This window comes from Streptomyces oceani, assembly GCF_001751245.1.
GTDB lineage: Bacteria > Actinomycetota > Actinomycetes > Streptomycetales > Streptomycetaceae > Streptomyces > Streptomyces oceani.
In genome coordinates, this window is sequence record NZ_LJGU01000127.1 from 359,201 (window position 1) to 534,597 (window position 175,397).

Annotated in this window: 104 protein-coding genes, 3 tRNA genes, 10 pseudogenes and 1 riboswitch (1 of these 118 cut by a window edge); of the genes and pseudogenes, 56 read left to right on the forward strand and 61 right to left on the reverse strand. The window is 69.3% G+C overall.

Annotated elements, in window-relative coordinates:
- Positions 1 to 249: the 3' end of a hypothetical protein gene (locus tag AN216_RS14960; RefSeq protein ID WP_070197153.1), read on the forward strand. The gene continues 867 nt to the left of window position 1, outside the view; 249 of the gene's 1,116 nt are visible here — the last part of the coding sequence; its start codon lies off the left edge, out of view; the stop codon is at positions 247 to 249.
- A 147-nt stretch (positions 250 to 396) separates the two neighbouring features.
- Complete coding sequence (pepN, locus tag AN216_RS14965) at positions 397 to 2,976, forward strand: aminopeptidase N (RefSeq protein WP_070197154.1); 2,580 nt, start codon at positions 397 to 399, stop codon at positions 2,974 to 2,976.
- A gap of 275 nt (positions 2,977 to 3,251) precedes the next feature.
- Here pepN and AN216_RS14970 read toward each other — a convergent pair whose 3' ends face one another.
- The 4 genes from AN216_RS14970 to AN216_RS14985 all read right to left on the reverse strand — a co-directional run bounded on the left by AN216_RS14970 (position 3,252) and on the right by AN216_RS14985 (position 6,056).
- A complete protein-coding gene (locus AN216_RS14970; protein ID WP_070197155.1) occupies positions 3,252 to 4,316 on the reverse strand; it encodes a hypothetical protein in 1,065 nt (354 codons plus the stop codon).
- Positions 4,317 to 4,537: 221 nt separating this feature from the next.
- Complete coding sequence (locus AN216_RS14975; RefSeq protein ID WP_420855746.1) at positions 4,538 to 4,753, reverse strand: hypothetical protein; 216 nt, start codon at positions 4,751 to 4,753, stop codon at positions 4,538 to 4,540.
- A gap of 188 nt (positions 4,754 to 4,941) precedes the next feature.
- On the reverse strand, positions 4,942 to 5,226 hold the full coding sequence (locus tag AN216_RS14980; protein WP_070197157.1) for a hypothetical protein: 285 nt from the start codon (positions 5,224 to 5,226) through the stop codon (positions 4,942 to 4,944).
- Between the two features lie 290 nt (positions 5,227 to 5,516).
- On the reverse strand, positions 5,517 to 6,056 hold the full coding sequence (locus AN216_RS14985) for an HNH endonuclease (protein WP_070197158.1): 540 nt from the start codon (positions 6,054 to 6,056) through the stop codon (positions 5,517 to 5,519).
- A gap of 443 nt (positions 6,057 to 6,499) precedes the next feature.
- On the opposite strand from AN216_RS14985, the gene AN216_RS14990 reads away from it, so the two are divergent.
- From AN216_RS14990 to AN216_RS15005, 4 genes are all read left to right on the forward strand, one after another.
- Positions 6,500 to 7,510: a mechanosensitive ion channel family protein gene (locus AN216_RS14990; RefSeq protein WP_070197159.1), complete on the forward strand. Its 1,011-nt coding sequence runs from the start codon at positions 6,500 to 6,502 to the stop codon at positions 7,508 to 7,510.
- Between the two features lie 177 nt (positions 7,511 to 7,687).
- Positions 7,688 to 8,920 (forward strand): ROK family transcriptional regulator, encoded by a 1,233-nt coding sequence (locus tag AN216_RS14995; RefSeq protein WP_070197312.1) that lies wholly within the window; start codon positions 7,688 to 7,690, stop codon positions 8,918 to 8,920.
- Positions 8,921 to 9,005: 85 nt separating this feature from the next.
- Positions 9,006 to 10,319, forward strand: coding sequence for a 6-phospho-beta-glucosidase (locus AN216_RS15000; protein WP_070197160.1), 1,314 nt, complete (start codon positions 9,006 to 9,008; stop codon positions 10,317 to 10,319).
- Between the two features lie 62 nt (positions 10,320 to 10,381).
- Positions 10,382 to 11,437, forward strand: coding sequence for an N-acetylglucosamine kinase (locus AN216_RS15005; protein ID WP_070197313.1), 1,056 nt, complete (start codon positions 10,382 to 10,384; stop codon positions 11,435 to 11,437).
- Positions 11,438 to 11,488: 51 nt separating this feature from the next.
- Here AN216_RS15005 and AN216_RS15010 read toward each other — a convergent pair whose 3' ends face one another.
- Complete coding sequence (locus AN216_RS15010) at positions 11,489 to 12,082, reverse strand: hypothetical protein (protein WP_139140928.1); 594 nt, start codon at positions 12,080 to 12,082, stop codon at positions 11,489 to 11,491.
- 412 nt (positions 12,083 to 12,494) lie between these two features.
- On the opposite strand from AN216_RS15010, the gene AN216_RS15015 reads away from it, so the two are divergent.
- From AN216_RS15015 to AN216_RS15045, 9 genes and pseudogenes are all read left to right on the forward strand, one after another.
- On the forward strand, positions 12,495 to 13,904 hold the full coding sequence (locus AN216_RS15015; RefSeq protein WP_244502466.1) for a hypothetical protein: 1,410 nt from the start codon (positions 12,495 to 12,497) through the stop codon (positions 13,902 to 13,904).
- A gap of 262 nt (positions 13,905 to 14,166) precedes the next feature.
- Positions 14,167 to 14,292: a hypothetical protein gene (locus tag AN216_RS30710; RefSeq protein ID WP_275522325.1), complete on the forward strand. Its 126-nt coding sequence runs from the start codon at positions 14,167 to 14,169 to the stop codon at positions 14,290 to 14,292.
- A gap of 80 nt (positions 14,293 to 14,372) precedes the next feature.
- On the forward strand, positions 14,373 to 15,734 hold the full coding sequence (locus tag AN216_RS15020; protein WP_070197162.1) for a coiled-coil domain-containing protein: 1,362 nt from the start codon (positions 14,373 to 14,375) through the stop codon (positions 15,732 to 15,734).
- Entirely contained in the window at positions 15,731 to 16,231 is a 501-nt protein-coding gene (locus tag AN216_RS31080) for a hypothetical protein (RefSeq protein ID WP_420855739.1), read from the forward strand. Before AN216_RS15020 ends, AN216_RS31080 begins: the two co-directional genes overlap by 4 nt.
- Positions 16,186 to 17,793 (forward strand): annotated as a pseudogene (locus AN216_RS15030) (tetratricopeptide repeat protein); the annotation flags it as partial. The gene AN216_RS31080 and the pseudogene AN216_RS15030, both read left to right, overlap by 46 nt.
- 198 nt (positions 17,794 to 17,991) lie before the next feature.
- On the forward strand, positions 17,992 to 18,162 hold the full coding sequence (locus AN216_RS31295; protein WP_275522072.1) for a tetratricopeptide repeat protein: 171 nt from the start codon (positions 17,992 to 17,994) through the stop codon (positions 18,160 to 18,162).
- Positions 18,163 to 18,167: 5 nt separating this feature from the next.
- On the forward strand, positions 18,168 to 19,568 hold the full coding sequence (locus AN216_RS15035; protein WP_070197315.1) for a PP2C family protein-serine/threonine phosphatase: 1,401 nt from the start codon (positions 18,168 to 18,170) through the stop codon (positions 19,566 to 19,568).
- Between the two features lie 253 nt (positions 19,569 to 19,821).
- Positions 19,822 to 20,857: pseudogene (locus tag AN216_RS15040) on the forward strand (vWA domain-containing protein); the annotation flags it as partial.
- A gap of 25 nt (positions 20,858 to 20,882) precedes the next feature.
- Positions 20,883 to 22,178 carry an FHA domain-containing protein gene (locus tag AN216_RS15045; protein ID WP_070197164.1) on the forward strand — a complete coding sequence of 432 codons (1,296 nt, stop codon included), beginning with the start codon at positions 20,883 to 20,885 and terminating at the stop codon, positions 22,176 to 22,178.
- Between the two features lie 96 nt (positions 22,179 to 22,274).
- Here the strand turns inward: AN216_RS15045 and AN216_RS15050 are convergent, their stop codons facing one another.
- The gene (locus tag AN216_RS15050) at positions 22,275 to 23,237 is read right to left on the reverse strand and encodes a methyltransferase domain-containing protein (protein WP_070197165.1); all 963 of its coding nucleotides are present in this window, start codon (positions 23,235 to 23,237) and stop codon (positions 22,275 to 22,277) included.
- 289 nt (positions 23,238 to 23,526) lie between these two features.
- Here AN216_RS15050 and AN216_RS15055 point away from each other — a divergent pair, with 289 nt between their 5' ends.
- Positions 23,527 to 24,561 (forward strand): ATP-binding cassette domain-containing protein, encoded by a 1,035-nt coding sequence (locus AN216_RS15055; RefSeq protein WP_070197166.1) that lies wholly within the window; start codon positions 23,527 to 23,529, stop codon positions 24,559 to 24,561.
- Positions 24,558 to 25,412, forward strand: coding sequence for an ABC transporter permease (locus AN216_RS15060; RefSeq protein ID WP_070197167.1), 855 nt, complete (start codon positions 24,558 to 24,560; stop codon positions 25,410 to 25,412). The genes AN216_RS15055 and AN216_RS15060 overlap by 4 nt, the downstream gene beginning before the upstream one ends.
- A gap of 111 nt (positions 25,413 to 25,523) precedes the next feature.
- Here the strand turns inward: AN216_RS15060 and AN216_RS15065 are convergent, their stop codons facing one another.
- Positions 25,524 to 29,030: an AAA family ATPase gene (locus AN216_RS15065; RefSeq protein WP_079166602.1), complete on the reverse strand. Its 3,507-nt coding sequence runs from the start codon at positions 29,028 to 29,030 to the stop codon at positions 25,524 to 25,526.
- Positions 29,031 to 29,174: 144 nt separating this feature from the next.
- Here AN216_RS15065 and AN216_RS15070 point away from each other — a divergent pair, with 144 nt between their 5' ends.
- A complete protein-coding gene (locus AN216_RS15070; RefSeq protein WP_070197168.1) occupies positions 29,175 to 29,576 on the forward strand; it encodes a globin in 402 nt (133 codons plus the stop codon).
- A gap of 47 nt (positions 29,577 to 29,623) precedes the next feature.
- Here the strand turns inward: AN216_RS15070 and AN216_RS15075 are convergent, their stop codons facing one another.
- The 7 genes from AN216_RS15075 to AN216_RS15105 all read right to left on the reverse strand — a co-directional run bounded on the left by AN216_RS15075 (position 29,624) and on the right by AN216_RS15105 (position 39,583).
- The gene (locus AN216_RS15075; protein ID WP_070197169.1) at positions 29,624 to 30,295 is read right to left on the reverse strand and encodes a DUF8010 domain-containing protein; all 672 of its coding nucleotides are present in this window, start codon (positions 30,293 to 30,295) and stop codon (positions 29,624 to 29,626) included.
- The gene (locus tag AN216_RS15080; RefSeq protein ID WP_275522328.1) at positions 30,267 to 30,704 is read right to left on the reverse strand and encodes an acyl-CoA thioesterase; all 438 of its coding nucleotides are present in this window, start codon (positions 30,702 to 30,704) and stop codon (positions 30,267 to 30,269) included. The genes AN216_RS15075 and AN216_RS15080 overlap by 29 nt, the downstream gene beginning before the upstream one ends.
- Before the next feature lie 94 nt (positions 30,705 to 30,798).
- Positions 30,799 to 32,463, reverse strand: a complete 1,665-nt coding sequence (gene ettA, locus AN216_RS15085; RefSeq protein WP_070197170.1) for an energy-dependent translational throttle protein EttA — start codon at positions 32,461 to 32,463, stop codon at positions 30,799 to 30,801.
- A 189-nt stretch (positions 32,464 to 32,652) separates the two neighbouring features.
- On the reverse strand, positions 32,653 to 34,134 hold the full coding sequence (locus AN216_RS15090; protein ID WP_079166603.1) for a thioester domain-containing protein: 1,482 nt from the start codon (positions 34,132 to 34,134) through the stop codon (positions 32,653 to 32,655).
- Positions 34,135 to 34,324: 190 nt separating this feature from the next.
- The gene (locus AN216_RS15095) at positions 34,325 to 34,819 is read right to left on the reverse strand and encodes a single-stranded DNA-binding protein (protein ID WP_070197172.1); all 495 of its coding nucleotides are present in this window, start codon (positions 34,817 to 34,819) and stop codon (positions 34,325 to 34,327) included.
- A 243-nt stretch (positions 34,820 to 35,062) separates the two neighbouring features.
- Positions 35,063 to 37,858 (reverse strand): GTPase, encoded by a 2,796-nt coding sequence (locus tag AN216_RS15100; protein WP_070197173.1) that lies wholly within the window; start codon positions 37,856 to 37,858, stop codon positions 35,063 to 35,065.
- Between the two features lie 3 nt (positions 37,859 to 37,861).
- Entirely contained in the window at positions 37,862 to 39,583 is a 1,722-nt protein-coding gene (locus AN216_RS15105) for a dynamin family protein (RefSeq protein ID WP_070197174.1), read from the reverse strand.
- Between the two features lie 342 nt (positions 39,584 to 39,925).
- On the opposite strand from AN216_RS15105, the gene AN216_RS15110 reads away from it, so the two are divergent.
- Positions 39,926 to 40,001: transfer RNA gene (locus tag AN216_RS15110), tRNA-Arg, on the forward strand.
- Positions 40,002 to 40,164: 163 nt separating this feature from the next.
- Here the strand turns inward: AN216_RS15110 and AN216_RS29270 are convergent.
- Together AN216_RS29270 and AN216_RS15115 are read right to left on the reverse strand one after the other, a co-directional pair.
- Positions 40,165 to 40,338, reverse strand: coding sequence for a hypothetical protein (locus AN216_RS29270; RefSeq protein WP_170843119.1), 174 nt, complete (start codon positions 40,336 to 40,338; stop codon positions 40,165 to 40,167).
- A 34-nt stretch (positions 40,339 to 40,372) separates the two neighbouring features.
- A complete protein-coding gene (locus tag AN216_RS15115; protein ID WP_070197175.1) occupies positions 40,373 to 40,729 on the reverse strand; it encodes a PRC-barrel domain-containing protein in 357 nt (118 codons plus the stop codon).
- Positions 40,730 to 41,596: 867 nt separating this feature from the next.
- A riboswitch (cyclic di-AMP (ydaO/yuaA leader) is annotated at positions 41,597 to 41,741 on the forward strand.
- Positions 41,742 to 41,747: 6 nt separating this feature from the next.
- On the opposite strand from AN216_RS15115, the gene AN216_RS15120 reads away from it, so the two are divergent.
- Complete coding sequence (locus AN216_RS15120) at positions 41,748 to 42,401, forward strand: LysM peptidoglycan-binding domain-containing protein (RefSeq protein ID WP_070197176.1); 654 nt, start codon at positions 41,748 to 41,750, stop codon at positions 42,399 to 42,401.
- Between the two features lie 84 nt (positions 42,402 to 42,485).
- Here AN216_RS15120 and AN216_RS15125 read toward each other — a convergent pair whose 3' ends face one another.
- On the reverse strand, positions 42,486 to 44,018 hold the full coding sequence (locus AN216_RS15125) for a vWA domain-containing protein (RefSeq protein WP_107401991.1): 1,533 nt from the start codon (positions 44,016 to 44,018) through the stop codon (positions 42,486 to 42,488).
- Between the two features lie 365 nt (positions 44,019 to 44,383).
- Here AN216_RS15125 and nhaA point away from each other — a divergent pair, with 365 nt between their 5' ends.
- Entirely contained in the window at positions 44,384 to 45,901 is a 1,518-nt protein-coding gene (gene nhaA / locus AN216_RS15130; protein ID WP_107402000.1) for a Na+/H+ antiporter NhaA, read from the forward strand.
- Here the strand turns inward: nhaA and AN216_RS15135 are convergent.
- Complete coding sequence (locus AN216_RS15135) at positions 45,859 to 47,100, reverse strand: hypothetical protein (protein WP_244502467.1); 1,242 nt, start codon at positions 47,098 to 47,100, stop codon at positions 45,859 to 45,861. The genes nhaA and AN216_RS15135 overlap by 43 nt on opposite strands.
- A gap of 358 nt (positions 47,101 to 47,458) precedes the next feature.
- Here AN216_RS15135 and AN216_RS15140 point away from each other — a divergent pair, with 358 nt between their 5' ends.
- From AN216_RS15140 to AN216_RS15150, 3 genes are read left to right on the forward strand one after another with little or no spacing between them, the layout of a single operon-like run.
- Positions 47,459 to 48,055, forward strand: a complete 597-nt coding sequence (locus AN216_RS15140; protein WP_070197177.1) for a 2Fe-2S iron-sulfur cluster-binding protein — start codon at positions 47,459 to 47,461, stop codon at positions 48,053 to 48,055.
- Positions 48,052 to 49,092, forward strand: coding sequence for an FAD binding domain-containing protein (locus tag AN216_RS15145; RefSeq protein ID WP_070197178.1), 1,041 nt, complete (start codon positions 48,052 to 48,054; stop codon positions 49,090 to 49,092). Before AN216_RS15140 ends, AN216_RS15145 begins: the two co-directional genes overlap by 4 nt.
- Positions 49,089 to 51,263: a xanthine dehydrogenase family protein molybdopterin-binding subunit gene (locus AN216_RS15150; RefSeq protein ID WP_070197179.1), complete on the forward strand. Its 2,175-nt coding sequence runs from the start codon at positions 49,089 to 49,091 to the stop codon at positions 51,261 to 51,263. The genes AN216_RS15145 and AN216_RS15150 overlap by 4 nt, the downstream gene beginning before the upstream one ends.
- A gap of 223 nt (positions 51,264 to 51,486) precedes the next feature.
- Here AN216_RS15150 and AN216_RS15155 read toward each other — a convergent pair whose 3' ends face one another.
- The 5 genes from AN216_RS15155 to AN216_RS15175 all read right to left on the reverse strand — a co-directional run bounded on the left by AN216_RS15155 (position 51,487) and on the right by AN216_RS15175 (position 57,970).
- Positions 51,487 to 52,983, reverse strand: coding sequence for a CoA-acylating methylmalonate-semialdehyde dehydrogenase (locus AN216_RS15155; RefSeq protein WP_070197180.1), 1,497 nt, complete (start codon positions 52,981 to 52,983; stop codon positions 51,487 to 51,489).
- 172 nt (positions 52,984 to 53,155) lie between these two features.
- Positions 53,156 to 55,018 (reverse strand): 3D-(3,5/4)-trihydroxycyclohexane-1,2-dione acylhydrolase (decyclizing), encoded by a 1,863-nt coding sequence (gene iolD / locus AN216_RS15160; protein ID WP_070197181.1) that lies wholly within the window; start codon positions 55,016 to 55,018, stop codon positions 53,156 to 53,158.
- Positions 55,015 to 56,043, reverse strand: coding sequence for a 5-deoxy-glucuronate isomerase (gene iolB / locus AN216_RS15165; protein WP_079166606.1), 1,029 nt, complete (start codon positions 56,041 to 56,043; stop codon positions 55,015 to 55,017). Before iolB ends, iolD begins: the two co-directional genes overlap by 4 nt.
- Positions 56,044 to 56,070: 27 nt before the next feature.
- Positions 56,071 to 56,949: a Cgl0159 family (beta/alpha)8-fold protein gene (locus AN216_RS15170; protein ID WP_070197320.1), complete on the reverse strand. Its 879-nt coding sequence runs from the start codon at positions 56,947 to 56,949 to the stop codon at positions 56,071 to 56,073.
- A gap of 19 nt (positions 56,950 to 56,968) precedes the next feature.
- Complete coding sequence (locus AN216_RS15175; RefSeq protein WP_070197182.1) at positions 56,969 to 57,970, reverse strand: 5-dehydro-2-deoxygluconokinase; 1,002 nt, start codon at positions 57,968 to 57,970, stop codon at positions 56,969 to 56,971.
- Between the two features lie 213 nt (positions 57,971 to 58,183).
- On the opposite strand from AN216_RS15175, the gene AN216_RS15180 reads away from it, so the two are divergent.
- From AN216_RS15180 to AN216_RS15190, 3 genes are all read left to right on the forward strand, one after another.
- Positions 58,184 to 59,086, forward strand: coding sequence for a sugar phosphate isomerase/epimerase family protein (locus AN216_RS15180; RefSeq protein ID WP_070197183.1), 903 nt, complete (start codon positions 58,184 to 58,186; stop codon positions 59,084 to 59,086).
- A 112-nt stretch (positions 59,087 to 59,198) separates the two neighbouring features.
- Complete coding sequence (locus AN216_RS15185; RefSeq protein ID WP_070197184.1) at positions 59,199 to 60,029, forward strand: maleylpyruvate isomerase N-terminal domain-containing protein; 831 nt, start codon at positions 59,199 to 59,201, stop codon at positions 60,027 to 60,029.
- A 114-nt stretch (positions 60,030 to 60,143) separates the two neighbouring features.
- The gene (locus AN216_RS15190) at positions 60,144 to 60,377 is read left to right on the forward strand and encodes a heavy-metal-associated domain-containing protein (protein ID WP_070197185.1); all 234 of its coding nucleotides are present in this window, start codon (positions 60,144 to 60,146) and stop codon (positions 60,375 to 60,377) included.
- 428 nt (positions 60,378 to 60,805) lie between these two features.
- Here AN216_RS15190 and AN216_RS15195 read toward each other — a convergent pair whose 3' ends face one another.
- Both AN216_RS15195 and recD2 read right to left on the reverse strand, forming a co-directional pair.
- The gene (locus tag AN216_RS15195) at positions 60,806 to 62,110 is read right to left on the reverse strand and encodes a citrate synthase (RefSeq protein WP_070197186.1); all 1,305 of its coding nucleotides are present in this window, start codon (positions 62,108 to 62,110) and stop codon (positions 60,806 to 60,808) included.
- Between the two features lie 192 nt (positions 62,111 to 62,302).
- The gene (gene recD2, locus AN216_RS15200) at positions 62,303 to 64,516 is read right to left on the reverse strand and encodes an SF1B family DNA helicase RecD2 (protein ID WP_070197187.1); all 2,214 of its coding nucleotides are present in this window, start codon (positions 64,514 to 64,516) and stop codon (positions 62,303 to 62,305) included.
- A 343-nt stretch (positions 64,517 to 64,859) separates the two neighbouring features.
- On the opposite strand from recD2, the pseudogene AN216_RS15205 reads away from it, so the two are divergent.
- The 3 genes and pseudogenes from AN216_RS15205 to AN216_RS15210 all read left to right on the forward strand — a co-directional run.
- Positions 64,860 to 66,129, forward strand: a pseudogene (locus AN216_RS15205) (sugar ABC transporter ATP-binding protein); the annotation flags it as partial.
- Positions 66,130 to 66,151: 22 nt separating this feature from the next.
- On the forward strand, positions 66,152 to 66,289 hold the full coding sequence (locus tag AN216_RS29275; protein WP_170843129.1) for a hypothetical protein: 138 nt from the start codon (positions 66,152 to 66,154) through the stop codon (positions 66,287 to 66,289).
- 389 nt (positions 66,290 to 66,678) lie between these two features.
- Positions 66,679 to 67,515: a sugar phosphate isomerase/epimerase family protein gene (locus AN216_RS15210; protein WP_070197188.1), complete on the forward strand. Its 837-nt coding sequence runs from the start codon at positions 66,679 to 66,681 to the stop codon at positions 67,513 to 67,515.
- A gap of 79 nt (positions 67,516 to 67,594) precedes the next feature.
- On the opposite strand, the gene AN216_RS15215 is transcribed toward AN216_RS15210, so the two are convergent.
- Entirely contained in the window at positions 67,595 to 69,037 is a 1,443-nt protein-coding gene (locus AN216_RS15215) for a S28 family serine protease (protein WP_070197189.1), read from the reverse strand.
- A 159-nt stretch (positions 69,038 to 69,196) separates the two neighbouring features.
- On the reverse strand, positions 69,197 to 73,072 hold the full coding sequence (locus tag AN216_RS15220; RefSeq protein WP_070197190.1) for an ABC transporter ATP-binding protein: 3,876 nt from the start codon (positions 73,070 to 73,072) through the stop codon (positions 69,197 to 69,199).
- A gap of 677 nt (positions 73,073 to 73,749) precedes the next feature.
- Between AN216_RS15220 and AN216_RS15225 the strand changes: the two genes are divergently transcribed.
- The 3 genes from AN216_RS15225 to erm all read left to right on the forward strand — a co-directional run bounded on the left by AN216_RS15225 (position 73,750) and on the right by erm (position 76,014).
- A complete protein-coding gene (locus AN216_RS15225) occupies positions 73,750 to 74,556 on the forward strand; it encodes a phosphatase (RefSeq protein WP_170843130.1) in 807 nt (268 codons plus the stop codon).
- An 89-nt stretch (positions 74,557 to 74,645) separates the two neighbouring features.
- Positions 74,646 to 74,774: a hypothetical protein gene (locus tag AN216_RS30715; protein ID WP_275522331.1), complete on the forward strand. Its 129-nt coding sequence runs from the start codon at positions 74,646 to 74,648 to the stop codon at positions 74,772 to 74,774.
- A gap of 478 nt (positions 74,775 to 75,252) precedes the next feature.
- Positions 75,253 to 76,014 (forward strand): ErmE/ErmH/ErmO/ErmR family 23S rRNA (adenine(2058)-N(6))-methyltransferase, encoded by a 762-nt coding sequence (gene erm / locus AN216_RS15230; protein WP_070197191.1) that lies wholly within the window; start codon positions 75,253 to 75,255, stop codon positions 76,012 to 76,014.
- Positions 76,015 to 76,109: 95 nt separating this feature from the next.
- Here the strand turns inward: erm and AN216_RS15235 are convergent, their stop codons facing one another.
- The 3 genes from AN216_RS15235 to AN216_RS15245 all read right to left on the reverse strand — a co-directional run bounded on the left by AN216_RS15235 (position 76,110) and on the right by AN216_RS15245 (position 79,043).
- Positions 76,110 to 76,997, reverse strand: a complete 888-nt coding sequence (locus AN216_RS15235) for an acyl-CoA thioesterase (protein ID WP_070197192.1) — start codon at positions 76,995 to 76,997, stop codon at positions 76,110 to 76,112.
- A 69-nt stretch (positions 76,998 to 77,066) separates the two neighbouring features.
- Positions 77,067 to 78,224 carry an acyl-CoA dehydrogenase family protein gene (locus AN216_RS15240; protein WP_070197193.1) on the reverse strand — a complete coding sequence of 386 codons (1,158 nt, stop codon included), beginning with the start codon at positions 78,222 to 78,224 and terminating at the stop codon, positions 77,067 to 77,069.
- 153 nt (positions 78,225 to 78,377) lie between these two features.
- Complete coding sequence (locus AN216_RS15245; protein WP_107401993.1) at positions 78,378 to 79,043, reverse strand: SACE_7040 family transcriptional regulator; 666 nt, start codon at positions 79,041 to 79,043, stop codon at positions 78,378 to 78,380.
- Positions 79,044 to 79,240: 197 nt separating this feature from the next.
- Between AN216_RS15245 and AN216_RS15250 the strand changes: the two genes are divergently transcribed.
- From AN216_RS15250 to glmS, 7 genes are all read left to right on the forward strand, one after another.
- The gene (locus tag AN216_RS15250) at positions 79,241 to 80,872 is read left to right on the forward strand and encodes a carboxyl transferase domain-containing protein (RefSeq protein WP_070197194.1); all 1,632 of its coding nucleotides are present in this window, start codon (positions 79,241 to 79,243) and stop codon (positions 80,870 to 80,872) included.
- An 11-nt stretch (positions 80,873 to 80,883) separates the two neighbouring features.
- Positions 80,884 to 82,986 carry an acetyl/propionyl/methylcrotonyl-CoA carboxylase subunit alpha gene (locus AN216_RS15255; RefSeq protein ID WP_070197323.1) on the forward strand — a complete coding sequence of 701 codons (2,103 nt, stop codon included), beginning with the start codon at positions 80,884 to 80,886 and terminating at the stop codon, positions 82,984 to 82,986.
- Positions 82,979 to 83,929, forward strand: a complete 951-nt coding sequence (locus tag AN216_RS15260; RefSeq protein ID WP_070197195.1) for a hydroxymethylglutaryl-CoA lyase — start codon at positions 82,979 to 82,981, stop codon at positions 83,927 to 83,929. Before AN216_RS15255 ends, AN216_RS15260 begins: the two co-directional genes overlap by 8 nt.
- Before the next feature lie 5 nt (positions 83,930 to 83,934).
- The gene (locus AN216_RS15265; protein ID WP_070197196.1) at positions 83,935 to 85,098 is read left to right on the forward strand and encodes an acyl-CoA dehydrogenase family protein; all 1,164 of its coding nucleotides are present in this window, start codon (positions 83,935 to 83,937) and stop codon (positions 85,096 to 85,098) included.
- Between the two features lie 63 nt (positions 85,099 to 85,161).
- A complete protein-coding gene (locus AN216_RS15270) occupies positions 85,162 to 86,085 on the forward strand; it encodes a DUF4429 domain-containing protein (protein ID WP_070197197.1) in 924 nt (307 codons plus the stop codon).
- Positions 86,086 to 86,755: 670 nt separating this feature from the next.
- On the forward strand, positions 86,756 to 87,034 hold the full coding sequence (locus AN216_RS15275; RefSeq protein WP_070197198.1) for a hypothetical protein: 279 nt from the start codon (positions 86,756 to 86,758) through the stop codon (positions 87,032 to 87,034).
- A 68-nt stretch (positions 87,035 to 87,102) separates the two neighbouring features.
- Positions 87,103 to 88,923, forward strand: a complete 1,821-nt coding sequence (glmS, locus tag AN216_RS15280) for a glutamine--fructose-6-phosphate transaminase (isomerizing) (protein WP_070197199.1) — start codon at positions 87,103 to 87,105, stop codon at positions 88,921 to 88,923.
- 335 nt (positions 88,924 to 89,258) lie between these two features.
- Here the strand turns inward: glmS and AN216_RS15285 are convergent, their stop codons facing one another.
- Positions 89,259 to 89,780, reverse strand: coding sequence for a universal stress protein (locus AN216_RS15285; protein WP_070197200.1), 522 nt, complete (start codon positions 89,778 to 89,780; stop codon positions 89,259 to 89,261).
- Between the two features lie 697 nt (positions 89,781 to 90,477).
- Between AN216_RS15285 and AN216_RS15290 the strand changes: the two genes are divergently transcribed.
- From AN216_RS15290 to AN216_RS15300, 3 genes are all read left to right on the forward strand, one after another.
- Positions 90,478 to 91,737: a GlxA family transcriptional regulator gene (locus tag AN216_RS15290; RefSeq protein WP_079166608.1), complete on the forward strand. Its 1,260-nt coding sequence runs from the start codon at positions 90,478 to 90,480 to the stop codon at positions 91,735 to 91,737.
- A gap of 250 nt (positions 91,738 to 91,987) precedes the next feature.
- Positions 91,988 to 92,641 (forward strand): oligoribonuclease, encoded by a 654-nt coding sequence (gene orn / locus AN216_RS15295; protein ID WP_070197201.1) that lies wholly within the window; start codon positions 91,988 to 91,990, stop codon positions 92,639 to 92,641.
- Positions 92,642 to 92,755: 114 nt separating this feature from the next.
- Positions 92,756 to 92,828: transfer RNA gene (locus AN216_RS15300), tRNA-His, on the forward strand.
- A gap of 131 nt (positions 92,829 to 92,959) precedes the next feature.
- Here the strand turns inward: AN216_RS15300 and AN216_RS15305 are convergent.
- The 22 genes and pseudogenes from AN216_RS15305 to AN216_RS15390 form a co-directional block, all read right to left on the reverse strand.
- On the reverse strand, positions 92,960 to 93,169 hold the full coding sequence (locus AN216_RS15305; protein WP_212732706.1) for a hypothetical protein: 210 nt from the start codon (positions 93,167 to 93,169) through the stop codon (positions 92,960 to 92,962).
- Positions 93,170 to 93,709: 540 nt separating this feature from the next.
- A complete protein-coding gene (locus AN216_RS15310) occupies positions 93,710 to 94,513 on the reverse strand; it encodes a MerR family transcriptional regulator (protein WP_070197203.1) in 804 nt (267 codons plus the stop codon).
- 5 nt (positions 94,514 to 94,518) lie between these two features.
- Positions 94,519 to 95,352, reverse strand: coding sequence for an ABC transporter permease (locus AN216_RS15315; RefSeq protein WP_079166609.1), 834 nt, complete (start codon positions 95,350 to 95,352; stop codon positions 94,519 to 94,521).
- Entirely contained in the window at positions 95,349 to 96,380 is a 1,032-nt protein-coding gene (locus AN216_RS15320; protein WP_070197204.1) for an ATP-binding cassette domain-containing protein, read from the reverse strand. The genes AN216_RS15315 and AN216_RS15320 overlap by 4 nt, the downstream gene beginning before the upstream one ends.
- A 192-nt stretch (positions 96,381 to 96,572) precedes the next feature.
- On the reverse strand, positions 96,573 to 97,412 hold the full coding sequence (locus tag AN216_RS15325) for an SDR family oxidoreductase (RefSeq protein ID WP_070197205.1): 840 nt from the start codon (positions 97,410 to 97,412) through the stop codon (positions 96,573 to 96,575).
- A 99-nt stretch (positions 97,413 to 97,511) separates the two neighbouring features.
- Entirely contained in the window at positions 97,512 to 98,273 is a 762-nt protein-coding gene (locus AN216_RS15330; RefSeq protein WP_139140929.1) for a helix-turn-helix domain-containing protein, read from the reverse strand.
- 237 nt (positions 98,274 to 98,510) lie between these two features.
- Entirely contained in the window at positions 98,511 to 100,157 is a 1,647-nt protein-coding gene (locus AN216_RS15335; protein ID WP_070197207.1) for an MFS transporter, read from the reverse strand.
- 726 nt (positions 100,158 to 100,883) lie between these two features.
- The gene (locus tag AN216_RS15340; RefSeq protein ID WP_070197325.1) at positions 100,884 to 102,038 is read right to left on the reverse strand and encodes an acyl-CoA dehydrogenase family protein; all 1,155 of its coding nucleotides are present in this window, start codon (positions 102,036 to 102,038) and stop codon (positions 100,884 to 100,886) included.
- Between the two features lie 12 nt (positions 102,039 to 102,050).
- On the reverse strand, positions 102,051 to 110,156 hold the full coding sequence (locus AN216_RS15345) for a type I polyketide synthase (RefSeq protein WP_244502468.1): 8,106 nt from the start codon (positions 110,154 to 110,156) through the stop codon (positions 102,051 to 102,053).
- Positions 110,157 to 110,258: 102 nt separating this feature from the next.
- Positions 110,259 to 111,146, reverse strand: a complete 888-nt coding sequence (locus tag AN216_RS15350) for an SDR family oxidoreductase (RefSeq protein ID WP_070197208.1) — start codon at positions 111,144 to 111,146, stop codon at positions 110,259 to 110,261.
- Between the two features lie 38 nt (positions 111,147 to 111,184).
- The gene (locus AN216_RS15355; RefSeq protein WP_170843131.1) at positions 111,185 to 112,345 is read right to left on the reverse strand and encodes an aminotransferase class I/II-fold pyridoxal phosphate-dependent enzyme; all 1,161 of its coding nucleotides are present in this window, start codon (positions 112,343 to 112,345) and stop codon (positions 111,185 to 111,187) included.
- 120 nt (positions 112,346 to 112,465) lie between these two features.
- The gene (locus tag AN216_RS15360; protein WP_070197209.1) at positions 112,466 to 113,044 is read right to left on the reverse strand and encodes a DUF2867 domain-containing protein; all 579 of its coding nucleotides are present in this window, start codon (positions 113,042 to 113,044) and stop codon (positions 112,466 to 112,468) included.
- A gap of 80 nt (positions 113,045 to 113,124) precedes the next feature.
- Positions 113,125 to 114,534 carry a cytochrome P450 gene (locus tag AN216_RS15365; RefSeq protein ID WP_070197210.1) on the reverse strand — a complete coding sequence of 470 codons (1,410 nt, stop codon included), beginning with the start codon at positions 114,532 to 114,534 and terminating at the stop codon, positions 113,125 to 113,127.
- A 96-nt stretch (positions 114,535 to 114,630) separates the two neighbouring features.
- Positions 114,631 to 120,036, reverse strand: a pseudogene (locus AN216_RS15370) (type I polyketide synthase); the annotation flags it as partial.
- Between the two features lie 184 nt (positions 120,037 to 120,220).
- Positions 120,221 to 131,884, reverse strand: a complete 11,664-nt coding sequence (locus AN216_RS15375) for a type I polyketide synthase (protein WP_079166612.1) — start codon at positions 131,882 to 131,884, stop codon at positions 120,221 to 120,223.
- 233 nt (positions 131,885 to 132,117) lie between these two features.
- A pseudogene (locus AN216_RS31300) lies at positions 132,118 to 132,636 on the reverse strand (acyl carrier protein); the annotation flags it as partial.
- A 21-nt stretch (positions 132,637 to 132,657) separates the two neighbouring features.
- A pseudogene (locus AN216_RS31305) lies at positions 132,658 to 134,298 on the reverse strand (SDR family oxidoreductase); the annotation flags it as partial.
- A pseudogene (locus AN216_RS31310) lies at positions 134,299 to 138,819 on the reverse strand (type I polyketide synthase); the annotation flags it as partial. It abuts the pseudogene before it with no gap.
- Between the two features lie 165 nt (positions 138,820 to 138,984).
- Positions 138,985 to 139,497, reverse strand: a pseudogene (locus AN216_RS31315) (polyketide synthase dehydratase domain-containing protein); the annotation flags it as partial.
- Positions 139,495 to 142,560, reverse strand: a pseudogene (locus tag AN216_RS31320) (type I polyketide synthase); the annotation flags it as partial. The pseudogenes AN216_RS31320 and AN216_RS31315, both read right to left, overlap by 3 nt.
- Positions 142,524 to 148,928: pseudogene (locus AN216_RS15385) on the reverse strand (type I polyketide synthase); the annotation flags it as partial. The pseudogenes AN216_RS15385 and AN216_RS31320, both read right to left, overlap by 37 nt.
- A 548-nt stretch (positions 148,929 to 149,476) precedes the next feature.
- The gene (locus AN216_RS15390; protein ID WP_070197214.1) at positions 149,477 to 150,136 is read right to left on the reverse strand and encodes a M23 family metallopeptidase; all 660 of its coding nucleotides are present in this window, start codon (positions 150,134 to 150,136) and stop codon (positions 149,477 to 149,479) included.
- Positions 150,137 to 150,666: 530 nt separating this feature from the next.
- Between AN216_RS15390 and AN216_RS15395 the strand changes: the two genes are divergently transcribed.
- The 4 genes from AN216_RS15395 (at position 150,667) to AN216_RS15410 (ending at position 155,535) form a co-directional block, all read left to right on the forward strand.
- A complete protein-coding gene (locus AN216_RS15395; RefSeq protein ID WP_070197215.1) occupies positions 150,667 to 152,004 on the forward strand; it encodes an ABC transporter substrate-binding protein in 1,338 nt (445 codons plus the stop codon).
- Positions 152,005 to 152,017: 13 nt separating this feature from the next.
- Positions 152,018 to 153,070, forward strand: a complete 1,053-nt coding sequence (locus AN216_RS15400; RefSeq protein WP_070197216.1) for a carbohydrate ABC transporter permease — start codon at positions 152,018 to 152,020, stop codon at positions 153,068 to 153,070.
- 12 nt (positions 153,071 to 153,082) lie between these two features.
- Positions 153,083 to 153,919, forward strand: coding sequence for a carbohydrate ABC transporter permease (locus tag AN216_RS15405; RefSeq protein WP_070197217.1), 837 nt, complete (start codon positions 153,083 to 153,085; stop codon positions 153,917 to 153,919).
- Between the two features lie 191 nt (positions 153,920 to 154,110).
- On the forward strand, positions 154,111 to 155,535 hold the full coding sequence (locus AN216_RS15410) for a GH1 family beta-glucosidase (RefSeq protein ID WP_070197218.1): 1,425 nt from the start codon (positions 154,111 to 154,113) through the stop codon (positions 155,533 to 155,535).
- 84 nt (positions 155,536 to 155,619) lie between these two features.
- On the opposite strand, the gene AN216_RS15415 is transcribed toward AN216_RS15410, so the two are convergent.
- Both AN216_RS15415 and AN216_RS15420 read right to left on the reverse strand, forming a co-directional pair.
- A complete protein-coding gene (locus AN216_RS15415) occupies positions 155,620 to 156,564 on the reverse strand; it encodes a spermidine synthase (protein ID WP_070197219.1) in 945 nt (314 codons plus the stop codon).
- A gap of 97 nt (positions 156,565 to 156,661) precedes the next feature.
- Positions 156,662 to 157,093, reverse strand: coding sequence for a hypothetical protein (locus AN216_RS15420; protein ID WP_244502469.1), 432 nt, complete (start codon positions 157,091 to 157,093; stop codon positions 156,662 to 156,664).
- 188 nt (positions 157,094 to 157,281) lie between these two features.
- On the opposite strand from AN216_RS15420, the gene AN216_RS28690 reads away from it, so the two are divergent.
- On the forward strand, positions 157,282 to 158,817 hold the full coding sequence (locus AN216_RS28690) for an NsdA family TPR-like regulatory protein (RefSeq protein ID WP_070197220.1): 1,536 nt from the start codon (positions 157,282 to 157,284) through the stop codon (positions 158,815 to 158,817).
- Between the two features lie 55 nt (positions 158,818 to 158,872).
- Here AN216_RS28690 and AN216_RS15430 read toward each other — a convergent pair whose 3' ends face one another.
- Positions 158,873 to 160,522, reverse strand: coding sequence for a 3-hydroxyacyl-CoA dehydrogenase NAD-binding domain-containing protein (locus AN216_RS15430; RefSeq protein WP_070197221.1), 1,650 nt, complete (start codon positions 160,520 to 160,522; stop codon positions 158,873 to 158,875).
- Between the two features lie 192 nt (positions 160,523 to 160,714).
- Positions 160,715 to 161,332: a histidine phosphatase family protein gene (locus AN216_RS15435; RefSeq protein ID WP_070197222.1), complete on the reverse strand. Its 618-nt coding sequence runs from the start codon at positions 161,330 to 161,332 to the stop codon at positions 160,715 to 160,717.
- 199 nt (positions 161,333 to 161,531) lie between these two features.
- Between AN216_RS15435 and AN216_RS15440 the strand changes: the two genes are divergently transcribed.
- The 6 genes from AN216_RS15440 (at position 161,532) to AN216_RS15465 (ending at position 167,472) form a co-directional block, all read left to right on the forward strand.
- Positions 161,532 to 162,860, forward strand: coding sequence for a hypothetical protein (locus tag AN216_RS15440; protein WP_244502470.1), 1,329 nt, complete (start codon positions 161,532 to 161,534; stop codon positions 162,858 to 162,860).
- Complete coding sequence (locus AN216_RS15445) at positions 162,851 to 164,446, forward strand: hypothetical protein (protein ID WP_070197223.1); 1,596 nt, start codon at positions 162,851 to 162,853, stop codon at positions 164,444 to 164,446. Before AN216_RS15440 ends, AN216_RS15445 begins: the two co-directional genes overlap by 10 nt.
- Positions 164,447 to 164,595: 149 nt before the next feature.
- Positions 164,596 to 165,930, forward strand: coding sequence for an AAA domain-containing protein (locus AN216_RS15450; RefSeq protein WP_070197330.1), 1,335 nt, complete (start codon positions 164,596 to 164,598; stop codon positions 165,928 to 165,930).
- Between the two features lie 210 nt (positions 165,931 to 166,140).
- Complete coding sequence (locus tag AN216_RS15455; RefSeq protein ID WP_070197224.1) at positions 166,141 to 166,506, forward strand: hypothetical protein; 366 nt, start codon at positions 166,141 to 166,143, stop codon at positions 166,504 to 166,506.
- 158 nt (positions 166,507 to 166,664) lie between these two features.
- Complete coding sequence (locus AN216_RS15460) at positions 166,665 to 167,408, forward strand: hypothetical protein (protein ID WP_070197225.1); 744 nt, start codon at positions 166,665 to 166,667, stop codon at positions 167,406 to 167,408.
- Positions 167,399 to 167,472: transfer RNA gene (locus tag AN216_RS15465), tRNA-Lys, on the forward strand. The genes AN216_RS15460 and AN216_RS15465 overlap by 10 nt, the downstream gene beginning before the upstream one ends.
- Positions 167,473 to 167,575: 103 nt before the next feature.
- On the opposite strand, the gene AN216_RS15470 is transcribed toward AN216_RS15465, so the two are convergent.
- Positions 167,576 to 168,799: a M6 family metalloprotease domain-containing protein gene (locus tag AN216_RS15470; protein ID WP_070197226.1), complete on the reverse strand. Its 1,224-nt coding sequence runs from the start codon at positions 168,797 to 168,799 to the stop codon at positions 167,576 to 167,578.
- 529 nt (positions 168,800 to 169,328) lie between these two features.
- Between AN216_RS15470 and AN216_RS15475 the strand changes: the two genes are divergently transcribed.
- Positions 169,329 to 171,041 carry a putative bifunctional diguanylate cyclase/phosphodiesterase gene (locus AN216_RS15475; protein ID WP_244502471.1) on the forward strand — a complete coding sequence of 571 codons (1,713 nt, stop codon included), beginning with the start codon at positions 169,329 to 169,331 and terminating at the stop codon, positions 171,039 to 171,041.
- Positions 171,042 to 171,117: 76 nt separating this feature from the next.
- Here AN216_RS15475 and AN216_RS15480 read toward each other — a convergent pair whose 3' ends face one another.
- From AN216_RS15480 to AN216_RS15490, 3 genes are all read right to left on the reverse strand, one after another.
- Complete coding sequence (locus AN216_RS15480; protein ID WP_079166615.1) at positions 171,118 to 172,200, reverse strand: LLM class flavin-dependent oxidoreductase; 1,083 nt, start codon at positions 172,198 to 172,200, stop codon at positions 171,118 to 171,120.
- A gap of 85 nt (positions 172,201 to 172,285) precedes the next feature.
- Entirely contained in the window at positions 172,286 to 173,008 is a 723-nt protein-coding gene (locus tag AN216_RS15485; protein WP_070197228.1) for a maleate cis-trans isomerase family protein, read from the reverse strand.
- Between the two features lie 139 nt (positions 173,009 to 173,147).
- Positions 173,148 to 174,173, reverse strand: a complete 1,026-nt coding sequence (locus AN216_RS15490) for a maleate cis-trans isomerase family protein (RefSeq protein ID WP_070197229.1) — start codon at positions 174,171 to 174,173, stop codon at positions 173,148 to 173,150.
- Positions 174,174 to 174,380: 207 nt separating this feature from the next.
- Here AN216_RS15490 and AN216_RS15495 point away from each other — a divergent pair, with 207 nt between their 5' ends.
- Entirely contained in the window at positions 174,381 to 175,343 is a 963-nt protein-coding gene (locus AN216_RS15495) for a D-2-hydroxyacid dehydrogenase (protein ID WP_070197230.1), read from the forward strand.
- Positions 175,344 to 175,397 lie beyond the last annotated feature (54 nt).

Below are 175,397 nucleotides of genomic sequence, written 5' to 3' on the forward strand. Positions count from 1 at the left end.
GAGATCGACGAGCTGCCCGCGAACCCCGACGACTGCGCCGCCACACGGGCCCCTGGCCGGGCCGACCCTCCTGACACACCTCGCGCGTACCGGCACGCGGCGCTGGAGCGACTGGGGATCAGCGTCGTACGCGTGTCCCCGGCGCTTTTGCGGGACACGCCGGACCTGGCGGCGAGCCTCGTGCGTACGGCGCTGATGGCGGCGGAGGAAGCCGATCCGGCGGCCTACGTGGAGGTGCTGCCGCGCTGACGCGGGCGCGCGTACGGCCATGCGGGGGCTGCGCGCATGTGACGAGTACGCCGGAGGCCCGCCGGCGGGCCTCCGGGGAAATCGCCCCTCGGACCGCCGGGGACGCATGGAAGGATGGCGGGTCAAGCCACAAGAGGAGATGACCACGTGCCTGGGACGAACCTGACCCGCGCGGAAGCGCAGGAGCGCGCACGGTTGCTGACCGTGGACGCATACGAGATCGAGCTGGACCTGACCGGTGCGCAGGAGGGGGGCACCTTCCGGTCGGAGACCCTGGTCCGGTTCGACGCCACCGAGGCCACCGACAGCTTCATCGACCTGGTGGCGCCCGAGGTGCACGAGGTCGTGCTGAACGGAGAGGAGTTGGCGCCCGACACGGTCTTCGCCGACTCCCGCATCGCACTGACCGGGATCGTCGCGGGGCGCAACGAACTCCGGGTCGTCGCGGACTGCGCGTACACGAACACCGGCGAGGGTCTGCACCGCTTCGTGGACCCGGTGGACGAGCAGGCGTACCTCTACACGCAGTTCGAGGTGCCGGACGCGCGACGGGTCTTCGCCAGCTTCGAGCAGCCCGACCTGAAGGCGTCCTTCCAGTTCACCGTGCACGCCCCGGAGAGCTGGAAGGTCATCTCGAACTCCCCTACCCCCGAGCCGGCGGGCGACCGGGGGAACATCTGGCGGTTCACCCCGACGGCACGCATCTCCTCGTACATCACCGCGCTGATCGCGGGTCCGTACCACAGCGTGCACAGCAGTTGGGAGCGGGACGGGCGTACCGTGCCGCTGGGGGTCTACTGTCGGCCCTCGCTGGCGGAGTACCTGGACGCGGACGAGATCTTCGACATCACCAGGATGGGCTTCGACTGGTTCGAGGAGAAGTTCGACTACGCCTACCCGTTCGAGAAGTACGACCAGCTCTTCGTGCCGGAGTTCAACGCCGGCGCGATGGAGAACGCGGGCGCGGTGACCTTCCGCGACCAGTACGTCTTCCGCTCCAAGGTGACCGACGCGGCGTACGAGGCGCGGGCCGAGACCATCCTGCACGAGCTGGCGCACATGTGGTTCGGCGACCTGGTCACCATGGAGTGGTGGAACGACCTCTGGCTGAACGAGTCGTTCGCCACGTACACCTCCATCGCCTGCCTCGCGCACGCGCCGGAGAGCAGGTGGCCGCACTCCTGGACCACCTTCGCCAACCAGATGAAGACGTGGGCCTACCGCCAGGACCAACTGCCCTCCACGCACCCGATCATGGCTGAGATCGGCGACCTGGAGGACGTGCTCGTCAACTTCGACGGCATCACCTACGCCAAGGGCGCCTCGGTGCTCAAGCAACTCGTCGCCTACGTAGGCATGGACGAGTTCTTCCGGGGCGTACAGACCTACTTCCGGCGGCACGAGTGGGGCAACACCCGACTGGCCGACCTGCTCACCGCGCTCGAGGAGACCTCCGGACGGGACCTTCGCGCCTGGTCCAAGGCGTGGCTGGAGACGGCCGGGATCAACATCCTGCGCCCCAAGATCGAGACCGACTCCAGCGGCACCATCACCGGCTTCGCCGTACGCCAGGAAGCCCCACCGCTGCCCTCCGGCGCCACCGGCTCCCCCACCCTCCGCCCGCACCGCGTCGCCATCGGACTGTACGACCTGAAGGACGGCAAGCTGGTGCGCGGTGACCGGCTGGAGCTGGACGTGGACGGCGAACTGACCGACGTACCAGAACTGGTGGGCCGGCAACGGCCGGCGGTCATCCTGCTCAACGACGACGACCTGTCGTACGCCAAGGTGCGGCTGGACGCCGAGTCGCTGGCGACCGTGACCCGTCATCTGGCCGACTTCACCGAGTCGCTGCCGCGCGCCCTGTGCTGGGCCTCGGCCTGGGACATGACCCGGGACGCCGAACTCGCCACCCGGGACTACCTGGAGCTGGTGCTGGCCGGCATCGGACGGGAAGCGGACATCGGGGTCGTGCAGTCACTACAGCGTCAGGCGCGACTCGCCCTGGACCTGTACGCCACCCCCGAGTGGCGGCCCACCGGGCTGGCGCGCTGGTCGGAGGCGACCCTGGAGCAGTTGCGGGCCGCCGAGCCCGGCAGCGACCACCAGCTGGCCTGGGCACGTGCTCTGGCGGCCACGGCTCGTACGGACGAACAACTGGACCTGCTCGCCGGGCTGCTGGACGGCTCGCAGGAGGTTCGCGGGCTCACCGTGGACACCGACCTGCGCTGGGCGCTGCTCCAGCGGCTCGCGGCGACGGGGCGGGCGGACCGTAAGCAGATCGACGCCGAGTTGGAGCGGGACGCGACCTCGGCCGGCGAGCGGCACGCGGCCACGGCGCGGGCCTCGATGCCCACGGCGGAGGCGAAGGCGGCGGCCTGGGCCTCCGTGGTCGAGGGGGACGCCCTGCCGAACGCCGTGCAGGAAGCGGTCATCCACGGCTTCGTACAGACCGACCAGCGGGAGCTGCTCGCGCCGTACACCGCGAAGTACTTCGCGGCGTTGCCGGGGGTGTGGGAGAGCCGCAGTCACGAGATGGCGCAGCAGATCGCGGTGGGGCTCTACCCCACGCTCCAGGTCTCGCGGGAAACCCTGGACGCCACGGACGCCTGGCTCGCTGACACCAAGCCGAACGCCGCGCTGCGCCGGCTGGTCACCGAGTCGCGCGCGGGCGTCGCACGTGCGCTGAGGGCGAGGGCCGCGGACGCGGCGGCGGGCGAGGGCTGAGGCGGCCCGCACGGAAGTACGACCGCTGGGCGCGGGCGCGGGGCACCTTCCCGCGCCCGCGTCCGGTGTCGGGGCGAGCAAAACCCCCACATCTCACCACCGCAGTCCATCTTGACCAGGCGCAACAAAGACGTACGGGCATGCCCGCTTGACCTCAGTCAGGCATTCCTGCGGATCTGTCAACCTGCTCACTCGAACGTTCGAGAAAAACGTGAGCCCGTGCGCAAGACCTGTGGGGATCCGCCCGACCTCGTCACCGATTCAGGAGAACTACATTACGAATCGATTTGGCGGATCGCCTCCCGGGGGTAAGGGGTGCTCCGGCTCTCCTGCTGAAACCTGCGATAGAAGTCACCCATCACCGCGGCGACCGGCGCGTAACGAACAAGAACTTCCGCTACCGCCGGTGGAACTCGTTCTGGAGAGACCCCCCGGGCACAGGAGTGCACGAACTCCTTGCGTTCCTCCGGTTGGTACCCGTACAAAGCGACAACCAGCCAGTTGACCAGATGTGTCACCGTATAGCACCGATCGTAGGTGCGGTGCTCGTCGAAGAACTTGCCCTCCTCCGGCGTGAGATCGAAGCGCGAAGAAATCGCGAGGCCGTAGTCAGCGAAGAAGAGCCGCCGACCGTCGGTCAGAATGTTCTGGAAGTGAGCGTCAAAGTGCAGCAGTCCGCGAGTGTTCATGAACGAGACACCGGCGTGCAGCTCATCGTCCACCATGGCGCAGGCCTGCTCGGCCATCTCGTCACTGGTCTCAACCTGAACGCCGAACCAGTCGTGCAAGTTCTGCGGGATGCACTCCAGGAACAGCATGAGACTCGCGGAGGAGCGCTGGAGAGCCTCAATCCGGCAACGTACTCCCGTTCCGCCTCCCCAGTAGGCGACAGCTCGTTCCACATCGGCCAGTTCCTCGGGAAGTGGCTGGCCGGAATCTGGTAGCACCCGCCAGTGGTACATCAAGGGGAACCCGTCGTAGTCTCCCGCGATCACCCAGTTTGTCGTCATGATGTGCACGGCCAGCTCCCGCCAGGCTCCGAACCCCGGGCCTCCGATGCTGCCGATGCCGTACTGGCAGAAGGTCGGGATTCCGAAGACATTCTCCGTGGAATGGATGTTCTCCGGGCGTCGCTCCAAATCGCTCAGGCGTACCTGCTTCACGAAGACCGAGGTCCCGCCGACCTCCAGCAGCACTGATTTTCCGCCGAGTCCGGAAGCGATCGGAGTGGCGGCGTCCACAAGTTCGTGCAGTCTGCGATCACTGGATAGTGCCAGCGATGTGGAGACGGCTCCGTGGGCGGCCAGACGAGCACCGCGGGACATATCAGGGCTCTGCATCAATGCCTCCGGCTGGACATCTGCCCTTGGTGCAATCGCTTCAACGAGCACCCGGGCAGGAGATCCCCGTCAGCTTCTCACCTCAGGAGCGATGATCCGTTTGCGAGCGCAGACGGCACGCAGCGCCCAGGAACGATGGATCGGCCACGCGCGGCGCGTACGGTCCGGGAGCCGGCGGCAGTGCCGCGGGCCACGGACCGGGCGGGCGTCGGGAGGGGGTCCTACTGTTTGCGGGGCTTGTCCCCGACCATCACCAGGCCGGCGATCACCAGGAAGAGCAGGATCGGCAGGCCGACGTAGATACCCAGCGTCTCGAGGACACTCAGGCCCGGCCCCGGGTCGTCACCGTCGTCCGGAGTGACGGCGAAGGCGGGGGACGACAGGGTCAGCAGGGCGACCGTCCCCGCCGTGAGGGTGCCGGCGCGCAGTGCGTTCATCTTGTTTGCCACGCTCCGACGGTAGCGAATGGTCCTGTCGTGCGCGCGCTCGGGGTGGGTCCAGCTGTCGGGCGCGCGCCCGACGTCCGGGCCGCCGGCCGGATCGGTCGTTGTCCGGCCGCCCGGACGCGTGCGTACGAGGTTGCGCAGGGGGCGTACGAGGTGCGCGCGCGAGGCGCAGCCCCGACTCAGATGTCCGAGGGCTCGGTACCGATGCCGGTCGCGGTGGGCTCGCTGGTCAGCGGCAGCTCGGCGTCCATGGGAAGTTCGCTGGTGAGCGGCGCGACATCGGCCAGTGGTGGCTCGCTGGTCAGTGGCGTCTCGGCGGAGCCGAAGGAGCACGAACCGTCGAGTCCGGAGTCGGGGTCGGTCACGCCGGACAGGTCTACCGGTTCGTGCCCGGGTTTCTCCGGCGGGGCCGGGATCTCCAAGCGGCTATCGGATTCGCTGGTGAGCAGTGCGGACGCGGCCACGGCGGGCCTCCGTTCATGGACTTCGGTGTTCGGTTCCTGCCCTACCCAGCCTGCACGCGCGCAGACATCCTCCGGGAGGCATCGTGACTCAGGTCACGGGTACTTCCACGAAGAATCTGCCGTCACCACCCCGCCCTGGGCAAAGTTGTTCCGGGCATTTCGGGCTTCGAACTCCAGTTTTTCCACTACCCCCACGAGCGTGTCGCGGCGCCGGCGCCGGTCCGTGTACCCGGCAACCGCGCCGGCGCACCGTGTGCCCCGTGCCCCCGTAAACGCGAAAGCCCGGATGCTCAGGCAGGTACTCTGCCGTCGATCCGGGCGAGTGCGTCGTCCGCGCCGTAGGGCTGGAGGTACGGCATCCAGCTCGGGTCCCGATGTCCGGTGCCGATGATCCGCCAGGCCAGTCCGGACGGCGGGCCGGGTTGGTGGCGCAATCGCCAGCCGATCTCGGTGACATGGCGGTCCGCCTTGACGTGGTTGCAGCGTCGGCAGGCCGCCACCACGTTCTCCCAGGTGTGTTTGCCGCCCCGGCTGCGCGGGATGACGTGGTCGACGCTGGTCGCGACGCCACCGCAGTACGCGCATCGGCCGCCGTCCCGAGCGAACAGCGCGCGCCGGGTCAGCGGCACCGGGCCGCGAAAGGGCATCCGCACGAAGTGTTTGAGACGGACCACGCTGGGTGCGGGGACGACGCGGGTCGCGCTGTGCATCAGGGCGCCGGAGTCCTCGAGGCTGATGGCCTTCTCGTTGAGGACGAGTATGAGCGCGCGGCGGAGCGGTACGACACCGAGCGGCTCGTACGACGCGTTGAGGACCAGGACATGCGGCACGGTGCCTCCTCGTACGTCGGCGGCGCGTGGCTCGCGCCGGGACGATCTCCCCCAGTGTGTCCTCTGCACCACTGACCGCGCCACCACGAGCGGGTAACGCGCCCGTGGTGTTTTCCACCACAGGAAGCTCACCGGAAGCCGTCACGGAACGGGGTTCCGCTGGCCACTCGGCCGCCGCCGGTTTCCGCAAGACCTCGGCGCGCGCCCCACGCGGAACGCCGATGGCCGGGCATGAAGGGGCTGTGCGGGCGGATCGTACGCCACCGGGGCGGAACCGGCAGGGCGTGACGGACCGTGGCCGGGATTGGTCGGGAGGTGCGCGGAGGGGCCGGATGTGTGCGGGATGGGCCATTAGTGTGTCCTCTGTGTGCGTACGCCGCCGCGCGTACCTCCCGGGGCCTCCCGGGACCGCCCGGGCACGCCTCGCACGGAAGGGTTCTGCTGTGTCCTGGTCGTTCGCCGCCACCCCTTCTCCGGACGGTACTCCCCCCACCGACGGGGCGACCTCGCTCGAGGAGGCCCACGAACGGGCCACCAACGCCGCCGGCTGGTTCGAGGAGAACTGGTCGACCTGGCTGGCGACCGGGCTGCGGATCCTGCTCATCCTGGCCATCGCGGTGGTCCTGCGCTATCTCGTACGCCGGGCGATCACCTCGTTCCTACAGCGCGTGAACCGGGACGCGGAGGCCGAGGCGAGCGGTAACGCGCTGCGAGGCCGCGGACTCCTGGTGAACGTCGAGCGCCGCCGGCAGCGCTCCGAGGCCATCGGCTCGGTGCTCCGCAGCGTGGCCACCATGGTGATCATGGGCACGGCCGGGCTGGTCGTCCTGGGCACCCTGGGCATAAACCTGGCGCCGCTGCTGGCCAGCGCCGGCGTCGCGGGAGTCGCGGTCGGCTTCGGCGCGCGAAACCTGGTCACCGACGTACTGACCGGGACCTTCATGCTGCTCGAGGAGCAGTACGGCGTCGGCGACCGGATCGACGCGGGCGAGGCGACCGGCAAGGTGATGGAGATCGGCCTGCGGGTGACCAAGCTGCGCGGCGACGACGGCGAGATCTGGTACGTACGCAACGGCGAGATCAAGCGCGTCGGCAACCTGAGCCAGGGCTGGGCGACCGCCGCGCTGGACGTCCAGGTCCGGGCGCGCGAGGACCTGGCTGAGGTGCGCGGCGCCATCGTCTCGGCCGGTGCGGCCATGTCGAAGGACGAGCCCTGGGACGAGGTCCTGTGGGACGCGGTACAGGTGCTCGGTTTGGATTCGGTGACGCTGGACTCCATGGTGCTGCGCGTGCAGGTGAAGACCATGCCCGGGGAAGCGTTGGGGGCGCAGCGGGAACTGCGCTGGCGTGTCAAGCAGGCCCTGGACGAGCGGGGTATCGAGATGGTCGACGACGAGTCGCTCGCTCTGGAGGCGGGCCGGCTCTCGCTGGAGAAGACGCCGGCCGAGCGCTGAAACGGCACGGCCGAGCGCCCGTACGGGTGTGCGGCCGTACGGACGGGCATTCCGATCACACGTTGACGCCGTGCGCTGGCGGGCCTAGCGTTTCGTTTGAACAGGAAACCTTCCTAACAGTTCGCTGGAGGCTCCGTGTGCCAGGCGTCCCCGGGCACCCCGGGCGTGCTACGGGCCATGAACGACCGCGCCGCGCTGGACCTGCTGGCCACACACGGCCCGCTCTCCCGCAGCCGACTCGGCGGACTCACCGGTCTGTCCAAGCCCACCGTCTCCCAGCTGCTGGCCCGCCTGGAAGCCGCCGGCCTGGTCATCGGCACGGGCACCAGTGGCGGCGGCCCCGGACCCAACGCCCGGCTGTACGCGCTCAACCCGGACGCCGCGCGGGTCGCCGCGCTCGATGTGACCGCCGGCACGATACGCGCCGCGATCGCGGACATCACCGGCCGTACGATCGGCCGGCACCAGGTGTCCGTCCCCGCCCGACGGTCCGTACGCACCACGGCCCCCGCCGGAACCCGCGCCGGGGGGACCCGCGCCGCGGGACAGCCCGTGACGGAGCTGCTCACCGCCGCGCTGGAGGGCGCCGCCGCGGAGGCCGGAGTCGCTCTGCACGAGCTGCACCACGCGGTCATCGGCACTCCGGGCGCCTTCGACCCGAGCACCGGACGCCTGCGCTACGCCCAGCACCTGCCCGGCTGGCACTCCCCCGACCTACTGGAGGAGCTGGCCACCACCCTGCCGATGCCGTTCAGTTGCGACAACGACGTGAACCTGGTCGCCGTCGCGGAGCACCAGCTGGGGGTCGCCAACGACGTCGACGACTTCCTGCTGTTGTGGAACGAGGCGGGGATGGGCGCCGCGCTCGTCATCGGCGGCACCCTCTACCGGGGCTGGACCGGCGGCGCCGGCGAGGTCGGCTTCCTCCCGGTGCCGGGCGCCCCGCTCGTACGGGACGCGGCCCGTGCCGGCAGCGGCGGCTACCAGGAACTGGCCGGGGCTGGGGCCGTGTTGCGGCTGGCGGACGAACTCGGCGTGCCCCGCCCCCCGTATGCCCGGAAGATGGCCGTCGAGCACGCCGCGGCCGGACTGCTGAGCGAAGCCGCACGCGGCACGGGTCAGGTCGGCGACGCCGGGGAGCGGTTGCTCCAGCGCTTCGCCACCGCCCTGGCGACCGGGCTGGCCGGACTGCTGGCGATGCTCGATCCGCCGGTCGTGGTGCTCAGCGGCGGACTGCTGGCCGCGGGCGGCGAACCGCTGCGCGAGCGGGTGCGCGCCGAGCTGGCCGAACTCGCGGTGCCCCGACCGCGGCTGGTGCTGGGCACCGTCACCGAACGTCCCGTGCTGACCGGCGCCCTGCGGAGCGCGCTGGCCAGCACCCGGCAGGAGGTGTTCGACACCTCGCGCTGAGACCGAGGACCGCACCGGGCGGGCCGGCACCCGCCACGGCTGCGTCACCGACCCGCCGACTCCCGCACATGAGAGAGGTACGCCCGTGAAACTGGCCGTGGTGGGTGGAGGCTCGACCTACACCCCGGAACTCGTTGACGGCTTCGCCAGACTGCGCGACACCCTGCCGGTCAGCGAACTGGTGCTGATCGATCCGGCGACGGACCGACTGGAGCCGGTGGGCCGACTGGCCCGCCGAATATTCGCCCGGGAGGGACACTCCGCCCGGATCACCACCACCGCTGACCTGGACGCGGGCGTGGAGGGCGCCGACGCGGTACTCCTCCAACTGCGGGTGGGCGGCCAGGAGGCCCGTGCCGAGGACGAGGCGTGGCCCCTGGAGTGCGGCTGCGTCGGCCAGGAGACCACCGGCGCCGGCGGCCTCGCGAAGGCGCTGCGTACGGTGCCGGTGGTGCTCGACATCGCGGAACGTGTACGACACCGCAGCCCGAACGCCTGGATCATCGACTTCACCAACCCGGTCGGCATCGTCACCCGCGCGCTGCTACGGGCCGGGCATCGGGCGGTGGGTCTGTGCAATGTCGCGATCCACCTGCAGCGCAAGTTCGCCGGCCTGCTGAACGTCGATCCGGAGCAGGTGCACCTGGACCACTACGGCCTCAACCACCTCACCTGGGAGCTGGGCGTACGCCTGGGCGGCCCCGGCGGCCCGGACGTGCTGCCGCAGCTGCTCGGTGAACACGGCCCCCGGATCGCCGAGGAACTCCACCTGCCGTTCCCGGTGTTGGACCGGCTCGGCGTCGTGCCCTCGTACTACCTGCGCTACTACTACGCGCACGACGACGTGGTGGACGAGATGCGCACGAAACCCTCCCGCGCGAGCGAGGTCGCCGCGATGGAGGAGCGGCTGCTGCGGATGTACGCGGATCCCGCGCTGGACCGGAAGCCCGAACTCCTCGCCAAGCGCGGTGGAGCCTTCTACTCGGAGGCCGCCGTCGCGCTGGCCGCGGCCCTCCTGGGCGGGCGGACGACGCCGGCGAGCACCGAGCCCGGCCAGTCCGGCACCGGGGCGGCCGGCGGTGCCGTGCAGGTGGTCAACACGGTCAACAACGGCACCCTGCCCTTCCTGCCGGACGACGCGGTCGTCGAGGTCCCGGCGCTCGTGACGGCCGGTGGCGCCCGACCGCTGCCCGCACCCGACCTGGACCCGCTGTACGCCGGGTTGGTCACACATGTCACCGGTTACGAGGACCTGGCGCTCGAGGCCGCGCTGCACGGCGGCCGTAACCGGGTGTTCAAGGCGCTGCTGGCACACCCGCTGATCGGCCAGTACACCCTCGCCGAGGAGCTGACGGACCGGCTGCTCGCCCACAACCGGGAGCACCTGGGATGGCTCTGACCGACGCCCACACGAGTACCCAGGCCCGCGCCCGCCTCGCCGCCGAGCAGGACGCCGCGGAGGTGTCCGCCGACGCCGCCTGCCTGGCCATCGACGCCGGGAACAGCAAGTCCGACGTGGCGGTGGTCCGGGTGGACGGCACCGTGCTGGGGAGCGCGCGCGGCGGCGGCTTCCAACCGCCGACGGTCGGCGCCGAGGCGGCCGTACACGCGCTCGGCAGGACCGTACGACGAGCGGTCGAGTGCGTGGACGAGTACGCCGCGGGCGGCCGTGCGGACGTCTGTCAGGACGTCCGTGTCAGCGACCACCTCAGCGACGAGCCCGCACCGGTGATCCGGGATGTCTCGGCCTGTCTCGCCAACGCCGACCTGCCGCGGGAGGAGGAGGAACTCGCCAACCGGCTGCGTGAGCACGCCTGGGGCACACGTACCCACACGGTGAACGACACCTTCGCGATCCTGCGCGCCGGACTCCCGGACACGGACTCGACCGGTCCGGGCGTGGCCGTGGTGTGTGGCGCGGGGATCAATTGCGTGGGCCGGGACGGCGAAGGAACCACCCACCGGTTCCCCGCGATCGGCCGGCTGTCCGGCGACTGGGGTGGCGGTGGCGGCCTCGCCGACGAGGCCCTCTGGTTCGCCGCGCGGGCCGAGGACGGCCGTGGGGAGGCGACGCGGCTGGCGCGGGCGTTGCCGGAACACTTCGCGCTGCCGTCCATGTACGCCCTGATCGAGGCACTGCACCTGGGTGACCTGGCCCCGGGGAGCCGTCACGCGATCCCCCCGATCCTCTTCGAGGTCGCCGCCGCCGGAGATCCGGTGGCGCGCGCGCTCGTGCACCGGCAGGCCGACGAGATCGTGGCGCTCGTGACGGTCACGCTACGCCGGCTGGCACTGCTCGACCGCCCCGCGCCGGTGCTCCTGGGCGGCGGTGTCCTGGCCGTCCAGCATCCAATGCTCCACGACCGGCTTCTCGAGCAGCTCGCCGACCAGGCCCCACTGGCCAGTCCGCGGCTGGTCAGCACACCACCGGTGCTCGGTGCCGCTCTCCTGGGTCTGGACCGACTCGGCGCGTTCCCGTCCGCGTACGCCCGGCTGCGCCGGCACTACGCCGCCTGAGGACGTGGCCAGCACTTCGCCAGCACCCAGCCAGCGCCGGGGCTGACCGGCTCAGAGTCGCATCCGCACGCCCGGCGGCCGGTACGCGCGGACGGCGGCGGCGACGGTCTCCCGTTCCGCCCCGTCACCGAACTCCAGCACCAGCAGCGCGCCCTCGCTGGTACGCCGGCTGTCGGGCACGGCGTCGGGCAGCGGGACACCGTCCACCAGCCAGAGCCGCAGCCAGCCCTTCTCCTGCCCGGCCCCGGCGTCCAACCGGCGTACCTCGCTCCAGGAGTACCGGAGGGTGGCGCGGCCGCCGCACCGGAAGGCGACACCGTGGGTGTCGATGGCGAGCGAGTCCGGCAGTCGCTCGCGGACCGTTTCCTGTGGGCCCTGTCGACGCTGCCGCCAGGCGGTCCATCCGCCGCTGCCGAAGAAGAGGGCGACCGGCACGACGACGATCAGCACCAGCGCCACCAGCAGCAGGTCGCCGGACAGGAACGTGGGGAAGAGCGGCGTCATGCCGAGGACCAGCGTGCCGAAGAGCAGCAGCAGGGTGGCGGAGATCGCCAGCACCGGTCTGGACGGGGGCACGCCGGCTCGGGCAACGACGGTCCCCGGCATGTGTCCCGCCGGAGGTTCCAGGCTCTGTCGCGTCGGCATTCAGGGATACTAGTGCGCCCTTGGCCCGGGTTCATCCACCCCCGCGGCCCGAGGTGCGCCGGCCCGGCGGGCGATACGAACAAACTCTGACATAGCACCTAAGGCTCCCCTATGACCCGCTGGTGAACTTATCCTCGTTCGTACGAACTTGCCGGCCTGAGAACACCCCTTTCACCAGCATCGGGGAACCGAAGGCACCCGGCAGTGTGGTAGCGACCGGAAAGCCGGGGAAGCCCGGGGAAGCCTCGGCGGGGACTCGTCCGCGGCGACGTTCCGTCAATCCCGGTGTGTTGGCCCGTGGTTGTGGCCATACTGCTGAACGGGGCCACCGCCACCCGCGGCACGCGCGGGAGCCGAGGCGTGGCACGGCGGTGGAGCAGGCGCTGCCAGCGACCGAGGGGGTCTTCGAGCCGTGACACAACGGCCTGACGTACGGACGGCTCCCCCGCCGCGCGTGTCCGTGGACCCGGACCCGCCCACGGGGGTACGCCGCTTCACCTCGGTCTATCGGCCCGCAGTACAGGTCAGCGCCCTCCGACAACTGGTCGACGCCGCCGACACGCCACCGGGCCGGCTGCGGATCAGAGGCGCGGTACTGGCCCTGCTGATCATCGCGTCCGGCGCGGTGACGACCTGGCAGTTGGAGGAGCGGAGCGCCGCCGCGGACGACGTGCTGGAACACAGCCATCCGCTGAGCGCCGACGCCGCGAGCATCCACCGGTCGTTGGCGCATGCCAACACCATGGCCTCGATCGAGTTCCTGGCCGGTCAGCGCACGGCGGACGCGAAGCGCGCGCAGGACGAGAAGGACATCCGTACCGCCTCCGAGCTACTGACCCGCGCCACCGCGAACTCCCGAGGCTCCGTCGCCGCGCGACGGCAGATCACCAAGCTGAGCCGGGAACTCCCGCGCCACACCGGCCTGGTCGAGACCGCACGCGCCAACGACCGGCAGGGGCTGCCCCTCGGCGGCTCCCACCTCCGCTACGCCAACGAGCGGAGGCAGGACACGCTGCTCCCAGCCACCGAGAAGCTGTACGCGACAGAGAGCGCGCGGCTGAGCGAGGACCGCACCAAGGCACGGGACTGGCCGCTGCACGCGCTGGGCCTGGGCCTGGGCCTGTTCACCCTCGTCACGCTGCTCCTCAGCCAACGGCATCTCCACCGGCGTACGAACCGCGTCCGCAATCCGGGCCTGCTCACGGCGACGGCGGCGGTGCTCGGTGTCCTGCTGTGGCTCACCGGCGCGCACGCGGTGGCGCAGTCCCGGCTGGACGCCTCCGACCAGCACGGCGCCGAGTCCCCACGGGAACCGAACGAGACCTGGACGGGCTCCCTCCAGGCGCGCGGCGCGGAGAACATGTGGCTGGTCGCACGCGGCTCGGGCGGCGGGAAGTACGAGAAGGAGTATCAGCGGCGGATGCGCGAGGTCGCCGGTGGGCAGGGTGTGGAGGGCCGACTCGACGCGGCCCTGGCGCTGGCCGACGACCGGGCGGGGCGCCGACCGGTGGAGGAGGCCATGGAGGCGGTGCGGGTCTGGCAGGAGCGCCACCAACGCGCCCGTGACCAGGAGACCTCGGGCAACCACGAGAAGGCGGTCGACCTGGTGATCGACCGGGTCGGCAGTACGGGCGCCACCCTCGACACGGTCGACACCGCGCTGCGGGAGGCCGCCGGGCACGAGCAGCGCGAGTTCGAACGCGCGGCCTCGAGCGGACGCGCGGCGCTGACCGCGCTGCCCGTCGGTGCCGCCGCACTGGCGCTGCTGGCGACACCGGACGCACTGCTGGCCTTCGGCCGAAGCGTCGCGGAGTACCGGTGAGGCGGGCACTCATGAGGCACGGTCAAGACCGTACGGGGCGTGTCGGGGCAGCGGTCACCGCTCGGCGGACTCCGCACCGGGGCGGGCCCGGCGTGCGCCGGCCGGTCGCGGCGCTCCGGTCGGCTGCCGGATACGCCGCCGTGGCGGGGCTGTTGCTGCCGGCCGTACTCCCCGACGCGGCTCGTGGGCGAACCCGCCACGACCGGGCCGTACGTCACCGTGCACCGGGAGGACCGGGAGCTGGTGCGACGCGTCCACGGGGGTGCTGGAGGAGTATCGGAAGGGCGGTGCGGACAGTCCCTGGCGGGAGTCGTACGACGAGGGGCTCGCCGAGGCGATGAACCCGGCGCGGGAGCCGGCACCTTCGAAGCCGGTGTACCGGGACTGAGTGACGGGTAACCGCCGTTCGGCACGGCGGAGCGGCACGCGACAGGGTGAGCAGCGCGAGAGAGCAGAGGTGAGGTCGGGATGGGCCCCTCGGGACCTGGCGGACCGGTGATGAGCCGGGAGGAGGTGGACCGTGCGCTCGCGCGCCTGGACGCCGAGCACGAAGCGGTCGAGACGTCGCTGCTGGCCCTGCAGGACCACGCGGGCCGCCGGCTGTTGGAGGGCGCGCGTCTGACCGGCACCACGGCCCGCCGTTGGGCGGCCACCGAGCAGTTGGTCAACAGCTTGTGGGCCAGCTTCGACGCGTACGCCCGCACGCTGCGCGCCGCGCACGAGCTGCGGGACCGCCGACGCTGGCCGAGCCGCGACGATCTCGGGGAACTGACCGGCCTGTTGCGCGGCACGCTCACGGTGCCGGGTATGAGCGTGCCCGGCGACGGAGCCGGCGACGGATCTCGGCCGTACGACCGGGGCGCGGAGGCCCCCGAGGAGGAGGCCCGGGGGCGACCACGGCTCGCCGAGGAACTGACGTTGAGCCAGCTGGTCGAGCGGATGAACGGCTCGTACGCACGCGCGCTGGACGTGGTGGCGGCCGCCGACTCGGTCTGGTCCGCGTTGCCCGCCCGGATCGACCTGTTGAACGCCGAGCTGCGCCGGGTCCGTTCGCTTGCGCAGTCCGTGGGCGTACGCCCCGGCGAGCACCCCTCGGCCGACGACCTGGACCGGATCACCGACGAACTCACCGCGCTGCGCGCCGAGGTGCTCAGTGACCCGCTGGCCTTCTGGACAGCGGACGGCGGCAGCGCCGCTCCGGGCGGCGGGCGGGCGGAGACGGCCCGCTACGACCGTGCCGCTCGGGCCCTGGAAGAGGTGCGCCGCGAGATCGACGCGGTGCTGTCCGTCCGACAGGACGCCGAGCAGCGGCTGATCAGCCTGCGCGACGTGCTCTCCCGCGCCGACCGTACGCTGGCCGAGGCGCGGGCGGCGCGCGGCGAGGTGCTGGCGAAGATCGCCGCGTCCGAGGTCCCCGTGGTGAGCGGCCCGCCCACCGCGCTGCACGAACAGCTCAACACCGCCGCCGACTACCGCCGCCGCGCCCAGTGGCACCGGCTCTCCCCGCTGCTGGAGAGCCTCGAGCGGCGTGCTGAGGACGAGTTGGAACGGGCTCGGGCCTCGCTCTCCGCGGTGACCGCCCCGCTGGCCGTACGGGCCGAGCTGCGCGGGCGGTTGGACGCGTACCGGGCGAAGGTGGCACAGCACGGCATGGCGGAGGACGGCCTGCTGTCGGAGCGGTACGACACCGCACGCCGCATGCTGTGGAGCGCTCCGTGTGATCTGCGCGCCGCCGAGGACGCCGTACTGCGCTACCAGCAGGCCGCGCAGGCACTGCTGGTGCCACCGCAGAGCGGCCCGGCGCACGCAGACCGCGGGGGGAACTGTTGACCCGGACAGCACAGTCACGCGGCCCGTGCGAGCACGGCGACTGCGCCGGTGCCTACGAGGACATGGCCGAGGGCGAACCCCACTGCGACACCTGCGGACTCGCGCCCGCACTCGCCCCGGACGGCGTCCTCGGAGCGGCGCCGACCAGCCTCACCGCGGCGGCGCGTGGCACGGGCGACCCGAAGCGTGCGGGGTCCTCGGCAGCCTCCGCGGGCTCCGGCGGCGCTGGCCCGGCCAGGGCCGGGCACGCCAGCACCGCCGGACCGGCCGGTGCCGACTCCGCCGCCAGCTCCGGCCGACTCACCCGCTCCCACGTCGACGAGCGGGAGACCGCCCGCTCGGCCCGACAGTTGTCGGTGCGCAGCCCCGGTACGGGCGGCAACGCACGCGCCAGCCGCGGTCGTCTCGGGCTGGGCCTGGTCGCCGTACCGGACGTGCCGAAGCCCGACCCGAGCATCCGGACCCGCACGGCGGGGGTATGGACGGGTACATCGTGATGGAGTACGTCGGCGGCAGGTCGCTCGAGGAGCTCGCCAACGCCCGGCGTACGCCCGAGGGCCGACACGATCCGTTACCGGTCGAACAGGCCTGCGCGTACGGTCTGGAGGCGCTGGAGGCCCTCTCCCACCTGCACAACCGGAGCCTGGTCTACTGCGACTTCAAGGTGGACAACGCGATCCAGCAGGACGACCAGCTCAAACTCATCGACCTGGGTGCGGTACGCCGCCTGGACGACGAGGAGAGCGCCGTCTACGGCACGGTGGGCTACCAGGCCCCCGAAGTGCCCCTGAGTGGTCCCTCGGTGGCCTCCGACCTGTACACGGTGGCACGTACCGTCGCGGTGCTCACCTTCGACTTCCAGGGCTACACCGGCACCTACGCGGAAAGCCTGCCCCACCCGGACGACGTCGAGGTCTTCCGGCGGTTCGAGTCCTTCTACCGGTTCCTGGTCCGGGCCACCGAGCCGGACCCGCGGCGTCGCTTCACGTCCGCGGCCGAGATGGCCGAACAACTGAGCGGTGTGTTAGGGGAGGTGGTGGCGCTGCGCACCAGGCGCCCACGTTCGGCGGTCTCCTCGTTGTTCGGGCCGGAAGTCCGCGTGGTCGACACGAAGTTGCTGGCCGGCACGGACGGCGACACCTCGGTCCTGGGCCGCCGGGACGTACGCCCTTCCCTGATCAGCCGAATCCGCCGGGCGCTGGGGCCGTACAACCCGGCGGAGAGCCCTCCCGTGGGGCCGAGGGGCACCCTCCGGACAGGCGAGCCGCCGGCCATGGCAGCCGTGGGCGACGGCCGCGACACGGCGCCGACGCCCGCGCCAACCGCTCCGGACCTCGTCGCACTGGCTCTGCCGGTGCCCAAGGTGGACCCCAACGACCCCGCGGCCGGCCATCTCGCAGGTCTGCTGACCGCCACACCAGCGGAGCTGGTCAGCGCGCTGGCGGGCACCCTCGACAGCCCGGTCGAACGTCAACTCCGGTGGCTGCGTGCCCACCTGGAGCAGGGTCGCCCGGCCGACCTCGGGGAGGCCGCCGCGACGCTGGAGAAGCTGACGAGCGGGCACCCGAACGACTGGCGGGTGGTCTGGTATCGGGGGTTGTACCACATGGTCGCCGGAGAGCCGCGATCGGCGGCACGGGCGTTCGAGGCCGTCTACGCCGCGTTCCCCGGCGAGCCGGCCGCCAAGCTGACTCTGGCCTGCTGTGCGGAGGCCCTGGAGCAGCTGGACAACTCCGCGGACTACTACCGCCTCGTCTGGTCGACCGATCCGACCTACGTCGGCGCCGCGTTCGGCCTGGCCCGGGTGCGGCTGCGGCTGGGGGCGGTGGCGGTGCTGGAGTCCGTACCGGAAGCGTCGATCCACTTCCTGTCCGCCCGGGTCGCCACCGTACGGACCCGACTGCGGGGCCGTACACCGTCAGAACCGCTGCTCGACGAGCTGCACGCGGCGGCCGGCCAGGTCGAGCAGCTGCGGGCGGCGGGCCTTGACTCCCTGCGAGAGCAGGAGTTGGCCGTCGTGGTGTTGGGGGGCGCGCGGGACTGGCTGCTGGCGGGCGGCCACACCGGTCACACTCGGGGCGCCGGGGCCACCAGGTCCAAGAGGGCCAAGAGGGCCGCCGAAGACCCGAGCAACGCGGGTACCGTACCGCCGAACGACCCGTCAGGCGGTACGGTTACGCCCGTGGTCGTACCGCAAACCGCCGCTGAGCACGAGCGTGGCCCGGATGGGAGTTCCGCGCACCACCCTGGCAGAGTCGTGCACGGGCCCGCCCGTCCGTCGTTGCTCGGTAACCCGATGAACGAGTACGGGCTGCGACGGGACCTCGAACGTTCGTACCGGAGACTGACGAGACTCGCGCAGACCGGCACGGAGAGGACCGAACTGGTGGAACGGGCGAACCGATTCCGCCCCAGGACGTGGGTGTGACGAAGATGCCACAGCTCGACCGACTGTCCGGCTGCCCCAGCTGCGCGGAGCCGTTGGAGGAGGGGGACCTCTACTGCGGGGCGTGCGGCGCCGATCTGCGCGCCGCCGCACGTCTGCCGGCCGGCGGCGCGACGTGTGATCAGGGAGAGCAGCCAACCCTCCCGACGGACGGGGCACTTCACTCGCCAACGGCATCGCCCGCTGTGGACTCGCCCGCGGCGGCCGCGCCACCACCGCCGGCCGCCCCTCCCATGCCGCCCCAGCCGCCACTGTCACCGCCTACCGGTGCCGGCACCCTCCCCGCCCCGCCCGTACCCACCGCCCCGTCCACGCCCACCCTGCACCTCCCACGCCCGGCGGGGCAGACGCTCGAGACCCCGACCAGCGCCGCCCAGGCGGCCGGTGACGCACCAGGCGCGCCCGATCCCCCGCCCCAGCCCGGCGCCGCACCCCAACCAGCCGGCACGCCGACAGGCGAACCCGAGGCTCTCGGGCCGCGCTGCATCGCCTGCGGTACCGGTGGCATCGACGGCGACGGGTGCTGCGAGCACTGCGGCCACAAGCAGCCCGACGCCCGTGACCACATGGAGCAGGAGCGGGGTGCCCTCGCCGCCGCCAGCGACCGTGGTCTGCGGCATCAGCGCAACCAGGACTTCTTCGCCATCGACACCTGCCCGCTATCGGACGGCGGTGCGGCCGGTATCGCCGTGGTCTGTGACGGTGTCTCCTCGGCCGCCCGTTCCGAGGAGGCCTCCGCCGCGGCGTCCGAAGCCGCCCGCGCCGCGCTGCGGGAGTCCGTACCCCGCGGCGCGCACCCCGAGGACGCGATGCACGACGCCCTGCTGGCCGCCGCCGACGCGGTGAGCGCGCTGGCCTCCGGCTCGGACACCGACGCCGAACGCAATCCGCCGGCCTGCACCATCGTCGGTGCCGTCACCACGGCCGAGCTTCTGACGATCGGTTGGATCGGGGACAGTCGCGCGTACTGGATTCCGGAGGACCGAACGTCCTCCCCGGCCCGGCTGACCGAGGACGACTCCTGGGCCGCCCACATGGTGGCCGCCGGGCTGTTGAGCGAAGAGGAGGCGCAGGCGGACCCCCGTGCGCATGCGATCACCGGCTGGCTCGGCGCCGACGCGTACGAACTGGAGCCGCACACCGCCTCGTTCACTCCTCGGGGGCCGGGCGTGGTGGTGGTGTGCAGCGACGGGCTGTGGAACTACGCCGAGTCCGCGACGGAGATGGCGGCCACCGTCCCGGCGGACGCGCGTACCAGGCCGCTGCACTCCGCGCAGCGTCTCGTCGGTCACGCCTTGGACTCGGGGGGCCACGACAACGTAACAGTGGCCCTGGTTCCGTTCCCGGTGCCGACCGACGGGGCAGGTCCGGCCGCAGGGGAAGTGTGAGGTTCCGCCCCGGGGCTCTCGAAGTGCCCCGGAGTCTCTTCGTGAGCGGCGCGCGACCGACGGGCAGCGGGTGATCGTACGGATCCGGGGGCCGGTGGCACACGCACGGAAGAGCCGGACCGCCATGAACCCGGCGTGGAGCTCGCCCCGCCCAGCGTCGCGAGCTGAACCGAACAGCACACGGGGGCAGGGGAGTTCGCGGAAGGCGCCGCACACGCCGTCCGCCCGCCCCTCCTTCCCCTCGCCGGCCAGAGGCAACCACCTGGCGAAGGAGATCTTCCCGGGCAACGGCGGGTTGGCCACCGCCGGTCCGGAAACCCGGGCCCGGGCACGGGAGTCACTCGACATGCTCAGCCCCGGTGGCGGGCACCGCCATCGGCACCTGGCTGCGCCTGGCCCACGAGCTGTTCAGTTCGGCGGAGGCACGGATCCGGCACGGCATCCTGCTGACCGACGGACGGAACGAACACGAGGAGCCCACGGACCTCCAGGCCGCCCTCGACCTGTGCACGGGAGGGTTCACCTGTGACACCCGTGGAGTCGGCACCGACTGGGAGGTCGAGGAGCTGACCGCGATCGCCTCGGCCCTCCTCGGCACCGCGGACATCGTCGCCGATCCGGACGGCCTGGCGGCCGACTTCGCGGACATGATGCAACGCGCCATGGGCAAGGACGTCGCCGATGTCCGACTTCGATTGTGGACCCCGCGAGACGCGGAGGTCCGCTACGTGAAGCAGGTCGCGCCGACGGTCGAGGACCTCACCGACCGGCGGGACGAGTCCGGCACGCGCTCGGGCGACTACCCCATCGGCTCCTGGGGGGACGAGTCGCGCGACTACCACGTCTGTGTACGTGTTCCCGCCGCCGAGGTGGGGCGGGAGATGCTGGCGGCCCGGGTGTCACTTGTCCTGCCTGGACCCGACGGGGATACTCCGGACATGCTGGCCAGGGGACTGATCCGTGCGGTGTGGACGAACGATATGACGGCCACCACACAGATCAATCCCCAGGTCGCCCACTACACCGGGCAAGCCGAGCTGGCCCAGGCCATCCAACAGGGCCTGGACCTGCGGAAATCCGGTGACGAGCAGGGCGCGACCGCGCATTTGGGACGTGCCGTGCAGCTAGCCAACACATCCGAGAACAGGGAGACTGCGAAACTGCTTTCGAAGGTGGTCGACGTGGTGGACGCGGCGACGGGTACTGTTCGACTCAAGGCGAAGGTCGCCGACGCCGACGAGATGACGCTCGAGACACGGTCCACGAAAACGGTCCGTGTAAGGAAATAAGCAGTACGGAGGGGGAGGCACGACGATGCCGACTTGCCCGAACGGCCACCAGTCGGCGGCCGACGACTGGTGCGAGGTATGCGGCCACCGCATGACCGGTGCGCCGGCCGGTGCGCCGGGTGCGCCCGGAGCTCCGATGGGTGCTGTCCCGCCACCCCCGCCCGGCCCGGGCGGCGGCCCGCAGCAGGGATACGGCTACCCGGGCCCGCCCGGACCCGGCGCCGCTCCCGGACCGCCCGGACCACCCGGACCGCAGCAGCAACCGGGATACGGCTACCCGGGCCCGGAGGCGCGCCCACCCGCCCCTCCGCCACCGGCCCAGTCCGAGACCTGCCCACAGTGCGGCACGCCTCGAGAGGCACAGGCGCCGTTCTGTGAGGGCTGCCGGTTCAACTTCCTCACGAACACGCCGACGGCGACGCCGCCGCCACAGCCCCAGCCAGGGCAGCCGAGTCCCGGCGCCGGCGGCTTCCCCCAGCCACAGCCAGGCGTGCCACAGCCGGGCGCGCCGCAGCCTCCTGGGCCGCCACAGCCCCAGCCCGGAGCACCGCACGGCCAGCCGCCCGGCCCGGGTCATCCCGGTCCGCCGCAGCCTGGAGCGGGTCAACCGGCCCCGCCCGGGCCGCCACAGCCCGGCATGCCCCAACCACAACCGGGGGCACCCCAGCCACAGCCCGGTCCACCGCAGCCTGGAACGGGTCAACCGGCCGGCGAATGGGCGCCCGCCACGCCCGTCCAACAGGAACCGCCACAGGCTCCGCAGCACGGCGGGGGTTACGGCTACCCGCCGGCGGGTGCGCCGCCCGTCGGGCCTCCGCACGGGCAGGCGAACGGCAGCGCTCCAGCGCCGCCCGGTCAACCGCAGATGCCGGCCCAGCCACAGATGCCGGCCCAGCCACAGGCCCCCGGGGCGCCGAGGTCCTGGACGGCGTCGATCGCGCCGGACCGGGAGTACTTCATGGCGATGATGGGCCGCAGCGGGCCGGAGGCCGCTTCCCTGAACCTGCCGGCGTACTCCGAGCCCCAGCAACTGCCGTTGAGCGGCCACCAGATCACCATCGGCCGGCGTCGGCAGTCCACCGGCGAGGCCCCGGACGTCGACCTGGGACGTCCGCCGGAGGACCCCGGAGTCTCCCACCAGCACGCCGTGCTCATCCAGCAGCCGGACGGCAGTTGGGCGGTCGTGGACCAGGACTCCACGAACGGCACCACGGTCAACGGCGGTGAGGATCCCATCCAGCCCTTCGTTCCGGTTCCGTTGCAGGACGGCGACCGCGTCCACGTCGGCGCGTGGACGACGATCACCCTGCGGGCTGGCTGAACCCCGCCGGGACCGAGCCAGTCGGACCGACATCCGCATCAGCTGGAGCCTTCCCGCCGCCTCCCCGTGGCAGGCGGCGGGAAGGCTCCAGCTGTCTCAGGACCCGTCCTCGGGTGACCGGACGAGCCAGGTGTGCGGTCCGTCCGTGTGGTCCAGCCAGACCCACTGCTCGCCGTCGGCCACCGTGACGCCGTAGCGCTCCCGGGCCGGTCGCCCCTCGTCGCGCCAGATCTCGTACGCCCAGCGCGCCGGGATCTCGCCCCCAACGAGGGCCAGCAGAAACTGGAACGAATCGCTGCGCCGTGCGTCCAACGGCACGCCCGTATCGGACACGGGAATGCTCGCGCGCGGTGGTACGTCCCCGCGCAGCGGCACGAAGTACGCGGGTGTGGCCAGGAACCGGCCGGTCGCATGGGTGTCGTCGGACACCCGGAGCGCGATCAGTCCGGTGGCGAAGGGCGCGAGGATCAACGCCCCCGTCCTGCACTGGGCCAGCCAGGGAAGCGGCACCCGGGGGAGCGAACACGTCGCGATCAGCCGGTCGTACGGCGCGTGCTCGGGGCAGCCACGGGCACCGTCCGCGGTGATCACCGCCGGGTGGTAACCCGCGGCGGCCAGATGCTCCCGGGCGCTGCGGGTGATCTCCGGATCGACGTCCACGGTGGTGACGTTCGTCTCACCCAGCCGGTGGGCGAGCAGCGCCGCGTTCCACCCCGGCCCGGTCCCCACCTCCAGCACCCGGTTCCCGTCGACCACCTGGAGCGCCTCCAGCATCCGGGCCATCAGGGAGGGCTGGCTGCTGGAGGAGGTCAGTGCACCGTCCCGCATCCGCGTGGCCAGCGGCACGTCCTGGTAGAGCCCGCGCCACCAGCGCTCGCGTACCCGCGCGTCAGGATGGTCGCGGCTGCGCCACTCCTGGTCCGCGCCGTCCGGTGTGACCGCGTGGTAGGACGGGACGAACAGCTCGCGCGGGACCTCCTCGAAGGCGCGACGCCACGCCGGATCGACCAGCGCGCCTCCCGCGACGACCTCCCGGGCGAGTTCTGTCGGGGCGTCCATGTCTCCATGCTGGTGCCGTGGAGCCGTGAGTGCCAGGACACACGGTTCGCTGGGCCGTATCCAGCGCCCGCCAGATCTCCTCTCGCGCCTCCCTCATACCGGCACTCTCTCGGGGCCCTGGGTCGGCGATGAGCGCCCTCGGATTCCAGGTGCGCTGCCAGGAGGCGCCGAGCACAATTCTCTTGCATACCGACAAGAACCGCCATAGCACCAGCGACGACAAAGACGACAGCGACGGCACGACGGACAGATGGTGCCTCCCAATGAACGGACCACGGAGCGACAACGAATGAGCGCACCGCAACACGACCCCGCGATCGAGACGAGCGGCCTCGTCAAAGTGTTCGGCGAGTCCCGGGCGGTGGACGGAATCGACCTCAGCGTCCCTGCCGGCACCGTCTTCGGCGTCCTCGGACCGAACGGAGCGGGAAAGACCACCACCGTGAAGATGCTGGCCACCCTGCTTCGTCCGGACGGGGGCGAGGCGAGGGTGTTCGGGCACGACGTGGCACGCGAGGCCGACGCCGTACGCAGCAGGGTGAGCCTGACCGGGCAGTACGCCTCGGTGGACGAGGACCTGACGGGCACCGAGAACCTCTACCTGCTGGCGCGGCTGCTCGGGCACCGTAAGCCCGGGGCGTACGCCAGGGCGTCGGAACTGCTGGAGGCGTTCGGTCTCACCGAGGCCGCCGGACGGCAGGTGAAGAACTACTCCGGCGGCATGCGGCGACGGATCGACATCGCCGCCAGCATCCTCAACACACCGGACCTGCTCTTCCTGGACGAGCCGACCACCGGGCTCGACCCCCGCAGCCGGAACCAGGTGTGGGACATCGTGCGTGCCATCGTCGCGCAGGGCACCACCGTCATGCTCACCACCCAGTACCTCGACGAGGCCGACCAGTTGGCCTCGCGGATCGCCGTCATCGATCAGGGCAAGGTGATCGCGGAGGGCACCAAGGGCGAGCTGAAGGCCTCGGTCGGAGCCGGCACGGTCCACCTTCGATTGCGGGATGAGGCGGAGCGGGAGACCGCGCGTTCCATCCTCGCGCACACGCTGGACGCGCACGTCCAGTTGGAGGCCGATCCGTTGGCGCTCACGGCACGCGTCGAAGGGGACGCCGGAGTGGACGACGCCTCGGGCGCCGAGCAGGCGTCCCGGGCACTGGCCGAGCTGGCCAGCGCCGGGATCATCGTGGACACCTTCGCGCTGGGTCAGCCCAGCCTGGACGAGGTGTTCCTCGCCCTGACCGACCAGCCCCCCGGCGGGTCCACCACCCTCGACACCAGCACCGACACCAGCACCGAGGAGATCGCGTCATGACCACCGCGACGAAGCATGATCCACCGACCGCGGAGGCCACCTCGGTGCGCACGGATGAGCTGGCCGCGCTGTTGGTCGCCGGCGAACGGCCACCACGGCCCAGTGCGTTGAGCGCCTCGCTCACCTTCGGCTGGCGCGCCATGGTGAAGATCAAACACGTCCCCGAACAGCTCTTCGACGTCACCGCCTTCCCGATCATGATGGTGATGATGTACACGTACCTCTTCGGGGGTGCGCTGGCCGGATCGACCTCGGAGTACCTGCAGTTCCTGCTTCCCGGAATTCTGGTGATGAGCGTGGTGATGATCACCATGTACACCGGGATCGCGGTCAACACCGACATCGAGAAGGGGGTCTTCGACCGCTTTCGGACGCTACCGATCTGGCGCCCGGCCCCGATGGTGGGTTATCTCCTCGGTGACGTACTGCGCTACGTCATGGCCTCGGCGGTGATGCTGGGCATCGGACTGATCATGGGGTTCCGGCCGGAGGGGGGCCTTTTGGGCGTGCTCTCCGGGGTGGCGTTGCTGCTCGTGTTCTCCTTCTCCTTCTCCTGGATCTGGACGATGTTCGGGTTGTTGCTGCGCAGCGAGAAGTCCGTGATGGGCGTCAGCATGATGGTGCTCTTCCCCCTGACCTTCGGCAGCAACATCTTCGTCGAGCCGAAGACCATGCCGGGCTGGCTCCAGGCGTTCGTGAACAACAGCCCAGTGACTCACCTGGCGGCGGCGGTGAGGGACCTGATGGCGGGGAACTGGCCAGCCGAACACCTCTTCTGGGCACTACTGTGGTCCGGGGCGCTGTTGGCGATCTTCGCCCCGGTCACCATGCGGTTGTACAACCGCAAATGACGGGATGCCCCGGGTCCGCCGTGCGAACCCGCTCGTACAGCGGACCCGGGGCAGTGTCACTCGCGCCGCGAGGGGGCTGCCGGGGCGGCGGTCAGGGCCTCGGAGCGGGCCTCACAGCCGCCAATGAACGCTCCCCTGGGCCGCGTAGCAGCAGGCCGACCCGGTGGAGACGGTGGCTCGTAGGTGCGCTGCCAACTCCGGATGGTGTTCGTCGAGCTTGCGCAGCACGTCCCGAATGCGTGCCGTCACCGTCTTACGGGCCCGCTCCGCCTCGTCCCCCAGCCTGCGGCTGCGGCCTCCCAGCCCGGCCGCCCTGCGCAACTCGCCCAGCAGCGCTGTCCGTTCCCGTTCGTACTCCGCCGCCCGCTCGTCCGCGCCCCGTTCAGTCATGCGCTGGATCTCCTGGTCGAGCGACCGAAGGCGCCGTGCGTAAGCCGTCTTGGCCTCCTCGTCGAGCACCGGGTCACCGCCGAGCGACCGCGCGGCTGTCAGCGCTTCCCCACCCGCGGGGTCGAGCAGCCGGGCGGCCGGGATGTCCGTGTCCGGCGTGCTGAGCAGCGTGTGCAGGTCCCGCAGTCCCTTCGCGTCAGGCACGTGCACCGTACGACCGTCGAAGGCCAGGGACCACACCGCGCCCTCTCTCCGGAACTCCCCCCTCATCGCGGACTCCTCGGGGCGCGCACCTCCGGCCAGCGCCTCCGGGCACGGGTGCTCCGAAGGCGACAACGACCCGCCCTCGAGTGCTGCGCTGTCCGCGGGTGCCACGCCCTCCGGACGTACCACACGACCCGAGCGTACCGGCCCTTCGGTCATGCCCAGCTGCCCCGTCGGGCTTTGCTCGGCCTCAGACGCGGCCTCCCGCCCGTCCTCACCAAGAGCCCGAACCGGCGTGGCGGCCCGTACACGCTGAACCAGCGCGCGCATCCCGAGCCGCTCAGCCTCCGCACCCGTCGCCTTCAGCAGCAGGGTCGCCTCGTCGACGTCCTCGGGAGCTCCCCGCCCCAGCAACGCCTCCGCGAGATGGGTGCGTGCCCGTATCGACCAGGTGACGGCCCGCAGACCATCAGCCTCACGGACCACGTTGGCGAAGCCTTTCACCGCCGTGTCCCAGCGCTCCTCCGCCGTGTCGATCCGCGCCAGCCAGTACGCCACGGGGCCGCTGATCACGCAGCCGTACATGGGCGCAAGCCACTCGTTCGCGTAGGGCCCCAGGGCGTGCCGAACCTCGGCGCACCGCGGCAGGTCCCGGGTTTCGGCCGCTAGTTGGGCCTGGAAACGCAGCCACAGGGCGCGGAGTGACCGTGGGATTCCGCCCTCTGTCGCGGCCAGCTCCTCGTACATCTGGGAGGCCGACTCCAGATCGCCCAGCTCCGCGGCCGTGACGCCCTCGATCAACCTCAGGAGCGGATCAGCGCGCTGACACACCGACTGGTGCATCTCCGTCAGTTCCTCGAAGTGGCCCTGCTCCAGGAGGATAGACCAGCGCAACAGCACCAACACGTGCGCGAAATGCTGGTGCTGCAGCTCATGTCGATCATCGACCCCGGCCTGGCTGAGCATGCCTTCGGCTTCCGCGAAGCGACCCTGCGTACAGGCGATGACGCAGCCGTCGACGGCGGCAGCCATCTGGCAACGCCGGTTACCGGACCGTTCCGCCACCCGCAGGAAGGCGTAGAACGCGTCGAGATAGCGCGGGTTGCCCTGTTCGAGCAGGGCGACCCAGCGCAACGAGGATGAGAACCAGACGAGTTCGGCCTCGCCGCTGCGTTGTGAGACCTCGACGAGTTCCTCCAGCACGGCGGCACGCTCCGCCGCGGTGCCCGGACCCCACAGCTGGTCGTGCTGGGCGCTGAGGATCGCCGACAACGCCTCGTCGTCCTGTTCCCGACGGGCCAGCAGCACGGCCACCGCGGCCAGTTCCCGCGCGAACCTCTCCGGCTCGATGTCCCAGTCCGTCCGCCGGCTGCTTCGACCCGTGTCCGGCTCGCCCGGTTCCCGCTCGGCTGGCTGCCCCGTCACGGCGGGCTTCGACGGGCCCACCGTCACCTCTCCGAGCGCCCGCCCATGTGCCGTCAGCAGCAGCGCCTGGGTGAGCTCGCGTTCCTCTTCCAGCCCGCCAACGCGGCACAGCAGAAGCGCCGTACGGATGAGGAGTTGGTCCTCGTCCAGCTCCCGGGCCAGCCGCACGGTCTCCCGGAGCACCCGCCAGGCTCCTTGCCGGTCACCCAGCATGTGCAGCCCCACGCCCAGGTCAAGCCCCACGAGTGCCCTCCTGCGCGGCCCCACCTCCGCCGCCAGGTCGAAGGCGCCACGCAGATGTCCAGTCTCCTCACCGAAGGCCAGGCGGCCCGCCGCGTCCCGGGCCGCAGCCACCAGCAGATCCACCACCCGGCTCGGCGCGAGCGCGTTACCAGCCAACCGAGCGTGCCGAGCCAGCTCCGCCGAGGCACGCGCCATCGCCGGATGCGCGTCCAACACCCGTACGACCGAAGCGTGCCGGGCCTCTGCCTCCCGCTCGCCCAGCTCGGCGTACAGCGTCTCGCGCACCAGATCATGGGCGAAGGAGAACCACTCCGCGCGTTGGGTCCGTACCAGTCGCGCCGCCACGGCCTCGTCCAGCAGCCGATCCACCCGGCCGATCGGGATGTCCGCCATGGCGGCCAACATCCGGCGATCGAACTCACGGCCCAGTACGGCGGCGTCCGTGAGCAGTCGCACCAGCGGCTCCGGCAGCAGGGACAGGCGGCGCCGCAGGGATTCCCGCATGCCGGGAGTCATCGCCGTGACCGATCCGCCACCGTGCCAGAGCCGAGCTGTCTGCTCCACGAAGAACGGGTTCCCGCCGGTGCGTCGGTGCACCTCGGCCACCAGGTCCTCCTCTGGTTGCGCACCGGCCGTACGCGCCATCAGCGCACCCACCTCGGAGGGCTCCAGACCGGTGAGTGTGAGGGTGGTGGCCCGCCCCGCCAGCGCCGTCATGGGGGAACGCAGCGGGTGACCGCCCGCCTCCACCTCGACGTCCCGGTACGTCCCCAGCACCAGCAGGCGCTCGAACCAGGTGTGCTGAGCGACGAACTCCAGGAGGCCGAGTGAGGCGGTGTCCGCCCAGTGCAGGTCCTCCAGCACCAGCAACACCGGCTGGCGGTGCGCGATCGCGACGAGACCACTGGTCACCGCGTCGTACAACGCGAAGGTCGTCATGCCCTCGCGATAGCGCGACTCCCCCAGCAGCATCGACAGCCCGCCGTCCGCGGCCTCCTCGGCGGCGGCCCACCGCCCGGCCGTGCTCTCCCGCCGCAGTGCACGGACGACCTGAACCCACGGCCAGTAGCCCGGGGCGTTCTCCGCGTCCCAACAGGAGCCGTTCAGCACCAGCGCGCCCTGCTGACGTGCCTCTTCCAACGCCCCGGTGACCAGCGTGGTCTTCCCGATCCCCGCCTCCCCGGCGACCAGCACCAAACCACCGTGGCTGTGCGCCGTGCGATCGATCTCCTCGCGCAACACGGCCGCCGGATGCTCCCGGCCGATCAGCCGCGCCTGCGCAGGGCGGCTGCCTCGCTCCCGGGCGCTCCGGTGGCCGGCGCGGGGATACTCCACTCTCGGAGGCTTGTCAGTCATGGTGTCCCGAACGTACCCGCTGCCTATGACAACGCCACCCGGGTTCGCCTCAGCCGACCAGGCGCCCCGCGCCCTCCCTCCCGGGCGTCCCCGGGTCCTACGTCGAACGGTCTCCGTCGGACCGTCTGCGACCATGGTGGCGTGATGGAGATTTCGCGCGGCACCTCGCAGACCCAGACGTTCTACGAACAGGTCGGCGGCGAGGAGACCTTCCGACGCCTCGTGCGCCGCTTCTACCAGGGCGTGGCCGAGGACCCGTTGCTACGTCCGATGTACCCGGAGGAGGACCTGGGGCCGGCCGAGGAACGCCTCACGATGTTCCTCATCCAGTACTGGGGCGGGCCCCGCACGTACAGCGATCAGCGGGGACATCCTCGGTTGCGGATGCGTCACGTGCCGTTCAAGGTGGACCGGGCCGCACACGACGCCTGGTTGAAGCACATGCGCGAGGCTGTGGACAGCCTGGGACTCGATCCGGAGCACGAACGTCAGCTCTGGGACTATCTCGTCTACGCCGCGGGATCCATGATCAACTCCCCGGACTGACCGTCCCGGCGGTGCTCCGCTCCCGACGCGCCAGGCACCAGCCCGCGTCAGACAGGTGTGACGCTCAGGCCATGGCCCGGTCCACGCCCGCCGCTCTCCGTACGCACGATCACCGAGCCGCGCGCGGTGCGCAGCCGCAGCCAGCCCCTGGCGTCGTACAGCTCGTTCGGGGCGGAGCGGTCGCTCAGGAAGCCCAGCGCGTGAGCCGCGTGAGCCGCCCGGAGTGGCAGCTCCGTGCCCCGCAGCCGGCGCTCCCAGATCTCCTCGGCGAGGCCGTCGAGAAGCTGACGGGTGCGATCCTGGCTGGGCAGCCGCTCCGTACGCTGACGGAACTCGGAGATCACGTCCTCGGCGGCCCGCCGAGCGGTACCGGGTGGCAGCGCCGCGACAGCTCGCCAGCCGGACCTCGGCGGAAGCAAACCAGCCCAGGAGGGTCCGGTGACCTCCACCGGCACCGCCACGGACTCACCAGTCTCGTCCACGCGCTCCAGCAACTCGCCGGCGGACACTGTGGCGTCCAGGTCAATCGGCTCCAACAGCCGTGCGGTCAGCACGGCAAACACCTCGAAGCGCGCCGGTTGGGCGAACACTCCGAGGACGCCGCGGCCCGCCTGCAGGCGCACCGCGGCGGCCTTCTCCCAACGCAGGAGTTTCTTCAGGAAGGCGGCGAGGGACGCCGCCTCACCGGGGTCAGCGAAGGTCAGCGGACGGGCTGTCATCGAAGTACCCCTCCAGGAAGGACTTCTCCTCAGAGGTCAGCCGGCGCGGGCGGCCCTGCTCGAGGTCGTAGGGCACGATGACGGAGTTGGCGCGTGCGTAGACCGTCTCCGCATCCTTGATCTCGTAGGCCAACGTGGTGGAGGCCGCCGCGATGCGAGTGACCCAGGTCTCGATGGTCACGGGCTTCTGTCGGTGCTCCAGCGGCCGAAGGTAGTCGATCTCGTGCCGGGCGACGACCGAGCCCCCCTTGAAGTCCCCACCTTCGGGGGATTCCGCGACGTCCTGGGAGGGCCGGAACAGGAAGTCGATCCGTGCCTCCTCGAGATAGCGGAGAAAGACGACGTTGTTGACATGCCCGAAGGCATCCATGTCCGACCAGCGCAGGATGCACTCGAATGTGTGCCGCACGTTCTACCCATCACTCTCTGTGCCGGCCACAGCAGCGGCTGTGGCCGGCTTGCGGGAAGTACGCCCGAGGAAGGGCACGTCCCGTACGGACGTGTCAGCCGCGGGTGAGCTTCTTGTACGTGGCGCGGTGCGGGCGGGCGGCCTCCGGACCGAGTCGCTCGACCTTGTTCTTCTCGTACGACTCGAAGTTGCCCTCGAACCAGAACCACTTGCTCTCGCCCTCGTAGGCGAGGATGTGCGTCGCGATACGGTCCAGGAACCAACGGTCGTGGGAGACCACCACGGCACAACCGGGGAAGTCCAGGAGGGCGTTCTCCAGGGAGGACAGGGTCTCCACGTCCAGGTCGTTGGTCGGCTCGTCCAGCAGCAGCAGGTTCCCGCCCTGCTTGAGGGTGAGCGCCAGGTTGAGCCGGTTGCGCTCGCCCCCGGACAGCACGCCGGCAGGCTTCTGCTGGTCCGGCCCCTTGAAACCGAACGCCGAGACGTAGGCACGGGACGGCATCTCGACCTGTCCGACGTTGATGTAGTCCAGCTCGTCCGAGACCACGGCCCACAGGGTCTTCTTCGGGTCGATGTTGGCACGGGACTGGTCGACGTACGAGATGCGGACGGTGTCGCCGACCTTGATCTTACCGGAGTCCGGCTCCTCCAGGCCCTGGATCATCTTGAACAGGGTGGTCTTGCCGGCGCCGTTCGGACCGATCACGCCGACGATGCCGTTCCGCGGCAGGGTGAACGACAGGTCATCGATCAACACCTTGTCGTCGAACGCCTTGGTCAGGTGCTCGACCTCGACCACCACGTTGCCCAGCCGTGGGCCCGGCGGGATCTGGATCTCCTCGAAGTCCAGCTTGCGTGTCTTCTCCGCCTCGGCGGCCATCTCCTCGTAACGGTTCAGCCGGGACTTCGACTTGGCCTGCCGTCCCTTGGCGTTGGAACGGACCCATTCCAGCTCGTCCTTGAGGCGCTTCTGCCGCTTGGCGTCCTTCTGCCCCTCCACCTTGAGACGGGCCTGCTTCTTCTCCAGATACGTGGAGTAGTTGCCCTCGTACGCCAGGGCGCGGCCCCGGTCCAGTTCGAGAATCCACTCCGCGACGTTGTCGAGGAAGTACCTGTCGTGAGTGATCGCCACGACGGTGCCCGGATACTTCGCGAGGTGCTGCTCGAGCCACTGCACCGACTCGGCGTCCAGGTGGTTGGTCGGCTCGTCCAGCAGCAGCAGGTCCGGCTGTTCCAACAGGAGCCTGCACAGCGCGACACGACGCCGCTCACCGCCGGAGAGATGGGTGACCTGCCAGTCACCGGGCGGACAGCCGAGGGCGTCCATCGCCTGTTCCAGTTGAGCGTCCAAGTCCCAGGCGTTGGCGTGGTCCAGCTCCTCCTGGAGCTTCCCCATCTCCTCCATCAGGGCGTCGGAGTAGTCCGTCGCCATCTGCTCGGCGATCTCGTTGAACCGGTCGAGCTTGGCCTTGGTCTCCTTGGCGCCGTCCTGGACGTTCTGCAGGACGGTCTTCGACTCGTCCAGCGGTGGCTCCTGGAGGAGGATTCCGACGCTGTATCCAGGGAGCAGAAACGCGTCGCCGTTGGAAGGCTGCTCCAGACCGGCCATGATCTTCAGCACGGTGGACTTACCGGCACCGTTGGGGCCCACGACACCGATCTTCGCGCCTGGCAGGAAATCCAGGGTGACGTCGTCAAGGATCACCTTGTCGCCGTGTGCCTTGCGCGCCTTACGCATGGTGTAGATGAACTCAGCCAAGAGAAACCGTCCGGCAATTCGTAGGGATCGAGAGGCGGCAGTGCCGCGCTGTCGGGGGCACGTCCGCACCGCGCACGGGCAGACGGACCCACCCCATCTTGCCGCACATCCGGCCGCGGGCGGAAACGGGGAGTGCGAGGCTTCCGCTCCCCGCCTCCGGGCGGCGCGTCATGGCCTGACGACCGAGCGTCAGTCCGCACCATCCACGGGCTCGGGTGCGGCCTCGGACTGGGCTTCCTCCGTCTCCGAGCCGCCCTCACCGCCCTTCGACCAATGCCGACGTACGAGCAGCATCGCCACCGCCCCGACTGTCAGCAGACCGACCGCGACCCCCACGATCAGCGGAGTGTTGCTGCTGTTTCCGGTCTCCGCGAGGTTGACGTCGTCGGGCTCACCACCGGTGGTCGCGGTGCTCACGGACGAGTCGCCGGACTGCTCCCCAGTCTGTGGGGCCAGTCCGGAGCCGTCCTCCTCCGCGCCGGAAGGCTGGCAGTCGAGAATGCCGGAGAACGTACGGTCGAACCCGCCGGTGCCGGCCACGTTGATCTCGTACGGCTGGTCTTCCCGCACCGGCACGGTGAGGGTCCGCGTCTCGCCTGGTGCTATCTCGTAGTCCTCGCCGCCCAGGCTGAAGCGGAACGGTCCGTCTCCCTTGTTCGTCGTCGTGACGTCGACACCGCTCTCGGCGCAGTTCTTCCTCCCGTTGACGGCCGGGATCGCTCCGCTGTCCGCCCAGTTCGCCCGGGCGGTGGCGGAGACCATCGCCGGACTGGAGCCGGCGAGGATCGTCGGGCTGGTGGCGTGCTCGCCGGTCCCGGTGAAGACACGACCAACCGGAACGCTGGTGGTGGCTTGCGCGGTCAGCGTGGTGCTTCCCGGGTCGACACCCTCCGGCACGTCGAAGTACAACTTGCTGCCGTCCCGCGCAGTGGTGATCGGTTCGCCGTCGGCGCCGACCACGTCAACATCCAGAGAGGAAGCCTCCGCTCCGGGAACGATCGTGACGCTGGGCGCCGTGGTCCGTACTGTGATCGGCCCGAAAAGCTCACCGGCTTCGCCGGCCACGGCCGGTTTCGACAGGGTCAGCGACGCGTTCGGCTCCGGAGTGTTCTTGGCTTTCCTCTCGAGGTAGTCGGCGAGCTTCTCGGCGGCCGGATCGACGGCCTCCACTCTGGCCTCGTCCGTGAAGCGCCAGATCGCCACCTGGGTCCCGGCTGCGGCGGTACTGGGAGTCAGTCGGCCAGCGTCCGAGATCTTCGCCAACTTCGCGAGATCGTTCACCTGCGGATACGAGTGCCGCAACACCCAACGGATCTTGCCGGCGTGTCTGTTGTCATGCAGCGACGACGCGCTTCTGGGGACCTCCTCGTAACGCGCCAGCTTCTGCACCGGGTTGTGCACGTCCACGCCGTACACCTGTAGCATCCCGCCGTCATCCACCGACATCTCGAAGAGTCCGGCCCCCGTCGTCACCTCCTTGCCGTCTTTGTGCACCACGGCCTGGCCGGACGTCTTCTGGCCGTTCAGCGTCGCCGTGGCTCCCCCGCGCCCCGTGGAACCGTCCTCCGCGGCGGCGGGCCCCGCGCCGACCACCGCACCTGCCACAAGCAGCCCCGGGGTCAACGTCACGGCAGCCAGGCGGGAGACGACCCGCCGGCGAACAGAAGTCATGCTCTCTTTTCCCCTCCGGGCGAGACAGAGTGGTCGTCGGGAAGGCGCGCGTCTCGCCGAACAACTGGTCCAATACCCCGTGAGTATGCGAGGGATCGTAGATACCAAGCGCCCCACCGTCCCCAGGAATCCGCTCGGCGAAGCTTTCCGACTCAGAATCGTTATCGCGAATTCCGGCGGACCGGGACGTTCACGACGGCGGACGCTGATGCGGAAGTCTGGCTTCCGGCCCACTTGGCGCACTCGATGCACCAGGGGCGCCGACCACACCGACAGGGCTTTCCCCCTGTCCTGCGCTGGTCCCTCGCGTCAGGCCCGGGATCGCTCGGCTCACCCGGGCGAACGCCGAGGTACCACGCGCCAGATCGTGGCCGACCGCGCTCGCCAACAGCTCCGCCGAGGTGTACGTCCGCCCCTCCCGCTCCGTCTCGCGCACCCGCAACTGCCCTCTGACGATGAGCGGTTCGCCGAGGGTCACCGAGGACGAGACATTCGTGGCCAGCGCGCGCCAAGCCCAGACCGTGTAGAAGCTCGTGTGCGCGTCGGCCCAGTCGCCCCGCGCCCGGTCGAACCTGCGCACCGTAGCCGCCAGGCGGAATCGGACCGTTGGGTATCCGCCGTCCGAAGTACGGTAGTCCACCGGTGTGGCGACGTTCCCCACCACCGTCACGTCCACCTCGTGCATCCCCACGCCTCCCGATCAACGGTGTCACTGTCGCTGCCAGCGAGGTCCGCTCCAGTCCCGCTCGGCGCCCTCGCGTGGGAACCATCCTGTGCCGCGACGCGATCCGTCGCTTGACGCTGTGCATTACCGAGGAGTTGTGGAAAAGCCCGTGGCCCCGAAGAGTGAGTTACCGTCACGGCCCCATACTCCTCAACTGTCTCCATGGCGTCCGCGTGCTGGCACGTGGAGGAGCGACCATCCAGCTCAGCTTGGCTCGGTGTCGCCGGCCGCGACGACGTACTGTTCCCGCACCTCGTGATAGCGCAGCAGTTCCGCCGCCACCGGTTCCAGCACTCGGGAGCGGCCACAGCTCACCGCGAGCCGACGCAGACGACGTTCCTCCTCCTGTCCGTATCCGCGCGCCGGCCCGCGTGCGGCGGCCCGACACCCCCAGGCGAGCAGCGGGCCACTGCACGCCCCGCCCAGCACCAGGAGGACGGGCAGCCACATCGGCTCGTCGTACGCACCGAACGCGGCACCCACCAGCCAGACCACGCCCAGCACCTGCAGCGCCAGCAGCAGCCCCTGACCCGCGGTCGCGGCCGTCCACCAGGGCGGCCGCTGCATCCTGACGGGGCGCCGCCGGTCGTCCGCCCCAGGCTGCGCCGCCTCGCTCACCACAGCGTCCAGCGCCTCCGGCAACCCCTCGGCACCGCGCCACGCGGCGTCTCGTACGGTCTTGCGCCATGCATCCGGCAGCCCGGTGACCGCACGGGCGGCGAGTTCGCGTACCGCCTGGGCCAGCACCGGCCGTGCCACCAGCGGCTGCGCGGAACGCGCCATGGACTGCCAGTCCGACCGCCCCTCCGTCACTGGCTCGGTTACGGCAGTGGGTCCCCCCGCAGCGGCGGGCCGAGAAACGGGCGACAGCAACGCTGCCGTATGGCCACCGTGCCACAACGGAAGCAGTCGCTGCGCGTGGTTCGGCCGCCGCATGTCACGCCAGCGCACCAGTTGAGCCCACGGGGTGCCGCAGGAGCGTTCGGCGTGCCTCAACCACGCACGCTCGGCGGCCTGACCCGCTGCCGTCGCACCCACCGCGGAGGCCAGCCTGTCCTCGAAGTCCTCCCGCACCGTGTCGGTGAGTCCGCTGCGTTCGGTCAAGTGCGGGTCCGCGTAGGCCGGACGCAACCGCTCGGCGGCGCCGTCCAGGTCGGCCGCGAGCCGCCGGGCGGGTGCCGCGCCCGCGGCGACGAACGCAGCCAACTCAGCGCGGAGTTCGCCGACACCCTCGCCGGTGAGCGCCGAGGTGGCCAGTACCCCGGCGCCGGGCTCGCCGTGCTCGCCGAGGGCCATGCCGTCCTCATCCAGCAACCGCCGCAGGTCGTCCAGCACCGCGTCGGTCGCCTCACCCGGCAGCCGGTCGGTCTGATTGAGCACCACGAACGTCACCTCGGCGTAGCCGGCGAGCGGCCGTAGGTAGCGCTCGTGAAGGACGGCGTCGGCGTACTTCTCCGGATCGACCACCCATACCACCGCGTCGACGAGCCCCAACAACCGGTCCACCTGCTCGCGATGCCCTTCGGCCATCGAGTCGTGGTCCGGCAGGTCGATCAGCACCAGGCCATGGAGTTCCGCGTCCCGGACCCGTCGCCGCTCGACGGGCGCGACACCCAGCCGGTCCAGCAAGCCGTCCGCACCACCTTCCCGTTCCGCCTCCCAGGTGCAGCCGACCGGACGCGCGGTAGTGGGTCGGCGGGTGCCCACCTCGGACAGCGCACGGCCTGCCAGCGCGTTGAACAGCGAGGACTTTCCGCTGCCGGTCGCACCCGCGATGGCCACCGTGGTGTAGTCGCCGGAGAGCCGCCCCCGCGCGGTGGCCTCGTCCAGGACCCGGCCAGCCTCCGTGAGGACCTGGCCGTCCACCCGCGTACGGGACAGCCCGATCAACTCCCGCAGGGCACCGAGTCGGCGCAGCAGAGCGTGGTCCCCGAGACCGCCCGTTCCGAGGGTCTCCCCCTCGGCGGCGTGGCCGACGTCGTTCCCGGCCGCCGACCCGGAGGGGGACTGGGCCGCGCGGGTCGCGGGCAGCGATCGCTCGCCCGTACCGCACTCGTCATGTGAGGCGGACGCCATGCTGGTGGTGTCGCCTCTGCTGGCGTGAGCGGCGGATTCACGGTCCTCCGGGACCACCGGCGTGTGGGCCGGCTCAGCGGCGGCCCGCTCCTCCGCGCCCGCCGGTGGCTCCCCCGCGCGCCGCGACCGTTTGGCCGTCACCGACTCCGGACCGTCGGCGCCGACGGCTCGCGTGTCCGCCGCGTCGTCCGCGTCACCCACGCCCCCCGTATCACACAGGGCACCCTTGTCCCGCTCGGCGCCGCGGCCACTGCCGCCCCCCTTCACCACGTCACGCTCAGCTACCGGCTCCGCACGTACCACACCGCTCGCGTTGTCGCTCGGGCTTCCTGACGCCGCGGTGCCGGCACGGCGAGCGATCAGTCCGTCGTCCCAGCCGGTATCGCCGCCTCGATGGCTCGCCGATGGTGGTTCGGGCTCGGACGCCATCTGCTGGGAGCGGCGCGTGACCGTGGCCCCGCCAGCCTCGTCGAGCACCGCGTCCTCTTCCGCGTCTTCCGGCCGGAACACCTGGGCTGGTTCGGCCGGTTCGGCGGCTCCGGCTGCTGACGGCCAATCCGGACGCTCAACCGTCTCCGCGGCGGGCGTGGGCACGCCCGTGGCCTCCTCTCCCGTACGATCCGGCGGGCCCGCCGGGGAAGCGGGCGCTCGTGGCACCGCTCCCTTCTCGGTACCGGAACAACCGTCCAGCCACTGGTGTGCCTTTCCCCGGTCGACCACCTCGCCCCCGGCGTCGGGCCGGTCGTCGGCCTCGCTGGCGCGTGAGCACCGCTCGTCGACTCCGCCGTCGACCCGGCTGTCGGCATTCGTTGCGAAGGCGCTGTCGGACGCACCGCCGCCCTCCGCCTCAGTCAGCTCGCACGCCGCGCCCTCGGACGGGTTCTCCGCGCGCGGGTCATCCTCCGTACTGACCCTCGACGACACAGCTCACCTCTCCTCTCGCACGTGCCGCGCCGCATCACTCGTCTCCGCCCGGCGAAGCAGCGAGTACGCCGCGATCAGTTCCACCTGGGGATCGGGCGTCGCCCCGACCGCCTCCAGGGGTGCTAGCCAGCGCTGGCGCTCTTCGTCCAGCACCCGTTCGACACAGTTCGAGAGCACCTGCGTGCCCATCTCGTACAGTCGCTCAGCGCGTTCCGTCCCCAGTGCCGCGGCCAGCGCTATCCCGGTCTCCCCCGTGTCCGCGGCACGCCATCCGCCCAGCAGCGCGACGGCGAGCAGGCCGGCCGTCTCCTCCGCTCCGCTCACCGAGGCTCCGCGTTCCTCGGACCGCATCTCCTCCTCTACGTACTCGTCGACGCAGCGCTGCCACCGGCGCACGGACACCGCGATCCGGCCCCTGCCCTCCTCACCCGCCGTCCCCTGCGCACCTGCGCTCACCGGGGCACCCTGCGGAGCACCCGGCTCCCGGCGCCAGGCCGACGCGACCCGCTCGTCCGCCGCCGCGACCGTGCCCACCAACAGGGCGGTCAACCCGTCCGCGAACGCCGTCAGAAGTTCGCTACCGGCGCTGTCCAGCGGGAAACCACGCCAGCGGGCGGCGGCGTCTCCGGCGAGCAGTTCACCGTCCGCGATGCGTTGACGCACCCGGCGTACCGCCTCGTCGAACGCTTCCTCGACATGTCGGGTGAGGCGCAGAGCCGTGGCATGTTGCGCGGCGGCGGCGTTCGCCAGCGCGGTGACCCGGGGGCGGAGCGAACTCAGCGTGCCGAGAGTGGTCCGGTCCGCAGCCGTACGCGCGGCCGAACCCGCTGCGCAGCGCTCCAACCAGTCACGTAGTCCGGCCACCGCGGTCATCGGCAGCAGTCCGGAACCACCCGCGGACTCGGGGAGTTCGGGGATGGTGAAACGGCAGACCGCGGACAGGCCTGCCCGCTCCATCATGTCCGCGTAGCGGTGTGACACCTCGTCGGCGATCTGATGCGGAACCCGGTCCAGGACGGTGGCCAGCGTCACGTCGTACTCCCTGGCGGTACGCAGCAGGTGCCACGGCACCGCGTCCGCGTAGCGTGCGGCGGTTGTCACCAGCACCCAGACGTCGGCGGCACAGATGAGCTGCGCGGCCAGGTCGCGGTTCCGCACGACGAGCGAGTCGATGTCGGGCGCGTCCAGCAGCGCGATGCCGATCGGCACCGCGGGGTCCGTCTCGATCCGCAGGCTGCGCAACGGACTGTCCTCGTCGGACACGGTCGGCGGGCCAGGAGCGTCGTCGTCCCGAAGTCCGTAGTCGCCTCGGAGGTTGTCGGCACCAAGGTGGGATGTGGGGTCCGCCTCCTGAGAGGGTGTCAGGATGCGATCGAAGTCGGGTAGCACCCTGTTGTCCGCGAACCAGTGCCTGTCATTCGGATGGCACACGAGCACGGGCGTGCGCGTCGTGGGACGCAGCACTCCGGCCTCGCTCACCCGGCGTCCGACCAGCGAGTTGACCAGTGTCGACTTCCCGGCTCCGGTGGAGCCGCCCACCACCGCGAGCAGCGGTGCCTCGGGGCTCCGCAGACGCGGCATCAGATAGTCGTCCAGTTGGTCGAGCAGTTCGACGCGGGACCGGCGTGCGCGCTCCGCGCCGGGCAGCGCGAGCGGGAAACGCACGGCGCCCACGCGCTCCCGCAGCGCCGTAAGCGCGTCCAGCAGCCCGGACTGTGCCTCCAAGATCGCCACCCGGGAAGAATGCCCAATTTTGAGCGTTTTTTGAAGTCCATCTCGCCTTCACCCCGTGAAAATGCACCGCATTCACCCCTCGAATGGCACATCCACCCCCGGGCGACGCACGCGACAACCACGCGTCAGCCATAACGAGTGCGCAACACCCCGCCCACGCGACGCGAAAAACGCTGCAGAAATCGCACCAGCCTGCGAGTATCGGAGCGCTTCACCGAACCTCCACAACCCGTCGCGGGCGTGAAGCACCCAGGCACGAGTGGCACGAACCCCTATCCTTGGCCGTGCCAAGGTCACCACGGGGACGCGTCCGCCCGCCCGCGACCGATACCGGCCCCCGTAGCTCAGCGGATAGAGCAGGCGCCTTCTAAGCGCTTGGCCGCAGGTTCGAGTCCTGCCGGGGGCACCACACCGTCCCCGTCGGCTCTCTCAGACGGAGATGCATGTTCAGCGGTAACGGCTCGGCGGCGCTCCGGCCGTGTCCGGCGAACCCGACAGTCACGGCGCCTCCCCAAGGCCGGCGGCCATACGCGACGAACACGCGGCCGTTCGCAACCTCCAGAGAGACCCCCCTAACTTCGCCCACGGAGCCCTCGACCACGTCCGAGGAACACGCCTATCAGCACCAGGTCGATCACCAGCACCAGCACGCCCACCAGGAACAGCCAGAACAGACCTTCCGCCAGCCATCCGATGACGCCCAGCACGATCGCGGCGGTGAGCAACAGCAACACGGTGTTCATCATCGACCCGCTTCCACTCCCGGGGACTGCCGTGTTCTCAACGGCGAGCCAGCCGCCGCTCGCCACGAGCGCCCGCCTCGTAGGACAGGTCGTAGTGCTCGAACACGGATGGTTCTCTTTCCACGGTCAGCTCGCCATCCGTATCAATGCTGGGTGCGCTCCTGACGAGCTTCTTGGCGTACTGGATCTTGAGGTAGCCGGGCCCGACGGTGGCGTCCGTCAAAGGAGCGAAGACCAGCCGGTGACGTGTGGGTAGCCCAGTCGTCACCGCGACGAAGCTCGGCTGGTCACTGACCGTGTCGACGTAGATGGACTCCAACGAACCGATCTTGTCTCCGTTCCGGTCCACCACGGCCTGGCCGAGCCACTCCCGGATGTTCTCCGCCTTGAACACAGCGCCTCCTCGCCCGTCGCGACCCCCTCAACAGCTCCCGTACGTAGTACGCGGGCTTCACGGGTGCCCGGACACGTCCGCGCTAGTCGTACTCCGAGGGACGGCACGGAACGGCTCCCGAGCCGGTCCGCGAGGCTGGCGCGCATCGGAGGCGAAGTGACACGTGCGGCGTGACCGGCGACGCCAGGGGAGAGCGCCAGCGGTGGGAAACAGCTGAGGGGTTCGCGACGACGGACCCGGCCCGCGCGGAGGCTGTCATCGTGACTCAGTGATCATGCGCGGTACTCCTCGTGGTGGGGAAATCCGTGGTCAGCAAGGTCAGGGCACGAACGACCTCCTCGGTGGATTGCGCTGTTGCGAGGAAGATTACGGTCACGACACTCGACGGCACATCAGGTATGTGGTGTCTGCCCACCCCAAGATTCCTAAGGGTCCGAGCCCCGCAGCCGGCCGCCGATGCCGGGCATCCGCTCGGGGTGGTCACCGCGGTACTCCGCGACCCATCGGCCGCCACTCGTGACCTTCCGCCGTATGACCGCGCCGCCCCAACTCTCAACAGGGTTCCCCTGTTCGTGCGTGTGAGGCTTCTCTCCATACGTGCCTGTAGGACACCTGCTGTCCCATTCACCCTCGTACGGCATGAGCTGCGACGACGTCAGGCGTACGACAGCACTGGCCGAAATTGATCTCGGATGCCGCTTTTTGAAGCTTCCGGCCGGATGTGCTTACTGTCGCACTGCTCGCCACAAGGCGGGCACCGCAACCGTTCCGCCCAATCCTGCCGGCGGTTGTGGGCAGTTTCCGTCGCGTGAGCGCCGTAGGCAGGAGCGGGGGACCCAGGTCCGCGACGTGGTCGCCGTCACCGTCCACGTCGTACGGCCGTGCCCACACCGGGAACGGCCAGGGGCAGGCAACACGCGCCCCAGGGGCGAAGCCGTACGTCCGCGTACGGCCGGGCACTCATCCGGCCCGAGCCCGACAGCTCACTCCGTAGGCGTCGGTGAGAAGGAAGTTCGTCATGTTTTTCGCCACCCATGGTCGTCATCGCCGCCCCGGCAGGGCCGCTCGTATCGCGACCCTTGCCGGAGTCGCCGGCGCGGCGGTCGCCGTGCCGCTGATGTCCGCGACCAGCGCACAGGCCGCTTCCGTGGACACCTGGGGGAAGGTCGCCCAGTGCGAGTCCGGCGGTGACTGGCAGATCAACACCGGCAACGGCTACTACGGCGGCCTGCAGTTCTCCGAGTCCAGCTGGGCCGCTGCGGGCGGCACCCAGTACGCCCCGCGTGCGGACCAGGCCAGCAAGCAGCAGCAGATCGCCACCGCCGAGCGACTGTTGGAGATGCAGGGTCCGGGCGCCTGGGCGTGTGCCAGCGCGGGTGGCCTGTCCCAGGGCGGCCCGGCCGCGGACGTGGCTCCCGAGGGCGACGCCGCCTCGGACGACGCCCCGCAGCAGCAGGAACCACAGCAGCAGCCGGAGAAGCCGGAGCAGAATCAGCAGTCGCAGCAGAGCCCGCAGACCGGCGGCGACACCTACACGGTGCGTTCCGGAGACACCCTGGGCTCCATCGCCGACGAACACGGCACCAGTTGGCAGCGTGTCTTCGAGGCCAACAAGTCGGTCATCGGCGACGACGCCAATCTGATCCTGCCCGGGCAGGAGTTGACGGTCTGACTCCGAGCACCCGAAGCGACACGGCCGGCGCCCCCTCCGGGTGGTGCCGGCCGTGCCCTGCTCTACGAGGCTCGGGACTCGCCGTCAGTCCAACGCGTCGGCTCGGTCGATGGTGCGGGCCAACCGCACGACCTGCGGATCGTCCGTCTCGGACGCCGCGTCCCGGACGTGCTCCGCCAGTTCTCCCAGGGCCGGGGCACCGCGCAGGTCCCGCTCCGCCCCCCGCAGGGCTTCCGCGAAGTACGCGGCCGCCGCGACCGTACGCAATCGCGGGTCAGCGGACTCCCACAGCGCGTCGTCCAGCACCTCGACATCGACGTGCCGGGACTTCTCGTACGGCTCCCTCGAATCCGGGTCCTGCCAGCGCACCGTGGCCGTGGCCACGTGTCCGTCCGCGCCTTCCGCCAACCGCACCGCGTACAGGGCCGTGACGGTGTGCCCTGGACCGGTCTCGCCACCGTCGACCGCGTCGTCGCGGAAGTCCTGGTCGGCGATCCTGCGGTTGTCGTAACCCACGAGCCGCTGTTCCGCGACGTTGTCCGGGTCGAAGGTCACCTGTGCCTTGGCGTCCCGAGCGCGCAAGCGGATGTTGCGGGGCAGTTGACGTACGAACACCTCTTCCGCCTCCCGCCGGCTGGAGACATAGCTGGTGTGCCCGTCGCCCTGGTTGGTGAGGCGTTCCATCAGCGCGTCGCCGTAGTCGCTGCCCACTCCGACCCCGAAGAGCGTGATCCCGTGTGTCGCACGGTACTCCCTGACCTGTTCCAGGATGCTGTCGGCGCTCGTCTCGCCGGTGTTGGCGAGCGCGTCGGACAACAGCACGACCCGGTTGGTCGCTCCTTCCCGCTTTCCCGCGACCGACTCGGCGTATCCCGTACGCACTCCGGCGGCGAGGTTCGTACTGTCCGCCGGTTCCAACCCCTCGATGGTGGAGCGGATGTCAGCCCGCTGCCCCTCGTCACCCAGACCGGTCATGGGCAACACCGTCCGGGAGTCGCCGCTGAAGGTCACCAACGCGACCGAGTCCTCCGAGCGCAGTTCGTCGACGGTCCTCCGCAGCGCGTGTTTGACAAGGTCGAGTCGTCCGGGTTCGGACATCGAGCCGGACACGTCGATGACGAACGTGAGCGCCGCGGGCTTTCGCCGCTCTGCGGCCTCCGCCGGCTCCCGCTGCGTGGCAAGCCCCACGCGCAGCAGTGACCACTCGCCCGCGCCCACCCTGGCACCGTCCGCGCTCACCGAGAAACCGTCACCGGCGGGCCGTTGGTACCCCTGGCGGAAGCTGTTGACGAACTCCTCCGGCCGCACGGTGCTCGGGGGCGGCATTCGACCCTCCCGGATGGTACGTCGCGCGTACTCGTACGAGGCCGTGTCGACGTCCAGGGCGAAGGTGGAGCGTAGGTCCGGGGGAACCGGAGCGTGCTCGTCCCCCTTCCGGTACTCCTGCTTCCGCTGCTGGTCCGGTGGCGGCGCGGGCTCTGCACCGCCCTGCGCACCGTCCTGCTGGGCGTCAGTCGCCTTGTCCGAACTCCCGCCCCCGGTACTCGTACACCCCGTCAGCAGCATTCCGCCGACCAACAACCCCGCCACCAGTCGTCGCCCGCTGAGCCACATCATGTTCCCCCTCCCAGACGCACGGCGATACCCGTGCTCGCTCGGATGAGACGGACGACGCCTCCTGCCGGAGCCGTCCGAGCGGTCACGGATACGTCTCGAAACCGCAACAGGACACACGGTGGACGGCGGTGACAGTGACGGCCAGAACGGCGGGTGGGCCGGGAGAAGCAGCGCGCGGCCAGAGCCGGCCTGTGGGCCGTTTTACAACGGCCGCCGGTTTGTGGAGGCGCGCACTGGATAGCAGTTATCGTGTAGCAGACAACGAAAGATCAAAAAGGGGAGCCGGGAAGTCTGGTCGGCGGTTGTTCCGTCCTGCCCGCACACACTGGGAGCCCGCCATGCCGCCCGCCCCCGAGAAGCCGACCATGTCCAAACCCTCTCTGTTGGGCCGACCCTCCGCGCCGGAACGGCGTCGGCTGAGCGACGCACTGCGCACCGAAACGGTCGGCGGAATGGTTCTGCTCGCCGCTGCCGTGCTCGCACTCGTACTGGCGAACACGCCGCTGCGTGAGGCGTACGAGTCGGTGAGTGACTTCCACTTCGGCATACCGTCCCTGGGTCTCGACCTCTCGATGGCGCACTGGGCCCAGGACGGCCTGCTGACGATCTTCTTCTTCGTCGCCGGCATCGAGCTGAAGCGAGAGCTGCTGGTCGGCGAGCTACGCAAACCGTCCGCGGCGGCACTGCCCGTGGCGGCAGCAGTGTGCGGCATGGTGGTGCCGGCCCTGTTCTACGTCGGCATCAACCTCGCCGGTGACGGTCAGATGCACGGCTGGGCAGTGCCGATGGCCACCGACATCGCCTTCGCACTCGGCGTGTTGGCGGTGATCGGGACCAGCCTGCCATCCGGCATCCGGGCCTTCCTGCTGACCCTGGCGATCGCGGACGACCTCGGCGCCATCCTGGTCATCGCGGTCTTCTACACCGCGACACTGAACTGGTTCGCCTTCGGCGGTGCGTTGGCCGGGCTGGCACTCTTCTGGGTCCTGCACCACAAGCTGCGGATCAGCGCCTGGTACGTCTATCTGCCGCTCGCTCTGGTGATCTGGGCGCTGATGTACAACAGCGGGGTGCACGCCACCATCGCCGGTGTGGCAATGGGCATGCTGCTGCGGGTACGGCCACGGACCGCGGAGGACGGCACACCGCTCGAGGAGGAGTCTTCGGCGGATCGCGTCGAGCACCTCGCGAGGCCGGTCTCCGCGGGCTTCGCCGTCCCGGTGTTCGCACTCTTCTCCGCGGGGGTTGCGGTCTCCGGCTCGGCACTGAGCGAAACCTTCCAGCAGCCGGAGGCGCTGGGCGTGGTCGCCGGCCTGTTCCTCGGCAAGATAGTGGGTGTCTTCGGCGGTACGTATCTCACCGCGCGATTCACCCGAGCCCGGCTCAATCCCGACTTGTCCTGGTCGGACGTCCTCGGCATCGCCATGCTGGCCGGGATCGGGTTCACGGTGTCCCTGCTGGTCACCGAGTTGGCCTTCACTGACGAGACGACCAGGGAACACGTGAAGGCGGCGGTCCTGATCGGCTCGTTGATCTCCGCCGTCGCGGCCTGTGTGCTGCTGCGCTTCCGGGACGCGACCTACCGGAGGTTGTGGCAGGAGGAGACCCGGGACGAGGACCTGGACGGCATCGCCGACATAGACCAGGAGGAGGACCTCGTCAAGCGTCCCAGCGAGGCCAAGCGTCGTGCCACGGAGGAGGCACGGGCAGCGGCCGGGGCCGTACCGGTCACCGAGTCCGCCGAGTCCGCTGCGGTCGATGCCGGGGAGGCTACGGGCACGGGTTCCGGAGCGGAGACCACGCCCTCGACCTCCGACACCGGAGCCTCCGACACCGGCGATCAGACCGGGCCGAGTTCCAGCCGGAGGAAGCGTGGCCGGTAGAAGTCGACGTTCCGGTGGATGGCGTCCGCGTCACCGAGCACGTTGACGTCGTAGCCGAGCAGCAGGTCTCTGCCCCCCGTGCTGAACTCGATATGCCCCTGTGGGTTGTACGCGCTCGCCCCCGCCGCCTCGCCACCTGTCGGCAGCGGGGGCCGGCCGACGGCATCCGGCCCCCGCCAGGGCCCGACCGGGCTGCACGACCAGTACGACACGACGTCGGCGGACGGCTTTCCGTCCGGCCCGCCGGCGTCCATGGTGAGCAACAGCCAGGTTCCGCCCCGTTGGACGACCGTGTAGGTGTTCGTCGCGCTCTCCGGGTGTCGGCCGAAGTCCAGGGGTTCGGCGGCAGTCGGAGAACCGGACCACGCCGTTCCGGTCCAGTAACGCCATTCCCGGGAATCGGCCAGACCGCCACTGGGAACTCGGGCAACGTACGCGTTCGAGGCGCCGCCGTCCCGCACTCCGCGTTCGTCCGCGCCGAAGACGTACGTCCAACCTTCGTCGCGTACCGCAGACGTGCCGTAAAGCACCCGCTGCTCGGGGGGACTGGCCGGGTCCGTGCGATTCACCGGGCTGATGCCACGCAACTCCAGGTCGGGCAGCGACAGGGTCGCCACCTCGGTCGCCTGTGGCACCCCGAAGACCCAGGGCGGGGCACCCGCCGCGCGCTGCCACAACAGCACCCGAACGACCCGTTCCGCCGAGCCCGACGCCCGAGGCTCGACCACGGCCTGGACCGGCCAGCGCCAAGCCTCCTCGCCGTCGCCCCCGACCCAGCCGGGGAAGAGCGCCGCCGGTCGCCCGTCGCTGCCGGGTTCGCCGGTGAGCGTGCGCTGCACGTGGCCCTCCGGGGACATCACCAGTGCGGAGTTGCGCACCCAGGAGGGGTTGGGCACCCGCTCGCCTCCTGGATAGACCTTGTCCAGGAAGGTGTCGGCGGACAGCCACAACGTACGGCCGTCCGGCAGGCGTACGGATCGGCTGCCGTCACCGCCGGTCCAGTCGTCGGTGCGGGAGTTGTCGTCGCCGTAGCGGGCGAACTCCCGAGTCATGCCCTGGTCAGCCTGCCATCCCGTAACTCGCAGGCCACCACAGCCGAGGGCGTCGTCCTCGTCCGTGCCCCGCAGGGCCCAGGCGGCCAACGCGAGCACGAGGAGCACGCCGACGACGGGGCCGACTCGGGTTCGCCGCAGCATCATTGCGTGGAGAATACGGGCGTGGCGCGGTGGAGAATTGTCATCCACGGCACAAGATTGCGGAGCGCTGCCAGGCTCGTGTGAGGGGATCGACGGCGTGCCCGTCCCGGAGGGCCGGGGGCACGGCCGGAGATGCAGCGTGGAGGGGCGCGAGCGGCCCCGTGGACTGGCCTTCCGGTACTCCCTGTCGATTGACTCGATCACACCGACAGCACATTCATTCGATCGAGGGAACGACAAGCCGAACTCATCCGATTACCGTGTGTAGTCATCGGAGCCCGATCGCGCGAATGTCGTATATCCGACGCCTCGCGTGGTACCTCCGCTCTGGAACCAACCGGCTTCGGTGGGAGGCCACGCTATGAATGTCCGGATCACACTGCGGGTGGACGGCGAGGAGCGTTCGACGACGGTGGACAGCCGCACGACCCTGCTGGACGCGTTGCGGGAGCACCTGTCGGTGACCTCACCGAAGAAGGGCTGCGACCACGGCCAGTGCGGCGCCTGCACGGTACTGATCGATGGCAGACGCATGCTGAGCTGTCTGAAGCTCTTGGTCGGATGCGACGGCTCGGACGTGGTCACGGCCAACGGCCTGGGCGCGGCGAGCGGGAAGAGTGAGGCGGTGCGCGACCCGGCTGGCGAGTTGGGCGGGCTGCACGCGGTGCAACGCGCCTTCCTGGATCATGACGGTTTTCAGTGCGGGTACTGCACTCCGGGCCAGATCTGCTCGGCTGTCGGCATGTTCGAGGAGGCAGCGGCTGGACAGCCCAGTCACGTCACCACCGACCTGGCCGACGAGCGGATCGTCCTCGACGACGCGGAGCTGCGGGAGCGGATGAGTGGCAACCTCTGCCGCTGCGGTGCCTACGTCAACATCCTCGCGGCACTGCGTGCGGCACAGCCGCGCTCCCCCGCGGGGCGAGCACCGTCGGAGCTCCCGGAGGACGGCGCATGATCCCCTTCGACTACCAGCGTGCAGCTGCCCCTGCCGACGCCGTCGCCGCCGTGGCCGGCCGACCCGGCGCCGCCTTCCTCGGCGGTGGCACCAACCTGGTGGACCACATGAAACTGGGTGTCGCCGGGCCGGACCTCGTGGTGGACGTGTCCGAACTACCACTGAACCACGTACTGGAGACGGACACCGGAGCCCTGCGGATCGGCGCCACCGTGCGCAACAGCGACCTAGCGGCGCACCCGCTCGTGCGGCGCCGTTATCCGGCGCTCTGCCGGGCCTTGCTGTCCGGGGCCTCCGGACAGCTGCGGAACGCCGCGACGACCGCGGGGAATCTCCTCCAGCGCACCCGATGCCCGTACTTCCAGGACACCAGCACGCCCTGCAACAAGCGGGAGCCGGGCACGGGATGTTCAGCGATCGGCGGACACACCCGGGAGCAGGCCATCCTGGGGGCCTCGGCACACTGCATCGCCGTCCATCCCTCTGACATGGCGGTGGCGATGCTCGCGCTGGACGCCTCGGTCGGGGTGCTCGGCCCGTACGGTGAACGCACCCTGCCGCTGGACGCCTTGCACCGCCTCCCCGGCGACGCACCCGAGCAGGACACGGTCCTACGGCACGGTGAGTTGATCACCGACGTGGAGTTGCCGGCACGCCGATTCGCCGCGCGCTCCACCTACCGGAAGGTGCGGGACCGCGCGTCGTACGCCTTCGCCTTGGTGTCCGTCGCCGCCGCGCTGGATCTGGACGATGGTGTGGTGCGGGACGCACGCGTCGCATTGGGCGGGGTGGCACACGCTCCATGGCGCGCTACCCGGGCGGAGGAGGTGCTGCGCGGCGCGGTCGCGAGCGAGGGCACCTTCCGCCAGGCCGCGGACGCCGAACTGACGGCGGCCCGACCATACGGGGGTAACGCGTACAAGGTTCCGATGGTGCGCAACACGCTGGTGGCAGTGCTGCGAGGGCTCACCGCCGAGCGTCCTGATCGACCGTACCCGGGCTGGCACGGTCCGGGCCTGGAGGAGGAGAGCGGATGACAACGGGAGCGAGGTCCCGTGCCGTCGGTACGCCGGTGGCACGGGTGGAAGGCCACGCCAAGGTGACCGGCACCGCGCGGTACGCCTACGAGCAGCCGGCCGGCGCCGGCCCACCCCTGTACGCCCACCCCGTGCTCTCCACGGTGCCGCACGGTCGAGTCCGCGCGTTGGAGACCATGGCGGCGCGCACCCTGGACGGTGTGGTGACGGTGCTCACGCCGGACAACGCCGGCCAGCTGGATGATCTGCGCGGGGCGCAGGACGGTGAACTGGCGGTCCTGCAGTCGAACGAGGTCGCTTTCCGTGGCCAGTTCATCGCAGTGGTGGTCGCGGAGTCACCGGAGGCAGCCCAGCAGGCGGCCGGACTCGTGGAGGCGGACTACGACGAGTTGCCGCACCACACCGAACTCCGTGGTGACAGCGGTGACCTCTACACCCCGGAGCGGGTCAATCCGGCGTTCGCCCCGGACACCGTCGAAGGGGACGTGGACGGTGCTCTCGATTCCGCCGAACACATGGTTGACGTCACTTACCTGACGCCGATGGAACACAACAACCCGATGGAACCGCACGCTGCGGTGGCCCTCTGGGAAGCCGAGGGTGGGCCAGCGGACCGGCCGATCCCGGCAGGCTCCGACGCCGAGCGGCCCTCCTCGGACGGCGTGGCCACGGTGCGACTGACGCTGTACGCCTCGACTCAGGGCGCGCACACCGTACGCTCCACTCTCGCGCCGCTCTTCGGCCTGCGGAAGGAGGAGATGCGCGTGGTGTCGCCCCATGTGGGCGGCGGTTTCGGCTCAAAGGGGATGCCGCACGCGCACGACGTGCTCGCGGTGCTCTGTGCCCGAGCGGTACCGGGCCGTGCGGTGAAACTGGCGCTCACTCGACAGCAGACGTTCTCGCTGGCGGGTCATCGGACACCGACACTGCAACGGCTGCGGCTGGCCGCGGACTCAACCGGACGGATGGCGGCGGTGGCCCATGAGGTCACCGAACACACGTCAACGGTCAAGGAGTTCGCCGAACAGACGGCCTGTGGCACCCGAATGATGTACGCGGCTCCGAACCGACGTACCGCACACCGGCTGGCCGCCCTGAACGTGCCGGTGCCCTCGTGGATGCGGGCACCGGGTGAGGCGCCGGGAATCTTCGCACTGGAGACGGCCATGGACGAGCTCGCCTCAGCATGTGAGCTCGATCCGATCGAGTTGCGTCTGCGAAACGATCCGCCCCTCGATCCGGAGTCCGGAAAGCCCTGGTCCGGTCGCCGGCTGGTCGAATGCCTCCGGCAAGGCGCCCGCCGGTTCGGCTGGCAGGAGGGGCCCCCGGGATCACGCCGACGCCGGGAAGGCGATCAGCTGGTGGGCATGGGCGTGGCTGCGTCGACCTACCCGTGTTACACCTCTCCGGGCTCCCGCGCGCTCGTGCGTCATGACGGGACTGAGCACTACACCGTGCGTATCGGTGCGGCGGACATAGGCACCGGCACCTGGACCACACTCACCCAGATCGCCGCCGACGCGCTGGACCGCCCGGTCGAGGCGGTGACCGTGGAGATCGGCGACACGGACCTGCCCCACGCGACCGTGGCGGGCGGCTCCTCCGGGATGGCCTCCTGGGGGCCCACCATCGTGGCCACCGCGCGCCGGTTCCGTACGGAGCACGGGCAACAGCCGGCGGCCGGTGCGGTCATGACCGGCGAGTTGCCGGACAACCCGGATGCCGAGCAGTTCGCGCTGCATTCGTTCGGCGCGCAGTTCGCGGAAGTGCGGGTGGATGTTGACACCGGAGAGGTACGCGTGACTCGGATGCTCGGAGTGTTCTCCGCGGGCCGGATCATCAACCCCCGTACGGCCCGGTCCCAGTTCATCGGTGGCATGACCATGGGTCTCTCCATGGCCCTCCATGAGCACGGTGTCCTGGACCACCGGACGGGGCACGTCGTCAACCACGACCTGGCGAGCTATCACATCGCCGCCCATGCCGATATCGCCGATGTCGAGGCCGAGTGGCTGGAGGAAACCGATCCGCACGCCAACACGATGGGATCACGGGGAATCGGCGAGATAGGGATCGTGGGGGCACCGGCGGCCGTGGTCAACGCCGTTTACGACGCCACAGGCATACGGGGGCGAAGCCTCCCACTCACCCCGGACAAACTGGTGCGCTGAGAAGAGCGGATCGGGCCTCCCGGGAAGCCCTTCTTTCGGGAGCACCGCTTCGGCAACTCGATCAGGGCACCGGAACACACGAGATGGCCGGCGTGCACGGTGGGAATGGCGTACGCACCCCTACGCACGCACCACGAGGACGCAGGGGCGGAATCACCGAGACAACCCCGAAAGGCCAGCTCGGTGACCATCCGTCCTGACCGCCGTGAGCACGGCGTATCCGTCAGTGGTTTCGGGGGAAGCCCAGGTTGATGCCCCCACTGTCCGCTGGATCCGGCCAGCGGGTGGTGATCACCTTCCCCCGGGTGTAGAAGGCGATCCCGTCGTTTCCGTACACGTGCAGGTCGCCGAAGAGTGAGTCCTTCCAACCGCCGAAGGAATGGTGCCCCACCGGCACCGGAATCGGCACGTTGACGCCCACCATCCCGGCCTCGACCTCCAGTTGGAAGCGGCGAGCCGCGCCACCGTCCCGGGTGAAGACGGCCGTGCCGTTCCCCCAGGGGGAATTGTTGATCAGCGCCAGCGCCTCGTCATAGGTCTCGGCTCGTACGACACACAGCACGGGCCCGAAGATCTCGTCCCGGTACGCGTCAGACGCCGGACGCACCTTGTCCAGCAACGAGACTCCGAGGAAGAAGCCTTGCTCATGCCCCGACACCGACAGCGCCGTACCGTCCACCACCACCTCCGCACCCTGGTCGGCCGCTCCTCGGACGTAACCGGCGACCTTCTCCCGGTGTTCAGCGGTGATCAGCGGCCCCATCTCGGAATCCGGGTCGTTGCCGGGACCGATGCGGAGGTTCCTGGCACGTTCGGCGATCTTGTCGACCAGTTCGTCAGCCACCGAGTCGATAGCGACCACGACCGATACGGCCATGCACCGCTCACCGGCCGAGCCATACGCGGCGTTGACCGCGTTATCCGCGGCGTGGTCGAGATCCGCGTCCGGGAGCACGAGCATGTGGTTCTTGGCACCACCCAGCGCCTGCACCCGCTTGCCGTGACGTACGCCTTCCTGCTGGACGTACCGCGCGATGGGAGTGGAGCCGACGAACGACACGGCGGAGACGTCCGGGTGTTCCAAGAGCCGGTCGACCGCCACCTTGTCGCCACCCACGACATTCAGCACACCGTCCGGGAGTCCCGCCTCCGCGGCGAGTTCGGCCAACCGGTAGGCGGCGGACGGGTCCTTCTCACTGGGCTTCAGCACGAAGGTGTTCCCACAGGCGATCGCGAGCGGGAACATCCACAACGGCACCATCGCGGGGAAGTTGAACGGGGTGATGCCTGTGACCACCCCGAGCGGCTGCCGAATGGCGGAGACATCCACCCGTGTGGACACCTCGGTGGACAGTTCGCCCTTGAGCTTGTCCGCCAGCCCGCAAGCGAGTTCCACGATCTCCATACCGCGGGCCACCTCACCCAGCGCGTCGGAGTGCACCTTGCCGTGCTCCGCGGTGATCAGCCGGGCGATCTCCTCCCGGTGCGCGTCCAGCAACTGCCGATACGCGAACAGGATCGCGGTACGCCGAGCCAGCGAGTAGTGTCCCCACTCCTGGTACGCCTCCTTCGCGGCCGCGACAGCCTGGTCGACCTCCTCGGCACTGGCGAGGGCGATCCGGGTGGGTTGCTCCCCGGTGGCGGGGTCGTAGACCGGGCCGTACGCGCCGGTGCTGCCGTCGGTGTGTTTACCACCGATCCAGTGGCCGAGGGTCTTCATCGGATTCCCAATTCTCTCGTAGCGGTTCTGGTTGGGCTTGGATGCCCTTTCCAGGGGCTCGGGCGAGTGGTGCGTGGGTGGGTCAGTACTCGCCCGGATCGGGTGGGGGGAAACGTCTTCCGGCAAACCGAGCGTCTCCCGGGCAGCCTTGACATCACCGGACCGTCCTGGGCTACAGCTGCCGGCGTCTGTCCGCCAGCCGACGTTCGTACTCCACTCGGGCAGCGCGCGCCGCAGGCCGGGCCGCTGTCTCCGCCACCGGCACGTCCCACCAGGCCTGCGCTTCGGGGGCGGTGGACGTCGGATCGGTCTCGACGTATACACAGGTGGGGTGTCGGGCCTCCCGGGCGTCCCGCAGCGCGGCACGCAACTCCCGTACGCTGTCAGCCCGGAGCACCTCCATGCCGAGGGACGCGGCGTTCGCGGCCAGGTCGACGGGCAGCGGGTCCGCGGTGTAGTCACCGTCCGGCGCGGGGTACCGGTAGGCGGTGCCGTATCCCTCACCGCCGGTCGCCTCGGAGAGACCGCCGATGGACGCGTAGCCGTGGTTCTGGATCAACACGATCTTGAGCGGGAGCCGGTGCTGCACGGCGGTGACGATCTCGGTGGGCAGCATAAGGTAACTGCCGTCTCCGACGAGGGCCCACACCGGTCGCTCTGGATCGGCGAGCAACACGCCGAGGGCGCCGGGGATCTCGTAACCCATACAGGAGAAGCCGTACTCCACGTGATACTGCCGCGGCGACCGGGCCCGCCACAGCTTGTGCAGGTCACCGGGCAGCGAGCCGGCGGCGTTGATCACCACGTCCGACTCGTCGACAACCTCGTCCAGCGCGCCCAACAGTTGGGTCTGCGTGGGCCGGGCGGCGCCGTCCCCACCGTCATAGGCGGCCCGCACCACGCGTTCCCAGGCACCTCGGCGCCTCTGGTACTCCCTCTCGTACTCCTTCTCGACCCGGTGACCGCGCAGCGCGTCGGTGAGCGCTTCCAGGCCGCTGCGCGCGTCGGCGACCAGCGTGTGCGCGTTGAGCTTGTGCGCGTCGAACGGGGTGACGTTGAGGTTGACGAACCGGACTCCGGGGTGGGCGAAGAGGGTGCCGGACGCGGTCGTGAAATCGGTGTAGCGGGTGCCGACCCCAAGCACCACGTCCGCGGTGCGCGCGATCTCGTCCGCGGCTGCCGTGCCAGTGTGGCCGATCCCGCCCAGTTCCGCGGGATGGTCGTGACGCAACGCCCCCTTCCCGGCCTGGGTGGTTGCGACGGGGATTCCGGTGGCGTCGGCGAACGCCCGCAGCGCCTCCGCCGCTTCGCTGTGCTGCACGCCGCCGCCCGCGACGACCAACGGGCGAGCGGCGGACCGTACGACGGTGGCGGCCGCCGCCAGAGCGAGGGGCTCCGGCGGCGGCCGTCGCACCTGCCAGTCCCGTTCCGCGAAGAACTCCGCCGGCCAGTCGAAGGCTTCGGCCTGTACGTCCTGCGGCAGCGCCAGTGTGACCGCCCCGGTCTCCGCGGGATCGGACAGGACCCGCATCGCCTCCAGCGCCACGGGAATCAACACTTCCGGACGCACCACCCGGTCGAAGTATCGGGATACCGGCCGGAGCACGTCGTTGACCGAGATGTCGCCCGCATGGGGCACCTCGAGTTGTTGCAGCACCGGATCAGCCGGCCGGGTGGCGAAGGTGTCACCGGGCAGCAGAAGCACGGGCAGCCGGTTCACGGTGGCCAGTGCCGCCCCGGTGGCCAGATTGGTGGCGCCCGGCCCGATGGAGGTGGTGACCGCCTGTGCGCGCAACCGGTTCGAGTGACGGGCGTAACCGACGGCCGCGTGCACCATGGCTTGTTCGTTACGGCCCTGCAGGTAGGGCATGTTGGCGCGGTGCTCCACCAGGGCTTGTCCGATCCCCGCGACGTTGCCGTGCCCGAAGATCCCCCAACAGGCACCCAGCAATCGCTGCCGGTTGTCGTCTCGCACGGTGTACTGCGCGGTCATGAAACGCACCAGCGCCTGCGCGACGGTGAGCCGCACGGTCATGACGTCATCCCTTCCCCGGCGGCGCCGGACGCCCCGGTTTCCCCGGCGTCCCCTGGGGGCCCGGTCTCCCCGACCGGCCCGACTGTCTGCCGGCCGCTGCTCCGCCGCGCGGGGTCCATCGCCGGCGCCGTGTACCGCGGCAGCCGCGGGTCCACCGGCTGGTCTTCCCAACTGCTCCGAATCCAGGCGTGCTCGGGATGATCCCGGATCAGCCACTCGCGCGCCGAGCCCGGGCCGGCCATCACGTTGAGGTAGTACATGTCATGTCCCGGAGCAGCGATGGAGGGACCGTGCCAGCCATCCGGAATCAGGACGGCGTCTCCGCTGCGCACCTCGGCGAGTACGTCGGTACGGCTGTCCGGACCGGAAGGAGTGACGCGCTGGTATCCGACACCTTCCGTCCCGTCATGAGCGGCGATCTCGTAGTAGTAGATCTCCTCGAGTTCGCTCTCCTCTCCCGGACTCTGCTCGTCGTGCTTGTGCGGCGGGTACGACGACCAGTTGCCGCCCGGAGTGAGCACCTCGACGGCGATCAGGTTGTCCGCCTCGAAAGCCCCGGCCGCGGCGAAGTTGTTGACCTGGCGGGAGCAGTTCCCCCGCCCCCGCAGTTCGACCGAGACCTCAGCCGCGGGACCGTATCGTGCCGGAAGTCGGCGCGCGCAACGAGCCCCGGCGAGTGCGAACCGTCCGCCTCGCGTGCTGGAGATCCACAGCTCTCCGTCTCGGGGCGCGTAGACGAAGTCGGTGACGCCGCTGAAGACGCTGTCCCGACCGTGCAGTTCGAAGTCCCGCCGTGTGCTGTCCGCCCGCACGGCCACGGTGCAGCCGCCGCCCAGCGGCAGGACGATCCACTCGCTGTCGCCGGTGGCGAACCGGTGGCGGCCGCCCGGCGGCAGTTCGAGGACCCGCAGTGCGGAGTAGTCCCAGCCGGCGCTCTCCGGTGCGACGTCGAGCACGTACGGCGAGCCCGGGGCCTCCGAGTCGCCCTCGGTGCCCGCCAGCCGGTGGAAGCCGTGGTTCCTCATCTCTTCACCCTTCCTCTCCGGGACCGATCAGAGCAGTCCGACGGCGGTGTCCACCGCCGCCTCGACGTCCCCGTCCACCGGATAGAGCAGCGCACGACCCACCACCAGTCCCTGCACCGTCGGCAGCCGCAGGGCGGTGCGCCAACTGTCGTACGTCTCCTCCGGATCGCCGTCGAGGTCTCCACCTAGGAGCACGGCTGGCAGGGTGGACGCGGCCAGCGCCTCGGCCATCCGGCCGGGGTCCTCCGTGACCGGGACCTTCAACCAGGTGTACGCGGAGGTGCCGCCGAGTCCGGAGGCGATGGCCAGCGAGGTGGCAACCGCCTCCGGAGACAGGTCATTCCGCAGCCGGCCGCCAACCCGCCTACTGAGGAACGGCTCGACGAATACCGGCAGTTTCCGCTCGGCCATCGCATCGACCATCCGTGCCGTGGACAGCAGCGTGCTGAGCGTGCCCTCGTCCTCGTGGTCGATACGCAGCAGCAGCTTGCCGGCGTCGAAGCGGAGTCGCCCAATGTCCTGGGCCCGGTGCCCCGTAAAGCGATCGTCCAGCTCGAACGCCGCGCCGGACAGGCCGCCCCGGTTCATCGAGCCCACGACCACCCGCTCCTCCAACGCCCCCAGCAACAAAAGGTCGTCCAGGATGTCGGCGGTGCCGAGCACGCCGTCCACCCCGGGTCGCGCCAGCGCACGGCACAGTCGTTCCAGCAGGTCGGCGCGGTCGGCCATGGCCGTCTTTCGGTCTCCCACACCGAGCATGCCCCGGGCCGGGTGGTCGGCCGCGAGAATCAGGAGCCGTCCGCTCTCCCCGACCAGCGGGCGCCGTACCCGTCGGGCCGCCGCCTCGGCGACGGCTTCGGGGTGCCGCGCCCGCAGCGCGGCCAGTTCGGCGGGGCTGATCGGCAACACACTCACCTCCGTCGGGTCAGCCGTCGAGCAACGCGTCGACTTCGGACGGCACGGGCATCGCGGACGAACAGGCGAGCCGGCCGGCGACCAGTGCACCGGCGGCGTTCGCGTAGCGCACCAGGCGGGCGAGGTCCCAGTCGGCCAGCAGACCGTGGCACAGTGCCCCGCCGAACGCGTCGCCGGCACCGAGTCCGTTCACCACCTCGACCGGATGCGGCGGTAGTTCGGCGATCGTGCCGTCCCGATGGGCCGCCAACACCCCCTCGGGCCCCTTCTTCACGACGGCGAGCGTGGCCCCGGAGGCGAGCAAGGACTCGGCGCAAGCCCGTGGCTCCCGAAGGCCGGTGGCGACTTCGCACTCATCAAGGTTGCCCACCGCCACGGAAGCGTGCGCCAGCGCGGCCTGGTAGATCTCGCGGACATCCGCTGCCTCGGTGCTCCAGAACATCGGCCGCCAGTCCAGGTCCAGGACACTGGCGACTTCCGGCTGCCCCGCTCCCTGTTTCGGATCGACGGCGCTCTGGCCCCCGCCCCCACCGTCGCCCCGGGCACGCAGTGCCGCGAGGGTCGCGGACCGGCTCGGCTCCGCGCACAGTCCGGTGCCTGTGACCCAGAGGATACGGGCCGCGCGTACCGCTTCCAGGTCCAGTTCGGCGGCGTCGATCTCCAGGTCAGGGGCCTTGGGCCAGCGGTAGAAGTAGAGCGGGAAGTGGTCCGGAGGGAATATCTCGCAGAAGGTGACGGGCGTGGGCAGGTCGCGTACGGGGGTGACCCAGCGGTCATCCACCCCGAACTCCCGCAGGGCCTGGTGACAGTAGTCCCCGAACGGGTCCGTGCCCGTACGGGTGATGACGGCCGAGGTACGTCCGAGCCGGGCCGCGGCCACGGCCACGTTGGTCGCGGAACCGCCCAGGAACTTCGCGAACGTGTCCACCTCGGCCAGCCCCACCCCCGTCTGCAGCGGATAGATGTCCACCCCGATGCGTCCCATGGTCAGCACGTCGAAGCTTGGGCTCATACGGGGTGTCCCTCCGGGGATTGGAGCTGACTGCTGACAGCATCCGGTGTAGACCCGCGACGGAAGCCTGTCAACGCGATGTCCTTACATAAGAACGTATGGACCTTCCGAGACTCCCCGGTCTATCGTCGGAGTCACGCACCCCCCCGCCCCACCGTCGATCAGGCGAGACTCCCGGCCGGCACAGGGCCGGCACAGGAAGGAGCGTCCCGCATGCCCACTTCCCTCGACCGCCTCCGGGTCGGCTCCGCCCCCGACTCGTGGGGCGTCTGGTTTCCCGACGACTCGCAGCAGGTGCCATGGGAGCGCTTCCTGGACGAGGTCGCGGACGCCGGCTACGACTGGATCGAACTGGGCCCCTACGGCTACCTCCCCACCGACCCGGTCCGGCTTCGCGACGAGGTGGACCGGCGCGGCCTCCGTGTGTCGGCCGGGACGGTGTTCACGTCGCTGCACCGGGGCCCCGCGGTATGGGAGGAGACCTGGGCACAGGTCTCCCGGGTCGCCACCCTCACCCAGGCGATGGGCGCACGGCACCTGGTGGTGATCCCCTCCTTCTGGCGGGACGACCGTACCGCGGAGATGATCGAGCCCAGCGAGCTGACCTCGGCGCAGTGGGAGCAACTGACCAGCGGGACGGAGCGGTTGGCCCGTGAGGTACGGGACCGGTTCGGCCTGGAGATCGTCGTGCACCCGCATGCCGACACCCACATCGACACCGAACCGCACGTTCGGCGGTTCCTCGACGGCACGGACTCCGGACTGGTCAACCTCTGTCTGGACACCGGGCATTACGCCTATTGCGGCGGAGACAGCGTCAAACTGATCGAGACGTACGGCGAACGGATCGGCTACCTGCATCTCAAGCAGGTGGATCCAGCGGTGCTGGCCCGGGTGTCCGCCGAGGGCACTCCGTTCGGTCCGGCCGTCCAGCAGGGGGTGATGTGCGAGCCACCCCTCGGCGTGCCCGAGATGGAACCGGTGCTGAACGCCGCGCAACGACTCGGTGTCGACCTGTTCGCCATCGTCGAGCAGGACATGTATCCCTGTCCGCCGGACCAGCCCCTGCCCATCGCCCGGCGGACCCGACGCTTCCTGCGCGGCTGCGGCGCCTGACGTACGAGAGGCCGCACGGCGCCGTGCCCTGGCCTCGCGGAAACCCCCCGACGCGGCCCGCCCGGCCCAGCCCGGTCCAGCCCGGCCCGGTGGCCGGGCATACCGTACGGCCATGGGTTCGCTGAGTCATCACAGCTACTGCACCGAGATCCTCGCGCAGACCGCGCTGTTGAGAGCGCATCTCGACGGCGCGGATCTGGCGGGCGAGGTGGCCGCCTGCCCGGGCTGGAGTCTCGACCAGTTGCTGCGCCACCTCGGTGGCGCGCACCGCTGGACCGAGCGGATCGTGCGTACCCGCGCGACCGGCCCGGTCGCGGACGACCAGGTCAGCGACCCCGCTTGGTACGCACACCAGGACCCCTCCGCCCTTCGCGACTGGCTCACCGAAGGCGCCGAGCGGCTCGCGGACACACTGCGTGAAGCCGGTCCCGACGTACCGGTGTGGACGGTGGCACCGGGCGGCACGCCGACGTTCTGGGCCCGCCGCATGACGTACGAGACCGTGGTTCATCGGGCGGACGCGGCCTCGACGGTCGGCGCGGGCTTCATGGTCGACCAGGCACTGGGCCTGGACGCGGTCGACGAGTGGGTGGGGTTCAGCGCCCTGCCGCAGGCGTACGCCTCAGCTGACTCCCGCACCGCGCTACTCGCCCCCGGCCGGTGCGTTCGCCTCCAGGCCACGGACGCGGCACCCGGAACACCCGCGAACTGGTTCGTCCTCCTCAGTGGCGAGCCGATCACCTGGCGCCGTACGACCGCCGCGGACCTGGAGCAGGGCACGACCTCACCCGAGGCCAGCGCGACCGTACGCGGACCGCTCGCCGACCTCCTCCTACTGCTGTACGGCCGCAGGACACCGGCGAGCGAGGGCATCACGGTGGATGGCGACGCGGAGTTGCTCATCGCGTGGCTGGAGGCAGCGGGCGACTGGCTGCGGCGATGATCGGCACCGCCACGGCCCCGACTGGGCACGATGCGATACCCTAAGGGGGTATAAACGGGTCGAACTTCCCGACCCGGCGGCACACGCGCACACCACACCACCAGGGAGCGAGACATGTCGGAGGCCACCACCTACCAGGTCAGCGGAATGAGTTGTGACCACTGCGAGAAGGCGATCTCCGCCGAACTCTCGGAGATCGAGGGAGTATCGGCAGTACAGGCCGCCGCCTCGACGGGCTTGGTGACGGTCACGTTCACCGGCGATCCGGACGATGAAGCCGTACGCGCCGCCGTGGACGAGGCAGGGTACGAACTCGTGGGGCGGCACGCCGACCAGCCGGACGTGTGAGCCCCACCAGGCGCCGGCCCGACCGACACCACAACCTTCTCGCGCAGCGCCGGGAACGCCCCGCGACGAGTCCCCCCACGGGCCCGCCGGCGGGGCGTTCCGCTGTCCCGGTCTTGGATTCCCCCCACAGGATTCCCACCGGGCGCATGCTGGCGCGCGCATCGAGGGGCCGCTCAAAGCTTCCCGTGCACGCGCACCGTGCGGCGACGACTCCGCCGGGTGCCGACGCCACCCGGTTAGACTCACGCCCCCCGCGAATGGTTACCCCCAAATTTTGTGACCCGCGTCACATCACCCTCGGTCGCTCATCGTTGGCACCCGCCGACCTCGACCCATGCGACAGGGCCTCAGTCCGTAGCGGACTGAGGCCCTGGTGAGCTTGGTACGGTCGCGCCTACCGCCGAGCAGGACGTGAGGTTCGGCCTACGTCAGCGGGATTCGACCGGTACGTAGTCACGCTGCACCACACCGGTGTAGATCTGCCGGGGGCGACCGATACGGGAGTTCGGCTCCTTGATCATCTCGTGCCACTGCGCGATCCACCCGGGCAGCCGGCCGAGCGCGAAGAGCACCGTGAACATGCTGGTCGGGAAGCCCATCGCACGGTAGATCAGACCGGTGTAGAAGTCGACGTTCGGGTAGAGCTTCCGCTCCACGAAGTAGTCGTCGCTGAGCGCGCGCTCCTCCAGCCGCAGCGCGATGTCCAGCAGTTCGTCGCTCTTACCGAGCGCGGAGAGGACGTCGTGCGCCGCCGCCTTGATGATCTTCGCCCTGGGGTCGAAGTTCTTGTAGACGCGATGCCCGAAGCCCATCAGCTTCACGCCGTCTTCCTTGTCCTTCACCTTGCGGATGAAGGTGTCGACGTCGCCGCCCTGCGCCTGGATCGACTCCAGCATCTCCAGCACGCTCTGGTTCGCACCACCGTGCAGCGGGCCCCAGAGCGCGTTGATACCAGCGGAGATGGAGGCGAACATGTTCGCCTGCGAGGAACCCACCAGCCGGACCGTGGAGGTGGAGCAGTTCTGCTCGTGGTCGGCGTGCAGGATGAGCAGCTTGTCCAGGGCACTCACCACGACCGGGTCCAGGTCGTACTCCGCCGCCGGCACGGAGAAGGTCATGCGCAGGAAGTTCTCGACGTATCCCAGGTCGTTGCTGGGATAGATCACGGGATGACCGACGGCCTTCTTGTAGGCGTAGGCCGCGATGGTCGGCAGCTTCGCCAACAGCCGGATGGTCGACAGGTGCCGCTGCTGCTCGTCGAACGGGTTGTGGCTGTCCTGGTAGAACGTCGACAGGGCGCTGACCACGGAGGAGAGCATCGCCATGGGGTGGGCGTCCCGGGGGAAGCCGTCGTAGAAACGCTTGACGTCCTCGTGCAGCAGGGTGTGCTGGGTGATCTCGTTCTTGAAGTGGGCCAGCTGGTCCACGGTGGGCAGCTCGCCGTTGATCAGCAGGTAGCCCGTCTCGATGAACGACCCACGCTCGGCCAACTGCTCGATTGGATACCCGCGGTAACGCAGGATGCCCTGCTCACCGTCGAGGTAGGTGATGGCGGACTTGTACGCGGCGGTGTTGCCGTAGCCGGAGTCCAGGGTCACCAGGCCGGTGTCGGCACGCAGCTTCCCGATGTCGACGCCACGGTCACCGACCGTGCTGTCCACCACCGGATAGCTGTATTCACGGTCACCGTGCCGCAGTACTACAGCGCTGTCACTTGCGTGGTGTTCGCTCACGTCTTCCCTCACCCGGACGTAGTGCCTCTTCGTTGAGATGCCCCTGACGCTTTCCACTGTCCCCCATTTGGTGCCGTGCGGTGCACTGGGGGTCGGCCAATGGGCTCCATGGTGGCACCGAGTGCCGCCATGGCTACTATCCTGCACCTTCTGAGCCCGCCGGTCACCCCCGCGCGCGCATTCCGTACGCCCTCAGGGTCCGCTCGGCGCGGCGAGCCGGTGATCCAGGGCCGTGCAGCGACGACCAGCCGAGACCGTACGCACCGCCTGGCCGATCGCCCGGTGCGAGCCGACCAGCACCACCAGCCGTTTCGCCCTCGTTGTCGCGGTATAGAGGAGGTTGCGCTGCAACATCATCCAGGCACCGGTGGTGACCGGAATCACCACCGCTGGATACTCGCTGCCCTGTGAGCGGTGAATAGTCACGGCGTAGGCGTGCGCCAGCTCGTCCAGCTCGTCGAAGTCGTAGCACACCTCCTCGTCCTCGTCAGTCAGCACGGTCAGCCGCTGGTCCTCACCGTGCAGTCCGGTGACCACGCCGACGGTGCCGTTGAAGACGCCGTTCGCGCCCTTGTCGTAGTTGTTGCGGATCTGGGTGACCTTGTCGCCGACTCGGAACACCCGGCCGCCGAACCGCTTCTCCGGCACATCCGGACGGGCGGGCGTGACGGCCTGCTGCAACAGGCCGTTGAGCGTGCCCGCGCCCGCCGGGCCTCGGTGCATCGGGGCGAGTACCTGTACGTCGCGGCGGGGGTCGAGTCCGAACCTCGCCGGAATCCGTCGGGCCACCACGTCCACCGTGAGTCGTCCGGCGGCCTCCGTGTCGTCCTCCGCGAACAGGAAGAAGTCGGGCAGTCCCTGGGTGATGGGCCGTGTCCCGGCGTTGATCCGGTGCGCGTTCGTGACCACGCCAGACTGCTGTGCCTGCCGGAAGATCCTGGTCAGTCGCACCGCGGGCACCGGACTCTCGGACGCGAGGAGGTCACGCAACACCTCACCCGCCCCGACCGACGGCAACTGGTCGACGTCGCCCACCAGTAGGAGGTGGGCGCCCGGCGGCACCGCCTTGATCAGCTTGTTGGCGAGGAGCAGGTCCAGCATGGAAGCCTCGTCCACCACCACCAGATCCGCCTCCAGCGGTCGCTCCCGGTCGTACGCCGCGTCCCCACCCGGCTTGAGCTCCAACAACCGGTGCACCGTGGACGCCTCCGCGCCGGTCAGCTCGGCGAGCCGCTTGGCGGCCCGGCCAGTCGGCGCCGCCAGCACCACCCGAGCGTTCTTCGCCCGCGCCAACTCGACCACCGAACGCACCGTGAAGGACTTCCCGCAGCCCGGCCCTCCGGTGAGCACCGCCACCTTCTCGGTCAACGCCAGTCGCACCGCCTGCTGTTGCTCGGGGGCGAGATCCGCGCCCGTACGCCGGGCCAGCCAGTCCAGGGCGCGGTCCCACACGACCTCCTGGAAGGCCGGGAGCAACTCCTCGTCAGTGCGCAGCAGGCGCAGCAGCTGTGCGGAAAGCGAGATCTCCGCCCGGTGGAAGGGCACGAGGTAAACCGCCGTCACCGGCTCCCCGTCCGTGCCGGGGACAGACTCCCGGACCACGCCCTCCTCCTGCTCGGCCAGCTCCCCCAGACACTCGATGACCAGTCCGGTGTCCACCTGAAGGAGTTTCACGGCATCCGAGATCAGCCGTTCCTCCGGGAGGTAGCAGTGCCCCTGATCGGTGGACTGGGAGAGGGCGTACTGCAGACCGGCCTTGACCCGCTCAGGACTGTCGTGCGGGATGCCGACCGCCTGCGCGATCCGGTCGGCGGTCAGGAACCCGATGCCCCAGACGTCCGCCGCCAGCCGGTAGGGGGAGTTCCGCACGACGGAGATCGACGCGTCGCCGTACTTCTTGTAGATCCGAACGGCGATGGACGTGGACACCCCCACGCCCTGCAGGAAGATCATCACCTCCTTGATCGCCTTCTGCTCCTCCCAGGCCGCCGCGATCTTGTGCGTACGCTTCGGGCCCAGGCCAGGCACGTCGATGAGCTTCCCCGCGTCCGACTCGATCACCTCCAGGGTGTCGAGACCGAAGTGGTCGACGATGCGCTCGGCGATCCTCGGTCCGATCCCCTTGATCAGCCCGGAGCCGAGATAACGTCGAATGCCCTGCACGGTGGCCGGCAGCACCGTGGTGTAGTTCTCCACCGTGAACTGCCTGCCGTACTGCGGGTGCGACCCCCAACGGCCCTCCATCCGCAGCGACTCCCCCACCTGCGCTCCCAGCAGCGAGCCCACGACGGTGAGCAGCTCCCCGCCACGACCGGAGTCCACCCGGGCGACGGTGTATCCGTTGTCCTCGTTCGCATAGGTGACGCGCTCCAGGACGCCTTCGAGCACAGCTGGTTCGAACGACATATCACTCACGGTAGCGCCTCGGACTGACAACCCGGCCGTACGGTCAGGTGGCCGTTCGTGCGGTCCAGACAGCGAGGGCCGGATGTGTCGCCCTCTTGTCCCCGTTTCCTGACACGTCCTACTCTCCGAGCTGTATTCGTTACCGTTCGGCACCGCTCGGCACCTTTCCGCGCCGCTCCGTCCCGCTCAGCACCGCCGTCCCCTCCCTACCCGGCACCCCGCTCCGCCGACCGCTCCGGACCGCCGACACCGCAGGTCACCCCACAGCGCGAGCCGTCGCCCACGTCTGCCGCCGGCCCGGCCTCCTCCAACGTCGCCTCGGACGCACGGGATTGGAGCACCCTTGACCACCCTCGACGCGTCACCCGCCCCCGCCCTGCTCCGCACCGAGGCAATCAGCAAGCGGTATCCGGGCGTCCAGACGCTGGACCGGGTCGACTTCGAGGTGCGCGCCGGCGAGGTGCACGTCCTGCTGGGTGAGAACGGCGCCGGCAAGAGCACCCTGATCAAGGTCCTCGCCGGAGCCCACCGTCCGGACGGCGGCGCCGTCCTGATCGACGGAGAACCGGTCCGCATCCGCGGAGCACGGGACGCGGAACGCCACGGCATCGCCACCATCCACCAGGAGTTCAACCCGGTGCCGGAGTTGACCGTGGCGGAGAACATCTTCCTGGGCCGCCAGCCACGCCGGTACGGCCTGCTCGACCGCGCGCCCGCATGCGGCGGGAGGCAGAAGCTCTGCTGCGCCGGGTCGGCGTGGACGTGCCGGTGTCCGCACGACTGCGTCACCTCGGTGCGGCCAGACGGCAGATGGTGGAGATCGCCAGGCCCTGAGCCGCCAGGCCCGGGTGCTGGTGATGGACGAGCCGACCGCGGTGGTGACCACTGGCGAGGTGGACCGACTCGTGGAGATCGTGGATCGGTTACGGCAGGACGGCGTGGGCGTCGTCTTCATCACCCACAAGCTGGAGGAGGTGGCGCGGCTCGGTGACCGGGTCACCGTCCTGAGGGACGGTCGCGGGGTCGCGCAGGTCCCGGCCGACACCGACCGGGACGAGTTGGTACGTCTCATGGTCGGACGCGACATCGACCAGCACTTCCCCAGGAAGTGTGGGGCGCGGGAACGGAGCGTGGCGCCACTCCTGCGGGTGACGGCGCTGACGAGTCCGGGCCGCTTCGTCGACGTCGGCTTCGAAGTACACCCCGGGGAGGTCGTCGGCCTGGCCGGACTGGTGGGCGCGGGGCGTACGGAAGTGGCACGTGCGCTGTTCGGCGTCGACCCCTATCCGCACGGTTCCGTCGAGGTGCTCGGCCGGCCACTCCCGCCGAACGACGTCGTCGCGGCGCTACGGGCCGGCCTCGGCCTGGTGCCGGAGGACCGTACGGCCCAGGGGCTGCTGTTGGACGCGTCCGTGGCGGAGAACCTCGGCTTGGTCACGATGCGGCAGGCGCGTCGCGCGGGTCTCGTGAACCGTGCCGGACAGCGCCGGGCCGCCGGTCAGGTGGCCGAACGGCTCGGGATTCGGATGGCGGGCCTGAACCAGCACGCGCGCACACTGTCCGGCGGCAACCAGCAGAAGGTCGTCTTCGGCAAGTGGCTGCTGGCGCGTACGCCAGGGTGACCTGACCGCGACCGTGGCGCAACAGCCGTCGAAACTCGGCTCGATGGCCGTACGCCAGGCCGTACGAGCCGCGGGCGGCACGGACGTGCGGCGGCAGATCGACGTCCCGGTACGGGTCGCGACCGAGCGGAACGCCGACGAGTTCTCGTGACCCGGCGACGTCCCCGCCCACCCAGCCACACCGGCCTCCCCTCGCCGCCACCCGCCGTGGCCCGAACGGCACCCGCCGTCCTCGTACTTGACGACGAGGATGTCCGCCCTCCTGCATACTTCGATGTAGTCCCGCGCGGGGAGGCGGGAGGCCCGGGCGTTGTGTTGCCATAGTGCGTGCCTTCCAGTTACGGCAGCGCACGCGAAGCACGACAACCCCCCGGTCATGCTTCGCGCGCGTGATGACGGTGGCGTGGAGGGCGCCAGCGCTGCGGCAACCAGACCGAACGGTCCCGGGTGAGTCGGCTGGTGCGGGCTCCCCCCGTGGCCCGTCCACCGAACGACCCACCCTGGTTGCCGCGGCGCGATGGTTTCTGGTCGGCTGAGGTCATGCGACTGGCTTTCTCCACTCTCGGCGTCCCCGGTATGCCCGTGCCGGAAGTCCTGCGTCTCGCCACCGAGAACGGCTTCCACGGGGTGGAACTCCGCGCTCATCCGGAGGAGTCCGTGCGTCCTGGAATGTCGCGGGCCGAACGACTGTCGGTCGTCGAACGCTTCCGGGACGCCGGCATCGAGATCCTCACCGTCGCCGGGTATCCGCGCGTCGCCGCCCCCGGCGCCGACGAGCCGGTGCTGGCCGAGCTCCGGTCGCTCCTGGAACTCGCCCGCGACCTCGGGGCGAGGTGGGTGCGTGTCTTCCCGGGCGGCGCCACCGGTGCGGAGGAGCGGGAACAGGAAGCCGACCCCGGCACCGCTGTCGGCACGGACGCCGACGCCACGGCCGTACGCCGCCTGTCCGCCGCCGCTCCCATGGCCAGCGACATGGGCGTACGCGTCCTCCTGGAGACCCACGACTCGCACCCCACCGGTGCGGACGTGGCCCGGGTGCTGGACGCGGTGGCCAGCGACGCGGTGGGCGGCTTGTGGGACGTCCTGCACACCTGGCGCGGGCGGGAGGAACCCTCCGAGACGCTGCGGCTGCTCGGTCCGCACCTGGGTTATGTCCAGGTGAAGGACATCGCCGCCAGGGAGGACACCACACCCCTGCCGCCCGGGGCAGGGATACTGCCACTGGCCGAGGTGATCGAGCTGCTGGCCCGGCGGTCCTGGGACGGATGGCTGTGCTGGGAGTACGAGAAGCGCTGGTATCCCGAGGTACCGGAGCTGGCCGGCGCGCTGAAGGACGTACGGGAACACCTGTTGCGTCTGCTGTCGGACGCCGCCTGAGACGAACCGGCGGCGTCCGACAGCGGTCCCGGCCCGCCCGGGGTGAGCACCCGGAGGAACGGGCCGGGACGGGAGGCCGTCAGGGACGCAGTGCCCGGTCCCGTAGTGGCTGCTGGTCCAGCTGCGGGTGGGGCTCCGTCAGCCGTCGCGTGTGGGCCTTGACTCCGGGATCGTCCCGCACGTCAGCCCACTCCAGCAGGGACGAGGTCGCGGACCGCCGCTCGTCGTCTCGGAGGCCGGCGATGTCCGCGCCGTGGTTCGCGCCGGGCGCGGTGTAGACATGACCGTCGGAGCTACCCTCGCCCAGGCGGAAGGGTTCCGCTCCCCAGGGGTCGTTCTCTCCGTAGACGAAGAGCATCTCGGAGGATTCCGTACGCACCCACTTGTCGATGTCCCGCATCGCCCGCTTGTCGAACTCCATGGGAATGTCCCGGGGCACGAAGCTGCGCGGGGTGTTGATGCCCGGATAGCGCAGCAGGTCACGGAGGTGCGGCGTACGGACGTCGGGCTGCCCCAGCTCGGTGCCGGCCTGGTAGTAGTACGGGACGTACGGCCGCAGGCCCTGGTCGGCGTACGCGGCGAAGCCGGCGATCTCGTCGACGAAGGCGTACAGCTTGTCGGTGCTCACATCGGTCGTGGGCACGTCCGCGCACGCGGACTCCTCCTGGTACTGCCAGAAGCCCCACACCAGGTCGAGCACCGTGACCTCGTACGCCCGGTCCACCGAGCCGACCAGGTCGAAGGTCCAGCCCTCCTCGGCCGCGGCCTTCTCGTAACGCGCGACCATCTCGTCGCGCCGCTCCAGCGCCTCGCGCTGGATGTCGGCGAGCCGTGCCCGGCAGGCGGGGGTGGAGACCTCGTCGAAGAAGCGGTCGTACGCGGAGTCCTCGCGGTTGTTGACGTTGTTCGGGGCGACGTACGCCACCGTGCCGTCCATGTCCTCCGGGTAGAAGCGCCGGTAGTAGGTGGCCGTCATGCCGCCCTTGCTGCCGCCGGTGGACACCCAGTTCTGGTCGTAGATGCGCTTCAAGGCCTGCTGGAGGCGGTGTTGGTCGCTGGCGGCCTGCCAGATGTCCAGCTTGCTCCAGTCCGCGGGGTCGGGACGGGAGGGGGTGAAGAAGCGGTACTCCATGGACACCTGGTTGCCGTCCACGATCTGGGTCGGCTCGCTGCGCCGCGGCTCCTCGCTGAGGTCGTAGCCGGAGGTGAAGAAGACCGTGGGCCGGTCCTCGTCGCGGTGCAGGATGGAGATCCGCTGCTTGAACGTGCCCGCGTCCGGGTCCCGATGGTCGACCGGCTGCTCGTAGTTGAGCAGGAAGAAGCGATACCCGTCCGCGGGCTTCTCCTCGATGATGCTCATGCCCGGGATCGCCAGGATGCGGTCCCTGATATCCGTGCTGACAGCACTTTCCGTGCCGTTGTCTGCGTCCGCCGCGGTCGCTGCGGTGGCCGACGCGCCACCCACGCACGCGGTGCCGATCAGCACCACGAACGAGAGCAGCCATCTGAGCGCCTTGCCCATGCACCCTCCCCTGGAGTCGAAAAGGTCGCAGGCGAACCTATCGGCGCGGGGAGGACTCCGCCAGATCCACGCCCGGGGAGGTCTTGACGAACCCTCACACGAGGCTGAGCTGCCCGCCGGGGCCAGCGGGCAGCTCACACCACCGAAGCTCGGGCGCCCTCAGACCACCGAGGGCTCGGGCACCCCCACGTATCTCCGCCACAGCTCGGCGTAGTGCCCCTCCCGGGCCAACAGCTCGGCGTGGGTGCCGGTTTCCACCACTTGGCCGTGCGCGAGGACGACGACCCGGTCGGCACGGGCGGCCGTGGTCAGTCGGTGTGCGACGACCAGGGTGGTACGCGTCCGGGCGAGCTGCTCCGTGGCCCGGTTGACAAGCGCCTCGGTCGCCAGGTCAAGCGCCGCGGTGGCCTCGTCGAGCAAGAGCACATCCGGATCGACCAGCTCCGCCCGCGCCAACGCGAGCAGTTGCCGCTGTCCGGCGGAGAGGTTGCGGCCCCGTTCCGCGATCTGGTGCAGATAGCCGTCCGGAAGCGCGGCGATCATGTCGTGCGCTCCCACCGCCCGGGCCGCCGTCTCCACTTCCGCGTCCGTCGCGTCCTCCCGGCCGTACGCGATGGTCTCCCGCACGGTGCCGGGGAAGAGGTACGGCTCCTGCGGCACGACGCCCAACCGGTGCCGGTAGGTCGCCGGATCCAGCGCCCGAAGGTCCGTGCCGTCCGCCCGCACGGTGCCGGACGTCGGATCGTAGAACCGCGCGACCAGCTTCACCAGAGTGGACTTGCCCGCTCCGGTCTCGCCGACGAAGGCGACTGTCTGACCTGCCGGCACCCGCAGGTCGATGCCGGAGAGCGCGTCCTGTTCACCCTCGCTCGTGGTGTAGCGAAAGCGCACGTCCTCGAAGGAGAGGTCGCCCCGCAGCGTGCCGACCTCCCGGGGACGCTCGGCCGTGGGTGTGCTGGTCCGCTCACGCAGCAGCTCCTGAATCCGGCCCAACGCGACCGACGCCTGCTGGTAACCGTCGAAGACCTGGGAGAGCTGCTGTACCGGCGCGAAGAAGAGTTCGATGTACAGCAGATACGCGACGAGCGCACCCGCGGTCAGCGTCCCTTCCTCGACCCGCCCCGCGCCGACCACGAGGACCGCCGCGGTGGCCAGCGCGGCCAGCAGCTGCACGAACGGGAAGTACACCGAGATCAACCACTGGCCCCGTACGCGGGCGCTCCGGTATCCGCTACTGCGCTCGGCGAACCGGCTGGTGCCCCTGCCCTCCCCGCGGAACGCCTGGACCATCCGCAGGCCGGCGACGGTCTCCTGCAGGTCCGCGTTGACCGAGCTCACCCGCTCACGGGCGAGTTCGTACGCCTTGACGCTCTTCCGGCGGAAGTAGAACGTCCCGATGGCCAACACCGGCAGGGTGGCGAAGACGAGCAGCGCCAGCTGCGGATCGAGGACCACCAGCGCGACGAGGATGCCCAGGAAGGTGAGCAGTGAGACCAGGGCGGTGACCAGGCCGGTCTGCAGGAACGTGGACAGGGCGTCCACGTCGGTGGTCATCCGGGTCATCACGGCACCGGCGAGATGGCTCTCGTAGTAGTCGAGACCCAGTCGCTGCAACTGCGCGAAGATCTTGACCCGCAGCGAGTACAGCATGCGTTCGCCCACCCGGCCGGTGAGGAACAGCGCCGCCGTCTGTGCCGCCCACTGTCCGAGAACCACCACGAGCGCCAGCCCGGCGGCGAGCCAGACGGCACCGAGGGCGAGCTGCTGTACGCCCTCGTCGATGCCGTGCCGGATGAGGATCGGCAGCAACAGCCCGGCGAGCGCGTCAAGCGCCACGAAGGCGAGAGCGATCGCGAGCGGACGGCCGAAGCCCCGCATCAGTCGACGCAGGCCGTAACTGTCCTCGGGTTGTTCCGCTCGCGCCTCGTCGATCTGCGGCGTGTCGTCCGCCGGTGGCAGGGCCGCCACCCGGGCGAGCAGTTCGGGGCTGCCGGGCAGCGCGGCGAGTTCGCCACCGAAGCCGCCTGGGCGGCCGCTCTGGGCGGCGTCGCCGCCGCTCGGGAGCTGGTGGTCGGGGCCGCTCGAACCGTCCCGACGCACCCAGAGTTCGGGGGTGACACCGTCCACGGTGTGGTGAGCGTCGTGTCCGGCGAGGCCGGCCGGATCCCGCTCGGTCTCGGCCAGTTCCTCCGGATCGGTCAGTAGTCGGCGGTACAGCCCACAGCGTGCGGTGAGTTCCTCATGCGTCCCGCAGTCCACCAACCGCCCGCGGTCCAGCACCGCGATCCGGTCGGCGAGGGCGAGGGTGGACTGACGGTGCGCGATCAACAGGGTGGTGCGTCCGGCCATGACGCCTCGGAGCGCCTCGTGGATCTCGTGCTCCACTCGGGCGTCCACCGCGGAGGTCGCGTCGTCCAGCACCAGCAGTCGGGGATCGGTGAGGATCGCCCGGGCCAGCGCGATCCGCTGCCGCTGCCCGCCGGATAGGGTGAGGCCCTGCTCGCCGACGGTGGTGTCGTATCCGTACGGGAGTTCCGAGACGAAGCCGTCGGCCTGCGCCGCGCGGGCCGCCGTACGTATCTGCTCGTCCGTCGCGTCGGGGGCGCCGTAGGCTATGTTGGCCCGAATGGTGTCGGAGAAAAGGAAGCTGTCCTCGGGCACGAGGCCGATGGCCGACCGCAGCGAGTCGAGCGTGAGGTCACGCACGTCGTGACCGCCGACGCGGACGGCACCGGCCGTGACGTCGTAGTACCGGGGTAGCAGCATCGAGACGGTGGACTTGCCGCTGCCGCTGGTGCCGACGACCGCCACGGTCTCGCCCGGTTCGATCCGCAGGCTGAAGCCGGACAGCACCGTGTGGGCCGGCCCGTTGCGCGGCCCGTCCTGTTCCTCGTCGTACGGCTTGTCGTACGGCTCGTGCCCCTGGTCAGCGACCGCCCCGGCGGACGGTGTCGCGGTCAGGTCCGCGCCGTAGCCGAAGGTGACGTCGTCGAACTCGACGGAGGCGTCAGCATCGGCTGGCAGCACCCGGGCGTCGACGCGTTCCGCCATCGTGGGCTCGGTGTCGATCAGGTCGAAGATCCGCTCCACCCCGGCCCTGGCCTGCTGGCCGACCGTGAGCATCATGGCAAGCATCCGGACCGGGCCGACCAGTTGCGCGAGGTAGGTGGAGAAGGCGACGAACGTGCCCAGCGTGATCTGACCACGCGTCGCCAACCAGCCGCCCAGCGCCAGCATCGCGACCTGGCCCAGGGACGGCACGGACTGCAGCGCGGGCGTGTAGCGCGCGTTGAGCCGCACCGTGCGGAGCCGGGCGGCGAACAGCACACGGCTGATGCGTCGGAGCTTGCCGGTCTCCTGACGCTCCTGACCGAAGCCCTTTACCACGCGTACCCCGGTCACCGCGCCGTCCACCACGGACGCCACGGCCCCGGCCTGTTGCTGGGCGTACCAGGTGGACGGGAACAGGCGCTTACGGCTGAGGTTGGCGATCCACCACAGGAGCGGGGCGACGGCCACCGACACCAGGGTCAACAGCGGCGAGAGCGCCAGCATGACGACCATGGCGACGGCGAACAGCAGGATGTTGCCGAGCATCATCGGCACCATGAACAGGAGACTCTGCACCAGCTGTAGATCGCTGGTGCCACGCCCCACCACCTGGCCGGTGCTCAGCTCGTCCTGTCTCCGGCCGTCGAGCCGGACGAGGGCGCCGTACATGTCCGTGCGCAGGTCGTGCTGTACGTCCAGGGCGAGCCGTCCGCCGTAGAAGCGCCGCACGTACGTGAAGCCGTACACGACGAGTGCCGCCGCGACGAACAGCCCGATCCACCAGACCATGCTGCCGTCCCCGGACACCACCACGTCGTCGATGATCACCTTGGTCAGCAACGGCACCAGCGCCATGACCGCCATGCCGCCGAGTGACGCGCCGAGCGCCAGGAGAACGTTGCGCTTGTATCGCCAGCAGTAAGCGGTCAGCCTGCGCGCCCACCCCGGCTGTCCGCCGCCACTCGCCGTCTCCTTCTCCCCCACGCCGCGCGTCCTTTCCCGACGAATCCTCGCTGCCGGAAGGCTGCAACATCACGACCGCCGGATTTCATTCCGCCCGTCGCGACTCTCGACCGTATCCCGCGAGCCAAGCTGAACACAGCGAGCCCCGGAGGAGCCGCATACTTCTCCGGGGCCGCTGCTCGGGGCGTCGGATCGGTGGCCGTCAGCGAAGCCAAGCACCCCCCACAGGGCTGGCCCGCCGTCCGTCAGCGACACCCCGTCCCGCGGGGCAACGTCGAGCAGTCTGCCGAAGTGGGGCCCGCGCAGCCAGCGACACCGAACAAAACCAGTAACGTTGTGTATTAAAATGACACCTCTGAGTATCACTACGATGTGCAGGTATATCGATACTCTCCGCGTCCCACCTGCGCGATCTTCCTCCACGGTCATTCGACGCGTGGGACACGCCACACCCCGGCCCCGCCGGAAGCCCTCCGCAACACGGCCGGAAATCGCCCCCGGAATTCCCCCTTCAGGGCATGGGAGGAAGTGCCTGAAAGACCCGTGGGAAGGGGACGCGGCACGGCGAACACACCCGGCCGGCCACCGACCGTCGCCGGCAGCGGACGACGCGACTCCGCATGGACGGATCTCATGATGCCGGTGCCCCGTTTCGACCGCGCCGGCCATCGACCTGGCATACGCGTCACAATGGCGCCATGCCATTGCCTCTGCCGCTGCCCGCCACGCCCTCCCGGTCCGAGCTGACCGAGCACCTCGTACGCACCCGGATCGCGGGCGACGTGGCCACTCCACGCGAGAACAACCTCTCCCACTACCGCCGGCTCGCGAACGGCGACCGGCACTACTGGCTCGGCCTGGAGCTGGGCGATCGCTGGTCGGACGAGCAGGACGTGCTCGCGGTCATGGCGGAGCGCTGCGGAGTGAGCGACGACCCCGACCACCGGCACGGTCAGGACACCATCGACCCCGAACTGACGGTAAACGCCCTGGACAGGGTCGCCGATCACCTGCGGAAGGCCGCGGAGGGCCGGCAGCGGGTGCTGTTCGCCACCGGACATCCGGGAGCGCTGCTGGACATGCACGGCACCATGGCGATGGCGCTGCGTGCGGCGGGCTGCGAGATCCTCCGGGTGCCGGCCGGGGTGTTCGCCGACGACGGAGTGATCGTGCAGTTCCTGGGCGTCGCGGCGTACGAGCGCGGGGCCTCGCTCTGGCACACCCACTCGCCGGAGCCGATGCGGCAGATCCTCGACACCCGGCGCGGAGCCGGTGAACCGTCTCCGGACCTGGTGATAGCGGACCACGGCTGGGCGGGCTTCGCCGCGGAGCAGGGCTTGGACGCGGTCGGGTTCGCGGACTCCAACGACCCCGCGCTCTTCCTCGGCGAGGCCGAGGGCACGGTCTCGGTCACCGTCCCGCTGGACGACCACGTGACCAGTCCCCGCTTCTACGAGCCCATGACCGCGTACCTGCTGGGCGCCGCGGGGCTGCTACCCGACTGAACCGACCGCAGCGGACCACGACAACCGCTCAGTGAAGCGACCGGAAAACCATTGGCACTCTCCGAGCAGGCCTTCGTACCCTCTCCGCCATGGGAGCCATCGCAGCGATCTTCAACGGGCCGCGCGCCGACGCGTGGTGCGTGTGGAGCGCCCACCTGCCCCTCCGCCCGCGCGGCCGGCGCCCGGCCCTGGTGAGTCAGGACCACCGCCGCGCCTGAACACGCCGCGGTGAGCACGCCGGACCCCTCGGGAAGCCCGTGGCTCATACGCGGGCCGTCCCCCATCCGCGGCTACCCGTGTCCACACGTGTGACGCTCCGCTCCTCGCGGTGCGGCTCACCCGTCCGTGCCGCCTCACGCGGTGCTCCCTGACCCTCGCCGCTCGCCGAGCGATGCCGAAACAACCGAGGTGCGCCCCGGTTCGACGCCCAGCACGGCGCGTCGCCGTCTGAGCCGTACCCGCTACCCGACGCGGCGCCAACGGGCGTCCAGCCACCGTACGACCCTCCCCCTGGGCAGGAGCACGGCGGCGCCTCTGGCGGGACGTCCCGGCATCGACAGCCTCTCCCCGACGGGCGACACTCCCCGATTCGCGCGGCCGTAGCGGACGACCACCACTCCAGGGCCTCCGGTGTCCCCATCGAACCGGACAGGCCGCTGTTCCCGCGCGCCTGTCCTCACACCAGAGGACCGCACCGTGGCACACCGCCGCAAAACCCTCTCACAGAACTTCCTGCGTCAACCCGCCGTCGTACACCGCGTCGTGCGCGCCGCCGCACCGGCCCCGGACGACCTCGTCCTCGAACCGGGCGCCGGCCAGGGAGCGCTCACCCGCCCGCTCGCGGACCGCTGTCGCCTGGTTCTCGCCTACGAGGTCGACCCTCGGCTGAGCGCCCGGCTCACCGCACGGACCCGCGGCCATCCAGGCGTCCAATGGGTGCGGGAGGACTTCCTCCGCGCCCGGCCACCGCGGCAACCCTTCGCCGTGGTCGGCAACATCCCCTTCGCGCGCACCAACGACATCGTCCGCTGGTGCCTCGACGCCCCCGATCTGACCTCCGCCACGCTGCTGACCCAGTTGGAGTACGGCCTCAAGCGCACCGGCGGCTACGGCCGTTGGAGTCTGCTGACCGTACGGTCCTGGCCGGAGCACGAATGGCGGTTCCTGTTCCGTGTCGGTCGGACCGCCTTCGAGCCCGTGCCCCGTACGGATGCCGCGCTGCTCCGTGTCGAACGTCGCGCGGAACCACTGCTTCCGACGGAACGGCTCGCCGCCTACCGGGAGTTCGTCGAACGGGGGTTCACCGGAGTGGGCGGCTCCGTGGCGGCGACGCTCTCCCGCGTGCACGGTGCTCGTCGGGTGCGCGCGGTCTGCCGGGGACTGTCGCTGGACGGCTCGGTGCCGGTGGGATTCGTCCGCCCGGAGCAGTGGCTGGAGCTGTTCCGGGAACTCGGTTGACCGGTCACCCGCTGACCGATTGACGGGTCCGCCCGTACGCGCGGGGCGGCGTACGGGCGGCGGACCGGAAGGGAGCGCGGGCACGGGCGGCCGGCTCAGCTCCTGCCACGCGGCGGGCGGACGAGGCCCTCCTGGATCACCGAGACCGCCAGCGCGCCCTCCGTGGTGAACATCCGCCCCTGCGCCAGCCCCCGGCTGCTCTGCGAGGTCGGGGAGCCCTGGTCGTACAGCAGCCACTCGTCCGCGCGGAACGCCCGGTGAAACCACATCGAGTGGTCCAGGCTCGCGCCCACCACGTCGCCCACCGTCCAACCGCCGCGCCCCTGCGCGAGCAGGACCGAGTCCAGCAGCGTCATGTCCGAGACATAGGTGGCCAGGCAGAGGTGTGTGGCAGGGTCGTCCAGTTCGCCGTCCAGCTTGCCATTCGTACGGAACCAGACCTGGGAGTGCGGCGCACGCGCCTCACCGGCGCTGGCGTACGGCGGGTCCGCGACGTAGCGCAGGTCCACCGCCGCCCGCAGGCGGGACATGCGCCGCACCGCGGCGGTGTCCTGGAACAGGTGCGCGTGTCGGGCGAGCAGCTCGTCGGAGGTCGGGAGCGTCTCCGGATCGGGGGCCTCGGGCATGGGCTCCTGGTGCGTCCTGCCCTCCTCCGCCTGCTGGAAGGAGGCGGTCAGCTGGAATATGGGGCGGCCGTCCTGCACGGCGCGCACTCCCCGGGTGGTGAAGGAGAAGCCGTCCCGGACGCGGTCCACCGTGTACACGATCGGCGTGTCCGGATCGCCCGGCCAGAGGAAGTACGCGTGCAGAGAGTGCGGAAGGCGCCCCGAGGGAACCGTACGACAGGCCGCGGCCAGCGCCTGCGCGGCGATCTGGCCGCCGAACACCCGGCGCGTGTCCGCGGGCACGCTGCCGCCCTGGAATACGTCCCCGTCGACCCGTTCCAAGGTGAGCAGGTCGACCAGCTCTTCGAGTGCGTTCACCGGATTCCTCCGAGGATGCCCCGGCTCCGGGGTCGTACGGGACGCGCGAGGGTCACCTCACGGTCGGGTTCACAGGCCCATCGACTTGGCGATGATGGAGCGCATGACCTCGCTGGTGCCGCCGTAGATGCGGGTCACACGGGTGTCGGCGTACAGCCGGGCGATGGGGTACTCCATCATATAGCCGTATCCGCCGTGCAGTTGGAGGCACTTGTCGATGACCCGGGCCGCGGTCTCGGTGGTGAACAGCTTGGCGGACGCGGCGTCGGCGGCGGTGAGTTCACCGGCGTCGTGCGCCTCCAGGGCCCTGTCGACCACGGCCTGCATCGCGTCCACGTCCGTCCGGCAGTCGGCCAGGACGAACTTGGTGTTCTGGAACGACGCGACCTCCCGGCCGAACACCGTCCGCTCCTTGACGTAGTCGTGGGCGAATCGGACCGCCGCCGCCGCTTGCGCGTAGGCACTCAGCGCGATGCCGAGCCGCTCCTGCGGCAGGTTGTGGGCGAGGTATCCGAAGGCCTCGCCCTCCTCCCCGAGGAGGTCCTCGACGGGCACCCGGACGTCGTCGAAGGCCAACTCCGCGGTGTCCGAGGACTTCAGGCCGAGCTTGTCCAGCGTACGACCGACCGTGTAGCCCTCCGAGGCGGTGTCCACCACCAGGATGGATATGCCGGCGCGCCGGTTCTCCGGGTCCGGCGCGGACGTACGGCAGCAGACGAGCATCCGGTCCGCCTGCGCGCCGCCGGTGATGAAGGTCTTGGCACCGTTGAGGACGTAGTGCGTGCCGTCCGCTGAGAGCTTGGCGGTGGTCCGCATCCCGGCCAGGTCGGAGCCGGTGCCGGGCTCGGTCATGGCGATGGCGGTCATCATGTCCCCGCTGACGAAGCCGGGCAGCCAGCGGCGCTTCTGCTCCGCGTTGGCGTACTTCATGAAGTACGGCAGGCACAGCGCCGTGTGGACGCTCGAACCGCCGAAGCTGACACCGGCGCGGGTGGTCTCCTCCGTCAGCACCGCGTTGAACTTGAAGCTGGTCTCGCCCGCGCCGCCGTACTCCTCCGGGACCTCGATGCCGAAGACCCCCAGTTCGCCCAGCTTCTTGTAGAAGTCCCGGGGAACAACGCCCTCCTCGGACCACCGCGGGTAGTGCGGGACGACCTCGGCCTCGATGAACTCGCGGATGGTCCGACGGAACGCCTCATGGTCCTCGTTGAACACCGTACGCCGCATGGTGTACCTCCACTGCGGCGGAACCGCCGCCATAACGGAACTTCTAAGCGCTTGCTCAGGCCAAGTTACCGGTGCGTTCTTCACACTGTCCAGGGCGCTGGCACGCTCCAGGGCACGCCGGCACCGCCCAGGGACGAACGCAGCGCCGGCCGCTCAGTCGCCTGCCGCTCGGACGCCCGCGCCGCCCGCCATCGTTCCTTCGCGCCCCGCGCTTCCGCCGGCCGCCGCCAGCGCACCGCGGGCCAGGCGATGCAGCAGGGCGGCCGTGGCGTGGCGGTCCGGCAGTCGAGCGGGGCCGTCGAGATGCGGAGTGGAGTTGAGCAGCCCGAAGACGGTGTGCACGGACACCCGGGCCTCCAGCACGGTCAGGCCCGGGTAGACGTCACGCACGGCGGCCACCCACAGCTCGACGTACTGCCGCTGCAGCTTGCGCACCTGCCGGCGGTCAGCGGCCCGCAGCCGGTCCAGCTCCCGATCGTGCAGCGTGATGAGGGAGCGGTCGTCCAGGGCGAAGTCGATGTGCCCGTCCACCAGGGCGGCCAGCGTCGCCTCGGGCGCCAGTCCGGCCGCGGCCGACTCCTCGATCCGCATCCGACCGCCCTCGTGCAGCCGCTCGCTGATTCCCACCAGCAGTTCGGCGAGCATGGCGTCCTTGCCCGCGAAGTGCCGGTAGAGCCCCGGGCCGCTGATGCCGACCGCCGCCCCTATCTCGTCGACCCCGACGCCGTGGAAACCCCGCTCGGCGAACAGCCGGGCAGCCTCACGCAGGATCTGCTCACGGCGGGTGGGAGGGGCCGTATCGGTGCTCATGGCACCCATTCTAGACAGCCGAGTTAATGCTCGTTAACCTTCATGTGGAGTTAACGGTTACTAACGCTCTTCGGGTCGACTGGTCGGCCCGTCGACGGCCCGACGGGCGAGTGGACCGGCGACACTCACAGCAGGCGCACACATGGAGCACGTACGCACAGAGCAGGCGCACACTCACCCGCGGCAGAAGCAAGGGGGCCCAGCGGATGCAGGAGGCAACGACGCTCACCAGCAGCGTCGACGCGGCGTCCGAGTCCGGCAGGACGAACGACGCGGCACACCGTGAACTCGCGGCGAGACTCCGCGAGAAGCTGGCCGCGGCCCGGGCGGGCGGCGGGGCGAGGGCTCGCGAGCGACACACCGCGCGCGGCAAGCTGCTCCCCCGGGACCGCGTGGACGCCCTGCTGGACCCGGGCTCTCCGTTCCTGGAGCTCGCACCACTGGCCGCGGACGGTCTGTACGACGACGCGGCTCCCGCCGCCGGTGTGATCGCCGGAATCGGCCGGATCTGTGGCCGCGAGGTGATGATCGTGGCCAACGACGCCACGGTCAAGGGCGGCACGTACTACCCGATGACGGTCAAGAAGCATCTACGAGCGCAGGAAGTGGCCCTGGAGAACCGCCTGCCGTGCGTGTACCTGGTGGACTCCGGAGGCGCGTTCCTGCCGATGCAGGACGAGGTGTTCCCGGACCGCGAGCACTTCGGTCGGATCTTCTACAACCAGGCGCGGATGTCCGGCGCCGGCGTGCCGCAGATCGCGGCGGTCCTCGGCTCCTGCACCGCTGGAGGCGCGTACGTCCCCGCGATGAGCGACGAAGCGGTCATCGTCCGCGAGCAGGGCACCATCTTCCTCGGTGGGCCGCCGCTGGTGAAGGCCGCGACGGGTGAGGTCGTGACCGCGGAGGAACTGGGCGGGGGCGAGGTGCACTCGCGCGTCTCCGGTGTGACGGACCACCTCGCGGAGGACGACGCGCACGCCCTGCGCATCGTCCGGCACATCGTGGACACCCTGCCCGAGCGTTCCGTACTGCCCTGGCGCGTCCGCCCCGTGGCCGAGCCCGTCGTCGACCCGGCGGAGTTGTACGCCGCCGTCCCGGTCGACTCCCGCACTCCGTACGACGTGCGGGAGGTGATCGCGCGGGTGGTCGACGGCTCGTGCTTCCAGGAGTTCAAGACGGAGTACGGCACCACGCTGGTCACCGGGTTCGCGCACATCCACGGTCACCCGGTCGGCATCGTGGCGAACAACGGCATCCTGTTCGCCGAATCGGCCCAGAAGGGCGCGCACTTCATCGAGCTGTGCGACCAGCGTGGGATCCCCCTGCTCTTCCTGCAGAACATCTCCGGCTTCATGGTCGGGAAGGACTACGAGGCCGGGGGCATCGCCAAGCACGGTGCCAAGATGGTGACCGCCGTCGCCTGCACCAGGGTTCCCAAACTCACCGTGGTCATCGGTGGTTCGTACGGCGCTGGGAACTACTCCATGTGCGGACGAGCCTACGACCCCCGCTTCCTGTGGATGTGGCCGAACGCCAAGATCTCCGTGATGGGTGGGGAGCAGGCCGCCTCCGTGCTGGCCACGGTCAAGCGCGACCAGTTGGAGGCGCGCGGCGAGGAATGGAGTCAGGCGGACGAGGACGCCTTCCGGGCACCCGTCCGCGCACAGTACGACGAGCAGGGAAACGCCTACTACGCCACGGCTCGGCTGTGGGACGACGGCGTGATCGACCCGCTGGAGACTCGTACGGTCCTGGGTCTCGCGTTGACGGCCTGCGCGAACGCCCCACTGCCGCAGAAGGACCCGGCGGTACCCAACTACGGCGTCTTCCGGATGTGAGAGGGATGACGATGTTCGACACCGTACTGGTGGCAAACCGTGGTGAGATCGCGGTCCGGGTCATCCGCGCGCTCCGCGCGTCAGGAATCCGGTCCGTCGCCGTGTACAGCGACGCGGACGCGGACGCCCGGCATGTGCGGGAGGCGGACACCGCGGTGCGGATCGGACCGGTCTCCGCCGCCGAGAGCTACCTCTCCGCGGAGCGTCTGCTCGCCGCAGCTCGACGCACCGACGCCCAAGCGGTACACCCCGGCTACGGCTTCCTCGCGGAGAACGCCGACTTCGCCCGTGCCTGTGCGGACGCGGGAGTCTCCTTCATCGGCCCGCCGCCGGAGGCCATCGAACTGATGGGGGACAAGATCCGCGCGAAGGAGACGGTGCGGGCCGCGGACGTGCCGGTGGTGCCCGGCTCCTCCGGCAGCGGGCTGACCGACGCCGAACTCGCCGCGGCCGCCCGCGACATCGGCATGCCCGTGCTGCTGAAGCCCTCCGCGGGCGGAGGCGGCAAGGGTATGCGGCTGGTCCGGGACACGGCACTGCTGGCCGAGGAGATCGCTGCGGCTCGTCGGGAGGCCCGTGGCTCCTTCGGCGACGACACGCTGCTGGTGGAACGCTGGATCGACCGTCCCCGGCATATCGAGATCCAGGTACTGGCCGACGAGTGGGGCAATGTCGTGCACCTCGGGGAGCGGGAGTGTTCCCTACAGCGCCGGCACCAGAAGATCATCGAGGAGGCGCCCAGTCCGCTGTTGGACGCCGACACCCGCGCGGCGATGGGCGCCGCCGCGGTGAACGCCGCGCGCTCGTGTGGTTACCGCGGAGCGGGCACCGTGGAGTTCATCGTGCCGGGCGGGGAGGCTCCCGCCGGGGACGGGGCCTTGCGTCCGTACTACTTCATGGAGATGAACACCCGGCTCCAGGTCGAGCACCCGGTGACCGAGATGATCACCGGAATCGACCTGGTGGAGTGGCAGCTCCGCACGGCGGCGGGCGAGCGACTGCCGTACTCCCAGGACGACATCACCCTCGACGGCCACGCCATCGAGGCACGCCTCTGCGCGGAGACGGCCCGAGTCGGCACGGACAGGGTGGACTTCCTGCCTTCGGCCGGCACCGTCCATCTGCTGCGTGAGGCGCGGAAGCCCGATGTCCGCACGGACTCCGGACTGGCCCAGGGCACGGAGGTCGGGACGGCGTACGACCCCCTGCTCGCCAAGGTGATCGCGCACGGCGCCAATCGGCAGTCAGCACTGCGCCGGTTGCGCTCCGCACTCGCGGAGACGGTCGTACTTGGAGTGGAGACCAATGCCGGGTTTCTGCGCCGCCTGCTCACCCATCCGTCCGTGCGCTCCGGCGACCTCGACACCGGGCTGGTGGACCGGGACGCGCACACGCTGGTGGAGACGGCCGTACCAGACGAGGTGTACGCCACCGCCGCCCTCCTCCGGCAGGCGGAGCTCGTGCCCGCACCGGCGGAGGGGGCCGGGGCATGGCGCGACCCCTTCTCGGAACCCAGCGGATGGCGACTGGGTGGCGAGGCGGCGTGGACCGTGCACCACCTGCGCGTGCCAGGACACGAGCCCGTCGTCGTACGAGTGCGCGGTGACGCTCGAAGCGCGGAGGTCCGCGTCGACGACGCGGTGTCGCCCAGCGAAGCGACGCTTTCCGGGCCGCGGGGCGCGGGCTCCGGCCCGGAGGCGCCACGGACGCGGCCGGTGTCCGGCGAGGTACGCCTCACCTTGCAGGGCGTCGACCACCACTTCACGCAGGTGTACGCGGACACGGCCCGTTGGCTCAGTCGGGAGGGCGAAGCCTGGCAGGTGCTGGACCACGATCCCGTACGGGCAGCGCTCAGCGGCCGGGCCGGTGCGCACGGCGCGGACGCCCTCACCGCGCCGATGCCGGGCACGGTCACCGTGGTCAAGGCGGCTGCCGGGGACGCGGTCGTGTCTGGTCAGAGCCTGCTGATAGTCGAGGCGATGAAGATGGAACACGTCATCACCGCTCCTTATGACGGCACGGTCACCGAGCTGGACGTCCGCACCGGCAGTGCTGTGGCGATGGACCAGGTGCTGGCCGTGGTGGAGCCACAGCAGGAGGTACGTGATGACTGACGGCCCGGGCCACGGCCTGCCCATGACGGTGCCCGCGCGGGGCCTGCCCTCCGCGGTCCGCATCCACGAAGTGGGCCCACGCGACGGACTGCAGAACGAACAGACGGTCGTTCCCGTCGAGGTGAAGGCCGAGTTCGTCCACCGGCTGGCCGGGGCCGGCCTCCGCACCATCGAGGCCACCAGCTTCGTCCATCCCAGGTGGGTCCCGCAGCTGGCCGACGCCGAGGAGCTGTATCCCAGGCTCACCGGACTGGACGGGATCCGACTGCCCGTGCTCGTGCCCAACGCCCGTGGCCTGGATCGGGCGTTGGCCCTGGGTGCTGGCACTGTCGCCGTGTTCGGGAGCGCCACCGAATCCTTCGCCAAGGCCAACCTGAATCGCACCGTGGAAGAGTCGCTCGCCATGTTCGAGCCGGTGGTGGGTCGGGCCAAGGAAGCGAACACGGAGGTCCGAGGCTATCTCTCGATGTGCTTCGGTGACCCGTGGGAGGGCCCGGTGGCTCTCGAACAGGTGGTCCGGGTATCCCGACGACTACTCGACCTGGGTGTCGACGAACTGAGCCTCGGGGACACCATAGGAGTCGCGACGCCGGGTCACGTCGACGCGCTGCTCCATGCTCTCGGTGAGGAGGGCGTGCCCCCCGAAAGACTCGCCGTGCACTTCCACGACACCTACGGTCAGGCGCTCGCCAACACGCTCGCCGCCCTGCGGCACGGCGTCAGCACGGTGGACGCTTCCGCCGGCGGACTAGGCGGCTGTCCGTACGCCAAGAGCGCCACCGGCAACCTCGCCACCGAAGACCTCGTGTGGATGTTGCACGGGCTCGGCATCGAAACCGGAGTCGACCTCGGTCAACTCACCGCCACCAGCGTCTGGATGGCCGAACGGCTGGGCCGCCCCAGCCCCTCCCGTACCGTCCGTGCCCTCTCCCACAAGGAGTGACCCGTATGTCCCTGGACCACCGCCTCACCAGCGAGCACGAGGAACTCCGCCGCACGGTGGAGGAGTTCGCACACGATGTCGTGGCTCCGAAGATCGGCGAGTTCTACGAACGCCACGAGTTTCCCTACGACATCGTCCGCCAAATGGGCGAGATGGGGTTGTTCGGCCTGCCGTTCCCGGAGGAGTACGGCGGAATGGGAGGCGACTACCTCGCACTCGGACTCGCCTTGGAGGAACTGGCCCGAGTCGACTCCTCGGTCGCCATCACGCTGGAGGCCGGGGTTTCCCTCGGTGCGATGCCCGTGTACCGCTTCGGCACCGCGGAACAACGGCGCGAGTGGCTGCCCAAGCTGTGTTCTGGAGAACTCTTGGGAGCCTTCGGACTGACGGAGCCGGAGTGTGGTTCGGACGCGAGCGGCACGCGAACCACGGCGGTGCGTGACGAGCGGACCGGGGAGTGGGTGATCAACGGCTCCAAGTGCTTCATCACCAACTCCGGTACGGACATCACCGGTCTGGTCACCGTCACGGCGGTCACCGGCCGCAAGGACGACGGTTCCCCCGCCATCTCCACGATCATCGTTCCCGCCGGCACTCCCGGATTCAGCGTCGCAGCCCCCTATTCGAAGGTCGGATGGAACGCCTCGGACACTCGTGAGCTGGCTTTCTCGGATGTTCGTGTGCCGGGGGCGAACCTCCTGGGTGACGAGGGTCGTGGCTATGCCCAGTTCCTGCGCATCCTCGACGAGGGTCGGATCGCGATCTCGGCTCTCGCCACCGGACTGGCACAGGGCTGTGTCGACGAGTCCGTGCGCTACGCCCGCACCCGTACCGCGTTCGGCAAGCCGATCGGCGCCAATCAGGCCATTCAGTTCAAGCTCGCCGACATGGAGATGCGGGCGCACACCTCCCGTATCTCCTGGCGAGACGCCGCCTCCCGGCTGTTGGCGGGTGAGCCTTTCAAGAAGCAGGCGGCACTCGCCAAGCTGTACTCCTCCGAGAGCGCGGTGACCAATGCCCGTGAGGCGACGCAGATCCACGGTGGTTATGGCTTCATGAACGAGTATCCGGTGGCCCGGATGTGGCGGGACTCGAAGATCCTGGAAATCGGCGAGGGCACGAGTGAGGTGCAACGCATGCTGATCGCGCGCGAACTCGGCGTGAGCTGAGTGCCCCTACTTCTACGCCAGGACGCCCCTCTGCCTTGGCAGCCGTGCTGAGATACTGACTCCATGGCCGAAATCCTCCAACCCACGGGCAGCTGGACGTTCGACCGGGAAACCCTGCGCATCGTGCCAGGCAGCGGAAAGGGCGTGCACACTCTCCGGAAGACGCTGGGTGAGGTCGCGGTGCCGTTGGAGGCCGTGGCCGGCATCGCGTACGAGGCCGGCCGCAAGAGCGGAAGACTGCGCTTGCGGCTGCGTACGGGGGCCGACCCACTCGCCCAGGTGGCGAACGGCCGGCTGCCGGACAGCGCGGACCCGTACCAGTTGACGGTGGAGAGCGACCGATCCGGTGTCGCCGAGTACCTGGTGGAGGAGGTCCGCAACGCCCTGCTCTTGGAGCAGGTGCCCGGCACACCCTGTGACCGCTTTCTTCTCCCCGGCCCGTCCATCCCCCTCACGGCGGCCTGCTCTGACGGGACGGCTACCTTCGACGGGGAGCGGGTCCATCTCGAGTGGAACTGGATGGCCGAGGAGAGCAAGTCCTACGCCGGCCCGCGCTCCCTGGCCATCGAGGAGCTGTCCGGGGTGGAATGGACCCCCTCGGTCGGCTGGGAGAACGGCAATCTGCGTTTTCGCCCGAAGGGACCGCACGCCACGATCAAGCCGGAACACGACCCCAACTCCCTGACCCTGTGGGGTATCCGGCAGGCACGGGAAACCTCCGGCGCGGTGCTGCTCGCCGCCGCCGTGACGGTGCGCCTGCCGCACCCCGCCAGCGCGGACGAGAACGCCCCCGCGATCGCGCCGTCGGCAGCCGGTGCTCCCCAGACGGCGGACGGGGCACCCTCGACCGCCACCCCGAACAAGGACGCGCCTGACCACGACGGCCTGCTGCGCCGCCTCCGAGAACTGGGCGAGTTGCACCAAAGCGGCGTACTGACCGACGACGAGTTCGCGACGGCGAAGAAGGCCATCCTGGACCGCTTCTGACCGCCGGAACACGACTGCGCTGTGCCCACCAGGACGCTTGGATGGCATCAGCCACAAGCCGGTCATGGCTGACCGAGCGGCCGTAAGCCGCGCGCCCATGCGCCCGCCCGAAACCGGGGATCCTGCTCCCCCGAGCCGCTCCCGGTAGTCCTACCAGTCGTGCGACGCAGCGCTCGACCAGCCCAGGTCGGCGATGCCGGGCAGCCTCAGGAAGGCCTCGAACCCCGGCTGGCCATCGGTCTCCACCGCCTCGGTCATCGACGCTTCCCTCCCAAGCAGCGAGTCGGGCCGGCGTACCGTTCACGTACGTGCCGGCCCGAGTCGTACGGGTGCCGCACCTCGACGAAGCCGGAGCAGCTCAGCCCGTACGGAATAACCTGACTGTGCTTCATGCCCGGAAAGGCCCGGTTGGCTGGGGAGAGCACCAGTCGGGTGCGCTTCCGCGCCGCCTCCGCGACCTGCGGTGCTGCCCGTGACCTGCCCCGGGACCGCGCCACAGCGCCCCGTCACCGAATCGGCCTCAACGAGCTGGTGACAATCCACAACACCGTTCGCGGACAGTTCGGGCGCGACCCAGAGACGCGAGCCCGACCCCTCCGACACGAGAGGTATCTGCCCGATTCCGGGCAGATTTCTTGCGAAACCAGCAGCACCCCCGCAGTATCAACGGGTGCTCGACAGCCGACCCCCGACACACGACGACCTGATCGACCACCTGGTACGCACCACCGCCCTGGCACGCGGCGAGGCGAACCGGGTGGTGCTGGACGTGCTGGCGTACTTCGACGAGACCACGGAGGAGTTCGTACGCCGTCGCCACCGCGAGCTGCGTTCGGGCGGGTTCCGGAACACGGAGATCTTCGAACGGATCTCCACCGAGCTGCCACACCGTGCCGTGGCTCCGGCGCAGCTGTCCCTGCGACAGCTGCGCCGCATCGTCTACGGCTGAACAGCCGCGGGAGTCGGCGCGCCGCGCCGGCCCGCCCGGCCCCATCGACCACTGCCGAGGAGAAGCGCATGTGCGGAATCGTCGGATACATCGGGAAGCGGGACACCGCCCCGCTGCTCCTGGAAGGACTCCAACGCCTGGAGTACCGGGGCTACGACTCGGCGGGCATCGCCGTCCAGAGTCGCACCGGTGGGTTGCGCACGGCCAAGGCCAAGGGCCGCGTACGGGAGCTGGAGTCCCGTCTGCCCAAGCGGTTCGCCGGCACCGCGGGCATCGCGCACACCCGCTGGGCCACCCACGGAGTGCCGAGCGACGCCAACGCGCACCCGCACGTCGACCCGACCGGCAAGGTCGCCGTCGTACACAACGGCATCATCGACAACGCCGCCGCGCTCCGCGCCGCGCTCGAGGCCGAGGGCGTCGCGCTCGCCTCGGAGACGGACACCGAGGTGCTGGCCCACCTCATCGCCGACGCGCACCAGGACCAGCACACCCTCGAGGGCGCCGTCCAGAAGGCCCTCAGTCGCGTCGAGGGCACCTACGGCATCGCGGTGCTGCACGCGGACTTCCCGGACCGGATCGTCGTCGCCCGCAACGGCTCGCCGGTCGTCCTGGGAATCGGCGAGCGCGAGATGTTCGTCGCCTCCGACGTGGCCGCGCTCGTCTCGCACACCCGCCAGGTGGTCACCCTGGACGACGGGGAGATGGCCACCATCAAGGCCGACGACTACCGTACGTACACCACCGAGGGTTCGCGCACCTCGACGACCCCCGAGACGGTGGAATGGGCGGCCGAGTCGTACGACATGGGCGGCCACGACACCTATATGCACAAGGAGATCGCCGAACAGGCCGACGCCGTCGACCGGGTGCTGCGCGGTCGAATCGACGACCGCTTCGCGACCGTCCATCTCGGCGGTCTCAACCTCGACGCGCGTGCGGCGCGCGGAGTCCGCCGGGTGAAGATCCTCGGCTGCGGTTCGGCCTACCACGCCGGGATGATCGGGGCACAGCTGATCGAGGAGCTGGCGCGGATGCCGGCCGACGCCGAGCCGGCGAGCGAGTTCCGCTACCGCAATCCCGTCGTCGACCCGGACACCCTCTACCTCGCGGTCAGCCAGTCCGGCGAGACGTACGACACGCTGGCAGCCGTCCAGGAGCTGAAGCGCAAGGGTGCCCGGGTGCTCGGCGTGGTGAACGTCGTGGGCTCGGCCATCGCCCGGGAGACCGACGGCGGCGTGTACGTCCACGCCGGCCCGGAGGTCTGTGTCGTCTCCACCAAGTGCTTCACCAACACCGCGGTGGCCCTCGGCCTGCTCGCTCTGCACCTGGGGCGAATCCGGGACCTGTCGGTGGCGGACGGCAAGCGGATCATCGCCGGGCTGCGTCGACTGCCGGCGCAGATCACCGAGGTGCTGCGGAACGAGGCGGCGATCGAGAAGCTGGCGGCGGACTACGCGTCGGCCCGCAGCATGCTGTTCGTCGGCCGGGTCCGAGGCTATCCGGTGGCGCGGGAGGCGTCCCTGAAGCTCAAGGAGGTGTCGTACATCCACGCGGAGGCGTATCCGGCCTCGGAGCTGAAGCACGGACCATTGGCGCTGATCGAGCCCGCGGTGCCGACGGTGGCGATCATGCCGGACGACGACCTGCTGGACAAGAACAGCGCCACCCTGGAGGAGATCAAGGCACGGCAGGGCAGCATCCTGGCCGTCGCGCACCAGGAACAGCAGAAGGCGGACCACACCATCGTCGTGCCGCGGAACGAACCGGAGTTGGACCCCATCCTGCTGGGCATCCCGCTGCAACTGCTCGCCTACCACACGGCGCTGTCCCTCGGCCGCGACATCGACAAGCCGCGCAACCTGGCCAAGTCCGTCACCGTGGAATAGTCGCTCACGCGCGCCGTACGAGGTGCCGTACGAGAGCGGGGAACCCGCGCGGACGAGCAGCGAGCGCGCTGACGGGTGGCGGGGCGGCAAACTCCCGCGCGGGCCACCAACCGCGCGGGAGTCCGCCTCCCGAGGCCGACGTTGCCCATGACGTCGGCGGGTGAGCTGCCATCCCGGGACCGTCACCTCCCGGTTGACAGCGCGCTGTCTCCTATATGCCCGCAACAGGACCGGCACAAGCGAACAATCCACCGGGAACGTCGATTTGGAGCACTCGACCTCAGGGACACGAACCGGATGACGACCGGAACATCCGCGCACTCACGCGCTCGTGCTCACGGCACCACGACGACCGGACGTTGCGCTCGCCGGGCCAACCGCCCGGCGACCGAGCCGAAAAGGCGGCCGACGAGCCCGTGGGTCGAGCCGACCACGATTGCGTCGGCCTCGTACTCCTGGCCGACCTCCTCCAACTCGTGGCAGATGTCGCCGCCTCGCTCGACCAGAATCCACGGCACCTCCGAGAGGTGGTCCGCGCAGGCGAGTTCGAGACCCAGCACCTCGGTCCGATGGTCCGGCACGTCGACGAACACCGGTGGCTCACAGCCCGCCCACACGGTCGTCGGCAGGCGGTTGGCCACATGCACGATGATCAGTCCGGAGTCCGTGCGCCGGCTCATGCCGATGGCGTACGCGAGGGCGCGTTCGCTGGAGGTCGAGCCGTCGAACCCCACCACCACGCCGTGCTTGAACGCCGGATCACAGGAATGGCGCGCGCTTTCCTCCACATCAGGTGTGGCCGCTGAGTCGGCGACCTGACTGCGGTCCGCGGGTTCGGGGATCTCGTGTCCAGCCATGGTGTCTCGGCGCAGGGAGTCCTCTTGCGGAGGGAACGGCGGTTGACGGGTGAGGCGACATCGTAACGAGCGGGTACGGGATTCTTGGTTTCCAGCCCTCTACCCCAAGAATACGGCGACACTCCCCCTCTCCCGGAACTGTCGGGCAACGGCCACCGGGCGTGCGCTGACCCCGGAGCATGCCGGAACAGGACGCGTGGCGCAATCCACGGTCACGCTCCTTACACCCCGGCGGGCGCCCCGTAGGGGACACCCCAGGACGCCGGCATACACCCCATAACGGGAGGCTGCCGACGCATGGCCGGTGCTCAAGGGCCCCACCCGACCTGGGAGCGCGACCGGTCCCGTGCTGGCGGCTACCAGCCAGCTCAGCCCCTCGTTTTTCGGCCAACTTACGGGCCGCGCTAAGCGCCTGCTCGCACCCCGCGCACACCCCTCGTCACCAGGCAGGAAAGGAGTGAATCCGAGCGGCGCACCCTACGAAGGCGGGGTGTTCGGCGGACGCGCACTACACAACCGGGCCGCCGAGTGGAACGCTTCGTGATCGAATGCTTTACGCCAAGTTGCCTTGTCGACAAAACGTCGAGAGCCGAAGTTGTCACTGCGGCCTCGCCGGACCCAGTAGATTCGATCTTGGCTACCGCCGCCGGGGGAATAGTGCAGGACCGAAGGACGCGATTGAGGGGGCTTAGGTCCAATGAGCCAGGACTCCACGAACGGTCCGGCGCCGACCACCCGCAAGTTGGCTGTGCGCCGCCGGCGCGAGATCGTCGCCGTGTTGCTGTTCAGTGGCGGACCCATCTTCGAGAGTTCCATACCGCTCTCCGTATTCGGCATCGACCGGCAGGACGCAGGTGTCCCCCGCTATCGCCTGCTGGTGTGCGCGGGAGAGGACGACCCGTTGCGCACCACCGGCGGTCTGGAGCTTTCCGCACCACACGGGCTGGAGGCGCTCTCCCGGGCCGGGACCGTGGTGGTGCCGGCCTGGCGCTCGATCACTCACGCGCCTCCACCGGCGGCCCTCGAGGCACTGCGTCGGGCGCACCAGGAGGGCGCTCGGATCATCGGCCTGTGCACCGGCTCGTTCGTGCTGGCCGCCGCCGGGCTACTGGACGGCCGTCCCGCCACCACGCACTGGATGTACGCTCCGACGCTTGCCAAGCGCTATCCGGCCGTACACGTGGACCCTCGCGAACTGTTCGTGGACGATGGTGACATCCTGACCTCCGCCGGCACCGCGGCCGGCATAGACCTGTGCCTGCACGTGGTGCGTACGGACCACGGCGCCGAGGCCGCGGGAGCGCTGGCGCGTCGGCTCGTGGTGCCGCCTCGGCGCACCCTGGAGCCCGCCCAGCCCCGTGGGCTGGACCGGTCCTTACCAGAGGAGATCGGCGCCGACCCGCTGGCCGAGGTGGTCGCGTGGGCCCTGGAGCACCTGCACGAACAGTTCGACGTGGAGACCCTGGCCGCCCGCGCCTACATGAGTCGTCGCACCTTCGACCGACGGTTCCGCTCGCTTACCGGCAGCGCCCCGCTGCAATGGCTGATCACCCAGCGGGTGTTGCAGGCTCAGCGGCTGCTGGAGACGTCCGACTACTCGGTGGACGAGGTGGCGGGTCGCTGCGGTTTCCGTTCCCCGGTGGCGCTACGGGGGCACTTCCGGCGGCAGTTGGGCGCCTCTCCGGCCGCGTACCGCAGCGCCTACCGCGCCCGGCGGCCGGACGACACCGGCGGGGACGCGGAGGCACGGATTCCGGAGGCCCGCAAAGCCGCCGCCGCGGCGGCCGCGGCGGCCGAGCGGGAAGGCACCCCGGAAGCACCGCCAGCCGGGGACGAGTCGCCGGACGGGGTCACCGGAGCGGTGGAGCGGCCAGCGGCGGGCGGACTCGCGGAACCAGACCCCTGGAGCCCCCGCCTGCCTCAGCAGCGCGGACGCGGCTGGCGGGCGTCGCCCTGAGATCCGGTCGTCCGGACGCCCCGATCGTCCGGACACCCGCGGGAGCGCGGCGCCGCCGCACGACCGGACCGACTCGACGGGGCGCCGGGGCACTTCGGGGCGGCTTCCGGGGTGTCCTGGGAGTCCCGATGTCCAGGGGCCTCGGTGGCCGTGCGATCCGGCGAGTTCGGGGCCATGCCGGCTGCCCACACGGTGCCGTGGCCGGACCGCACGGGTTCCACCGCGGGCGGAGCGACGTAGGGTAAAAGGCATGAACGATCGCATGGTGTGGATCGACTGCGAGATGACCGGGCTCTCGCTGTCGGACGACGCGCTCATCGAGGTGGCCGCCCTGGTCACCGACTCTGACCTGAACGTACTGGGCGAGGGCGTGGATCTGGTGATCCGCCCGCCGGACACGGCGCTGGCCGCGATGCCCGAGGTGGTGCGTACGATGCACACGGCCTCCGGCCTGCTCGACGAGCTCGCCCAGGGCACCACCCTGGAGGACGCCGAGGAGCAGGTGTTGTCGTACGTCCGCACGCACGCCCCCGAGGTGGGCCGTGCCCCGCTGTGTGGGAACTCCGTCGGGACGGACCGGGGTTTCCTGGCCCGGGACATGCCGACCCTGGAGACCCACCTGCACTACCGCATAGTGGACGTCTCCTCGGTGAAGGAGCTGGCCCGCCGCTGGTATCCGCGCGCGTACTTCAACAGCCCGGAGAAGCACGGCAACCACCGGGCGCTCGCGGACATCCGCGACTCCATCGCCGAGTTGCGCTACTACCGGGACGCCGTTTTCGTACCTCTGCCGGGACCCACCTCCGAGGAGGCGAAGCGGATCGCGGCCCAGCACGTCGCAGGGGCCGGCCAGCATGAGCCCGACGAGCGAGAGTCCACCAAACCGGAATCGCCCGCGCGCTGACAGCCAGCGGACGCGCCCGGCGTGCGCGGCTCCATGGCCCGCGTAAACCCGTGCGCGAGCACCTCCGGCGAACCTGTACACTCTTTCTCAGCCGGACGGAAAGCGCCGGTCGTGGTGGATGTAGCTCAGTTGGTAGAGCACCTGGTTGTGGTCCAGGAAGTCGCGGGTTCAAGTCCCGTCATTCACCCTGCGCAAAGAGGCCCGTGACCTGCGGAAACGCGAGTCACGGGCCTCTTGCGGTGGCTGAAGCGAGAGTGCCTGCCCTCCGCGGTGCTACCGCACCACCCAAGGCATGAGCTGCCTGCACGGATGTTGACCTCAGCATGTATAGGTGCTCTCCACCGGCTCAGCTGACAAAGACCTCGACTGATGGAACCGCGAGAACGCCGTCCGACGCTCGCCGGTCCACCCAGCGGGCCCGGCCACCGTGGGCATCACCTCATCCGGCTCCGCCTCGGCCACGGCCACATCCAGCAGGTCCTGAAGCAGACCCTCATCGAGCCGCCGCGGAGTGACGTCAGAGCGCATGCCGGCATCCTGCCGTCCCGACTGAGTGGCGTACCAACGGCTTTCGGCGATGGCGCCGAACGGGACTGTGAAGCGCATGCCGCTGTCTCACCCTCGGTGGTGGCGCAGGGTCGTGGGGTGGGTCCACCCCCGACGACCGTTGACCAAGGTGTGTGTTCAACCAGAGTCCGGCCGACGCCTTGCCTGTGAGGGACAGGGTTGACCAGCGACCTCCTGGACGTAGCAGATGTGCCCGTCATCGGAGACGGTCCGGGCCACTCCGAGGAGTGTTCCCGAACTGTCTCGTGCGGTGATGACGAGGTGGGAGTTCCGCGGACCGTGGCGAGGAGAACGTCCTCTTCCGTGATGAACACGCCGAACTCCCCGGGTGGCGCTGCTTCTCGTAGCCGAGTTCTCCTCGCATCCGACGTCACGGTCATCAGTCACGTCAAGATCGGCGACCGTCGGCTCGGCGAGCCTGGGCGGGTGCTCCGGTTCGTGCTCGGGTGCTGGCGAGGCGCTGAGTCGGTGCCGGAGCCGCGCAGTTGGCGAGACGGACCGTCATGTCGCCGGTGGGTCCGCGGGACGAACGTCTCCAGCGGGGCCTCGCTGGACTCGGGTGCGTTCGAGGTGGGTCCAGCCGGCCCAGCCGCGTTCGTTCAGCAGCTCTTGCAGGCGGTCGGTGACGGACGCGAAATGATCGGCGAAGGAGTCGAGCAGACCCACGATGGTCCGCTCGGCCAGCTCGTCGGGTTGCGGGCGAGTTGCCCATTCCTCGGTCAACTCGACAAGCAGGTCGGCGGCCTCATGGAGACGGGGATCGTCGGTGGCCATCTCCGCCGGGTCCAGAAGCTGGTAGAGCCTGACCATGCGCGGGTCGTCGAACTGTCGGCGTTTGTCGGCCATCCAGGCCGCCATCCGCTCGGGCCACTGCGCCGCGATGAGAATCCAGGCGTCCCGCTCCACCTCGATCACCTCCTCGCAGACACCGACATCACGGAGCATCCCGAGGTACGCGACCGCTTCCTCAGGGAGCGCGAGACTGTCTCCGGCCGCCAGCTCCGCGATCTCCTCACGGTGCCGCTGAAGGCGCCTGATCTCCGAACCCAGCCGCCTGTCGATCTCCCTTACCGCCTCGCCGAACTTCTCCGGCGAAGCGTCGAGCAGCTCCGGCACCTGCGCCAGCGGGACGCCGGCATTGGCCAGCGTGCGTATTCTGATCAGCTCCACGACGGCCTGGGCGTCGTAGCTCCGGTAACCCGAGCGGTCGCGTTCGGGTTCGGGCAACAGCCCCACCTGGTGGTAGTGACGTACCGCCCGAACCGTGACGCCGGCGTAGGACGCCAGTTGGCTGATCGTCAGCATGGGACTCAGTGTGCCCGGACCTTCGCGTACAGTCGACGCGACCAGAGGAAGCAGAGCGCCGTGATCAGGGCGCACCATCCGAAGGCCAGCCAGGCGTCCGTACCAGCCGTTGCGCCGGACGTCCAGGCGCGCAGGGTGTTGATCACCGAGGTGCACGGCTGATATTCAGCGAACCAACGGATCGTGGTGGGCAGCGAGTCGGCGGGCACGAAACCGCTGGAGAGGAACGGAAGGAACAACAGCGGCATCGGGGTGTTGCTCGCCGTCTCGGCGTTGGGCGCGGACAGGCCGAGCGCGACGGTGAACCAGGTCAGGGCGAGCGTCATCAACAGCACCAGGCCGGTCACGCCCAGCCAGGCGAGGATCGAGCCGTCGCTGCGGTACCCGAACAGGACCGCCACCGCGAGCACGACGACCTGGGCGAGCACGGTCAGGATGACGGCTCCGAACACCCGTCCGGTGAGCACCGCCGAGGGGGCGATCGCCATCGTACGGAACCGGTCGACGATCCCCTTCTCCATGTCGAGGGCGATCATGTACGCGGTGTTGAGCGCGATCGAGGCAACGGTGATGATCATTATCGCTGGCAGGATGAAGACCAGGTAGTCCGCGCGTCCGCCGCCGCCGGGGAGCCCGGCTCCCATCGTCGCTCCGAAGACGTGGACGAACAGGAACAGGAAAATCAGCGGCTGGCCGATCAGCATCAGTGTCAATGACTTGTAGCGGACCATCTGCAGCAGGGTGCGACGTAGCATCGTCCAGCTGTCCCGCAGCGGGTGGGCGCCTCGCCTGACCGGGGCGGAAGCGGAGTCGGCGGTGGGGGCGGTCGTGGCGCTCATCGGGCGGCCTCGTTCCCCGTGCTCGCGTGCGCCCCACGGGCCGGGGCTGGGCTTGCGGGGGTCGCCGGCGCGGGCTCGGCTTTCCGGGCGGCGTGGCCGGTCAGGGCCAGGAAGACGTCGTCGAGGTCGGGGGTGTGGACCTCCAGGCCCGTGACCGCGTCATCGTCGAGACGGCCCATCAGCCGCCGCAAGGAGGAGAGACTGCCGTCGTGCGGGACACTGAGCGTCAGCCTCTCCTCGTGAGCGGTGGCCTCCTCGATGCTGCCCGCCGCCGCGGCGAGCTCGCCCGGGTCGTCGTACGCCACCTCGATCCGCCCTCCGGGCAACCGGCCCTTCAACTCGGTGGAGGTGCCTTCGGCGACCAGTCCACCGTCGTCGAGCACGCCGACGCGGTCGGCCAGTTCGTCGGCCTCGTCGAGATACTGAGTGGTGAGGAAGACGGTCACCCCTTCGTCGACCAGCTCCCGCACGATGTTCCACAACTCCCGGCGGCTACGCGGGTCGAGGCCGGTGGTCGGCTCGTCCAGGAAGATCAGCTCGGGCGAGCCGACCAGCGTCATGGCAAGGTCGAGACGACGCTTCATGCCGCCGGAGTAGGTCTGGGCGCCACGGTCGCCCGCCGCGACCAGGTCGAAGCGCTCAAGGAGCTCCTGGGCACGTGCGCCGCCCCGCTCGCGCGGCAGATGGTGGAGGTCGGCCATCAGTCGGAGGTTCTCCCGACCGGTGAGCAGCTCGTCCACCGCCGAGAACTGGCCGGTCACGCCGATGTCGCGACGAACGCCGCCGGGATCGCGTCCCACGTCGTGGCCGAGGACCGTTGCCGTTCCCGTGTCGGCGGTGATCAGCGTCGTCAGGATGCGCACGACGGTGGTCTTTCCGGCGCCGTTGGGACCCAGGAGGGCGTAGACGGTCCCGGGCGGGACAGTGAGGTCGATGCTCCTCAGCACCGTGTTGTGGTCGAACGATTTGCCGAGCCCGGCGACCTGGATCGCCGGCTCGCACGGGGGCGTGGACGTGGTAGCTGTCATGACGACAGCGTGCGAGGTTGACGCTGGGTCAACGTCAAGCGATTCTCTCGAACACACATATCGGGCCGGGTTCTCGAGGCGACGCGGCGCTTTCCGTGTGGCAGACGGCGTCTCTCCGTGCGTTCCCTCGCGACCTCAGTCCGCCATGCACCGGCCACCCTCACCAGCAGCATCATGCCGTAGAACTCCAGGTCAGCTGCGACCTGTCCCGGACGTTCGCTGTGCGGACCGCACCTTGCCGTCCATGAACCGTCGAAGCAGCGGACCCATGGCACCGCCCCACGTCGCGAGAATTCGACTGGTGTTGTCCAGGAAGACCAACGGTCTGCCCCGGTCGAGGCCGCGCATCACTCCATCGGCGACCGCCTGCGGCTTCAGCGGCTTGATCGCCCCTGTGATCGCCGACGTCTCAACGGGCTTCCAGCTGTTCTCCTCCGCGAGCTGCGGTGTGTCCACATCCGGCGGGAAAACTCCTGTCACCTGGACACCGTGCGGCGCCAGTTCCATTCGCAATGCCTCCGTGAACCCACGTACGGCGAACTTGGCCGAGCCGTACGCCGTGTAGCCGAACACTCCGGCGAGGCCCGCGGTCGAGGCGATGGTGACAATGGTCCCGCGGCCTCGTTCCACCATTCCGGGTGCCACCGCACGAACCGCCCACAACGTCCCGAAGTAGTCGACGTCCATCATCGAGCGGAAAACATCATCGGTCAGTTCCAGAAAGCGACCCGGACGCGCCTGACCAGCCGAACTCACAAGGAGCTGGCATGGCCCCGCCTGGGCCTCGAGATCCTTGACGGCTTGTGCCACATCCTCAGTGACCGTCACGTCCACCGCGCGGAAGTGGACTTCACCGCCAGCCGCCCGCAACTCCTCAGCCGCCGCGGACAACCGTTCCTCGCCGCGCGCGAGAAGCGAGACCACGGCGCCCCTTGAGATGCATTTCTGGGCGATCGCAAAACCGATTCCGCTGGAGCCTCCGGTAACGATCACGTGGTCACCGCCCTGCACACAGCCTTGCTTGCGCGCCATATCCACTCCTCTCCTCACGATGTGTTCGGGGACCTGTCCGTACGGAACCAGCGAGCGGACGAACTAACATCAGCGCATCCTCTCCCGGGGTCGCCAGCGTTACGACCGGTCCTGCAGGTCACCGGTCAGTCCGAGTTGGGCGGCCCACGCCCCAATCTGAAAGCGGGATCGCGCGTTCGCGTCCCGCATGAGATCAGCGACATACCGACGGTACGTGCGAACCGACATCCCGATCTGACGCGCCGCGACATCGTCCTTATAGCCTTGTGCCAACATCTCTATGATCTGTTTCGTCTGCTTGCACTGGTAGACACGCCATACCCGCTGATACACGCGATGGTCCAACGAAGACCTCCACGCCTCCCCGTAGAAGGCGTGCAAGAGCTTCACCATCTCCGGGCTCCGAACGTGCAGGGCGTCCGTATCCGCGGCGGAGAGTCGAACGAGCGCCCACCGGCCGTCGATGAGCAGCATGTCCGGCAGATCGCGGGTACCGACTCGGACTTCCTGCCCGGAGGTTTGCACAAGCTCGTTGACGATACCGTGGTTGGCCAGCGAAACCTCGCAGATAACGGATACCGACACATGTTTGCCGATGTGACCAAGGTCAAGATCCGCGAGCGCCTGCTCGAGTTCATCGAGAAACAACGCGGACGCGACCACGCACTTGATATCCTGCTGTGCGTTCTCCACGAGTTCACTTACGAGACGACGTCTCTCTTCCAATCCCGGAACGCTGTAGATCAGATCGGCTCCGCAGCTGGACATCGCCGAATCGATCAGCTGACGGGCATGTGTCAGAGCTGTGAACAGATCGGCATCCCCGTCGCCGGAAACACAGGCAGCTGGTTTCGGATTCATTCGTTGCTTTCCCCCTAGCAGCAACTCTCCACCGACTCCGTATCTGCGCGACTATCTGCCACCAATGTTTATGGTGGCGACTCGCGACACATACTCATGCGGGCATCTAATTGTTCCCATTTCTAGCTTCGCAGGAAGACAAAATATCCTGGCTGCACTGGCTACTGCGTCCGGGAGTGTCTCCCACCGAAGTGTCACCCCAACACCCCGGTAGGAGACGACCCGGACTCACTGTCATCACGTGTTGCGTACGGCCGCGGGCTCCTCAGAAGAATCGGCGGACCGTTCCGAATGAAGCGGTTCCTGTTCAGCGGAATCCACAACCCCTTCGAAGGAACTCCCTTCCGCTTCCGCCGGGCGCACGTCCCGGAGGAAGCGGAAGCTCGCCACGGCGACTACCGCGACGACTACTCCGCATACGATCGACGCAACGTTGAAACCGTCCGTGAACGCGTCGAAAGCGAGATTCGACAACGGCTGGGCAATCTCCGGTGGCGACTGCCCAGCGACCGCCAACGCCCCCGCCAGCGTCTCGCTCGCGTCATGCGCGGCCCCGGTCGGCAACGCGCTTACCGGATCCGAGCCAACCAACGCGCCACGGAACACTGACGCGCCGACGCTACCGAGGATCGACACGCCCAGCGCGAGCCCGAGCTCGAGCGCTGTCTCCGACATGGCCGCCGCGGACCCCGCACGTTCGGGTGGTGCAGCACCCACAACCAGGTCGGTACCGAGAGCGAACACCGGACCGAGACCACCGAAGATCACCGACATCGCCACGACCACGGGAACCATGCCCGAGTCGGGATGCAGGGTCATGAGCGGGATGTAGCCCAGAGCGGACATAAGCAGACCCGCGCCAACGAGATACCCGGGACGTACCCACTTCGTCAGTGGAGGTGACGACCCTGCAGTGATCATCAACGCCACGGCCGAGGGCAACAGCCACAGCCCCGCATACATCGGCTCCTTGCCTTCAACGAGCTGTAGGTGTTGGGAGAGGTATAGATAGGCGCCACCGCTGACTCCCACGCCGATCAAGAGCACCACGAGGGCAGCGCTGAACGAACGATCACTGAACAACCTGATGTCCAACAGCGGATCAGCCAGGCGGCGCTGCCGGAACACGAACAGGGCGCCGAACACGAACCCGACGACCACGGCGGCCATGGGCTGCCAAGACACTCCGTCTTCGGCGAGCCGCTTGATCCCCCAGATCACCGGTATCACCGCGACCAGCGAGAACAGAACGCTCAACACATCGAGCCGACGTGGATTCGGATCACGGTACTCGGGCAGGAGAAGCGGCGCCGCGACCAGAAGCAACAGCATGACCGGCACGGCGATCAAGAAGACGGAGCCCCACCAGAACCACTCCAGCAGCACTCCACCGACGACCGGGCCGATCGCCACTCCGGACGCGAAGCAGCCGGCCCACACGGCGATCGCCTGCGCACGCTGTCTCGGATCCGTGAACATGTTGCTGATCAACGCGAGCGTCGCGGGCATGAGCGTCGCCCCGAAGAATCCAAGCAACGCCCGTGCGAAGATCAACATTTCCGGGGTACTGGAGTACGCCGCGAGTACCGACGCGGCGGCGAAGCCCAGGGCCCCGATCATCATCAACCGACGACGACCGATACGATCACCGAGGTTCCCCATAGTCACCAGGAAACCAGCGACGATGAAGCCGTACACGTCGATGAACCACAATGCCTCGCTGGAACTCGCGTCCAGGTCAGCGGCCAGGCTGGGTTGAGCGAGGTTCAGGACGGTGACATCGATCGACAGTAGGAGCGTGGGCAAGGCGAGCACAGCAAGACCCAGCCACTCGCGTATCCCAGCTTTCCGCGGAGTGTCCCTTCCCGCGGTGTTGACATTCATTCAGTACTCCCCTTAATGCCGCCTCAGAAGACAGCATCGCAGCGGTCGCACCTTCCACTCATGCCTGCCGGCCCGAAACCAGCCCATGTGCGAACGCCGCTGTGTACCTGTACAAGGTTCAAGTTCTGGCACGTCGACTTCTCAACTCCCGACTGCGTGACTGAATCCCCTCCGAGTGTCATCCAGTGCTCGGGCAGTGACTGGCGAACGACAGGAGCTGAGCAGCGCCAAAATCCCACCCCGCCTACCGCTGCGATAGCCACTCCGAACGAAGCGCGATATCACTGCTCGCGATGTCTTCCATCCGGCGTAGACCCCGAAATTCGCAGCAGCCCTGAGGCACACAGTATCCACGACCGCGCTCAACACGGTGTGGTTGCAGGATTTTGGCAAGAAACTGCACCCGTGGCCGACACCCGTACCGCAGCGCTTCCAGATTGCCCGGTCGCGCCTGCCGCGCAGCATGCGGTGCGGCAACTTTCTGTCACCCGCGACGGGAACCGCCAGAACATGCGACAGCACGCCATTGGATGAGCACGTAGAGTGCGCTGTCGTCCGTGATCCAGCAGGTCACATATGTCACCAATTGACGGTTTCCCAGGATGATTGTTCAATCCTTAACCATAGCCGCTTTACGTCAGAAGGTAAGGGCTACGACTGTTGACCGACTGTCAGCCCAATCACCTGGCGGGCTTCCGCTCCGCGCCGCCAAGAACCTGAAGCGGCTTACGTCCTGCGTGGAACCGGAACCACGTATCGTCCGAATACGAGCTCTCGCAGAACGTCGTCCCCGCCTTCGACGACGGACACGTACCGGATGTCACGAAGCAACTTTCCGATGGGATGATCGTTGGTGTAGCCGAGGCCACCGAACATCTCAGAGCCAACGCTGGCGACATCCCAGCCAGCCTGGCCACAGAACATCTTCGCAGTGAGTGCTGACTTGAGCGTACCCTGCTTGCGAAACACCTCCGCGGGTTCATCGCCTTCCATGACAGCATCGAAGTCCTGAGCCGACCGGAGCAGGTGGCTCTTCATGACGTCGATCTGCATCTCCATCTGGCCGAGCCGCTGTGCGAAGACCGGACTGTCCAGCAAGGTTCCGTCCCGGAAGGGCTTGGTCTTCGCGAAGACCATGCAGTGGTCCCGTACACGCCGGGCGATGCCGAGCGCGGTTGCGGCGATGAGGATGCGGCTGGCGTTCAACCCGATCTCGAGCAGGCGCAGGCCCGAGCCCTCGAGACGATTCTCCGCGGGCACACGTACCTGGTCGAGCGAGACCTGGTACGTGTGCGACGCGCGCAGCCCAATGACGTCCCAGCGCTTGACGATCTCAACCCCGGGAGTGTCCCTCGGTACCACGACCGCGAGATAATCCTCGGGGTTGTCCGCCGAGCGCGCGAGAACGACGAGAAAGTCGGCGAAGTCCGTGTTGGTGGAGAAGAACTTCTCACCCGTCAGGACAAGGTCCCCGCCCTCCTTGGTGGCGACGGTTTCGATCTTGCTCAGTTCGCTGCCCGAGGCTCGCTCGCTTCCGAGTGTCGCGCAGAAGCCGCCGTTCGCCGTCATGGGGGCGAGATATCGCTGCTTGAGTTCGTCGGATCCGTAGAGCTGGACCATGGTGGTCCCGAGGATCGAGATGAACAGCGTGAACGCCACGCCAGCGTCGCCGTAGGAGAGTTCGTTGACGATCTCCACACTGTCCTCGAGGTCGGCCCCGTGACCGCCGAGTTCCTCGGGCAACCACCAGTTGGCCAGTCCGGTACCGCGGAACTTCTCATAGACGTCGTGCGGCTTCTCCGCCAAGGTGTCCATCGTGCCGTCCGCTGCGAGTTCTTCGCGCACAAAGCGGCGAACCGTCTTCAGGTCCTCTGACTTCATCAGATCCTCCAATCACTGAGAGAGGGTTCGTTGGATGAGAGCATCGACGTCGAGACCGTCGATCTCCTCATCAAGCCCATCGGTCATCGTGCTGTCCGGTTGTTCCGCTGCCGGTTCATCGGCGCCGAAGGCCCGCTCCACCAGGTGGTGTGCCAGGGCATCCGGGGTCGGATAGTTGAAGATGATCGTGGCTGGGAGGTCCACGCCGGTGTCCTGCTTGACCTGGTTCCGGAACTCAACGCCGCTCAGCGAGTCGAAGCCGATCTCCTGGAACGTCATGGCACTGTCGATGTCCTCGATCGACGGATAGCCGAGCACGACCGCCGTGGTCGTCATCAGCAGCGCCAGCATTTCCTCCACCCGCTCTTCGGGAACGCGTTCCGCCAGCCTGCGCACGATCGGCGGTACGTCATCACACTGCTCCCGCGGTGTGGTGGGGACGGCTCGAGGAACGGCCAGGTCGCGGAACAGCAGGGGCACGGTGTCCTGCTCCAGCAACGCGGCCCGATCCATGACCGCCGGCACGGCCAACGGCCGGCCCAGGTTAAGTGCGGCATCGAACAGCGTGGTGCCCTCGGCCTCGGATACCGGTGCGAGCCCGCTCCGTCGAAACCGTCGCAACTCGGCCTCACCAAGCGCGCCAGCCATGCCCAGTTCCCAGGGGCCCCACGCCAGGGAGACAGCGGTCAGACCGGTAGCGCGCCGGTGCGCCGCGAGTCCGTCGAGGAACGCGTTGGCGGCGGCGTAGTTCGCCTGCCCGGGAGTACCGAACGTGCCGGCGACCGAGGAGTACAGCACGAACTGCGAGAGGTTCAGGCCCTTCGTCAGTTCGTGTAGATGCCAAGCCGCGTCGACCTTCGGCTGGAACACCCGGTCAACCATCTCGGGAGTCAGGTTCTCGACACTGGCGTCCGCCACGACCCCGGCCAGATGTACCACTGCGCTCAGTGGAGCTTCGAGCTGGATACGCTCCAGCTGTGCCGCAAGAGCCGTCCGGTCGGAGACGTCGCAGGCCTCGTGGATCACCTCGGCACCGAACGCGGCCAGCTCCACGGAGAGTTCCCGAGCCCCCGGGGCGGATACCCCACGCCGACTGAGCATCAGCAGCCGGCGAGCACCGTGCTCGACCACCAGATGGCGAGCGGTCAACGACCCCAGCGCACCAGTGGCACCCGTGACCAGCACCGTCCCCTCCGCCCATGCGGGTGTAACCGGCGCGGGCTCGGCGGGGGCCAGGCGAGGCACGTACATTCGGCCATCGCGGATAGCGACCTGCGGCTCGGAGACGTCCAGCCTCTCCAGCGCCGCAGGCGAGGCGTCATCGGTATCCACCAGAAGGAACCGCCCCGGGTGCTCCGCCTGCACGGATCGCAGCAGTCCCCAGACGGACGCGAGCGCCAAGTCGGGCTGCTCATCCGCACTGATCGCGACGGCGCCGCGCGTCACGAGCACACGGCGAGTGTCGTCCTCGAGCCAGGTACGCACCTGGCCGAGTACCTCGTGCACGGTCGCTCGGGCTACCTCCGCCGCGTCCTCACCCCCGCTCGCGGCGACATGAGTCACGGCGAAGTCCCCGCTCCCGGCGCCCTCAGACTCCTCGGCCACCTTCCAGTCGAGGAGGAACAACGAGTCCTCCGTGGATTGCCTCGTCAGCTGGCCCGCTGACGCCGGTAGGAACGCCAGTGAAGTCACCGACAGCACCGGCGTGCCATCCGTGGCGGTGATCGACAGCGACGCCTCATTGATTCCGATACGCGTCGCGCTGACCCGCACGTCTGTGCCCGCGGGGCCGCCGTGGAAGGTGACGCCGGACCAGGAGTAGGGCAGCAGGACGCGGCCCGGATCATCCGCTTGGCCAAACAGCTCCAGGAGCGGGTGCAGCGCGGCGTCGAACAGCACCGGATGCAGGGCAAACCCGGATGACGGTCCTGCGTGTGGCACGTCGTCAGCGAGCCGCACGTCCCCGTGGACCGTGTCACCCTCCCGCCACAGTCTCTGGAGGCCCTGGAAAGCGCGGCCGTACTCGTACCCGCGCTTGACGAGGTTCGGGTAGAAGTCCTCCGGCATCGCCGGTTCGGCGTCCGTCCGTGGTTCCGCCGCTTCGGGCACGCACGGCTCGACGCCGAGGACGCCTGAGGCGTGGCGCGTCCAGGAGCGTTCTCCCGCCCCCCGCGAATGGATGTCGAGGGACCTCCTGCCGGAGTCGTCGGGCGTGCCAACGGTGACCTGCAGCCGTACGTCCGGCGCACCCGCGCCGGTCGGCAACGACTCGTGCAGGGTGAGCTCGTCGATTCGCCCCAGCTCAGCGGCTCCGGCGGCCTGCCACGCCATCTCGACGTACGCGGTACCGGGAATCACCGCGTGGCCCAACACCCGGTGATCGCTCAGCCAGGGCTCGACCACCGGACTGACACCGCCGGTGAACACGATCCGGTCATCGACGGCGAGTTCGGCCATCGACGCGAGGAACGGATGCTCCACGACGGTCAGACCTCCGGCGCTGGCGTCGGCCCCCCGGGGCGCTTCCGCCGCCGCCCAGTAACGCTGCCGTTCGAAGGGGTAGGTCGGCAGGTCCACGAGTCCGCCATCAGCACCAACCGCTGTCAGGTAGGCAGCCCAGTCCACCTGGACACCCGTGACGTGCAGGCGTGCCAGCGCTTCGACGAACGAACGCTCCTCCGACCGCCCCTTACGGGCAACGGGCACCACGACGGTGTCGGCAGCGATCTCGGCGAGCGTCTCCTGTGCCATGGCGGCCAGCACCCCGTCCGGCCCGACCTCGACGAGCACCTCGGCTCCCGCCGACACCGCCGTACGTACTCCGTCCGCGAATCGCACGCCAGCAAGGACATGCTGGACCCAGTACTCCGGGCAGTCGATCTCTCCGGGAGCGGCCACCGTGCCCCTGATGTTGGAGACAACCGGCAGTGCGGGTGCCGCGTACTCCACCGAGTTCGCCACCTTCTCGAACTCGGCGAGCATCGGCTGCATCAACGGCGAATGGAAGGCGTGCGAGACGCGGAGCCATTGGGTCTTGTGCCCCGCTCCCGCGAACATCGCCTCGACCTCGGCCACCTCGTCGCTGTCGCCAGATATCACCGTGGAGTAGGGGCCGTTGACGGCCGCCACTGACACCGAGTCCGCGCATTCCTCGAGCGCGGCGTGTACGTCTTCCTCGTCGGCCTGGATCGCCACCATCGCACCACCGGGAGGCAACTCCTGCATGAGGCGTCCGCGGGCGGCGACGAGCCGAGCCGCGTCGGAGAGCGTGAACACCCCGGCTACGTGCGCTGCCGCAAGCTCGCCGATCGAGTGCCCGACGAGCACGGACGGCCGGACACCGAGTGATTCGAGCAACCGGAACGCCGCCACCTCGAAGGCGAACAAGGCCGGTTGCGTGAACGCCGTCTCGTCCAGCACCGCCGCGAGTTCGGAACCCTCCTCCGCGGCCACCACGGCTTCGATGGGGTGCGCCAACAACGGCTCGAACTCTGCGCACACCTCATTCCAGGCGGCCGCGAAGGTGTCGAATCGCAGCGCCAGTTCACGACTCATCCCCAGGCGCTGACTGCCCTGACCGGTGAACAGAAAGCCGACGTCCGGCGTACGGGACGCCGTGCCCGTGACCAGACCGTGCGCGCGTCCGCCGGCCACTAGCGCGTCCAGGCCCGAGGCCAGTTCCGTCCGCTCCGCGCCAAGTACCACCGCGCGCTGGTCGAACGCCGCCCGTCCGGTGGCCAACGTCGCCGCGACATCCGCGACTCCGGGCTCTGGTTCCTGACACACCACCGCCCGCAGCCGTCGCGCCTGTGCGGCCAGGGCCGAGTCCGTACGCGCCGACACGAGCCAGGGCACGATCGGCCCGCCATTCTCAGCGGCCGGCTCTTCGGGGGTCTCCCGTGCGACGTGCTCGAGGACGACGTGCGCGTTGGTACCGCTGATACCGAACGAGGACACCGCTGCTCTCCTCGGCCTGTCCTGCTCAGGCCACTCGCGTTGCTCGGTCAGCAACTCCAGCGCGCCCGCTGACCAGTCGACGTGCGGTGTCGCCTCGTCAACGTGCAACGTACGAGGCAGTACACCGGTGCGCATCGCGGCCACCATCTTGATCACGCCGGCCACGCCAGCAGCGGCCTGAGTGTGCCCGATGTTGGACTTTATCGACCCCAGCAGAAGGGGATCGGTCCGGTCCCTGCCGTAAGTGGCCAGCAGGGCCTGCGCCTCTATCGGGTCCCCGAGTTGAGTACCCGTGCCGTGCGCCTCCACCGCGTCGACGTCCCGTGTGGAGAGACCGGCGTTGGCAAGGCTCTGTCGAATCACGCGTTCCTGCGCCGGGCCGTTCGGCGCCGTGAGCCCGTTGCTCGCGCCGTCCTGGTTGACCGCGCTTCCGCGGAGCACCGCGAGTACGTTATGGCCGTTACGCCGGGCCGCGGACAATCGCTCGAGTACGATCACGCCGACGCCTTCCGACCACCCGGTACCGTCGGCATCGCTGGAGAACGCTTTGCATCGGCCGTCAGTGGCGATCCCACCCTGCCTGGAGAACTCCACGAAGATGCCGGGCGTCGACATGACGGTGACGCCGCCCGCCAGTGCCAGGTCGCTGTCTCCGGAACGCAACGACTGAGCCGCCAGGTGCAGTGCCACCAATGACGACGAGCATGCGGTGTCGACGGTCAGGGCAGGCCCCTCCAGGCCCAGCGTGTAGGCCACCCGACCGGAGATGACACTGGAGGCGCTACCGGTCAAGGCGTGTCCGGCCAGGTCGTGCGGGACCTCGGCCATACGTGGCAGGTAGTCCTGACTCATCGCACCGAGGAAGACACCGGTTCGGTGACCGCGCATCGAGGCGGGGTCCAGTCCGGCACGCTCGAACGCCTCCCAGACCACCTCGAGCACCAGCCGCTGCTGCGGGTCCATGGCCAGCGCCTCACGTGGGCTGATGTGGAAGAAGCCCGCGTCGAACCCACCCGCTTCGGACAGGAACCCGCCGACGGTGGGGTAGTCCGCATCCGCCGTGGACCAACCCCGGTCGTCGGGGAACGGCGTGATCGCGTCGGTACTGTCGGCGACCAGCCGCCACAGGTCCTCAGGCGACGTGACACCACCTGGGTACCGGCAGCCCATGCCGACGATCGCGATCGGCTCGTCGGAGTTGGTGGCGGAGGGTGGTGTCCACGCGCGGTCATCGGGACCCGCACCGGACAGCAGGCCGCTGAGGTGCCGTACGACCGCGGCCGGCGTCGGGTGATCGTAAACCAGTGAGGTTGGCACGCGTACGCCGAGCGCGGTGTTGAGCCGAGTGCTCAGCTCGACAGCCGTCACGGAGTCGACACCGAGATCCTTGAAGGTGCTGGCCTCATCGACCTCATGAGGGCCGGCCAGTCCGAGTACCACCGCCGCGTGAGCGCTCACGACGGTCGACAGTTCCCGATCGGTGAGCGTGTCCGCGCGCTGCTCCTCCACCGGGGAGCCGGTCGTCGCTGGGAACGCGGGGGGATCGGCGATGGCGCCGTCGACCCAGTACCGCTTGCGCTGGAAGGCATAGGTCGGCAACGGCACCCGCGTGGCGTTCTCGAACATCGGCCGCCAGTCGATCGGCACACCCTGGGTGAACAGCTCGGCCATGGACAGCAACAGGCGGCGGACCTGGTCCTCCCCCCTGCGCAACGTGCCCTGTACGAGCACGCCCTGCGCGATGTCCGAGATCGGAGCGGTCAGCACCGGGTGTGGGCTGATCTCGAGGAACACCGTGTGCCCCAGCTCCGTGAGTACGGCGATCGCGTCGGCGTAACGTACCGGCTCGCGCAGGTTCCGGTACCAGTACTCCGCGTCGATGTCGGCGGGTTCCATCCGGGTACCACTCACGGTCGAGTAGAATGCGACGCCGCTGTCGGTCGTCGCGACCTCCGAGGCCACGGCGAGGACCTCGTCCCGGACGCGCTCGACGTGGCTGGAGTGGGACGCGTAGTCGACCCGGATCACTCTGGCGCGGATGCCCCGTGCCTCGTGCTCGGCCACGACCTCGCGAACGGCGTCCACCTCACCCGAGATCACGACCGCCTCCGGACCGTTCACCGCCGCGAGCGCGACACGGTCCGTGTCGACATCCGCCGCCGGCACCGCCAGCGACGCCATGGCCCCCTCGCCCGACAGACCCGCGCGAACAGCCCGGCTTCGTCCGACCACCAGGCGCAGACCATCAGTCAGCGAGATGATGCCCGCGGCGCAGGCCGCCGCGATCTCTCCCTGCGAGTGCCCCACGACAGCCTGGGGCTCAAGGCCGGCCGAACGCCACACCTCCGCGAGCGACACCATCACGGCGAACAAGCTCGGTTGGACGACGTCGACGCGTGCCAGCGCCTCCTCATCGCCCAGTACCTCCCGCAGGGACCAGTCGACGAGACCGCGCAACACCTCTTCGCACTCGGCCATCCGGGCGGCGAAGACCGCTGAGGAATCCCATAGTTCGAGCGCCATGCCGACCCACTGAGAGCCCTGCCCGGGGAACACCCACACCACTCCGGGACCAGCGGTGTCTGCGCCTTCGACGACATTGGCGGCGGGTAGACCGGCGGCCAGGGCATCGAGTCCCTCGGCCAGTTCGGCGTGATGGGCGGCCAGCACCACACCGCGATGCTTCAAACTGCTCCGTGTCGTCACGGTGGAGAAACCAACATCGTTAACCGCCAGGTCCTCGCCCGCGCCCAGCCAGTCGCGCAGACGTGCCGCCTGCGCGCGCAACGCGCCAGCGGACTTTCCGGATACCAGCACCGGTACGGGACATCGTGCGTCGGGTACCACGTCGCTCGACCGCTCGCGGGGCGGGGCCCCGACCACCAGGTGGCAGTTCGCGCCGCCAACGCCAAAGGAGCTGACGCCGGCGATGCCGGGTCCGTCGTCCGGCCATGGGCCCGCGGCGGCGTTCACGTCGAGGTTCCACTGCTCAAGGGGGATCGACGGGTTCGGTTCGGCGAAGTTGAGGCTCGCTGGAAGCAGCCCCTTCTTGATCGACAAGGCGACCTTCATCAGGCCCGCCACTCCGGCGGCGGCGTCGAGGTGCCCGATGTTCGTCTTCACGGACCCCACGAGCAGGGGTCGTTGGCCTTCCCTGGCCGAACCCAGCACCTCACCCAGGGCGGTCGCCTCCACGGGGTCGCCGACGGGCGTACCCGTGCCGTGCAGTTCGACATACTGCACCCACCGGGGATCGACCTCGGCCCGTTCGTACGCGTCCCGTAGCAGAGCCAGTTGGGCACCACGGTCCGGAACCGTCAGCTCCTGGCTGTCGCCGTCGTGATTGACGGAACCGCCCAGCAGCACGCAGTAGACCGGGTTACCGTCCGCGACGGCGTCCCCCAGTCGCTTGAGCACTACGACTCCGCCGCCCTCACCCCGCACGAAGCCGTTCGCCCGGGCGTCGAAGGTGTGGCTGCGGCCATCCGGGGACAGTGCGCCTGCACGTGCGAGCGCCAACGTGCTGCCGGGCACCAGGTTCAGGTGCACTCCTCCGGCCAGAGCCAGCCGCGTCGCACCCGAGCGTACGTTCTCAGCTGCCAGGTGGATCGCGACCAGAGAGGAGGACTGCACGGTGTCCACGGACAGACTCGGGCCGTTGAGTCCGAACCGGTGCGAGACACGGTTCGCGATCAGCCCCCGGCTTAGACCGGCCAGGGAGTGATGCGACACCGCGTCTGCCCCGTACTGCTGAACCAACGACGCGTAGTCGTCGCCGGAGGCGCCGAGAAAGACCGCCGTGTCGGTACCACGCAGCTCCTCGGGTGGTACACCAGCGTCCTCCAAGGCCTCCCAGCTCAACTCCAGCGCCATCCGCTGCCGCGGGTCCATCGCCGCGGCCTCGCGCGGGGAGATCCCGAAGAACTCCGCGTCGAAGTCGGCGACGCGTTCGACGAATCCACCCCTGCGGTACCGCGCCAGGTCTGGAATGTCGTACCACCGGTCCTCGGGCGCCTCCGTCAGTGCATCCTCACCGGAAGCCAGCATTCTCCAGAACGCCTGGAGAGTCTCGGCACCAGGGACACGGCATGACATTCCCACCACCGCGACGGCCTCTTCCGGCCAGCCGTCCGCCGGGCCTTCGACGTCGTTCATCTGCATCAGTTCCCAACCCCTCCCTGCCGACGCCGAACATGCGCGCCCGGCACACATCTCTGGCCCACTGGGCCACGGGCCGGCTCCGTTTACGGCCAGCCATCTCGATCAAACTTGCTGTGTCGCCCGACCGGCGGCTTTACGACGGCGATGGTGATGGCGACGGCGGCGTACCTTCCGGACGACGCGGTCGACGTACCAATGAAGCGCGCTGGGGATCAGGCCGAAGGTGGCGACGGCCACGCGGTTCGCCGTTCCGAGCACCATCCGCGTCTTGCGGCGTTCGATACTCCGTACGACCGCGGTCGCGACGCGCTCGGGCGGCAGCACCGCCATGGCACTCGCGAACTCCTTGTATTCATCAGGCAGTAGCGGCTGTTCGTAGGCGAAGTGCGGTGTGTCCACGTCTGGTGGGCAGATGTACCCCACATGCACGCCGTACGGAGTCAACTCGTCCCGCAGCGATTCGAACAGCCCACGAATCGCGAACTTCGCTGGGCTGACTGCGGTGTAGCCGAATGTCCCGTACATTCCGATGATCGACGAAATTCCGATGACCCGACCGTTCCCCCGTTCGATCATCGACGGCACCACGGACCGGATCGGCCACAGTGTGCCGAAGTAGTTCGTGTCCATGACCTCGCGGAATGGCTCGTCCGCCAGTTCCCGGAAATATCCTGGATGGGTTATCCCCGCCGCGGTCACCAGGACGTCACACACACCCTGTCTGCTGACGAGTTCCGCGACCGCCCCATCCACCGCGATCCGGTCGGACACGTCTACCGCGGCCGTCACCACGGTGGCACCGTGTGACTCGAGCTCAGCCGCCGCTCTGTCCAACCCGGACTTCGTGCGCGCGATCAGCGACACCCGTGCGCCACGTCGAGCGAGTTGCCGCGCGGTGGCCAGACCAATGCCACTCGAACCCCCGGTGATGATCGCGTGCGTGTCCGGGCCGACATACCTGGCCGACCGCTTTCTACGGTGCAGGTTCATCGGTTTCAGACTCTCCCCCGGAAACCCGTACTACCCCGTCAGAGCATCTTCTGGTCGCGGAAGTTCTTCGATACCTCGATGAAATGCTCGATCTGTTCCTCGGTATGCCCTGCGTTGAGAATGATGCGGAGTACCGCACCGCCGCGCCGCGCCGCGGGATAGAGGTACGGCGGCACACGTATTCCCTGCTCCAGGTACGCGTTGTACAGCTCGACGCACTTGGCCTCGTCACCCACGACGACCGAGGTGAAGCATGTCGCGGTGTCGGTGATCGGCAGCTCAACGTCGAGCAGGCGGCTTCGGAAGTCCGCTACCTTGGCCAGGTAGTCGTCGACGATCTGCGGCTCCTCGTACGCCAGCAGCCGGGTGATATACGCGGTTCCGGCCGCGGCCGGCGCCAACACACCCGCGGTGAACGAACTGGCTCCGGAGATGAGTTCGAAGGAGTCGATCGCGTCCTTCGGACCTGCGATGAGGCCGCCCTCAAGGCCGACTGCCTTCTTCATCGACACCATGATGAAGGTCGCCCGGAGCATGCCCTCGTACTCGACATGGAAATTCCGGTTCGGCGGTCCGTAGACCAGGAAACCGTTCGCATCATCGACGTAGGACAGTGCGCCGTACCGTTCGCACAGGTCGACCAGTTCGTGCATCGGGGCGACCGTGCCATCAATCGAGTACACCGATTCGAACACGACGACGACGCGCTTGCCACGCAGCTTCCTGAGAACCTCCTCGAGGCTCTCCACTGAGTTGTGCTGGAACGAGAACAAGCGCTCGCCGAACTTCAGACCTTCGGCCGCCTTCCACAGCGACCAATGCGCATCCCGGTCGTACACGAAGACGACATCGCGATTCACCATCGCGAGCCCCTGCATGAACTGCTGCGTACCCGCCATCGCGTTGATGAAGCCGATGTTGGCCACCGTTCCGGTCGCGAAACTGATCGCCGCTTCCTTGTTCAGGTAGCGCGCGACCGTCTGTTCCATATCGACGTGGGCCGGTGTGATGCCCTGGATGACACGCGTGCCACCGCTTCCGAGCCCGTACTGCCGAGTCGCGTCGACAAGACAGTCCATGACGTCGGCGCGGCGCTGGAGGTTCAGGAAGTTCACCGAAGCGAAATTCGTGATCAATTCGTCCGTGCCATGCACAGCCCCCGGGATCACCCCAGAGAGTGGCACGTCATTGACGCCCATCGCCCTGATTCCTTCAGCGAACTTGTCGAAGTTCCAACCTGGCATCGCTGTCATTGCGGACGACCTCGTTCCTCATGCGGGAAGTTCATGTGTACTCAAAGGGATGCGCACCGGCCACCGTCAGGTGTATTGTGGCCAGCTCTTTCCGATCGACCGGATCAACTGCGGATACACGATGGAGGATCGAAGTGGCTTGATCGCAGCCATGTAGAATTTCCCGAGCTTTCCGTTAGGTTTCACCAGCACCGCCATCTGGCCGTGGTATTTTCCGTCTCCGTCGGAAACCCAGCCGATGTGCATCAACCCGTGCACGGTATTGTTTGCGATCTCGGATACCCACTCGGTGTCCGTCAGATAGACCGAGTGGAACGGCACTGAGGCGAAGTCTGGCCCGCGTGGCCCGTCACGCAGATCTTCTGGCAATCGGTCGCGCAAGGTAACGACGCGCTTCTTCAGGCCCTTGTCATCCTGGTCCCACCCGAGCAGCTTCCCAAGCCGCCAACGGATCGCGAACAGCGTCTTCGTGGCGAAGTTCGAGATCTCATTCGTGTCGGGAGCGGTGAACCCTCGGGCGAACCGCTCGAGATCGTCGGGGCCCCCGGGCGTCGGCAAGGACCAGACGTCCTCCAGCTCGAAGTCCTTGACAAAATCGTGAACTCGCCAGGGACGCTCGACGAACTCGGAGTTTGGGATTCTCATTTTTCGGCGACTCCTCACCGCGGTGGAACTGCTCCTACGGATGGCAACTATACGGGCACCATAAGAGTTTCCGGTACTAGTTACCGCGCCCGGGCGCCGACTGTACGCCCCTGCTGTGCACGTGACTTGAGAGTAAGTCGGGCACCATGCTTCGGCGTCATGGTGACAGTTCTACTCGTCGCAGGATCCGGTTTAGCGTCAGGCCGACTCAGTTCGCAGGTCAAGAGCACTTCACGGAGCACCGCCTTGGATTCCAGAATGGCGATCCGGTCTCCGAGACAACGAGTATGCCCGCCACCGAAGGGTATCCAGGTGTAGGCGCCGGGTTTTACACCGAGGAAGCGCTCGGGGCGGAACACGTCGGGATCGGGATACACATCCGGATCGGTATGCAGCAGGTAACCACTGGCCCACAACTGGTCCCCCGGATCGTAGCGGACCCCACCGATCTCGATCGGCTTCATCACCTCACGCGGGATGATCTGCGGATTCGGCGGGCACAGCCTGAGCACCTCATGCACGGTGGCGGTGAGAAAGGCGTCGTCAGCTCCCTCATCGATCTCGTCCAGGAGGCGCTCGAGGATGGCCGGGGCGCGTGTGAGGTGTTCCAGCGCCCAGCAGATTCCACCCGCTGTGGTCTCCGTACCGGCGACGAACATCGTCATGATCTCGTCCCGCAACTCGACACCGCTGAGGGGTGATCCGTCCTCACGAGTGATGCCGAGCATCACCGCGAGCATGTCGTCGCCCTGCTCTCCCGACTCCATACGCTCGGCGACCGCCCGCGCGATCAGCGCGTCCGCGCGCGCACGATCTTTGAAGAACCGGTCGAGCCCGAGCGGTCGAATCGCCCTGAGCATGCGCACGCCGAACGGCGACATGTTGTGGGTCTCGATCATGGTCGTCACACGCTCATTGAGCTTCAGCATGTCCCATATGGCGTCGAACAACTCGTCCCAACACGACGGTACGAACTTGCCGAAGACGACCTCGCGGATCACCTCGATCGTGAAGCGATGAACGTAAGGGCGCAGCTGCACGACCCTGTCGCGGGGCCAGGACGCCACCGCTTCCCTTGCCATCTCTCCGATCTGTTCCTCGGTCCTGCGGAGGGCGCTGCCCTTGACCGAAGGCATCAGTTGCTTGCGGCGGGTCAGGTGTTCCTTCTCATCCAGCCAGGCCAGACCGGTCTGACCGAAGAACTTCTCGAGAGCCGCGCTGCCCCTTCCAGTATGCAGAGAAGACCGAGGCGCCAGGAACATCTCCTTAATGTCGTCAGGGTCCGACAGCACATAGAGATTCGCCTGGGGAAAGATCTTCAGCGCGAACCGCTTGCCGTACGCGTCCCGGCACTGGCGCATGTACTTCGTCGGCCATACGAACAGCTGCATGCCCTGGACGGTGCCGGGCGTACGCGGGCCCCGGATACGGGAAGCCGGCGTGCTCGAACGCGCTGGTTCGGGCTCGCTCCTGTCGTCGAGGATGTCCATGATGACTCACTCCTTGCGGGTCGATGTCGTATCCCGGCGTTCCCAGCCGGCACGCGGTGCGGCCGGCTCCGGGCGTGCTCGGAGCTTGCGGTCCGGTCAGTTGGTTGTCGGCGGTACCTTTGCCAGCTCGCGGATGGTGTCCAGCGCTCCGCTCACGCGTAGGTCTTCGATCGGGACGCTGGCCAGCAGGGCACGTATCTCCTGCTCTTCGTTCTCGCCGTCGACGTCATGCGGCGACGGGCTGTCAGTGCTCTCCGGTGTCGCCACCATCGTGAGCAGGTGCGAGGAAATGGCGTACGGCGTTGGATGGTCGAAGACGAGAGTTCCCTCGAGCTGCAGCGCGGTCAGGCGATTGAGCCGATTACTGAGTTCCACCGCGCTCAGGGAGTCGAACCCCAACTCCTGGAGCTCCCTCTCTGGTTCGATCGACTCCGGCGAGCCGTACCCGAGAACGCCGGCAACCTGTTCGCGTACGAGCCGGAGCACCACGTCGAACCAACCGTCCTCGGCGACGCCGGCAAGCCGTTGGGCCAGCGACCGCGCTGCCTGGGTGGGGCTGGTCGAGCCGGCCAGCCCCCGCAACAGCGGAGGCAGCATGCCCGCACTGGCCTGCCGGCGCAGTGCCTGCGTATCCAGCCGAACCGGAGCGATCAAAGCCCGGTTCAGTCCAAGAGCGTGGTCGAAGAGGTCCAGGGCGTCGTCGGCCGGCATCGCGGCCACACCCATCCGCTCCAGCCGCGCGACCTCCTCCACACCCAACTCACCAGTCATCCCGGTCGCCTCCGCCCACAAACCCCAAGCCAACGACGTCCCCGACAACCCCTCAGCCCGACGCCTCGCCACCAACGCATCCAACGCCGCGTTCGCCGCCGCGTAATTCGCCTGCCCCGGACTACCCACCAACGCCGCCACCGACGAGAACACCACAAACGCCGACAGATCCATCCCCGCCGTCAGCTCATGCAGATACCACGCCCCATCCACCTTCGGACGCAACACCCGCTCCACCTGCTCCGCCGACAACATCTCCACCACGCCGTCATCCAACACACCCGCCGCATGCACCACCCCACCCAACGAACCCACCGACGCCACAACCTCAGCCACCTCAACCCGATCAGACACATCACACGCCACCACCCGAACCTCCGCACCCAACTCACCCAACTCCGCCACCAACGCACCCACACCCGGCGCCTCCCCACCACGCCGACTCACCAACACCAACTCCCGCACACCCCGCACCGCCAACCTCCGCGCCACCAACGCACCCACACCACCAGTCCCACCCGTCACCAACACCGGGCGCTCGGTGTCCAGCTGTTCCGGCCACGCGCGCTCCGTGGGTTCCTTCTCAGGCACGCGAGCGAGCCGCGGGGCCCTCAGCTCGCCGTCGCGCAGCGCCAGTTGCGGTTCGTCCAGGTCGAGCATCGCCGCCCAGGCCGGTGCGTCGTCACCGTCCACATCCACGAGCACGAAGCGACCGGGACGCTCGGACTGTGCACTGTGGACCAGCCCCCACACAGCGGCCTGGGGCATGTCCGCCGTCTCCGCGCCGATCGCCACCGCATTACGGGTCACGACCACCAGTCGCGAGTCCGCGAGAAAGTCGCTGATCAGCCACTGCCGCACCAACTCAAGCGCCGTGTGCGCGGCCGCCCGTGCCGCCTCGTTCGGCTCGCCCGCGGGGGTCTCGACCGAGGCCACGACCACCTCCGGCGCCGGTAGGCCGTCGTACGCCGTCTCCTCAAGCATGAGCAGGTCGGGATAACGCCTACCGGACATCGCGAGGTCACCGATGATCGCGACATCGACATCTCGATGCCCCGTCTTCCCGGCCTCCACCCAGTCCAGGTCGAACAGCCAACGTCGTGCGAGCCCGTTCGCACGGTTGAGCTGTGCCGCCTCGACAGGACGCAACGAAAGCTTGTCCACACCGAGCACCGGCTCGTTGGCCTCGGTGGTGACGAGGAGCTTCACCGCGTTGTCACCCTTCGCGATGATGCGGGCCCGTCCGCTCGTTATGGCGCGCTGTTCGAGACGGACACCGGACCACAGGAACGGCAGCAACACGGGCTCTTCCGGCTGCCGATCAATCAGTCCGATGTGGAGCGCGGCATCGAACAGCCCGGGGTGTATACCGAATCCGGCGCTCGTCGTGTCACCGGGGAGCGCGATCTCGGCGTACAGGTCTTGTCCGATCCGCCATACCGCCCGCGCGTCACGGAAGGTCGCACCATAGTCGTAGCCGAGGTCGGCCAGCCGTTCGTACCATCCATCGACCGGGATCTCCTCCGCACCAGCTGGGGGCCACTCCTGCGTGACCTCGGGCAGCCCGGCGGAGTCAACGGCCAACCAGCCACGGGCATGGCACGTGGCGGCCCGCTCCGTCTCCCCGTCGTCCTCGGCGCGGGTGAACATGGTGATCTCCCTGCGACCATCCGTGTCCGGCTCGCCTACGGTGACCTGCACGAAGTAGACGGTGTGCTCGTCGAGCAGCAGGGGCGACTCCATGAGCAGCTCGTCCACCACCGGGGATCCCACGTGTGCGCCGGCGGCGAGCGCCATCTCGACGAACGCGCTACCGGGAACGACGCTGGCGCCGAGTACGACGTGATCGTTGGTCCAGGGTTGTGTCCTGACCGAGATTTGGCCCGTGAAGAGCCATTCCTGGCGGTCGCCGAGTTGGACGGCCCCGGTCAGGATCGGATTCCCCACGGGGGTCAGTCCCACGTCGGCCGGAGCTGCGGCCCCTCCGCCGGAGGACAGCCAGTACCGTTCGCTCTGGAACGCGTAAGTCGGCAGCGTGACCCGTCGTGCTCCGGTGTCGGCATAGAACCGCGACCAGTCGACGGCGATGCCGGTCAGCTGTGCCTGACCGAGGAAACCGGCGAACCTCTCGTCCTCGGCGTCACGTGCACGCAGAGTCGGCAGGACGACGGCGGCGTGATCATCGAGGGCGTCAAGGCACTGGCGTGCCATGGAGCTCAGGGCCGCGTCCGGGCCCAGTTCGACGAACCGACGAACACCAGCACCATGCAAGGTGGTCATACCATCCGCGAACTTGACCGACTGCCGCACGTGACGCACCCAGTACTCCGGATCCGCCACTTCGTCCGGAACCAGCTTTCCGGACACGTTGGAGACGATCGGGATCGTCGCCGTTCCGTACGTGAGGCTCTCCGTGATCTTGCGGAAGTCGTCGAGCATGGGTTCCATCCGCGGCGAATGGAACGCGTGCGACACACGGAGTCGGGACGTCTTGCGACCATCCCACTGGGGCAACCACGCATCGATGGCCGCGGCGTCACCGGAGACCACGACGGCACGCGGTCCGTTGACTGCTGCGATCTCCAGCCGCCCGGAGAACTGAGCCAGTGTCTCGGTGACCTCGGCCTCCTCCGCCTGCACGGCCACCATCGCGCCCCCGGAGGGCAACGCTCCCATCAGCTTGCCGCGCGCGACGACGAGTTCGCACGCGTCCGACAACGACAGCACGCCCGCGACATGCGCGGCGACGATCTCGCCGACCGAATGTCCCATCAGGTAGTCCGCGCCAATGCCGAGTGACTCGACCAGCCGGAACAGCGCGACCTCTACCGCGAACAACCCCACCTGGGTGAACGTCGTGTCGTTCAACAACTCGGCTTCCGCCGATCCTTCGGCGGCCATCAGCAGCGCGCGCACCGAGCGATCGACGCGGAGGTCCAGCTCCGCGCACACCTCGTCCAACGCTCGGTCGAACACCGGAAACACCTCGGCGAGCCCCGCGCCCATCCGCGCACGCTGGGAGCCCTGACCAGAGAAAAGGAACGCCGTCTTGCCCCCCACCGTGCTGCCTTCGAACAGGCCTGCCACGATCTCTCCCGCAGCCACCGCGGACAGACGCTCCGCCAACTGCGGACGGTCCTTCGCCACCACCGCAACGGAATGGTCGAGTTGAGCGCGGGTGGATACCTCTGAAAGGCCGACGTCCGCCACCGACACATCCGGACGCCCCGCCAGATGCTCACCCAGCCGCGCGGCCTGCGCCCGAAGCGCCACCTCACTACGCGCCGAAAGCACCACCGGCACCACACCCACCTCACCCCCAACAACAACCCCCTCCACAGCAGCCCCCTCCACAACAGAAGCCCCCTCAACCGCGGGAGCCCCCTCCACAGCGGGAGCCTCCTCAATAATCACGTGCGCGTTCGTCCCACTGACCCCAAACGACGACACACCCGCCCGACGAGGACCATCCACCCCCACCAACCACTCCCGCGACTCCCGCAACAACGCCACCCCACCCGCATCCCAATCCACATGCGGCGACGCCTCCTCCACATGCAACGTCGGCGGCAACACCCCATACCGCAACGCCTGCACCATCTTGATCACACCCGCCACACCCGCAGCCGCCGAACTATGCCCAATATTCGACTTCACCGACCCCAACCACAACGGCTCACCCACCCGCTCACGCCCATACGTCGCCAACAACGCCCCCGCCTCAATCGGATCCCCCAACACCGTCCCCGTCCCATGCCCCTCCACCACATCAACCCCACCCGGCCCCACACCCGCACTCAACAACGCCGCCCGAATCACCCGCTCCTGCGACGGACCATTCGGCGCCGTCAACCCATTCGACGCACCATCCTGATTCACCGCAGAACCCGCCACCACCGCCAACACCTCATGCCCACGACGCCGCGCCTCCGACAACCGCTCCACCACCAACACACCCACACCATCCGAGAACCCCGTCCCATCCGCACCCGCCGAATACGCCTTACACCGACCATCCCGCGCCAACCCCCGCTGCCGACTAAACTCCACAAAGAGAAACGGACCAGACAGCACCGTCACACCACCCACCAACGCCATCGAGCACTCACCCGACCGCAACGCCCGCGACGCCATGTGCAACGCCACCAACGACGACGAACACGCCGTATCCACCGACACCGCCGGCCCCTCAAAACCAAAGCTGTACGCCACCCGCCCCGACACCACACTTGTCGATTTGCCCGTGAGCCGATAACCCTCCAACTCCGGCGCAGGCTCCCCGCCGTAGTCCGAGGTGATCACACCGCAGAACACGCCGGTATCCGTACCGCGCAACGAGGTCGGATCAATACCCGCGTTCTCCAACGCCTCCCACGAGGACTCCAACATCAACCGCTGCTGCGGGTCCATCGCCATCGCCTCACGCGGACTGATCCCGAAGAACTCCGCGTCGAAATCCGCGACACCCTCCACGAACCCACCAGCACGAGCATTGACCGTGCCGGCCTGTTCCGGGTCCGGGTCGTACATCCCCTCCGGATCCCAGCCGCGGTCCGTGGGCATCGGTGTGATGCCGTCGCGGCCCTCCGCGACCAACTCCCACAGCTCCTCTGGTGACGTGACACCACCTGGATAGCGGCACGCCATCCCCACGATCGCCAACGGCTCACTCGACTTGGCTCGCAGCTGGCGGTTCTCCTGACGGAGCCGGTCAGTCTCCTTGAGCGACTTTCGCAAGGCCTCGACGAAGTCGTTCTCTTCACTCGGCATATCTCGCGTTACCTCCGTGTCGAGCGCCTTGAGCGCAGACGTTCCTGTTGGTCATGCCGCCGAGCGCCGCCCTCACCGGGGCAGTTGTCACGGCCTCGATCAGCGCCACGCCGTACGGTTCCGAGCGGCGCGGTCCGTCCGTACGTCATGCGGAACCCTCCTGTGCCATGCGCAGCAGCGCCGAGGCGTCCATATCGTCGATCGACGAGCCCTCATCGGTCTGCTCGGTCACGGCGAGGTCTCCCTGTGCCAGCTGCCGCAAGGTGTCGATCAGCCCGGCCTGCCGCATTCGCGCGACCGGGATGGTGGCCAACAGCGCACGGACCTCGTCTTCCTCCGTGCCAGCCGCGGCCGATGTCTCCCCCGGAGCCATCAGTGTCAGGAGGTAGCTGGCGACCGCCGTCGCCGTCGGATAGTCGAAGACCAGAGTGGCCGGTAGTCGTACGCCCGTGACCTCGCCAAGCCGGTTACGCAACTCCACCGCGGACAGCGAGTCGAAACCGAGATCCTTGAAGGGCTGCCCCGCGTCAATCGAGTCCGCCGAGCCGTGGCCCAGCACCGTCGCGACTTCGGCGCGTACGAGATCCAGCGCGACCTGGTCCCGGTCGGCTTCCGGGACACCGGCAAGCCGCTCAGCCAACGACCGCGTATGTGCGGCGCGGCGCTCCCGCGTGTACGCCAGTCCGCGCAGCAGCGCGGGAAGTCCACCCGTACGCGTGTGTTCCCGCAACACGGCCGTGTCCAGGCGCACCGGTGCGAGCACGGAACTGCCCAGGCCGAGCGCGTGGTCGAAAAGCCCCAGCCCGAGATCGGTGTCGATTGCCCCGATCCCCAAACGCTCCAGCCGCCCACGGCCGTCATCGGCCAACCCCGCGGACATCCCGCCGGCTTCCGACCACATGCCCCAGGCCAACGAGGTGGCGGGCAACCCAGCTGCGTGCCTGCGGTGCGCCAGCGCGTCCAGGGCCGCGTTCGCGGCACCGTAGTTCGCCTGTCCAGGACTGCCGATCATGGCTGCGGCGGAGGAGAACAGCACGAACGCCGACAGGTCCATCCCCATGGTCAGTTCGTGCAGGTGCCAGGCGGCAGCAATCTTCGGACGCATCACCCGCGCCAGCTGTTCCGGGGTCAGTGTCGTGGCCAAGGCGTCGTCCAGTACGCCCGCCGCGTGCACGACGCCCGTCAACGGCCGATCCAGCGCTGCCAGCACGCCGGCGAGCTGATCCCGGTCGGCGACATCGCACGCCTCCAGCCGTACCTCCGTACCGTGCGCCTCCAGCTCTGCCACCAGTTCGGCGGCACCAACCGCTGCCGCGCCGCTACGGCTGACCAGCAGCAACTGTCGTACGGCGTGCCGAGACGCCAGGTGCCTCGCGAACTCCGCTCCCAGGCCGCTGGTTCCGCCCGTGATCAGGACTGTCCCGTTCAACGCGGACGGCACCTCGGGAACGGATGTCGTCCGGGCCAGGCGAGGCGCGAGCACGTGATCGCCCCGCACGGCCAAGCACGGCTCATCGACCATCGCCAGGGCTGCCCAGTCCGGTTCCGTGCCGTCGGTGTCGTCGACGTCCACGACCAGAAATCGGCCCGGATACTCCGCCTGCACCCCGTGGACGAGCCCGGCCACCGCGGCCTGGGCCGTGTCCGGCGCCTCGTCACGCACCGCGAAGCCCCGGCGGGTGGCCACGATCAGCCGCGTGTCGCCGAAGCCGTCCACGGCGAGCCACTGTTGCGCCACTTCCAGTACCGCGGCAGCCGTCTCGGTCTCCTGGCCGTCGGCGGGCGTGGGCACCGTGACGACGACCGCGTCCGGCGCGTCCGCGCCGTCCGCTAGTTCGCGTTCAAGCGCGTCGAGGCAGGGCGTGTCCCGTCCCAGCACGATGACCCGTGCCGCTGCGGGAGGGGTGGACACGTCCACCCACTCGACATGGAACAGGGAGTTCCGCCTCGCCCGCTGTCCGGCCTCCAGCTGAGCCGCTTCCACCGGACGCATGTCCAGCCGTGCCATGCTCAGCACCGGTTCGCCGTCCTCGCTCACGATGTCGACCTGGAGCGCCGTGCCGTCGGCTGGCCTGATGCGTGCCCGCACCCGCGACAGCCCGGTCACACCGAGCCGAACACCGGACCAGGAGAACGGCAGCACCGCGGAAACGTCTTCGCCCTGCTGCAACAAGCCACCGTGCATGGCCGCGTCGAACAACGCGGGATGGACGCCGAATCCGGTACCGCTGGTGGTCTCCGGCAAAGCCACATCGGCGTACACCTCATCCTCGGTGCGCCACAGCGCGCGGACGCTCCGGAAAGCCGGACCGTAGTCGTAACCCAGATCCGCCATCCCTCCGTAGAGGGCATCCACCGGCGTCTCCACGGCTCCCGCTGGTGGCCACTGACCGGACCACGCGGACAGCGGCTCCCCATCAACAGCGAGCACCCCGCGTGCGTGGCAGACGGTCTCCTGCGGTGACTCACCGTGCGTACGAGCCGCCTCCCGGCTGTACACGGCAACGCTCCGGCAGCCGTCGTCGTCAGCGGTACCAACCGTCACCTGAACCTGCCGGGTGACACCCTCTTCCAGCAACAGCGGTGCCTCCAGCACCAGCTCGTTCAGTGCCGGGCAGCCGGTCCGTTCACCCGCCGCGAGTGACAGCTCTACGAGCGCCGTGCCGGGAACGATCGTCGTGCCCAGCACGACGTGGTCCCGCGTCCATGGCTGAGTCGCCGTGGACAGACGGCCACTGAACAACCATTCATCACGATCACCGATCTGCGCGACGGCGGCGAGCACCGGGTGCTCAGCCCGCGCCAGGCCGGCCGCGGTCGCGTCGCCTGGCGTGGCGCCGCTGGCGAGCCAGTAGCGCTCGCGTTGGAAGGCGTAGGTCGGGAACGGGACTCGGCGTGCCCCGGTACCGGCGTAGAACCTCGGCCAGTCCACCGAGACGCCTGAGAGGTGGGCTTGCCCGAGGAACTCGGCGAAAGCCTCCCGCTCCGGACGACGGGCCCGTAGTGCCGTGACAAACAGCGCGTCGGTGTCGGCGTCCGTGCTCTGTCTGGCCATCGCAGCCAACACCGCGTCCGGGCCCAGCTCAAGGAAGTGTCGTACACCGAGCTCCCACAGGGTGGTCACACCGTCGGAGAACCGCACGGCATGTCGCACATGACGTACCCAGTACTCCGGGTCGGCCAGTTCGGCTGTGGTCAGCGCGCCGGAAACGTTCGACACGACGGGGATCGCCGGCTCTGCGTACGTCAAACGCTCGGCCACACGTCGGAAGTCGTCCAACATCGGCTCCACCCGTGGCGAGTGGAACGCGTGCGACACGCGCAGCCTGGATGTCCGGCGGCCTTCCCAGAGTGGCAACCATTCCTCGATGGCATCCGCGTCGCCCGAGACGACGACGGCACGCGGCCCGTTCACTGCGGCTATCTCGATCCGGCCGGCGAATCCCGCCAGGGATTCGGAAACCTCCACCTCATGAGCCTCCACAGCCGCCATCGCTCCGCCAGCGGGCAGCGTTCCCATCAGCTCTCCGCGCGCGACGACCAGTTCAGAAGCGTCGCCCAGGGAAAGCACGCCTGCCACGTGCGCGGCCGCGATCTCGCCGACGGAGTGGCCGATGAGGTAGTCGGGGCGCACACCGAACGACTCCAGCAGCCGGAACAGGGCGACTTCCACGGCGAACAGCGCCACCTGCGTATACGTGGTGTCATCCAGCAATGCCGCTTCGGCGGTTCCCGACTCGGCTTCCAGCAATCCGCGGAGGGGCCGGCCGAGTCTCGAATCCAGCTCGGCACACACCTTGTCCAAGGCACGACCGAAAGTCGGATAGGAGGCCGCCAGTTCCATCCCCATGCCTGCCCGCTGGGAGCCCTGACCGGTGAAGAGGAAAGCGGTCTTCCCGGTGACGACAGGGCCTCGCAACACGCCAGGTGCGGAGTCGGCGTTGGCGAGCGCCGTCAGTCGCGTGACCAACTCCTCTCGGTCGGACGCGACCACGGCCGCCGGGCGATCGAACACGGCCCGCGCTGTCGCGGCCGTGTAGGCGACGTCACCGAGGGACAGCTCAGGATGCGACCGGACGTGCTCACGCAGCCGCGCGGCCTGCGCCCGAAGCGCCACCTCACTACGCGCCGAAAGCACCACCGGCACCACACCCACCTCACCCCGAACAACAACCCCCTCCACAGGAGCCCCCTCCACAACAGGAGCCCCCTCCACAGCGGGAGCCTCCTCCACAGCGGGAGCCTCCTCGACCGCGGGAGCCTCCTCAATAATCACGTGCGCGTTCGTCCCACTGACCCCAAACGACGACACACCCGCCCGACGAGGACCATCCACCCCCACCAACCACTCCCGCGACTCCCGCAACAACGCCACCCCACCCGCATCCCAATCCACATGCGGCGACGCCTCCTCCACATGCAACGTCGGCGGCAACACCCCATACCGCAACGCCTGCACCATCTTGATCACACCCGCCACACCCGCAGCCGCCGAACTATGCCCAATATTCGACTTCACCGACCCCAACCACAACGGCTCACCCACCCGCTCACGCCCATACGTCGCCAACAACGCCCCCGCCTCAATCGGATCCCCCAACACCGTCCCCGTCCCATGCCCCTCCACCACATCAACCCCACCCGGCCCCACACCCGCACTCAACAACGCCGCCCGAATCACCCGCTCCTGCGACGGACCATTCGGCGCCGTCAACCCATTCGACGCACCATCCTGATTCACCGCAGAACCCGCCACCACCGCCAACACCTCATGCCCACGACGCCGCGCCTCCGACAACCGCTCCACCACCAACACACCCACACCATCCGAGAACCCCGTCCCATCCGCACCCGCCGAATACGCCTTACACCGACCATCCCGCGCCAACCCCCGCTGCCGACTGAAGTCGACGAGAAGATCCGGGGTGGTCAGTACCGACACACCGGCGACCAAGGCCATCGAGCACTCACCCGACCGCAGGGCCGCGGCCGCCTGGTGCAACGCCACCAACGACGACGAACACGCCGTATCCACCGACACCGCCGGCCCCTCAAAACCAAAGCTGTACGCCACCCGCCCCGACACCACACTCGACGTCGTACCCGTCAGGAAGTAGCCGTCCATCTCAGGCAGGCTGGCGTCGCCGTAATCCGAGGTGACGGCACCGCAGAACACGCCGGTATCCGTACCGCGCAACGAGGTCGGATCAATACCCGCGTTCTCCAACGCCTCCCACGAGGACTCCAACATCAACCGCTGCTGCGGGTCCATCGCCATCGCCTCACGCGGACTGATCCCGAAGAACTCCGCGTCGAAATCCGCGACACCCTCCACAAACCCACCACCACGCGTGTACACCGTCCCCGGCCGATCCGGATCCGGGTCATACAAACCCTCCAGATCCCACCCACGATCAGCCGGCAGACCCGAGATCGCGTCCCGCCCCGACACCACCAGATCCCACAACTCCCCAGGCGACGAAACCCCACCCGGATAACGACACCCCATACCCACGATCACCAGCGGATCGCCGGCACTGTCCTGCGCCACGGGGCCCGCCGGCGTCACTGGTTGCGCCACCTCGACCGAACCCATCTCGGTGAGCAGCATGCGCGCTACCATCACGGGGTTCGGGTGGTCGAACACCAACGTCGCGGGCAGCCGGAGCCCGGTCAGCTGACTCAGTCGATTGCGTAGTTCGACAGCGCTCAGCGAGTCGAACCCGATCTCCTTGAACGCCCTGGCACCGTCCACCGCTTCCGCGGAATCGTGTCCCAGCACGGACGCGACCTGAGCACGTACGAGGTCGAGTACAACCTGCTCACGGTCAGCCTCCGCGACGCCAGCGAGCCTCCGCGCCAGCGAACCGCCGACGTCGGCACGGCGCCCGGGTTCCCGTACGAGCCCGCGGAGCAGCGTCGGCAGCGTTCCGTTACGCGCGTGGGAGCGTAGGGCGGCCGTGTCCAGTTGTACGGGTGCGAGCAGACTCGCACGCGAGGCTAGGCCCTCTTCGAAGAGGTCCAGGGCGTCGTCGGCCGGCATCGCGGCCACACCCATCCGCTCCAGCCGCGCGACCTCCTCCACACCCAACTCACCAGTCATCCCGGTCGCCTCCGCCCACAAACCCCAAGCCAACGACGTCCCCGACAACCCCTCAGCCCGACGCCTCGCCACCAACGCATCCAACGCCGCGTTCGCCGCCGCGTAATTCGCCTGCCCCGGACTACCCACCAACGCCGCCACCGACGAGAACACCACAAACGCCGACAGATCCATCCCCGCCGTCAGCTCATGCAGATACCACGCCCCATCCACCTTCGGACGCAACACCCGCTCCACCTGCTCCGCCGACAACATCTCCACCACGCCGTCATCCAACACACCCGCCGCATGCACCACCCCACCCAACGAACCCACCGACGCCACAACCTCAGCCACCTCAACCCGATCAGACACATCACACGCCACCACCCGAACCTCCGCACCCAACTCACCCAACTCCGCCACCAACGCACCCACACCCGGCGCCTCCCCACCACGCCGACTCACCAACACCAACTCCCGCACACCCCGCACCGCCAACCTCCGCGCCACCAACGCACCCACACCACCAGTCCCACCCGTCACCAACACCGGGCGCTCGGTGTCCAACTCGGCGGGGACGGTGAGTACGACCTTGCCGACGTTGTGGCCCTCGCGCAGGTACCGGAATGCTTCGGCACCCTGACGCACGTCCCAGCACCGGGTCGGGGAGTGGCTGAGCACGCCCTGTTCGAACAGGGCGGTGACCTCGCGCAACATCTCCTGCAACAGATCCGTGTCTGCGGAGGACAGCGAGTCCACCGGCAGATAGCGGACCCCGGATCGCGCCACGTCCCGGACATCGGTCCTGCCCAGCTCGACGAACCGACCTCCCCGCGGCAGCAGCTGCATCGACGCCTCTACGAAATCGCCGGCAAGCGAGTTGAGTACGACATCCACTCCCGCGTCACCGGTCTCCCGCAGGAACGACTCCCGGAAGCCGATGTCACGTGAGGACGCGATCCGCTCCTCCGGCACGCCCAGGGCACGTACCGCGTCCCACTTGTGCGGGCTCGCTGTGGCGAAGACCTCCGCTCCGAGATGCCGCGCGATTCGCACCGCTGCCATACCGACACCGCCAGCGGCCGCGTGCACGAGGACACGCTCGCCCGCCTGGACCTCGGCGAGGTGGACCAGACCGTGGTACGCGGTCAGGTACGCGACCGGTACCGACGCCGCCTGAGCGAACGTCCAGCCCTGTGGCATGGGCACGAGCGTCCCGTGATCGGCGACGGCCAGCGGCCCGAGACTCTCCGGGACACAGCCGAACACCCGGTCTCCCGGTACCAGATCGGTAGCCGCGCCGGCTTCGACCACGACGCCCGCCGCCTCGCTGCCCAGTGGTGCCTCATCGGGGTACATGCCGAGGGTGATCAGCACGTCGCGGAAATTCAGTCCCGCCGCGCGGACGGCTACACGGACCTCCGACGGGCCCAGTTCGCGAGCTCCCCTCGACGGAACGACTTCCAGGTCCTCCAACGATCCCGGCTTGTCGATCGAGAGTCGCCATTCCCGGTCGTCCGGCTCCTGAGGAGCGAAACCGAGACGCGGTGCGAGCAACCGGCCACCGCGTACGGCGAGCTGGGGCTCCCCAGATCCCACGAGCGCGCTCCAGTCCGTCGTCTCACAGCCTGGCTCCAGATCAACCAGTACGAATCGGCCCGGATGTTCGGACTGGGCGCTGCGCATCAAGCCCCACACCGATGCCTGCGCGATATCGGCGGAGTCTCCGTCGACCGAAATCGCCTGACGAGTTGCGATAACCAGGCAGGCATCGGCGAAGCGGTCCGCGGCGAGCCACCGCTGCACTGTCTCCAGCTTCTGCTGCGCGGAATCCCGCGCGCTGCCGGGAAGGTCACCTGCGGGTGTCTCTCCCGACAGCACGACGATGTTCGGTGTCTCCTGGACCGAGTCCTCATCCAATGCCGACTCGAGTTCCGTGAGGTCGGCGAACCGCTCGCCGATCACCTCCACTCGAGGCGACGTCGTGGGTGTCGATGTGACCTCTGTCCAGGCGACCTGGTACAGCCCGTTGGGAACGCCCTGCGAGCTCTTGAGTTGACGGGGGTCGACGGGGCGGAACACAAGCTTGTCTATCTGTAGCAACGGCTCACCGCCATCGCCGACCACGTCGACCCGCAACGTGGAATCGCCAAGCGACGTGATCCGTACCCGGGCACTCGTCGGCGCGCCGCCGCCGATCCGCACTCCGGACCAGGAGAACGGCAGCACGACCGCGTCGTCCGATCCCTTCTCCAGGAGTCCGCCATGCATGGCGGCATCGAGCAGTCCGGGATGCACGCGATATCCGGCGGTGTCCGTGCCGTCCGGCAAGGCGATGTCCGCGTAGATGTCCTGCCCACACCGCCAGACCGAGTGCACGCACTGAAAAGTAGGGCCGTAGTCGTAGCCGAGATCCGCCATGGCCGTGTACAGCTCGTCCACCGAGACCGACTCGGCTTCGTGCGGCGGCCATTCCCGGGGCATGTCGGCGATGGACACGGTCTCCGCTGTGAGTCGCCCACGACCGTGGCAGGTGGCCTCGGAGTCGTCGTCGCGGGTGGTCTCCGGCTGACTGTAGATGGCGACCTCACGGTGCCCGTCGTCGTCGACCGCACCGATGGTGACCTGAATCTGCAGTGCCGCTTCGTCAAGGATGAGTGGTGACTCCAGGACCAACTCCCCGACGATCGGGCAGCCGACCTCCTGGCCGGCGCTGAGCGCCATCTCTACCAAAGCGACGCCAGGCACGACCACCGTGTCGAAGACGATGTGGTCACGGGTCCAGGGCTGACTGTCCTGGGAGATACGACCCGTGAACACCCACTCATCACGATCACCAATCCGCACAGCCGCGGACAACACCCCATGCCCAACAGACCGCTGCCCCGCCGGAACACCACTACCAACCCCCGACTCCAACCAAAACCGCTGACGCTGAAACGCATACGTAGGCAACGAAACACGCCGAGCACCAGTCCCGGCATAAAAAGCCGACCAATCAACCCCCACTCCCGCCACATACGCCTCAGCCAACGACGTGACAAACCTCCCCCACCCACCATCATCACGACGCAACGAACCAACAACCCCCACCCCATCCACACCACACCCAGCCACCGTCTCCTCAACAGCCATACCCAACACCGGATGCGGCGACATCTCCAAAAAACACCCCACACCCTGCCCCACCAAATCCCGAACAGCAGACTCAAAACCAACACAACCACGCAAATTCCGATACCAATAACCAGCATCCAAACTAGCCGTATCCACAAACCCACCAACAACCGTCGAATAAAACGGCACCTCACCACCAACCGGCTCCACCTCAGCCAACACCCGCACCAACTCATCCTCAACAGACTCCACCTGAACCGAATGCGACGCATAATCCACATTCACCCGCCGCACCCACACACCATCCCGCTCACACAACCCAACAACCTCATCCAACGCCCCCGACTCACCCGCAACCACCACACTCCCAGGACCATTCACCGCCGCCACCGACACCCGATCCCCAAACGGCACCAACAACTCCTCAACCAACCCCACCGACAACCCCACCGAAACCATCCCACCCAACCCAGCCAACCGCTCAAGAACAATCCTGCTCCGCAACGCCACCACCCGCGCACCATCCACCAAAGACAACCCACCCGCCACACACGCCGCAGCAATCTCACCCTGCGAATGCCCCACCACCGCCGACGGCACCACACCACACGCACGCCACAACCCCGCCAACGACACCATCACCCCCCACAACGCAGGCTGCACCACATCCACCCGCTCCAACCCCGGAGCACCCTCCACCCCCCGCAACACATCCAACAACCTCCACCCCACAAACGGCTCCAACGCCGCCTCACACTCCCCCAACAACCCAGCAAACACCGACGACGACGCACACAACTCCACCGCCATCCCCGCCCACTGCGCACCCTGACCCGGAAACACCAACACAGGCCCACCAGCCACCACACGCCCCGACACCACACCCTCCAACGGCTCACCCGAAACCACCGCACCCAACCCCGACAACAACCCCTCCCGCTCACCAGCCACCACCACAGCCCGACACTCCAACTGCGCCCGCGAAACCACACTCGACAACCCCACATCAACCACCGACACATCCGAACACCCCGCCAAATACTCACCCAACCGCGCCGCCTGCGCCCGAAGCGCCACCTCACTACGCGCCGAAAGCACCACCGGCACCACACCCACCTCACCCCCAACAACAACCCCCTCCACAGGAGCCCCCTCCACAACAGGAGCCCCCTCCACAGCGGGAGCCCCCTCAACCGCGGGAGCCTCCTCGACCGCGGGAGCCTCCTCAATAATCACGTGCGCGTTCGTCCCACTGACCCCAAACGACGACACACCCGCCCGACGAGGACCATCCACCCCCACCAACCACTCCCGCGACTCCCGCAACAACGCCACCCCACCCGCATCCCAATCCACATGCGGCGACGCCTCCTCCACATGCAACGTCGGCGGCAACACCCCATACCGCAACGCCTGCACCATCTTGATCACACCCGCCACACCCGCAGCCGCCGAACTATGCCCAATATTCGACTTCACCGACCCCAACCACAACGGCTCACCCACCCGCTCACGCCCATACGTCGCCAACAACGCCCCCGCCTCAATCGGATCCCCCAACACCGTCCCCGTCCCATGCCCCTCCACCACATCAACCCCACCCGGCCCCACACCCGCACTCAACAACGCCGCCCGAATCACCCGCTCCTGCGACGGACCATTCGGCGCCGTCAACCCATTCGACGCACCATCCTGATTCACCGCAGAACCCGCCACCACCGCCAACACCTCATGCCCACGACGCCGCGCCTCCGACAACCGCTCCACCACCAACACACCCACACCATCCGAGAACCCCGTCCCATCCGCACCCGCCGAATACGCCTTACACCGACCATCCCGCGCCAACCCCCGCTGCCGACTAAACTCCACAAAGAGAAACGGACCAGACAGCACCGTCACACCACCCACCAACGCCATCGAGCACTCACCCGACCGCAACGCCCGCGACGCCATGTGCAACGCCACCAACGACGACGAACACGCCGTATCCACCGACACCGCCGGCCCCTCAAAACCAAAGCTGTACGCCACCCGCCCCGACACCACACTCGACGTCGTACCCGTCAGCCGGTAACCCTCGAATTCGGACGACATCATGCCGCCGTAATCCGTCGTCACCGCTCCGAAGAACACGCCGGTATCCGTACCGCGCAACGAGGTCGGATCAATACCCGCGTTCTCCAACGCCTCCCACGAGGACTCCAACATCAACCGCTGCTGCGGGTCCATCGACGTCGCCTCACGCGGACTGATCCCGAAGAACTCCGCGTCGAAATCCGCGACACCCTCCACGAAACCGCCAACGCGGGCGTATGCCTTGCCCAACTGGTCCGGATCCGGGTCATACAAACCCTCCAGATCCCACCCACGATCGGTGGGCATCGACGACATCCCATCCCGGCCAGCGGCCACGAGTTCCCACAGCTCATCAGCGGAGGTCACCCCGCCCGGGTAGCGACATCCCATTCCGACGATCGCCAACGGCTCACTCGCCTGGTCCTCGTACTCGCGCAGTTTGGCCTTGGCTTCGTTGAGGTCAACGGCCGTGCGCTTCAAGTAGCGGAGCAGCTTCTCCTGCTCGTCCTCGGTGCTGCCAGCGCTCATATTCCCGTCCTTCGTCATGCGTCACCGAACTCGGCTTCGATCAGTTTGAAGACCTCGTCGGCGCTGGTGGCCGCCTCGATCCGCTCGCTCGTGTGGTTTCCGTTCTCAGAAAGACTGGCCAGCAGCGCGCGCAACCGCTCAGTCACGTGCTGCCGTTCCTCACGGGTTACTCCGGCGACCAGTCCCTCAAGTTTGGTCAGCTCCGCATCGACCGGTGACTCCGTATCGCTCCCCCCGAACTCCGCGAGCAGAACGGTCGCAATCGCCGCCGGCGTCGGGTGGTCGAACACCAAGGTCGCTGGCAGCCGTACCCCAGTCGCCTGAGCGAGTCGATTTCGCAGGTTGACGGCGCCCAGGGAGTCGAAGCCGAGCTCCTGGAAGGCTCGATGAGGTTCGATGGCGCTCGCCGACTGGTGTCCGAGAACGGCAGCGACCTGCGTTCGCACGACTTCGAGCACCCGTTGTTCGCGCTCTGTCCCCGATACTCCGACGAGCCGTTCAGCCAGTGAGCCCCCGACAGGCTCGACCGCCTGTTCCGCGATCCGCACCAGAGCACGCAGCAGCGCTGGCAGCATGCCGGAATACGCCTGCGCACGCAGCGCTGCCGTATCCAGCTGCACTGGCGCCAGCAACGCCGGGGCGGCGGCAGAAAGGCAGCGGTCGAACAACTCCAGCCCGGCCTCCGCCGACAAGGGAACGGCACCCATCTGTCGCAGGCGCGCCAAACTGGTCTCGTCCAGCGAACCACCCATGCCACCGGGCTCCGCCCACAGTCCCCACGCCAGGGAGGTGGCCGGCAGACCCTCCGCCCGGCGCTGGGCCGCCAGCGCGTCGAGCGCCGCATTGGCCGCGGAATAGTTCGCCTGACCAGGACTCCCGATCAACGACGCCACCGACGAGAACAACACGAACGCCGACAGATCCATGCCCGCGGTCAACTCGTGCAGATGCCACGCCGCAGCGACCTTCGGCCGGAACACCCGCTCCAACTGCTCGGGCGTCAACGACTCGACCACGCCGTCATCCAACACACCCGCCGCATGCACGACCGCCGTCAACGGACGCTCCAACGACGCCAACACCTCCGCCAACCGACCCCGATCACCCACATCACACGCCTCAACCCGCACCGACGCGCCCGCCGACTCCAGCGTGCCGCGCAGCTCGCCCACACCCTCCGCATCCGGGCCACTCCGACTCAGCAGCAGCACGTGCCCCGCACGGTGTTGGGTTACCAGGTGCTCAGCGATCAGGGCCCCCAGCCCGCCCGTACCACCGGTGATCACAACAGTTCCGTCCGGATCAATCGTGCTGCCCGCCCCATCGACGGCCGCGCGGTTGAGACGTGGCGCGAGTACCCGCCCGCCTCGCACCGCCAGCTGGGGCTCATCCAGGCCGGAAAGCGAATCCCAGTCTGGCTTGGTGCCATCGTGGTCCAGCAATACGAAGCGCCCGGGATGCTCGGTCTGTGCGCTGTGGACGAGGCCCCACACCGCGGCCTGGGCGAGGTTCGGTATCTCCTCATCGATCGCGACAGCATTGTGGGTAACCACCACGAGCCGTCCACCGGCGAGCCGTTCACTCGCGATCCAGCGCTGCACCAGACTCAGTGCGCGCTGTGCGCAGCTCTCCGCGGCCGGGAGGTCATCTGATTCAGAGGCGACGGAGGCGACAACGAGGTCGGGGCCATCCGTGCCCCCGGACAACGCTTCCTCGAGAGTCTCGAGGTCCTCGTAGCGCTCCCCTGGTACGGAGGTGTTTCCCAGCACAGCGACTGCCTGTGGGCCCGCGGATACCGCGGCGACGTCGACCCAGTCGACCTGGTACAGGGATCGAGGCCGGCCCCGCCGGGCGGACTCAAGCTGTTCCTGTTCGACCGGGCGCACGTCGAGCCGGTTCACGCCGCCGATCACCGCGCCGTCATCGGCGGCGATGTCGAGCCGCAGCGCTGACTCGCCGGCCAGCGAGATGCGTACCCGCAGACTCGTCAGTCCGAGCCGCCCCAACCGCACTCCGGACCAGGAGAACGGCAGACCGCCCGCGTCGTCGCCACCACGGTCCAGCATGCCGAGCCCACCATGCAGCGCCGCGTCGAACAACGCAGGATGCAGCCCAAACCCGTCCGCGGCACCAGCCGCCTCAGGAAGCTCCAGCTCCGTGTACACCTCGTCGCCCAAACGCCAGGCAGCAGTGACAGCGCGGAACGCGGGACCGTAGTCGAAGCCGATGTCGGTCAACCGACCGTGCTCGTGCACCCGTTCGTACAGAGCGTCGACAGTCATCGGTTCCGCACCCGCCGGTGGCCATTGGGGTGGGAACGGCTGAGGTGTCTCGGCGTCGGTGGTCAGCCATCCACGACCGTGGCAGGTGGCCTCGGAGTCGTCGTCGCGGGTGGTCTCCGGCTGACTGTAGATGGCGACCTCACGGTGCCCGTCGTCGTCGACCGCACCGATGGTGACCTGAATCTGCAGTGCCGCTTCGTCAAGGATGAGTGGTGACTCCAGGACCAACTCCCCGACGATCGGGCAGCCGACCTCCTGGCCGGCGCTGAGCGCCATCTCGACGAGCGCCGCACCGGGGACCAGAACCGTGTCGAAGACGATGTGGTCACGGGTCCAGGGCTGACTGTCCTGGGAGATACGACCCGTGAACACCCACTCATCACGATCACCAATCCGCACAGCCGCGGACAACACCCCATGCCCAACAGACCGCTGCCCCGCCGGAACACCACTACCAACCCCCGACTCCAACCAAAACCGCTGACGCTGAAACGCATACGTAGGCAACGAAACACGCCGAGCACCAGTCCCGGCATAAAAAGCCGACCAATCAACCCCCACTCCCGCCACATACGCCTCAGCCAACGACGTGACAAACCTCCCCCACCCACCATCATCACGACGCAACGAACCAACAACCCCCACCCCATCCACACCACACCCAGCCACCGTCTCCTCAACAGCCATACCCAACACCGGATGCGGCGACATCTCCAAAAAACACCCCACACCCTGCCCCACCAAATCCCGAACAGCAGACTCAAAACCAACACAACCACGCAAATTCCGATACCAATAACCAGCATCCAAACTAGCCGTATCCACAAACCCACCAACAACCGTCGAATAAAACGGCACCTCACCACCAACCGGCTCCACCTCAGCCAACACCCGCACCAACTCATCCTCAACAGACTCCACCTGAACCGAATGCGACGCATAATCCACATTCACCCGCCGCACCCACACACCATCCCGCTCACACAACCCAACAACCTCATCCAACGCCCCCGACTCACCCGCAACCACCACACTCCCAGGACCATTCACCGCCGCCACCGACACCCGATCCCCAAACGGCACCAACAACTCCTCAACCAACCCCACCGACAACCCCACCGAAACCATCCCACCCAACCCAGCCAACCGCTCAAGAACAATCCTGCTCCGCAACGCCACCACCCGCGCACCATCCACCAAAGACAACCCACCCGCCACACACGCCGCAGCAATCTCACCCTGCGAATGCCCCACCACCGCCGACGGCACCACACCACACGCACGCCACAACCCCGCCAACGACACCATCACCCCCCACAACGCAGGCTGCACCACATCCACCCGCTCCAACCCCGGAGCACCCTCCACCCCCCGCAACACATCCAACAACCTCCACCCCACAAACGGCTCCAACGCCGCCTCACACTCCCCCAACAACCCAGCAAACACCGACGACGACGCACACAACTCCACCGCCATCCCCGCCCACTGCGCACCCTGACCCGGAAACACCAACACAGGCCCACCAGCCACCACACGCCCCGACACCACACCCTCCAACGGCTCACCCGAAACCACCGCACCCAACCCCGACAACAACCCCTCCCGCTCACCAGCCACCACCACAGCCCGACACTCCAACTGCGCCCGCGAAACCACACTCGACAACCCCACATCAACCACCGACACATCCGAACACCCCGCCAAATACTCACCCAACCGCGCCGCCTGCGCCCGAAGCGCCACCTCACTACGCGCCGAAAGCACCACCGGCACCACACCCACCTCACCCCCAACAACAACCCCCTCCACAGGAGCCCCCTCCACAACAGGAGCCCCCTCAACCGCGGGAGCCCCCTCAACCGCGGGAGCCTCCTCCACAGCGGGAGCCTCCTCGACCGCGGGAGCCTCCTCAATAATCACGTGCGCGTTCGTCCCACTGACCCCAAACGACGACACACCCGCCCGACGAGGACCATCCACCCCCACCAACCACTCCCGCGACTCCCGCAACAACGCCACCCCACCCGCATCCCAATCCACATGCGGCGACGCCTCCTCCACATGCAACGTCGGCGGCAACACCCCATACCGCAACGCCTGCACCATCTTGATCACACCCGCCACACCCGCAGCCGCCGAACTATGCCCAATATTCGACTTCACCGACCCCAACCACAACGGCTCACCCACCCGCTCACGCCCATACGTCGCCAACAACGCCCCCGCCTCAATCGGATCCCCCAACACCGTCCCCGTCCCATGCCCCTCCACCACATCAACCCCACCCGGCCCCACACCCGCACTCAACAACGCCGCCCGAATCACCCGCTCCTGCGACGGACCATTCGGCGCCGTCAACCCATTCGACGCACCATCCTGATTCACCGCAGAACCCGCCACCACCGCCAACACCTCATGCCCACGACGCCGCGCCTCCGACAACCGCTCCACCACCAACACACCCACACCATCCGAGAACCCCGTCCCATCCGCACCCGCCGAATACGCCTTACACCGACCATCCCGCGCCAACCCCCGCTGCCGACTAAACTCGGTAAGCAGGTAGGGCCCCGCCAGCACGGTCACGCCACCCACCAACGCCATCGAGCACTCACCCGACCGCAGGGCCGCGGCCGCCTGGTGCAACGCCACCAACGACGACGAACACGCCGTATCCACCGACACCGCCGGCCCCTCAAAACCAAAGCTGTACGCCACCCGCCCCGACACCACACTCGACGTCGAACCCGTCAGCCGGTAACCCTCGAATTCGGACGACATCATGCCGCCGTAATCCGTCGTCACCGCTCCGAAGAACACGCCGGTATCCGTACCGCGCAACGAGGTCGGATCAATACCCGCGTTCTCCAACGCCTCCCACGAGGACTCCAACATCAACCGCTGCTGCGGGTCCATCGACGTCGCCTCACGCGGACTGATCCCGAAGAACTCCGCGTCGAAATCCGCGACACCCTCCACAAACCCACCACCACGCGTGTACACCGTCCCCGGCCGATCCGGATCCGGGTCATACAAACCCTCCAGATCCCACCCACGATCAGCCGGCAGACCCGAGATCGCGTCCCGCCCCGACACCACCAGATCCCACAACTCCCCAGGCGACGAAACCCCACCCGGATAACGACACCCCATACCCACGATCACCAGCGGATCGCCGGCACTGTCCTGCGCCANTTCCTCGTCGACCTGGCGACGCGGAACCGTCACGCGCGGCTGCTCATCAGCCTCGCCGATCTCCGCGAGCACGGCCCGAACGACAGCCGCCGGGCTCGGGTGGTCGAACACCAACGTCGCGGGCAGCCGTATCCCTGTGGCCTGGTTGAGGGTGTTGCGCAACTCAACAGCACTGAGCGAGTCGAATCCGAGATCCTTGAACGCGCGCTCGGCGTCGATCGCCTTCGCGGATCCGTGTCCCAGCACGGACGCGACCTTGGCGAGTACGAGTTCCCGGACGATCGTTTCCCGGTCCGACTCGGCCGCGCCCGCGAGTCGCTGCGCGAGCGAACCGCCAATCTCCGTACGGGCGGGCGCCGGCACCAGACCGCGGAACAGAGCGGGCAGCGAACCCGCGCGGGACCGGGCACGCAGCGCGGCCATCTCCAGCTTGACCGGAGCCAGCAGGGCGGTGTCGACCCCGAGAGCGTGCTCGAGCAACTCCAGCGCTTGGTCAACCGCCAGCTCACCGATACCCGTCCGCGCAAGGCGGGCGAGATCGGCTTCCCCAAGCTGTCCGGCCATACCGGCAGTCCCACCGAGGAGTCCCCACGCCAGGGAGGTGGCCGGCAGACCCTCCGCCCGGCGCTGGGCCGCCAGCGCGTCGAGCGCCGCATTGGCCGCGGAATAGTTCGCCTGACCAGGACTCCCGATCAACGACGCCACCGACGAGAACAACACGAACGCCGACAGATCCATGCCCGCGGTCAACTCGTGCAGATGCCACGCCGCAGCGACCTTCGGCCGGAACACCCGCTCCAACTGCTCGGGCGTCAACGACTCGACCACGCCGTCATCCAACACACCCGCCGCATGCACGACCGCCGTCAACGGACGCTCCAACGACGCCAACACCTCCGCCAACCGACCCCGATCACCCACATCACACGCCTCAACCCGCACCGACGCGCCCGCCGACTCCAGCGTGCCGCGCAGCTCGCCCACACCCTCCGCATCCGGGCCACTCCGACTCAGCAGCACCAGTTGCCGAACGCCTCGCTCCACGAGGTGCCTCGCGAGTGACGCACCCAGGCCGCCCGTACCGCCAGTGATCAGCACGACATCCTCGCCGCCCCACGACCTTGGGGCGCCAGGTTGGGCGCGAGTCAGCCGTGGCGCCAGTGGCTGCCCCTCGCGGACCGCGAGCTGCGGCTCATCCGTGGCGAGGACCGTCGTCCAGTCGACATCGCTGCCGTCCACATCGACAAGCACGAAACGACCGGGATGTTCCGCCTGCGCACTGCGCACCAGGCCCCAGACCGCTGCCTGTCCGCTCGACGGGGTCTCCGCGCCCACCGCGGCCCCGCCGTGGGTGACGATCGCCAACCGCGCCGTACCAGAGCGATCGTCGTCCAGCCACCACCGCACCAGGCCAAGGGCCTTCCGCGCGGCGTCGTACGCAGAGTCCTCGGAGGAGATTCCGACCTCCGTGCGAACGACCTCAGGCATCTCCGCTGTCAGAGCCGCATCAAGCTCCGTGAGTCTGGCGACCTCGACCGCTGGCCCCTCCTGGGTGACGGGCAGCCAGTCGAGGGTGTACAGCGAACGCCGGCCACCACCGTTCACACGGGACTGCTCGACAGGACGCACAGCGATCGACTCGATCGCCACCGCCGGGGTGCCCGACTCGTCAACGGCCTCCAGCCGCAACGCGTCCTCTCCCGTACGAACCGAGCGCACCCGCAGCCGGGTGGCACCCGGCTGGTCGAGACGCACGCCGTTCCAGCTGAACGGCATGCGCTGGCCGTGGTCCCCGTCGGTCAATAGGAAGACACCGCTCTGCAGCGCGGCGTCGAACAACGCGGGATGGATGCCGTAGGTGCCGGCCTCGACCACGTCCGGTAGGACGACCTCGGCATAGGTATGCCGATCATCCCGCCACGCGGCCTGGACGCCCTGAAACGCGGGGCCGTAGGTGTAGCCGATGTCGGACAGGCGGCCGTAGAGCTCCTCCACCGGTAGGGGCTCTACGCCGGCGGGTGGCCACTGCTCGGCCCACCGTGGCGTGGCGACCCTCGGCGGGCCGAGAACGCCACGGGCATGGCAGGTGGTTTCCCGCTCAGCGCCGGATTCCGGGTACGAGTAGATCACCACTTCGCGCCGGTCGTCGCGGTCGGGTGCGCCAACAGCCACCTGCACCTGGCGTCCGACGCCGCTCGCCAGCAGCAGCGGAGCCTCCATCACGAGCTCGTCCACCACCGGGGTGCTGGTCTGGGCGCCCGCGGTCAGGGCCAGCTCGATCAGACCCGTCCCGGGCACGACAACCGTGTCGAACAATTGGTGCTCAGTGGTCCACCCATGCTCCTCAGTGGAGATTCGTCCAGTAAACAGCCATTCGTCCCGGTCACCCACCTGCATCACACAGGACAGCGCCGGATGCTCCAACTGCTGCAGCCCTGGGGCGACTCTGTCTCCACTGTTCGGCGCCAGCCAGTAACGCTGACGTTGGAAGGCATACGTCGGCAGCGGGACCAGGCGTGCCGCGGTGTCAGCGTAGAAGACCGGCCAGTCCACCCGGCTGCCCGCAACGTACGCCTGCGCGACGAAGCCGGTGAACGCCTCGATGTCCGGACGCTTCGACCGCAGTGCCGGGGCGAACGTCACTTGTGCGTCATCGTCCAGGCACTGGCGTGCCATCGCGGTGAGCACCGCGTCCGGGCCCAGTTCGAAGAACCTGCGAACGCCTAGGTCGTACAGCGCGGACACACCGTCGGCGAACCGCACGGTCTCGCGCACGTGCCGCACCCAGTACTCCGGGTCATGGGTCGTCATGACCTCAGCGGTCACGTTGGACACGACGGGGAGGCGCGGTTCCTCGAAGCGCAGTCGCTCCACGACGCGGCGGAACTCGTCCAGCATCGGCTCCATCCGCGGCGAGTGGAACGCGTGCGAGGTGCGTAGCCGCGAGGTCCGGTGTCCCTCCCAGGCCGGCAGCCATTCCTCGACCGCCTCCATGTCACCCGACACGACCACCGCACGGGGGGCGTTCACGGCGGCTATCGAAAGCCTGCCCGCGAAGTCTCGCAGCGTGTCGAGAACCTCCTCCTCGCCAGCCTCCACGGCGACCATCGCCCCGCCGGCTGGCAGCTCCCCCATCAGCCGTCCGCGGGCCACGACCAGCTCACAGGCGTCTGGTAGTGACAGGGCACCGGCGACGTGAGTCGCGACGATCTCACCCACCGAATGCCCGATGACGTAGTCCACACCGATGCCGAGCGACTCCACCAGCCGGAACAACGCCGTCTCGACCGCGAACAACGCGACCTGTGTGAACTCCGTGGCGTCCAGGAGTTCCGCTTCAGCGGTGCCCTCCTCAGCCTCGAGCAGGTCCCGTACGGAGCGACCGACGCGCGGGTCCAGCTCGGCGCACACTTCGTCCAGTGCCTGCCCGTACACCGGGAAGGACGCCGCCAGTTCCACGCCCATGCGAGCGCGCTGCGTGCCCTGGCCGGAGAACAGCAGCGCTGTCTTCCCGCTGACCGCGGACGTACCGGACTCCACTGCCGTGAGGCCGTTCAGCAAGGTGTCACGATCGGACGCGACCACCACCGCCCGCTGGTCGAGCAACGCCCGCCCCGACACCGTCGACAGAGCGACGTCCGGCACGGACAGGTCGGATCGGCCCTCGACGTGCTTCCGTAGCCGCTCCGCCTGCGCGCGCAACGCGGCTTCAGTACGTGCCGAGAGCACCACCGGGGCCGTGTCCAACGAGCGCTTGGCCGGAGCGGGTTCCGGATCGCCTTGAGGTTCTTCCTCCAGGATGACGTGCGCGTTCGTGCCGCTGATCCCGAAGCCCGACACGCCAGCGCGCCGGATACGGTCGCTTCTGGCCCACTCCTGCGCTTCGGTCAGCAGGTGGACTCGGCCGTCTTCCCAATCCACGTATGGCGACGGCTCGTCGACGTGCAGCGTGGCCGGCAGCACGCCGTGCCGCATCGCCATGACCATCTTGATGACGCCCGCGGCACCCGCCGCGGCCGACGTATGCCCGATGTTGGACTTGATCGAGCCCAGCCACAGCGGCCCGCCCGCACGTTCCACGCCGTACGTGGCCAGCAGGCTTCGGGCCTCGATCGGGTCGCCGAGCTGAGTCCCCGTACCGTGTCCCTCCACAGCGTCGACATCGGCGGCGCACAGGCCCGCGTTCGCCAGCGCGGCCCGGATCACCCGCTCTTGTGACGGGCCGCTCGGCGCGGTCAGCCCGTTGCTCGCGCCGTCCTGGTTCATGGCGCTGCCGCGCACCAGTCCGAGCACGCGGTGGCCGAGCCGCCGGGCGTCCGAGAGACGCTCCAGGACCAGCAGGCCCACGCCGTCGGAGAATCCCGTACCGTCCGCCGAGGCTGCGTAGGCCTTGCACCGCCCGTCCGGTGCCAGTCCACGCTGACGGCTGAACTCAAGGAACAGGAAGGGGCCCGCGAGGATCGTCACGCCGCCCACCAGCGCGAGAGAACACTCACCCGACCTCAGCGCCTGCCCTGCCAGGTGGATGGCGGCCAGTGACGAAGAACACGCGGTGTCCACCGTGACGGCTGGCCCCTCCAACCCCAGGTGATAGGCGATCCGCCCGGACACCACACTGCTCTGGGTCCCGGTGAGCCGGTAGCCCTCCAGTTCCCGCGGCATCGTCCCCCCGTAGTCCGAGGTGACTGTGCCGCAGAAGACCCCGGTGTCGGTGCCGCGTAGCGAGTTGGGAGCTATCCCCGCGTCCTCGAAGGCCTCCCACGCCGCTTCCAGCGCGATCCGTTGTGTCGGGTCGATAGCCAGCGCCTCACGCGGGCTGATCCCAAAGAAGTCGGCGTCGAAGTCGCCAGCCCCGTCGATGAACCCGCCCGCGTCGGTGGTGATGGCGCCTGGCTGGTCCGCTGCTCCGCCGGACAGCCGCTCCAGGTCCCAGCCACGGTCAGTGGGCAACGCGGTCATCGCGTCTGTGCCCGAGGCGACGAGCTCCCACAGGTCGTCCGGGGAGTTCACCCCGCCCGGGTAACGGCAGCTCATGCCGACGATGGCGAGTGGTTCCTCGTCGCGTTGCTCCAGTTCACGCACGCGGCGGTTCGCGCTCCGCAGCTCCGAGGTGACCTTCCGCAGGTAGGTACGAAGCTTCTGCTCGTCCATGTGTTCGCTCATGCGGACCCGATCTCCTTGTCGATCAGATCGAATATGTCGTCGTCGGACACCACGTCGAGCTCTTCCTCGGAACCGACGTCCAGGTCGGTTGCCGCGCCACCGGACCTGCCGAGCACGTCGCGCAACCGGTTGCTCAGATAGCGCAGACGCGGCTCGACCTCAGCCAGCTTTTGCTCGTCGTCGGCGACCGCGGCCAGCAGCCCCTGGAAGCGTCTGAACTCGTCGTCGTACGGCGGTGGAGCACCGTCCTCGGTAACCTCGGCCTCCTGAGCGAGCAGGCTGGCCACGTCGACCGGAGTCGGGTGGTCGAACACCAGCGTCGCGGGTAGCCGAAGGCCGGTGACCCGGTTGAGCCGGTTACGCAGCTCGACAGCGGCAAGTGAGTCGAACCCGAGTTCCTTGAAGGCGCGTTCCGCGTCGACCTCGGAGCCCGAAGCGTTGCCCCGTACGGCGGCGACCTGTGCGAGCACCAGGTCCAGCACGACCTGTTGGGCGTCGGCCGTGGCCACTCCGGCGAGCCGTTCCCGCAGGGACCCCGCTGTCCGGTCACGGCGCGACGGCGCCCTGACGAGTCCGCGCAGCAGGGCGGGTAGTGCGCCGTCGGCCGCCTGGTTTCGCAAGGCGGTCATGTCCAGCCGCACCGGCGCCAGGACCGGCACCTTCGACGTGAGACCCTGGTCGAAAAGCTCCAGGCCAAGCTCGGTTTCTATCGCCCCGATGCCGGTGCGCCGCATCCTCGCGAGGTCAGCCTCGCCGAGTTCGCCGGTCATGCCAGTGGCGTCCGCCCAGAGTCCCCACGCCAGCGAGATCGCTGGGAGTCCCTTCGCGCGGCGCAGTTGAGCGAGCGCGTCGATCGCCGCGTTGGCCGCACCGTAGTTCGCCTGTCCCGGGGTGCCCAGTTGACCGGCGGCCGATGAGAACAGTACGAACGCCGACAGGTCCATACCCGCCGTCTGCTCGTGGAGGTTCCACGCCGCGTCGATCTTGGGGCGCATGACACGCTCGAGTTGCTCGGGCGTGAGGGTTTCGATGAGACCGTCGTCGAGGACACCCGCGGCGTGCACGACCCCCGTCAGCGGCCGATCGAGCGTACTCAACAACTCTGCCAACCGCTGCCGGTCGGCAACGTCGCACGCCTCGACCTGGACCGTGGCGCCTGCCGCCTCCAGTTCGGCGACGAGGTCGTCCACCCCATCGACCGCGCGTCCGCGACGGCTGACCAGCACCAGGTTCCGTATGCCGTGTCGGGTCACGAGATGCCTGGCGAACAAGCCGCCAAGCCCCCCGGTACCGCCGGTGATCAGTACCGAGCCTTCAACGTCGAGTGGTGGCGGTATGGTCAGCACGATCTTGCCCACGTTGCGGCCCTCGCGCAGGAATCGGAACGCTTCGGCGCCCTCGCGCACGTCCCAGGAGCGGGTCGGCACTGGCGACAGCACTTCCCAGTCGAACAACGAGACGATGTCGCTGAGCATCTCCTGGATTCGGCTCGGCCCCGCCTCCATCAGGTCGTACGACCGATACCGCACTCCCGGGCGATCCCGGGCGACGGCTTCCGGGTCCCGGATATCGGTCTTGCCCATCTCGATGAAGCGCCCGCCGCGTGGCAGGAGGTCAAGCGAGGCATCCACAAACTCGCCGGCCAGTGAGTCCAGCACCACATCGACCCCAGCACCGTCGGTAGCGTCCAGGAATCTTTCCCGGAAGTTGAGGTCCCTGGAGGAGGCGATCCGCTGAGCTGGCACGCCAAGGCTCCGAATCGCTTCCCACTTGCGGGGGCTCCCGGTCGCGAAGACCTGCGCCTCAAAATGCCGAGCCAGCTGCACGGCGGCCATGCCGACACCGCCTGCGGCGGCGTGCACCAGAAGTCGCTCCCCCGCTCGAAGATCCGCAAGGTCGACCAGTCCGTAGTACGCGGTCAGGTAAACCACCGGCACCGCTGCCGCTTCCACGAAGGACAGCTTGGCCGGCATCGGAACGATCATCTGTCTGTCCGTCACGGCGACCGGTCCGAAGGCATCGGGGATCAAGCCCATCACCGAGTCACCGGGCTCCAGGTCGCTCACACTCGTGCCGACCTCCAGCACAACGCCCGCGGCCTCACTGCCCAGTGGCGCCTCGCCCGGATACATCCTGAGCGCGATCAGCACATCGCGGAAGTTCAACCCGGCGGCACGGACCGCGACGCGTACCTCGTCCGGTCCGAGCGGTCGGCGGCCTTCGGACCGGACGAGGGCCATATCGTCCAGCGAACCCGTACGCCCCGCGCCCAGCCGCCAATCGCCATCGACGGGTACCTGCTCCGCGACCGCCGCGAACCGCGGCGCGAGCAACCGGCCCTCCCGCAACGCGATCTGGGGCTCGTCCAACCTGGCCAGCGATTCCCAGGAAGGCTGGGCACCCACGTCGAGGTCCACCAGCACGAGACGGCCCGGATGCTCCGACTGCGCGCTGCGCACCAAGCCCCAGGCCGGGGCCTGCGTGACGTCGGGAGGCTCGGTACCGACGGCGATTCCGCCCCGGGTCACCACGAACAACCTGGCCTCTGCCAGCCGCTCGCTGGCCAGCCAGTGCTGCACCGTGGTCAGCGTCTCGGCGACGACCTCGCGTGCGCCCAACGCCGATTCCTCGGATGCCGTGCCGACCTCCAGTACGACGATGTCCGGTGTCGCCAGCGAACCCTCAGCCAGCGCCTGCTCCACCGCGGCCAGATCCTGGTACTGCTCGCCGAGCTGGACGACCGCCGCCGGTTCCGCCGTCGGCGCGGCGACCTCGGTCCAGTCCACGTGGAACAGTGGCCGCACACCGCCCTGGGCACGTTCGACCTGCCCACGGTCCAAGGGACGGAGGCCGAGAGAGGTCACGGTCGCGACCGATTGCCCCGTGTCGTCGGCTACGTCGGCCCGAAACCCGGACGAGCTCTCGGGCGTGATACGGACTCGCGCCCGTGTGACATCCGTTTTCGGGTTCAGCCACACGCCCGACCAGGCGAACGGCAGGTTCACGACCTCGTCCTCGGTCGACAACAGGAAGCTGTGCACTGCGGCGTCGAGCAGCGCCGGATGTGGAGCGCCGCCGGCGACGTCTTCGTCAGAAGGCAACGCGACCTCCGTGTAGAGCACGTCGCCGACGCGCCATGCCGCACGCACGCCGCGGAAGAGCTGACCGTACTCGAGACCGATGTCAGCCAGTCGGCCGTAGAACTCCCCGAGCGGCAGCGCCTCACCGTCCGCCGGCGGCCATACGGCCGGCAGCGGTTGCGCCGCGGGCTCCCGTTCGGTCAGCCAGCCGCGACCGTGGCAGGCGGTGGCGCCTTCCATGCCCTCGTCGCCTGACTGCCTGCTGTAGATGGCCACCGCACGGCGTGCTTCCCCGTCCGCGGGGCCAACACTCACCTGGATATCGAGGGCTGCTTCGTCCGCCAAGAGCAGCGGCGACTCCAGCACCAGTTCGTCCAGTACGGGGCAACCCACCTCGCGTCCCGCGCTGAGCGCCCAGTCGACCAGCGCGGTACCCGGAACCATGACCGTCCCGAACACCATGTGATCCCGTGTCCACGGCAGCGTTTCCCGCGTCACCCTTCCGGTGAACAGCCACTCGTCCCGGTCGGTGACCCGAACGGCAGCCGCGAGCACGGACTGCTCGACCCGGCGCTGTCCCGCGGCCGTCACGTCCCCCGCCCGGGCCGCCTCCGTAGGCCAGAAGCGGTGCCGCTGGAAGGCGTACTTCGGAAGCGGCACGTAACGGCCCCCGGCGTGCAGCATGGACCAGTCCACGCCCACGCCGGCGACGTGGGCCTCACTCAGCGAGGTCACGAATCGCACCGGACCACCCTCATCCCGCCGCAACGAACCGACGGCGGTCGCCCTGCCGTTCGCTGTCTCCTCAACGGCCGTGGTCAGCACCGGATGCGGCGACATCTCCAGGAACGCCGTGGTGTCACGCTCGAGCAGCGCGCGCACCGCGGGCTCGAACCCAACTGGCTCCCGCAGATTGCGATACCAGTACGCACCATCCAACTCCCCACCCTCGACGAACCCGCCCAGGGTGGTGGAGTAGAACGGCACCTCAGCTCGGCTGGGCGAGACGGGCTTCAGTTCGAGGCGGAGCTGCTGCTCGATTGTCTCGACCTGCGCCGAATGCGAGGCGTAGTCCACATTCACGCGCCGCGCCCATATCTGGTCGCCATCGCATCGGGACCGCAGCTCGTCCAGAGCTTCCGGGTCGCCGGCCACGACGACGGTGGTGGGACCGTTCACCGCCGCGACCGCGACGCGACCCTCGTAGCCCAGGAGTAGCTTCTCGACCCGTTCGGCCGGCAACGAGATCGACAGCATCCCGCCTCGGCCGGCCAGTTGGTCCCGCACCAACCTGCTGCGCAGGGAGACGACGCGGGCGCCGTCCTCAAGGGTCAAGATCCCGGCAACGCAGGCTGCGGCGATCTCGCCCTGCGAGTGCCCGACGACCGCGGAGGGCCGTACTCCGTGGGACTGCCACAGCCGTGCGATCGACACCATGACGGCCCACAGGGCGGGCTGCACGACGTCCACGCGTTCCAAGGACGGCGCGCCGTCCACACCCCGAAGGACGTCCGTGAGCCTCCAGTCGACGAACGGTTCCAGGGCGGCACCGCACTCGGCCAGGCGCTCTGCGAAGACCGGCGAGGACTCGGCCAGTTCCGTGGCCATCCCCGCCCACTGCGCGCCCTGCCCGGGGAACACGAACACGGGCTTCCCGCTGGTCGGTCGGCCCTCGACCACGACGTCGGACTCATCCGCGGAGGTCAGCGCCCCCAGTCCGGTCAGCAGAGCGCCCCTGTCCGACGCGACGACAACGGCCCGGTGGTCGAGTAGCGATCGCGTAGTCGCCAGCGACGCCGCGAGGTCCGATGTCGTGATCTCCGGTCGGGCGATCAGCAACGCACGCAACCGGTCCGCCTGCGCACGAAGCGCCGCGTCGGAACGCGCGGACAGCGGTACGGGAACCACCGACGGCACGGGGCCGGGCTCTGCCACGTCCTCCGGCTCGTGGGGCGGCGGCTCCTCGATGATGACGTGCGCGTTCGTGCCGCTGACCCCGAACGAGGAAACGCCGGCCCGGCGGGGACGGTCCGTGGCGGGCCAGTCCTGGTTTTCGGTCAACAACCGCACAGCGCCCGATGACCAGTCGACGTGTGGAGAGGGCTCGGTGGAGTGCAGTGTTCGCGGCAGCGTGTTGTTCCGCATCGCCAGCACCATCTTGATCACGCCGGCGATACCCGCGGCGGCCTGGGTGTGCCCGATGTTCGACTTCACTGAGCCGAGCCAGAGCGGTCCCGCCGTCCGTTCGCTGCCATAGGTCGCTAGCAGGGCTTCGGCCTCGATCGGATCGCCGAGTCGTGTGCCCGTACCATGACCCTCGACCGCGTCCACATCAGAAGGCGAAAGACCCGCGTCGGCCAGTGCCGCGCGGACGACCCGTTCCTGCGAAGGACCGTTCGGCGCGGTCAGCCCGTTGCTCGCGCCGTCCTGGTTCACCGCGGCACCACGGATGACCCCGAGGACGCGCCGACCGTTGCGGCGCGCGTCGGAGAGCCGCTCCAACATCAGCAGGCCCATTCCCTCGGCCCAGCCCACTCCGTCGGCGGCGGCTCCATACGCCTTACACCGGCCGTCCGGCGAGATGGCGCGTTGCCGCGCGAACTCGATGAAGATGCTCGGCTGGGTGAGGATGGTGACGCCACCGGCGATCGCCAGCGAACATTCCTGGGACCGCAAGGCCGAGCAGGCCTGCGCGAGCGCCACGAGTGAGGCCGAACACGCGGTGTCCACCGAGACCGCGGGACCCTCGAGGCCGAAGGTGTAGCTGATACGGCCGGAGGCCACACTGGCCGCCGACGAGATCATCAGATGACCCTCGATCTCGTCACGGCGACTGCTCTTACCCGCGACATGCTGGTAGTCGGCGTACATCAGGCCGGTGAACACGCCTGTGTTGCTGCCACGCAGTGAGGCGGGGTCGATGCCGGCGTCCTCCATGGCCTCCCAGGTGCCCTCGAGCAGCATCCGCTGCTGCGGATCCATGGCGAAGGCTTCCCGGGGACTGATGTCGAAGAATTCCGCGTCGAACTCGCCGGCGTTCGCGACGAAGCCGCCTTCGCGGGTGTAGGCCGCACCGGGGTGGTCGGGATTGGGATGATAGATCCGGTCGAGATCCCAGCCTCGATCGTTCGGGAACTCCGTCACGGCATCCCGCCCACTGGAAAGCAGTTCCCATAGTTCATCCGGAGAGGAGGCCCCGCCCGGATACCGACAGCTCATTCCCACGATGGCGATCGGTTCGCTGAGCCGGCTGACGAGCTTCTCATTCTCCCGCCGCAGTCGCTCCGTCTCCTTTACGGAGTTCCGGAGTGCGCTCACGATGTCGCTCTCGTCGGAAGCCACCTAAATCCCCCCTGTCTCGGCGCGGGCGGCCGATTGCTATTCAGCTGCGGTCATGCCTCGCTGACGTTTGCGCACGCGAGCGCACCGAACACTCGGAGCTGAATATCGTGCTCAGTTCGCAGCAATGCGCAGCCTGTGCGAAAACTCTCGACCGCTACCTGCTGCACAGATATTGCAGGCGCTGCTGACTCGGGCCCCCGTGTCCGTATACCGGCCTCACGAATCTCTTATCGATGTGACGGTGCATGCAGTATTGCCACAAGCTGGCCCCGTCACCTAACGATTCTGGAGGTCCGTCATAAAGCTGACAGGCGAACGCTGGTTCATGGCAACTACATGACGTCACATCCAGCCCCTGAAGAGACCACACGAGCCTCCGAGGCACCCGCGTGGTGCGAGCTCAACACCGCATCGGGACGCTTTCCGCGAACCGAGAGATAGTGGAAAGCGACCGAACGTGACCGTCGGGCGGGCCCCTGGACCCGCCCGACGCGCCGCACCGCATGAGGGGCGGAGATGTCAGCTCGTCAGAGACGCACTCCGCGCTGCGTGAGATACGACATCGGGTCGATGTCCGACCCGTAGTCCCGCTCGGCTCGGGTCTCGAAGTGCAGGTGCGGCCCCGTCGAGTTGCCGGTGTTCCCGGACTTGCCCAGCGAGGTACCCGCCCGCACCTGGTCGCCCTTGTGCACGTCCCGCTCGGAGAGGTGGGCGAAGAGGGTGTACGTGCCGTCCCTCATCTGGACGACTATCAGCTCCCCGTACGCTCCCGAGTCCCCGGAGAAGACGACCGTGCCGTCGCCGACGCTGCGTACCGGGGTACCGGTCGGGACGGCGAAGTCCACGCCGGTGTGGTGGCCGGCGGCCCAGTCACCGCGCGCGCCGTAGGTTTCGGAGACCTCGGGGTTGGAGAGCGGCCGGGTCCAGGAGCCGGGCGAGCCGTACGGCCGGCCGCCGTAGAAGTGGATGAGTTCTCCCGGCCACAGGACGCCGAGTGGCCCGAAGCCGACACGACTCTGCTCACCGGCGGCCCGCGGCCCGGAGCGTGGCGGCTCGGAGTGCGGCTCGGAGTGCGCGGACGCGGGCGCGGCCCAGGTGGGGGACATGCCGAGGATCAGACCTGCCGTCAGCGTGCCGCAGACCAAGCGGGACACCGCGTTGATCGGTTGTCGATTCGCTGCGTTCATACCAGTGAGCCAAAACCGGTCACGCGACCCACGCATGCGGGAGCGGTCCACAGGGGTGACGGGCAGTCATGGGAACAGATCTGCGAGCGTACGCGGTCGAGGCTCCCGAGGTGGCCGACACTCCGCCTCGCCGGCCGCAACCGGACGCCGGGTCAGGCACATCGAGCGCGCTGCCGTGACAACTGCCGCATTCTCCTGACGAACAGCCGCCCCGTCAGGTCGAGGCGCAGCCGGCTACGCCGGGCCAGGAGGGACCTCGGACCACCAGTCCTTCGACAGCACCGGTCGCGAACTGGCTCTTTGCCGGGCCGCGGGTCGCGCCACCCAGCGTACGCACGCGTACCTCTCCGGAGCCAGGACGGCGTACGGCGGCGCGACGCCACGACGGCAACCCCCGGACCGTACGGATGAGTTGTCGCGTGATGTCTTGACACTCCACAGCTACTCGATGACTCTTCAACTCATCACGTCTGGGAGCGCTCCCAAGCCAGCTGAACCGTTCATGTCCCGTACGTTCCCGGGAGGATGCAATGCACGGAAGGCACCATCCCGCACCATTCCGCCGCCACCTCCGACCTCACTCGCGCCGGCTGGCCACGGCGCTGCTCGCCGGCCTGCTGGGCGCCGGGCTGCTCACGGGCTGTGCGTCGGACGAGTCTGGCTCGGGCAAGGGCGGGGAGGTCACGCTGTCCGTCGGCGTCTTCGGCGTCTTCGGCTACGAACAGGCCGGCCTCTACGACGAGTACGAGAAGCTGCATCCGAACGTCACCATCAAGGAGAACTCCACCGAGCGGAACGAGGACTACTACCCCGCGCTGCTCAACCACCTCTCCGCCGGCAGCGGACTGCAGGACATCCAGGCCGTGGAGGTCTCCAACATCCGTGAACTGGCCGAGCTCCAACCCGACAAGTTCACCGACCTGAAGAGTGCCGAGGGCGTACGCGAGGACGACTACCTGCCCTGGAAGTGGGACCAGGCCAGGACCGAGGACGGCAAGGTCATCGGACTGGGCACGGACATCGGGCCGATGGGCGTCTGCTATCGCAAGGACCTCTTCGAGAAGGCCGGGCTGCCCACAGATCGGGAGAAGGTGAGCGAACTCTGGTCGGGTGACTGGTCGAAGTACCTGGACGTGGGCGAGAAGTACACCGAGAACGCCCCGAGCGGCACCCACTTCACGGACGGCGCCGCGGGCGTCTACAACGGCTCCGTCTCCAGCTACGCCAAGAAGAACTACAGCGAGGACGGCGAGCTGATCTATCAGGAGAGCAAGGCCGTCCAGAAGTCCTGGGACCTCGCCATGCGCGCCGTCCAGGGAAAGATGACGGCGAAGCTCAAGCAGTTCGACACCGAGTGGGACCACGCCTTCGCCAACGGCGACTTCGCCAGCGTCGTGTGCCCGTCCTGGATGCTCGGCTACATCAAGGACAAGTCCGGCAAACAGGGCGCGGACAAGTGGGACATCGCCGCCGCACCGAAACCCGCCAACTGGGGCGGGTCCTTCCTCACCGTGCCGGCGTCCGGCCCGCACCAGGAGGAGGCCACGAAGCTCGCCACCTGGCTGACCGCCCCGGAGCAGCAGGCCAAGCTCTTCGCCGAGCAGGCGAGCTTCCCGAGTTCCTCGGCCGCGTACGAACTGCCCGAGGTGAAGGACGCCACACACGACTACTTCGGTGACGCGCCCATCGGGAAGATCTTCGCGAGGGCGGCGAAGGACATCCCCACCGCGATCCTGGGTCCCAAGGACCAGATCATCGGGGAGAACATCAGCAACGTCGGGATCCTCCAGGTCGAACAGCAGGGCAAGTCCCCGGAGCAGGGCTGGGACGCCGCGATGAAGGCCCTCGACAACGCACTCGACCGGTGACCGGGGCCGCCTGATGTCCTCCGAGCCGCATGGTGCCGCGCCCTCCACCCGGGACGGCGCGGTACCAGCCCAGCCGGGAGCAGCTCTGTCGGGGCCAGCTCCCGCGCCCAGCGACCCGGCACCCGGCCCGGCGGCGCCCACCGAGCGGGAGACGCGGCGGTCCGCCCGGCGCAGCCGGCGCTACCAGCGGGACGCCCGCTGGAGTCCGTACGCCTTCATCGCGCCGTTCTTCCTCTTCTTCGCCGCCTTCGGCCTCTTCCCACTGCTCTACACCGGCTGGGCGTCCCTGCACAAGGTCTCGCTGCACAGCCCCACCGAGATGGAATGGGCCGGGCTGCACAACTACTCGCGGCTGCTCTCGGACGACTTCTTCTGGAACGCCCTGCAGAACACCCTCACCATCGGCGTGATCTCAACCGTCCCGCAACTGCTCATGGCGCTCGGGCTGGCCCATCTGCTCAACTACCGGCTGCGCGGATCGACCTTCTTCCGAGTCGCCCTGCTGACGCCGTACGCCACCTCGGTCGCCGCGGCCACGCTCGTGTTCGCGATGCTCTACGGCCGGGACTACGGGATGATCAACTGGGCCCTGGAGCTCGTCGGCCTGAGCCCGGTGAACTGGGAGACCGGCACCTGGACCTCGCAGATCGCCGTGTCCAGCATCGTCATCTGGCGCTGGACCGGCTACAACACCCTGATCTATCTCGCCGCCATGCAGGCGGTGCCGAACGACCTGTACGAGTCGGCCGCGCTGGACGGCGCGTCCCGCTGGCAGCAGTTCGTCCACGTCACCATCCCCTCGCTGCGGCCGACGATCCTGTTCACGGTGGTCGTCTCGACCATCGGGGCCACCCAGCTCTTCGGCGAGCCCCTGCTGTTCGGCGGCTCGCAGACGGGCGGGGCCTCGCACCAGTACCAGACGCTCGGCCTCTATCTCTACGAGCAGGGCTGGTTCAACTTCCATCTCGGCCGGGCGTCCGCTATCGCCTGGGCGATGTTCCTGATCCTGGTGGTGATCGGGCTGTTGAACTGGCTGGTCGCCCGACGGCTCCAGAAGAGTCACTGAGGGGGTTACGTCATGGCACGACGCGCCGGTGGACAACTGCACGGCGGGTGGGTCAGTCACACCGTGCTGATCGTCTTCGCCCTCGGCTCGCTCCTGCCGTTGGTGTGGACGGCCATCGCGGCGTCCCGTACCAACGCGCGACTGGCCGAGACGCCGCCGCCGTTCTGGTTCGGCGGCAACCTGCTGGAGAACCTGGGCACCGCCTGGAGCGACGCGAACATGGGCCGCGCCCTCTTCAACACGGTCGTGGTGGCCGGCTCGATCGCGCTCAGCACGGTGCTGTTCGCGACGCTCGCCGGATTCGCCTTCGCCAAGCTGCGGTTCCGCGCCAAGAACCTGCTGCTCCTCCTGGTGATCGGCACGATGATGGTCCCACCGCAGCTCAGCGTGGTACCGCTGTTCATGGCGATCGCCGAACTCGAGTGGACCAACCAGCTCCAGGCCGTCATCCTGCCGATGATGGTGAGCGCCTTCGGGGTGTTCTTCATGCGGCAGTTCCTGATCACGGCGCTGCCGACCGAGCTGATCGAGGCCGCGCGGGTGGACGGCGCGCACAGCGTGCGGGTGGTCTGGCACGTGGTCTTCCCGGTGGCCCGGCCGGCGATGGCGGTGCTGGGCATGCTGACCTTCGTGATGGCCTGGAACGAGTTCTTCTGGCCGATCATCGCTCTCACCCAGGAGAACCCCACCGTCCAGGTCGCGTTGACCGGGCTCGGTCGGGGCTACATTCCCGACCAGTCGGTGATCATGGCGGGCGCCCTGCTCGGCACGCTGCCACTGTTGCTCGCCTTCGCGGTCTTCGGCAAGCAGATCGTCGGCGGAATCATGCAGGGGGCCGTCAAGGGCTGATACGTACTCACCCGACCTGTCTTTCCCGCGCTCCGTGCCCGTACACCCACGCCCCGTACGCCCGCCCCCGCGCGGAAGCGCCGTACTCCGTACCCCGCGAGCTGCGTGGGCACAAGGCGCGCCGTACCCCACGCCCCCGCGGTTCACGTCCATGTCCTACGTCCAACTCGGCCAGTGATGGGAGCGCTTCCATGCCCGATGACTCCGCCCGCACCTTCCCCGACCGGTTCGTCTGGGGCACCTCGACCGCCGCCTACCAGATCGAGGGAGCCGTCACCGAGGACGGACGTACGCCCTCCATCTGGGACACCTTCTCGCACACGCCCGGCACGGTGCACGCCGGCGACACCGGCGACACGGCCTGCGACCACTACCACCGCATGCCCGCGGACGTCGCCCTGATGTCCCAACTGGGGATGACCGGCTACCGGTTCTCCGTGTCGTGGCCGCGGGTCCAACCCACCGGGCGCGGTCCCGCCGTGCAACGCGGCCTGGACTTCTACCGCTCACTGGTCGACGAACTGCTGGCGCACGACATCACGCCGATGCTCACCCTCTACCACTGGGACCTCCCCCAGGAGTTGGAGGACACCGGAGGCTGGCCCGTACGGGACACGGCGTCCCGGTTCGCGGACTACGCCCGGCTGGTCGCCGACGCGCTGGGCGACCGCGTCGAGATGTGGACCACGCTCAACGAGCCCTGGTGCAGCGCCTTCCTCGGCTACGCCTCCGGCGTGCACGCCCCCGGCCGTACGGACCCGGTCGCCGCCCTGCGCGCCGCGCACCACCTGAACCTGGCGCACGGCCTGGCGACCCAGGCGCTGCGGGCCGCGCTGCCCTCCCGCGCGCGGCTGTCCGTGAGCCTCAACCCGGCGCTGGTACGGCCGCGTACGGACAGCGCCGCCGACCGGGACGCCGCTCGTCGGATCGACGCGCTGGCCAACCGGGTGTTCACCGGGCCGATGCTGCGGGCGCGCTACGACGACGACCTGCTGGCGGACACCGCCCGGCTCACCGACTGGTCCTTCGTCCAGGAGGGCGACACCGCGATCGCCGCACAACCGCTGGACGCGGTCTGCCTGAACTACTACACGCCGTCCGTGGTGTCCGCCGCACCGGAGGGCGAGGACGCCGAGCGCCGGGACGGCCACGGAGCCAGCAGCCACTCCCCCTGGCCCGCGGCCGAGCGAGTGGCCTTCCACCAACCGCCGGGCGAGCAGACCGCGATGGGTTGGACCGTCGACCCCTCCGGGCTCACCGAACTGCTGCTGCGCTTCTCCCGCGAGGCGCCCGACCTGGCGCTGTACGTCACCGAGAACGGGGCGGCGTACGAGGACAAGCCGGAGGAGGACGGCCGGGTGCACGACCCGGAACGGGTCTCCTACCTCCGGCAGCACCTCGCCGCGGTGCACGACGCGCTGCGTGCCGGCGTCGACGTGCGGGGCTACTTCCTGTGGTCCCTACTGGACAACTTCGAGTGGGCGTACGGCTACAGTCGGCGCTTCGGCATCGTACGCGTCGACTACGACACCCAGGCGCGCATCCCGAAGGCGAGCGCGGACTGGTACGCCCAGCTGGCCCGAACGGGGCGGCTGCCGGCGACACCGGAGCGGTAGCGCGTGCCGAGCGCCACCTCGCGGGCCACACCGAGGGGCGCACCAGAGGTTGGGCCGTGCCGGGAGCCGTACCGTGACTCAGGTCTACGTACCCCGCGGCCCCTCCTCCGGAGGCGCGGGTGAGGCGATCGCGGTGGCGTCGGTGACCGGGCGGGCGCCGGCTACGAAGTCGACGAGGCAGCCACCGTGTTCCAGCCGCCCGTGGTGCGGGTCCGTCGCGGTGCGTCGGGTCAGCTCGGCGAGCGGCAGCGGCGCGTTCGCGCCCAGCAGCACCGCGTTGCCGTACCGCCGGCCTCGCAACACGGCGGGATCGGCGAGCAGGCACAGCTGCTCGAACACCTCGCGGGCGGTGGCGATCTGCCCCCGGAGGTACGCCAACGGCACGCCGCCACCGCCCCGTACGGGACCGTCGGTGAGGTTGGCCGCGTACCACCCGCCCGGGCACAGCGTGCGACGGGCCTCGGTCAGGAACTCGACGCTGCTCAGCTGGGGCGGTGTGCGGGCACCCCGGAACACGTCGCAGATCAGCAGGTCAGCCCAGCCGTCCGGGACCCTGCTGAGACCGGCGCGCGCGTCCACGACGCGCACCCGGATGCGACTGCCACCGGGCAACGGCAGTTCGCGGCGTACGAACTCGACCAGTGCGCCGTCCAGTTCCAGCACCTGCTGGGTCGAACGCGGCCGGGTGGCGGCGGTGTAGCGGGCCAGAGTCAGCGCGCCCCCACCGAGGTGAAGGACACGCACGGGGCGTTGCTCGAGGGCGACCAGGTCGAGGATGTGCCCCAGCCGGCGCTGGTAGGCGAAGTCCAGATACCCCGGGTCGTCCAGGTCCACGTACGACTGCGGGGCTCCGTCCAGGAACAGCGTGTAGCCCCGTGCCCGCTCCGGGTCCGGCCACAGCTGAGCCGTACCGCCGTCGACCGGGGCGCTCGGCGCCTCCCGGCGCTGCCGGGTACGCCGCTGTGCCCGGCCCGCGGCCTCCGCTGCCCGGCCCGCGGCCTCTGAGCGCCTCCCCTTCTTCCTCGCCACGCGTCCGCCCCATGTCGCCGCCCTGTCGTCACCCGACCATTATCGGCCACGGCGGCGAGCCGCGACGCGGTGGTCGGCCCGATGACCAGTCCGGCGGTCAGCCGCAGCGGTCGACCGCCTCGATCGTACGAGCCGCCTCCCCCAGGGCCGCACGCAGTCGCGCGGGCTCGGTGGCCGAGACCCAGGCGCCCTCCGGAGGCACCAGCCAACGGGTGCCGGAGACCGGCGGCTCGATCCGGGGCCGGGCCGCCCACCCGTACGTCTCGGTGCACGCGCTGCCCGGCAGATCCCAGCCGACCGCGGTGCCAGCCGGCACCAGGAAACCGAGCGTGTCACAGGCGCCGTCATGCAGCACCGGCCCGACGCGCTCCCGCAACCGCAGGATGTCCACGGCCTCCAGGCCCTGCCGTGCCGGCACGGTCACCAGGTCGCAGGGCTCCCTGGCGGTTCGCGCGCTGCTGGCTCGCGGGCTGAACGGCGGACGGGTGGAAGGCCCGTGCCGGACAGGTGCGTTGTCGGTGTCCGGCATCAGGACGCCTCCCACCTTCTGGACAGTCGATGTATCGAGTACAACGCGGATCGGCGTCAACAGCTACGGCTGCGGAACGCTGCAAAGGATGGCACTTCATGGCGGATCGCGGGAGAGATTTCCGGTTTGTAGGCAATTTATGCGCGAACAGCACGTGCTGGGGTCATCACACCCGGTACGGTCCGGGCATGGCGTCGTCACCATCTACGTCACCGGGTCCCTCGCACGGACCCAACACGGCCTTCCGAGAGCTGCGTGGCGGGCTCTCGCCCGGCGAGTTCGCCTCAGCCGTGCGCAGATCGGCACGGGCGATCGGCGAACGAGTCTCCTGCGACGCCCGTTACATCGGGCGCGTGGAATCCGGCGAGATCCGGTGTCCCAACTACGCCTACGCGCGCGTCTTCCTGTACATGTTCCCGAACCACACGCTCGCCGACATGGGCTTCGCCCCCCGTGCGACCGTGCGCGGGCGCCCTGGCCCTGGCTCGGGCTCGGGTCCAAGCCAGGGCCAGGGCCAGGACCAGGGCCAGGGCCAGGGCCAGGGCCAGGGCCAGACGGAGCGTACGGAGGACGGCAGCCTGACCGGCGACACCGAGCCCGCCGGTCAGGCCGAAGGCCCGCCGCCCGTACGTCCGTTGACCACCCGATTCCGCTGTCCGGCAGCACACCCGCACACCGAACCACCCGCGAACCACGAGGAGAGCGACGTGCTACGTCGCGCGTTCATGACCGGCGGCCCGGCCGCCGCGTTCGCCACCGTCACGCTGCCGGAGAGCGCCGGAGCCGCGCCGGTCGACCCCGCCCCCACACGCACGTCACCGCACAGCGGGGCCGGACGGCACGAGGCGGCCGCCGTTGAGGAAGCCGTGCGGCGTATCCGACTGTTGGACGACCGGCACGGCGCGGACGACCTCTACCAGCACGCGGGAGATTCGCTGCGCGCCGCGTACGAGTTGCTGGACCGGGGTGCAAGCCGGCCCACCATCGACCGGCGTCTGCACGCCGGTGCCGGTGAACTCGCCATCTCGGTGGGCTGGCTGGCGCACGACTCCGGGCGCTTCTCGGACGCCCGCTCGCACTACGCCGAGGCGCTGGCCACCGCGCGTGTGGCGGGCGATACGGCCCTCGAGGCACACGCCTTCTGCAACACCGCCTTCCTCGCGCGGGACGCCGGCCGGCACCGGGAGGCCGTACGGGCCGCGCAGGCGGGACAGCACGCGGCGGCCTCGCTGGACTCGGCTCGGCTGCGGAGCCTGTTGATCCTGCGGGAGGCCGGTGGTTGGGCCGGCATGCAGGACCGCAACTGCTGTGCGGAGGCGCTCTCCAGGGCCCATGTGTGGTTCGCCCGCGGCGCCTCGGACACCGACCCCGCCTGGATGAGCTTCTTCGGCGAGGCGGAGCTCGAAGGACTGGAGGCTCAGTGCTGGGCGGCGCTACGGGACTGGGACCGGGCGACGGCTCACGCGCGCCGGGCGATCGACCTACAGGAGTCGCAGTTCGTACGGAACCGCGCGCTGTTCACCGCCGAGTTGGCCGGTGAGCTGGCGGCGCGGGGGGAACCGGAGGAGGCGGCGACGACCGCTCGACAGGCACAGGACCTGCTGGGGCCGGTACGCTCCGCCCGGATTAGGGGGATGCTCGACGAGACGGCACGCCGACTCGAGGCGTACCGCGGAGAGCCCGGGGTGGCGGACTTCCTGGACCGGCGCCCACCGAGAACCTGACCACTGAACCGGCGTCCCCGATACCCCCGCTCGCACCGGCCGGGCACACGCGCGGTCAGCGACGCGCGTCTGCCCGGCCGGTGGTGCCTCTTCGGGTGAGGAACCGGGAGGGCGCGTAACGACCGTTCGGATACTCGGCGTGCAGGCCACGCAACACCCGAACCACCCAGTCGACCCCCAGCTCGGCCGCCCACTCCAGCGGGCCTCGCGGGTAGTTGGCACCGGACCGCAACGCGGTGTCGATGTCCTCCGCCGTCGCCACCTGCCGCCCTTCGGCATCCGCCGCGAGGTCCGCGAGCATGGCCACGGTACGGGCGACGATCATCCCGGGCAGCGGGCCCAGCACGCTGACCTGTTTTCCCAGCGCCTGGAACAGGCCCGCCGCTTCCCTCAGAGCGCCCTCCGACACCCCTTCGGCCGGGGCCAACGCGATCCGGGTGGCCTGTCGATAGTCCAGCGCCAGGTCGAAGTGGACGTACGGTGACTCCGGCACGCTGCCGTCGGCCAGCCGCAGCCACGCGCCGCCTGGCAGCTCCAGCACGCCCCCGCCGGGCAGGGTTTCCTCGGCCCCGACCTGCCCGGGCCCGACGTCCCCGCGCCCTGCTATGCCCCGCGATCCTGCTCCGGGCGGCCCCGGATGTGTCGCCGCTCCGTGCCTCGCCACCTCGGAGGTGCTGCCACACGCGGCGGAGTACCTCACCGGGAGCCCGGCCTCGGCCATCAAGGCGGGCAGGACGGCGGCAGGTCCGAGGTCGCCGCGAACCGTCACGCTCCGCGGGGCCGGCGCGCTCGGCACGGTGTCCGGTATCGACGACGCCGCGGCGGCTCCGGCCGGCCCGGCCGTCTCGCCGTGGTCGTACCAGCCGTGACCGGACTTGCGGCCGAGCCGCCCCGACTGCACCAACCGGCACTGCGCGAGCGAGGGGGTGAACTTCGGGTCCTGGAAGAACGCCTCCCAGACCGAGCGGGTCACCGCCTCGTTGACGTCCTGACCGATGAGGTCGGTCAGTTCGAAGGGCCCCATGCGGAAGCCACCGCTCTCCCGAAGCACCGCGTCGAGGGTGGCCGGGGTGGCGGCCCGCTCCTCGTACGCCCGGAACGCCTCGGCGTAGAACGGCCGCGCCACCCTGTTCACCAGGAAGCCCGGGGTGTCGGCACACCGCACCGCCGTCTTGCCCAGGCTGGTGACCAAGCCCCGCGCGCGCTCCGTCACCACCGGATCGGTGCGGAAGCCGCTCACCACCTCCACCAGCGGCAGAAGCGGCGCGGGATTGAAGAAGTGCAGGCCGAGACAACGGCCGGGGTGGCGCAGCCCGCCGGCGACTGCGGTGACGGACAGCGAGGAGGTGTTGGTGGCCAGCAGGCAGTCCGCCGCGACGATGTCCTCCAGAGCGGCGAACAGCCGCTCCTTGGCCTCCGCGCGCTCCACGATCGCTTCCACGACCAGCCGCACGTCGGCCAGTTCGACCAGCTCACGGGCCGGCGTGAGCCGTCCCACGGCGGCCGCGCGCTCCGCCTCACTCAGCCGCCCCTTCTCCACCAGCCGCTCCAGGCGCTTGCCGACCGCCTGCACCGCCCGTTCGACGGCGGCGAACTCCGCGTCGTACCACAGCACTTCGTGGCCCGCACCGACAAGCACCTGGGCGATGCCCTGGCCCATGGTGCCGGCCCCGACAACGGCCACGCCGCGCACGGCGTCCTCCATCGCGACTCCCGCCTCTCGCCTCCGCGTCGTACGCCGGTCGCGGGAGAGCGCCCACCGCGAAACCGACCGATCGTTCGGTCAACGCACTCTAGCCGTCCGGGGTTCCCGCGGACCAGGGCCCGCGGTCCGCTCGTACGGCCAGCGGTCGACTCGTACGCCTACCGTCACTCCGCACCGCTGCGTCACGCCGGATCACTCCAAATGGCCGGTGTCGTTCCAGCGCGCCACGGCTGGTACGCCGTGCGCCCAGCCCAGCACCGAGAGCGAGGCGGGATCGAGCCGCAGGCAGGCGGCGAACCGCGGCTCCTGCCCCAGCCACCGCGCGCCGATCATCCGCAGCACGTGACCGTGCGCGAAGAGCACCGCGTCGGGTTCGCCCGCACGTGCCCACCGCACCACCTCGTCGGCGCGCCCGGCCAGCGACGCCATGCTCTCCCCGTCCTCGACACCGTCCCGCCACAGGAACCAGTCCCCGCCCGCGCGAGCCGCGATCTCCTCGGCGGTCAGACCCTCGTACGCGCCGTAGTCCCACTCCCGCAGTGCGCCCCACACCCGCGCGCGGTCGCCGAAGCCCGCCAACTCGCAGGTCTCCCGGGCGCGTACGAGCGGACTGGTGCGCACCCGTGCCGCCGGCAGGCCCCGCCACGGTGTCCGGCGCAGCCGGTCGCCCAGCAGTTCGGCGGCGCGCCGGCCCGCCTCCTCCAAGGGGATGTCGGTGGTGCCGGTGTGCCGTCCGGTCCGGGACCATTCCGTCCTGCCGTGCCGGACCAGCAGTAGCCGTGCCGGGCTGGAACTCGCCGCCGATGCCATGCGCCCATCCTGACCCGGCGCCCGGTGTCGGATCGTCAGCGACCCGGGGCCGACCCACACCCGTGTCCCACACGGTCCGCCGGCCCCGAGCGCGGTCCGCCGGGCCCCGACGTCGGGTCGCACCTCGGCGAATGTCGGTGTCGGATGCAAGACTTCCGCGCGTACGCACAACCCCCGTGAGGCGCGCGAGGCCCATCCCATGACAGCAGCCCGAAGCAGCACAGCCGTACGGTCAGCTCCCTCGGACAACACGTCCGCACGCCTGAGAGAGCGACTCACCGCGCTGCGCGGCGGACCGGACGTGCCGTCCCGCCCGATGGACGCCCGTGCCCTCGCGGCGCTCGCGGCGAACCCCGGTTGTGACCGCCGGGCGCTGCTGGACGGCGCCGGGGTGGACAAGGGGGCGCTCGCCACCGCCCTGGGCGCCCCGGCGGCGTTCGGGCAGTCCCAGTTCGCTTTCGTGCGGGGCAACGCCTTCGAGGCGCGGGTGAAGGCGGAGGGCGGTGCCGAGTTGATCCGGCTGCTGTGTGCCCGTACGGGTGAGACACCGCCGGAGGCCGGCCAGGTAAGCGTGCCGGACCTCACCGCGGACGGGCCGGCGGGGCGTACGGCCCGCACCGGGATCGCCCTGCGCGAGGCGCCGGTCGGCGGCTGGACGCTGCTGGACCATCCGATGCTCAGCCTGCGGATCGCTGGCTCCCCCGCCTGGTTGGAGCCGGACGCGGTGGCGGTGCACCCGGACGGCAGTTGGAGCGTTGTCGAGATCAAGTCGTTCCCGATCCTGGACGGCGGTGCGGACCCCGCGAAGGTGGGTGCCGCCGCCCGGCAGGCGGCGGTCTACGCCTTGGCGCTCGAGGAGTGCCTGGCCGAACCGCCGCCGGACATGCCGACCGAGCCGGACGCGCCGCGGGCGGTACGGGACAGCGCGCTGTTGGTCTGCCCGGTGGACTTCTCCAACCTGCCCACGTCCGCGCTGATCGACCTGCGCAAGCAACGGGCCGCCACCCGACGCCAACTCTCCCGGCTCACCCGCGTCTCGGAGATCGCCGAGCGAGTGCCGGAGGGCACGAGTTTTGACCCGACCGGCCAGTCGGCGATGCAGCTGAGCGCCTCGGTCGACACGGTGCCGGCGGCGTACGCCCCGGAGTGTCTGGCCAGCTGCGAACTGGCCTTCCACTGCCGGTCCCAGGCCCGCGCCACGGGTGCCGTGACGACGCTGGGTCGTGCCGTACGAGGCGAACTCGGCGGGCTGACCACCGTCGAGACGGTGCTGGCCGCGGCCAACGACACCGGGCACGAGACTCCGGACGGCGCCGAGAGCGCCGAGAGCGCTGGGAGCGGGGACACGGGAGGAAGCACGGAACCGAACACGGAAGTAGGCGGGGAAGACCAGCGGGCGGACCCGGCCGCGGCGGCCCTGCGCCGTGCGGCCAGCCTGCGTGCCGAGGCCCTGCGGCAGGGCCCGTCCACGGTTACCGCGCCGACACCCGCCGACGAGACCCCCGGGGCGGGGGAAGCATGTCGCTGATCGTCACGCTCGCCCGGATGGAAGCCCTCGCCAGTGGCCGAAGTCAGCCGCTCGCCACCGTGCGGCACCGGCACCTGTCCGAGCGGCCCATGGTCTTCGTGCCGCTCACCACGGCAGGGGAGGCGGGCGCGCCGCTGGGGGCACTGCTCGGGACGGACCGCGCTGAGCCACGGTTGCTCGTGGTGCCGCAGCCACGAAACCGCGATCTACGCTTCGCGTTCCTCGCCGAGTTGGCCGCGCGGCTGCTCCCGCACCTGGAGTCCGCGCTGGACGACGTGGAGCATGAGCAGCACGGCGACGAGGAGAGCGAACTGTGCGCGGACGCCCCGCAGTTGCTCGTGCCCAACCAGCCGGGAGTGGAGTTCGTACGCCTGTTGGGCCGCTCCATGCGGTTCCGGCGCACGGCCCAGGACGATCCGGACGCCCCGCATCCCGTCCCCACCCAGGTTCCACTGCTGGGCCGTTGGCTCACGCACTACGGCGAACGCTCCCGGGTGCCCGGCTCGGCGCTGCTGCTGTCGATGACCGAGCTGCTCGGCCGACACTGGGCCACCGGCCAGAGCCAGCTGGAGGACCAGCACCTGGGTGCGCTGCTGGGCTGGGTCGCCGCGAGCGACCGCGACGTGGAGGCCCGCGATCCGGCGGGGCAGCTGCGCTGGCCACCGGCCGGACCGGCCACCGATCCCGCCTTCGACAACCACCTCCTCGCGCCGGCCGTCGAGCGGTACGACGCCGACGTCCCCGGTGCCGAGCGGCAGGTCCGCGAACTGATCGCCGGGCAGCTGCGGCCCGCGTGGGAGGACATGTGGGACGGCGTCGAGCTGCTGCGGGCGCTCCCGGAGGGCCGCCGCGTGGGCGAGCGCTGGAAGCGGGACCGCTATTCCTACACCCATCACCGGGACCGCGTACGCGCCGGGGAACCACCCCAACCCAGGCGGGACGACGCGGTGACCGCCGCGGCGAAGCTGGCCTCGCGGGAGCAGGCACAGGCCCGGCTGGACGCTCAGGAGGCGCTGGACGATCCCCTCGCCATGGCGGCCCGGCGGCTGACCGGTGAGGCGTTCGCCGGCGAGGTCGTGGAGGTGACACCCGCCTGGTCCGAGGGCAAGCGACCACGGCCTCGTCCACTGGTCACCGTACGCAGCACGGACCTGCCGTATCTGGCGGTCGGCGGCAGGGCGCACCGGGAGCTGCCGGACGGTGGCCGGCAGAGCGCTGAGCTGGCGGCGGCACCGGAGTCGGGCCTGTTCCTGCTTCGGCTGGTCAGCGGCATGGGCCGAGGCAAGGAGCCGGCGCCCGGCAGCGTGCCGGCAGCGGGCGACCGGGTGTGCTGGACGCTCTTCGAGCACAGCCCCCGCGGCGGACCGGGCCTGCCGGACCCCGAGGACACCCCGTGGACCCACGGCGGTCCGCCGGTGCTCGGCGGTGAGGCCGATTCGGAAGCCAGCGGCGGCACGGGCACCACCGGCGGTGCCGAACCGCACGGCCGCCGGTTGCCGGCGGCTCGGGAGGCGGCGGCCACGGACCCGGCCGCCGGACAAGCCGACACCGCGCCCGACCGTGTGACGACGGAGGACTACCTGTGACGCGCCCGCATCCCGGCACGCACCCCGGCGTACCGGAGCAGCCCACTCCGGTGGCCGGCGGCACCGATCACCGGCAGGATCCCGGCGGTTCGCACCACCCTGAGCATCCGCACGCCCCCGAAACCTCGCGCGCCCCCGGCCACCCGGTCCTGGACGAGTTCGACCCCTCCGCGGCCGCTGACCGTGCCACCACCGCGATCCTCCGGGACACCCTGTACGGCGAGCAGCGCGGAGTGATCGTCGACTCGCCGCCGGGTGCCGGCAAGTCGACCCTCGTCGTACGGGCGGCACGGGAGCTGGCCGCGGCCGGCCGGCCGCTGATGGTGATCGCGCAGACCAACGCCCAGGTGGACGACCTGGTCGACCGGCTCGCCCGAGCCGACCCCGAGCTGCCCGTGGGGCGCCTGCACAGCAGCGACCCGGAGCCGTACGACCCGATGCTCGACCAGCATCCGGCCGTACGCACCGCCGCCCGGATCGACGACCTCGCCGGTCTGGACATCGTCGTCTCCACAGCGGCCAAGTGGGCCTGGGTGCGGACCGACACCCGGTGGCCGCAGGCGATCGTGGATGAGGCGTACCAGATGCGTTCGGACGCCCTGCTGGCGGTGGCCGGCCTCTTCGAGCGGGCGCTGTTCGTCGGTGATCCCGGCCAGCTCGACCCCTTCAGCCAGGTGGTCGCGGAGCAGTGGGCGGGTTTGTCGTACGACCCCTCGGCGAGCGCCGTCAGCACACTGCTGGCGCACAATCCGGAGCTTCCCCAGCACCGGCTGCCGGTCTCCTGGCGACTGCCGGCCTCCGCCGCGCCCCTGGTGTCCGCCGCGTTCTATCCGTACACGCCGTTCCGCAGCGGGACCGGCCCAGGGGATCGCCGGCTCACCTTCGGCGTGCCGGCGGACGGCTCGGCGGCCGACGCGGTGATCGACGAGGCGGCCACCGGCGGCTGGGGGCTGCTGGAGCTGCCGGCGCGTCACACGCCCCGCACGGACCCGGAAGCGGTCGGCGCGGTCGCCGAGGTGGTGCGTGGGCTGGTCACCCGGCGGGGGGCGACGACCAGCGAGCGGGACACCGTCGCCGTGCCGCTCACCCCGGAACGGGTGGCGGTCGGCACCGCACACCGGGACCAGGCCGCGGCCGTGCGGTCCGCGCTCGCGGATCTGGAGGTGCCCGGCGCGGCCGAGGTCACGGTGGACACGGCCAACCGGCTGCAGGGGCGGGAGTTCGACGTCACGGTCGTCCTGCATCCGCTGTCCGGCCGCCCGGACGCGACGGCCTTCCACCTGGAGACGGGACGACTGTGCGTGCTGGCCTCTCGGCACCGGCACGCCTGTGTCGTGGTGTGCCGGGCGGGCGTGCCGGAGTTGCTGGACGCGCATCCCTCGACCGAGCCGGTCCAGCTCGGGGTCACGGTGAAGTTTCCGGACGGCTGGGAGGCCAACCACGCGATCCTGGCCCATCTGGCGACCCACCGCGTGCGGTGCTGAGCCGCATGCGGCTGACCAGCATGCGGGGCGGGTTGCCGTACGAGCCGACCCTCGCGCGGACGGGCCGCCGCTGCGGCCCTGCCGGGCGCGGTCACGCCTCGTACGAATCGAGGCCGCCGGCCCGCGGCACCGGCGTATCCACCCCCTTGCGGGAGCGCGCGACAATGGAGCGCGGCACACCGTCCGGCCACCGAAAGTGGAGGTCCTGCTATGCCAGAGCCGCACGCGGCTCCCGATCCACGAGGCGGCACCCCGCGCTTCCACCGCCCCGCTCCTCTGCTCTTCGAACCAGCGGCGGCGGCCGGGGAGGACGAGCACTTCTTCGACCTGGAATCGATCAGCGACCCACGCCAGTTGCTCTCACGGTCGACGGAGTTGACCCTCGCGTTCCGGGCGGCGGCCGATCGTGCGATGGAGTTCCAGGCGATGGCGGCGGCGCAGCTGGCCGACCCGAAGCGCTTCGACCGGTTGTCCGACGAGGCGATCGCGCAGCGCGCGGACTGGACGCCGGACTACGCGCGGAAGATGATCGAGTTCGGCCGGGAGCTGCTGCACGGCCGCGCCGAGGAAAGCTGATCCCTCCGGCACCCGATCTGCCCGGGGGTACGCCGGACAGCCACTCGCCATTACCTGTGGCGCACGGCCGAGCGCGGAGGGTATCCGAAGCCCACCATCATGTTCGGGTTTCCGGCGATTCGCCGCACAAGATCCGTCGAGTCGGCGAGTCTGTGCTCATGAGCAAGCAGACCGACCCCGCCCGCTTCTCCCACTCCGACTCGGTCACGCCCGCCGGCGCCGACTGGCTCGCCTCGGCCAGCCGGTTCCCGCGCAGCGTCCACGCCCTGTGGGCGCTCCGCCCCACCGAGCCCAGCGTGCTGCCGTGCGGCAGCGCCTTCGACGTGGTGAGCGCGCCGTTGGCGTGGGGTCGTCTACTGCTCGACCAGTTGACGTCCGCCGGACCCGGCAGCGGCCCCACGGCCGTCCACCGTGGGCGGGTGCTCCTCCTCACCGCCGTGGGCACCGCGGACCGGCTACCGATGTTGCTGACCTGGGACGAGTGGCGAGCTGTCCCGTACGAGCGAGCGCACCGGCCAGACCACGTCCCGTACGAGCAGCCACCCCCGGATCCCGAGGCCGGGGGAGACGGCGCCGCTCCCTTCCGTCCCTTCGCCTGGCTGCTCTGCCATGGTCTGGGCGAGTCGGTCAGCGTGCCGGCGTTGGCTCCCGCCTCCAGGCCATACGACTCCGAACCGCGCGGCACGGGGGCTCACGGTGCGTCCCGGTGGCTGGTCGCGCCGCGCCGTCGGCATCCGTGGCTGCCCACGGCGGGAGACCTGCTGCACGCGGCACTCGGCACACGAGCGGCACAGCGGCGCGCCAGCGCGGACGCGGGCCCGAGCCCCGGGGGCGGTGCCGAATCAGTTTTCACTCCGCAGGAGCCTGGTGCTAGAGTCTACGACGTCAGCAGGCGCCGCTAGCTCAGTTGGTTAGAGCAACTGACTCTTAATCAGTGGGTCCGGGGTTCGAGTCCCTGGCGGCGCACAGACGGTCGAAGGCCCTCTCGCTCCGGCGAGGGGGCCTTCGACGTGCGCTCGCCAAACCGGTATCCCGGGGCCGATGCCGGCCCGCCACCCGACCCGGCCCTTCAGCCGGACCAGGACTGCGGAGCCTCCCGGGTGACCCGCACCCGCCAGCCACCGTCGTCGACCGCGGACACCACCTCCACCCGTACGCCTCCGCGCTCCCCCACGGTGTGACTCTGCCCCGCCCGCAGCGCCGCGTCCGCGAGCGGCGGATAGACCGAGCTGGACTGACACGCACCGCTGTCCGGATGGCCGTCGATGACCTCGACCGGCCCGTCTGCGGAGGCGGCGTCGGCCCGCACCCGGTAGAGCAGGACACCGCCACGGCAGAGTCCCGCGTCGTTGCCGACCCGGGTCCGCGCCTCAATGGCCACCGCCTCGAAGGGGCCCGTACGCACCACCACCAGCCTGGTGCCCGTCGGGCCGCGGGCGGCGGCGGGCGCGCCCAGCGGACGGAGGATGTGCCCGCTCTCCCCAGGATCGCTGGGCACACAGTCGATGTTCCGCGGCCCGAGCCAGCCGAGCTTCCACTTGTGCCAGCCGAAGAGATCCGGGGCGAGTCCGAACTGGCTGCCCATCAGGTCCCAGTCGCCGACGTAGGTGTCCCAGTCGCCCGAGTCGCCCTCCGGCCGGTGGTAGAGGTCCGGGAGGTCGAAGACGTGACCCGTCTCGTGGGCCAGCACGTGCTGGTCCGGGGGGTGCTGCTCGAACACCGTGACGATACGCGGCACGCTGGTCCCGTCCACCGTCATCGGCTCGTCGAAGTTGACGACCTTGGTCGCGTCCGAGTCGACCCCGGGGGCGTCCGGGTCAGCCACCAGGTACACCACGTCGTACGCGCCGAAGTTTGCCCGCCGATTCGCCGCCGCCATGGCGTCGCTCAGGAAGTCACCGCGCAGCTCGGGCTCCCAGTCGCGCTCTATGCCGTACGCCACCGAGTCGGCCGGCATCTGAACCCACCGCTCCATGGGGTGGACGCGCAAGTCGAACCTGCTGTAGGAGGCACGCTCGAAGAAGTCGGAGGTGATCGGGAAATGATCGGCGACCAGTGCCTCCGTGGTCACCTGCGGGCGGTGATCCGGAAAGGAAAGGAAGACCATCAACGCGTCCCGGGTGCCGAGTGGTCGGGGGTAGCTGGTATTCCAGCTGTCCGTTCCCTCGGAGTGGTGGGCGTCGGTGCGTGGGAGCACGCAGGGGCCCTGGGTGAGGGCGACTGCCGGCCCCGCGGCCAGGCTCGTACCGATGACGGCGGTCAGACAGCTGAGCACCGACGCCGTACGGGACATCGGGGGGCGTCCGACCACCGCCTCGGATATGAGTGCAGCCACGTGTCGACCTCACGGGTTGAGGGCAAGGAAGTACCTTCCAAAACCGTGGCGGGAAATAGCAGATCTGTCGCATTTCACTCACCTGTTGGAGCGATACGCGGTACTACTACTCTGCGTGATATCCGCTCGAGCGAGATCATTGTCTTTCGACTATGCCGCAGAAACGATCGTCCACCCGGCTCACCGACCACCCGATGTACGTACGGGCCGCCCGGCCCCCGCAGGGACGCTGGCCGGGCCGCCCGGCAAGCCTCTATGATCGGCACATTTCCAGCGCGGACCCGCCCCCGGTGGTTTCGGCACGACCGACGGGGCGGTCCGCAGGCGACGAGTCACGCGGGAGCGATCGGTGAACGGACCCTCCACAGGACGTGACGAAGATCCCGACGGTTCCCCAATCCGGCCTCGGGAGCCCACTACCGACAGTGCTCACCAGCGGCCCCGGGACAGCGATTTCCGGGCCGCGTTCCACGCCGCCCGGATCGCGATGGCCGTGGTCGACCGCGAGGGTCGGGTGCGTACGGCCAACCGCGCGCTGGAGGCGCTCTTGGGTGCCGTGCCGGACGGCCTGGTCGCCGCCCCGGTGACCGGCCTGGGCGGCATGGAGCTGGCCGACACCGACCTGCTGCGCGGAGTACGGGGCGGCGCGCGCGACGACGGCGCTAGGGAAGCCAGCACGCGCGACGTGGGGCACGCCCGCTCGGCCGCGGGCCAGGCGGCGCCGCACGAACGCGCCCGGCACTCCTGCACCCGCCGGCTCAAGCACGCCGACGGACACGCGTTGTGGGTGGAGATCACCCTGACCCCGACCGGGGAGGAGCACGGCGGCGCGCCCGGCGAGGCGCTGCTGTCGGTGGTGGACATCACCGAGGAGCGGGCGCTGCGCCAGCGGCTGCGCCATCTCGAGATGCACGACCCGGTGACCCGGCTGCCCAATCGCGCGTTGTTCTTCGAGCGGCTCGGCAGCTCGCTCACGGAGTCCAGCACCGGACGCGTCGGCCTGTGCTATCTGGACCTGGACGGTTTCAAGGCCATCAACGACACCCTCGGCCACCGGGTCGGCGACGAGCTGCTCGCCGAGGTGGCGCAGCGGCTCACCGCGCAGTGCGACAAACGCACGCTGGTGGCCCGGCTCGGCGGGGACGAGTTCGCGCTGCTGATGGAGAACACCTCCGGACCCGAGCAGCTCACCGGCCTCGCGCAGGCCGTGCTGCGCAGCCTCCAGAAACCCTTCGAACTGGACGGCAACCGGGTGGCGGTGTCAGCCAGCATCGGGGTGGTGGAACGGGAGATCGAGGGCACCAGCGCCACGGCGCTCATGCAGGCCGCCGACACCACGCTGTACTGGGCCAAGGCGGACGGGAAGGCACGCTGGACGCTCTTCGACCCGGAGCGTAACGCCCACCGCATGACCCGCCAGGCGCTGTCCAGCACCCTGCGGCCCGCCGTGGAGCGCGGCGAGTTCGTGCTGGAGTACCAGCCCATCGTGGGACTCGAGAGCGAGGTCCCGGAGGGCGTGGAGGCCCTGGTGCGTTGGCGGCATCCGCAGTTCGGCACCCTGGGGCCGGACCGTTTCATCGGACTGGCGGAGGAGAACGGCGCGATCGTGCCGCTGGGCCGGTGGGTGCTCGCCGAGGCGTGCCGGCAGACCCGCGAGTGGCTCGACGCGCACCCCGAACGCCCGATCTTCGTGAGCGTGAACGTCGCCGTGCGGCAGGCATGGGACTCCGACCTGGTATCGGACGTCGAACAGATCCTGGCGGACTCCGGGGTGCCCGCCGCGTTGTTGCAGCTGGAACTCACCGAGTCGGCCGTGATGGGCTCGGCCGGCCGACCGCTACGGGCGCTGCAGGCGCTGAGCGAGATGGGGGTCCGGATCGCCATCGACGACTTCGGCACCGGCTACTCCAACCTCGCCTACCTCAGCCGGCTGCCCGTGCACACCCTGAAACTGGACGGCACCTTCGTACGCGGCTTCCAGACCGCGCGCGGCCCCAACCCGGCGGACGAGACGATCGTGACGGCACTCGTCCAACTCGCTCACCAGCTGGGCCTGACAGTGACGGCGGAGTGTGTGGAGAGCCGCCAGCAGGCCGAGCGGCTGCGCGGCATCGGCTGCGACTCCGGGCAGGGCTGGTACTTCGCCCGACCCATGACGCCGGGGCAGGTCCACCAGCGGCTGGCACCGGGCGCGCGCTGAGCAGCGGCCGACCAGCGGGAGTACGCCGACTGGCCCCTGCCGGAAGCGAGCCGCCGGCAGAGGTCAGCCAGAAGGGTCAACCGGCGGAGGGCAGCGCGTAGGAATCGGCGATGAGTGCGTAGCTGCGCACCCGCGCGGCCGGGGTGTGCGCGTTCGCGGTGATCATCAGTTCCTGTGCCCCGGTCCGCTTGACGAGCTCGTCCAGGCCGTCCCGTACGGTCTCGGGGGTGCCGTGGATGACGTTGCTCAGCCAGCCGTCCACGAACTCCCGCTCGGCCGCGCTGAAGGCGTACGCCTCGGCCTCCTCGGGAGCGGGCACCAGGCCGGGGCGCCCGGTGCGCAGCCGCAGCATGGCAAGCGCGCCACTGAGCACCTGCCGGCGGGCCTCCCGCTCCTCCTCGGCGGCCAGCGCCGACGCGCCGATCAGCGCGTACGGCTCGGTGAGCACCTCGGAGGGCCGGAAGGACTCCCGATACAACTCCAGAGCGGGGATGGTGTTGCTGGCCGAGAAGTGGTGGGCGAAGGCGAACGGCAGACCGAGCGTGCCGGCCAGCTGAGCGCTGAAGCCGGAGGAGCCCAGCAGCCAGATCGGCGGTCGGCCGCCCGTACCGCCCTGCACCGGGCCTGGTACGGCGTGGATACGGGCGTAGCGGTGTCCCTCGGGGAAGTCGTCGTCCAGGAACCGGGTCAGTTCGGCGAGTTGCTGCGGGAAGTCGTCCGCACCCTCGCGCAGGCGTTCCGTACGCCGCAGGGCCGCCGCCGTGGCGCCGTCCGTGCCGGGTGCGCGACCGAGGCCCAGGTCGATCCGGCCCGGGGCGAGCGCCTCCAGCGTCCCGAACTGCTCGGCGATCACGAGCGGCGCGTGGTTGGGCAGCATCACGCCGCCGGAACCGAGCCGTATCCGCCGGGTGTGCGCGGCGAGATGGGCGAGCAGCACGGCGGGCGAGCTGCTGGCCACCCCGGGCATTGAATGGTGCTCGGCGACCCAGAACCGGGTGAAACCACGGTCCTCGGCGAGCCGCGCGATCCGCGTGGTGGCCTCCAGCGACTCCGTGCTGCTGCCGCCCGCCCCGACCGTGGCCAGGTCAAGCACCGAGAGCGGTACCGGGGCCGTGCCCCCGGCCTCGCCACGGATGGGGTCGTTGCGGTCATCGGCCACGGCTGGCCCGCCTCCCTGCTCGTTGTGCACGTACCACCGTGCCCAACCAGGCCCCGCGGCCGGCTATTCCCCAGCGAAGGCCACGTCAGGCGAAGAGCGCGCCCAGCTCCGGCGTACGGACCCGCTGCCCCAGGAGTCGCAGTCCCTCCCGCACCGTGACCTGGTTGGCGGTCAGCACCGGCTTGCCGAGCGCGTCCTCGATCTCCGGAATCCAGGCGGCGGTGTGCAGCGCGGTGTCCGGCAGTAGTACGGCCTGTGCCTCCGGATGGTCCCCGCCCCGGGCGAGCGCCAGCACCTCGTCCCGGCCCCAGGTACCGACCTCGGCCGCGGTGATGATGCCGCTACCCCGCATGGCGACGACCTCGCTGCCCGCCGCCTTCAGGAAGTCCCGGAAGAGTTCGGCCACGTCCTCCGGGTAGGTGGCGGCGATCGCGACCCGGTCCAGCTCCAAGTCCGCCACCGCGTGCGCGAAGGCGAACGAGGTGGAGGAGGCCGGCAGTCCGGACGTGCCGCCCAGCTCCCGCACCTGCTCCTGGGCCCCCTCCCAGCCGAAGACGAAGCTGGCGCTGGTGCACGCCCACACGACCGCCTCGGCGCCGAGCCCCTTCACCTCCTCGACCTTCGCCGCCAGGCGAGCCGCCGAGCCCATCTCCAACAACGCGTCGACGCGGTGCGCGTCCTCGCCGATGTCCGTGTGCACGAGCGGCAGTCGCACGTCCGCCCCGGCCGCCCCGAGGATTCCTTCGAGCCGCGGGAAGTCGTCCTCCGCGGAGTAGCCGGGGTAGAGGAACCCCACCGCCTGTGCCATGTACGCCTCCAAACGCGTGGTTGGATCGGCCCGGAGCCGGGCCGGATCAGGGCGTGCCGTATCACCGGCACGCGTGAGCTGGCTTCGAGAACAGTCGTGGAGGCCGGGCACACGGCCCGGCCTCGGGAGCTACGAACGGTCAGGCGGGTGGCTGTGCGCCGCCGCCCCCGTCGTCCGGCATGGCTGGCGGGTGCGGCTGGTCGTACGCCTCCAGCGACTCGCCACCCTCCAGGTCGGCGCCGGCCAGCGCGGCCGGCGGTGGCGCACCGTGGTCGGCCGGACCACCGGGCTCGCGCGGGTGCTGGGCGACCGATCCGCCGAACGGCTCGTGCGGACCGTACGCCTCACCCGCCTCGTAGGGCTCGGCCGGGCCGTACGAGGCGCTCGGCTCGTGGTTCGGCTCCGGGTCCATCGCGGCCGGTCCGCGCCGGGCGACCGGGTCGAGCAGCGCCTGGTAGGGGCCCACGGCCTGCTTGCCCATCCGCTGCAGGGCGGCCCACATGGTGACCTGGTTGGCGGAGATCACGGGCATCCGCAACTCCGCTTCCAGCTGCGGAATCACGTCGAAGGTCGGGAGGTTGGTGCAGCTGATGAACAGCACGTCCGGCGAGTCGACGACGGCCGCCCTGGCCATGTCGACCACGTCCCGGTACGGCACCCGCCAGATGTGCCGGGTCAGTCCGAGATAGCTGCGCCCGGTCACCACCATGCCGGCCTCCCGGAGGTAGTCCTCCAGCGAGTCGGTCACGGACTTGGTGTACGGAGTCACGACCGCCACGCGCCGCGCGTCCAACTCCTGCAGGGCTTCGAGCAGCGCTCCGGAGGTGGTCACGGCGGGCACCTCGCCGGCCTGTTCCATCGCCGCTGTCATGGCCTGCTCGCCGGCGGACCCGCCGACGAAACTGCCGGACGTGCAGGCGTATGCCACCGTTTCCGGCGACACCGCGGTCAGCGCGAGCACCGCTTCGTGCAGCGTCTCGTGCTCGCTTACCAGCCGCGCGAGGTCGAGACTCGTCTCGACCGGCACGAACGGCGTACGTGTGAGGTGCAGCGACACGTCGTCGGGCACCCAGCGCCACAGCTCGCGATCCAACGCGAAGTCGAACGGCGCAACGATGCCGACGCCGCGCTGCGGCTGCGGTCCACCTAGGAAGGAGACATCCATTTCGAGCCCCAATGAGACGGAGGGGTGGCACAGGCCAGAAAGAGAGTGAAAAGAGACCCGGGCAGATGCCGGGAACGCCGGGACAGATGCCTTCGTTGACGAAGGTAGTTCGCCGTCCCTACCGTGGTCAATCCTCGCACCCGCGCCAAGATCCCGCGCCATCGCGAGCATTCCAGCAGCCCTTCGTTTCGAAACGGTTTCCTGCCTATGTCCGAAACATGCGTCCTCGTCCTGGACGATGATCCGCCACCGCGGCTCGACCGGCTCTCCGGGCGCGCCCGCGTCGTGCACGCGGACGAGAAGTCGCTGGCCGAGCGCCTCCCGGAGGCGGACGTGCTCCTCGTGTGGGACTTCCTGTCCAGCGCCGTACGGGACGCGTGGCCCGGGTCGGGCGCCCGACCCGGTTGGGTGCACACCCCGAGCGCCGGCGTGGACAAGCTACTGCCCGAACTGGCCGACTCGGATGTCCTTATCACGAATGCGCGCGGCGTGTTCGACCAGCCGATCGCGGAGTACGTCGCGGGTCTCGTGCTAGCCATGGCCAAGGATTTTCCCGGCAGTTGGGAATTGCAGCGCGAAAGGCACTGGCGGCACCGGGAGACACTCCGAGTCGGCGGCACTCGAGCCGTGGTGGTCGGGTCCGGCCCCATTGGCCGGAGAATTGGCCGCACGCTTATGGCACTCGGTGTCAGCGTCGACCTGGTGGGTCGTACGGAGCGGAATACCGATCCGGAATTCGGCCGAGTGCACGGGAACGGCGCGTTGGACACGCTGCTCGGCGAGGCTGACTGGGTGGTCTGCGTCGCGCCACTCACCGAGGCGTCCCGCGGGATGTTCGATTCCGCCGCTTTCTCCCGGATGAAGCCCTCCGCCCGGTTCATCAACGTCGGGCGTGGCCAGCACGTCGTCGAGGAGGACCTGGTCGCCGCCCTGCGGGAACAGCGGATCGGCGGCGCCGCCCTGGACGTCTTCCGCGAGGAGCCGCTCCCGAGTGACAGCGAGCTGTGGCAGGTGCCCGGACTGCTCGTCTCACCGCACATGAGCGGGGACACCATCGGCTGGCGTGACGACCTGGCCGAACAGTTCCTGGACAACTTCGACCGCTGGAGCGCCGGTGAGCCCCTGATGAACGTGGTCGACAAGACCCTGGGTTACGTCCCCGCCTCCTGACCGGCCCGGACCGACCCGCGGGCGGACGGGGCCGAGCCATACCCGCGGGGCGCC

Excerpts from the sequence above, each read along its gene's own strand:
- AN216_RS15325 (WP_070197205.1), bottom strand. The coding sequence starts at position 97,412 with ATGGCGCGCAAGCAAGGCTGTGTGCAGGGCGGTGACCACGTGATCGTT.
- AN216_RS15255 (WP_070197323.1), top strand. The coding sequence starts at position 80,884 with ATGTTCGACACCGTACTGGTGGCAAACCGTGGTGAGATCGCGGTCCGG.
- AN216_RS15335 (WP_070197207.1), bottom strand. The coding sequence starts at position 100,157 with ATGAATGTCAACACCGCGGGAAGGGACACTCCGCGGAAAGCTGGGATA.
- AN216_RS28690 (WP_070197220.1), top strand. The coding sequence starts at position 157,282 with ATGGCGTCGTCACCATCTACGTCACCGGGTCCCTCGCACGGACCCAAC.
- AN216_RS15010 (WP_139140928.1), bottom strand. The coding sequence starts at position 12,082 with ATGCCGACGCGACAGAGCCTGGAACCTCCGGCGGGACACATGCCGGGG.
- AN216_RS15320 (WP_070197204.1), bottom strand. The coding sequence starts at position 96,380 with ATGACAGCTACCACGTCCACGCCCCCGTGCGAGCCGGCGATCCAGGTC.
- AN216_RS15375 (WP_079166612.1), bottom strand. The coding sequence starts at position 131,884 with ATGAGCGCTGGCAGCACCGAGGACGAGCAGGAGAAGCTGCTCCGCTAC.
- AN216_RS15240 (WP_070197193.1), bottom strand. The coding sequence starts at position 78,224 with ATGCGGCGTACGGTGTTCAACGAGGACCATGAGGCGTTCCGTCGGACC.
- AN216_RS15210 (WP_070197188.1), top strand. The coding sequence starts at position 66,679 with ATGCGACTGGCTTTCTCCACTCTCGGCGTCCCCGGTATGCCCGTGCCG.
- AN216_RS15265 (WP_070197196.1), top strand. The coding sequence starts at position 83,935 with ATGTCCCTGGACCACCGCCTCACCAGCGAGCACGAGGAACTCCGCCGC.
- glmS (WP_070197199.1), top strand. The coding sequence starts at position 87,103 with ATGTGCGGAATCGTCGGATACATCGGGAAGCGGGACACCGCCCCGCTG.
- AN216_RS15445 (WP_070197223.1), top strand. The coding sequence starts at position 162,851 with ATGTCGCTGATCGTCACGCTCGCCCGGATGGAAGCCCTCGCCAGTGGC.
- AN216_RS15250 (WP_070197194.1), top strand. The coding sequence starts at position 79,241 with ATGCAGGAGGCAACGACGCTCACCAGCAGCGTCGACGCGGCGTCCGAG.
- AN216_RS15095 (WP_070197172.1), bottom strand. The coding sequence starts at position 34,819 with ATGCACGAGGTGGACGTGACGGTGGTGGGGAACGTCGCCACACCGGTG.
- AN216_RS15190 (WP_070197185.1), top strand. The coding sequence starts at position 60,144 with ATGTCGGAGGCCACCACCTACCAGGTCAGCGGAATGAGTTGTGACCAC.
- AN216_RS15390 (WP_070197214.1), bottom strand. The coding sequence starts at position 150,136 with ATGAACGCAGCGAATCGACAACCGATCAACGCGGTGTCCCGCTTGGTC.
- AN216_RS15135 (WP_244502467.1), bottom strand. The coding sequence starts at position 47,100 with ATGATGCTGCGGCGAACCCGAGTCGGCCCCGTCGTCGGCGTGCTCCTC.
- AN216_RS15245 (WP_107401993.1), bottom strand. The coding sequence starts at position 79,043 with ATGGGTGCCATGAGCACCGATACGGCCCCTCCCACCCGCCGTGAGCAG.
- AN216_RS15475 (WP_244502471.1), top strand. The coding sequence starts at position 169,329 with ATGGCCGTGGTCGACCGCGAGGGTCGGGTGCGTACGGCCAACCGCGCG.
- AN216_RS15175 (WP_070197182.1), bottom strand. The coding sequence starts at position 57,970 with ATGAGCCCAAGCTTCGACGTGCTGACCATGGGACGCATCGGGGTGGAC.
- AN216_RS15455 (WP_070197224.1), top strand. The coding sequence starts at position 166,141 with ATGCCAGAGCCGCACGCGGCTCCCGATCCACGAGGCGGCACCCCGCGC.
- AN216_RS15460 (WP_070197225.1), top strand. The coding sequence starts at position 166,665 with ATGAGCAAGCAGACCGACCCCGCCCGCTTCTCCCACTCCGACTCGGTC.
- AN216_RS15145 (WP_070197178.1), top strand. The coding sequence starts at position 48,052 with ATGATCCCCTTCGACTACCAGCGTGCAGCTGCCCCTGCCGACGCCGTC.
- AN216_RS15120 (WP_070197176.1), top strand. The coding sequence starts at position 41,748 with ATGTTTTTCGCCACCCATGGTCGTCATCGCCGCCCCGGCAGGGCCGCT.
- AN216_RS15305 (WP_212732706.1), bottom strand. The coding sequence starts at position 93,169 with ATGCGCTCTGACGTCACTCCGCGGCGGCTCGATGAGGGTCTGCTTCAG.
- AN216_RS15065 (WP_079166602.1), bottom strand. The coding sequence starts at position 29,030 with ATGACTGACAAGCCTCCGAGAGTGGAGTATCCCCGCGCCGGCCACCGG.
- AN216_RS30715 (WP_275522331.1), top strand. The coding sequence starts at position 74,646 with ATGGGAGCCATCGCAGCGATCTTCAACGGGCCGCGCGCCGACGCGTGG.
- AN216_RS15435 (WP_070197222.1), bottom strand. The coding sequence starts at position 161,332 with ATGGCATCGGCGGCGAGTTCCAGCCCGGCACGGCTACTGCTGGTCCGG.
- AN216_RS15035 (WP_070197315.1), top strand. The coding sequence starts at position 18,168 with ATGCCACAGCTCGACCGACTGTCCGGCTGCCCCAGCTGCGCGGAGCCG.
- nhaA (WP_107402000.1), top strand. The coding sequence starts at position 44,384 with ATGTCCAAACCCTCTCTGTTGGGCCGACCCTCCGCGCCGGAACGGCGT.
- AN216_RS15185 (WP_070197184.1), top strand. The coding sequence starts at position 59,199 with ATGGGTTCGCTGAGTCATCACAGCTACTGCACCGAGATCCTCGCGCAG.
- AN216_RS15490 (WP_070197229.1), bottom strand. The coding sequence starts at position 174,173 with ATGGATGTCTCCTTCCTAGGTGGACCGCAGCCGCAGCGCGGCGTCGGC.
- AN216_RS15125 (WP_107401991.1), bottom strand. The coding sequence starts at position 44,018 with ATGATGTGGCTCAGCGGGCGACGACTGGTGGCGGGGTTGTTGGTCGGC.
- AN216_RS15290 (WP_079166608.1), top strand. The coding sequence starts at position 90,478 with ATGAGCCAGGACTCCACGAACGGTCCGGCGCCGACCACCCGCAAGTTG.
- AN216_RS15270 (WP_070197197.1), top strand. The coding sequence starts at position 85,162 with ATGGCCGAAATCCTCCAACCCACGGGCAGCTGGACGTTCGACCGGGAA.
- AN216_RS15395 (WP_070197215.1), top strand. The coding sequence starts at position 150,667 with ATGCACGGAAGGCACCATCCCGCACCATTCCGCCGCCACCTCCGACCT.
- AN216_RS15060 (WP_070197167.1), top strand. The coding sequence starts at position 24,558 with ATGACCACCGCGACGAAGCATGATCCACCGACCGCGGAGGCCACCTCG.
- recD2 (WP_070197187.1), bottom strand. The coding sequence starts at position 64,516 with ATGTCGTTCGAACCAGCTGTGCTCGAAGGCGTCCTGGAGCGCGTCACC.
- iolB (WP_079166606.1), bottom strand. The coding sequence starts at position 56,043 with ATGAGGAACCACGGCTTCCACCGGCTGGCGGGCACCGAGGGCGACTCG.
- iolD (WP_070197181.1), bottom strand. The coding sequence starts at position 55,018 with ATGACCGTGCGGCTCACCGTCGCGCAGGCGCTGGTGCGTTTCATGACC.
- AN216_RS15440 (WP_244502470.1), top strand. The coding sequence starts at position 161,532 with ATGACAGCAGCCCGAAGCAGCACAGCCGTACGGTCAGCTCCCTCGGAC.
- AN216_RS15360 (WP_070197209.1), bottom strand. The coding sequence starts at position 113,044 with ATGAGAATCCCAAACTCCGAGTTCGTCGAGCGTCCCTGGCGAGTTCAC.
- AN216_RS15225 (WP_170843130.1), top strand. The coding sequence starts at position 73,750 with ATGCCATTGCCTCTGCCGCTGCCCGCCACGCCCTCCCGGTCCGAGCTG.
- AN216_RS15330 (WP_139140929.1), bottom strand. The coding sequence starts at position 98,273 with ATGAATCCGAAACCAGCTGCCTGTGTTTCCGGCGACGGGGATGCCGAT.
- AN216_RS15340 (WP_070197325.1), bottom strand. The coding sequence starts at position 102,038 with ATGAAGTCAGAGGACCTGAAGACGGTTCGCCGCTTTGTGCGCGAAGAA.
- AN216_RS15315 (WP_079166609.1), bottom strand. The coding sequence starts at position 95,352 with ATGAGCGCCACGACCGCCCCCACCGCCGACTCCGCTTCCGCCCCGGTC.
- AN216_RS15140 (WP_070197177.1), top strand. The coding sequence starts at position 47,459 with ATGAATGTCCGGATCACACTGCGGGTGGACGGCGAGGAGCGTTCGACG.
- AN216_RS15420 (WP_244502469.1), bottom strand. The coding sequence starts at position 157,093 with ATGCCGGACACCGACAACGCACCTGTCCGGCACGGGCCTTCCACCCGT.
- AN216_RS15150 (WP_070197179.1), top strand. The coding sequence starts at position 49,089 with ATGACAACGGGAGCGAGGTCCCGTGCCGTCGGTACGCCGGTGGCACGG.
- AN216_RS15155 (WP_070197180.1), bottom strand. The coding sequence starts at position 52,983 with ATGAAGACCCTCGGCCACTGGATCGGTGGTAAACACACCGACGGCAGC.
- AN216_RS15055 (WP_070197166.1), top strand. The coding sequence starts at position 23,527 with ATGAGCGCACCGCAACACGACCCCGCGATCGAGACGAGCGGCCTCGTC.
- AN216_RS15285 (WP_070197200.1), bottom strand. The coding sequence starts at position 89,780 with ATGGCTGGACACGAGATCCCCGAACCCGCGGACCGCAGTCAGGTCGCC.
- AN216_RS15050 (WP_070197165.1), bottom strand. The coding sequence starts at position 23,237 with ATGGACGCCCCGACAGAACTCGCCCGGGAGGTCGTCGCGGGAGGCGCG.
- AN216_RS15215 (WP_070197189.1), bottom strand. The coding sequence starts at position 69,037 with ATGGGCAAGGCGCTCAGATGGCTGCTCTCGTTCGTGGTGCTGATCGGC.
- AN216_RS15075 (WP_070197169.1), bottom strand. The coding sequence starts at position 30,295 with ATGACAGCCCGTCCGCTGACCTTCGCTGACCCCGGTGAGGCGGCGTCC.
- AN216_RS15350 (WP_070197208.1), bottom strand. The coding sequence starts at position 111,146 with ATGAACCTGCACCGTAGAAAGCGGTCGGCCAGGTATGTCGGCCCGGAC.
- AN216_RS14975 (WP_420855746.1), bottom strand. The coding sequence starts at position 4,753 with ATGAACGCACTGCGCGCCGGCACCCTCACGGCGGGGACGGTCGCCCTG.
- AN216_RS29270 (WP_170843119.1), bottom strand. The coding sequence starts at position 40,338 with ATGATGAACACCGTGTTGCTGTTGCTCACCGCCGCGATCGTGCTGGGC.
- AN216_RS15355 (WP_170843131.1), bottom strand. The coding sequence starts at position 112,345 with ATGGGCGTCAATGACGTGCCACTCTCTGGGGTGATCCCGGGGGCTGTG.
- AN216_RS15180 (WP_070197183.1), top strand. The coding sequence starts at position 58,184 with ATGCCCACTTCCCTCGACCGCCTCCGGGTCGGCTCCGCCCCCGACTCG.
- AN216_RS15470 (WP_070197226.1), bottom strand. The coding sequence starts at position 168,799 with ATGTCCCGTACGGCGTCGGTGCTCAGCTGTCTGACCGCCGTCATCGGT.
- AN216_RS15430 (WP_070197221.1), bottom strand. The coding sequence starts at position 160,522 with ATGGAGGACGCCGTGCGCGGCGTGGCCGTTGTCGGGGCCGGCACCATG.
- AN216_RS14970 (WP_070197155.1), bottom strand. The coding sequence starts at position 4,316 with ATGCAGAGCCCTGATATGTCCCGCGGTGCTCGTCTGGCCGCCCACGGA.
- AN216_RS15400 (WP_070197216.1), top strand. The coding sequence starts at position 152,018 with ATGTCCTCCGAGCCGCATGGTGCCGCGCCCTCCACCCGGGACGGCGCG.
- AN216_RS15345 (WP_244502468.1), bottom strand. The coding sequence starts at position 110,156 with ATGCAGATGAACGACGTCGAAGGCCCGGCGGACGGCTGGCCGGAAGAG.
- AN216_RS15410 (WP_070197218.1), top strand. The coding sequence starts at position 154,111 with ATGCCCGATGACTCCGCCCGCACCTTCCCCGACCGGTTCGTCTGGGGC.
- AN216_RS15070 (WP_070197168.1), top strand. The coding sequence starts at position 29,175 with ATGGAGATTTCGCGCGGCACCTCGCAGACCCAGACGTTCTACGAACAG.
- AN216_RS15495 (WP_070197230.1), top strand. The coding sequence starts at position 174,381 with ATGTCCGAAACATGCGTCCTCGTCCTGGACGATGATCCGCCACCGCGG.
- AN216_RS15020 (WP_070197162.1), top strand. The coding sequence starts at position 14,373 with ATGGGCCCCTCGGGACCTGGCGGACCGGTGATGAGCCGGGAGGAGGTG.
- AN216_RS15485 (WP_070197228.1), bottom strand. The coding sequence starts at position 173,008 with ATGGCACAGGCGGTGGGGTTCCTCTACCCCGGCTACTCCGCGGAGGAC.
- AN216_RS14995 (WP_070197312.1), top strand. The coding sequence starts at position 7,688 with ATGAACGACCGCGCCGCGCTGGACCTGCTGGCCACACACGGCCCGCTC.
- AN216_RS15045 (WP_070197164.1), top strand. The coding sequence starts at position 20,883 with ATGCCGACTTGCCCGAACGGCCACCAGTCGGCGGCCGACGACTGGTGC.
- AN216_RS15260 (WP_070197195.1), top strand. The coding sequence starts at position 82,979 with ATGACTGACGGCCCGGGCCACGGCCTGCCCATGACGGTGCCCGCGCGG.
- AN216_RS15365 (WP_070197210.1), bottom strand. The coding sequence starts at position 114,534 with ATGGACATCCTCGACGACAGGAGCGAGCCCGAACCAGCGCGTTCGAGC.
- orn (WP_070197201.1), top strand. The coding sequence starts at position 91,988 with ATGAACGATCGCATGGTGTGGATCGACTGCGAGATGACCGGGCTCTCG.
- AN216_RS15310 (WP_070197203.1), bottom strand. The coding sequence starts at position 94,513 with ATGCTGACGATCAGCCAACTGGCGTCCTACGCCGGCGTCACGGTTCGG.
- AN216_RS15090 (WP_079166603.1), bottom strand. The coding sequence starts at position 34,134 with ATGACTTCTGTTCGCCGGCGGGTCGTCTCCCGCCTGGCTGCCGTGACG.
- AN216_RS15405 (WP_070197217.1), top strand. The coding sequence starts at position 153,083 with ATGGCACGACGCGCCGGTGGACAACTGCACGGCGGGTGGGTCAGTCAC.